This is a genomic window from Streptoverticillium olivoreticuli subsp. olivoreticuli, from assembly GCF_003391135.1.
In the GTDB taxonomy this organism is placed as follows: domain Bacteria; phylum Actinomycetota; class Actinomycetes; order Streptomycetales; family Streptomycetaceae; genus Streptomyces; species Streptomyces blastmyceticus.
Genome location: NZ_CP031455.1, coordinates 8,275,598 through 8,506,283, shown reverse-complemented (window position 1 = coordinate 8,506,283; position 230,686 = coordinate 8,275,598). Strand labels below are relative to the sequence as shown.

General features: G+C 72.1%; 109 protein-coding genes, 4 pseudogenes, 2 CRISPR repeat arrays and 1 riboswitch (1 of these 116 only partly in view). Of the genes and pseudogenes, 66 read left to right on the top strand and 47 right to left on the bottom strand.

Annotated elements, in window-relative coordinates; genetic code table 11:
- Positions 1–153: 153 nt before the first annotated feature.
- From DXZ73_RS36385 to DXZ73_RS36360, 6 genes are all read left to right on the top strand, one after another.
- A complete protein-coding gene (locus tag DXZ73_RS36385; protein WP_116215184.1) occupies positions 154–2,211 on the top strand; it encodes a phosphocholine-specific phospholipase C in 2,058 nt (685 codons plus the stop codon).
- A 776-nt stretch (positions 2,212–2,987) separates the two neighbouring features.
- Positions 2,988–3,185, top strand: a complete 198-nt coding sequence (locus DXZ73_RS36380) for a hypothetical protein (protein ID WP_116215183.1) — start codon at positions 2,988–2,990, stop codon at positions 3,183–3,185.
- A 129-nt stretch (positions 3,186–3,314) separates the two neighbouring features.
- On the top strand, positions 3,315–3,869 hold the full coding sequence (locus DXZ73_RS36375) for a MauE/DoxX family redox-associated membrane protein (RefSeq protein ID WP_162890471.1): 555 nt from the start codon (positions 3,315–3,317) through the stop codon (positions 3,867–3,869).
- Positions 3,870–3,888: 19 nt separating this feature from the next.
- Complete coding sequence (locus DXZ73_RS36370) at positions 3,889–4,443, top strand: TlpA family protein disulfide reductase (protein ID WP_116215180.1); 555 nt, start codon at positions 3,889–3,891, stop codon at positions 4,441–4,443.
- Positions 4,440–6,428 carry an ABC transporter ATP-binding protein gene (locus DXZ73_RS36365; protein WP_338059152.1) on the top strand — a complete coding sequence of 663 codons (1,989 nt, stop codon included), beginning with the start codon at positions 4,440–4,442 and terminating at the stop codon, positions 6,426–6,428. The genes DXZ73_RS36370 and DXZ73_RS36365 overlap by 4 nt, the downstream gene beginning before the upstream one ends.
- On the top strand, positions 6,425–6,937 hold the full coding sequence (locus DXZ73_RS36360) for a S26 family signal peptidase (protein ID WP_116215178.1): 513 nt from the start codon (positions 6,425–6,427) through the stop codon (positions 6,935–6,937). Before DXZ73_RS36365 ends, DXZ73_RS36360 begins: the two co-directional genes overlap by 4 nt.
- On the opposite strand, the gene DXZ73_RS36355 is transcribed toward DXZ73_RS36360, so the two are convergent.
- A complete protein-coding gene (locus DXZ73_RS36355) occupies positions 6,862–7,278 on the bottom strand; it encodes a DUF4345 domain-containing protein (RefSeq protein ID WP_116215177.1) in 417 nt (138 codons plus the stop codon). The two genes, DXZ73_RS36360 and DXZ73_RS36355, sit on opposite strands and share 76 nt — an antisense overlap.
- Positions 7,279–7,370: 92 nt before the next feature.
- Between DXZ73_RS36355 and DXZ73_RS36350 the strand changes: the two genes are divergently transcribed.
- Positions 7,371–7,979 (top strand): TetR/AcrR family transcriptional regulator, encoded by a 609-nt coding sequence (locus DXZ73_RS36350; protein WP_116215176.1) that lies wholly within the window; start codon positions 7,371–7,373, stop codon positions 7,977–7,979.
- Positions 7,980–8,250: 271 nt separating this feature from the next.
- Complete coding sequence (locus DXZ73_RS36345) at positions 8,251–9,627, top strand: phthiocerol/phthiodiolone dimycocerosyl transferase family protein (RefSeq protein ID WP_116215174.1); 1,377 nt, start codon at positions 8,251–8,253, stop codon at positions 9,625–9,627.
- Between the two features lie 39 nt (positions 9,628–9,666).
- On the opposite strand, the gene DXZ73_RS36340 is transcribed toward DXZ73_RS36345, so the two are convergent.
- A complete protein-coding gene (locus DXZ73_RS36340; RefSeq protein WP_116216114.1) occupies positions 9,667–10,647 on the bottom strand; it encodes a TetR/AcrR family transcriptional regulator C-terminal domain-containing protein in 981 nt (326 codons plus the stop codon).
- Between the two features lie 162 nt (positions 10,648–10,809).
- On the opposite strand from DXZ73_RS36340, the gene DXZ73_RS36335 reads away from it, so the two are divergent.
- On the top strand, positions 10,810–12,039 hold the full coding sequence (locus DXZ73_RS36335; RefSeq protein ID WP_116215172.1) for an FAD-dependent monooxygenase: 1,230 nt from the start codon (positions 10,810–10,812) through the stop codon (positions 12,037–12,039).
- Between the two features lie 104 nt (positions 12,040–12,143).
- The gene (locus tag DXZ73_RS36330; protein ID WP_116215171.1) at positions 12,144–15,023 is read left to right on the top strand and encodes a M4 family metallopeptidase; all 2,880 of its coding nucleotides are present in this window, start codon (positions 12,144–12,146) and stop codon (positions 15,021–15,023) included.
- Between the two features lie 76 nt (positions 15,024–15,099).
- Here DXZ73_RS36330 and DXZ73_RS39835 read toward each other — a convergent pair.
- The 4 genes and pseudogenes from DXZ73_RS39835 to DXZ73_RS36305 all read right to left on the bottom strand — a co-directional run.
- Positions 15,100–15,294 (bottom strand): annotated as a pseudogene (locus tag DXZ73_RS39835) (GTP-binding protein); the annotation flags it as partial.
- A 1,187-nt stretch (positions 15,295–16,481) separates the two neighbouring features.
- Positions 16,482–17,873, bottom strand: a complete 1,392-nt coding sequence (locus DXZ73_RS36320; RefSeq protein ID WP_116209103.1) for an IS1380 family transposase — start codon at positions 17,871–17,873, stop codon at positions 16,482–16,484.
- Positions 17,874–18,189: 316 nt separating this feature from the next.
- Complete coding sequence (locus tag DXZ73_RS36310; protein ID WP_116215168.1) at positions 18,190–18,747, bottom strand: GNAT family N-acetyltransferase; 558 nt, start codon at positions 18,745–18,747, stop codon at positions 18,190–18,192.
- A complete protein-coding gene (locus DXZ73_RS36305) occupies positions 18,744–20,021 on the bottom strand; it encodes a helix-turn-helix domain-containing protein (RefSeq protein WP_116216112.1) in 1,278 nt (425 codons plus the stop codon). Before DXZ73_RS36305 ends, DXZ73_RS36310 begins: the two co-directional genes overlap by 4 nt.
- 387 nt (positions 20,022–20,408) lie before the next feature.
- Here DXZ73_RS36305 and DXZ73_RS38565 point away from each other — a divergent pair, with 387 nt between their 5' ends.
- The 3 genes from DXZ73_RS38565 (at position 20,409) to DXZ73_RS36290 (ending at position 22,885) form a co-directional block, all read left to right on the top strand.
- Positions 20,409–20,549, top strand: a complete 141-nt coding sequence (locus tag DXZ73_RS38565; RefSeq protein ID WP_162890470.1) for a hypothetical protein — start codon at positions 20,409–20,411, stop codon at positions 20,547–20,549.
- Between the two features lie 104 nt (positions 20,550–20,653).
- On the top strand, positions 20,654–21,772 hold the full coding sequence (locus DXZ73_RS36295; RefSeq protein WP_116215165.1) for a radical SAM protein: 1,119 nt from the start codon (positions 20,654–20,656) through the stop codon (positions 21,770–21,772).
- 237 nt (positions 21,773–22,009) lie between these two features.
- Positions 22,010–22,885, top strand: coding sequence for a GNAT family N-acetyltransferase (locus DXZ73_RS36290; protein WP_116215164.1), 876 nt, complete (start codon positions 22,010–22,012; stop codon positions 22,883–22,885).
- 64 nt (positions 22,886–22,949) lie between these two features.
- On the opposite strand, the gene rpmF is transcribed toward DXZ73_RS36290, so the two are convergent.
- Together rpmF and DXZ73_RS36280 are read right to left on the bottom strand one after the other, a co-directional pair.
- On the bottom strand, positions 22,950–23,120 hold the full coding sequence (gene rpmF, locus DXZ73_RS36285) for a 50S ribosomal protein L32 (RefSeq protein ID WP_116215163.1): 171 nt from the start codon (positions 23,118–23,120) through the stop codon (positions 22,950–22,952).
- A gap of 74 nt (positions 23,121–23,194) precedes the next feature.
- Positions 23,195–24,427: a DUF418 domain-containing protein gene (locus DXZ73_RS36280; protein WP_116215161.1), complete on the bottom strand. Its 1,233-nt coding sequence runs from the start codon at positions 24,425–24,427 to the stop codon at positions 23,195–23,197.
- 1,142 nt (positions 24,428–25,569) lie between these two features.
- Here DXZ73_RS36280 and DXZ73_RS36275 point away from each other — a divergent pair.
- The 4 genes from DXZ73_RS36275 to DXZ73_RS36260 all read left to right on the top strand — a co-directional run bounded on the left by DXZ73_RS36275 (position 25,570) and on the right by DXZ73_RS36260 (position 33,539).
- Positions 25,570–29,517, top strand: a complete 3,948-nt coding sequence (locus DXZ73_RS36275; protein WP_240351650.1) for a Pls/PosA family non-ribosomal peptide synthetase — start codon at positions 25,570–25,572, stop codon at positions 29,515–29,517.
- Between the two features lie 57 nt (positions 29,518–29,574).
- A complete protein-coding gene (locus DXZ73_RS36270; protein WP_116215159.1) occupies positions 29,575–30,939 on the top strand; it encodes an aspartate aminotransferase family protein in 1,365 nt (454 codons plus the stop codon).
- 90 nt (positions 30,940–31,029) lie between these two features.
- Positions 31,030–32,301, top strand: coding sequence for an aspartate kinase (locus DXZ73_RS36265; RefSeq protein WP_116215157.1), 1,272 nt, complete (start codon positions 31,030–31,032; stop codon positions 32,299–32,301).
- Positions 32,298–33,539, top strand: coding sequence for a GNAT family N-acetyltransferase (locus DXZ73_RS36260; RefSeq protein ID WP_116215156.1), 1,242 nt, complete (start codon positions 32,298–32,300; stop codon positions 33,537–33,539). The genes DXZ73_RS36265 and DXZ73_RS36260 overlap by 4 nt, the downstream gene beginning before the upstream one ends.
- Before the next feature lie 18 nt (positions 33,540–33,557).
- On the opposite strand, the gene DXZ73_RS36255 is transcribed toward DXZ73_RS36260, so the two are convergent.
- From DXZ73_RS36255 to DXZ73_RS36230, 7 genes and pseudogenes are all read right to left on the bottom strand, one after another.
- Complete coding sequence (locus tag DXZ73_RS36255) at positions 33,558–34,277, bottom strand: response regulator transcription factor (RefSeq protein WP_240351649.1); 720 nt, start codon at positions 34,275–34,277, stop codon at positions 33,558–33,560.
- An 80-nt stretch (positions 34,278–34,357) separates the two neighbouring features.
- Complete coding sequence (locus DXZ73_RS39830; RefSeq protein ID WP_275898625.1) at positions 34,358–35,350, bottom strand: YncE family protein; 993 nt, start codon at positions 35,348–35,350, stop codon at positions 34,358–34,360.
- 66 nt (positions 35,351–35,416) lie between these two features.
- A pseudogene (locus tag DXZ73_RS39825) lies at positions 35,417–36,838 on the bottom strand (alkaline phosphatase family protein); the annotation flags it as partial.
- Between the two features lie 170 nt (positions 36,839–37,008).
- Positions 37,009–37,446, bottom strand: a complete 438-nt coding sequence (locus tag DXZ73_RS36245) for a MarR family winged helix-turn-helix transcriptional regulator (RefSeq protein ID WP_116215153.1) — start codon at positions 37,444–37,446, stop codon at positions 37,009–37,011.
- The gene (locus tag DXZ73_RS36240; RefSeq protein ID WP_116215151.1) at positions 37,443–39,164 is read right to left on the bottom strand and encodes an MFS transporter; all 1,722 of its coding nucleotides are present in this window, start codon (positions 39,162–39,164) and stop codon (positions 37,443–37,445) included. The genes DXZ73_RS36245 and DXZ73_RS36240 overlap by 4 nt, the downstream gene beginning before the upstream one ends.
- A gap of 130 nt (positions 39,165–39,294) precedes the next feature.
- Positions 39,295–41,166 carry a glycoside hydrolase family 15 protein gene (locus tag DXZ73_RS36235; RefSeq protein ID WP_116215150.1) on the bottom strand — a complete coding sequence of 624 codons (1,872 nt, stop codon included), beginning with the start codon at positions 41,164–41,166 and terminating at the stop codon, positions 39,295–39,297.
- A 394-nt stretch (positions 41,167–41,560) separates the two neighbouring features.
- Positions 41,561–42,781 (bottom strand): IS110 family transposase, encoded by a 1,221-nt coding sequence (locus DXZ73_RS36230; protein ID WP_116211963.1) that lies wholly within the window; start codon positions 42,779–42,781, stop codon positions 41,561–41,563.
- 239 nt (positions 42,782–43,020) lie between these two features.
- Here DXZ73_RS36230 and kdpF point away from each other — a divergent pair, with 239 nt between their 5' ends.
- Genes kdpF through kdpC form a run of 4 tightly spaced genes read left to right on the top strand, consistent with a single transcriptional unit; the run spans position 43,021 to position 47,562 of the window.
- The gene (kdpF, locus tag DXZ73_RS36225) at positions 43,021–43,110 is read left to right on the top strand and encodes a K(+)-transporting ATPase subunit F (protein ID WP_116215149.1); all 90 of its coding nucleotides are present in this window, start codon (positions 43,021–43,023) and stop codon (positions 43,108–43,110) included.
- Entirely contained in the window at positions 43,110–44,774 is a 1,665-nt protein-coding gene (gene kdpA / locus DXZ73_RS36220; RefSeq protein WP_116215147.1) for a potassium-transporting ATPase subunit KdpA, read from the top strand. The genes kdpF and kdpA overlap by 1 nt, the downstream gene beginning before the upstream one ends.
- On the top strand, positions 44,774–46,891 hold the full coding sequence (kdpB, locus tag DXZ73_RS36215; RefSeq protein WP_116215146.1) for a potassium-transporting ATPase subunit KdpB: 2,118 nt from the start codon (positions 44,774–44,776) through the stop codon (positions 46,889–46,891). The genes kdpA and kdpB overlap by 1 nt, the downstream gene beginning before the upstream one ends.
- Positions 46,892–46,911: 20 nt before the next feature.
- Positions 46,912–47,562, top strand: a complete 651-nt coding sequence (kdpC, locus tag DXZ73_RS36210; RefSeq protein WP_116215144.1) for a potassium-transporting ATPase subunit KdpC — start codon at positions 46,912–46,914, stop codon at positions 47,560–47,562.
- Positions 47,563–47,588: 26 nt separating this feature from the next.
- On the opposite strand, the gene DXZ73_RS36205 is transcribed toward kdpC, so the two are convergent.
- Positions 47,589–50,072 carry a sensor histidine kinase gene (locus DXZ73_RS36205; protein WP_116215143.1) on the bottom strand — a complete coding sequence of 828 codons (2,484 nt, stop codon included), beginning with the start codon at positions 50,070–50,072 and terminating at the stop codon, positions 47,589–47,591.
- Positions 50,073–50,202: 130 nt separating this feature from the next.
- On the bottom strand, positions 50,203–52,830 hold the full coding sequence (locus DXZ73_RS36200; RefSeq protein WP_116215141.1) for an MXAN_6230/SCO0854 family RING domain-containing protein: 2,628 nt from the start codon (positions 52,828–52,830) through the stop codon (positions 50,203–50,205).
- Between the two features lie 335 nt (positions 52,831–53,165).
- Here DXZ73_RS36200 and DXZ73_RS36195 point away from each other — a divergent pair, with 335 nt between their 5' ends.
- The gene (locus tag DXZ73_RS36195; RefSeq protein ID WP_116215140.1) at positions 53,166–53,867 is read left to right on the top strand and encodes a metal-dependent hydrolase; all 702 of its coding nucleotides are present in this window, start codon (positions 53,166–53,168) and stop codon (positions 53,865–53,867) included.
- Between the two features lie 24 nt (positions 53,868–53,891).
- On the opposite strand, the gene DXZ73_RS36190 is transcribed toward DXZ73_RS36195, so the two are convergent.
- A complete protein-coding gene (locus tag DXZ73_RS36190; protein WP_116216111.1) occupies positions 53,892–55,301 on the bottom strand; it encodes a short-chain fatty acyl-CoA regulator family protein in 1,410 nt (469 codons plus the stop codon).
- A 267-nt stretch (positions 55,302–55,568) separates the two neighbouring features.
- Between DXZ73_RS36190 and DXZ73_RS36185 the strand changes: the two genes are divergently transcribed.
- Entirely contained in the window at positions 55,569–56,438 is an 870-nt protein-coding gene (locus tag DXZ73_RS36185) for a 3-hydroxybutyryl-CoA dehydrogenase (RefSeq protein ID WP_425315942.1), read from the top strand.
- Here the strand turns inward: DXZ73_RS36185 and DXZ73_RS36180 are convergent.
- Both DXZ73_RS36180 and DXZ73_RS36175 read right to left on the bottom strand, forming a co-directional pair.
- Positions 56,423–57,040: a GNAT family N-acetyltransferase gene (locus DXZ73_RS36180; protein ID WP_116215137.1), complete on the bottom strand. Its 618-nt coding sequence runs from the start codon at positions 57,038–57,040 to the stop codon at positions 56,423–56,425. The genes DXZ73_RS36185 and DXZ73_RS36180 overlap by 16 nt on opposite strands.
- On the bottom strand, positions 57,033–59,087 hold the full coding sequence (locus DXZ73_RS36175) for a penicillin acylase family protein (protein ID WP_116215135.1): 2,055 nt from the start codon (positions 59,085–59,087) through the stop codon (positions 57,033–57,035). Before DXZ73_RS36175 ends, DXZ73_RS36180 begins: the two co-directional genes overlap by 8 nt.
- Positions 59,088–59,304: 217 nt before the next feature.
- On the opposite strand from DXZ73_RS36175, the gene DXZ73_RS36170 reads away from it, so the two are divergent.
- From DXZ73_RS36170 to DXZ73_RS36145, 6 genes are all read left to right on the top strand, one after another.
- Complete coding sequence (locus DXZ73_RS36170; RefSeq protein ID WP_116215134.1) at positions 59,305–60,879, top strand: pyridoxal phosphate-dependent decarboxylase family protein; 1,575 nt, start codon at positions 59,305–59,307, stop codon at positions 60,877–60,879.
- 35 nt (positions 60,880–60,914) lie between these two features.
- Entirely contained in the window at positions 60,915–62,213 is a 1,299-nt protein-coding gene (locus DXZ73_RS36165) for a lysine N(6)-hydroxylase/L-ornithine N(5)-oxygenase family protein (RefSeq protein ID WP_116215133.1), read from the top strand.
- The gene (locus tag DXZ73_RS36160; RefSeq protein ID WP_116215132.1) at positions 62,210–62,797 is read left to right on the top strand and encodes a GNAT family N-acetyltransferase; all 588 of its coding nucleotides are present in this window, start codon (positions 62,210–62,212) and stop codon (positions 62,795–62,797) included. Before DXZ73_RS36165 ends, DXZ73_RS36160 begins: the two co-directional genes overlap by 4 nt.
- On the top strand, positions 62,794–64,578 hold the full coding sequence (locus DXZ73_RS36155; RefSeq protein WP_116215131.1) for an IucA/IucC family protein: 1,785 nt from the start codon (positions 62,794–62,796) through the stop codon (positions 64,576–64,578). The genes DXZ73_RS36160 and DXZ73_RS36155 overlap by 4 nt, the downstream gene beginning before the upstream one ends.
- Positions 64,575–66,065 (top strand): MFS transporter, encoded by a 1,491-nt coding sequence (locus DXZ73_RS36150; protein WP_116215130.1) that lies wholly within the window; start codon positions 64,575–64,577, stop codon positions 66,063–66,065. Before DXZ73_RS36155 ends, DXZ73_RS36150 begins: the two co-directional genes overlap by 4 nt.
- Positions 66,066–66,358: 293 nt before the next feature.
- Positions 66,359–67,759, top strand: a complete 1,401-nt coding sequence (locus DXZ73_RS36145; protein ID WP_116215129.1) for an amino acid permease — start codon at positions 66,359–66,361, stop codon at positions 67,757–67,759.
- A gap of 89 nt (positions 67,760–67,848) precedes the next feature.
- On the opposite strand, the gene DXZ73_RS36140 is transcribed toward DXZ73_RS36145, so the two are convergent.
- Positions 67,849–69,048, bottom strand: a complete 1,200-nt coding sequence (locus tag DXZ73_RS36140; RefSeq protein WP_116215128.1) for an MFS transporter — start codon at positions 69,046–69,048, stop codon at positions 67,849–67,851.
- 145 nt (positions 69,049–69,193) lie between these two features.
- On the opposite strand from DXZ73_RS36140, the gene DXZ73_RS36135 reads away from it, so the two are divergent.
- Positions 69,194–69,670 carry a luciferase family protein gene (locus tag DXZ73_RS36135; RefSeq protein WP_162890469.1) on the top strand — a complete coding sequence of 159 codons (477 nt, stop codon included), beginning with the start codon at positions 69,194–69,196 and terminating at the stop codon, positions 69,668–69,670.
- A 211-nt stretch (positions 69,671–69,881) separates the two neighbouring features.
- The gene (locus DXZ73_RS36130; protein ID WP_116215127.1) at positions 69,882–70,775 is read left to right on the top strand and encodes a DMT family transporter; all 894 of its coding nucleotides are present in this window, start codon (positions 69,882–69,884) and stop codon (positions 70,773–70,775) included.
- A 66-nt stretch (positions 70,776–70,841) separates the two neighbouring features.
- Here DXZ73_RS36130 and DXZ73_RS36125 read toward each other — a convergent pair whose 3' ends face one another.
- The gene (locus DXZ73_RS36125) at positions 70,842–72,446 is read right to left on the bottom strand and encodes an ABC-F family ATP-binding cassette domain-containing protein (RefSeq protein WP_205519302.1); all 1,605 of its coding nucleotides are present in this window, start codon (positions 72,444–72,446) and stop codon (positions 70,842–70,844) included.
- A 508-nt stretch (positions 72,447–72,954) separates the two neighbouring features.
- Here DXZ73_RS36125 and DXZ73_RS36120 point away from each other — a divergent pair.
- Positions 72,955–74,259, top strand: coding sequence for a phosphatase PAP2 family protein (locus tag DXZ73_RS36120; protein ID WP_240351836.1), 1,305 nt, complete (start codon positions 72,955–72,957; stop codon positions 74,257–74,259).
- A 156-nt stretch (positions 74,260–74,415) separates the two neighbouring features.
- Here DXZ73_RS36120 and DXZ73_RS36115 read toward each other — a convergent pair whose 3' ends face one another.
- The 5 genes from DXZ73_RS36115 to DXZ73_RS36095 form a co-directional block, all read right to left on the bottom strand.
- Positions 74,416–74,745: a hypothetical protein gene (locus DXZ73_RS36115; protein ID WP_240351647.1), complete on the bottom strand. Its 330-nt coding sequence runs from the start codon at positions 74,743–74,745 to the stop codon at positions 74,416–74,418.
- Between the two features lie 92 nt (positions 74,746–74,837).
- Positions 74,838–76,499, bottom strand: a complete 1,662-nt coding sequence (locus DXZ73_RS36110) for an Nramp family divalent metal transporter (RefSeq protein WP_116215126.1) — start codon at positions 76,497–76,499, stop codon at positions 74,838–74,840.
- A 300-nt stretch (positions 76,500–76,799) separates the two neighbouring features.
- Positions 76,800–76,973: riboswitch (M-box (ykoK) riboswitch) on the bottom strand.
- A gap of 155 nt (positions 76,974–77,128) precedes the next feature.
- Positions 77,129–78,109, bottom strand: a complete 981-nt coding sequence (locus DXZ73_RS36105; protein WP_275898608.1) for an alpha/beta hydrolase — start codon at positions 78,107–78,109, stop codon at positions 77,129–77,131.
- A gap of 319 nt (positions 78,110–78,428) precedes the next feature.
- Positions 78,429–79,841, bottom strand: a complete 1,413-nt coding sequence (locus tag DXZ73_RS36100) for a serine/threonine-protein kinase (protein WP_425315941.1) — start codon at positions 79,839–79,841, stop codon at positions 78,429–78,431.
- Positions 79,842–79,949: 108 nt separating this feature from the next.
- Positions 79,950–80,756 carry a serine/threonine protein kinase gene (locus DXZ73_RS36095; protein ID WP_205519300.1) on the bottom strand — a complete coding sequence of 269 codons (807 nt, stop codon included), beginning with the start codon at positions 80,754–80,756 and terminating at the stop codon, positions 79,950–79,952.
- A 192-nt stretch (positions 80,757–80,948) separates the two neighbouring features.
- Here DXZ73_RS36095 and DXZ73_RS36090 point away from each other — a divergent pair, with 192 nt between their 5' ends.
- The gene (locus tag DXZ73_RS36090; RefSeq protein WP_116216104.1) at positions 80,949–83,909 is read left to right on the top strand and encodes an AfsR/SARP family transcriptional regulator; all 2,961 of its coding nucleotides are present in this window, start codon (positions 80,949–80,951) and stop codon (positions 83,907–83,909) included.
- Here the strand turns inward: DXZ73_RS36090 and DXZ73_RS36085 are convergent.
- Entirely contained in the window at positions 83,906–85,282 is a 1,377-nt protein-coding gene (locus DXZ73_RS36085) for an erythromycin esterase family protein (protein WP_116215125.1), read from the bottom strand. The two genes, DXZ73_RS36090 and DXZ73_RS36085, sit on opposite strands and share 4 nt — an antisense overlap.
- A 178-nt stretch (positions 85,283–85,460) precedes the next feature.
- On the opposite strand from DXZ73_RS36085, the gene DXZ73_RS36080 reads away from it, so the two are divergent.
- Both DXZ73_RS36080 and DXZ73_RS36075 read left to right on the top strand, forming a co-directional pair.
- The gene (locus DXZ73_RS36080; RefSeq protein ID WP_116215124.1) at positions 85,461–86,171 is read left to right on the top strand and encodes an alpha/beta hydrolase; all 711 of its coding nucleotides are present in this window, start codon (positions 85,461–85,463) and stop codon (positions 86,169–86,171) included.
- Between the two features lie 112 nt (positions 86,172–86,283).
- Entirely contained in the window at positions 86,284–87,639 is a 1,356-nt protein-coding gene (locus tag DXZ73_RS36075; protein WP_116215123.1) for a phosphatase PAP2 family protein, read from the top strand.
- A gap of 30 nt (positions 87,640–87,669) precedes the next feature.
- Here the strand turns inward: DXZ73_RS36075 and DXZ73_RS36070 are convergent, their stop codons facing one another.
- From DXZ73_RS36070 to DXZ73_RS36045, 6 genes are all read right to left on the bottom strand, one after another.
- Positions 87,670–89,967 (bottom strand): MGH1-like glycoside hydrolase domain-containing protein, encoded by a 2,298-nt coding sequence (locus DXZ73_RS36070; protein ID WP_116215122.1) that lies wholly within the window; start codon positions 89,965–89,967, stop codon positions 87,670–87,672.
- A 115-nt stretch (positions 89,968–90,082) separates the two neighbouring features.
- A complete protein-coding gene (locus DXZ73_RS36065) occupies positions 90,083–91,690 on the bottom strand; it encodes a GMC oxidoreductase (RefSeq protein WP_116216103.1) in 1,608 nt (535 codons plus the stop codon).
- Between the two features lie 276 nt (positions 91,691–91,966).
- On the bottom strand, positions 91,967–94,693 hold the full coding sequence (locus DXZ73_RS36060) for a helix-turn-helix transcriptional regulator (RefSeq protein ID WP_116215121.1): 2,727 nt from the start codon (positions 94,691–94,693) through the stop codon (positions 91,967–91,969).
- Positions 94,690–97,302, bottom strand: a complete 2,613-nt coding sequence (locus DXZ73_RS36055; RefSeq protein ID WP_116215120.1) for an AAA family ATPase — start codon at positions 97,300–97,302, stop codon at positions 94,690–94,692. Before DXZ73_RS36055 ends, DXZ73_RS36060 begins: the two co-directional genes overlap by 4 nt.
- On the bottom strand, positions 97,302–100,112 hold the full coding sequence (locus tag DXZ73_RS36050) for a helix-turn-helix transcriptional regulator (protein WP_162890467.1): 2,811 nt from the start codon (positions 100,110–100,112) through the stop codon (positions 97,302–97,304). Before DXZ73_RS36050 ends, DXZ73_RS36055 begins: the two co-directional genes overlap by 1 nt.
- A 217-nt stretch (positions 100,113–100,329) precedes the next feature.
- Entirely contained in the window at positions 100,330–101,040 is a 711-nt protein-coding gene (locus tag DXZ73_RS36045; RefSeq protein WP_425315940.1) for a LuxR C-terminal-related transcriptional regulator, read from the bottom strand.
- A gap of 614 nt (positions 101,041–101,654) precedes the next feature.
- Here DXZ73_RS36045 and DXZ73_RS36040 point away from each other — a divergent pair.
- The 7 genes from DXZ73_RS36040 (at position 101,655) to DXZ73_RS36010 (ending at position 110,978) form a co-directional block, all read left to right on the top strand.
- Entirely contained in the window at positions 101,655–103,031 is a 1,377-nt protein-coding gene (locus tag DXZ73_RS36040) for a glycosyltransferase (RefSeq protein WP_116215118.1), read from the top strand.
- A gap of 44 nt (positions 103,032–103,075) precedes the next feature.
- Positions 103,076–104,134, top strand: coding sequence for a DegT/DnrJ/EryC1/StrS family aminotransferase (locus DXZ73_RS36035; RefSeq protein WP_116215117.1), 1,059 nt, complete (start codon positions 103,076–103,078; stop codon positions 104,132–104,134).
- A gap of 26 nt (positions 104,135–104,160) precedes the next feature.
- Complete coding sequence (locus tag DXZ73_RS36030; RefSeq protein WP_116215116.1) at positions 104,161–105,339, top strand: cytochrome P450; 1,179 nt, start codon at positions 104,161–104,163, stop codon at positions 105,337–105,339.
- Positions 105,340–105,418: 79 nt separating this feature from the next.
- Positions 105,419–105,613, top strand: coding sequence for a ferredoxin (locus tag DXZ73_RS36025; protein ID WP_116215115.1), 195 nt, complete (start codon positions 105,419–105,421; stop codon positions 105,611–105,613).
- Positions 105,614–105,682: 69 nt separating this feature from the next.
- Positions 105,683–108,973, top strand: a complete 3,291-nt coding sequence (locus DXZ73_RS36020) for a type I polyketide synthase (protein WP_240351645.1) — start codon at positions 105,683–105,685, stop codon at positions 108,971–108,973.
- A gap of 123 nt (positions 108,974–109,096) precedes the next feature.
- Complete coding sequence (locus DXZ73_RS36015; RefSeq protein WP_240351644.1) at positions 109,097–110,077, top strand: ATP-binding cassette domain-containing protein; 981 nt, start codon at positions 109,097–109,099, stop codon at positions 110,075–110,077.
- A gap of 43 nt (positions 110,078–110,120) precedes the next feature.
- Positions 110,121–110,978: an ABC transporter permease gene (locus tag DXZ73_RS36010; RefSeq protein WP_116215114.1), complete on the top strand. Its 858-nt coding sequence runs from the start codon at positions 110,121–110,123 to the stop codon at positions 110,976–110,978.
- A gap of 112 nt (positions 110,979–111,090) precedes the next feature.
- Here DXZ73_RS36010 and DXZ73_RS36005 read toward each other — a convergent pair whose 3' ends face one another.
- From DXZ73_RS36005 to DXZ73_RS35965, 9 genes and pseudogenes are all read right to left on the bottom strand, one after another.
- Positions 111,091–137,481, bottom strand: coding sequence for a type I polyketide synthase (locus tag DXZ73_RS36005; RefSeq protein ID WP_116215113.1), 26,391 nt, complete (start codon positions 137,479–137,481; stop codon positions 111,091–111,093).
- A gap of 224 nt (positions 137,482–137,705) precedes the next feature.
- Positions 137,706–138,896, bottom strand: a complete 1,191-nt coding sequence (locus tag DXZ73_RS36000; RefSeq protein ID WP_116215112.1) for a cytochrome P450 — start codon at positions 138,894–138,896, stop codon at positions 137,706–137,708.
- Between the two features lie 115 nt (positions 138,897–139,011).
- Positions 139,012–146,028: pseudogene (locus DXZ73_RS35995) on the bottom strand (SDR family NAD(P)-dependent oxidoreductase); the annotation flags it as partial.
- A 38-nt stretch (positions 146,029–146,066) separates the two neighbouring features.
- Positions 146,067–151,427, bottom strand: a complete 5,361-nt coding sequence (locus DXZ73_RS35990; RefSeq protein ID WP_116215110.1) for a type I polyketide synthase — start codon at positions 151,425–151,427, stop codon at positions 146,067–146,069.
- Positions 151,428–151,447: 20 nt separating this feature from the next.
- Positions 151,448–179,932 (bottom strand): type I polyketide synthase, encoded by a 28,485-nt coding sequence (locus DXZ73_RS35985; protein WP_116216099.1) that lies wholly within the window; start codon positions 179,930–179,932, stop codon positions 151,448–151,450.
- Between the two features lie 241 nt (positions 179,933–180,173).
- The gene (locus DXZ73_RS35980; RefSeq protein ID WP_116215109.1) at positions 180,174–181,211 is read right to left on the bottom strand and encodes a GDP-mannose 4,6-dehydratase; all 1,038 of its coding nucleotides are present in this window, start codon (positions 181,209–181,211) and stop codon (positions 180,174–180,176) included.
- Positions 181,212–182,678: 1,467 nt separating this feature from the next.
- Positions 182,679–183,683: direct repeats of the CRISPR family, unit length 29 nt; unit sequence GTCCGTCCCGCAGGCGCGGGGGTAACCCG.
- A 439-nt stretch (positions 183,684–184,122) separates the two neighbouring features.
- The gene (gene istB, locus DXZ73_RS35975; protein WP_116209007.1) at positions 184,123–184,947 is read right to left on the bottom strand and encodes an IS21-like element helper ATPase IstB; all 825 of its coding nucleotides are present in this window, start codon (positions 184,945–184,947) and stop codon (positions 184,123–184,125) included.
- Positions 184,944–186,581, bottom strand: coding sequence for an IS21 family transposase (gene istA, locus DXZ73_RS35970; RefSeq protein ID WP_116209005.1), 1,638 nt, complete (start codon positions 186,579–186,581; stop codon positions 184,944–184,946). The genes istB and istA overlap by 4 nt, the downstream gene beginning before the upstream one ends.
- A 437-nt stretch (positions 186,582–187,018) precedes the next feature.
- On the bottom strand, positions 187,019–188,017 hold the full coding sequence (locus DXZ73_RS35965) for an ADP-ribosylglycohydrolase family protein (protein WP_116215108.1): 999 nt from the start codon (positions 188,015–188,017) through the stop codon (positions 187,019–187,021).
- 126 nt (positions 188,018–188,143) lie between these two features.
- Here DXZ73_RS35965 and DXZ73_RS35960 point away from each other — a divergent pair, with 126 nt between their 5' ends.
- The 13 genes from DXZ73_RS35960 (at position 188,144) to DXZ73_RS35905 (ending at position 211,481) form a co-directional block, all read left to right on the top strand.
- Entirely contained in the window at positions 188,144–188,521 is a 378-nt protein-coding gene (locus DXZ73_RS35960; protein WP_240351835.1) for a transposase, read from the top strand.
- A gap of 137 nt (positions 188,522–188,658) precedes the next feature.
- A CRISPR array of direct repeats spans positions 188,659–189,907; the repeat unit is 29 nt; unit sequence GTCCGTCCCGCAGGCGCGGGGGTGACCCG.
- Positions 189,908–190,077: 170 nt separating this feature from the next.
- Positions 190,078–191,730, top strand: coding sequence for a type I-E CRISPR-associated protein Cse1/CasA (gene casA / locus DXZ73_RS35955; protein ID WP_338059167.1), 1,653 nt, complete (start codon positions 190,078–190,080; stop codon positions 191,728–191,730).
- A complete protein-coding gene (gene casB, locus DXZ73_RS35950; protein ID WP_116215105.1) occupies positions 191,730–192,314 on the top strand; it encodes a type I-E CRISPR-associated protein Cse2/CasB in 585 nt (194 codons plus the stop codon). Before casA ends, casB begins: the two co-directional genes overlap by 1 nt.
- 2 nt (positions 192,315–192,316) lie before the next feature.
- A complete protein-coding gene (gene cas7e / locus DXZ73_RS35945) occupies positions 192,317–193,585 on the top strand; it encodes a type I-E CRISPR-associated protein Cas7/Cse4/CasC (protein WP_162890464.1) in 1,269 nt (422 codons plus the stop codon).
- Complete coding sequence (gene cas5e, locus DXZ73_RS35940) at positions 193,585–194,361, top strand: type I-E CRISPR-associated protein Cas5/CasD (RefSeq protein WP_116215103.1); 777 nt, start codon at positions 193,585–193,587, stop codon at positions 194,359–194,361. Before cas7e ends, cas5e begins: the two co-directional genes overlap by 1 nt.
- Positions 194,358–195,014, top strand: coding sequence for a type I-E CRISPR-associated protein Cas6/Cse3/CasE (gene cas6e, locus DXZ73_RS35935; protein WP_162890463.1), 657 nt, complete (start codon positions 194,358–194,360; stop codon positions 195,012–195,014). The genes cas5e and cas6e overlap by 4 nt, the downstream gene beginning before the upstream one ends.
- Positions 195,015–195,117: 103 nt before the next feature.
- Positions 195,118–197,820, top strand: a complete 2,703-nt coding sequence (cas3, locus tag DXZ73_RS35930; RefSeq protein ID WP_116215101.1) for a CRISPR-associated helicase Cas3' — start codon at positions 195,118–195,120, stop codon at positions 197,818–197,820.
- Between the two features lie 192 nt (positions 197,821–198,012).
- A complete protein-coding gene (locus DXZ73_RS40190; RefSeq protein ID WP_275898607.1) occupies positions 198,013–198,144 on the top strand; it encodes a hypothetical protein in 132 nt (43 codons plus the stop codon).
- A 144-nt stretch (positions 198,145–198,288) separates the two neighbouring features.
- Positions 198,289–203,331, top strand: coding sequence for a DUF6603 domain-containing protein (locus DXZ73_RS35925; RefSeq protein WP_116215100.1), 5,043 nt, complete (start codon positions 198,289–198,291; stop codon positions 203,329–203,331).
- Complete coding sequence (locus DXZ73_RS35920; protein WP_116215099.1) at positions 203,328–205,676, top strand: hypothetical protein; 2,349 nt, start codon at positions 203,328–203,330, stop codon at positions 205,674–205,676. The genes DXZ73_RS35925 and DXZ73_RS35920 overlap by 4 nt, the downstream gene beginning before the upstream one ends.
- Positions 205,673–209,533: a hypothetical protein gene (locus tag DXZ73_RS35915; protein ID WP_116215098.1), complete on the top strand. Its 3,861-nt coding sequence runs from the start codon at positions 205,673–205,675 to the stop codon at positions 209,531–209,533. The genes DXZ73_RS35920 and DXZ73_RS35915 overlap by 4 nt, the downstream gene beginning before the upstream one ends.
- The gene (locus DXZ73_RS35910; protein ID WP_205519299.1) at positions 209,530–211,155 is read left to right on the top strand and encodes a hypothetical protein; all 1,626 of its coding nucleotides are present in this window, start codon (positions 209,530–209,532) and stop codon (positions 211,153–211,155) included. The genes DXZ73_RS35915 and DXZ73_RS35910 overlap by 4 nt, the downstream gene beginning before the upstream one ends.
- Before the next feature lie 92 nt (positions 211,156–211,247).
- On the top strand, positions 211,248–211,481 hold the full coding sequence (locus DXZ73_RS35905) for a hypothetical protein (protein ID WP_116215097.1): 234 nt from the start codon (positions 211,248–211,250) through the stop codon (positions 211,479–211,481).
- A 27-nt stretch (positions 211,482–211,508) separates the two neighbouring features.
- Here DXZ73_RS35905 and DXZ73_RS38560 read toward each other — a convergent pair whose 3' ends face one another.
- Entirely contained in the window at positions 211,509–211,649 is a 141-nt protein-coding gene (locus DXZ73_RS38560; protein WP_162890462.1) for a hypothetical protein, read from the bottom strand.
- Between the two features lie 343 nt (positions 211,650–211,992).
- On the opposite strand from DXZ73_RS38560, the pseudogene DXZ73_RS39820 reads away from it, so the two are divergent.
- The 4 genes and pseudogenes from DXZ73_RS39820 to DXZ73_RS35885 all read left to right on the top strand — a co-directional run.
- Positions 211,993–212,109 (top strand): annotated as a pseudogene (locus tag DXZ73_RS39820) (IS5 family transposase); the annotation flags it as partial.
- Between the two features lie 218 nt (positions 212,110–212,327).
- Complete coding sequence (locus DXZ73_RS35895; protein ID WP_116215096.1) at positions 212,328–212,510, top strand: hypothetical protein; 183 nt, start codon at positions 212,328–212,330, stop codon at positions 212,508–212,510.
- A 13-nt stretch (positions 212,511–212,523) separates the two neighbouring features.
- A complete protein-coding gene (locus DXZ73_RS35890) occupies positions 212,524–213,915 on the top strand; it encodes an amidase (RefSeq protein WP_116215095.1) in 1,392 nt (463 codons plus the stop codon).
- Between the two features lie 146 nt (positions 213,916–214,061).
- Complete coding sequence (locus DXZ73_RS35885) at positions 214,062–214,643, top strand: TetR/AcrR family transcriptional regulator (protein ID WP_116215094.1); 582 nt, start codon at positions 214,062–214,064, stop codon at positions 214,641–214,643.
- Between the two features lie 27 nt (positions 214,644–214,670).
- Here DXZ73_RS35885 and DXZ73_RS35880 read toward each other — a convergent pair whose 3' ends face one another.
- Entirely contained in the window at positions 214,671–215,921 is a 1,251-nt protein-coding gene (locus tag DXZ73_RS35880) for a M20/M25/M40 family metallo-hydrolase (protein WP_116215093.1), read from the bottom strand.
- 231 nt (positions 215,922–216,152) lie between these two features.
- Positions 216,153–219,005 (bottom strand): AfsR/SARP family transcriptional regulator, encoded by a 2,853-nt coding sequence (locus tag DXZ73_RS35875; RefSeq protein WP_116215092.1) that lies wholly within the window; start codon positions 219,003–219,005, stop codon positions 216,153–216,155.
- A gap of 223 nt (positions 219,006–219,228) precedes the next feature.
- Here DXZ73_RS35875 and DXZ73_RS35870 point away from each other — a divergent pair, with 223 nt between their 5' ends.
- Positions 219,229–220,899 (top strand): peptidoglycan-binding protein, encoded by a 1,671-nt coding sequence (locus tag DXZ73_RS35870; protein WP_205519298.1) that lies wholly within the window; start codon positions 219,229–219,231, stop codon positions 220,897–220,899.
- A 184-nt stretch (positions 220,900–221,083) separates the two neighbouring features.
- Here DXZ73_RS35870 and DXZ73_RS35860 read toward each other — a convergent pair whose 3' ends face one another.
- Positions 221,084–222,565, bottom strand: a complete 1,482-nt coding sequence (locus DXZ73_RS35860) for a hypothetical protein (RefSeq protein ID WP_116215091.1) — start codon at positions 222,563–222,565, stop codon at positions 221,084–221,086.
- Positions 222,566–223,934: 1,369 nt separating this feature from the next.
- Between DXZ73_RS35860 and gndA the strand changes: the two genes are divergently transcribed.
- From gndA to DXZ73_RS35830, 6 genes are all read left to right on the top strand, one after another.
- Positions 223,935–225,395, top strand: a complete 1,461-nt coding sequence (gene gndA / locus DXZ73_RS35855; protein ID WP_116215090.1) for an NADP-dependent phosphogluconate dehydrogenase — start codon at positions 223,935–223,937, stop codon at positions 225,393–225,395.
- Positions 225,396–225,584: 189 nt separating this feature from the next.
- Positions 225,585–226,067 carry a DUF6643 family protein gene (locus DXZ73_RS35850; RefSeq protein WP_116215089.1) on the top strand — a complete coding sequence of 161 codons (483 nt, stop codon included), beginning with the start codon at positions 225,585–225,587 and terminating at the stop codon, positions 226,065–226,067.
- A gap of 76 nt (positions 226,068–226,143) precedes the next feature.
- Positions 226,144–226,974: an MOSC domain-containing protein gene (locus DXZ73_RS35845; RefSeq protein ID WP_116215088.1), complete on the top strand. Its 831-nt coding sequence runs from the start codon at positions 226,144–226,146 to the stop codon at positions 226,972–226,974.
- A 161-nt stretch (positions 226,975–227,135) separates the two neighbouring features.
- A complete protein-coding gene (locus DXZ73_RS35840; protein ID WP_116215087.1) occupies positions 227,136–227,741 on the top strand; it encodes an Rv1733c family protein in 606 nt (201 codons plus the stop codon).
- Positions 227,742–227,839: 98 nt separating this feature from the next.
- Entirely contained in the window at positions 227,840–230,269 is a 2,430-nt protein-coding gene (locus DXZ73_RS35835) for a right-handed parallel beta-helix repeat-containing protein (protein ID WP_116215086.1), read from the top strand.
- Between the two features lie 109 nt (positions 230,270–230,378).
- On the top strand, positions 230,379–230,686 hold the 5' portion of the coding sequence (locus tag DXZ73_RS35830) for a DeoR/GlpR family DNA-binding transcription regulator (RefSeq protein ID WP_116215085.1). Its footprint extends 538 nt past the window's final position; the window shows 308 of its 846 coding nt (coding positions 1–308); its start codon is at positions 230,379–230,381; its stop codon lies off the right edge, out of view.

Below are 230,686 nucleotides of genomic sequence, written 5' to 3'. Positions count from 1 at the left end.
TGTCGGGACCCTGGTGCCCCATCGGGCCGTCCGCTACGTTCGCCTCGCGTACCGCGTCGCTTCACTCCGGCGACACGCGCCCCTCGCCGGCACTCGCTGCTCTTGGATCACACCGCAGGCTCCGTCCCACTCACCCCAAGGGGTCCCTGTCTCATGTCCGAACTCAATCGGCGGCGCTTTCTCCAGATCGCCGGCGCGACCGCCGGTTTCGCGGCCCTGTCGAGCAGCATCGAGCGCGCCGCCGCCATCCCCGCCAAGCGCCGCTCCGGCACGATCGAGGACGTCGAGCACATCGTCGTCCTGATGCAGGAGAACCGGTCCTTCGACCACTACTTCGGTTCGATGAAGGGGGTGCGCGGGTTCGGCGACCCCCGCCCGGCCTCGCCCTCCGGCGGCAGGTCGGTCTGGCAGCAGTCGGACGGCACCAAGGACGTACTGCCCTACCGTCCGGACGCCAAGGACCTCGGGATGCAGTTCATCGCGGGCCTCAACCACGACTGGGCGGGCGGCCACCAGGCGTGGAACGGGGGGAAGTACGACCAGTGGATCCCGGCCAAGGGCACGGGCACGATGGCGTACCTCACGCGGGAGGACATCCCCTTCCACTACGCGCTCGCCGACGCGTTCACCGTGTGCGACGCGTATCACTGCTCCTTCATCGGGGCCACCGACCCCAACCGCTACTACATGTGGACGGGTCACACCGGCAACGACGGCAAGGGCAGCGGCCCCGTCCTGGGCAACGAGGAGGCCGGTTACGACTGGACGACCTACCCGGAGCGGCTGGAGCAGGCCGGGGTCTCCTGGAAGATCTACCAGGACACCGGTGACGGCCTGGACAAGGCCGGCTCCTGGGGCTGGCTCGACGACGCCTACCGCGGCAACTACGGCGACAACTCGCTCCTCTACTTCAACCGCTTCCGCGACGCCAAGCCCGGCGACCCCCTCTACGAGAAGGCGCGCACCGGCACCAGCGTCAAGAAGGGCGACGGCTACTTCGACGTCCTGCGGGCCGACGTCAAGGCCGGGAAGCTGCCGAAGATCTCCTGGATAGCCGCCCCGGAGGCGTTCTCCGAGCACCCCAACTGGCCCGCGAACTACGGCGCCTGGTACATCTCCCAGGTCCTGGACGCGCTCACGTCGAACCCCGAGGTGTGGAGCAGGACGGCCCTGTTCATCACCTACGACGAGAACGACGGCTACTTCGACCACGTGCTGCCGCCGTTCCCGCCCGCCTCCGCCGCCCGCGGCGCCTCCACCGTGGACACCGCGCTCGACCTCTTCGCGGGCAACGGCCACTACGCCGCCGGTCCCTACGGCCTCGGCCAGCGCGTGCCGATGCTCGTGGTCTCCCCCTGGAGCACGGGCGGCTTCGTGTGCTCGGAGGTCTTCGACCACACCTCGATCATCAGGTTCATGGAACGCCGCTTCGGTGTGCGCGAGCCCCATGTCTCCCCCTGGCGGCGGGCCATCTGCGGCGACCTCACCTCGGCCTTCGACTTCCGGCTCCGGCACGCCGCGCCCGCTTCGCTGCCGGACACGCGCGCGTACGCCCCGCAGGACCGGCTCCGGCACCCCAGCTATGTGCCGAAGCCGCCCGCCCATCCCTCGCTGCCGAAGCAGGAGGCGGGCTCGCGGCCCGCTCGCCCGCTGCCGTACGCCCCGGTGGTGGACGCGGCCGTCGCGCCCTCGACCGGGCGCGTCACGCTCACGTTCAGCGGGGGCCCGGCGGCGGGCGTGTGCTTCACCGTCACGTCCGCGAACCGCACGGACGGCCCGTGGACGTACACCACCGCGGCCGGCGCCAAGCTCTCCGACACCTGGAACACGGCGTATTCCAAGGGCGCGTACGACCTGTCGGCGCACGGCCCGAACGGCTTCCTGCGCGCCTTCAAGGGCTCCGGCACCGCGGCGGGCCCCGAGGTGACCGCCCGCCCCGATGCCCACGGCGGCCGCATCGAGCTGACCTTCACGAACCCCGGCAAGGCGGACTGCCACCTGACGGTCACCGACGCGTACGGCGGGAAGAGCGAGAAGGTCCGGGTGCGCGCGGGCAAGAGGGTGGTGCGCAAGCTTGATCTGCGGCACAGCAAGCGCTGGTACGACCTGTCCGTGGTCTGTGACACGGACAGCGCCTTCCTGCGCCGGTTCGCCGGGCACGTCGAGAACGGCGAGCCGGGCGTGAGCGACCCGGCGATCATCACGGTCTGACGCCCGCGGCGTCACCGAGCGGGGCCCGGCGGAGCGCCGGGCCCCGTCCGTGTCACCGCCTGCCGGCACCGCCTGGAACCGGCCTCCGGGAACCGCCCCGGCCGCACCGTGAGTTGCCGCGATCGTCCGGCGGAAGCCCATGTCACCCACCGTCCCGGCCGCCGGGTCCGGCCGTCGGCCCGGTCGCTGCGGACAGCCGGTGGCGTACGGGGTCTCCGTCGGAGGGCCGACTGCCCCGGAGCCGCACCTATGACCCCGGCACATCCCGTCCGGGAGACATCCGGGAAACAACGGCCGGACGTCGACGTTCCGCCCGCCGGGACTCACCGACGGGACCGTGCAGGACGGCGATGACGGCCTGAACCGGACCTGGACGCCGGACCGTTCGCACCGTTCCGTGCACGAGTCCGTGTTCCCGGTCCGGCGCGGCCATCGACCGGAAAGCGCCGTTCCGGCTCCGGCGCGTCCGGCTCCCGGGTGGCGGAGAACCATGGCACGGACGACCGCGGCCAGTGGTTCGCCTCCCGGCCCATGCGGAGCCTCCGGTTCATCATCGATAGCGGAATGTGCCGGTCCGAGCCGTGCCGGGCCCGTCCGGGCCATCGGGCCCCTCGGTTCGCCACCACTGACGTACGGGCGGGGCAAGGGCTTCTTCCGGCTGCCCGGCCCCCGCCCGCGCACCGGCCGGAAACGGCACTGTCCGCCGCGCCCGGCGCCCATGAGACTCCAGCGGTGCAAGCACGTGAAGCGATCCGGTTCAAGAGAGGAGTGTGTCAATGTACGCAAGACTCACGGAACTGGGCAGCCGGGTGCTCGGGCTGTTCGTACCCGAGGTCGACGCGGCCGCGCTGGAGATTCTTTCCTGTGGCAACTACCCGGCCTGCTGGCAGTGCAGCGGGAAATGCGGCTACAACGCCCCCTGCTGGGCCTGTTGCAACTCCAATGGCTGTCCGACCATCGTCTGCCAGTGCTGACAGCCACGACACCGGTCGGGAGATGCCGACGCTGAAGACCGCCCTGCCCGGGATCACCTGATCCGGGACCGGCACTCCCCGACCCGTACGACCGCCCCGACCGGGAACACCGCTGAAGGAGGAAGCCAGGTGGGCTGTCTGGCACTCGGGCTCCGCGCTCTGATCGGCGTGGTGTTCCTCGCCTCGTTCGTCGGCAAGGTGAGCGGACGAGGAGCGTTCGACCGGTTCGTGTCCTCGGTACGGGACATGCGGGTGCTGCCCGCCCGGTCGGCCCGGTCGGTGGCGCGGTCCGTGGTGACCGCCGAAGCCGCCGTGTGCGTCACGCTCGCGACGCCGGTGCGGGCCGTCGCCGTAGGGGGATTCGTGCTCTCGGGAGTTCTCCTGACGGTGTTCGCCGCCGGGATCCTGCTCTCCCTGCGCCAGGGCGTGCGGACGCCGTGCCGATGTTTCGGCGCGTCCGTGAGCCCGCTCGGCCCGGGACACGTCGCACGGAACCTCACCCTGACCGCCGTGGCCGTCGTCGGCGCGGTCGCCGTGCCCGCGGCCGGCGCGACCGCCCCGGGCGGGGCGGCCCTGTCGGTGCTCACGGGCCTGCTCCTGGGCGGGCTGGTGACCGCTCTCGACGACATTCTCGATCTGTTCCGGCCCGTCGACCGCGCCCCGGGCCTCGCCCGCGGCCGGTGAACCCAGAGGAGACGACTCCATGCCCGTCCTGATCGCGGCAGTGGTACTGGTGGGATCGCTCTGTACGTTGGACCTGCTGCTCACGCTCGGTGTGATCAAACGGCTGAAGGAGCACACCGCGCTGTTGTCCAAGATGGCCGCCGGCTCGCCCGGCAGACCGCCGGTCGTCCCCGTGGGCCAGGAAGTGGGCGACTTCACCGCCGTCGCCGTCGGCGGCGAGGTCCTGACACGTGAATCACTCGCCGGCGAGACGCTGGTGGCCTTCTTCTCGCCCAGCTGCGAGCCCTGTCACGAGATGCTGCCCAAGTTCGTGGCGCACGCGCGGGCCGTGAGCGGCGGCCGGGACCAGGTTCTGGCCGTGGTGGTCGGCACCCCCGACCGCGCCGAGGAGCAGGTCGCCGAACTGGCCCCGGTGGCCCGGGTCGTGGTCGAGAGCGGCAGCGACGCCAAGGTGTCCGACGCGTTCGGGATCAAGGGCTTCCCCACGCTGCTGGAAATCGCACGGAACGAGGACGGCCGCCAGGTCGTCGCCGGGAACCAGGTGGACCTGGACTCCACCGCAGTCGTGGCATGAGCGGGCGGGAACAACCCCCGAGCGGCCCGGGGCCGTCGGCGGCGCACGCGCCGCGGACCGCCGGGGGCTCCCCGGCACCGGATGCGGTCGGCGACTCCCCCGCGCCGACCGCCCGGTGCGCGGACGAGGCCGACCGGGCGCCCGTACGGTCCACCGGCGCGATGGCCGTGCTGCGCCGGATCGCGGCCGCCGGCGCGATGGTGGCCCGCGCGGCGCCCGGTGTCCTCGTCGGCTACGCGGTGCTCACGCTCTCGGTCGGCGCGCTCCCCGTGGTCACCGCCTGGCTGACCAAGCTGCTGCTCGACGGGCTGAGCACCGGCGCCTCCTCGGCCCGGCTGATCGGCCTGGGCGCGGGGCTCGCCGCATCGGGGGTGGTGGTCGGTGTGATGCCGCAGGTCAGCCGGTATCTGCGGACGGAGCTCGACCGCAGGGTCGGGCTGCTCGCCGAGGACCGGCTGTTCACTGCCGTGGAGGGCTTCGCGGGCCTGGGACGGTTCGAGAACCCCCGGTTCCTGGACCGGCTGCGGCTCGCGCAGAGTTCGGGCGGAGGCACACCGAACCAGGCCGTCGACGGGGCGATCGGCATCACCCGGTCGGCCATCACCATCGGGGGCTTCCTCGGTTCGCTGTCCCTGCTCAATCCGTTGATGACCGCCCTGGTGCTGGGGGCCGCGATCCCCACGCTGCTGTCCGAGGTCGCGCTGGCACGGCGGAAGGCGCGGACGCTCTGGGAGATCGGCCCGGTCGAGCGCAGGCAGATGTTCTACCGCGAGCTGCTCTCCAGCGTGGAGGCCGCCAAGGAGATCCGGCTGTTCGGCACCGGCGCCTTTCTGCGCGGGCGGATGCTGACGGACCTGCGGACCGCCAACGCGGCGAAACGGGCGGTGGACCGGAGGGAAGCCAGGATCCAGACGGGCCTCGGCCTGCTGTCCGCCCTCGTCTCCGGCGGCGGGCTGATATGGGCGGTGGGCGCCGCCCATTCCGGCGCCCTGTCCACCGGCGGTGTCGTCCTGTTCGTGGCGGCGGTGGCCGGGGTGCAGAGCGCGCTGGCCACCCTGGCCAGCGAAGTGGCCCGCGCGCACCAGGCGTTGCTGATGTTCGACCACTATCTCGTGGTCGCGCGGGCCGGACCCGACCTGCCCGCTCCCGCGCTCCCCGTCGGACTGCCGCCCCTGTCACGGGGCATCGAACTGCGGGACGTGTGGTTCCGGTACTCCGCGGACCACCCCTGGGTGCTGCGCGGCGTCGACCTCCACATCCGCCACGGCCGGGCCCTGGCGCTGGTCGGGCTCAACGGCGCGGGAAAATCGACGTTGGTGAAGCTGCTGTGCCGGTTCTACGACCCCGACCGCGGCGCGATCCTGTGGGACGGCGTGGACATCCGCGAGGTGGACATCGCGGAGCTGCGGCGCCGGATCGGCGCGGTGTTCCAGGACTACATGCACTACGACATGACCGCGGCGGAGAACATCGCCCTCGGCGACCTGACCGCCCTCGACGACCATCCGCGGCTGCGGGCCGCCGCGGAGCGCGCCGGGATCCACGCGAGGCTCGCCGCGCTTCCGTACGGCTACGGCACACTGCTGTCGCGGAGGTTCTTCATGGAGTCCGACAAGGACAACCCGGAGACCGGTGTGGTGCTCTCCGGCGGCCAGCGCCAACGGCTCGCGCTCGCCCGCGCGTTCCTCCGGGACCGGCGCGACCTGATGATCCTCGACGAGCCGTCGGCCGGGCTGGACGCCGAGGCGGAGCACGAGATCCACACCGCGCTGCGACAGCACCGCGGCGAGCGCACCAGCCTGCTCATCTCGCACCGGCTCGGAGCGGTGCGCGGCGCCGACCTCATCGCCGTGCTGGAGGACGGACGCGTCGTGGAGCAGGGCTCGCACACCGAGCTGATCGGGACCGGCGGGCGGTACGCGCGGCTCTTCACCCTGCAGGCCGAGGGCTACCGCGCGGGCGCGTTCACCGGGGACCCCCGATGACCCCGGGGTGGGTGGCGCTCGCCCTCGCGGCGCTGTCGCGCAAGCTGGTGGTGGTCACCGTCCGCGGGGCGAGCATGGCGCCGGCCTTCCAGGACGGCGACCGCGTGCTGGTGCGGCGCGGTCCACCGCCCGCCGTGGGGCACGTGGTGGTGGCCGAGCGGCCGGCGCGGGGCGGTACGTGGCCGGGCGGCCCCGTACGGTCCGCGGCCGACGTACGGGGGCGGCAGTGGCTGATCAAGCGGGTGGAGGCGGTCCCCGGGGACCGGGTGCCGCGCGCTCTGGCCTCGGTGCCGCAGGAGCGCGTGCCCCCGGGCAAGCTGGTGCTTCTCGGGGACAATCGTGCGGTCAGCGTCGACTCGCGGGAGTTGGGGTACTTTCCGGCGGACCGGGTGCTGGGGGTGGTCCTGCGCCGGCCGGGTGCGGGTCTTCGGGTCTACCCCCGCAGGCCGGCGGAGTCGCGCGGGCGGTCCGCCGCCTCCCGTTCACCGGCGGTCGACAGCCAGAAGTAGAGCGGCGGCAGGGCGAGTTCAATGGCCATCAGGACCAGCTGGAACCCGTTCGGGCGGCCGACGTCGGCCCAGGACACGAGCCTGCTGACGCCGCCTAGGAGGAAGATCCCGGCGAGCAGGCGCACCGCCTTCGACGGGATCGGCGACTGCCGGGCCACCCAGATCCAGGCCAGGCCGTAACCGAGGAAGATCGCGCCGAAGAAGCGCACCAGACTGTCGACGGTCGCACCGCCCGAGTCCCCGTCGGGCACCGAGGCCATGCCGGAGACGATGTGGGCGGCGCCGATCGCCGCACAGGCGATTCCCATGATCCATGAAAGCCATTTGAGGAGCGCGGCCATGTCGAGTGGTCACCCCTTCGCCTTAGTAGGCAGACGTCTACTAAGGCGAAGGTAGGAGCATTGATAGACACGCGTCAAGTAATCTGGGCCGCGTGACGACACGCCGCAGGCTCGACCCCGGTGAGCGCCGCGACCAGTTGCTCGCCACCGGAGCCCGCCTGTTCGCGGCGAAGCCGTACCACGACGTGCTGATGGAGGACATCGCCGAGCGGGCCGGCGTCTCCCGGGCCCTCCTCTACCGCTATTTCCCCAACAAGCGCGCGCTGTTCGCCGCGATCTACCGGCAGGCCGCGGACCGGCTGCTGACCGACACACGGATCGATCCTTCGGGCCCTCTGCTGGAGCAGCTTTCCGCGGGGCTCGACATCCACTTCGACTACTTCGCCGCGAACCGGAACACGGTGCTCGCCGCGAACAGGGAGCTCGTGGGCGACCCCGTGATCCAGGCCATCATCGCCGACGAGCTGGCCGAGCTGAGGCAGCGCGTGCTCGACGCCACCGGGCTCGGCGGCGGGCCCAGGGACACGGTCTCCGCCGCGCTGACGAGCTGGCTGGTGTTCGTCCGCGCACTGTGCGTGGAATGGCTCACGGACGAGGCGTTCTCCCGCGCCGAGTTGCACGCCATGTCCGTCGGCGCCCTGCGCGGCGCGCTGGCCGCGGTCACGGACGTCGACCGGCTCCTGGGCGACACCGACACCTGACGGATGTTCAGGACACTCCCCTGACCGCACCTCTCAATTCCCGCCATTCTCGACGGCGGTACGGACATGCCGCGCCGTATCGGACGGAGTCGACGGCGGGAACTTCGAGATTTATTGCCCCATATGCACCCTTCGAAGGCGTCGGCAGCCGTTGACGACGTCCCGTCTTGATCCACTCTCTCGTCACCTCGGGTCAACACCACACCTACTCGCGAGTAGACATGATGTTGATCAAGACCGCCCGCCGGATCCCACGAGGAGAACTGACGTCATGTCACAGCAGCCCGGGAACACCGTCCTCCGCCGCGAGCTCAGCCCGGTGGAGCGCTGGTACTGGACGGCCGACCGGACCTCGCCGCTCAGCGGCCTCGTCCGCACCCGCGTCCACGGGTCCCTGCCGCTGCCGTTGCTGCGCCGCGCGCTGGACGTCCTCCAGTCCCGGCACCCGCTGCTGCGCGCCGCGATCACCTGTGACGAGAACGGCGAGCGGCCCGCCTTCCGCCCGGTGGACGACGTGCCGGTCCCGCTGCGCCATGTCGAGGTGACGCCCGGGGACCCCGAGGCCGACACCCGGTGGGAACGCGAGGCGAACGACTACGAGCTGGTGGAGCGCATCGAATGGCGCACCGGCCCGCTGCTGCGCGCCGCCGTCATCACGCGGCCGGCGGACGCCGCGCACCCGGAGGATGTCCACGACCTGATCCTCACCGCCTCCCACTGCGTCGCCGACGGCATGACGGGCCTGTCCGTGCTCAGGGAGTGGCTGGAGATTGCCGCCCGGCTGGCGGCGGGCGAGGAGCCGGAGCGTACGTCGCGGCGGGCACTGCCCGCCGCGGAGGACCTGCTCCCCCGCCGGCACCGGGGCGCCGAGGGCGCCCTCGCGCTCAAGGAGCTGATGGAGCGCGACGGACAGGAGGCCGAGCGGCTGCGACCGCGGCGGGTGCTGCCCAGCCGGGCGGTCCCCTTCGCGCAGCGGCGTACCCGGATGGTGCACCGGTCGCTCACCGCGGAGCAGGTGGGGCTGCTCCAGCGGGCCTGCAAGCGGCACGGCACCACCGTCCACGGGGCCCTCGCCGCCGCGATGGTGGCCGCCGTCGCCCGGGAGGCGGGGACGGCGGAGCCCGCGTACTTCTCGATCGGCTCCCCGGTCGACTTCCGCCACGAGCTGGAGACGGCCGTCTCCTACGGCGACGCCGGAAGTTACGCCTCCACGCTTCCCTCCCGCGTCCGCTACGAGCCCGGCGCGGACCTGTGGCCCATGGCCCGCGCCGTCAGCCGGGACCTGGCGGGCCGCCGGGGGCGCGAGGAGCACCTGACCATGCTGAACCTGATGGACCAGGCGGGGCCGAAGTCGCCCGCCGACAGCGAGGCGTTCATGCGGTACATGGACGAGCAGGGGCCGCTCAACCTCTGCCTGTCCAACATCGGCCGCTACGACTTCCCCGACCGGGTGGGCCCCTGGCGCGTCTCGGACACCCAGCTCGTCGCGGCCATCTCGGTGACGGGCGCCATCGTGGCGACCGCCAACACCAGCCACGGCGGCCTCGCCTGGAACTTCAGCCACGTCGACGACATGGTCCCGGCGCCACGCGCACAGCGGATAGCCGACGACTCCGTGCGCATCGTGCTGTCCGCCGTCTCCGGGTGACCGGCGGCCACCGGCGTACGTGACGGCGGCGTCACGGTCTCAGGGCGCCCCTTCCAGGAGGGGCGCCATGCCGTCGAGGAGGCGCTGCAGGCCGAACTCGAACAGGGCGTCGAGGTCGAAGTCGTACTCGCCCGCGGTGAGCCGCTCGAGGGTCGGGAACCGGTCGATGGCCAGGATCGCCTGGAGGGCGGGTTCCTGAGTGTCCATCCACTCCTCGTTGTCCATGCCGGTGAGCGCTTCCGCCTCCGCCTCCATCTCGACGTTGACCGCGGTGCCGCGGATGTAGTTGAAGAGGGTGAGGTGCACGCTGAGGGCGGTCGGGAGGTCGAGACCGCTCCTGTCCAGGGTGGCGAGCACCCACTCGGTGTAGGGCAGCGCGCCGGCGATCGGCTGCGGCCGGGTCACCGACAGGGCCGGTGCGAGCCACGGGTGGCGGCGGAACATGTCCCACAGCATCCGGGCGACGAGCGCGAGCCGCTCGCGCCAGCCCTCCGGCGGGCTTTCGGGGAGCGGCCATTGGGCGAAGGCCGCGTCCGTCATCCGCGTCACCAGGTCGTCCTTGTCGGTCACGTGCCGGTACAGCGCCATGGTCGACACCCCGAGCCCGGCGGCGACCCGGCGCATCGAGACCGTGGCCAGCCCTTCCACGTCGGCGACCGCGATGGCCGCGGCGACGATCCGCCCGAGGGTGAGCGCCTGCTCCGGGGCCTTGCCGCGGCGGGTGGACACCGCCGGGGCCGGGGGCGCGACCGGGCGCGTCGTCACCGAGGGGCGGTCGGTACGCGCCGGCCGCCCCTCGGCGACGACCGTCCCGACGCCCGGGACCGCGCGGACCAGGCCTTCGCGGCGGAGTTCGGTGAGCACTTTGGTCGCGGTGGCCATCGCGACGTTCCACTGCCGGGTGATCTCGCGGGTGGACGGTACGCGATCGCCCGGCGCCAACTCGCCCGCCTCGATCCGCTGCCGCAGTTCGGCGACGATCCGGCTGTAGCGCGGCCCTCTTCCCTGATCCACCGACATCTCCATCCGCACTAGTGCACCATCGGCGCACCACCCTAGCCGAATCTCCGCGGAAACTCCCCCCGCTACCGCTCCAGCACTAGTGCACTACGCATCAACTCCCCCTTGAATACTGGCCTGATGCGCTTGTCCGATCGCTGCGTACGTCGTACATTTCTCACTATGCAGAACACCGACGTACTCATCTCCGGCGGCGGCATCGCCGGTCCCGCCCTTGCGTACTGGCTACGCACCGCAGGCTTCACCGTCACGGTCGTCGAGCGCGCGCCGGCCCCCCGGCCGGGGGGACAGACCGTGGATCTGCGCGGCGCGGGCCGCACCGTGGTCTCACGGATGGGCCTGCTGGACCGGGCCCGGGAACTGAGCGTCGAGCAGCGTGGCCTCGCGTTCGTCGACGCGTCCGGCCGCGTCACCGCCCGGATGCCGGCGGACAGCTTCGGCGGCGAGGGGATCGTCTCCGAGATCGAGATCCTGCGCGGTGACCTCGGCCGCCTGATGTACGAATCCACCCTGCCGGACACCGAGTACCTCTTCGACGACACCGTCACCGGGCTCGTCCAGGACGACAGCGGGGTCGACGTCACCTTCGAGAAGGCCGCACCGCGCCGCTTCGGGCTGGTCGTCGGCGCGGACGGGCTGCACTCCGTGGTGCGCGCGCTGGCCTTCGGCCCGGAGACGACGTGCGTCCGTCCGCTGGACCTCTACACCGCCTGGTTCACGGTCACCGAGGAGATGGACCTCGACGGCTGGTTCCAGATGTACAACGCGCCCGGCGGGCTCGTCGCGTCGGCCCGGCCGGGCCGTCTGCCCGGCGAGGTCAAGGCCGGTCTCAGCTTCCGGTCGGGGCCGCTTCGCCACGACCGCCGCGATCCCGCCGCACAGCAGCAGTTGATCGCCCGGCGCTTCGCCGACGCCGGGTGGGAGGTGCCGCGCCTGTTGCGGGCGATGCGCACGGCGCCCGACTTCTTCTTCGACTCGATGGGTCAGGTCCGCCTCGACCGCTGGTCCGAAGGCCGGGTCGTCCTGCTCGGCGACGCCGGCTACTGCCCGACGCCCCTCACCGGCCTGGGCACCAGCCTGGCCCTGGTCGGCGCCTACGTACTGGCCGGTGAACTCGCCACCGCCGACGGCGACCACCGCGTCGCCTTCAGGAACTACGACCGGGTCATGCGCCCCTATGTCACCCAGGCCCAGCAGCTGCCACCCGGCGGCGCCTCGGGATACGCGCCCTCCAGCGCGCTCGCCATCCGGCTGCGCGACCTCTCCATGCGCTCGATGAACCGGTGGCCGATGCGGAACCTGATGGCCGCGCAGTTCGCCAAGGCCGACGACATCGCCCTGCCCGACTACGACCGCACAACGGTGCGGCAGTTGGAAGGCGACGGCCGGTGATCCCCGGTCGGCCCTCGAGGCGGGGGACGGCCGAAACTCTTCCCCCGCCTCCTCTCTCCCATTGATGCGGCGGCGCATCACCGCTTGCATGGCTCCGCTCGGAAATGTCCCGGCCGTCGGTCGTGACCGGCCGGACATACGCGGAGGGGGAGACCTTGCGGCAGCCCACGGCACGTGCGAGAAGACCGAGAGCATCCAGGGCACGGAGCGGCATATCCGGTGCGGCGGCGCTGATCAGCGCCGCCGCACTTGTCGTTTCGGCGGTGCCCGCCCACGCGGCGACGCCCCCGCCACCCGGTCCCGGGGAGGTGATCCCGGGGCGGGACACCGCGACGCCCACCTTGGTGGAGGGCATCCGGGAACCGGTGAAGGCGACGCAGAGCGCGACGGACGCGGCGCGCGGGCATCTCGCGGACAAGCCGGGCCGCTACCGGATCACGAACCCCGGCCGTGACCTGAGGCCCCTGCGGTCCACCGCCGTCGGCGGGTCGGAGACCGTACGGTTCCAGCAGCAGCACCACGGGGTGGACGTGCTGGGCGGCCAGTACGTCGTCCGCATGGAGAACAAGAACGGCAAGCGGGTCGTCACCGGCACGTCCGGCAAGTACTTCACCGGGCTGAAGGCGGACACCACCCCCGCGATCGACGAGGCGCTGGCCGTGGAGCGGGCGGTCGACGCGACCGTGGCGCGGCTCGGCTCGAAGAGGCCCGGCAAGGACGACGGCGGGGAGGACGGCTCGGCGCCCCGGCTGACCGGCACCGACCGCGGGCTGGTCGTCCTGCCCAGGGGGCCGGGCGTGCTCACCCGGCACGTGACCGTGCGGGGTTCGGACCCGGCCACCGGCGAGCCGGTGCTGCACGAGGTGTACGTCGACGCGCAGGCCGGCTATCCGGTCCTCCAGTACAGCGGGATCAGGACATTCGCAGGCCCCGGACAGCTTTCCGGGAGCGGGGGTCCGGCCGCGGCGGACGCTTCCCGAGGTCCCGCCGAGGAACCGGGGGTGCGGGGCTCGGGCGTCAAGCTCGACGGGAAGACCGTCGAGCTGGATCTGGTGCGGGACGAGGCGCGCAAGGAATACGTCATGCGCGACGGCTCCCGGATGCAGGACAGCAGCAAGAACGCCCTCGCCACCTGGGACGCGCGCGGCACGAGCGTCGGCGATGTGCAGGGGACGTGGCCGTCCGGCATCCAGGAGTTCGGCTCGGCGGGCCCGAACTTCGGCAAGGAGGCCACCGAATCCGGTGCCGTCGACGCCCACTGGGCGGCGGGCAAGGTGTACGACTACTACCGGCAGGTGCACGGCCGGAACAGCCTGGACGGCCGTGGCATGGCCATAAACTCCCTGGTCGGCGTCGTCGGTTTCGGCGGCACGCCGTACGTCAACGCCTTCTGGGACGGCACCAAGATGGTGTACGGCGGCGGTGACGCGGAGTTCCGGCCGCTCTCCGCCGGCCTGGACGTGGTCGGTCACGAGATGACCCACGGCGTCGTCGAGAACACCGCGAACCTCGTCTACGCCGGCCAGTCCGGCGCCCTCAACGAGGCGCTCGCCGACTACTTCGGCAACGCCATCAAGACCGACGCCTACGGCATCCCCATGGACAGCCCCGACTCGGGGCTGCTGGGCGACTTGCTGTGCCGTACGAAGTCCCCGCGCGCGTGCGCCATCCGCGACCTGAACGACGGGAGGACCGCCTCCAAGTCCTTCCTGGGCGTGGGCTTCGCAACGGACAACGGCGGTGTGCACCTCAACTCCACGATCTTCTCGGGCGCACTGTGGGACATCCGCAAGGACCTCGACCGCACGCTCGCCGACAGGATCGTCTACAAGGCGCTCACGGAGTACATGACCCCGCTCGACGGCTTCACCGAGGCACGCGAGGCGGTCATCGCCGCGGCGAAGGACCTCAAGATCACGGACCGGGACCTCAGGGCCGTCGAGCGGTCCTTCAGCGCCCACGGCATCGTGCCCGGCTGGGAACTGGCGACGGGCGTGGACTCCGACCAGCTGCTCGGCAGGGTGAACACGACCAATTCGGCCGTGGGCGCGGGCGGCGGCTGGTGGGCCGCGTCGAAGTCCGACGAGGTCGGGTCCGAGCCGTACTCGGTCTGGGCGGGCCGCATCGACGGCACCGGCGAGAAGAAGCTGATCAGCCCCAACGACGGCCGCTACCACGTCAACCCGGCCACCGACGGCAAAACCGTGGTGTGGCAGGCGTACGGCCGCCGGTCCGTGACGATCCTGGCGCGGCCGCTCGCCGGCGGACCGATCAAGACCTTGTGGTCGAGTCGCCGCGGTGCGAACGAGGTGCGCGTCGAGGGCGACGTCGTCGTCCTGGAGACCGCACCGTCCCCCTCCCGCCGTCATGTGGCGTACATGCGGCTGAGCGACCCGACCCAGACCCCGGTCCAGGTGTCGGAGGAACCCGGTTTCACAACGGGCTTCCCGTCGATCAGCCACGGCCGCATCGCCTACGCGAAGTTCTCCCGCGGGAGCCGTGTCCGGACGTACGCCACCGAGGTGCTCGACCTCGCCACAGGCAAGAGGACGCCGATGCAACAGCTCGGCACGCCCGCGGGCATCAGCGGGACCGCCATCAACGGCTCGAGCGTCTTCTGGCTGGCGAGGGAGGACCAGGCGACGAACCGGACGGCGGTGCGCCGCGCGAACCTGGACGGCTCGGGCGTGGTGGACATCAGCCCGGCGTCGGGCCCGGGCGCCCTGCCGGCCTACGACCTGTCGGCCTCCGAGGACGCGGTGACGGTCACCGCGGGGCTGCCCGGCGGCCGGAACAGCAACGAGGCACTGACCAAGCTGTGGCAGCTCTCGGCGGACGGCAAGTACCGGGGCCGGGTCTCCTGCAACCGCGGCGAGCAGCTCTCGGCGGCGGCGACCGGCAGCAGGCAGGTCGTATGGATCGACGCCACGACCGGCTACAGCGACCTGGTGACCCGCAACCGCCCGGCCGGCAACTGCGGCTGAGCGCAAGGCGGGCCATCACCCGCGAATTGCCGGGCCGGGTGGCGCCGTGGCCGCGACCGCCACCCGGACCGGAGCGTCACGCCGCGTGCTCGTGCTCGCAGGCGGCGTCGATCCCGTAGGTCTCCCAGGCGGGGAACTCGTCCTCGGCGGGCGCGGGTTCGCCCTCTGCCAGCAGGCAGGACGCGAGGGCCGCCCGCAGCGCGTCGGCGCGCAGGTCGGTGCCGATGAAGACGAGTTCCTGGCCCTGGGCGGTGCCCGGGCCGCGGGCGCCATCACAGGCAGTCGCACCCTGCCGGCCCTGTGTCCGTCGTGTGCGCCGCGCCCGCGGGACCGCCGACCGTGACCTGCCGCGCTGGGGAGGCATGCGAGGCAGACATCGGCCGGGACACACTGGGCCACCGGGCGCGGGAGTGGACCAAGTGCCTGCCCCTGCTACTCGCCGCCGGAAGGGGGGCCGATGCCCTGGGAGCCGCGTGGCTCCCAAGCCATACTGAGGAACGGTCTTGAAAACCGAAGTGGCAGCAACGTCACCGTGGGTTCGAATACCACAGCCTCTGCCTTGTGAGCACTAGCACAAGACAGAAGGAGTGCACCGGAGTTGGGGGCACCCCTTCCGCTTGTGGTCTGTCTCCCCTTGTACCGCCGGCAGCTCGGGGGCTGAGGGCAGGCTTTGCTCAGGTTTTCCCTGCTCAACGCCTCCTGCCTCCACGGTTCCAGGGAAGCCACTCCGACAAGGCTTTGATCACTGCCGTGAGGTCTGTTGCCCGGCTCACTGCGATGATCGCCCACGTGCCGAGGAACACGACGAGCAGGGGGATAGCCACTGGCAAAGCGTTCAGTGACGGGACATCAACGAAAGCGACGGTCGCTGAGGGGTAGCGCGTGAGGTCCAATGCTGGCTCCTTCATGTGGGCCAGACTTCGGCGGTACACCTCAGCCAGCCCACCGTCTTGTTGGCAACGGTGAGGGCCGAGTGCGTACCGGCGCGACGACTCAGTCCTATTCAGTTGTCCCTCTCCTGACGGAGAGAGTCTTCGTGTGTGGGTGGTCCAGGCGTTCGCTGTGACGCATTCGCGATGTTGACGGTGATGTCCCGCCGCGCCGGGCGAGGTCGACAGTCGCATTCTGGACGCTGGCTACTGTACCGAGCAGCAGTGGCGTGCGTATGAGATTCGGGGAATCACATCAGGCTTGGTTGCATTGGTCTACCACCGGCACAGAAAAGTGCAGCCTGCCGCTTGCTGTGCGGCGGACTGCACTCTTGCTGGGTGCTCTGGGGATTTCTAAGCCCTGATCCACCGACGTGGTTTGGGGAGTGATCTTGTGACCGGTTTCGAGCCGGTTTGAGGTCGGTGGTTGGGCATGGGCAGGTTGTAGTCGCTGGTCTGCCCAGCTTTTCCACGGGTTCGGTTCCGGTTGGGCCCTGGCGGTGGGCGGGTCGGGTAGGGGCTGGTCGTGTCAGCCGGGTGGGCCGTGGACGGTGTCGAAGAGGTGTGTCCAGGCATGCTGCCAGGGCCAGTTGTGCGGCAGGTGCAGGGTGATGCGTCGTGCGGAGCGGGCGATCCGGGCCGGAACCTGGACCAGGTGGGTGCGGAGAGTGGCGGTGGTGGCCTTGGCGTGGAAGGCGGAGGCCAGTGCGCCGGCCGCCCGCAGCAGGTTGCAGGTCATCGCCCACAGGGTCAGCCAGGCGGAGTTGGCATGGAAGTGTCCCGAGGGCAGGTGGGCCAGGGCGGAGGCTTTGCTGTCGGCGATGACCTGTTCGACGACGGCGTGGTGGCGGTGTTCTTGCTCGGCCTGGAGGGTCCGGGCGGGATTGTCGGTGAAGAACGGGTGGTAGCGCCAGACGGGGAACAACTCGCCCTGCTCGCCCACGGTGGCGGGTTTGGCGAGGTCACGGACCCGGCGCACGATCAGCCGGGCCGTGACCCGCGAGGCTTTCCTGCGGCTGACGAAGGCGGCGTAGACGGGTATCTCGGCGACTTCGGCGTCCGGGATGAGGTCGCCGGTCTCCGGGTCGGGCACTGCGGTCGGGTAGGTGATCTGCTGCCAGGCGGTGTCGGGGATGCTGTGGATGGCCCGTTTGATGGAGGGGTTCATGCCGGTGGTGACCGAGAAGTGGGCGCCGGCCCGGCGGCAGGCGGCGATGACACCGGCGTTGTAGAACTGCGAGTCCGCGCGCAGGATGCGCATGCCGGTGCAGCCGGCCTCGACGGCGGTGGCCAGGGCCTCGCTGACGAGTTTCGGGGCGCCGCGGGAGTCGGCGGCTTTGCCGCGGCGCATCCGCACGGTGGCGATCACCGGCCGGGAGGCGGGGGTGCAGATCGTGGCGAGCAGGGGGTGCAGGGTGCGGATGCCTTTGAACCGGCCGTACTCGGCACCCTGCTTGGCCCGGCCGTAGACGCGTTTGTGGGTGGAATCGACATCGATGAATGCCTTCTCGTCGGAGCCGGGCAGCAGCGGGGTGTGCGCGGCCAGTTCCGCGAGGAACCTGCGGTGGACAGCGTGGAGTTGGAGGGCATGGCCATGGGTGAAGGAGCGGAGGAAGGTGCCCAGGGTGGACGGGGCACGGATCCCTCGGAACACGGTCGGCATCGCGCCGTGGCGCAGCGCGCCCAGGTCGTCGATGCTGTCGGCCCCTGCGGCCATGCCGGCCACGATGCTGGTGACCTTGGCGTCCGCCGCCGCACCCGCGCCGTTCTTCGCCCCGGTCAGCCTCACCTTCTCCGTCACCAGCCGGGGCAGACCGCACCGCCCGGCCAGTCGCATCACCGGGACCAGCCCGGCATGCGCGATCAGATTCGGGTCATCGAACACGGCGGAGACCGCCGCTGGCGTGTGGGAAACTTGCATCTCGGAAGTGCCTTGCTGATTATGCGTGCTGGAAGCCTGAAGAACTCCCATCATTGCAGGTCACAAGGCACTTTCTTGTTTTCCAAGACGTTATCCACAAGGCGTCCGGCGGTGGATCAAGGCTAAGGCTGTGGTCCGGCAGCCTCGGTAAGGGCTCGTTCGATGCAGGCGTTGTCTTCGTGCCGCCGTTCGAGGACCTTGTGGTGAAAGCTGTGAAGGACGGCAATGCTGTACCCTGCGCGGCGGGCGACTTCGGCGGGGGCGACGCCGGGGTGAGCCAGAGGGTGATGACAGCCTCGTTCGACGGACTACAGGGTCACTTGAGGAGGTCGAGCACCATCACGTCATGAAGTTCGGCACCGTTCCACGGGCGCGCTTCCCCGACCTTCCGGTACCCCCATGAGCGGTACGCGGCTTGTGCCGCCGTGCTGTCCGGATGGACGTTGAGCAGAACGCGCTCAGCCTCGACGTCATTGAGTACGGCGTAGTGCAGTTGGCGAGCAATGCCACGCCCGCGCCATGGCGTGCGTAGGGCAAGCTCCATCAGGCCGAAGGTGCGGTGTCCGTCCTCCCGTCGCATGTCGTCGGGCACGGGCGTGACGAGTTGGTCCCACCATCCGGTGTTGGGGCCGAGCAGGTAGCCGTAAGCGATGCCGACCGGCTCGCCATCGTCCGTGCGGGCGAGGGCGCCGCGGAAGGCGCGCTTTCGGGTCTGGGAACGGAACCGCCGGAAAGTCGCTGTGACGTTGTCCTCGGTCTCGCCGTAGGGCGGTTCGGCGAACACCTCGGCATAGACCAGCCGGAACGCCCCCTCAGCCTGCGCCGCAGCCAGCCCGTCCAGACGCTCGACAGTGATTGCCTCTTGCTGCGTCATGAGGTGCCCCTTTGCATGGTCTCGCGGATGCGCACCGCGCAGTCGCGGGTCGCAGTGCTGTCGACGTGAGTGGCGGCTCGGTGAAACTCGCGGATCTTCTCCAGCAAGCGCGGTGAGGAGATGCCACCGCATGTATCGAGGACGCGGTTCATTTCCGCGCACGCTTCGTCGGCTTCCCCGGCGGCGAGCAGCACACCCGCAAGTTTCACGCGATAGGAGACGCTGTTGCGGACGAGTTCGCCGCCGATGCCGTTCACGGCGGCCCGAAGGAACGGCACGGCTCGGTTGGGCTGTTCTGCTCGGACGTACATGTCTGCTGTTGCGTAGTCGACTTCGAAGGGGCCTACGAACTGTGCCCAGTTGGGCACATCCGTGTCGCAGTCCGTGCGGCCCTGGTGACTGACCGCACGGCTCAAGGCGCGGCGGGTGCCGGCAAGGTCGCCGGCGTGCGTGGCGACGTTGGCATCGCGCAGCGCGATCACCAGGTGTACTGCCGGGCCGGCGCCCACGCGCGTGGCGAGGCGGTAGGCGTTCTCCACCGCGCTTGCGGCCTCCCACGTTCGGTCTGCCTTGATGGCGAGGAGCACGAGGGTTTCCAGCACGGAGACTTGTAGCAGCGGGTTGTCGACGAGCTGTGCCGCGGCGAGAGCCTCCATACACGCGGCGCGACCCTCGTCGATGCGGCCTCCGTCGTATCCGTACCAGGCTCGGTGCCCGTACAGCTCGGCTAGCATCGTCCGTAGTTCATGGCCGATGCGGCAGGTGTAAGAGGCTGCACCGAGGGCCTGCGTGATCTCGCCTTCAAGTCGGCGAGCCTGCGTCATGGCCGGGACACTGCCCGTCGCGTGGTCCGTCCGGTAAAGGCCATCCAACTGTGACCGTAGGCGTCCAATGTCGGCTGTGCCGACGCGCGGCCCTGGCATCGCGGGGACAAGCGCAGCCACAGCTAGGGCACCCGTGTCCGCTACGAACCTTCTCCTCTTCACGTCTCCAGCGTCGCTGATCGGCGCCGAGACCGTCACGCGGTGTCGGGGAACGTCGAACTCCAACTCGACCAGCGGTACGCCGAACATTGCTTCCAACACGATCTGCTGGCTTGGATGTGGCAGCGGTGGGGGCTCCTCGCGCTCCCACCGTCGCAATTGCCGCACGCTTACGGACGCGTCGAGACCCAGCCGCGTGGCTTCCTGTGTGAACGCCGCCACGAACGATTCCTGCGTGTACCCAGCAGCTTGCCGTAACCGCGCGAGTCTGCTGTTCGTCTTGCCCGCCATGCGCTTCCCCTCGCAACCGCGGATTGTCCCCTCACCGTAGGCGAAAACGTCCGCCTGAACGTCCGGTCTCACAGCACCCACGGCGCTCGCTCTGGCGGTGCACTGGTGATGCACCGCTTCCGACGAGCTATGCAGCGAGGAGGCAAGTCTTGAACAGGCCCGGAAGAGCGGCTATCGCACGGACGACAGACGATGCCGGGACCAGTGTCAGGAGCCATCGATGACTGCCACGCGCCCGGGGACCTTGCCGAAGTGGCTCTGCCGCGGTGCGCGGGTGATGGACACCGCGACAGACCGTGAGGGCATCGTTCACGGCATTGGGCAACCGTACAGCCACGAGAAGACGCCGTCCTGCGTGTGGTTGCTCCCGCCTGGCGGTGGCCTTGAGTGGTCGACCGAGATCCCGTCCGTACGACCGATCGATGCCCAGAAGTGAAGCAGCGATTAGCAGTCCTGGCCTGGATCTGCATGTGGGTCGCCATCGTCGTCCCGCTCGCGATCATCAGCGACCCGTATCGCGGCCCGTAGAACGCACTCGACTCCCGCCCCTGCCGGTGCCTTTCCACCGTGCTTCCCCCACGGGCCGTATCCCGGCAGGGGCGGGGCTCCACACTCAAGGAAGAGAGAGGGGCATGCACGAACTCATCGCCAGCCCGTTCCTCGAACAGCACATGCTCATACGGCACGGGGATACATCCGGTCTCCTGCTCCCTGAGGTGAACTACGAAGAGCTGCGACAGACAGCAGGCGCAGAGATGCCGGGGCCGCCATGGCTCCTCAACGCCGTCCGTGACCGATGGGGGCTGAGTCTCGGCGACCGGGCCATGGGCGAGTACCTGCTCGTACGCGAACCGTCCGAGTACGGCTACGTGCGGGCGAGCTGGGAAATCAACCTCGGGTGCAACTACGCCTGTAGCCACTGCTACCTGGGAATCAAACAGTTCGCCGGCCTGCCGTGGGGCGACAAGGCGCGTCTGCTGCACATCATGCGCGACGCGGGCGTGCTCTGGCTCCAGATCACCGGGGGCGAGCCGACGATCGACAAGCACTTCGCCGACGCGTACGCCCTGGCGTACGAGCTGGGCATGATGCTGACAATCTCGACCAACGCATCCCGTCTCTGGCATCCGGCGTTGCTCGACCTCTTCGCGAAGTACCCGCCGTACCGGCTCGTGGTAAGCGTTTACGGAGCCACTGAGGAGAGCTACGACAGGCTCACGCAGCGCCGCGGTTCCTATCGGGCGTTCCGGCGCGGCATCGACGCTGCGATCGAGGCGAGGCTGCCGGTACGGCTGAACATCGTGGTCACGAACGAGAGCGCCGAAGAAGTTCAGCGCATGGTCGACATGGCCGAAGGCTGGGGACTTGAGCACAACGTGTACACGAACATGACGCCGACGATCTACGGCGGTGCCGAGTCCCTGCTCGCCCAGTCCGCCGCCCACTTGAAAGAGCGGAAGCGGTTCACCGGCTGCAACGCCGGTCACACGTTCTTCCACGCCGACCCGCACGGCAAGGTCAGCATCTGCAAGGTGGGCCGCGACGACCAGATCGACCTCATGGCGGAGGGAATCCAGGGACTCCGCCGACTCGGCGGAATCGCCGACAAATTGATGCTTCGCACCGGTGGCTGCTCGGGATGCACGCTGTCCGGCTCTTGCATGGTGTGCCGGCCGCTCGCCAAGCAGTACCAGGAGGCGAAGGCACCACTGATCAACTACTGCCAGCACGGACAAAAGGAAGTGGGGTAAGAACATGCCCGCAGTACCCGTAACGATCTATCCGACCCGCCCGCCGGAGACAGCACCCGTGACAATCAGCGCCGTGACGATGGTCGACGACCTCGACACCGTCATGGACTCCGTCAAGTGCTCCTGCAACGCCGGCGACGACAACCCTCACTAGTCGCCAACCGAACACAAGCGCTCAGGCCCCGACGAGTTCGCGTCGGGCCTGAGACGCGTGGTAAGAGTGAGTAGGGTGCCGCCATGCGCTTCCGGTGGGACTGGCTACGCCCTGAAATCACCACTCCGTACGTGCCGACGATCGGCCCCGTGCATCCCGATACACTTGGCCTTGAGCTCTTTGCTGACATCACCGACATCGCCGATACGGGACGTTTTCTCCCATACGACAAAGACCGCCGATGGTCCGACACCAAGACCGAGTCCGTCCTCGTCGAGGACGTCGGCCACGGTCCACACGAGACGCTTATCCCTGCTCTCTCCCGCCGCGGCGCCGGTGTCGTGACGGTTCACCTCTACGGCAGCAGACCCGACGGCCGCGACATCGCTGCCGAACTGGCAGCCAAGCTCTGCGCCACCCACGAAGCAGCTACAGGCCGTGTGATCTGGTTCACCGGGCCCGACGAGCAACCGCCCCTCGACGTTGCAGTGACTCGCGTACAGCTCCGCGAGTTCACCCCTGAGCAACCGCCGCCGGCGTCTGGTGCCGTGCACCCGCTAGACGACGCCCCGGCACCCGCAAGAGCCACGTTCGCGCGCTTCGCCGAACGGCTCGCCGACGAGGGGTTCGCCTTCCTGCACGGGCAGGTAACCGCGGGGCGGGTGGGGCCCGTCCTCGTCGCCGTCGATGAGGGGCATGTCGTGGGCGCCATCGGACCCATGGAGATCATGACCGACCCTGGCGGCGCCGCCCGTCTGCTCCCGCAATATTTCGGCGTACTTCCCGAGCACCGAGGCCGGGGGTACGGGCGCGCCCTGTGGCGAGCTGCCATGTACTGGGGGCACAGCAATGGCGCCCAGTATCAGCTACTCCAGACCGAGATCGACGGCCCCTCGGACCGCCTCTGCCGATCCGAGGGGCTACGCTCCCTCGGCTTCGTCTGTGTGACCAAGGTCTGACCTACTCCGCGCCGAGGAACCCGGACAGGACGGTCACGGGCAGTCGGTCGTGTGCCATCGCGGTTCAGCCCTCGGGGCGCAGCAGGCCGCGTTCGTACGCCTTCACCAGCCGCTGCGGGACCTGGTACGCCGAGCCGTCGATCGTCACGGGGACGAGCTGCGGGGTGGCGGCCTTCCATTGGGCGCGGCGGTGGCGGGTGTTGCTGCGGGACATCTTGCGCTTCGGGACGGCCATGGTGCGCTCCTGGGTGAGGTGGGCGTCGTTCCGCAGAGGCTATATGGAAATGGATCCCATTTCCAACTCAAGGCCTACCGGACGAGCCGGGCGGCCTTGGTGGCGGTGTTCAGGAGGTACTCCAGCGGCCCCCGCCGGAAATGGCGCGACCAGGCGAGGGCCAGGAGGGCGGCGGCCGCGATGAAGCCGAGCAGCACGGGCAGCGGCGAGCCGGGCACGTCCTCGATGCCGAGGGCCCAGATGCCGACGATGTTGAGCACGTAGGCGGTCAGCGACATGGCGCCGATCGCGATGACCGGCCTGGCCAGCCGGCGGACGCGGGGCAGCCCGTCGGCGGCCGCGAGGCAGGCCGCGAGGACGGTGACGGCGACGCCGGTGCCGCCCAGGATCGACAGGGTCGTCTCGCTGTGGGGTGAGGCCACCAGCAGCCACGCGGGTGTGCCCCCGGAGGGGTCGCCCGCGGTGTCGGACCACCAGAGCGACATGGCGGAGCCGGTGGTCCCGGTCGCGTCGATGGCGTCGGCGGCCCCGGGGAGGAGGTGCAGCGCCAGCCAGGAACCCCCGTAGCCGAGGACGGCGAGGGCGCCGCCGGTGAGGGCGAGCCGGAGCCGGACGGCGGCCGAGGCGAGGTCGAGCCGGGCGACGGCCATCCCGGCGATGACGAAGGGCATCCAGGTCAGCACCGGATAGGCGCCGGTGAAGAGGAGTTCCAGGAAGCCGCCCGTGCCGCTGATCCGGGCGAGCGGGTCGTGGTGGAGCACGGCCGGCGCCCAGCCGCCCGTGCGGATCGAGTGCTGTATCAGGTAGAGCACCTGCGGCAGGACGAGCGCGCCGGCGGCGGCGATGACGGCGAGCGTCCCGGCGCGCAGCCCGCGCAGCGGGAGGGCGAGCACGAAGTACAGCGCGTAGAAGGCCAGGATCACATCGACCGGGGTGCCGGTCATCGTGAGCGCGGTGCCCAGCGGGAGCAGGACGGCGGAGCGGATCAGGATCCTGGTGACGGCCTGCCGGCCGGCGCGCCCTGTCCGGGGCGTGCGGCGGCCGGTGATGAGCAGGAGCGAGAACCCGGCGAGGAAGGCGAAGAGCGCCGAGGCCCGGCCGTGGGACAGCTCCATGAGGAAGCCGACGGGCCCGCCGTCCGACGGGTCGGGGCCGACGTGGGCGGCGTACATCCCGAGGACCGCCAGGCCGCGCGCGAGGTCGACCCCGGCCAGCCGGGCCGTGGACGGTGGCGCGGCCCGGTCCGGCGGCGGGTCCGTGGGAGGGGCCTGGGCCGTCCGTCCGGCGGGGGAAACGTTCTGTGTCATGGCTCCAGCGTCGGCTGCGTCGGTGTCCGCAGAACCATGCTTCCCGGTTGATTTGAGGGCGAGTTGGGAGACCGATGACCCCTTCGTGGGCGGGCCTCCGCGACGCGGGTCCCCGGTGCGGGAGGGGGCGGGTCGAGGGGCCCGGGGGCATGTTCCACGGCCCCATTGACAATGGGAACAGCAAGGTGCGGGAAAGCATAGGGGTAATCGAGAGCCAGACTTTGCACGGCTGAAACGCCTCACGAAGGCATCGGGCGAAGCCACGGCCGCGGTGAATGGCCGGTTTCCCGGCTTGACTTGTCGTCGGGGCGGTGGCGGTGTGTCGCCGTACGGGCCCCGACTCCCCCGTCCCCGGTCTCCCGCGACCGGTCGCCGCGGTGTCCGCACGGGGCCCGTGGGCGACCGGTCGGCCGGGCAGTGGTATACGGACGCCGTGTCGCGGCATACGGACGGAACGCCGCGTCGGGAGGGGGCCGGTGTCCGCCGCCGGAGTGGCGCGTTCACATTGGTCCAGCGGGCGCGACTACGCCGGGATCCGAAGGGGAAGAGATGCTTCCGAGGGGCTGAGCGGTGGTCGTCCTCCCGACCCGTCCCACCGTGGCGCGGTGACATTCCGTGGGCACGGGCCGACGGCAACGGGCCAGTCCACGTTGGCGCATATGCAGCTGTTCGCCTCGGCTGGCCGAACCTAGTTTTCGTTTCGCCTAAACGTGTGGCCTACGCGAAAAGGGCATGGCCGAAACGTCGTAACAGGCAGGAGAGCGTGATGCTCTGAGTCGGAATGATCACGACGCCTGCCGGTGTTCGCCGGGCCTGTTTTCATCGGGATATCCGGACATCGGCACCAGATCGAGGCGAATGACCGTTGCCGGACCGCGGATGCGGCCCGGCCGTCACCGACGGCGACTTGTCGAGCGGGGGAATTCATCGGCTCCGTACCACTTCGGGGGCCTGCTGATGCCTGCTCACCGCCGTTCGCCGTCGTTCGCCGCGGAGCAGCAATAAAGCAAGCACATTGCAGAAGTTCGGAACAGGGAGAGGTTATGCCAGAGGTGAGATCGGCTCCCGGACCCGCGCGGCCGGATGATTTTCCGGGGGTATCGCCACCGGCCTCCGCGAACGACGATCCGCCCGTCCGGGCGTTGTCGCAATATTTCGAACGGACTTGTGACAGACACCCGGACCGCACGGCCGTCGTCTGCGAAGGCGCGCAGCTCGGTTACGCGGAGCTCGACCGCCGCGCCAACCGGCTGGCGCATCTGCTGCGCTCACGCGGCGTGACCCAGGGCAGCGCGGTGGGGATCCTGCTCGAGCGGTCCGCCGACACGTATGTCGCGCTGCTCGGGGTGCTCAAGACCGGGGCCGCCTACGTCCCGCTCGACCCGTCGTTTCCCGCCGAACGGCTGGCCTTCATCGCCCGGGACGCGGCGCTGAGCGATCTCGTGACGGCGTCGGCGATGTCCGGACGCACCCGGCAGTTGCCCTGTCCCGTCCTGGAACTCGACCGGAGCCAACCGGAACTGGCCATTCAGCCCGAGGGCCGCCTCGATGTCGACATCCCGCCATCATCGGTCGTCTATGTCATCTACACCTCCGGCACCACCGGCCGGCCCAAGGGCGTGGCGGTCTCCCACGCCAACATCGCCAACTTCCTGCGCGTGGCCACCCCGATCTATCAAGTGCGCGGCGAGGACCGCGTCTACCAGGGGCTCTCGATCGCCTTCGACTTCTCGGTCGAGGAGATCTGGCCGGCCTGGATCGCGGGCGCGACCCTGGTGGCGGGGCCCACCGACGCCCGCCGCGTCGGGCAGGGGCTGAGCGATTTCCTCACCGAGCAGGCGATCACCGTCCTGTGCTGCGTGCCGACCCTGCTGACGACGCTGGAGGCCGAAGTGCCCTCCCTGCGGAGCCTGCTCGTCAGCGGTGAGGCATGCCCACCCGACCTGGTGCGCCGCTGGTCCCGCCCGGGCCGCCGCATCCTCAACGCCTACGGCCCCACCGAGACGACCGTCACCGCCACCTGTGGCGAGCTGCTCCCCCACCGGCCGGTCACCATCGGCACCCCCCTGCCCAGCTATCGCGTCTACATCCTCGACGACCGGCTGCGCCCCGTCGCCGAGGGCGAGAGCGGCGAGATCTGCGTCGGCGGCCCCGGCGTCGCGATCGGCTACGTCAACCGCCCCGACCTCACCACGGAGCGGTTCGTGCCCAATCCGGTCGAGGCGGACCGCGGGGAGGTCCCACGCGTCTACCGCACGGGCGACCTGGGGAAGTTCACCGCCACGGGAGAGATCGAGTACCTCGGCCGCGTCGACACCCAGGTCAAGATCCGCGGCTATCGCATCGAGCTCGCCGAGATCGAGGAGGTGCTCCGGGAGGACGACGCGGTCGAGAACGCGGTCGTCACACCGCTCGAACGCGACGGTGTGGTGCAGGATCTCGTCGGCTACGTCACCCTCGCCGACCGCGCGGCGCGGGGCGCCGACGACGACCTGCGCGACCGGCTGCGCGCCGGGCTGCAGCGCAGGCTGCCCGACTACATGATCCCCTCCTTCGTCGAGGTGCTCCCCGCGTTCCCGATGCTGGCCGCCGACAAGGTCGACCGCGCCGCCCTGCCCGCGCCGGCGTCACCGCCCCTCACCCGCCGCTCGCGGCAGCACGTACCCCCGCGTACGCCGCTGGAGCGGCAACTGGCCGCGGAGTGGCGGGAGGTCCTCGGTGGCGAGGAGATCTCCGTCGAGGACGACTTCTTCTGCGATCTGGGAGGCCACTCCATGGCGGCCGCCCGGCTGATGTCACGGCTGCGGCGGCAACCGCGGTTCGAGGGCCTGGCCATGGGCGACCTCTATGCCCGGCCCACGGTCCGTGGCCTCGCCGCCTGTGTCGAGGCCGGTGCCGCGGCGCCCGCCGCGCAGCGGGCCGACGACCCGTCGCCGCCGGTCCGGCGGCACTCCACCGCCCGGGTCCTGGCCTGCGGCGTCGCCCAACTCGCCGCCCTGTACGCATGGCTGCTCCTGCTCGGCCTCCCCGCGGTCGTCCTGCTCTACCGGCTCCTCCTCGCCTGGCACGTCCCGGTGCGCGGCCTCGCCCCCGGCGGCGCACTGGACCGCCTCGCGCACCTGAGCCTGCCCGGCTTCGTGCTCATGGAAGTCGCCTGGCTGATGGTGAGCCTCGTGCCGCTGCCGCTGCTGGCCGGCCGTCTGCTGATGCTCGGTGTCCGGCCGGGGTGGTATCCGCTGTGGGGCGTCACGTATCTGCGGTTCTGGCTCCACGGGAAGGTGGTCGCCTTCTCCCCGCTGGCGGTGCTGACCGGCTCGCCGCTGCTCGCCCCCTGCCTGCGGCTGCTCGGCGCCCGGGTCGGCCGGGGCTGCCACCTGTCCGCGGTCCTCGGCCTCCCGTCCTTCGTGGAGATCGGCGAGGGCACGAGCATCGGCTACGGCGTGCGCGTCCAGCCGTACGTGGTCGAAGGCGGCCACATCCGGCTGGCGCCCGTGCGGATCGGTTCCGGCGCCTTCGTCGGCACCAACAGCGTCGTCATGGCCGGTGCCGTGATCGGCGACCGGGCCTCGGTGGGCGAGCAGTCCCTCGTCCCCGCCGACCAGGCCGTTCCCGCGGACGAGCACTGGGCCGGGTCGCCCGCCGCCCGCTGCCCCGCCGTGCCACCGCTCCTGGAGAGCATGGCGGCGGACGCCGACGACCGGCCCTGGACCGCCCGCCTGCTGGCCGGGTACGCGGCGGGGGCGCTGCTGCTCACGCTCGTCCCGCTGCTGGTGGCCACGGCCGGTTCGGCGCCCGTGGCGTATGTGGTGTGGCGGTACGGCTTCGGCTGGGCGCTCGTGGCCACGGCCGCGGCCGGGCCGATCGTGGTGCTGACCACCTGTGCGCTCGTGCTGCTCGTCAAGCGCGCCGTCCTGCCGCGCGTGCGCGCCGGGATCCACCCGGAGCGCAGCGGCTTCGGGGTCCGCAAGTGGATCGGCGACGGCATGATGACCACGAGTCTGACGCTGACGCACTCCCTCTACTCCACGCTCTACCTCGTCCCGTTCCTGCGGCTGCTCGGCGCGCGCACCGGCCGCTGGTCCGAGGTGGCGACCGTCAGCTTCGTCGACCCCGACATGCTGATCATCGGCGAGGGCAGCTTCGTCGCGGACGTCTGTGTCGTGGGCCCCGCCGTCTTCCACCGCGGGCGCGTCGCCCTCGCGCCCGCGGAGGTCGGCCGGCGCAGCTTCGTCGGCAACGGCGCACTGGTCCCCGGCTCGTGCAGCCTTGGCGAGAACAGCCTCCTCGGCGTCCACTCCCTGGCACCGACCCGCCCGATCGACCCCGAGACGACCTGGCTCGGCTCACCGGCGATCTTCCTGCCGCGCCGCGAGGCCAGCCAGGACTTCCCCGCCAAGTTCACTTACAGCCCCAGCCGCGGGCTGATCGCGGCGCGGCTGGCCGTCGAGTACTTCCGGGTGACGCTGCCCGGGACGCTCGCCGCGCTCGGGGCGCTCGGCAGCCTCTGGGCCTCGGTCCGGCTCGCCGAGGCCCTGCCGCCGTGGGCGCTGCTGCTCCTGGGACCGGCCCTGTTCCTCGCGGTCGGCGTCTCCTGCACGGTGGCCGTCGCCCTGCTCAAGTGGCTGGTCATCGGCCGCTACCGGCCGCGCGTGGAGCCCCTGTGGGGGGTGTGGGTGCGGCGTACGGAGCTCATCACCGGCCTGTTCGAGAACCTCGTCGTCCCGGCGCTGGTGAACTTCCTGACCGGCACCCCCTGGATGGCCCCGGTCCTCCGCCTCTTCGGTGCCCGGATCGGCCGGAGGGTGTGGCTGTCCACGACGTACCTCACCGAGTTCGACCTGGTCGAGATCGGCGACGACGCGGCCGTCGCCGAGGTGACGTCGGTGCAGACCCACTTGTTCGAGGACCGGGTGATGAAGATGTCCGACGTCAGGGTCGGCGCGTCGAGTTCGGTCGGCACCCGCTCCGTCGTGCTCTACGACGCGGAGGTCGGCGACGGTGCCCGCCTGGACGCGCTGTCCCTGGTCATGAAGGGCGAACGCCTGCCCGACCGGTCCCGGTGGCGCGGCATCCCCGCCCGCCCCTGCTGACACCACGGGGCGACACCCCGCCGCCCCTGTCCCTCTCACCCCTTTTCGGAGACAGTCATGGCACCCCTCGTACAGCGTGGTACGTGGACCGAGCCGCACGTCGACGGCGCCCTTCCCGGCCCCTGCTCCACCGAGCTGCTCGACCGGCAGCAGCGGCGGGAGTCCAACGCCCGTACCTACTCACGGCACTTGCCCATCGCCCTCGCGGAGGGTTCCGGCAGCTTCGTCGAGGACGTGGACGGCAATGTCTTCATCGACTTCCTCACCGGCGCCGGAGTCCTCTCGCTCGGCCACAACCACCCCGAGCTCGTCCGGGCCGTGACCACGCAGCTGGGCCTGCTCACCCACGGCCTCGACTTCCCCACCCCGGCGAAGGACGCCTTCATCGAGGCCCAGCTGTCGATGCTGCCCGCCCCGATGCGTGACAGGGTCAAGATGCACTTCTGCGGGCCGACGGGGGCCAACGCGGTGGAGGCGGCGATCAAGCTCTGCAAGATCGCGACCGGCCGTGGCGACATCGTCTCCTTCCAGGGCGGATTCCACGGCAGCACCCACGCCACCCTGTCCCTCAGCGGGCTCCTGGCACAGAAGCGCAACGTCCCCAACAGCATGCCCGGCGTCCACTTCTTCCCGTACTCCTCCTGCGCCAGGTGCCCGGTCGGCCTGGCACCGGACACCTGCGCGACCAACTGCGTCGAATATCTGGAGCGTTCGCTTCGCGACAGCAACGGCGGCGTCCCGCTGCCGGCCGCGGTGCTGCTGGAGATGGTCCAGGGCGAGGGCGGCATCGTGCCCGCCCGCGCGGACTTCGTCCGGCGCGTGCGGGAGCTGACCCGCGAGCTCGACATCCCTCTCGTGGTCGACGAGGTGCAGACCGGCTGCGGGCGCACCGGCACGTGGTTCGCCTTCGAGCAGTACGACATCGAGCCGGACGTGATCGTCGCGTCCAAGGCGCTGAGCGGGATCGGCACCCCGATCGCCGTCATCATCTACGACGCGAAGCTCGACACCTGGGCGCCGGGCGCGCACATCGGCACGTTCCGCGGCAACCAGCTGGCCTTCGCCGCGGGCACGGAGGCGGTGCGCATCGTCCGCCGCGACGACATCCTCGGCAACGTGCGCCGACGGGGCGAGCAGATCGCGGACCGGCTCACCGCGCTGCTGGTCAACCCCTGGGTGCACGAGGTGCGCGGCCGCGGCCTGATGTGGGGCATCGAGCTGGCCGACCCCACGACCGGACGGCCCGCCTCCGCCTTCGCGGCCGAGGTCCAGAGCCGCGCGCTGCGGGGCGGTCTGATCGTCGAGCTCGGCGGGCGCGACGACTGCGTGGTGCGGATCATGCCGCCGCTCAACGTCGAGGCCGACGTCGTGGACACCGCCTGCTCGATCCTCGTCGACGCCGTCGAGGCCGGTCACCCGTAGCCCTGGTCCGCCCCGGGGCGGCCGGCACCGGCCGCCCCACACCGAGCGGCCGCCCACAGCCGGGGCGGCCGCTGGAGGAGGCCCACCCTCATGGCTCTCATCGTCCAGAAGTACGGCGGCTCCTCGGTGCGGTCCACCGAACGCATCAAGCGTGTCGCCGAACGCGTCGTCGCCACCCGCGGGGAGGGCCACGACGTCGTGGTCGTCCTCTCCGCCATGGGCGACACCACCGACCGACTGCTCGAACTGGCCCGGCAGGTCAGCGACCTGCCCTCGCCCCGCGAACTGGACATGCTGCTCACGGCGGGCGAGCGCATGGCGAACGCGCTGGCCGCGATGGCGATCCACACCCTGGGCGCCGACGCGTGCTCCCTGTCGGGCCCGCAGGCCGGGGTGCTCACCACCTCGGCGTACGGCAAGGCGCGGATCGTCGACGTCACGCCGCGGCGGGTCCGGCAGGCGCTCGACCGCGGCGCGATCGTCCTGGTCGCCGGATTCCAGGGACTCAGCCCGGAGACCGAGGACATCACCACGCTCGGCCGCGGCGGATCCGACACCACGGCCATCGCGCTCGCCGCCGCGCTCAAGGCCGACGTCTGCGAGATCTGCACCGACGTCGACGGCGTCTACACCGCCGACCCCAGGATCGTGCCGGAGGCCCGGCGCCTCGACCACATCACCTTCGAGTCGATGCAGGAGATGGCCGCGAGCGGTGCGAAGGTCCTGGCGCTGCGCAGCGTGGAGTACGCCCGGCGGTGCGGCGTGACCGTGCACGTCCGCTCCTCCTGCCACACCGGGCCCGGCACCACGGTCTCCGGCTCGGCGGACGACGACCGCGGGGAACACGGGGACCACGGCGCGGTCACCGGCGTCGCGCACGACGTGTCGTGCGCGAAGGTCGCCGTGACGGGCGTGCCGGACCGTCCCGGCACCGTCGCGCGCGTCTTCCGGGCCGTGGCCGACGCCGGGTGCGAGGTCGACACGGCCGTGCAGAACGTGCCGGAGCCGGCAGGCGGGGTCAGGGACATCACCTTCCTGCTGCCCGGGGACGGCGCGCCCGCCGCGGTGGCCGCCCTCCGGGAGATCCGCGCCGGGACCGGCTTCGCCGAGGTGCGCCAGGACGACGACGTCGCCAAGGTCTCCGTCATCGGCGACGGCATGCGCGCACACCCCGGCGCGACCGCGACCTTCTGCGAGGCGCTGGCCGAGGCAGGGGTGAACATCGAGATCATGTCGACGTCGGAGATACGGATCTCCGCCGTCTGCCGGACCGCGCGCCTGCACGACGCGATACGCGCGCTCCACCGGGCCTTCGGCCTCGACAAGACGCTGGACAAGACGGAGGCGGTAACGACCGAATGAGCACATCGCCGGCCGCGGCGTCCCTCAGGTTCCGGGAGGTGCCCGAGGCCCACCTCGACCGCGCCCTCGACCACGCCGGTCTCGTCTTCCACGAGAACTACGAGGACGAGCTGCGGGAACGCCACCGCCGGACCCTCCTGCGCTGCGACCGCCTCGGCGCCTACGAGGAGGGTCGGCTCGTGGGCCTGCTCGCCGCGCACCGCCTCCACCTGTCCGTGCCGGGCGGCCAACTCCCCTGCGCCGGGCTGACCTTCATCTCCGTGGCACCGACCCACCGCCGCCGCGGAGTCCTCTCCGGCCTGCTGGAGCGGCTGTGGCGGCACTGCGCCGCGACCGGGCGGCCGCTCGCCGCCCTGTGGGCCTCCGAAGCCGCCATCTACGGCCGCCACGGCTTCGGGGCCGCGACGGCCCTGTCCACCGTCGAGATCGACTCGCGGCGGCCGCTCGGCCTCCGCATCGCCCCCGACCCCCGCCCGCTGCGCCTCGTCGACCCGGCCGCGGCGCCCGCCCTCCTGGCCCCTCTCCACGAGAGGGGCCGTTCCCTCCGGGCCGGGCGCCCCGCCCGCGACCGGCGCTGGTGGCGCGAGCAGGTCCTGCCCGAGGAGGACGAGGACGACGACGAGCTCGGCCCGCCACGCGTCGTCGTGCTCGGCGACGGCGCACCCGCGGGCTACGCGGTCTACCGCACCCGCGGCGGTGACGACGACGGGGCGCCCGGCCTCGTCCAGGTCGACGAACTGGAGGCCGGGACGGCGCCCGTGGCCGCCGCCCTGTGGAGCTACCTCGCCTCCATCGACCTCACCGGCAGGGTGCGGGCCTGGGGGCGCCCCACCGACGACCCGCTGCTGCTGATGGCGGCGGACCGCGACCAGGTGCGCGTCACCGGGCAGTTCCCGGCGCTGTGGCTGCGCCTGGCGGACGTACGGGCCGCGCTGACCGCCCGCTCCTGGGCGACCCCCGCCGACCTCGTCCTCGACGTGCGCGACACTCGGATCGCCGCCAACCACGGCCGGTTCCGCCTGGCCGTGGCCCCGGGCCGCTGCGCGTACGAGGCGACCACCGGCCCCGCCGACCTCGCCCTCGACGTATGCGACCTGGCCGCCTGCTATCTGGGCGGCACCCTTCCCACCCACCTGGTGCGCGCGGGGCTCGCCACCGAGCGCACGGCGGGCGCCGCCGCCGCGCTCGACGCCGCGCTGCGCACGGAGTACCTGCCGTTCACCGACGACGAGTTCTGAAAACCGTACGCCCTGATCTCACGCCCCCGGATTCCGCGCTGAAGGGAAGCGGGCGCGGACCGTGAGGCCGTCGCCCTCGACGGCGGCGATGCGGTAGCCCGCGCCGGGGACGGTCTCGACGGCCTGTGGTTCCCCCAGCTTGGCGCGCAGCTTGCTGAGGGTGACGCGGACGGCGTTGGTGGAATAGCCGGTGTCCTCCTCCCAGACCTGTTCGATGAGGTCGTCGTTGCTGACGACGGCGCCTTCGGCGCGCAGCAGTGCTTCCAGTACGGCGAACTCCTTGCGGGACAGCGCCAGCCGGTGGCCAGCGCGGGTGGCGCTGCGCCGGGCGGTGTCGACGACGATCCCGGCCCGTTCGAGTACGGGCGGCAGGGCGGGGCGGGTGCGGCGGCCGAGCGCGAGGACCCGGGCGAGCAGCTCGTCGTAGGCGAAGGGCTTGGAGAGGTAGTCGTCGGCGCCGAGGGCGAGCCCTTCGACGCGTTCGCGGACCGTTCCGGAGGCGGTGAGCATCAGGACGCGGGTGAGCAGGCGCTCACGTACGACGTGGCGGCACACCTCGTCGCCGTGCAGGCCGGGCAGGTCCCGGTCGAGCACGAGCACGTCGTACTCGCCCAGGCTCAGCCGCCGGAGCGCCTCCAGGCCGTCGCCCGCCTCGTCGACGGCGAGGGCGTCGCGACGCAGCCCCTCGGCGATCATTTCCCGGAGGAATTCCTCGTCCTCCACCACCAGAACTCGCATGTGCCCCTCTCTACCGGAAGCCGGGTTTCGGCGTTGTTAAGGTCCGCCGTCAGGGAGCGGACGCGGCCCCCGGCACCGGTTCAGGCGAGCGCCAGCCCGCTCGGTGAGGTCGCCAGGCCCAGCGGGGTGCTGCCGACGACCTTCAAGGTCTTCGCGTCGATCGCGTCGAGGGTGCTGGAGGCGTTCGTGGAGACCCAGACGGTGTCACCGACCGCGATGACGGCGGTCGGAATGTGCTTCACCCGCACGGTGGCGATCCGCTCGCCGGTGGCGTCGAGCACGGTGACGGTGTCGTCGTTGGCGCAGGTGACGTAGACGCGTGCGCCGTCCGGGCTGACCGCGACCTGCCAGGGGCTCCTGCCGACGCTGACCCGCAGGCTGACCCGCAGGCTGCGGCTGTCGATGACCGACAGGGTGTCCTGCCGGGTGTCGACCACGTAGACGCGTCTGCCGTCCGGGTGCGCCGCGACGCCGCCCGCCCGGCCCTGGCCCGCCAGGGTCCGTCTGGTGCCGCCGTCCTCGGTGTCGACGACGGACAGGCCGTCGGTGCAGGTGACGTAGAGGGTCCTGCCGTCGGGGCTCGGCGCGACGCAGCGCGGGGCGAGGCCGGTCCGCCAGGTGTCGCAGACCTTGTCGGTCGTGGTGTCGATCACCGAAAGGGACCGTGACCCGTCGGGGCCGGGGTCCGGGCCGGTGTCGGCCACGTAGACGTACGCGCCGTCAGGTGCCGTCGCCACACCGTGCGGGTACAGGCCGACGGTGACGGCGGTGACGATGCGGCCCTTGGTGGTGTCGAACACCGAGACGTCGCCCGCCCCGGAGTTGCTGATGTAGAGCTTGCGGCCGTCGGGGGTCCGGGCGATGCCGAAGGGGTTGATCCCCGCGTCGACGCTCGCGACCAGCGCGTGGCTGCGGGGGTCGACGACGGAGACGGTGTTGCTGACGATCCCCGCCGCGTAGACGTGCGTGCCGGTGAGGGGGCCCGTCTTCGGGGCGGAGTCCTGGATGCCGGGGAAGTTCGTACCGGCGGTGCCGTGCGGGAAGTCGCCCTTGTGGGTGGTGTCGTTCTCCACGATGCGGCTTCTGGCGTACGGGCGGGTGCCGCCCTGCGTGCCGGGCCCCACCGGCGCCGCGGTGGCCGGCCGGCGGTCCGCCTCGGAGTCCTGGTGCGGCGGGCTCTGGTCCGCGCCCGGGAACTCGGCCGGCGGCAGGGTGGCGACGTCGTGCTCCGCTCTCCACAACTCGTCCCTGGTGCTGGGCAGTTCCGGGAAGGGCCGGGGGCTCGGGAGGCCGAGTGCCGAGGTGAGGTCGCCGAAGGCCCGGCGTCTCCAGGCGCTGATGTTCGGCTCGCGCACCCCGGTGACCACTTCCAGGAACCGCAGGACCGAGGTGTGGTCGAAGGGCTCGCTCGCCACGAAGCCGCCCTGGGTCCAGGGCGAGACGATGAAGCACGGCACGCGGATGCCGCCGCCGATCGGGAGGCCGCCGACGAACTCGTCCGCGGTGCCCGGGGGTGGCATCGGCGGTACGACGTGGTCGAACAGCCCGTCGTTCTCGTCGTAGTTGACGATGAAGACGGTCTTGCGCCAGACGTCCGGGTTCGCGGCGACCGCGTCCAGCTGCTGGGCGAGGAAGTCGGCGCCGGACGCCGGGAGGTAGTCGGGGTGCTCGCACTGCGGGGAGGTCGGGATGATCCAGGAGACGGTGGGCAGGCGGCCCTCGCGGGCGTCGCTCGCGAACCGGTCCGCCGGGGCGATCGTCAGGCCGTGTTCGTAGAGCGGGTCGCCGGGAGCGGCGTCCTGGAAGGACTTGAAGAACTCCAGGGGATTGCAGCCGTAGTCGTCCTCCTGCTGGTACACGTGCCAGGAGACGCCCGCCTTGGTGAGGCGCTCGGGGTAGGTCGTCCAGCGGAACGGCTCCGGGATCACATTGCTGATGATGGGTCCGCCGAACCGGCCGCCCGGGTCGACCGTGCCGGTCCAGTGGTAGAGCCGGTTGGGCCAGGTCGGCCCGAGGACGGAGCAGTGGTACGCGTCGCAGAGCGTGAAGGACTCGGCGAGCGCGAAGTGGAAGGGGATGTCGTCGCGTTCGTAGTAGCCCATGGTGTACGGGCCGTGCTGCTCGCCGTCGGCCTTGCGGTGCGCGGGGACCCAGTTGTCCATCCGGCCGCCGTTCACCGCCGCGTGCTGCACCTTCCAGGCGTGGCTGGTGGACGGGATGGCCTGGGAGCTCGTGGTCAGGGTGTCGAGGTGGAACGGGAGGAGGTAGCCGTCGGGGTTGGCCGGGTCCGGCTGGTAGAAGACCGGGCGGCCGCCGGGCAGGGTCACCGCGTGCGGGTCGTCGAACCCGCGGACCCCGCGCATGGTGCCGAAGTAGTGGTCGAACGAGCGGTTCTCCTGCATCAGGATCACCACGTGCTCGATGTCGCGCAGACCACCCGGATCCCGGACCGGTTCCGCCATCGCGCGCCGCAGGTTCGGCGGCAGCAAGGACGCCGCGGCGGTGAGTCCGCCGATTCCCAGTGCTGATCCGAGCAGCCGCCGACGGGAGAGCTCAGCCATGGTCCACCTCGGTGCCGAAGGGAGGGAGCGCGCGCCAGCACACACCATGCGGCCCCCGGGCACAAGGGAGAACACGCTTCCCATCGGTCACCCGGCGGCAATTCGGCCGGAAGCGACCGGGGTTCGGCGCTACCGTGGACGGTCCGCCGCCCGGTGTCGACCCGTCGCGTTCACGGCCGGTCCAGCAGGAGTTCCAGCACGCCGACGGCCGAACGGAGCGTCTCGCGCTGTTCGTCGGTGAGGCGCGCGATGCGTCCGGCCAGCAGCTCCGAGCGCTGCCGGCGCAGCCTGGCGAGCAGCGCTCGCCCCTCGGGGGTGACGGTGACCAGGTGGGAGCGCCGGTCCTTGGGGTCGCGCTGCTTGGCGACCAGGCCCTTGCGCGTCAGGACCGCGAGGGTGCGGGTCATCGAGGGCGCGGCCACGGACTCCCTGGCGGCCAGCGCGCCGAGGCGCAGGGGCCCGTGCTCCTCGGTCCTGGCCAGGGCGGACAGCTGGGAGAAGGTGAGGTCCTGACCGCTGGACGCCTGGGACATCTGCCGGTACAGGCGGGCGATGACCAGCCGCAGCCGGGTGACTTCGGCCGCTTGCGCGTCCGGGGGCAAGGTCACGGCTTCGACGCCTCCTTCGTGTGCCGGCCGCGGATCAGCGACGCGGCGGCCGCCACCAAGGACATCACTATGGCGAGGGAGAACACCACGACGAGGCCGTCGTGGAAGGGGCCCGAGATCAGATGGGGGAAGAACTGCCGCCCGGTGAGGGTTGCTTGGTGGCCGACTGGGAGCTGCGCGAGGACGTGCGGGCCCAGCAGTTGGCGGATCGGGTTGTAGCCGAGGAACGCGGCGAAGAGCGTGCCGACGGGTGGCAGAGAGGCGATGGAGTGGGCGGAGGCGGGCGGCACGCCCTGCGCGGTGAGGCCGGAGCCGAGTGCGCCCGGGAGCGAGCCGGCCAGCCCGGCCACCATCAGGGTGAAGAAGACGCCGATGGAGAGCACCATGCCGGCGTTCTGGAAGGTGGCGCGCATCCCGGAGGCGGCGCCCCGGGCGTCGGCGGGCACGCTCGACATGATGACCGAGGTGTTCGGCGCGGCGAACAGCCCGCCGCCGAGCCCGTTGAGGAAGACCAGCAGGGCGAACGCCCAGTAGGAGAAGTCGGTCGGCAGGAAGAGCAGCCCGGCGAAGGACATGGCCATGACGACGAAGCCCGCGGCCGCGAACGGCCGGGCCCCGAAGCGGTCGGAGAGGTGTCCGGCCAGGGGGGCGGCGGCGAGGAAGCCCACGGTCAGCGGTATCAGGTAGATGCCCGACCACAGCGGGGTGGCGGCGTAGTCGTAGCCGTGCAGGGGCAGCCAGATCCCCTGGAGCCAGATGATCAGCATGAACTGGAGGCCGCCGCGGGCGATCGAGCCGAGGAGCGCCGCGGCGTTGCCGCCCGCGAAGGCCGCGTCGCGGAAGAGCCTGAGCGCGAACATGGGCTCGGCGACGCGGGCTTCGACCAGGCAGAAGGCGATCAGCAGCAGGGCCCCGCCGATCAGCCCGGCCAGCACCCAGGGGTTCGTCCAGCCCATGGTGTGGCCAGCGTAGGGCTGGATGCCGTAGGTGATGCCCGCCAGCAGCGCGGTGAGGCCGAACCCGAAGGTGATGTTGCCCCACCAGTCGACGCGGGCGGGCCGCCGTACTCCGGTCTCGTGCAGGGAGCGGTAGGCCCAGACGGTCCCGAGCAGGCCGATCGGCACGTTCACCCAGAAGACGCTGCGCCAGTCCCACTCGGCCAGCAGGCCGCCGAGCACCAGGCCGATGAAGGAGCCGGCGATGCCGGCCACCATGTTGACCCCCAGCGCCATGCCGCGCCGGTGGGCCGGGAACGCGTCGGTGATGATGGCCGCGGAGTTGGCCATCAGCATGGCGCCGCCGACCGCCTGGACCACGCGCCAGCCGATCAGCCACAGTGCCCCGCCCCCGCCTCGCAGCGGATCGACCGAGAGGATCACCGAGGTCACGGTGAAGACCAGGAATCCGGCGTTGTAGATCCGCACGCGCCCCCAGATGTCGCCCATCCGCCCGAGCGACACCACCAGCACGGCCGTGATGAGCATGTAGCCCATCAGCATCCACAGCAGATAGCTGACGTTCCCCGGTTGCAGAGGGTCGAGCCGGATGCCGTTGAAGATCGCGGGCAGTGAGATCAGCACGATGGACGCGTTGATCGTCGCGATCAGCGTGCCCAGCGTGGTGTTGGACAGCGCCACCCACTTGTAGCGCGGGTGCTCCGTGTCGAGCCACTGCGCGCGCCCCGCCCCGCGCTGTTCGGTCCCGTTCCTCGCGGTCATGACCGGCCGCCTCCCGCCCCCGAGATACTTAGCCGTTGTCAACTAATTGTCCCGCGGCACGCCACGGCCGTCCATGGGAAGAACCTGTGTATCCGCAGGTCGGAGCGGAGGCCGGGGCTCCGGCCTGCCGTCAGCCCGTGTTCCAGTTCCGGGCGGCCACCCCTCGGTGGGCGCTGACGGCGCGGTCGAGGTTGGTGGCGGCGCTGATCAGGGCCAGGTGGGTGAAGGCCTGCGGGAAGTTGCCCAGGGCTTCGCCCGCGGGGCCGATCTCCTCGGCGTAGAGACCCACGTGGTTGGCGTGCGAGATCATCTTCTCGAAGATGTAGCGGGCCTCGCCGACCCGCCCGGCGCGGGCCAGGGCTTCGACGTACCAGAACGAGCACAGGTTGAACGTGCCCTCCTGGCCGGCCAGCCCGTCGGATCCGTCCGACTGATAACGGTGCACGAGGCTGTCGCTGACGAGCTCGTCGGAGATGCGGCGCACGGTGGACAGGAACCGCGGGTCCTTGGGACCGGTGAACTTCACCAGCGGCATCACCAGCAGCGAGGCGTCCAGCACGGAGCTGTCCGGGTACTGGCAGTACGCCCCGAGGTCCGGCGCGTAGCAGTGTTCCTGTACGTAGCGGTAGGCAGCGGCGGCGGTGTCGCGCCAGCGCTCGATCGGGGCGGGCATGCCTCGGTGGCGGGCGATGCGGATCGCCCGCTCGAAGGCGACCCACGTCATCAGCGCGGAGTAGGTGAAGCGCTGCCGGCCGCCGCGGGTCTCCCAGATCCCGTCGTCCGGGTCCTCCCAGTGCTTCTCCAGCCATTCCAGCTGCCGGGCCAACGCCTCCCACAGCTCGTAGGAGATGGGCTCGCCGTGCTTGTTGTAGAGGTACACGGAGTCCATCAGCTCGCCGTGGATGTCGAGTTGGACCTGCTGGGCGGCGGCGTTGCCGATGCGGACCGGGCGGGCCCCGCAGTAGCCCGACAGGTGGCCGAGCACGGTCTCGGGCAGGTCGGGCCTGCCGTCGATGCCGTACAGGACCTGCAGTCCGGTGCCCGGCGGGGCGTCCGCGCAGCGCTGGTGCAGCCAGTCGACGAACGCGGCGGCCTCCTCGGTGAAGCCCAGGCGCATCAGCGCGTAGAGGGTGAAGGCCGCGTCACGGATCCAGGTGTAGCGGTAGTCCCAGTTGCGGCCGCCGCCGGGGGACTCGGGCAGTGATGTGGTGGCCGCGGCGACGAGGGCGCCGGTGGGCTGGTAGACGAGGAGTTTCAGGGCGAGCGCCGAGCGTTCGACCATTTCCCGGTAGCGGCCCTGGTAGTTGGAGTGGCGCAGCCAGCCGTCCCAGTAGCGCAGCGTGTCGTAGAGCAGCCGGGTCGCCTCGACGCAGTCGATGGGCCGCAGGGCGTCACCGCCGAGGGTACCGTCGCCGTCCCACTGGACCGCGAGTTCCAGCGACTGCCCGGCATCCAGGGTCACGGTCGCGCGGGCCGCGCCGCCGTCGGCGCGCAGGGGGACGGACGAGCGCAGCGCCAGGCTCCCGGCGGAGCTGGCGAAGACGGCTCCGGCGCCCTCCACCACGGTCACCTCGTGCGGGGCGCGGGCGTAGTCGAACGCCGGGCGGCAGTACACGTCCACGGTGGCCCGGCCGCGCAGCACGCGCACCTGCCGGACGATCTGCCGGATGCCCGCGGCCGGGCAGGACTCGTGATCGGGCACCATGAAGTCGTACAGCTCCGCGACCGACTGCTGGGCCAGGAACCGGGTCAGCAGCACATTGGAGTCCGGCATGTACAGCTGCTTGGTGTGTTCCACCTCGCGGACCGCGACGGAGAACGTGCCGCCGTGCTCGGCGTCGAGGAGGGAGCCGAAGACGGAGGGCGCGTCGAAGCGCGGCAGGCAGCACCAGTCGATCGTGCCGTCGACCCCCACGAGCGCCACCGTGTGCAGGTCGCCGATGATCCCGTGGTCCTCGATCGGCAGGTAGGCGGAGCGCTGCGATCCGGCTTCGTGCTTCATCTGTCCCTCCTCGCCGGGACACCACCCACCACACCACCCGTTATACCTCCGCTGCGGCTGAGGCGCTCAGGGCGGCCGCACCGGCCGGATGGGGAGGTGGGCATGATGTCGCGCTCCACGGAACGGGATTCACGTATCGCGACACCGTGAACACTGTGAGCGATCACCGCGTACCCGTCGATGCCTGGCGTGTTCCTCAGCCGCATCACCGACATCCGCCGTTAACGTGATCCCCGCGCGGTCACCTCGCGCCCCACAGCCCCCACGCCTTGAATCAACGGGGTGTATCGCCCATGGCGGACCTGGCATTCATCGGTCTCACCGTCGTCGCGTTCGTTCTCCTCCATCTGGCGGTCAAGGGGGTCGAGCGGCTGTGAGTTCCCTGAGTCAACCTCTATGCCGCCAGAGCCGCCTCGGGATCCTGATTGATCTTGTTGTTGGCCCGATGGGTATCGGGGTCGTAGCAGGTGCCGGTGCGCCAGCAGGCCCACATCACCCGCAGCCAGGCGCGGGCGAGGATGCGGGCGGCGTGTGGATGGCGTTTCTTGTTCGCCCGCGCGTCGTTGTAGATCTTCGCAGCCCAGTCGCTTGCGTGCCTGCTGTTGTCGGCGTAGCCGACGACGGCCAGGCGGGCGCGACGGTTGGCCGCGTAACGGAAGGTCACCACGCGGGACTTGCCGGACGCCCGGGTGACCGGGACGACGCCGGTTTCGGCGATGAACTGTTCGCTGGTCTTGGAGCGTTCCAGGATCGGACCGATCTCGCCGACGATCTGCCCGAGGTTGACCGTCCCAATGCGGGGCATGGTCGCGAACAGCTGTGCGTAGGGGTGGGCGGCGACCGCGTCGGCGATGGCCTCGTCCAGCGAGCGGATCGTGGCCCGGATGCCCTTGACCAGCTGGACCTGGACACGGACCAGCTGTGCGATCACGCTGTCGCTGAGCCGGGAGGCCGGCTTCGGCGAGGACCGGAGGCGTTCGATGAGGACGCTTCCGGGCTTCTTGCCGGAGTAGCCGCGGCGCTTGCACCATGCTTCCAGGCGCCCGGCGGTGAGCTTGGCGGCCGCGGCTGGGGTGGGGTATCGCTCCAGGAACGCCAGGGCGATGTCGCTGTCGAGGCTGGAGAAGACGGCCTTGCCTCCGGGCCAGTGCGTATCCAGCAGCGCGGCGAGCTGGTTGATCGCGGCGATGCGGGCCGCGACGTGGTCGGCCCGCTGCCGGGTGAGGGCCTGCAGTTCCATCGTGACCTGCTCGGTCGGCTCCAGCCGGGGCAGGAAGTGCCCGTCGGTGCGCAGGTAGTCGGCGAGCTTGAGACTGTCCCCGGCGTCCGTCTTGGCCTTGGAGGCGCCCCAGCGCGGACGCATCGCGTGGAAGGCGTTGGGGTGCACCGGCACCACCGGGTGCCCGGCGGCCAGCAGCCGGTCCACCACCAGGCCGCGGGTGGTCTCGATGGCGACCGGAAGATCCGCCGGACTGCCGTGCTTCGCCAGTTTGGCCAGGGTTCGGGCGATGCCCTCCTCGGTGTGCGCGAGCTCCCAACGGGCAACTCGGGCACCGGAGTTGTCCATGACAGTCACGTCGTGGGTCTCGGTCGCCCAGTCCCATCCGATGAACACGAAAGAAGTACTCCTGTGTCGTGCGCGGAGCACCTGCCCGGTGGTGAGGACGTCTGCCGGAAGCTCATTAATCGGCCCTCTGCGGGGCGTGTCCCTGATGCCGATCAGACGGCCTCGGCCCGGCGGGGCTGGCACAACTCACAGTGGCCATCGAATGGCTCGCGCCACAAGCCATGCACCCACCGGGACCGAGAGGTCACAACCCTACCGAAGAGGGCTGCAGAAGGGATGGTCCCCTAATGAGCGCGGAAAACATCGTGGGACTGGTCGTGGCCGTGTGCCTGGTGGTCTATCTGGTGCTCTGCCTGCTCTTTCCCGAGAGATTCTGATGAACGGGACTCTCGCGGGCTGGCTGCAGATCCTCGCCCTCGTCGGAGCGCTCGCCCTCTCCCACCGCCCCCTGGGCGACCACATCGCCCGCTGCCTGACCACCACCCGGCACCTGCTCCCCGAGCGGCTCGCCTACCGCGCGGGCGGTGTCGGCGCGGACACCGAACAGACGTGGGCCGCCTATCTCCGCGGCATGCTGGCCTTCTCACTGGTCTCGATGGTGTTCCTCTACGTGTTCCAGCGCGTGCAGAACCACCTGCTGCTGTCGCTGGGCATGAAGCCCGTACCGCCGGACCAGGCGTTCAACATCGCGGCCTCGTTCGTCACCAACACCGACTGGCAGTCGTACTCGGGCGAGCAGACCATGGGCCACCTGGTGCAGATGGCCGGTCTGGCCGTGCAGAACTTCGTCTCGGCGGCGGTGGGGATCGCCGTCGCCGCGGCCCTGATCCGTGGGTTCACCCGCGAGCGGACCGACCGCGTCGGCAATTTCTGGGCCGATCTGACCCGCGTCGTCCTGCGTGTCCTGCTTCCCCTCTCCCTCGTCTTCGCGATCGCCCTGGTGGCCGCCGGGGTGATCCAGAACTTCCACGGTGTCCGGACGCTCACCACGATCGCCGGTGGCCACCAGGGCATCACCGGTGGTCCGGTCGCCTCGCAGGAGGCCATCAAGGAGCTGGGCACCAACGGTGGCGGCTTCTACAACGCCAACTCCGCGCACCCGTTCGAGAACCCCACCGCCTTCACCAACCTCCTGGAGACCTACCTGCTGCTGGTGATCCCCTTCTGCCTGCCCCGCACCTTCGGCACGATGGTCGGCGACCGGCGGCAGGGGTACGCGGTCCTGGCCGTCATGGGACTGGTCTGGGCGGCCTCGGTGGCCGTCGTGACGGCGAACGAGCTGCACAGCGTGAGCAGTTCGGCGGGCCACGCGGCAGGCGGGATGATGGAGGGCAAGGAGCAGCGCCTGGGGATCTGGGCCTCGGCGCTGTTCGCCGTGTCCACCACGCTCACCTCGTGCGGCGCGGCCGACTCCGCCCACGACTCGTACACACCGGGTGGTGGCGGTCTGCTGATCTTCAACATGATGCTCGGTGAGATCGCTCCCGGCGGCACCGGTTCCGGTCTGTACGGCATCCTGGTCCTCGCGGTCGTCGCCGTGTTCGTGGCCGGGCTGATGGTGGGCCGCACGCCCGAGTACCTGGGCAAGAAGCTCGGCGGCCGGGAGATGAAGTTCGCGTCGCTGTACATCCTCACCACGCCGGCCGTCGTCCTGGTCGGTTCGGGCATCGCCATGGCGCTGCCCGGGGAGCGGGCGGCGATGGCCAACCCCGGTCCGCACGGCTTCTCGGAGGTGCTCTACGCCTTCACCTCGGCGGCCAACAACAACGGCTCCGCCTTCGCGGGGCTGCAGGCCAACACCGTCTGGTACAACGCGGGGCTCGGCCTGGCGATGATCTTCGGCCGCTTCCTGCCGATGGTGTTCGTCCTGGCCCTGGCCGGGGCCCTGGCACGGCAGCGCCCGGTTCCGGTCACGGCGGGCACGCTGCCCACCCACCGGCCGCAGTTCGTCGGTCTGCTGACCGGGGTGGTCATCGCCGTCGTCGGCCTCACCTATTTCCCGGCGCTGGCGCTGGGACCGCTCGCGGAAGGGCTGCACTGATGCCCACCCCCTCGGTCCCCTCCCCCGCCTCTCCCGAGGGCGGCCCGTCCACGCGGCGCGAGCCGCACCGGGTCTCCGGCGGCCTGGTGGACCCCGGGCAGCTCGTGACCGCCTTCCCCGGCGCCCTGCGCAAGCTCGACCCGCGTCTGATGGTGCACAACCCGGTCATGTTCGTCGTCGAGACCGGGGCGGTCCTCACCACTTTGTCGGCGGTCAAGGACCCCGGTGTCTTCCCCTGGGTGATCGCCGTCTGGCTCTGGCTGACCACGGTGTTCGCCAACCTCGCCGAGGCGGTGGCCGAGGGACGCGGCAAGGCCCAGGCGGAGACCCTGCGCCGGACCCGCACCCGGACGACGGCGCGCCGCCTCACCGACCGGCGGCCGGGGGCGGGCGACGTCCACGAGGAGGAGGTGCCGGCCGCGGAGCTGCGGCCGGGCGATCGCGTCCTCGTCGAGGCCGGGCAGATCATCCCCGGCGACGGGGACGTCGTCGAGGGCGTCGCGTCGGTCGACGAGTCCGCGATCACGGGCGAGTCGGCGCCGGTCATCCGTGAGTCCGGCGGTGACCGCTCGGCTGTCACCGGTGGCACCAAGGTGCTCTCCGACCGCATCGTCGTCAAGATCACCTCCAAGCCGGGCGAGACCTTCATCGACCGGATGATCGCGCTGGTGGAGGGCGCGGCCCGGCAGCGGACACCGAACGAGATCGCGCTGAACATCCTGCTCGCCTCGCTGACCATCGTGTTCCTGATCGCGGTCGGCACCCTCCAGCCGTTCGCGGTCTTCGCGGGCGCCGAACAGAGCATCGTCGTCCTGGTCGCCCTCGTGGTCGCCCTCATCCCGACCACCATCGGCGCACTGCTCTCGGCGATCGGCATCGCCGGCATGGACCGCCTCGTCCAGCGCAACGTCCTGGCCATGTCCGGCCGCGCCGTCGAGGCCGCGGGCGACGTCAACACCCTCCTCCTCGACAAGACGGGGACCATCACGCTCGGCAACCGCCAGGCCGCCGAGTTCCTCCCCGTCGGCGGGGTGGGCGCCGATGAACTCGCCGACGCGGCCCAGCTGTCCTCCCTCGCGGACGAGACGCCCGAGGGCCGCTCGATCGTCGTCCTCGCCAAGCAGCGGTACGCCCTGCGGGCCCGTACGGAAGGGGAGTTGACCCGGGCCACGTTCGTCCCCTTCACCGCGCAGACCCGTATGAGCGGGGTCGACATCGGCGGGCGCCGCGTCCGCAAGGGCGCGGCGGGCGCCGTCACCGGGTGGGTGACGGCGGCCGGCGGCGAGGTGGGCGAGGAGGTGCGCGAGAGCGTCGGGCGGATCTCGCAGAGCGGCGGCACCCCGCTGGTGGTGGCGGTCCACGACCGCGACGGCGCGCGCGTCCTGGGCATCGTCCACCTCAAGGACGTCGTCAAGGAGGGCATCCGGGAGCGGTTCGACGAGCTGCGCCGCATGGGCATCAGAACGGTCATGATCACGGGTGACAACCCGCTGACGGCGAAGGCGATCGCCGAGGAGGCGGGGGTCGACGACTTCCTCGCGGAGGCGACGCCCGAGGACAAGATGGCGCTCATCAAGCGTGAGCAGGCCGGCGGCAAGCTCGTCGCGATGACGGGCGACGGCACCAACGACGCCCCCGCGCTGGCCCAGGCGGACGTGGGCGTGGCCATGAACACCGGCACCTCGGCCGCCAAGGAGGCCGGGAACATGGTGGACCTGGACTCCAACCCCACCAAGCTCATCGAGATCGTCGAGATCGGCAAGCAGCTCCTGATCACCCGCGGCGCGCTGACCACCTTCTCGATCGCCAACGACGTCGCGAAGTACTTCGCGATCATCCCGGCGATGTTCGCGGTGGCCTACCCCGGCCTCGACAAGCTCAACATCATGAGCCTGCACAGCCCGACCTCGGCGGTCTGCTCGGCGATCGTCTTCAACGCGCTGATCATCGTCGTGCTGATCCCGCTCGCGCTGCGCGGCGTCCGCTACCGCCCCTCGTCCGCGGCCTCGCTGCTCGGCCGGAACATCTGGGTCTACGGTCTCGGCGGGCTCGTCCTGCCCTTCCTCGGCATCAAACTCATCGACCTGGCCGTGCAGTTCGTCCCCGGCCTCCGCTGACCGGAGAAGGAGAGAGACCCGTGCTCCTGCACCTCCCGCCGCTGGTGCGGCAGCACCTGTCGGCCCTGCGCATGCTCCTGGTGTTCACGGCCGTCACGGGCGTCGCCTATCCACTGGCCGTCACCGGCATCGCGGTGGCGGCCTTCGGCCACCAGGCCGACGGCTCCCTGATCACGGTCCACGGCACACCCGTGGCCTCCCGCCTCCTCGGCCAGAACTTCGCCCTGCCGAAGAAGAACCCCGACGACCCGCGCGAACCGCTCCGCCCCGACCCCCGGTGGTTCCAGCCGCGTCCTTCCGCCGCCGATGCGGACAAGGGCGCCGGGCCGTACGACCCGACGTACTCCGGCGCCTCCAACCTCGGCCCCGACAACCCCGCCCTCGTCAGGGCCGTCGACGAGCGCCGCACCGCGGTGGCCGCCTTCGACGGCGTCGCCCCGAGGACGGTTCCCGTCGACGCCCTGACCGCCGGCGGCTCGGGCCTCGACCCCGACATCTCCCCCGCGTACGCGTACGAACAGGTCGCCCGCGTCGCCCGGGCCCGGGGGCTGTCGCCCCGGCGGGTCGGCGAGCTCGTCACCGGTCACGTACGCGGCAGGGACCTGGGCTTCCTCGGCCAGGAACGCGTCGACGTCGTCGAACTGAACCAGGACCTCACGCACCTGACGTGACCGCAGGCATCCGGCACGACGGCGCCTCACCCCGCCGTGCCGGGTGCCGCCGTCGGGAGGGTGAGGGTCACCGAGAACCCGGCGTCGGGGGTGACCGCCGGTTCCAGGGTGCCTCCCATCGCCTCGGCGAGATCTCCGCTCAGCCTCAGGGAAAGGATCCCGGCCCGGTCACCCCGCCCTCCGGCGGAGCCGCCCGCCCCGTCGGACACATGGACGGCCAGCCGGTCGGCGGTCACGTCGGCCGTGAGGGCGGGTGACCGGTCGGCCGGGCTGTGGCGCAGCGCGTCGGCGGCGAGTGCCGTGAGGACGCGGGTGAGGAGGGCGGCGTCGGCGATGACGTCGGGCAGATCCTCCGGCAGGGAGAGCCGGATCGTGTGGCCGCCGGGCCCGAGGTCGTCCAGGGCCTGGGTCAGTGCCTCCCCGATGTCGACCGGCCGGAGGTAGAGGTCGAGTGCCCCGGCGTGCACACGGCCGAGACCGTCGAGGTCGTCGACCAGCTGCTCGGCGCGCCCCACCGACGCCTGGGCGGCCGCCACCAGGCGCGCCTCTGCCGGGGCGGAGGTGTCCCCGGCCCTCTCGCGCAGGCCCGCGAGGGATGCCGCGGCGGCGCCCAGGCAGGCCCGCAGGTCGCGGACCGCCATGACGAGCACCGAGGCTCGCGTGCGCTCGGCGGCGGCCAGGGTGTCGTGCTCGGCGGCCTGCCGGGTGAGTCTGCCGTGGGTGTGCGCGACGCCCAGTTGGGCGGCGCACGCGGCGAGGACGCGCCGGTCGTCGGCACTCAGCCCACGGCCCCGGGCGGCCAGTGTGAGGCTCTCGCCGACCGGGACTTCCAGATCCGCGTCGTAGGGACGCTCCGGCGGGCGCTCTCCGGCACTGGCCACGACGAACCAGTGCTGCTGTGTGCCGGCGTCCGGATCCCGCTCCAGCAGGCTGACCGCCAAGAGCCCGAAGTTCTCCCGCAGTTGCTCGGCGAGCGCGGGGAGGTCCGCCCCGCGCATCATGGCCGTCGCCAGTCGGCTCAGGGCCTGTGCCTCGGCGGTCGCGCGGGCCGCCTGGTGGGTGCGCCGGGCGACCGTACCGGCCGCCGTGCCCACCAGGGCCGCGACGGTGACGAAGACGGCCAGGGCGAGGATGTCGTCGCCGCGTGCGACGTCGAGGGAATGGGAGGGCAGGGTGAAGTAGTAGTCGGCGAGCAGTCCGGCGGCCACGGCGGCGGCCAGGGCCGGCCACAGTCCGCCGACGAGGGCGACCACCACGACGAGGAGGAGGTAGAGCGCCAGGTCGCTGGAGAGGTCGAGGTGGTCGCGCGACGCCGTCAGGACCCAGGTCAGCAAGGGCAGCACGACGGCCGCCCCGGCCAGCGCGAGCCGGTAGCGCCCGGCGCCGATGCCGCGGCCGGGGCGCGGCAGCCGGAAGGCGGCGGAACCGGCCGCTTCCTCGTGCGTGACGATGTGCACGTCGATGGGTCCGGACCCCTGGATCGTCCGCCGTCCCACTCCGGCCCGGAGCAGCAAGGACAGTCTTCCCCTGCGGCTCGCGCCCAGGACGATCTGGGTGACGTTCTCCGCCCGTGCGAACTCCAGCAAGGCGTCCACGACGTCGTCCCCGGTCGTCTGGTGGTAGGTGCCGCCCAGTGACTCGACGAGTGAGCGCTGTCCGGCGAGCGCCGCGGGGTCACCGGCCGCGAACGTGTCCCCGGGGACGACGTGGAGGGCGAGCAGCTCGCTGCCCGGGGTGCGCGCGGTGATGCGCGCGGCCCGGCGGACGAGCGTCTCGCCCTCCTGGCCGCCGGTCAGGCCGACGAGGATGCGCTCCCGGGTCTCCCAGGGAGCGACGATGCCGTGTTCGGCGCGGTAGCGCTGGAGCCCCTCCTCCACCCGGTCGGCGAGCCACAGGAGCGCCAGCTCGCGGAGCGCGGTGAGGTTGCCGACGCGGAAGTAGTGCGTGAGAGCGGCCTCGATGCGGTCCGGCGGATAGATGTCACCGTGCGTCATGCGGCGCCGCAGGACCTCGGGCGGCAGATCGACCAGTTCGATCTGGTCGGCGCGCCGGGCCACCTCGTCCGGCAGCCGCTCGCGCTGCCGGACTCCCGTGATCTGCTCGACCACGTCGTTGAGCGACTCCAGGTGCTGGACGTTGAGGGTGGTGAGGACGTCGATCCCGGCGTCCAGCAGTTCCTCGACGTCCTGCCACCGCTTGGCGTGGCGGCTGCCGGGCACATTGGTGTGGGCCAGCTCGTCCACGAGGGCGACCTGGGGGCGGCGGGCCAGCACCGCGTCCAGGTCCATCTCGGTGAACTCCGCGCCCCGGTGCGCCAGGGTGCGGCGGGGCAGCGTCTCCAGGCCCTCGGCCATGGCCGCCGTCGGCCGCCGCCCGTGCGCCTCGGCGAGGGCGACGACCACGTCGGCCCCTTGGGCGCGCAGCCGCTGCCCCTCGGCGAGCATGGCGTAGGTCTTCCCCACACCGGGGGCCGCCCCGAGGTGGATCCGCAGTCTTCCGCGCGCTGTCATCGACGGACTCCCGCCGGCTCATCGGTGTCCAGGCCGTCTCGACATCCATGGTGCCACCGCGGTCCGAGGGGACCGGGGCGGCGCGGCGCGCGTTCTCGTACGAGGTGGTCCGCCCCGTCCGACGGCTCGCCTACGGGAGGGACTCGAGCGCCGTCACGAGGTCGGAGGCGGTCAGAAGGCGGACGGAGGCGGCGTTCAGGCCCGCCGGGTGCAGGGCGTACACCTCGCTTCCGGGCGGCAGGGCGAGGTCGCCGCGGAGCAGGTGTGCCAGTCGCGCCCGCGAGAGGTCCGGCGCCCCGTCCTCATCCGTGGCCGGGGTGCCGATGCGGGCGGCGAATTCCGCGACGCCTTCGTCGGCGGCGCGCCGGTAGGTGCTCGTGGATCCGTCGAGGTGGCGTACGACGACGGTGCCGGCGCGGGCCGCGGACCGCCAGGTGGCCAGTTCGCCCAGGCCGACCCGGGCGCCGGACGTGAACAGGTCGGTCAGGCCCCGCCCGAGGGCCGCCAGGTCGTCGGAGTGCCGGTGGACCGCGTGGTGCGTGCCGGTGACGCCCTTGACGACGTCGAGCCAGCGCATGGTGCGGTCCGCCACGTCGACGACCATCGGGACGCAGGCGTGGGCCCGGCCGGTCAGGTCGAAGCGCTGCTCGACCTGCCGCGGGTCGAACACCGGCCCGGTGCCGCCCGGTTCGTCGCGGACCATGAGCCCGGAGAACGCCTCCGCGAGGTCGTCGAAGGCCACGCTGTTGAAGGAGAAGACGACGGCCACCAGATACCGGACGCCGGTGGCGCCGAGCCGGTCCAGGTCGAGGTCGACGAACTCGCTCGCGCCCTGCGGTGCCGGGGCGCTCGTCAGGTCGCCCGAGTGCACGGCCGCGTCGTGCCCATGGCGGAGGTTGGTGTAGTCGCACGTCCCGACGTGCTCCCACTCGGCGTCGAACATGGCCAGCGACAGGTCCAGGTCGGCGCGGCCGGAGGTCTCGCTCTCCGTCCAGTGGAGGAAGAGCCGTACCGTACGGCCGGCGGGCACCGGGAGCTCGCTGCCGCGCGGCAGTGTCACCAGGGAGCGCGAGGCGGTCCGCTCGGTGAACGGCGCGACGACACCGTCCAGGGCCGCGTCGATGACGGCGAGCTCCGTCTTCTCCAGGGTGCCCGCCCGGCGCAGGACCTCTCCGGTCAGGACGGCGACCACGCGCTCCACGACGTCGTCCGTCAGCAACACGCGCTCGTCCGGGGCGATATGGGCCTTCGCGTTGCCGCCCTTGGGGAAGAACACGCGGTCGCGCCCCTTGCGGGAGCGGGTGCGGATCTCGCCGAGCGTGGACAGCAGCACTGCGGGCGAGACCCGGGGCACGGCGGTGGCGAGCGCGGACAGCACCGTCTCCGTGCTGTCCTTGCTGTCCTTGTCCGTGCTGTCCTTGCCCGCGAGGCGCAGCAGGTGGTCCAGGCGGCGCAGCAGTTCTCCGGGGCGCCGGGCGAGCAGGGCGACCGCGGCTTCGGCATCGGCCGCGGCCAGTGCGGCCTCGACCCTGCCCGGCCAGTCGCGGACCCGGACCCTGGCGCCGGAGGCGTCGGCGGACGGCAGGTCCTCCGCTGTGGCGCGTATCCGCGCGGAGAGGCTGTCGTCACTCAGGCGCAGGTCCCTCAACGCGGCTACGGCGAGCGCCGCGTTCGGGTAGCGCCGCGCGTACTCGAACGGGTGCAGGCGCTCCGCGGCGTGCTTCCACAGTCGCGGGTGGCGGCGCATGTCCTCGGCCACCAGGGCCGGGTCGAGCCGGTCGAGGGCCGCCAGCAGGGCGCGGCGCAGCGGGCGCGGCACGGCGGCCAGGCGCGGCACGTCGACGAGCCCGGCGTCGCCGCCCGAGAGCACGGCGAGCAGGCGGAGCACGTCGGTCGCCGTGTCGACGAGGGCGGTGGCCGCCGGGAGCGTCACCTCGTACGCGGCCGGGTCCGCGAGCAGCCACGCCAGGACGCGGGCCTTGGTCTCGCGGCCCGGGACGGTCTGCGGCAGCCAGGAGACGTCGGTACGGTCGCGGACGGCGAGGAAGGCTTCGAGGTCGTCGGCGTCCTGCGGACTCAGCGCACCCGCGCGGCGGAGCAGGGTCTCCAGCTCGTGGCCGGCGTCGGCGGCACGGGCAGTGGGGTCGCCGCCGTGGGTGAGCACGCGCAGCCGGTTCGGCAGGGACCGGTCGGCCCGGGCAAAGTCCCGCGTCCGCTCCGGGCGCAGGAACGGGTCCCCGGTGTCCACCCGGCGGTGGCAGATCGGGCAGGCGGAGAAGTCGCCGCCGTCGTAGCAGGCGCCGCAGACCAGGTGGGCGCACGGCGAGACCGCGTGCACGGTGCCCTCCGTGCCGCACAGGACGCACGGCTGCTCCGGGGCCTGGCACAGGACGGTCAGGACGCGGTCGACGTAGAAGGCGAGGGTGTCGGTGGGGACGCTGTGCGGGAAGTCGCGGAAGAGCGGGGTGTGGTCACGGTCCGCGCCGAGGGCCCGGTCGATGTCCGCGAGCAGGGCGGTGCCCGCCGCGGCCAGCGTCCCGGTGTCGAGCGTGGTGAGGGCCTGGCGCAGGTCGCCGGCCATCACATAGCCGCGCTCCAGCAGATCGGTCTCCAGCAGCGTGACTCCGGCGAGGGCTTCCGGGGCCGGCTGGGTGCGGGAGGCGGTGGGGAGATAGACGGCGCCGCGGCGGGCCAGCAGGGCGGCCGCGAGGCCGCGGCGGCCGCCGGCGGTGCCGGTCGAGATGGTCGTGGTGGTCATGGCCGTTCCTCCCGTGCCGTGCGGTGCGCTTCACCGGCTCGCTGCTTGCCGGTGTCGCGAAGCGAAGGAACGCCGGGTGGCGGCCGCGAAGTTGATGGTGCGGGGCGGGAAGTGGACGCGCTGAATCTTTTACCAGAAAAAAGGGGTTGAGAAGGAAGCACGTCGCGGAGCCGCCCCGCGCAAGCACACTAACAAGCGGGTGCGCGCCTGCGCATCGCGTTTTGTCGCGTGCGATACATGCCGACCCGTCAGGTCCGTCTGGATCTTGCTGGTAGCGTCTGCCGGGTTTGGATCGCGTCACCACCGTGGCGCCGGCACGGGAGAACACACACGCGATGATGGGCCATTCACATGCCGTGAGCGGAGCGCTGCTCTTCGCGGGCACCGCCCCCTATCTGCCGCCCTTGGTGATGAACGCTCACCTGGCGCCGCAGGAGATACTGATGGGCACGGTGCTGTGCGCCGGCGCCGCACTGCTGCCCGACCTGGACCACCACGACGGCACCATAGCCAACTTCCTCGGACCGGTGTCCAAGACGCTGTGCCGCTTCGTCTCCTGGGCCTCCGGCGGGCACCGCCACGCCACGCACTCCCTGCTGTTCGTGGCCCTGATGACGCTCGGCAGCTGGGCGGGGGTGACGTACCTGGGCCGCCCGTTCACGCTCGCCATGACGTTCTTCCTGCTGGCCCTGGCGGTGCGGGCCCTCAACATCTGCCCGCCCGGACATGGCTTCCACGCCTGGGGCACGATCGTGGCCATGGCGGGCATCGGCACCGCCGTGATCGCCAAGTTCATCCCCTCGGCGCCGGGCTGGCTGCCGTACTCCATAGGCCTGGGCTGTGTGGCCCACCTGCTCGGGGACTCCATCACCAAGAGGGGCGCCCCCTGGCTCTGGCCCCTCAAGACCCGCTACGAAATAGTGGTCATCAAGCACAGCGGCAACAAGCTGGAGACCGAGATACTCACCCCGATCATGGGTGTGGCCACCGTCGCCCTGCTCTGGTTCACGGCGCTCTCCCCCCACGCCACCAGCTGACCGACCGGGCCTCCGGCGGACCGGTCACACGGGCCCGCCGATGCCGTACGGCACGAACGTGCTGGTGTTCTCGTCCACGGTGAGGGCGCGGCCGAGTGGTGGTACGGCCCGCTGGGGGCAGTCGAGGCGTTCGCAGACGCGGCAGCCCATGCCGATCGGGGTCGCGGGCGCGCCCCGGCCGAGGTCGAGGCCGTCGGAGTAGACGAGGCGGGAGGCGTGGCGGATCTCGCAGCCCAGGCCGATGGCGAAGGTCTTGCCGGGTTCGCCCCAGCCTCCCCGGTGTCGGGTGACGGTGCGGGCGGTCCACAGATAACGCTGCCCGTCCGGCATGGCGGCGATCTGCACATGGACGCGGCCGGGGGCGGCGAACGCCTCGTAGACGTTCCACAGCGGGCAGGTGCCGCCGGCCCGGGAGAAGTGGAAGCCGGTGGCCGACTGGCGCTTGGACATGTTGCCCGCGCGGTCGACCCGTACGAAGGAGAACGGCACCCCGCGCAGCCGTGGGCGCTGGAGCGTGCTGAGCCGGTGGCAGACGGTCTCGTAGCCGAAGCCGAAGCGGTCGCTGAGTCGCTCGATGTCGTAGCGCAGTTCCTCCGCCGCGGCGTGGAACTCGCGGTACGGCAGGATCAGCGCGGCGGCGAAGTGGCTGGCGATGCCGATCCTGGTCAACGCCCAGGTCGTGGAGCCCTCTTCGTAGTCCTCCGCGGCGAGGCGGGAGAGCTCCTGCCCGTATTCGAGCAGGGCGAGCCGGGTGGCCATGCGGAAGGCCCGCTGGCCGGGGCGCAGCCGGTTCGACAGGTGCAGGACGCGCGTGGCCGGGTCGTAGTGGTGCAGCCGGTCGGCGTCGGCGGCGGTGGCGATCCGCACTCCGTGGCGTCCGGTGAGCCGGTCGGTGAGGACGCGCAGGGCGGCGCCGGGGCGGACGCCCGTCTCGGCGGCGAGTTCCTCGGCGGCGGTGTCGATGTCGTGGAGGTAGTTCTGTCTGCGGTGGAAGAACTCGCGGTTCTCCTCGTGCGGCGGGCGCGGCAGCGCCGGGTCGACGGTGCCGCGCCCGTCGGCGGCCTCGGCGAGGCGCTCGGTCAGGTCCTGGCAGCGGCGTCCGAGACCGATCAGGACGGTGGCGACGGCGGGCAGCCGGGAGGCGAGCTCGGACAGGTCGGAGGGTGAGACCCGGCCGGCGGCGATCTCGTCGGCGAGGGCTTCCCGCAGGTCCGCCAGGACCCGGCCGGTGTCGCGCTCGGAGAAGAAGCCGGGGTCCACGCCGAACGTCTCGGTCAGGCGCAGCAGTACGGGCACGGTCAGCGGCCGTGAGTCGTGCTCCATCTGGTTGAGGTAGCTGGGCGAGATGGCGAGCGTGCGGGCCAGTTCGGCCTGGCTGAGCCGCCGTTCCTCGCGCAGTCGGCGCAGTCGCGCTCCGGCGTATGTCCTGGCCACCCGCACAGCCTAGCCGCGTCCTTCGCAGAGTTGGCAGAACGGGCGGGGAAGATTCGCGGAACTTGGCATCGGGCCACGGTTGTTCGGCTCCGATCGCCCCTGGCAGAGTCGTCGGCACGGCCCGCCGGAGCCCCGCCGGAGCGCCTCTCCGCAGCGGCAGGGGCGCGGCGGGCCACGCTGCGACCGGAGAGCGCTTCCTCTTCGCACTCTTGGCAGACCTTTTGACGCACCATCCGATTTCACCCGATTCCACGACACCGGGAGACGCTGATGGCAACCATCCACCGAGCGGCAGTGACAGGCGGCGGCACCATGGGCGCCGGCATAGCCGAAGTCCTCGCCCGGGCCCGCCTCGACACCGTCCTGTGCGAGGTCGACGCCACCGCCGCGGCCCGTGCCCGCGAGCGCGTCGCCCGCTCCCTGGAGCGTGCGGTCGAGCGCGGCAGGACGGACCGTCCCAGCGCCGAGCGGGCCCTTTCCCGGATCGTCTTCACCGCCGATGCCGACGCCCTCGCCGACCGGCAGCTGGTCGTCGAGGCGGTCGTCGAGAACGCCGACGTCAAGACCGAGGTCTTCGCCGTCCTCGACAAGGTCGTGGAGGATCCGGAGGCGATCCTGGCCACCAACACCTCCTCCCTCCCGGTGCTGCGGCTCGGCATGGCGACCCGGCGCGCCGACCGCGTCGTGGGGCTGCACTTCTTCAATCCGGTGCCGGTGATGCCGCTGGTGGAGGTCGTCACCTCGCTGCACACGAGCGCGGGGACGGCCGCCGCCGTCGAGGAGTTCGCCACGGCGGTCCTCGGCAAGTCGGTGGTGCGGTCCCCGGACCGCTCGGGGTTCGTGGTCAACGCCCTGCTCGTGCCCTATCTCCTCGCGGCGGTCCGCATGGCGGAGTCCGGCTTCGCGACGGCCGCGGACATCGACGCCGGGATGGAGCTGGGCTGCGCCCATCCGATGGGACCGCTGGCGCTGGCCGACCTGATCGGGCTGGACACCGTCGTCTCCATCGCGGAGTCGCTGTACGAGGAGTTCAAGGAGCCCCTCCACGCCCCGCCGCCGCTGTTGCGGCGGATGGTCGAGGCGGGGTTGCTGGGACGGAAGTCGGGGCAGGGCTTCCACTCCTACCCTCGGGGGTGAGGGTTCCCCTCGAACGTCTCCCGGTCGAGGAAGACCAGCTGCGCCCGCTTCTCGGGGAGTTCGATCTCGGGGCCGCGGACGAAGCCGGCCCCGGTGAGGCGGGCGACGGCTTTCGCGTTGCGGGCGTCCGGCTCGGCCACGATCCGCAGCCGGCCGGGGTCGGCCGCCAGGACGTAGCCGAGGAACACGGAGAGCAGGGTGGCGGTGAAGCCCCGCTCGGTCCCGCCCGCCGGGGGGCCGATCATCAGGTGGATGCCGAAGTCCCCGGGCCGTACGTCGTAAGCCTCGCCGACCGGGTCGGCCTCCGGCTCGTACGTCTGGAAGAGGGCGACGGGCCGGCCGTCCCGTTCGAGGAGATAGGCGTGGTGCGTGGGCAGGGAGTCGATATAGGTGTAGATCTCCAGGACCCGTTCGCGGCCGGCGTCCCGCATGCCCCAGAACCGGGCCCGCTCCTGGGTGACCCAGCCGTGGATCAGCCCGGCGTCGGCCGCGGGGTCGACGGGGACGACCCGTACGGTCCCGAAGCCGTCGACCGCCTGCTCGTGCACGGCCGTCCGCGCCGGGCGGGATCGGGATACGGATACAGCGGGGGAATCAGACATCGTCTCGCTCCTCGGTGAGGTTGTGCCAGTCGGTGACCACGGGGACGAGTTCGCCCCGGAGCCACAGCGGCAGCTGGTCGCGGTGGTGGGCGTCGCCGGGTACGCCGGAGGCGCCGAACGGCACCACCCAGAGGCTGTTCTCGCGGTCGGCGAGATCCCATACGTAGCGCGCGGCGGGCCCGCGCGCGCTGTGGTCGGTGACGCCGGGGACGCTGGAGGTGGACAGCACGCAGTCGTGGTCGCCCGACAGGCCGGGCCACTCCTCGTGCGTCACGCCGGGCAGCGACTGCCAGGGCGCGAGCCGGTGCACCTCGCCCCACGGCACCGACGGCTCCCCCGCCGCCGTCACGTCGTCGAGTGCCGCGCGGACGAGCGCGGCGCGGTCCACGCCGGGCAGCGGTTCGTCCCGCAGCAGATGTTCCAGAGCGAAGGCGATCCGGGGGGCCAGGGCGAGCCACGGCAGGAAGATCTCGGGGTACGCGGGCGGTTCGGCCAGCCCCGCGAGCGCCGGGTGCGCCGCGAACCGGCGTACGACCGCCGTGCGCAGCGCGGCGTAGACGGTGGCGTCCGTGCTGCCGGCGTCCATCCGGCGGTCCCAGCGCAGGAGTCGGTCCCGCAGCCGTGCGGCGTCCGGGCCGAGGCCGTCCAGTCCGGCGAGCAGGTCCAGCAGGGGCCCGGCGGAGGCCAGGTGGGTGTCGGTGTGGACGGCGGCCATGTCCCCGGCGGACCACTGCCGCGACGCGTCCAGCAGGTGGCGGATGCGGTCGGCCCGGTGCGGCGGAGCGAATTCGACGCCGAGCGGTGCGGCCAGGCCGCGCTGGTTGGCCATCACCGCGGTGCCGTCGACGTCGGCGCGCGGCATCGGTGCGTGCCAGCCCTGCCAGGCGTGTCCGGGTTCCCAGGCCGGTACGACGCGCAGCCGGTTGTCGTGGTGGCGCAGCGGTACGCGTCCGGCGACCCGGTGGAGGAGGCCGCCTGAAGTGTCGGCGGCCTGGACGACGTTGACGGGCTCGGCCCAGTGGTCGAAGGCCCGGTCGACGTCGGCGACCGTGGTGGCCCTGAGCAGGGCGGGCAGCGTGGCGAAGCCGAGGTCCTCGCTCACGCGCGGGGGGCAGCGCAGGCTGATCGCCCTCGGCTCGCCGGGGCCGCCGATCACGACGGGTCCGCGGTCGGTCTCGATGACCTCGACGCCGACCGGGTCGCCCCCGGCGACCTCGATGGTCTCGGTGTGGGCGGCGGCGGGCCGCCAGCCGTCGGGGCCGAGTGCCTCCACCGCGGTGCCGCGGCGGCGGAGCCGTTCGTCGTAGAGGTCCTGGTAGTCGGCCATGGCGTTGGTGATGGCCCAGGCCACCGTGCCGGTGTGGCCGAAGTGGGCGATGCCGGGGACGCCGGGTACGGCGAGCCCCACCACGTCGTAGTCCGGGCAGTTCAGGTGGATCTGTTGGTAGATGCCCGGGTCCTCGATGAAGCGGTGCGGGTCGCCGGCGATGACGGGGGCTCCGGTGGCGGTGCGGTCGCCGGCGACGAGCCAGCCGTTGCTCCCGGAGGTGGCGGGGCCGTCGGCGGCGAACAGCCCGACGGCCTCGGGGCCGAGCTCGCGGGCGACCTCCTCGCGCCACAGCTTGGCGGGGAAGCCGGCGAAGAGGATGTGGTGGGAGAGCCAGACCGCGAGCGGGGTCCAGGGCCGCCACCGCCCGGGGGTGAGACCCGCGGCCGCGAACTCCGGTGCGCGGCGCGCGCCCGCGGCGAGGCCGGAGTTGACCCCGTCGACGTAGGCGGTGACCCATGCCGCGGTGTCCGCGTCGAGGCCCTGGAAGCAGCGGCGGGCGGTGTCGTCCAGGCGGGCCCGCCTCGCGAGCCGGTCCCAGCCGACGGCGCCGGGTCCCAGGAAGGCGGCCGTGGTGCCCTGGGAGCGGTGCCGCTCCACCTCGATCTGCCAGGCCCGGTCCAGGGCGGCGTTGCGGCCCTGGGCGCGGGCGAGTTCGTCCGGGCTTCCGGCCCGCAGGTGCGGGATGCCCCAGGCGTCCCGGTGGACCTCGATGCTCACAAAGTCTCCTTGTTCCGCGGCGGGTTGGCGCTGGTCGGGACGGGTCTCCGGAGGTGCCGTGGCGCCCCCGCCCAACAAAAACTTAGGTTAGGTTAACCTAAGTTTCACCCCCTCCCCGCGATCACCCTCCAGCCAACCGGAGCCAACACTTCCGGCTCGTAGGTTAGGTTAGGCTCGCCTAAGTTGATCGCGTCAGCGACGGAAGGACACCACGCTCATGAGTTTCCCGGGGCACATCGCCGAAGCCCCTTCGGCAGGCGACACATCGGCAGCCCCCGCGTCCGGTGCGGCACAGGCCCGGCCGCACCTCTTCAACCACCTCACGGTCGACAGCTACCGGCGCTCCCTCGCCGCCGGGATCGACCGGGTGGCGAGCCGGATAGCGGGTGCCGACCGCCCCTTCACCGGGATGTCCCCCGCCCGGCTCGCCCCGGAGATATCCGGCATCGACCTGGACCGGCCGCTGGAGGACCCCGCCGCCGCCCTCGACGAGCTGGAGGACGTCTATCTGCGGGACGCCGTCTACTTCCACCACCCGCGCTACCTCGCCCACCTCAACTGCCCGGTGGTGATCCCGGCGCTGCTCGGCGAGGCCGTCCTCACCGCGGTCAACTCCTCCCTCGACACCTGGGACCAGAGCGCGGGCGGCACCCTCATCGAGCGCCGCCTGATCGACTGGACGGCCGAGCGCATCGGACTCGGCCCGGACGCCGACGGCATCTTCACCAGCGGCGGCACCCAGTCCAACTTCCAGGCGCTGCTGCTCGCCCGCGAGGAAGCCCTGGCGCTCGCGGCCAAGAACGCCCCCGCCCCGCTCGAACGGCACGAGATCCTGCCGCGGTTGCGCATCCTCACCTCCGAGGCCAGCCACTTCAGCGTCCAGAAGTCCGCCAAGCTGCTCGGCCTCGGCCAGGACGCCGTCATCGCCGTGGAGACGGGTCCCGAGCGCCGCATGCGGCCCGCCGCCCTCGCCCGCGAGATCGAGCGCTGCCGCGCCGACGATCTGGTGATCATGGCCGTCGTCGCCACGGCCGGCACCACCGACTTCGGTTCCATCGACCCGCTCCCCAAGATCGCCGACCTGTGCCGGTGGGCCGGGCTGTGGTTCCACGTGGACGCCGCGTACGGCTGCGGCCTGCTGGTCTCGCCCACCCGGCGCCACCTGCTCGACGGCATCGAGCGCGCGGACTCGGTGACGGTCGACTACCACAAGTCCTTCTTCCAGCCGGTCAGTTCCAGTGCGCTCCTGGTGCGCGACCGGTCCGCCCTGCGGCACGCCACGTACTACGCCGACTACCTCAACCCGGCCCGCATGGCCGAGCAGCGCATCCCCAACCAGGTCGACAAGAGCATCCAGACCACCCGCCGCTTCGACGCGCTGAAGCTCTGGCTGACCCTGCGCATCATGGGCGCCGACGCGATCGGCTCGCTCTTCGACGAGGTCGTGGACCGCGCGGCCGAGGCGTGGACCCTGCTGACCGAGGACCCGCGCTTCGAGGTGGTCACCAAGTCGCAGCTGAGCACCGTCGTCTTCCGCTACCTGCCGGCGGACCAACGCGGCCGGGACCTGGCCGACGGGGCGAACCTGCACGCCCGCGAGGCGCTGGCCGCCTCCGGCGAGGCCGTGGTCGCGGGCACCAAGGTCGACGGCAGGCACTACCTGAAATTCACCCTGCTCAACCCGGAGACCTCGCTGGACGACATCGCGCACGTCCTCGACCTCCTCGCCGGGCACGCGGGCCGGTACGTGGACGAGCGGCTCACGGCCGAGCTCCTCCACCGCGCCGGCTGAACCACCCCATCCGCCTCCTCGAACGGGAGACCTCCATGTCCACGCACGACTTCATCGCGATCGGGCTCGGCCCCTACAACCTCGGCCTCGCCTGCCTGACCGAACCCATCGACGAACTCGACGGCCTCTTCCTGGAGAGCAAGCCGGACTTCGACTGGCACCCGGGGATGCTGCTGGACGCGGCCACCCTGCAGACCCCCTTCATGGCCGACCTCGTCACGCTGGCCGACCCCACCTCCCCGTACTCCTTCCTCAGTTACCTCAAGGAGTCCGGACGGCTGTACTCCTTCTACATCCGCGAGATCTTCTATCCCCTGCGCAACGAGTACAACGACTACTGCCGCTGGGCCGCCGCCAAGCTCCGCAGCGTCCGCTTCGGCCACGAGGTGACCTCCGTCGCGTACGACGAGGGCACCGGCCTCTACACCGTGCACGCGCTGCGGACGGCCACCGGTGAGACGACCGCGCACCACGCCCGGCACCTCGTCCTCGGCACCGGCACCCCGCCCTACGTCCCCGAGGCCTGCCGGGGGCTCGGCGGCGACGTCCTGCACAACTCCCGCTATCTGGAGGGCAAGGCGGAGCTCCAGTCCAAGGACAGCATCACCGTCGTCGGCAGCGGCCAGAGCGCGGCCGAGATCTACTACGACCTGCTGGCCGACGCCGACGCCTGCGGCTACCGCCTGGACTGGGTGACCCGCTCCCCGCGGTTCTTCCCGCTGGAGTACACCAAGCTCACCCTGGAGATGACCTCCCCCGAGTACGTGGACTACTTCCACGCGCTCCCGGAGGACACCCGCTACCGCATGGAGACCGAGCAGAAGGGCCTGTTCAAGGGCATCGACGCGGAGCTCGTCAACAGCATCTTCGACCTGCTCTACCAGAAGAGCGTCAAGGGCCCGGTCCCCACCCGGCTGATGACCAACACCGCGCTGGAGAGCGCCTCGTACGACGACATATCCGGGACGTACACCCTCGGCCTGCGCCAGGTCGAGCAGGAGCGGGACTTCTCGCTCACCACGCAGGGCCTCGTCCTGGCCACCGGCTACCGCTACCGCACCCCGGACTTCCTGGAGCCCGTGCGCGACCGGATCCGCTGGGACCGCCACGGGCGCTTCGACGTCGCCCGCAACTACAGCATCGACACCACCGGCCGGGGCATCTTCCTGCAGAACGCCGGCACCCACACGCACAGCATCACCTCCCCCGACCTGGGCATGGGCCCCTACCGCAACTCCTGGATCATCCGCGAGCTGCTGGGCCGCGAGCACTATCCGGTCGAGAAGGCCATCGCCTTCCAGGAGTTCGGCGCGCCGGAGGGTGTCCTGCGATGACGGAGACCGTCTTCTCCCGCACGGACGAGCGGCTCGGCGCGTTCACGCTGCGCCCGCTCGACCCGGACGCCGACGCCGCGATGCTGCACGGCTGGGTGACACACCCCAAGGCGGCGTTCTGGATGATGCAGGACGCCGACGTGGCCGAGGTGGCCCGCGCCTACCGCGAGATCGCCGCGCACCCGCACCACGACGCCTTCGTCGGCCTGCTGGACGACTGTCCCGTCTTCCTGGCCGAACGCTACGACCCCGCGCGCGTCGAGCTGGTGGGGCTGTACGAGGCGGAGGAGGGCGACGTCGGGATGCACTTCCTGTGCGCACCGGCCGACACCCCCGTCCACGGCTTCACCCGTGGTGTGATCACCACGGTCATGGCCTGGCTCTTCGCCGATCCGGCGACCCGGCGCGTCGTGGTCGAGCCCGACGTGCGCAACACGGCGGTGCACGCGCTCAACGCTGCCGTCGGCTTCGAGACCGTGCGCACCGTCGAGAAGCCCGAGAAAGAGGCGCTGCTGAGCGTCTGCACCCGCGACCGTTTCATGAATGCGAGCGGCCCGGCCGCCACCCGAGGAGTGTCCGCGTGAACCCCCGTGAAGCCGTCTCCCACCTGACCCCGGGCCACTGGGCGGCCGCCAACCGGCAGCTGATCCGCAAGGCGCTCGCGGAGTTCGCCCACGAGCGGCTCCTCGCCCCGGAGCCGACCTCGCCCGGCCACTACGTCGTCCGCAGCGACGACGGCACGCAGGAGTACCGGTTCGCCGCCCGCCTCCTCGCGCTCGACCACTGGCAGATCGACGCCGCGAGCATCACCCGGCACCGCGACGGGGACGAACTGCCCCTGGACGCGCTCGACTTCCTCATCGGACTGCAGGGCGCGCTCGGCCTGTCGGACGAGATCCTCCCGGTCTACCTGGAGGAGATCAGCTCCACCCTGTCGGGCACGGCCTACAAGCTCGCCAAGAAGCCGGTGAGCGCCGCCGAGCTCGCCGAGGCCGACTTCCAGGCCGTCGAGACCGGCATGACCGAGGGCCACCCCGGTTTCGTCGCCAACAACGGGCGCCTGGGCTTCGGGGTGCACGAGTACCACGCGTACGCTCCCGAGGCCGCGAGCCCCGTCCGGCTGATCTGGCTGGCCGCCCACCGCGACCACTCCACCTTCACCTCGGGCACGGACCTCGACTACGACGGCCTGATGCGCGACGAGCTGGGCGAGGAGCTGCTCGGCCGCTTCGCGGACACCATGTCCGGCCTCGGCCTGGACCTCGCCGACTACCACCTCATCCCCGTCCACCCCTGGCAGTGGTGGAACAAGCTGTCGGTCACCTTCGCCGCCGAGGTGGCACGGCAGCGGCTGGTGTGCCTCGGCCCGGGCGACGACGACTACCTCGCCCAGCAGTCGGTCCGCACCTTCTTCAACACCAGCGCACCGGCCAAGCACTATGTGAAGACCGCGCTGTCCGTGCTCAACATGGGCTTCATGCGGGGCCTGTCGGCCGCCTACATGGAGGCGACCCCGGCCATCAACGACTGGCTGGCCGACCTCGTCGCCAAGGACGACGTCCTGCAGCGGGCGCGCCTGTCGATCATCCGGGAGCGGGCGGCCGTCGGCTACCACCACCGGCAGTACGAGGCGGCCACCGACCGCCACTCCCCCTACCGCAAGATGCTCGCCGCCCTGTGGCGCGAGAGCCCCGTCGCCGGGCTGGAGCCGGGCCGGCGCCTCGCCACGATGGCCTCCCTGCTCCACACCGACCACGAGGGCCGCTCCTTCGCGGCCGCGCTGATCGAGCGGTCGGGGCTGGCCCCCGAGGCGTGGCTGCGGGGCTACCTCGACGCCTACCTCACCCCGCTGCTGCACAGCTTCTACGCCTACGACCTGGCCTTCATGCCGCACGGCGAGAATGTGATCATGGTGCTCGACGGCGGGGCGGTCGAGCGGGTGATCTTCAAGGACATCGCCGAGGAGATCGTCGTCATGGACCCCCTGGCGGACCTCCCACCGGAGGTCCGGCGGGTGCGGGCGGAGGTCCCCGAGGACATGAAGCTGCTGTCGGTCTTCACCGACGTCTTCGACTGCTTCTTCCGCTATCTGAACGCGGTCCTGGTCACCGAGGGCGTCCTCGACGAGGAGACGTTCTGGCGGACGGTCGCCGCGTGTGTGACGGACTATCAGGCGTCCGTGCCGCAGCTCGCGGACAAGTTCCGGCAGTACGACATGTTCGCCGAGGAGTTCGCGCTGTCCTGCCTCAACCGGCTCCAGCTGCGCAACAACCAGCAGATGGTCGACCTCGCCGACCCGTCGGGCGCCCTCCAGCTCGTGGGCAGTCTGCGGAACCCCATCGCGCGTTACGCCCCGCCGGCATGAGCGTGACCGCCGACGCCACCCGGGCGGGGGCCAGGCTCCCCACCCGGTGGCTGATCCTCGGTGTGATCTGTCTCGCCCAGCTCACCGTGGTGCTGGACAACACCGTCCTGAACGTGGCGGTGCCCTCCCTCACCCGGGAGCTGGACGCGACGACGGCGGACGTCCAGTGGATGATCAACGCCTACTCGCTCGTCCAGTCCGGCCTGCTGCTCGCCGGGGGCAGCGCCGCCGACCGCTACGGCCGCAAGAAGATGCTGCTGGCGGGGCTCGCCCTGTTCGGCATCGGTTCGCTGGCGGCCGGGCTCTCCACCTCCACCGGGGAGCTGATCGCCGCCCGCGCGGGCATGGGCGTCGGCGGCGCCCTCCTGCTGACCACCACGCTCGCGGTGGTCATGCAGGTCTTCGACGCCGAGGAGCGCCTGCGGGCGATCGGGATCTGGGCGGCGGTGAACGCCCTGGGCTTCGCCGCGGGGCCGCTGATCGGCGGCATCGTGCTCGACCACTTCCGGTGGGGCGCGATCTTCCTGATCAACATCCCCGTGGTGCTGCTCGGTCTCGTCGCGGCCTGGACCCTGGTGCCGGAGTCCAGGAACCCCGAGGGGCACCGGCCCGACCTGTTCGGCGCCCTGCTGTCCACCGTCGGCATGTCGGCGGTCGTCTTCGCGGTCGTCTCGGGGCCCGAGCACGGCTGGGGTGCGGGCCGGGTGCTCTTCCCCGCACTGGGCGGCGCAGTAGTCCTCGGGGCGTTCGCGCTCTGGGAGAGCCGGATCTCCCACCCCATGCTGGACATGGGCTTCTTCCGTGACCGCCGGTTCGTGGGGGCCGTGGTGGGGGTGGTGCTGATCACCTTCGGCAGCGCCGGCGCGCTGTTCCTGCTGTCCCAGCAGCTGCAGTTCGTCCGCGGCTACTCACCGCTGGAGGCGGGGCTGCGCACGGCGCCGTTCGCGCTCACCGTCGTCGCCCTCAACTTCACCGGGATCTCCGCCCGGCTGCTGCGGCGGCTGCGGCTGCCGCTCGCGGTCGCCATCGGTGTGGGGCTGCTGGCGGCCGGCTTCGCGGTCGTCGCGGTCTTCGCCTCGGACGGCTACGGGGTGCTGCTGCTCGGCCTCGTCCTCATGGGCACGGGCTGCGCGCTCGCCAACCCGGCGATCGCGGAGGCGGTCATGGGGGCGATCCCGCCCGAGAAGGCCGGGGCGGGCGCCGGGGTCGACGGCACGATGGCGGAACTGGGCGGCAGCCTGGGCGTCGCCGTCCTGGGCGCGGTCATGAACTCCCGCTTCACGGCCCTGCTCCCGGCGACGGTCACCGGCGCGGCGTCCCTCCCCGCAGCCCTCGCGGGCGCCCGCACGGAAGGGGACCGGGCGGCGGTCGTGGACTCGTTCGCCTCCGGCGTCGAGGCCGGCCAGCTGGCGGGCGCGGCGGTGGTCCTCCTCGGCGGCTGCGCGTCGGCGTGGCTGCTGCGTCAGGCGGAGCGGAAGCGGGGGTAGGCCGTCCGCGCCTCGGTCGCCGGACGGGCTGAATGCTGCCGCAGGTGGTCGCCGACCTGCGGCACATCCAGCCCGTCCGGCGACCGAGGACACCGCGCGCAGCGCGGCCCGGGGGCCGGGGCGGAGCCCCGGCAACGGCGCGCACCCTTGCGCAGGGGCGGCAGCCTGCCGCGCGCGCACCGTACCGGTCACGCTGCGTGAGGCGAACGTCCGAATATCGGACGACTGCGGCGGATCTTCACCGGCTTGCTCATACTCGTACCTTCGATCTCGCATATTGGACAGGTACGCCCATGAGCCGGACACTTACGTCTCCTCCCCCGCTGCACGAGGACGCTCCACAGCAGGGTTCCCCGCTGTCGAACGGACTCAAGCAGCGGCACCTCTCGATGATCGCCCTCGGCGGCGTCATCGGGGCGGGCCTCTTCGTGGGCTCCGGCGCCGGCATCGCCGCGGCGGGCCCGTCGATCGTGCTGGCCTACGCCGCGTCGGGCCTGCTCGTGATGTTCGTGATGCGGATGCTCGGCGAGATGTCCGCCGCGAATCCGGCCTCCGGCTCGTTCTCGGTGCACGCCGACCGCGCGATCGGCCGGTGGGCGGGCTTCACCGCCGGGTGGATGTTCTGGACCCTGCTGGTGGTGGGGGTGGCGATCGAGGCGATCGGCGCGGCCCACATCGTGCAGGGCTGGCTGCCCGGTACCCCTTCGTGGCTGTGGGTGCTGGTCTTCATGGCGCTCTTCTGCGGCACCAACCTGGGCGCGGTCTCGAACTTCGGCGAGTTCGAGTTCTGGTTCGCCGCCCTGAAGATCGGCGCCATCGCCCTCTTCCTGATCCTCGGCACGCTCGCCGTCCTGGGCGTCCTGCCGGGCAGCGACTCCCCCGGCGCGGCGCACCTCGTCCACGACGGCGGTTTCCTGCCCAACGGCGCGAACGGGCTGATGATCGGGCTCCTGGCCTCGCTCGCCGCGTACGGCGGCCTGGAGACGGTGACCATCGCCGCCGCCGAGTCCGAGAACCCGGTGCGCGGTGTGGCCAAGGCCGTGCGGACGACGATGTGGCGGATCGGCATCGTCTACGTCGGCTCGATGCTGGTGATCGTCACCCTGATCCCGTGGAACGACAAGGCCGTCACGGAGAGCGGCCCGTACGCCGCCGTGCTCGACCGCCTCGGTGTCCCCGGCGGCGGCCAGATCATGAACGTGGTCGTCCTGATCGCCCTGCTGTCCGCGATGAACGCCAACATCTACGGCTCCTCGCGCATGGCCTACTCGCTGGTGTCGCGCGGCCAGGGCCCCAAGGCCCTGGGCAAGGTCTCCCGCGGGGTGCCGCGCCGCGCGGTGCTCGCGTCGTCCGCGTTCGGCTTCTTCGCCGTCCTGCTGTCGTACTGGTATCCCACCACCGTCTTCGCCTGGCTGCTGAACATGGTCGGCGGGGTCGTGCTGGTGGTGTGGGGCTTCATCGCCGCCTCCCAGCTGCTGCTGCGCCGCCGGCTGGAGCGCGAGGCGCCCGAGCAGCTGGTGGTGCGGATGTGGGGCTTCCCGTATCTGACCTGGGTGACGCTGGCCGGTGTGGTCGGGGCGCTGGTGCTCATGACCCTCGACGCCGACACCCGGGTGCAGCTGTACTTCACCGGTGGCCTGGCACTGGCGCTGGCCTTGGTCGGCTACGTCCGGCAACGGGCGGCGGCTCGCTGAGCATCTGCTGGGAACATCGAAGGGGCGCAGGTCAGGACCGACCTGCGCCCCTTCGCCGTTCCCTGCAGCGGGAGAAGCCCGACGGGATGTCAGTCCGTCCGCGGGGGCCGGCGCAGGAGGAACACGCCCACGCCGGTCGACAGCAGGACCACGCACCCCGCGAAGACCAGGCCCGCGCCGCGCAGCCCCAGAGCCATGGTGAGGGCCCCGACCCCGACCACCGGCAAGGAGATCCCGACGTAGGCGACGACGAAGAAGGCCGAGATCGTCGCGCCACGGTGCTCGTCCGGGGCCACCGCGCTCACGCCGGTCAGGGCCGCGCGGAAGGCCAGGCCCTGGCCGAGGCCCCCGACCACCGCGCCCACGACCAGCACCGGCAGGGACTCCATCAGGAGCGACGCCGCCACGAGGGCCATTCCGGCCGTGAGCACCAGGCAACCGGCGGGCAGGGCGCGCCGCACGCCCACCCGGCCCATCAGGAACTGGCCGGCCGTGGAGGAGCAGAACACCGTGAAGACGACCGTGCCGGTGACGGCCAGATTGTGCACTCCGAGGGTCTGGGAGACGAAGCTCGGCGCCACCGCGGTGAACAGTCCCAGCAGGGAGAAGCCGGCGAACGCGGCGAGCCCGGCCGGTACGAACGCTCCGCGCGCCTCCTGCGGCACGACCATGCCCTGAGGGCGCAGCGGCGGACGGGGCGTACGGCGCGCCACCGTCTCCGGCAGCGCGCGGGTGACGGCGAGTGCCGCCACGAGCAGCGCGATGTGCACCAGGAAGGGCAGCCGGAGCGGCCACGGCGCGTACTGCGCCAGGACCCCCGACAGCAGCGGGCCGCAGCCCAGGCCGCCCATGTTGGCGGCCGTGGCGGCGAACCCCGCCCGCCCGCGCGGGTCCGGAGGCGCGAGCTCCAGTACGGCGGCTGTGGCGGCCCCGCTGAAGAGCCCCGCGGAGAATCCGGAGAGCAGCCGTCCGAGGAACAGCAGCGGCAGCCCGCTCTCGCACAGGAAGCACACCGCGCTCAGGACCGACAGCGCCAGAGCGGCCAGCAGCACGGGGCGCCGGCCCAGCACGTCGGAGAAGTCACCGGCGACCAGCAGCGCGGCGATCACGCCGAGCGCGTAGACCGCGAAGACGACCGTCACCATCAGTTCGGAGAATCCGATCCGTTCCCGGTAGAGGCCGTACAGCGGTGTCGGCAGCGTGGTCCCCGCCATGCCGACGGCGAACACCCCGGCGGCCGCGAGGTAGTGGCCACGAGCACGACGTTCCCCTGCGCCTTGAACGATCATGCTCCCAACCTAGCTGCCTGTACTGTCACGGCGAGGGCTGGTCGGGTGCGCCTGCGCGGCAACTCCCCGTCGGCCGCTGCGCACATGCCCGGAACGCGATGCCCGGGCTGGTCCCGGGCGGGGCGAGCACGTAAGGATGGGAGCCATGACCGCGGCTCACCGTGCCATGGACCGGCTGGAGACCTGGCCGGACCTCGCACGTGGCACACCCAGCTGTCGGATCGGTGACGCCCTGCGCACGGCGGAGTCCGAGGTCGTGCACTTCCACTCCGGGCGCGAGGCGGACCTCCACCTCACCCGCGCCGTCCTGGGCGATCTCCTGCCCGTGCTCCGGCAGAGCAGTGCGATCCGGCCGTTTCCGGGGGCGGCGTGGGTCACCGTCCTTCTGGAGTGCGACGCGGACGTGGACCTCCTGATCAGCCTGGTCAGCCTCGCGCTCAAGGCACTTGTCGACACATGGCCGCATCCGGCGCCGCAGCCCTGCAACAGATATCGCGTTCTGCTCGTGCCCGGTGAACGGGCCCCGGCGGAAGCCGCGCCGCCGACGCTCGCGGCACGGCTCGGGTCCGTGCGGAAGGCCGTGGGCAGGCGGCCGGTGCCCCGCCTGCGGCCGTCTGCCTGACGGGCCCACGCTCGGCCCACCGACAGACAGCTACCTGATCGATGTCACGCCCCTTCGGGTGAATCGGTCCGGCGGGATGCCCGTTCGGGTGATCACCATTTCCCGTCGGGGGTCCCGGCGGGGCAGAGTCCACTGCGGTTGCGCGGTGCCTCGCCCTGACCGGGTTCCAGGCAACCTGCCGGCCTCACGACGACGCACCGGAAGGCGGCACGTGGACACGGCGGCGGCTCTGTTCTTCGCGTTGCTGACCACCGCGAGCAACGCGCTGGCGACGGTGCTGCAGCGCAAGGCGGCCAGTCGGGTACCCGCCGCCGACGGCCTGCGGTGGAGCCTGATCGCCCGTCTGGCGCGGCAGCGGGTCTGGCTGGCGGGGATCGCGGCGGTCCCCGCCGCGGCCTGCTTCCAGGCGCTGGCACTGGGGTACGGACCGCTGTCCGTGGTGCAGCCGGTGTTCGTGCTGGAACTCCCGGCGGCGCTGCTGCTCGCCGGGGTGATCCTCAGCCGGCGCCCGCCCGCCGGGGTGTGGTGGGCGGCGGCGTGCATCACGGCGGGGCTGGGGATCGCGCTGTGGGCGGCCGCTCCGGACGCCGGGCACGCGGCGGTGCCGCCGGGCCGCTGGCTGCTGGTCCTGGGCTGTTGCCTGTCCGCGGTCGCCGTCCTGGTCGCCGTCGCGGCGGTGCGGGCACCCGGGCCCGTCCGGGCCTCCTGTCTCGCGACGGCCTCCGCGATCTGCTACGCGCTGACGGCGGCTCTGCTCAAGACGTCGGTCCTGCGGTGGGAGGCGTCGGGGGCGGGCGGTTTCTTCTCCGCCTGGCAGACGTACGGCTTCGCCGCGGCGGGCGTCGCCGCGCTCTTCCTGCTGCAGAACGCGTTGCAGTCCGGATCCCTGGTCTTCTCCCAGCCGGCCCTGACCCTGGGCGACGCCGGTACGAGCGTGGCGCTGGGTGTCGCCCTGTACGGGGAGCGGATCCGCGGCGGCTGGTGGGCCGTGGCCGAACTGGCGGGCGCGGCGCTGATCCTCACCGGACTCGTCCTGCTCAGCCGGTCTCCACTGGCCCGCGAACTCACCGGACCGGCCGGGCAGGCGGACGCGCGGAGCCGGTGAGGCCCGGCCCCTCGGGCGGCCCCCTGCCCGGCCGGTGCGGCGGTCCGGACGGGCAGGGGTGAGCGGTCAGGCGAGAGCGACCAGGTCGCGGTAGTCCTCGCTCCACAGGTCCTCGTCCGCGTCCGGCAGCAGCAGGACGCGGTCGGGGCGCAGGGCGTCGATGGCGCCCGCGTCGTGGGTGACCATCACGATGGCGCCGGGGTAGGAGCCGACCGCTGCCAGGACTTCACCGCGGGAGGCGGGGTCGAGGTTGTTGGTCGGCTCGTCCAGCAACAGCACGTTCGCACCGGAGTGGACCAGCCCGGCGAGCGCCAGACGATTCTTCTCCCCGCCGGAGAGCACTCCCGCGGGCTTGTCCGCGTCGTCCCCGGTGAACAGGAACGCGCCCAGCACGCGCCGCACCTCACCGTCCGTCAGATGCGGCGCGGCGTCGGCCAGGTTCTCCCGGACCGAGCGTTCCCGGGCGAGGGTGTCGTGCTCCTGGGCGAAGTAGCCCAGCCGCAGCCCGTGCCCGTGCACCACCCGCCCGGAATCCGGTTCCTGCTCGCCGGCCAGGATGCGCAGCAGGGTGGTCTTCCCGGCGCCGTTGAGGCCGAGGACCACCAGGCGGCTGCCCCGGTCCACGGCCAGGTCCACCCCGCCGAGAACCTGATGGCCGCCGTAGGACTTGGTCAGGCCGACCGCGCCGAGCGGCATCCGCCCGCACGGCTCCGGTTCGGGGAGCCGGATCTTCGCGACCTTCTCCGTGCGCCGGGCCGGTTCCAGCTCGGCCAGCATGCGGTCGGCTCGCCGGGCCATGCTCCTGGCCACCACGGCGGTGGCCACCCGGGCCTTCATCTTGTCGGCCTGTGCGTGCAGGGCAGCGGCCTTGCGTTCGGCGTTGGCCCGCTCCCGGGAGCGGCGCCGCTCGTCCGCCTGCCGCCGGTCCAGGTACGCCTGCCATCCGGTGTTGTGGATGTCGATCGTGGCGCGGCCGGCGTCGAGGTGGAAGACGCGGTTGACGACGTCGGCGAGCAGGTCCGTGTCGTGGCTGATCACCACCAGGCCGCCGCGGTGCCCCTGGAGGAAGGTGCGCAGCCAGGCGACGGAGTCGGCGTCGAGGTGGTTGGTGGGCTCGTCGAGCAGCAGGGTGCCGTCGTGCCCGGCGAACAGGATCCGCGCCAGCTCCGCCCGGCGCCGCTGCCCGCCGGACAGGATCCCGACGGGTTGGTCCAGCACCCGGTCGGGCAGCCCCAGGCCGGCCGCGACACGGGCGGCCTCGGCTTCGGCTGCGTATCCGCCGCCCGCTTGGAAGACGGCCTCGGCGCGGGCGTAGGCGTTCATCGCCCGCTCCAGCGCGGCGGGCCCGTCGGCGTCGGCCATGGCGGCCTCGGCCGCGCGCAGGTGTCGCAGGGCCCGGTCCAGGCCGCGGGCGGAGAGGATACGGTCGGTGACGGTGACGGCCGGGTCGGCCGCGCGGGAGTCCTGCGCGAGGAACCCGGCCGGCCCGGTGTGCGTGACCGTCCCGGCCGCGGGCCGGACCCGCCCTGCGAGGGCGGTCATCAGGGTGGTCTTGCCGGCGCCGTTGCGGCCGACCAGGCCGATGCGGTCGCCGGGAGAGACGGTGAAGGAGATGTCGGACAGCAGCAGGCGGGCACCCGCGCGCAGCTCGACACCACGAACGGTGATCATGGGATGACGCTCCGAAATAGCGAAAGGACACACTTCTGGCGTGGAAGCGGGTCCTCTGCTAGGAAATTCGGGGCGTAGACATGCGGCCACGGTAACCGACGCCTCGCGCGCGGCGCAGCTCCATTTCCCGGTCACATCGGGGCAACGGCGGCGTGGCCCGTCCGGAAGCAAGTCCGACGAGGGGCAGCTCTGCGTGGACCTCCAGCGCTTCCCGCGGGCCACGGTGTACGGCTGCCACGAGTTGCCCGGACGCCTCGCGCCACCGAGCGAAGCCTTCGGCACCCGCCTGGCCGTCGCTCGCGGCCGTGCTCGTCGGCCTCGGGCACCGGCAAAGCCCACTCACAGCGCTTCGATAGCATGATCGAGCTCACGACGAGCACCCTCACCACCTGCACCGCACCGGAAACCCATCCGGCACGAAGAGCGACCCAGTCAACCAATATCTAACAAATCGGCCAGACAATTGATATCTATAGCCTCACAGGTGCTTTCGCGAACAAATTGCAGAATTACGCTCACCGCATTGCGTAAGCCACGGGTAATTCTCTGGGCCACGGCAAGTGTGGTGGCCCTCGGGTTCCTTGTCGCATTGGAGATCACCGCACGTCACTACGGCCTTCCGGGGCCGATCACCAACCAGGCGCGAGAGGTGATATTCGCCCCCAAATCGGGGCCGCTGCTGTACGGCGGCATGGCGTTGATGATGGTGGTGCTCACCTGGCGGCAACGGCTCGTCGCGGCCGGTGCCGCGATCGGCATCGACATCGCTTTCTTTCTGGTGCGGTGGGCGGTCGACGCCAAGATGATGTTCGGCAACGGCGCGTTGTGGGTGATGCTGGGCTGTGCGGTCATCGCCGTCACCCGCCGCACCGGCCGGGAACGTGCCCTGCTGCTGAAGGGCGTCGGGCTGGGCCTGCTGCTGGTGACCGGCCGCAAGACCGGCGACACCTGGCTGCTCATCACGGCGAAGACCCGCCCCATGGTGCTCGACCAGTACGTGGCAACCGCCGATCACGCACTGGGCGACCCGTCATGGCTGGTGGGCCGGATGGTCAGGGCCACCGGCCCGATCGGCACCCACATTCTCGACTACGTCTACATCCAGCTCGCGGTGGCTGCCGTCGTCGTCGCGCTGTACCAGCTGCGCAACGTGGCGGCCGAGCGCCGCTTCCCGCGCCATCACCTGGTGCGCACCTTCCTGGTGATCGGCCTCCTCGGACCGGCCATCTACATGATCTTCCCCGTGGTCGGGCCGATCTTCGCCTACGGTGTTGCCGACGGCGGTCCATGGGCGATGGCCGACCTGTGGCCCAACACGCCGCCGGTCGGTGTGCCGCACCTTATGCCGTTCAACGAGATCACCCCACGCAACTGCATGCCCAGCCTGCACACGGCGTGGGCCACCGCAATCTTCATTCACTCCCGCAAGGCCCCCCGGATTCTGCAATTCTTCGGCGCGTTCTGGCTGCTCGCCACGCTCGGCGCGACGCTGGGCTTCGGCTACCACTACGGCACGGACATCATTGCCGGCGTGGTGTTCACGCTCACGATCGAAGCGGGACTGCGCTCGCTCGACCGCGGCTGGGACCGGCCGGGAATCCAGCTGGTCGCCTACGGCACAACGGTCTTCGCCGCGCTCCTGGTCTCCTACCGCTACCTGCCGATGGAAATGGCCGAACACCCCTGGCTGTTCGGACCGCTCCTCATTCTGGCGCTGGCCTCAGTGATCTACGGCTACATACGGACCACCAACCTGTGGGAGCCGAAGGCCACACCGGCTCGGCAACCGGAACGGCAACCCGAACTGGTCTGAGTTACGGCCGGCGCCACGGCTGCGGGTGGGCGCGCGGCGGGTGTGGACAGCGGTGAGGACGGACAGCGGGGGTCACTTCCGTGGGGCAGCGCGTCTGCGGGCGGGCAGGCGCGACCGGGGAAGGGTGGAAGGATGCGGCTGCTACGGGTCCGGCCGTCAGGCGCGGGCCAGGGTCGCGGCTTCGACGATGCGGTGCGCGGCGGGCAGCGGCAGTCCGGTGAAGCGGGCGAGCCACTGGGCGTCGTGACCCTGCCGGGCGAGGATGTAGGCCAGGTGCACGCGCGGGTCGTAGACGGCGTGCGCGGTGCCGGGCCGGGGGCAGGTGCCCGGGTCGTCGAGCAGGTAGTCCCGCCCGGCCCCGCCGGACAGGGACAGGTGCACACGCGGACAGACGTGCTCGACCGTGTGCGATCGGCCTTGGCCGGAGGCGTGCAGGTGCCGCCGGGCCGGTGCGGTGAGCTTGGTGAGGTGTGGAAGGAGGCGCACGGTGCCCTCCCTTCTCCCGGAGAGGAGTCGGTGGTGGGTCCGGTCGCGGTGGCGGCGGGTGGTGCGGCCCGCCGCCACCGCAGGGGGAACGGTCAGTGGCCGAGCGCGAGCTGCACGATGCGGACGATCACCAGGATCATCGCGACGAACAGGTAGGTGCGCAGGGCGGTCAGGCCGACCTTGCGGCCGGTGGAGATGACGGGCTTGGGCAGCTGGTCCAGCGGCGGCATCCGCCAGTCGTGCCTGCCCGTGCGGTCGACGGGCCCGGCCAGGGCCCAGCCCTTGCGCCGGCGGCGGAGTTCCGCGTAGCCGACGGCGAGTATGCCCGCGACGCCGCAGACGGCCATGATGTCGAGGATCGCGGCGGTGGTGATGCCGGGGAAGAGGACGGCCGCCGTCAGGATGACGGAGAGGGTGACGAGGACCGCGACGACGACCGAGGTGAAGGCGTTCATGGCCCGGCCGTTGACCCACGGACCCAGCACCGTACGGTCGTTGCACAGCAGCAGGAGGAAGACCGAGGCCGAGGGCAGCAGCACGCCGGCCAGGGTCTGGACGCCCTCGGTGAGCAGGCCGAGCGGTGAGCCGGGGATCACGACGATGACCGCGGCGGCCAGGACGACTCCGGCGAAGATCGCGTAGAACGCCTTGGCGCCCGCCACGCCCCGGTGCAGGGAGTGCTTGAGGCCGAGGACGTCGCCCAGGGCGTATGCCGTGGACAGCGAGACGGCGGAGGCGCCGATGATCGAGGCGTCGAGCAGCGCGACGGCGAACAGGACTCCCGCGACCTTGCCCGCGCTCGCCTCCAGGCCGTGGGCGATCCCCGCGGCGTCGTCGAAGTTGCCGTAGTCGCCGGTGCCGGTGAACGCGGCGGCGGCGAAGCCCATCATCGCCGCCGCGCCGACGATCACGATGACGATGCCGAGCCACAGGTCGGCCTTCTCGTAGCGCATGAAGCGCGGGGTGATGCGCTTGTCGATGACGTAGGACTGCTGGAAGAACAGCTGCCACGGGGCGACGGTCGTGCCGACGATCGCGATGATCAGCAGCATCACGTCGGAGAGCTGCGAGCCGTGCGGCATACCGGGGACGACGAGGTCGTGCGCCATCGTGCCGGCGCTCGGGTGGATGATGAAGTAGATCGGTACGAGCAGCAGCGAGCCCAGGCAGAGGAAGACCGCGGTGCGCTCGAAGCGGCGGAACGACCCGGTAGAGGCGGCGACGATCACCACGGCCGCCGCGACGAGCACGCTCGCCGTCTTCGGCAGTCCGAGGTAGCCGACCGCGAGGGTGACGCCGATGAACTCGGTGACGATGGTCAGGGCGTTGAGCAGGAACAGGTCGATGACCGAGAACGCGCCCCAGAACTTCCCGAACCGCTCCAGGATCAGCCGCGCGTGCCCGACACCGGTCACGGCGCCGAGGCGCAGCACCATCTCCTGGTTGACGTACAGCACGGGGACGAGCAGGAGCAGGGTCCACAGCAGGCGGGTGCCGTAGTTCTGCCCGGCCTGGCCGTAGGTGGCGAAGGCGCCGGCGTCGTTGTCGCCGACCATCACGATCAGGCCAGGGCCGATGATGGCCAGGAGGGTCTTCAGCTTGGCGGGTATGCCACGGCGCGGGGCGTTGTCGCCCTGCTTGATGGTGCCGAGCGCGCCGCGGATGTCGCCTACGTGGGCGTCGTCCAGCACCGCGGTGCGCGGCTCGGGAGCAGGCTTGGGAGCAGTGGAATCGATGAGTGCGGTGTCGGTCATGGTGGACCTCCCGGCCCCCCCGGCAGGGGGAGGTGGTGGGGCACGCGGCAGCAATCCCCCCTGCGAGCGCGCAGCCCGACGGCCCGGGGCGGCATCAGGCCGCACGGGTGTCGGAGCGATCACGCGAGTGCGCGCAGAGAAGGTGGTTACCGCATGCCGGGCAGAAGCGAGGACGGACGGGGACGGGGCCGATGACGACCCGGACTACTGTGACTGTGGTCCATCTCTCCCGCCTCCTCCCGGCCGGGGCGCGCGTGGGCGCCGTACAACTCGGCAACGAGCGGACCGACCCCTGCGGCCGGCTCACCCCTACTCGTCAGAGCTTTGGCACTGCACGGCGTAATCCCCTTTGCGGGGAAGCCACTTGGGATCACCCCTTAGGCCGGGGAGATCTGTCCTGAACCTGGGCGTCTCTCGACGTCGTGGGGTCAGTGGCCTGTGTCCGTACAGACGCCTCACCGAACGAGGTGTCTTCTTCAAACGTCTAGCAGTCTGCCCTGTACTTGCGCATCGACGCAACTACTTGACCCAACCTTGACACCGCCGGGCCTCTCCGGACGTACCGGCAGGCGCGGGAGACGCGCGAGGCGCGGGGATGCCGGGTCCCCGCGCCTCGCGCACAGCCGGTGCTACGCCTTGCGGAGGCGGCCGATGATGCCGTCCAGGTCCTGCCGGAAGCGGTCCGGGCGGACCCAGTGGCCGCCGCTTTCCTCATACGCCTCGTACGGAATGCCGGCCCGGTCGAGGAGACCGCGGAACTCCCGCTGGCCGCTGAGCACATGGGTCTCGTTGACCCAGTTCCAGATGCCCTGGGGACTGGTACCGGCGACCATGAAGACCCGCTTGTTCCGGTAACTCTCGACGCGCTCGCACGGGTTGTCGTCCCTGACCCTGTTCTGGTCCCACGGCACGCCGTAGACCGTGCCGCCGCCGAGGTCCAGGGCAGAGGTCGCGTTGGCCCAGTGGACGACCGCGCCGCCGCTGCCGCGCAAGCTGGTCGGGCCGGAATGGGCGCTGACCGAGGCGAAGTGGCCCCAGTACTTGGCGGCGTACTTCATCGCGCCGAAACCGCCCATCGAGAACCCCGAGACGGCGCGCCCGTCGTACTCGGCGAACGTCCGGAAGTTCGCGTCGACCCACGGGATCAACTGGTTGATGTGGAAGGACTCCCAGTTCCTGGGGCCCACGTTGGAGCTGACCGGGTTGGAGTACCAGCCCGTGTGCCCGCCGTCGGGCATCACGACGATCATGGGCTTCCCGGCGGTCCACGCGCGGATGCCGCCCTCGGGCAGGCGGTCGAATTCGATGAAATCGCCCCCGCCGCCGTGGAACAGGTACAGGACGGGGTAGGTGCGCCCGCTGGTGTGGTAGTCGTCGGGGAGCAGGACGTTGACGGCGGGCTGCCAGCCGATCTCGGCGGTCTGGAACCGGTACCACCACATGCGGGGGTCGGCCTCACCGCGGTCCACGATGCGCAGCCCGAAGCCGTCGCCTGCCGCACTGGCCGACGTCGCCGACGCAAGGACGCCCCCGCCGCCCAGAGCCATCGCCGCGGACAATCCGCCGACAGCCTTCAAGACGCCTCTGCGGGTGGGACGGTGCTCGCTCAAAATGACCTCCTGGTCGACAAGTGAGCAGTAGCTCATCAGTTGTGGCCGCGGCGGACCGGACGACGATCCCGATGGCACGGTCCGGGACCGACGGCCCGCAAGGTAGCCGCGGGGAGCCGCGGCACGGCATCCGGAACGATCCGGAGTGACAGCGCCCGGCGATCCCCGGTAGAACTTCTCGTGCCGTGAATCCCGGCATCCGCCGCCGAGTCGAGGGAGAGGCGTGCGCCTCGCGCAGTGTGCTCGGACCCGTGCCGCAGCCCGCCCTGTCGCCGCACTGCGTCGGCACGGCGGTGGGGTCAGCGGCCAGGAGGCTCGCTCACCGTACGGGTGTGGGGCGCGGGCACTGCGGGATCTCGGGGCGGTCCTTCGTACGCACGGCGGGCAGCCACGCGGTGGACCGTGCGGAGCCGAGCGGGAGACGGACGCGGAACCACTCCTCGGACCCCACGCCCACCTCGTCGATGATGGGCACCCCATGGGGGAGCCGGCAGTCGACGGCGAGGACGTCGCCGTGCCACACGCGTGTCGGTACGACGTTGTCGATGGTGTAGGGCCGCAGAGGGTCGATCGCCAGGCCGAGGCTGCACTCCGGGTTCCGGTCCGTACGGCCGGCGCAGCGCTGCTCGGTGTTGAACACCCGGATCCGGCCCGCGGCATCGGCGACCGTGCCGGCCGATGCCGTGGCGGGCTCGCGGGATCCGGCGGGCGCGGCGGGTCCGCCGTCGCGCACGGCGTACGACCAGCCCGCCGCGACCGCCCCGCACACCGCGGCGGCCAGGAGGGCGGCGCGGATCCTTCCGCGCCGCCCTGCCGTCGGCCGCGTGGTCCCGCCCGCCTCCTCGACAGGCTCCGGTTCCGTGTCCTGCCGGGCGGCGGCGATGCGCGCCAGCAGGCTCTCCGCGGTGTGCGCGGCCCGCGCGGCGTGGGTCGGGGCCAGGCAGTCGGCGGCCAGCGCGCGCCAGAACGGCGGTACCGCGTTGTCCATGCGCAGCGGTGCGCGTCCGTCGGCGTACTCCTGTGTCGCGGCGGCGCGCGACATGGGAGTGGCACCGGGGAACGGCGAGGCGCCGGAGGCGAACACCTCGTGGATCATGATGCCCAGGGCCCAGATGTCGGCGCTCGGGCGGACCCGCACGCCTTGCTCGCCGAGCGGGGCCTTCCAGCGCTCGGGCGGGAGGTAGTCGAAGGTGCCCATCGGGGGCGCGTATCCGTGGGTGCCCGTCAGTTCCGTGGCGAGCCCGAAGTCCGAGAGCCTGACCGAACCGTCCGCCATGAGCAGGACGTTGTCCGGCTTGAGGTCGCCGTGCACCCAGCCGGCGCGGTGCAGGAACGCCAGGCCCTCGCAGACCTCGGTGATCAGCCGGGCGCCTTCGGCCCCGGTCACTCCGGCGTCGAGACGGTTCCGCAGGCTGCGCTCGGCCCGCTCCATGACCAGGACGATCGCGCCGTCCAGGAGCGGGTGGTCCGGTTCGCCGAGCACGACGGAGTCCAGCAGGCGGATCAGCCTCGGGTGGCGGGTCCGCCGGCCGAATTCCACCTCGCGCCGGGCGGTTTCCGCGACCATGCGGGCCTGACGCGGGGCGAGCCCCTCGGTCAGCAGGAACTTGAGCGCGACGTCGTCCCCGCCCGGGCCTTCGCCAACCGGCCGTCCGGCATGGACCGTTGCCCAGCCGCCGGCCGCGATCGGCTCGGTGACCTCCCAGCCGCCGACGCGGTAGCCGCGCGGGATCGGTTCCACGGGGTCACTTCCCGAGATTTCGCCGGGACCCTGCACCGTCCCCTCCTCCGGTCCTTCGGCCGTGCCGGTGTAAGCCGGCGCTACCCGTGGGTCCGCGGCTCATCCCGCCGTCTCCCGGTCCTGTGCGCCCACTCCGGCCCTGGGCGGCAGCAGCGCGAGGTGTTCCTCCCGTACGAGCCCGAACCGCAGCGCGAGTCCGACGATCGCCTCCCGCTTGCCGTTGCGGCGGGCTTCCCTGCGGGGTTCGCACCCGGCCGGATCGCCGATCCGCATCTTCTCCTCGGCGAGGTAGTCGATGTGTGAGCTGACGGCCCGGGCCGTCAGCCGGCCTCCGGCGGCGTGGCCCCTGAGCCGTTCGACGATCTGGGGGGTGGTCGGCACCGCGACCGGCGACTCGTCACGCAGCCGCGGTTCGCAGAGCGCGACGAGGACGAGGAAGTACGTGGCCGTCTCGTCCAGGGAGTACGCGGTGACCGTGCGGCTCCCCCACTGACCGCCCACGCCGTCCGGGTCGAGGTAGACGTGGTCGGGCGCGAACACCTGGAAGGCGACCGTGGCGCTGCCTCGGGTGGGCAGCACCACCCGGGAGAACTCGAAGGGGATGGGTGCTCCGGCCCGTCGTGGCGGCACCCTCAGATACTCCCCCGCGCCCTCCGGGTTCTCCACCAGATAGCTCTGGGTCGCGCTGTGGTTGGTGAGCTGCCAATGGTCGTCGGTGACCCGGATCTCCCCCGCCAGCCGGGAGATCGCCGCGTCGGCGAGCCGGAGTTCGACCGGTGTCGTCGCGGATCCTCGCCCGAAGCGTGCCGCCTCCCCCGGACCGAGCCGCAGCGTCACCGCGTCACCGTACGGCTCCCCGCCGGCGTCGCCGCCCGCCTGCGGCAGATAGATCACTATCCCGCTCACTTCCCCCTCCTCACACCCCCGTCAACGGCCGTCACGCACGGCGAACGTTACACATCCCGTACGGGAATGTCCTTCGTGGTCCCGCCGGTCCGATGGGCGGCGGCAGCGCTCCCCCCGGAGCCGGAAGCGCCCTATGATCATCAACAATCCGTCGGGACAGGGGAGAAGCCGCAATTGCCCGCGCTGCACGAGATGACTCGTATCCGTCTGCTCGGCCCTGTCCAGTTCGTCTCGGTTCACGGGACGGCCATCCGCCCCGGAGCACCGGGGCCGCAGGCCGTACTGGCGGCCCTGGCGCTGCGCGCGGGAAGCCTGGTGACCATCGACGAGCTGATCGACGGGCTGTACCACGATCCGCCGTCCTCCGCCCGGCGCGTGGTCGTGAACTACGTGCACCGGCTGCGGACCCACTTCGACCGGGTGGACGCGGAGCGCGGCGAGCGCCCGGAGTCGGTCATCGCGACCACGGCCGACGGGTATGTGCTGCGGCTCGCCGAGGAGTGCGTCGACGCGCTGCGGTTCGGCCTGCTCACCGCACGGGCCAGGCAGCGGGCCCGGGACGGCGACCCCCTGGCCGCCGTGGCCGCTCTGGAGGAGGCGCTCGGGATGTGGCGCGGCCCCGCTCTGGCGGGGCTGCCCGGGCCCGGTGCCGAGGACCAGCGTCGCGCGCTGACCGAGCAGCGCGCGTCCGCGGTGGAGCACCGCCTGGAGCTGCTGCTGGAGTGCGGGCGCAACGCGGAGCTGGTGCCGGACATCCTGCGCGCCCTGGAGGCGTACCCGTACCGGGAGCGGCTGCACGGCGCGCTGATGCTGGCGCTCTACCGCTCCGGGCGCGGCGCCGAGGCGCTGCTGGCCTACGAAAACGCCCGTCGGGTGCTCGCGGACGAGCTGGGCATCGACGCGGGTCCCGCCCTCCGGGAGCTGCACGCCGCCATCCTGGCGGAGGACCGGGCGCTGCTCGCGGCCCCTCGCGCGGTGGACACCGGGACGCCGTCGCGGGCCGACCGGGTGCGGCCGGGCGTCCAGGGCCCGCGGGAGCCCGCTCAGCTTCCGCCCGCGCCCTGCGACTTCACCGGCCGTCAGGAGCAGATATCCGCGCTGGTCTCCGCGCTCACCCGCGGTGCCGAGCACGCCGTCGCGGTCATCACGGGGATGGGCGGGGTCGGCAAGACCGCACTGGCTCTGCGCACGGCGCACGCCGTCGCCGGGATGTATCCCGACGGACAGCTGTACGCGAATCTGCGCGGGCCCGACGGGGCTCCGTGCGACCCGGCCGGGATCCTGGCGGGCTTCCTGACGGCACTGGGCGTTCCGCACGAGCGCTTCCCCGGGTCACTCGCCGACCGCACGGCGCTGTTCCGCACGCTGCTGTCGCAGCGCGCCGTGCTGGTCGTGCTGGACAACGCCACCAGCGTGGCGCAGGTCGAACCGTTGCTGCCGGGCGCGGCCCGGTGTGCCGCGCTGATCACGGCCCGGGCCCTGGCGGCGATGCCCGCCACCCTCACCGTGCCCCTGGTGGGTCTGGGTCCCGACGACGCCGTGGAGCTGATCGGCAAGGTCGCGGGGGCCCGGCGGCCGGCGGAGGAGCCGGATGCCGTCGCGGCGCTGGCGGCGGCCTGCGGGTACCTGCCGCTGGCGCTGCGCGCGGCCGGGGCCCGCCTGGCGGCCCGGCCCGCGTGGACGGTCGCCACACTGCTGGCACGCGTGTCGGACCAGGCACGGCTGCTCGGAGAGCTCCGCGTGGGAGAGCTGACGGTGGAGGCGGTCTTCGAACTGTCGGCATCCCAGCTGACTTCTCGTCAAGCCCATGCGTTCATGGCGCTGTCCATCCCGCACTGCGCGGAGTTCGACGTCAAGGGCGCGGCCGCCGTTCTCGAACTGCCGGAAGCGGACGCCGAGACGGTGCTGGAGACGCTGGTCGACGCCGTGCTCCTGGAGACCCGCGCACCGGGCCGCTACCACTTCCACGACCTGGTCGGCGCGTACGCACGGGCGAAGGCGCAGGCGGAACTGACCGAGCGGGAACGCCGCACGGTGGTGCGCAACGCCGCCGACTACATGTGTGCCAGCGTCGTGGCCGCGGTCCGGGCCTCTCAGCCGCTGGCCGGGCCGCTGACCGCGGACATCCACCCGCGGCGGTCGGCCGGCGCGGATGTGGGCACCGGGCTCGATGCCATGGTGTGGATGCGGGACGCGCTGCCCACGGTGGCCGCGGTCGTCGAGCAGGCGGCGGCCAGTGGCGACCCCGACGCGGTGGCACTGGCCGTGGACATCGTCACGCTCGTGCCGTGCTTCGAGGAGATCGTGCCGCTGGGACCGCTCATGAAGGCCGCGACCGCCCTGGTCCCGGCCGCCCTGGCACTGTGCGGCCGGGACATCGCGGGCACCGCCTACTACGGGGCGGGTGTGATCCTCAAGAAGCACTCCTCTCCCGAGTCCCTCCACCGCTCGCGGACCCACCTGTTGCAGGTCCTGGAGATCATCGGAGAAACCCCCGCGCCGGGCGGCGGACCGCGGCCCTTCCTGCTGGTGCTGTTCACCCTGGCGATGCTCGCCCAAGTGGAGCTCCAGTTCGGGAACTTCGCGGCGGCCCGCGACTACGCGGAGCGGTCGGTGGCCCTGGCGGCGGCCGGCGGCGACCGGGAGCTGGTCGCGCGGCGGCGCACCATCCTGCTCCAGATCGAGGTCGAGGATCCGGACCGGCGGATGGACCTGGCCCGGATCGCGGCGCAGTGCCGGGAGCTGACGGGGGTCTTCACCCGCAGCGAGGACGAGAAGTGGCTCATCAGGGTGATGATGACGGAGGCGGACAGCCTGCTGCGCGGCGGCAGCCACGCGGCGGCGGCCCGGCTGTACCGCCGGGTGCTGGAGCGCGCCCGGTTCAGCTGCCATTCCCGCAACGAAACGGAGTGTCTGTTCCGGCTCGCCGAGGCGCTCCTGGCGACCGGGGACACCGAGGCCGCCGTCGACACCGCGCGGGACGCCCTGGCCGGCGCCCGGCTGGCCCAGGAACCGCTGCTGATAGCGCGTAGCCACCAGGCGCTCGGCAGGGCCCTGCGGGCGGTGCGCGAGGACGCGGGCGCCGACGCGCACCTGGCACAGGCCGAGGAGCTGTTCCGGGGGCTGAGGGAGTCCTGTCCGGCCTCCCGCTAGCGCGCCGTGACCGGGGCCGGCACCGGGACGGACGCGTGCACCTTGTGCAGGTGGACCACGGCGTCGAAGGCGTGGCCCAGCGCCAGCGGCGGTGTGGGCCGGTTCGGGTACCGTCCGGGGATGACGAACGTCGGACGTGCCGTGTTCAGCCAGTTCCGCACAACCGGATCGCGGCCCGCCGCACGCAGGTCGACGTAGAAGTCGCGGTGGCGGACCTTGTCGAGGGTGTACTCGTTGCTGCCCGCTGCGGCGGGTCCGACGGAGAAGGTCCCCGCGGCACTCGCCGACGTCCGGGCGCGGTAGTCGCCTTCGTAGAGAGACGTGCCGACGGCCAGGTACTCGCTGCCGATGAGTTCGCGCAGGACCGCGCCCGTCGTGACGGGGTAGTACGCGGGCATCACCGTCTCGTAGGAGATGTGGCCGTCGTGGGCCGATACGACGACGCGGCCGCCGGTTCGGTGCTGCCACCACACGGCGATCTCCGCCATCGTCCGGTCGCGTTGACGGCCGGCGGCGGCGAGCTGGGCCGGGTCGTCCGTGTCGAAGGTGTACGACTCGGCCATCCGGGAGATGATCCAGGCTTCCTGGAGCACCCAGGGGTCCTGCTTGCCGGCCCGGGCCAGCAGCTGGTAGGCGGCCTCGGCGTCCTCCGCGATGACCTTCCGTTCGGCGAGCGGCAGCGCGTTGTACGCGGCCATGCGCGTGGCGACCCCGCCGGGCAGGGCGCGAAGCGCCGTGTAATGACGGCGCAGTTCGGGCACCAGGGCGGGTTCGTCGGTGCCCGCCCGGGCGAGGATGCGCTCGTACTGCTCCGGGCCGGCGTCGGAGACGTCCATGCCCACGATCCGGACCTTGTGCGCGCTGGTGCGGTTGTGCTCCCTGATCCAGCGGAACATCCGCAGGAGTTCCTCGGTGTCGAGCAGGGAGTACCCGTCCTGGAGCTCCTCGCGCATGATCTGCCGCGGATCGCCCTCGCCGGTGCGGACGTAGGTGTCCAGCCGGGCCGCCGCGGACCAGCTCATCTCGGTGGCGAGGGCGGAGAACCCCTCCCGTTCGACCAAGTGCCTGAACAGTCGGTCCTTCACGGTGAACAGTTCCTTCGAGCCGTGCGAGGCCTCGCCGAGGCCGACGACCGTCGCACCCCGGGTCATCGAGGCGAACGCGGCCAGGTCAGCCCCGGACCCGCCGGGCTCCGCGCTGCGCAACGGATGGGCGTACCGCTGCAGTCCGGCCACCACGGCACGGTCCGCGGCCGCGGAGGACGGGCCGGGCCGCGGGCCGGCGGCCGCCGCATCGGCGACGGCCGGGATCAGGAACGCTGCCACGGAGAGCGCCAGGGCCGCCGAGCGGCACCGTAAAGTCGCATGCTTCATACACGTGTTATATCCGGTGCCGTCTGTGACTCCTGTGGCGGGCACGTCTTCATCGGACCGACGGGCGAAGCCCGGAGAACCAGTCCCGACACGAACAGCGCGCCCGCGACGAACTATCGTGCGGAGCAGCCGGAAGACCGTCGACTTGACTATTCGTCAGATCGCAAGGAGCACCGTCATGCCCAACGCCCCGGTCCGCCCGTCCTTCCTCCTCGTCCACGGTGCCTGGCACCGGCCCACGTGCTGGAGCGCCCTGCGGGACGCCCTCGCCGCCGACGGCCGGCAGTCCCGCACGGTCGACCTGCCCAGCTCGGGCCCGCAGCGCACGCCCACGGCCGGGATGTACGACGACGCCGAGGAGATATCCGCACACCTGCGGCGGATGGAAGGCCCTGTGATCGTCGTCGCCCATTCCTACGGCGGGTTCCCCGCCACCCAGGCGGCGATCGGCCACGCGGACGTCGTCCGCCTCGTCTACCTCGCGGCCTATATGCCGGCGGAGGGCGAGTCCGCCATGGGCATCCACGGCCATGACACCTCCGGACCAAAGGACGAGGCCCTCCACGGCATCGCCCCCGTCGTCTTCCCCGACCCCCGCACGGCGCTGTACGGCGACCTGCCAGACGACCAGGCCGAGCACGCCGTCGGCCGACTCGTCGATCAGAGCCTGCGGTCCTTCCGGCAGCCGCTGACCCACGCGGCCTGGCGGACCGTACCCTCCACCTACGTCCTCTGCGAGCGCGACCAGGCGCTCCCGCCCGCGCCGCAGGAGAGGATGTCCACGCGCGCCACACGCGTCGAACGCCTCGACACCGGCCACTCCCCCTTCCTGTCCGCACCTGCCGAGCCGGCCGCCCTCCTCGGCAGGATCGCCTCCGCCGAAGCCTGACCGGCCACCGCCGACACCGCCGAACATAACCGGCGAATCCGACACAAAGGGGATTTTTTACCCAAAAATTCAACAAATAGGCGCTAATCAATTGCCACCTATAGTATGGCGGGTGCTTTCGCGAATAAACGCCAGAATTACGTTCGCCCCGTGGCGTCGACCACGGGTGATCCTGTGGGCCACGGCGGGCGTAGTGGCCCTCGGGTTCCTCGTCGCGCTGGAGATCGCCGCGCGTCGCTACGGCGGCGTACCGGGGCCGATGGCCACCCTGGCGGAAGGGGTGATTTCCGCCCCCAAACCGGGGCCGCTGTACGGCGGTCTGGCGTTGATGATGGTGGTGCTCACCTGGCGGCAACGGTTCATCGCGGCCGGTGCCGCGATCGGCATCGACGTCGTCTTCGTGCTGGTGCGGTGGGCGGTCGGTGCCGAGGTGCCCGACGGCCAGTTCTTCGGCAACGGCGCGTTGTGGGTGATGCTGGGCTGTGCGGTCATCGCCGTCACCCGCCGCACCGGCCGGGAACGTGCCCTGCTGCTGAAGGGCGTCGGGCTGGGCCTGCTGCTGGTGACCGGCCGCAAGACCGGCGACACCTGGCTGCTCATCACGGCGAAGACCCGCCCCATGGTGCTCGACCAGTACGTGGCAACCGCCGATCACGCACTGGGCAACCCGTCGTGGCTGGCAGGCCGGATACTCAAGGCCACCGCCCCGGTCGGCACCCATCTACTCGACCTGGTCTACGCCCAGCTCGCGGTGGCCGCGATCGTCGTCGCGCTGTACCAGCTGCGCAACGTGGCGGCCGAGCGCCGCTTCCCGCGCCACCACCTGGTGCGCACCTTCCTGGTGATCGGCCTCCTCGGACCGGCCATCTACATGATCTTCCCCGTGGTCGGGCCGATCTTCGCCTACGGCCCGGGCACCTCCGGCACCGGCGGCGTGCAGTGGGCGGTGGCCGACCTGTGGCCGCACACGCTGCCGTCGATCTCCACCCCGCACCCGGTGCCGTACGACGGGATCACCCCTCGCAACTGCATGCCCAGCCTGCACACGGCGTGGGCCACCGCGATCTTCATCCATACCCGCAAGGGCCACCGGATCGTGCGATACGCGGGAGCGTTCTGGCTGATCGCCACGCTCAGCGCGACGCTGGGCTTCGGCTACCACTACGGCGCGGATCTCGTTGCCGGCGTGGTGTTCACACTCACGATCGAGGCGGGACTGCGCTCGCTCGACCGCGGCTGGGACCGGCCGGGAATCCAGCTGGTCGCCTACGGCACAACGGTCTTCGCCGCGCTCCTGGTCTCCTACCGCTACCTGCCAGTGGAAATGGCCGAACACCCGTGGCTGTTCGGACCGCTCCTCATTCTGGCGCTGGCCTCAGTGATCTACGGCTACGTACGGACCACCAACCTGTGGGAGCCGAAGGCCACACCGGCGCGGCAACCGGAACGGCAACCCGAACTGGTCTGAGTCCTGTTCCGCCGGATGGTGGGCGGCCTCTCACGGCAGCATTCGTGCAGCCTCCAAGGCGGGGGTTCGGTGTTCCGAACCCCCGTCGGCCTCCGCGCCCTGCCGGTCCCGTCCCGGCTGTCGCCCCGCGATCAGCGGCAGCAGCAGCGCCGCTGACCAGCTGAAATTGGGCGAGTTGAGGGCGGCTCCGCTCAGCGGGTCGTAGTTCTCCATGATCGGTCCGTCGCCGGCCAGACCGGCCGCTCTCCCGGTCAGCCTCGCGGTCAGTGTGTCCGCGTCGCGGCCGAATCCGTAGCGGCGCATCCCGGCGATCGCGAAGTACGCCTGGTCGAGCCAGACGGGGCCGCGCCAGTACTGCCGCGCGGCGAAGTACGGCGAGCTCCTGGAGACCGTCGGCAGGGGCATCGCGGTGGCGAACTCGGACGGATCCAGCAGCCGTTCGCGTACAGCGGCGGCCTGTGCCCGGGTCGCGACGCCGCTCCACAGCGGGATCACGCCCTCGATGCCCCTGCCCCGGTCCGTCAGCCGGGTGCCGGAGCCGAGCGCGGTGTCGTGGAACCAGCCGGTCGCCGGGTCGTACATCCGCTCCCGCACGGCCCTGCCGGTGGCGGCCGCCCTGGCCCGCCAGCCGTCGGCGGCCGCCCGCTTCCCCAGCTCCGCGGCGATCCGGGCCAGGTGTTCCTGGTCGACGGCGAGATAGGCGTTGAGGTCCACGGACTCCTGGGTCAGCGAGTAGCCGATCACCTGCCCCGAGCCGTCCCGGTTCGGCACGACCGAGGTGCCCGACGCTGCGTCGAACCGGGGTGCGTCGTCCATGCCGCTCTCCCAGGCCGCGGCCAGCCGCCGCTCCCCGGGCGAGCCGTTGGCGGGGTCCACGGTCGCGCCGTACTCCGCGAGCCCGTTGTGGTCATGGTCCCGGTTGCGGTACCACCACTCCTGGTACGCGGCCAGCTTCGGGTACACCTCCCGCAGGAAGTCCTTGTTCCCGCTCCTCTCGTAGACCTGCCACACCGACCAGGCGCCCAGCGGCGGCTTGCTGTTCCGCTCGTTCCAGTTGGTCCCGCCCCGCCGCGGGTCGTTGTAGAAGACGGCGTCCGGGATCATCCCCGCGTCCTGCGGGCGGGTCGTGGAGCCGGGACGTATCTGGTGGTCGAGCACCGAGCGGATCTGCGCCTCGGCGAGCCACGTGTCGAAGCGTGCCGTGCCGACCGCCTGCTTCCAGGTGTCCCAGGCCCAGAAACCGCCCGCGAACCACTTGTACGAGAGGGATGGCGTGATCCCGTCGTGCGCGAGACTCCCGGCGGCGCTGCGCCAGTTGGTCACCAGCGTCTCCAGCGCCTTGACGGCGAGCCGCCGCCGACCGGCCGGCACCCCGGCGGTCACGCCGTCGACGTACCCTCGCCAGCGGGCGTCGGCCGCCCGGACGGTCCGCGCCGGGTCGGCGAGCACCCGCCGTACCTCACCGGCCTCCGCGGTGCGCTCGGCCTCCGTGAAGGTGTAGCTCTCGGTCCAGTCCAGGGAGCGTGCCGCGCCGGGCGCGAGGGTGAAGGGCGCGGCCAGTTCCGTACGGTAGGAGTCCCCCTCCCCCGACACGGTCGTACGCACCGGGTCCCGGTGCCGGACCTCGAACCGTTCGGTGCCGTCGGTGAGGAAGTCGTCCGCCGCACGCACCTTGGCGAAGTCGACGGCGACGCCCCGGGGCGCGACAGCCAGCGAGGGCGCCTGCCTCATGGGTGCCCTGTCAGGCCGCAGCAGACTTCCGGTCCAGTCGGCGCCGAGGGTGCGCGGGATGCGGCCGGTGTTGCGCACCACGGCCCCTACCAGCGCGGTGCGGTGCGTGGCGTACCGGAGCTCAAGGGTGAGCCGAAGGCCGCCGCCGAGGTCGTAGGCCTGGACCAGGGACCCGGGCCGGGAAGTGAAGCGCGGCGGGCCGCCGCCGGCGAGGTCGAGCGCGCGGCCGCCCTCGCTCAGCCGGATGCGGCTGAAGGAGGTGCTCAACCACCAGGGGTACTCCTGCGCGATGTAGAGGGGCCCGGTGAATCCGCCGTAGCCGCCCGGAGCGTCCGCCGCCGGCAGGGCGTAGGCATGCCAGGCCCCCCGGTCGGCGAAGACGTTGATCGGGTTGTTGCCCTTCTCGTCTCCGGGAAGGGCAACCGTCGGAACGCCCCGTAGATCGAGCACGTCGTCGTAGCCGTTGCCGGCGCAGTCACAGTCGTGGTGCAGGGAGGCCGTCCGCCGGGGCGGGGCGGCAGCCGTCGGCTGAACGCAGGCGGTGGCCACGGCCAGGAGGAGAACGAGGGTGAGCAGGGCACACGAGCGCGGGCGCATCGGCGAACTCCACTTCTGTCCGTCCCGCAGGCGCGGGGGTGATCCACCGCTGATCGGCCGGTACCAGGCCGGGGTCCCCGTCCGCGACAGCCGCCCGCGGACCGCGGACCGCGGTTCAGGACGTGGTGACGTCCTGCTTGATGACGCGCTCGATGTTCCGCTCCGCCAGCGCGGTGATGGTCACGAAGGGGTTGACGCCGATGCTGCCGGGGATGAGCGAACCGTCCGTCACATAGAGGTTCTTGTAGCCCGACACGCGGCCGTAGTTGTCGGTCGCCTTGCCCAGGACGCAGCCGCCGAGCGGGTGGTAGCAGAAGTCGTCGGCGAAGTTCTTGGCCTTGCCGCCGAAGAGGTCGTACCGGTAGATGGTCGTGCACGCCTTGTTGATGCGGTCGAACAGCGACTTGGCGGCGTTGACCGCGGGGGTGTTCTGGTCGCGGGTCCAGCGGAGGTTCATCGCGTCGCGGGCGGCGTCGTAGACGAAGGTGCCGCGCTCGGGGTTCTTGGTGATGGCCAGGTAGAGGCTGACCCAGGTCTCCAGGCCGGCGGGCATGGGGGCGATCTCCGCGAAGACGGGGGCGTCGCGGTTGTCCCAGTCGTCGATGCCCATGGCGGGGATCGACGACTGGTGGGCACCGGTGGGGTTCCACATGTGGTTGGCCCGGGCGGTCATGATGTTGCCGTTGGGGCCCCAGCCGGCGCCGACCGCGGAGCTGAGGTCGGGGAGGGCGCCGGTCTCCCGTGCGCGGAGCAGCAGTTCCGTGGTGCCGAGGCTGCCGGCGCCGAGGAAGAGATGGCGGCAGCCGATCTCCTTGGTGGCCAGCAGGCGGCCGTTCACGTCTTTCTGCTCCACTGTCAGGACATAGCCGCCGCCCTTCTGCTGGCGGATGCTCTTGACCTGGTGCATCGTCTCGATGGTGACCTTGCCGGTGCCGAGGGCGGCCGCCAGGTAGGTCTTGTCGAGGCTCCGCTTCCCGTGGTTGTTGCCGTAGATGACCTCGGTGGCCAGCGCGGACTTCGGCACCTCACCGGCAGCCTCGCGCCGCATGTAGTCCCAGTCGTAGACGTTGGGGACGAAGACGGTGCCCAGACCGGCCTTGCCGGCCTGTTCCCGGGAGACGCGGGCGAACTTGTACCACTCGCTGTCCTCGAACCAGCCGTGGTCGATGTGGTTGACCCCGAGCGCGGTGTTGGCGCGCGGGAAGTAGCGGTCGTACATCTCCGCCGCGTCGACCTGCGGCAGGACCTCCTCGAAGTACGAGCGCTTCGGCGTCACGGCCATGCCGCCGTTGACGAGGGAGCCGCCGCCGACGCCGCGTCCCACGTAGACGGACATCTGGTCGAAGTTCACGCGGTCCAGGACGCCCGCGTAGGGGTCGATGTTCTTGTTGATCACATCGAGCCAGAGGAAGCTGCCGAGCGGGGCCTCGGTGCGGTTCTTGAACCAGCTGGAGCGCTTGTCGGGGCTGAGCATCCCGCAGAAGATGTTGCCGTCCGGGCCGGGCTGGTTCCACAGTTGGCCCATTTCCAGCATCAGCGTGGGGATCCCCGCCTCGCCGAGGCGCAGTGCGGAGACGGCCGCGCCGTAGCCGGTGCCGACCACGACGGCGGGGACGAACGTCCCGCCGTCGCCGCCGGTGCCGGCGGCGGCCGCACGGGGGGCGGCGGTGATCGTGCTCTGGCCGGCGAGCGCCGCGGCGCCCAGGGCCGCCAGGCCGAGCATGCGGCGGCGCGACAGATGCTGGTGTGCTGACACTCTGTGTCTCCTGAACTTTCGGGGAGAGGAAGGCGGATCCGAGAGCCGGCGGAACGACACGGCCGGGGAAGTGTCTCGCCACGATTCGGTCCGGAATGGACGCTATGGACACCGCGCGAGGACTGTCAACGCGATCCGGACCGGGCCGGACTAACCCTGTGGTCACCGGGCCCGGAGGTTCGGTCGCCCGCGGTTGCGCGGGCTTCGGTTCGGTACGGCCGGGAGCGGCCCGTACCGTACGGCTCAGTCGCCCTCCGGCCCGGGCAGCAGCGGTGCCAGCACGGCCAGTTCGGACCGTCCGGCGACGTGGAGCTTGCGGTAGGCGCTGGTGAGGTGCTTCTCCACGGCTCGGGAGCTCACCTCGAGCCGTTCGGCGATCTCCTTGTTGGGCGTGCCGTGGGCGGCGAGCCCGGCGACCCTGCGTTCGGCCCGGGTGAGCGCCGCCACCGCCATCGGGTTCCGGGAACCGGCCGGGTCGGCGAGTTCCCGGCACGCCTGGTCGGCGATCCACGGCACGCCGCAGGAGAGGGCCTGGTCGCGGGCCCGGCGCAGCCGGACCTCGCCCTCGGCGAATCGGCCCGCGGCCAGCAGCCGCCGGCCGAGGAGCAGGTCGGTCCGCGCCGATTCCATGGTGTTCACGGACCGCTCCAGGGTGTCGGCGGACTCGCGGAGCAGCTCGATGCCCCGCTCCCCCGCCGTGATCACGCCCCGGACCCGCTGGGCGCGGCCGATGGCGGTGGGGGTGCCCCAGGCCACGGACCGTTCGTACTCCTCGTCGGCGAGGTCGTGGGCCGGCTGGAGCCGGCCCAGCCGGTGCTGGAGCCCGGCCGCCCAGGCGCGCCAGGGGGCGATGGCGGGGTTGCGCCAGTCGGCGCGTTCCGCCGAGCGGCCCCAGTCGAGGACGTACTCCAGGGCCGTGGCCGGGTCTCCCTTGACCGCCGCGACGGAGCCCCGGAGGAGTTGGAGGGGGGAGGGCCGGAAGTCGTGGTCGGCGGTCTCGTGCCGGTGGGCGAGCAGGCGCCGGGTCAGTCCGGCGTCCCGGCTGTGGAGGGCGACCGTGACGACGGCGGTCAGGGAGGGCAGCGTGGCCCACTCGGTCACGCCGAGGGCGAGGGCCTCCTCGGTGTGGGCCCTGGCGTCCTGCAGCCGTCCCCGGGCCAGCAGGGTGTGGGCGAGCTCGACGGCGATCGTCGCCTGGGGGACGGGAGTCGCGTCCCGGCGGGCGCGTTCCCGCGCGGTCGTCAGCCAGGGGCCGATGACCTCCAGCGATTCCGCTGCCGTCAGTACGGCGCACAGGAGGGTCAGCGCGGTGTGGACGTGGTCGGGGGCCGCGGGTTCGTGCTGGAGGACGCGGTTGGCCTGGGCGGCGGCCTCCGCGGCGGTCATCCGCTGGGTCACGGTGGCGCCGTGCAGGAGCACGGCGGCCAGTTCGCGTTCGGCGGCGGTGTGCATCGGGGGCGTACCGCCGAGAGCCCGTAACCGCTCGGCGCAGCGGGCGAGCTCGCCGGGTCCGGCCACGGCGACATGGCGCAGCCGGGCCTCCAGCCGCAGGGCGGCCTGGCGTTCGACACCGGTGAGGCGGTCCGGGTCGCCCAGGTCTGCGGCCACCTTGGCGACGGTGTCGATGACCGGCGGGGGGCAGCCGCCGAGCAGGGAGGGCGTGGTACGGGCGGCGGCGAGCGCGCGCCCCGTGGGTGTGGGGAGCAGGAGGAGCGCCTGGGAGAGGAGGCGCAGGGCGGCCTGCGGGTCGACGTCGCGCTCCGATGTGGCCAGGTCGAGCAGCAGGGCCGCCCGGTCGGCGCCGGACGACGAGCTGCAGAGCAGGGCGCGGCGCAGGTAGCAGGCGGCTTGTGCGGGGGCTCCGCGCCGCCGTGCGGCGGTCGCGGCGGACCGCAGCACCTCGACGGTCCAGCCGTTGGTGCCCGAGGTGACGGCGAGGAGCTGGGCGGCGGCGCGTTCGGCCGGGTGGCCGCCGCTGTAGAGCAGTTGGGCGGCGCGCAGGTGGATGTCCTCGTGTTCCGCGAGTGTCATCGACTCCTCGGCGGCTTCCCGTACGGACGGGTGGACGAAGCGGGGCGCGGGGCCGTCGGTCAGCAGGCCGAGGCGGCGCAGGCAGCGGGCGGCCTCCTCGCTGCCCGCGGTGTCCAGTTCCGCGAGACGGCCGGCCAGTTCGAGTCCGTCCTCCTCGTCGAGGACCGCCAGTGCCCGGGCGAGGCGGCGTACCGGTCCGGGCTGGGAGCGCAGGGCGACGGCGAGGCGCTCGCGCAGCGCCACGTACCGGGGTTCCGGCCCGTCGGACGGCCCGTCCGGGGTGAGGTCGGCCAGGGCCGCGGTGAGGAACAGGGGGTTGCCGCCCGACGCCTCGTGGCGGGCGGCGACCTGCGCGGGGCGGCCCGGGCGGCCCAGGTGGTCGGCGACGAGGGCGGCGACGGCCTCCACCGACAGCGGGGCCAACCAGAGGCAGGAGGCGGCGCGTTCGACGAGTGCCTGTACGGGTGGCGCGTCCGCGCCCGGCTCGCCCTCCCGCACGCTGACGATCACGGTGACGCGCAGGCCCGGCAGCCGTCCGGCGAGCCCGCCGAGCCAGCGCAGGGAGGCGGGGTCGGCCCACTGGAGGTCGTCCACGAGGATCAGCAGGGGCTTGTCCGCGCTGTACTCGACGACGTGGGAGAGGAGGTCGGCGGACCGGTCCGGGCCGGGGTCGAGGTCGAGGGACCGGCAGCCGGGAAGCGGGTCGAGGAGCCGGCTCACGACGCCCAGGGGGAAGTCCTGTTCCTGTGCCGCGCAGCCGACGGTCAGGGCGCGCAGGCCGCGCGGTCCGGCGAGCGCGGGCAACCCTCGCAGCAGGGCGGTCTTTCCGCTGCCGATGCCGCCGGCCACGGCCAGCAGACGGCCCTCGCCCCGGTGGGCGGACTCCATCGCAGCGGTGATCAGGTCGAGTTCGCGTTGCCGGCCGCGAAGGGGTGTCATGGTCTCGCTTTCGGTCGGTGCCCCAGCGCGGCGGCCAGTTCGGGCCGGCCCTGGATGCCCAGCTTGCGGTAGGTCTTGGTCAGGTGCAGTTCGACGGCGCGCGGGGTGACGAACAGCTCGGCCGCGATGGCCCGGTTGGGCATGCCGTCGGCGGCCAGTACGGCCACCCGCCGTTCGGCGGCGGTCAGTTCCCGCCGGGGCGCCGGCGTGGTGGCGGACGGCCGGTCGTCGCGGGGATGGGCGGTGCGGCGGCCGGACGGGGCGGCGGCGGGGGGCCATTCGCCGTCCGCCGGGGCGTCTGGGGCGCCCCAGGCGCGTACGAGGTGCTGTTCCTCGGCGAGCAGGGCGACGGCCACGGGGTCGGAGGGCGAGGCGCAGGCCGAGGCGGCAGCCCAACGCCAGGGCAGGAAGGCGGGGTTGGTCACCTGCCGGGCGAGCAGCCTGCGGCCGCACTCCAGCAGATCGGCCAGGGCCTGTTCCCGGCGGTCGCGCGCCAGGTGGGTCCGGCCGCGGGCGTAGCACAGGAGGGCGCCGGTCAGTCCGGCCCCGGTGCCGTGCGCGCCGACCGGGGTGAGCAGCCGTTCGGCCTCGTCCGGCTCGCCCCGTTCCAGCCGCAGCAGGGCCGCGAGGGCGGTCAGCCCCGGAGTGGGGAACGGGGACCCGCGGTGGCCGGGCATGGCCTCCCGGGCCCGGTCCAGCACGTCCGAGGCGGCGTCGGGCCGTCCCCTGCCCAGTTCGGCGAGACCGCTGACGAGCAGGGCCAGGCCGGCCACCGGCCGCACGTCCGCGTACCGGGCCTCCACCACCACGGTGTCGAGGGCGGTACGGGCCTCGTCGTGGTCGCCGCTGAGCACCAGCGCGTGGCAGGCCGCCACCCGGAGGAGGAGCGGCGCGCCACGGTGGGCGTCCGGGGCGAGGGCGGTGCGGGCCAGCCGGCGGGCGCGGCCGATGTCCTGGCCGCGCAGGGCGGTGCGCCAGGCCGCGGCGGCGGCTTCCGCCGGTCCGGCGGGCCGCGGGGGCAGCGGCGGGACGGGGGCGCGGTCCAGCTCGTGGGCGGCTTCCGGTTCGCTCTGCTCCGCGAGCCAGTACAGGGCGCGCAGGGCGCTCGCGTCGTCGCCGTCCGGTGCGGCACGCCCGGCGGCCCAGGCGATCACCGGCTGAGCGGCGGCCGTGTCGCCGTGGGCCACCAGGAGTTCGGCGGTGCGGACGGAGGCGGGTCCGGCCGTGGGGCCGACGGACGCGAGCAGGGCCTGGCGCAGGTGCCGGTCGGCCGCTTCGAAGTCGGAGGGCAGGACGACGGCCGCGAGTTCGGTCAGCAGGTCGGCGCGCAGGTCGGGCGGCACCGGTTCGAGCAGGGCACGCCGCAGCAGCCGGGCGGCGTCGGCCGGCCGGCCGGCGGCGCGGTGGCGGGCCGCCTCGCCGCGCAGGAGTACGGCGGCCCAGTCGGCGCCGCCGGGCCGCGCGTTCAGCAGCATGCGGGCCACCGCGCTGTCGGGGGCGGCGGTCCGGTACGCCCACGCGGCGGCCCGGCTGTGGAGTTCCTCGCGGCTGCGGACGCTCAGGCCGGCCAGGACGGTCCCGGCCGCCGCCGGGTGCCGGAAAGCGGGCCGGTCGCCGGGGACCAGCAGGCCGGTCCCGGAGAGCAGGGCGAGGGCGTGGGGGGCGCGCGCCCCGGCGAGCGCGGTGATCATGGAGTGGGTGCAGTCGGGCCCGGCGGCCGCGACGACGCGCAGGACGTCGCGGAGTTCCTCGGGCAGCTCGGCGAGGAGGTACCGGGTGCGCTGCCGGACGGACTCCGCGGCGCAGTCGGCGAGTCGGTGCAGGTGATCGGCGGTCGGCTGCCAGTCGTGGCGTGCGAACCGGCTGACGACCGAGCGCAGCAGCGCGGGGTTTCCGTCGACGGCGCGTATCGCCGCCTCCTGGAACGCGGGGTCGGCCGGCGTGTGCCAGGCCCGGTCGAGGAGCCGGCCGACGGCCGGGTCCGGCAACGGGCCGAGGGGAAGGACGTGCCGGTCGACGGTCCGGTCGCCGTCCAGCGGGCAGGGGGCGATGCGGTCGTCGGGGCCGGCGGGTGAGGCGTCGCTGCGGGCGGTGAGCAGCATCAGGGAGGTGCCCGCGAGGCGGCGGGCGAGGCTCTGCAGCCAGCGCAGCGACTCCGGGTCGGCCCACTGGACGTCGTCGACGACGAGGAGCAGCGGCTCGGTGCGGGCGGCGGCGAGGAACTCACGGCAGAGGGCGGCCCGTTCGTCGTCCGGTACGCCGGGCCGGGGCGGCGGTGCCGTGGCGTGGCCGCCGCGTGCCAGGGCGCCGCGCAGTTGCCCGGCGAGGCCGTAGGGCACGCCGGCTTCCTCCGGGCACGCCTGGGCGGCGACGGCCCGGACGCCGGCCCGTCCGGCCAGGACGACCGCGCGGTCCAGCAGGGCGCTGCGGCCGATGCCGGGCGGGCCGTGCACCTCGGCGAGCGCGGGCCGGCCCTGGCTCAGCCGCTGCAGCGCGGCGGAGAGCAGGGCCTCTTCCTCCTCGCGTCCGGCGAGTGGCGAGGATTCGTCCGGGCCGCCGCCGGGCGGCCGGGCGGTGGGGGGCGGGGTCGTGCCTGTTGTCCCGGTCATCAGCCCGCCGCCAGCAGGTCGGCGGGGCGGAGGCCGTCGGGCAGTTCGGCGCGGCCGCGTACGTCGAGTTTGCGGTAGACGTTGGTCAGGTGCATCTCCACGGTGCGGGTGGTGACGAACAACGTCTCGGCGATCTTCTTGTTGCTCGCTCCGTCCTGGGCCAGGGCGGCCACGCGGCGCTCGCTGTCGGTGAGGGAGTCGAGCGGGTTGGCAGCGAGCTGCGGCATCCGCCCGCCCGCGCTGACCAGCAGTCGGCGGGCGGTGGCGGCGAGCAGGTGGTACCCGCTGTGCGTGGCTCTTTCGATGACGAGGCGCAGATGGCGGCGGGCGCCGTCGGCGTCGCCGTGGCGCAGCAGTTCGTGGCCGAGCTGGAATTCGGCCTTGGCGAGATCCAGGCGGGCCGGGGAGGAGGCCAGGGAGTCCACCGCGTCGCCGAGCAGCCGCAGCCGGGCGCGGCCCTCGGCGACGCAGGCGGCGGCGAGCAGGCCCTGACCGAGGGCCCGGGGGGTGCCCCAGCGCCGTACGGCCGGCTGGATCCGCTCGACGACCGCGGCGGCCTCGGCGGGCCTGCCTAGGCGGACGAGGGTGGTGACGGCGGGCAGCCACCAGGGGGCCATCACCGGGTTGGCCACGCCTGCTTCCTCCAGGCTGCGTCCGCACCGCTGCCACGCCGCCAGGGCGCCTTCCAGATCGCCTTGTTCGCGCAGGACCCGGCCCCGGACGTACAGGTAGTGGTGCCAGTCGAAGATGCGGCGTTCGAGCGCGGCGTCGGTGCGCACGACCTCGTCCAGTACCCGGCATGCCTCGGTGGTGAATCCCGCGGAGAGCAGGGAACCGCTCAGGGCGAGCCGGGGCGTGGGCGCGGGGTCGCCCGGCCAGGCCTGCTCGGCGAGCGCGACCGCGGCCCGCCCCTCGTCCAGGGCGCCGCCGATGTCGCCGGTGTCGTGGAGGGTGAGGGACCGTACGGACAGCGCCCCGACCCGTATCCACGCGCCGTGGCGGGCGGGGCCGCCGGCCCAGATGCGCTCCAGGCCGGCCAGTGCCTCGTCGGCGGCGTCCGCGTGGGCGAGGACGGTGGAGCAGCCCACGGTCCACCAGCCGGCGCCGCTGGTCTCCTCGACCCGCAGGGCCGTGCGGGCGAGTGCGGCCGTTTCCTCGGCCGGCCTGCCCTCCAGGCACGCCATGGCGCTCATGGCGGCCAGCAACTGGCGCTCGGCGGGGCTGTCGCCACGCGGCAGTGTCCAGGTGCGGGCCCGTTCGCGGGCCCGGTACATGGCCCTCTTGTCGTTGACGGCGGTGACCAGGAGTGCCGAGCCGATGGTGGTGCGGAGTTCGCGGTCGGCGGGCCCGGGGTCGGCGCCCAGGTCGGCGTTGAGGCCGTCCAGGACGAACCCGAGGGTGCGCACGGCGTCGGCCGCCTGGTGGGTCCCGACGGCCGAGAGGCCGTAGTCCATGGCGATGGCGGCCCTCTCCCGGGCGTCCGTGGCGACGGCCAGGGCCTCGTGCAGGTGCTCCAGCGCGGCGGCCGGATCCGTCGGGGCGTAGGCCCTCACCAACTCCCGGTGGATGTCCTTGCGTTCGGCCGCCGTCCGCCGTGCCGTCAGGGCGCGCCGCAGGCAGCCGAGGATGTGCCCGGTGGCGGCGTCTCCGGGTGCTTCGGCGATGGCGTCGCGGAGCACGGCGAGCATCCAGGGTTCGTCGATGCGTTCCAGGAGGAGGAGTTGGCCGACGATGTCGCCGACCGGCCGGCCGGCGTCGTTGAGCAGCCGGGCGGCCCGGGCCCGCAGCTCCTGCAGGGCGTCGGCCGGCACGTCGGCGAGGACGGCCTCGCGGAGGGGGTCGCACATGGCGGGCCCGCGTCCTGCGGTGACGACGACCTCGAACCGGCGCAGCACGCCCAGGGCGGCCTCCGCGCGCCGGCCGGAGACGCCCGCCAGCACGCTCAGCAGGTTGGGTTCGGCCTGGCCGAGGACGGCCAGGGCGGTGGCCACCTGCCGTACGGAGCGGGGCTGGATGGCCAGGAAGTCCGGGATCAGCGAGGCGAGTACGCCGCCGTGGACCGTGTGCAGCCGGCGCAGGCTGCCGCGGTCGGGGCGGATCCCGGCCGTGCGCAGTCCGGCGAGCAGCCGTCCGAGCAGCAGCGGGTTGCCGCCGCAGATCTCCGCGCAGCGCCGGGCGAAGTGCGGGTCCACGGGCCCGCCCAGCGCCCCCTCGATCATCCGGCCGGTGCCGGACTCGCTCATCGGCCCCAGCTCCAGCAGTGCGCACCGGTCCTGGGCCAGCAGTTCGGCCAGGACGGCGTCGCCGGAGCCGTCGCTCTGCGTGCGCTGGGCGAGGAGCACGAAGAGGGGGTGCGCGGCGACTCTGCGCAGGACGAAGTCCAGGCAGCGCAGGAGCTCTTCGTCGTACCCCTGGGCATCGTCGAGGACGAGGGCCAGCGGGCCGTCGGCCAGCAGGCGGAGGATGCGGCCGTGCAGCCGGCGGCACTCCGCGTACGGGTCGGGCGGCGCGGGCGACGGCTCGTCGGGTTCCGTCGGCACGGGCCCGCCGGGAAGGACCGGCAGGTCGGGGCCCCGGCCGGGTGCGGCCCCGCCGCCGATGGTGCGTACGGTGAAGCCGTCGGCCCGCAGGCGGGTGACGGCGGCGGCCAGCAGGCTGCTCCGGCCGATTCCGGCGGGGCCCTGGACCAGTACGGCCCGCGCGGTTCCCGCACGGGCCGTGGCGGCCTGCCGCAGCACACTGTTCAGTTCGGCGGAGCGGCCGACAAGGTCCTGGGACGACTCATGAGGTGTCTCGGTGCTGGCCGCCACAGCGTTCCTTTCGCGAAGCCGGCCGCGGCCTCGTTGACGATCGGCGCGCCGGCGGCCGGTCCCCGGGGGAATCGGCCTGCATGATCCAGTCGACATGACACTAAGGAGAGGAACTGGACAATTCCACAGGGCTTTGAGTCAGAGCGGGGAGATTTGGCCGGATTGGCGCCGTCGGGTGCGGGAGATTCCCGCACCCCGGCCCTCGCACCTCCTCACTTCACGAGGCCTTCTCTTCGCGCTTCACGAAGTCCTCCACGGCCTCGGGCGGCCAGGTGCCGACCTTGAGCACGCCCATGGAGTAGGCGCGGGAGACGAGCGCGGCGCGGTTGGGCACCTTCAACTTCCGCAGCAGACAGGTCACGTGGTATTCGATGCCGTGTGGGCTCAGATAGAGGCGTGAGGCCAGGGGGACGGTGGAAATGCCGGCGGCGATGCCCTCCAGGATGCGTGCGTCCATGGCGGACAGCACCTTCTTGCGGTTGGTGACCACACGCGTCCCCTCGGCATCCCCGGTCGTGGGCATCATGACGAGGATCGCGTTGGTGCCGGGCAGTCCGCCGCGCACCGCGACCGCGGTGAGGGGAACGGTGAAAGCGGACCCCTCACCGGGGCGCACGGCGATGACGGGGGTGACGAAGCGCTGGTGCTTGCCCTCGAGCAAGTGGGAGAACTGGCGCAACAGCGGCTGCTGGACGCTCGGGTGCACCACATCGCGGATACTGCGGCCGCACAGCTCCTCCGAGGAGCCGTTGAACTGCCGGAAGAACTCCTGGTTCGCCTGCTGGATGGTCAGGGCCGCGTCGAGCCCCGCCACGCACATGCCCGCCTGATCGGGCTGCTGGCGAACGTCCGTGCGGCCGCCCCGGTCCAACGGGTCGCCGTCCGCCTCGGACCGGGCCGAATCAATGAGCGTGGGGAGTGCATTCAACAAGAGAAGATCCCCTTCATGAAACTTCACGTGCTGGTGGGATTAGTCGAAGGCTAGTTAGCCATCGGTGCGGGGGGCAACGACCGCCATTGTGAAGTCGCTTAAACCTGCGGCTCGACCGGAAAAGGTTCGGTCGCGATCCGCCACTTCGGTGGCTCTGTACGGCCGAAATCGCGCCAATGGCCACCCTTTTACGCCACAGCCGGGCCAGGTTTTCACTCTCCGCACAGAAGCGGTCACCGTGCGGTGACATGTGGGGTTCGCGGGTGATACGGCAATGGGCGCCGGGCCGTGGCGGAGTGGCGTGTGAAGAACACATGACGGCAGCATTGAATTCACCGCCGGAATACGCGGACGAGCACGCGCCACTCCTGGTTGCCGCGTTCTCGATAAAAACGCGTCAAGTATCTTCCGGAACACCCGGGAACTCGGACCGACCGTTACCTGGGGACACGACACGCGCCACGCGGGCCGCCGGGAAACGAGGGACCGGGCCGCGGGCGGCGGAGTCTAAGGATTTCCCGGCGACCGGCGTGAGATCAAAGGTGAGTACGGCCAGCCGACCCGCACGGGGACGTGCTCGACGAGCCCCTGCCACCACCGAAAGGGAATACATGGACTCCGCCCGACGGCCGATCCTCTTCGTCAGCCTTCCGGAGAGCGGCCTGCTCAACCCGCTGCTCGTCCTGGCCGGCGAGCTCTCCCGCCAGGGAGTGGAGGACCTCTGGTTCGCCACCGACGAGCCGCGGCGTGACGACGTGAAGCGGATCGCGGAGCGCTCCCCGGTGGAGTTCGCCTCCCTGGGCGATGTCATCTCCGAACTGTCGGCGGTCACTTGGAGCGACGAGGTCTACCGCGAGGTCACCCAGAGCTCGCGCTTCAAGGCTCACCGCGCGGTCATCAAGCAGTCCTTCAAGCCCGGTCTGCAGGACGTGAAGTACCGCCGGCTCGCGGCCGTCGTCGACGAGGTGCAGCCGGCGCTGATGGTCATCGACTGCATCAGCGGCTTCGCGATCGACCTGGCCGTCGCCCGGGGGATCCCGTACGTGCTGAGCGTGCCGTTCCTGCCGAGCAATGTGCTGACGGCCTTCACCCCCTTCGGCAAGAGCTACACCCCGAAGGGCTTCCCCGTCCCGCACACCGGGCTGCCGGGCAGCATGAGCCTCGCCCAGCGCGTCAGCAACGAGCTGTTCAAGGTGCGGGGCGTCACGATGTTCTGCACGCCCAGGATGAGCCGGGTCCTCATGGCGGACCACCGGCGGCGCAAGTCGCTGGGCCTCCCGACGCTCACCCTCATGGCGAGGATCGAGCAGGCCGAGCTGATCCTGTGCAACTCGATCGCGGAGCTGGACTACCCCTTCGACATCCCCGAGAAGATGCGGCTGGTCGGCGCGATGGTGCCGCCGCTGCCCGAGGCCCCGGACGACGTGGACCTCTCGGGGTGGCTGGAAGCCCAGTCGTCCGTCGTCTACATAGGGCTCGGCACCATCACCCGGCTGACCCGGACGGAGGTCGCCTCCATCGTGGAGGTCGCCCGTCGGCTCGAAGGCCGGCACCAGGTGCTGTGGAAGCTGTCCAGGGAACAGCAGCAACTGCTGCCGCCCGAGGAGTCGCTGCCGGCCAACCTGCGCATCGAGAGCTGGGTTCCCTCGCAGCTCGATGTCCTGGCCCATCCGAACGTGAAGGTGTTCTTCACGCACGGCGGCGGCAACGGCTTCAACGAAGGCGTGTACTTCGGCAAGCCGCTCGTGGTGCGGCCGTTGTGGGTGGACTGCTTCGACCAGGCCGCCCGCGGCCGGGACTTCGGCATCAGCCTGACCCTGGACCGGCCGCAGACCATCCACCCCGGCGACGTCGTCGACAAGATCGAGCGAGTGCTGGGCACCCCCTCCTTCCGCGAGAACGCGGAGCGGCTCGGGGCCCTGCAGCGCGCGGCGGGCGGCCGGGAGGCGGCGGCCGCCCGGATTCTCGGGCTCCCGGCCCTGACATGAGCGCACACGAACACCCGCCACACACAAGGAGGAAGGAACCGACGATGTCGTTCACGTACCCGGTATCGAGGCCCGCCCTGGACGGCAGAGAGCTCGAATACGTCACCGCCACCGTCGAGGACGGCTGGATATCGTCCCAGGGACCGATGATCCAGCGCTTCGAGCGCGCCTTCGCGGACTACAACGCGGTCGCGCACGGTGTCGCCTGTTCCTCCGGGACGGCCGCCCTCACCCTGGCCCTGCGGGCCCTGGGCATCGGCCCGGGGGACGAGGTGATCGTCCCCGAGTTCACCATGATCGCCTGCGCGTGGGCGGTCACCTACACCGGCGCGACGCCCGTGTTCGTCGACTGCGCGGACGACCTGAACATCGACGTCACCCGCATCGAGGAGAAGATCACCGCACGGACGAAGGCGATCATGCCCGTCCACATCTACGGCCGGCGCTGCGACATGGACGCGATCATGGACATCGCGTACCAGTACAACCTGCGCGTGGTGGAGGACTGCGCCGAGGCCCACGGCGTCCGCCCGGTCGCGGACATCGCCTGTTACTCGCTCTTCGCCAACAAGATCATCACCTCGGGCGAAGGAGGTATCTGCCTCACCGACGACCCCAGGCTGGCCGGACAGCTGGAGCATCTGCGCGCCATGGCCTTCACCAAGGAACACAACTTCCTGCACAAGAAGGTCGCTTACAACTACCGGATGACCGCCATGCAGGCCGCCGTCGCCCTGGGCCAGGTCGAGCGGCTGGACGAGATCCTCGCGACGCGCCGCACGATCGAGAAGCGCTACGACGAGGGCCTCGCCGACGTCCCCGGCATCACACTGATGCCGCCCCGGGACGTGCTGTGGATGTACGACCTGCGGGCCGAACGCCGTGAGGAGCTACGGGCGTTCCTGGCCGACCAGTCCATCGAGACCCGGCTCTTCTTCAAGCCGATGAGCCGGCAGCCCATGTACCTCCACCCCGACTGGCCCTCGCTCAAGGCGAACGACTTCGCCGAGGACGGGCTGTACCTGCCCACCCACACCGGGCTGACCGCCGCCGACCAGGACTTCGTGATCGGCAGGATCCGCGCGTTCTACGGCGTCGGCTGACCGGCCCGTCCGAGAGGGATATCCACATGACGCAATCCGCACCACAGGTGGTCGACTTCCCGCTGCGCAGTCCCAGCGTGCCCTTCCCGCCACCCGGTTACGCCGACTACCGCGGGCAGGAGGGGCTGGTCCCCTCGCGGCTGCCCAACGGCGAACGGGTCTGGCTGGTCACCCGGCACGAGGACGTACGCGCCGTACTGACCAACCCGAAGATCAGCTCCAACCCCGAGCACAAGGGCTTCCCGAACGTCGGCGAGAGCCTGGGGGTGCCCAAGCAGGCGCAGATCCCGGGCTGGTTCGTGGGGCTGGACTCCCCGGAGCACGACCGGTTCCGCAAGGCGCTCATCCCGGAGTTCACCGTCCGGCGCGTCCGGGAGATGCGGCCGGCGATCGAGCTCACGGTCCAGGCGCGCCTGGACGCCATGCTGGCCGCCGGCGATTCCGCCGACCTCGTCGCCGACTTCGCGCTGCCCATCCCGTCCCTGGTGATCTCGTCGCTGCTCGGCGTGCCGCCGACCGACCGCGAGTTCTTCGAGTCCAGGACGCGCACCCTGGTCGCCATCCGCGCCTCGACCGACCAGCAGCGGCAGGCCGCCTCCAAGGATCTGCTGCGCTACATCGGCCGGCTGGTCGAGATCAAGGGGAAGTGGCCCGGCGACGACCTCGTCAGCCGGCTGCTGGCCACCGGTTCGATCGCCCCGCACGAGCTGTCGGGCGTGCTGATGCTCCTGCTCATCGCCGGCCACGAGACGACGGCCAACAACATCGCGCTCGGGGTGCTCACGCTCCTGACGAACCCTCAGTGGATCGGTGACGACCGGGTCGTGGAGGAGACGCTGCGCTTCCACTCGGTCGCCGACCTGGTGTCCCTGCGGGTGGCGGTCGAGGACGTGGAGATCTCCGGGCAGCTCGTCAGGGCGGGCGAGGGCATCGTGCCCCTGGTGGCCGCGGCCAACCACGACGAGAACAGCTTCGAGTGCCCCCATATGTTCGACCCCTCCAGGTCCGCCCGGCACCACGTGGCCTTCGGCTACGGCGTGCACCAGTGCCTGGGGCAGAACCTGGTGCGGGTCGAGATGGAGATCGCCTACCGGAAGCTCTTCGAGCGCATCCCGGATCTCCGGCTCGCCGTGCCCGCCGAGGGGCTGGCCTACAAGCACGACGGCGTGGTGCACGGTCTGCACGAACTGCCGGTCCGCTGGTAGACGCCACCCGGCCCCGCCCGCCGGACGCGCCGCAGGCCGCCCGGCGGGCCCGAACCCGACCCTCAGGAGAGAAACGCCAATGCGTATCACCGTCGACCCCGACCGCTGCGTGGGAGCGGGCCAGTGCGTGCTGTCCGCGCCGGAGGTCTTCGACCAGGACGAGGACGGGCTGGTCACCCTCGTCGGCGCCGGGCCCGGCGCCGCCAAGGAGTCCTCGGTCCGGCTCGCGGGTGCCCTGTGCCCGTCCCAGGCGATCACCGTGCACGAGGACTGACGTCCGACCCGGATGATCCGCCGACCGCGTCCCCCCACCGATGAAAGCACTTGAAAACCGGGAGTGAAGGTGTCCGTCAGCACAGATGACCACGCGATCGATCCGCCTGCCGCCCACCACGCACCGGCCATGGACGAACCGGTGGCGATCATCGGCATGGCCTGCCGGCTGCCCGGCGGAGCCGACTCCCCCCAGGCCCTGTGGGCCCTGCTCGCCGACGGGGCCCATGCGGTGTCCGGCTTCCCCGCCGACCGCGCCTGGGACCTCGACCGGCTCTTCGACGACGACCCCGACCGCCCCGGCACCACCTATGCGCGCGAAGGCGGCTTCCTGCACGACGCGGGCCACTTCGACGCGGGCTTCTTCGGCATGTCCGACCAGGAGGCGACGGCAACCGACCCACAGCAGCGGCTGCTCCTCGAAGTCGCCTGGGAGGCCTTCGAACAGGCGGGCATCGACCCGACGGCCCTGAAGGGAAGCCGCACCGGCGTGTTCACCGGCGCGATGCACCGCGACTACGCCGCCAACTCCCCCGTCGGACAGGGCGCGTTGGAGGGCATGCTCGGCGCCGGGACCGCCGGGAGCGCGGTCTCCGGACGCATCGCGTACACCTACGGGCTGGAGGGCCCCGCGCTGACGGTGGACACCGCCTCCTCGTCCTCCCTCGTCGCCCTGCACCTGGCCTGCCGGTCCCTGCGGTCGGGCGAGTCCTCCCTGGCGCTGGCCGGCGGCGTCACCGTCATGGCGTCACCGGCGCCGTTCACCCACTTCTCCCGGCTGCGCGCACTGTCCCGGGACTCCCGCTCGAAGGCCTACGCGGACGGCGCCGACGGCTCCGTCTGGTCCGAGGGTGCGGGGCTGCTCCTGTTGGAGCGGCTCGGCGACGCCCGGCGCAACGGGCACCGCGTCCTGGCGCTCGTACGGGGCTCCGCCGTGAACCAGGACGGCGCCTCCGACGGGCTCACCGCGCCGAACGGGCTCGCGCAGCAGCGCGTCATCCGTCAGGCCCTGGCCGACGCGCGGCTGGCGCCGCAGGACGTCGACGCCGTGGAGGGCCACGGCACCGGCACACCGCTCGGCGACCCCGTCGAGGTCCAGGCCCTGCTCGCCACGTACGGCAGGGAGCGGCCCGAGGGACACCCGCTGTGGCTGGGATCGGTGAAGTCGAACATCGGGCACACGCAGGCCGCCGCCGGAGCCGTCGGGGTCATCAAGACGGTGCTCGCGATGCACCACGGCCTGCTGCCCGAAACCCTGCACGTGGACGCGCCGACGTCCCGGGTGGACTGGTCCGCCGGCTCGGTACGCGTACTGACCGAGGCCCGGCCCTGGCCGCGGGAGAGCGGACGGCCGCGCCGGGCCGGCGTGTCCTCGTTCGGGCTCACCGGCACCAACGCCCATGTGATCCTGGAGGAAGCGCCGGCCGAGGACGTCCCGGAAACCGACACCGCGGAGATCCCGGAGCCGGACGGCGGGGCGACCGCGTCCTGGGTCCTGTCCGCCCGCAGCCGGGCGGCGCTCCGTGCGCAGGCACAACGGCTGGCCGAGCGCGTGCAGGCCGACCTCGGGCTGTCCGCGCAGGACGTCGCCTACTCGCTGGCCACCACGCGCGCCCGGCACAGGCACCGGGTCGTCATCAGCGGCTCCGGACGGGCGGAACTGCTGTCCTCGGCGGAAGGGTTCGGGAACGGCAAGCGGGCCGCCGGGGTCACCGCCGAGGACTCCCCGCCGGGCGGGCTGGCCATCGTCTTCCCCGGGCAGGGCGGCCAGCGGCCCGGCATGGGGCGCGCCGCGGCCGCGGCGTTCCCCGTGTTCGAATCCGCTCTGCACGAGGTGTGCGCCGCCATGGACCCGTTGCTGGAGCGGCCGCTCACCTCGGTGATGTGGGCGGACCCGGACTCCGAGGAGGCGGTACTCCTCGACGACGCCACCTACGCGCAACCGGCGCTGTTCGCCGTCCAGGTCGCCCTGTACCGGCTCTTCGAATCCTGGGGCGTAACCCCGGACTGCCTGGTGGGGCACTCGGCCGGCGAGACCACCGCCGTTCATCTGGCGGGCGGACTCGACCTCAAGGACGCGTGCATTCTGGCGGCGGCCCGGGGCAGGCTGATGGACGCGCTGCCGCCCGGCGGGGCGATGGCGGCGGTCCGCATCTCGGAGAGCGAAGTGGCCCCGTGGCTCGCCGGGTTGCCGGACCCCGTGTGGATCGCCTCCGTGAACGGGCCGCACTCCCTCGTGCTCTCGGGCGCCGAGGCACCCCTGGCCGCGCTCATGGACCGGCTCGACGCCGCAGGCCACAAGTCCCGGCGGGTCGCGGTGAGGGGCGCCGCCCACTCGCCGCTCATGGAACCCCTGCTGGAGGAGCTCGGCGCGATCGCCCGCACCCTCTCCTATGCCGCGCCCACCATCCCCGTCGTCTCGACCGTCACCGGCAGGCACATGACCACCGAGGACGCCCTCGATCCCGATCACTGGGTGCGGCACCTGCGGGATTCCGTGCGCTTCAAGGACGCGGTCGACAGGCTTCGGGACGATCGCGTCACCGGGTTCCTGGAGCTGGGCCCGCATCCGGCACTCACACCGATGATCGACGAGTGCCTGGAGTCCACCGATCCCGGCTACGGGGCCACCATCTCGCCGAGCCTGCGCGCCGGAGAGAGCGAGCCGCACGCCTTGCTCACGGCGGTCGCCCGGATGCACGCCCATGGCGTTCCCGTCGACTGGCGCGCGGTACTGCCCGGGGCGCGGCCCGTTCCCCTGCCGACCTACGCCTTCCAGCGACGGCGGTTCTGGCTGACGTCCGCTCCCGTGGACCCGGCGGCCGTCGCCGTCGTCACCGACGACAGATCGGGTGACGACGAGCCGTCGGAGCTCGCCGCCCGGCTGACCGGCCTCGACGAAGCCGAACAGGACGCGCTCATACGGGACTTGATCCTCACGGAGACCGCGGCGGTGCTCGGCGAGGAGGAGCCTTCGGCCGAGGCGGGCAGGGCCGCGTTCAAGGACATGGGCATCAGCTCGGTGAGCGCGGTCGAACTGCGCAACCGGCTCATCACGGCCACGGGCGTGCGGCTTCCCGCCACGCTCGTGTACGACCACCCCACGCCGGACGCCGTCGTCCGGCTCGTACGCGACAGGCTCTCGCGCACGGCCACCCCGGTGCGCGACATGGACACCGTCGTGGCCGAGCTGGAGTCCCTGCTCACGGAGGGCGCGGAGCTCTCCGCGGAGACGGTGGCGCGGCTCAAGGCGGTGACGGCGGGGCGGGACGGCGGCCCGGGCAGCTCCACCGAAGACGTTCTCGACCTGGCATCGGCCAGTGACGACGACCTGTTCCGCCTGATGGACGCGACGAGTTGACCGGCGGGCGCGGGTCCCTTCCCGGGGGCCCGCGCCCACTCTGCGCGGCCCCGGCATCCACGGCACACGCCGCCCGGAATTCCCCGCGCGGCACTCGGAACACTCATCTGCGGGAGATCAGCCATGAGCGGGCTCGCTCAACCCACCGCCCGGACGGGCGGAGACATCATGATCGAGGCGGACGGCGTCAGCAAGGTCTTCGGTTCCCTGCGCGCGCTGGACTCGGTGAGCGTATCCGCGCGCCGGGGCACCGTACTCGCTCTGCTCGGACACAACGGAGCGGGCAAGACCACGCTCGTCAATGTCCTCACCGCCGCCCTGCCGCCCAGTTCGGGACGGGCCGCGGTGGCCGGCTTCGACGTCTCGCGCGACCCGCACGAGGTGCGCAAACGCGTGGGGCTGACCGGCCAGTTCGCCTCGGTCGACGCCCAGCTCTCGGGGCGGGACAACCTCGTCCTGCTGGCCCGGCTGCTCGGCGCGGACCGCAAGTCGGCCCGCGCCAGGGCCGATGAGCTGCTGGAGCTGTTCGGCCTCCAGGACTTCGCGGCGCGCCGACCGGGCACGTACTCCGGCGGGCTGCGCCGGCGGCTCGACCTGGCCGCCTCCCTCGTCGGCCACCCGGACGTCGTCTTCCTCGACGAGCCGACGACGGGCCTGGACCCGTCGAGCCGGCTGAACCTGTGGGAGATCGTGGAAGACCTCGTCGCCGGGGGCACCACGGTCCTGCTCACGACGCAGTACCTCGACGAGGCGGACCGGCTCGCGGACTCCATCGCCGTGCTCTCAGCCGGCGCGGTGATCGCCAGCGGCACCGCCGCCGAGCTCAAGTCCAAGGTGGGCCAGCGCACCGTGACGGTGACCCCGGAGGACGGGACCGACCCGGCCGTGGCCTGCGAGGCCATACGGCGGGCGGGCCTGGAGCCGGTGGTGGACCGCGCGAACGGCACGATCGTCGTCGTCATCGAGGCCTCGAAGGACGCCGCGGTCGTGATCAGGGCCCTCGACGGGGCGGGGATCGAGGTCACGGAGCTGTCCTTCGGGGAACCGACCCTCGACGACGTCTACCTCACCCTGGCCGAGCGGCCCACCGGATTCGCCTCGTGACTCGCTCGTGTACATCGCTCAACGCACAGATCGTGGAGACTCCATGACCACACAACAGATCCTCGGAAAACCCGACTCAGCGCCGCCGGCCCCGGAAGACACACCGGGGCCGGCGATTGCGTGGGACGGCAGTTCGTTCCTCACCCAGGTCCGGATACTCACCGGCCGGTCGCTGAGGGCGCTGGTGACCGACCCCGGCGTGATCGTCTTCGGCCTGGCCCAGCCCGTGATCCTGCTGTTCATGCTGACCCAGGTGTTCAGCGGGATGGGCATGCCGCCGCACTTCCCCAAGGGGATCAGCTATCTCGACTTCGTGATGCCGGCGGTCCTGGTGGACAACGCGGTGCACTCCGCGATCCAGTCCGGGATCGGGGTGGTGGACGACCTCAAGAACGGCATGGTCGCCCGGCTGCGCTCCCTTCCCATCCACCCCAGTTCGCTGCTGATCGCCCGCAGCCTGTCGAACCTGGTCCGCGCCGCGGTGCAGATCGCGATCGTCATCGTGCTGGCCGTCACCGTTCTCGGCTACTCCCCCAAGGGCGGCGTGGGCAAGCTCCTCGCCTCGGCCGGGCTGGTGCTCTTCATCACCTGGACCCTGGGGTGGGCGTTCATCGCGGCCGCCGCGTGGCTGCGGCGGGCGGAGCCCATGCAGAACCTCGCGGTCATCGCGATCTTCCCGCTGCTGTTCGCTTCAAGCGCCTACATGCCGGTCGACGACCTGCCCACGTGGCTGGGCGCGGTCGCCAAGGCCAACCCCCTGACGTACGCGATCGACACGACGCGCGCCCTCGCGCTCGACCTGCCCGGCGCCGGGGCCGTGGTGCCCGCGTTGCTCATCAGCGTCGGTATCGCCGTCGTGGGCGGCGTACTCGCGGCGGTGGGCTTCCGCCGTCCGCTCTGAGCCGGCCGGCTTCCTCCGGCTCTTTCGGCTCCGCCGACGGTCCACAGTACGACAGCGGCCCATGACGAAGCGGCCCGTACCGGGAGTTCCCGGTACGGGCCGCTTCGTCGTGTCAGGACAGGCCGAGCTCGTTGTCGAGGAGGTCGAAGACCTCTTCGTCGGAGGCGGACTCGAAGTCGAAGTCCGCCTCGTCCGGGGACCCGTCAGAGCCGGCTCCCACGGCGGCGTCCCGCAGAGCGCCCCACTTCGTCCTGAGCACCTCCAGGCGGCCCGCGATCTGCTCGTGGACCTCCTCCGTGACATCGAGCCCGCCGAAGGCCTTCTCCAGCCTGTCGAGCTCGCCCAGGAGCGCCTCCGGACCGGAGGCCGACCCGGGCGCGATCAGGGCGTGGAGATACTCGACGAGCTCCACGGGCGTCGGGTAGTCGAAGAGCAGGGTCGCCGGCAGCCGGACCCCGGTGAGGGCGCTCAGCCGGTTGCGGAATTCGACCGCGGTCAGGGAGTCGAAGCCGAGGTCCTGGAAGGCCCGCTCCGGGGCGATCTCCGCGGCACCGTCGTGGCCCAGGACGACCGCGACCTGAGCGCGTACGGCCTCCAGCACGACCTCGTGTCCCTCCGCCGTGGACAGCCCCGCCAGCCGCTGCGCGAAGCCGACCGCGGCCTCGGCTCCCGCACCGGCCGCCGCGGTTCGCCGCCCCGGCGTCCGGATCAGGCCGCGCAGGAGCGGCAGGGGCTCACCCTGTGCCCGCAGGGCCGCGAGGTCCAGACGGACGGGGAGCACCACCGGCTCGGCGGTGCCGAGAGCGGTGTCGAAGAGCGCCACACCCTCCTCGGCCGACAGCTCGGGCATCCCGGAGCGGGCGATCCGCTGAAGGTCGGCCTCCGTGAGAGTGCCGGTCATGCCGCCGTCCTGGGACCAGGGGCCCCATGCCAGCGAGACGGCCGGGAGCCCTCGCGTCCGGCGGTGGTGGGCCAGGGCGTCCAGGAAGGCGTTGCCCGCCGCGTAGTTGGCCTGACCCGCACTGCCGAAAGTACCCGCGACGGAGGAGAAGACGACGAACGCGTCGAGGTCCATGTCCCTGGTCGCCTCGTGGAGGTTCCAGGCCGCGTCCACCTTCGGCCGCAGCACGGCCGCGAGCCGCTCCGGGGTCAGGGAGCCGATGACGCCGTCGTCGAGAACACCGGCGGTGTGCACGACAGAGCCGACGCGATGCCGGGACACGAGATCGGCCACGGCCGCGCTGTCGGTCACGTCGCAGGCTTCCACAACAGCATCCGCGCCATGCCCGGCAAGCTCGGCGACGAGCTCCCGGGCCCCCTCGGCCGCGAGGCCGCTACGGCTGACCAGCAGCAGACTCCGCACCCCACGCTCGACCACCAGGTGCCGGGCCAGAGTCCGGCCCAGACCACCCGTACCACCGGTGATCAAGACCGTGCCGCTCGAGTCCCGGGCGACATCCGCGGCGTCCTGCGTCCGCACGCGGGCGAGACGGGCGGCGAGCACCTGACCGTCACTTAGCAGGAGTTGAGGCTCGTCCGTGGCGAGCGCCTTCGGCAACGCCGTCACATCGGCATCGCCTTCCAGATCCACCAGGACGAAACGCCCCGGATTCTCCGACTGCGCGGAACGCACCAGACCCTGGACGGCGGCGCCGGCGAGGTCGCCGCCGGCCGTCGCGCCACGCGTCACGAACACCAGGCGCGAGTCCGCGAACCGCTCGTCGGCCAGCCACGACTGCACCAGCTCCAACGCCCGGGCGGTGGCGGCGTGGACCGACTCCACCGTTCCGACGGGCCCGGCGGTGGGCGGCAGGAGTACGGCGTCGGGGACGCCGGCCTCGGCCAGGGCGTCCAGGTCCGCATGGGCCTGGAGCGTGAGGGCGTCCAAGACGCCCTCGGCGTCCTTGCCGAGTACGGCGAGCTCCTTGACGGACTCGTCCGTGAGCCGGACGCCGGTCCAGTCGACCTTGAAGAGGGAGTCCCGGTCGCCGGTCCGCAGCTGGTCGGCAGAGATCGGACGCACGACCAGCGAGTCCACCGAGGCAACCGGCGAGCCGGCGGAGTCGACGATCGCGATCGATATCCCACCGTCGACGGTACGGATCCGCACGCGGACGTGCGAGGCGCCGGACGCGTGCAGCGAGACGCCCGTCCAGGAGAACGGAACACCCCCCTCACCGTCTCCCCCGCCGAGCATCGACGCGTGCAACGCGGCGTCGAAGAGTGCCGGGTGCAGACCATAAGCAGCGCCGTCGACGCCCTCGGGAAGCCGGACCTCGGCGTAGATCTCGTCACCGGACTTCCAGACCGCCCGGAGGCCCTGGAATGCCGGGCCGTACATGAACCCGGAATCCGCGAACCGCTCGTAGCAGCCCGTCACATCGAGGGCTTCGGCGTCCCGCGGGGGCCATACGGACGTATCGAAGACCGCTGCCTCGGCTCCTGTGGTGACGGATCCGTCGGCGTGCAGCGTCCACGGTTCCTCGCCCTCACGCGAGTGCACCGCCACCGACCGGCGACCCGAATCGTCCGGCTCACCGACCCACACCTGCACCTGCACACCAGCACCCGAACCCGGCAGCACCAACGGAGCGGCAAGCGTCAGCTCTTCGAGGACATCGCAACCGACCTCATCAGCCGCCCGCAACACCAACTCCACCAACGCCGTACCCGGCACCAGCACAGCCCCCCGCACCACATGATCCACCAGCCACGCATGCGACGACATCGAAAGCCGACCGGTGAACAACAACCCACCGGAACCCGCCAGCTCCACCGCAGCACCCAACAACGGATGCTCCGCCGAACCCAGACCCGCAAACCCCACATCACCCGCACGCACGGCCCCGCCCGACGGCCAGAACCGATCGTGCTGGAACGCATACGTCGGCAGATCCACCTGCCGCGCGCCGGCGCCGGCGAACAACACCGGCCAATCCACCCGCACACCCTGGACATACAGCTGTGCCAGAGATCCGAGTACCGCTGTCTCCTCGTCCCTGTCCCTGCGCAGGGCGGGTACGAGGACGGCGGTTCCCTCGGGCAGTGACTCCTGCGCCATGGCCGACAGGACACCGTCCGGGCCGAGCTCCAGGAACCGCATCACGCCTTCCGCGCCCAGAGCCCGGACACCGTCCGCGAAGCGCACCGCCTCGCGCACATGACGAACCCAGTAATCGGCCGAAGCCAACTGGCCCGACTCGGCAAGCCGGCCCGTCAGATTGGATACCACCGGCACCGCCGGCACGCCGAACGACAGCCCCGCCACGACCGCACGGAACTCCTCCAGCATCGGCTCCATCAACGGCGAATGGAACGCATGCGAGACCCGCAGCCTGCTGGTCTTGCGCCCCTCGCCCTCGAAGCGGGCCCGGATCGCGTCGACAGACGCCTCGACGCCGGAAACCACCACGGACGACGGCCCGTTGACCGCGGCGATCGACACACCGTCGGTCAGGTGCGGCAGCACCTCGTCCTCGGTGGCCCGGATCGCCGCCATCGCACCGCCGGCGGGCAGCGCCTGCATCAGCCGGCCACGAGCCGCCACCAGGGCGCAGGCGTCCGGCAGCGAGAACACACCCGCCACATGCGCGGCCGCGATCTCGCCGACCGAATGCCCGGCCACGAAGTCCGGCCGCACACCCCACGACTCCACCAGCCGGAACAGCGCCACCTCCACCGCGAACAACGCCGCCTGAGCATAGGCGGTCCGGTTCAGCAGCTCCGCGTCGTCACCCCAGACCACGTCCCGCAGGGGACGGTCCAGGTGCTCGTCCAGCCCCGCGCACACCGCATCGAAAGCCCCCGCGAACACCGGGAACCGCGCATACAACTCACGGCCCATGCCGAGCCGCTGCGAACCCTGACCCGAGAAGAGGAATGCCGACTTCCCTTCGGAGACCGAACCCTCGGTCACACCCGGATCGGCCTCACCCACCACAAGCGCCGACAGCGCACGCATCACCGTGTCCCGGTCCGCACCCCACACCACCGCACGATGCGCGAAACTCGACCGGCCCGACACCAACGAGTACGCCACGTCCGTGACCCTCAGCCCGGGCTCGGTGTTCAGGTGCGACAGCAGCCGTGCCGCCTGGGCCCGCAGCCCGGCCGTGGACTTGCCGGACACCACCAGGGGCAGCGGTCCGTCCTTCGCGTCCGCCGGTTCCACGGCCTCGGCCGGCTCCGGCTGCTCCAGGATCACGTGCGCGTTCGTACCGCTGATACCGAACGAGGAGACACCCGCACGACGCGGCCCGTCACCCTCAGGCCAGACGGTCCGCTCGGTCAGCAGCTCCACAGCACCAGCCGACCAGTCGACGTGCGACGACGGCGCATCGACATGCAAGGTGCGCGGAAGCTCACCATGCCGCATCGCCATCACCATCTTGATCACACCGGCGACACCCGCCGCGGCCTGCGCGTGGCCGATGTTGGACTTCACCGAGCCCAGCAGCAACGGCCGTTCCTCGGGCCGGTCCTGGCCGTACGTGGCCAGCAGCGCCTGTGCCTCGATCGGGTCACCCAGCGTCGTACCCGTACCGTGCGCCTCCACCGCATCGACATCCGCCGCCGACAGACCCGCACTCGCCAGCGCCTGCCGGATCACCCGCTGCTGCGACGGACCGTTCGGCGCCGTGAGGCCGTTGGACGCACCGTCCTGGTTCACGGCGCTGCCTCGCACCGTCGCCAGCACCCGATGCCCGTTACGGCGCGCGTCCGACAGCCGCTCCAGCACCAGCATGCCCACGCCCTCACCCCAGCCGACACCGTCGGCGCTGTCGGAGAACGCCTTGCACCGGCCGTCCGCCGACAGCCCCCGCTGCCGCGAGAACTCCACGAACACCGCCGGCGTCGACATCACCGTCACACCACCGGCCAGCGCCAGCGAGCACTCACCCGACCGCAGCGACTGCGCCGCCCAGTGCAGGGCCACCAGCGACGACGAGCACGCCGTGTCCACCGTGACCGCAGGCCCCTCGAAACCGAACGTGTACGACACCCGGCCCGAGGCCACACTGCCCGCGCTGCCACTGCCCTGATAGCCCTCGAACTCGGGCCCGGAGAGGAGCTGGGAGTAGTCGTTGTACATGACACCCGCGAAGACGCCCGTCTGGCTGCCGCGCAGCGACACCGGGTCGATACCGGCCCGCTCCAGCGCCTCCCAGGTCGTCTCCAGCAGCAACCGCTGCTGCGAGTCCGTCGACAGCGCCTCCCGAGGACTCATCCCGAAGAACGCCGGATCGAACTCCGCCGCCTCCGTCAGGAACCCGCCCGCACGGGTGTAGCTCGTCCCCGTGTGCTCGGGGTCGGGGTTGTAGAGGGACTCCACGTCCCAACCGCGCTCGGCCGGGAAGTCCGAGACCGCGTCCACACCCTCCGACACCAGCCGCCACAAGTCCTCAGGCGATGCGACGCCACCCGGATAACGGCAGCTCATCCCGACGATCACCACCGGATCATCGGCGACAACCGCCGACACCCCCACCGGCACGACCACCCCCGTCTCCGCCTCCGCACCGAACATCTCGTCCAGCAGGAAACCGACAAGCGCGTCCGCGGTCGGGTAGTCGAAGACGGCCGTCGCCGGCAACCGGAGTTCGGTCACCGCGCCGAGGCGGTTGCGGAGTTCGACCGCGGTCAGGGAGTCGAAGCCGAGGTCCTGGAAGGCCCGGGTCGGGTCGATCTCCGCGGCTCCGACATGTCCGAGCACCACTGCGATCTGCCCGCGTACGACATCGAGCAGCACCTCGTGCCGGTCCGCCGTGGACAGCCCGGTCAGGCGCTGGGCGATCCCGGAGGCCGCGGTGGTGGAGCCGGCTCGGCGGGTGCGCGTACGGATCAGCCCGCGCAGCAACGGCGAGGGCTCACCCTGCGCACGGAGAGCCGCGAGGTCCAGACGCACGGGGAGTACCGCGGGATCGGCACCGCGCAATGCGGCGTCGAACAGCGTCAGCCCTTGTTCCGCGGTCAGTGGCGGCATCCCGGAGCGGGCGATCCGCTGGAGATCGGCCTCGGTGAGCGTGCCGGTCATGCCACTGTCCTGGGACCACGGGCCCCACCCCAGCGAGACGGCCGGGAGCCCTTGCGTCCGGCGGTGGTGGGCCAGGGCGTCCAGGAAGGCGTTGCCCGCCGCGTAGTTGGCCTGACCCGCACTGCCGAACGTACCCGCCACGGAGGAGAAGACCACGAACGCGTCGAGGTCCATGTCCCTGGTCGCCTCGTGAAGGTTCCACGCCGCGTCCACCTTCGGACGCAACACCGCCGACAACCGCTCCGCCGTCAACGACCCAATCACACCGTCATCAAGAACACCCGCGGTATGCACAACAGCACTGACCGGATGCCGGGACACCAACTCCGCCACAACCTCCCGATCCGCCACATCACACGCCTCGACGACCACATCCGCCCCGCGCTCCGCCAGCTCGGCCACAAGCTCCTCGACGCCCTCGGCGGCCGGACCACTACGGCTGACCAGCAGCAGACTCCGCACACCACGCTCGACCACCAAGTGCCGGGCCAGAATCCGGCCCAGACCACCCGTACCACCGGTGACCAGCACCCTGCCGGACACGTCCCAAGCCACATCGGCAGCGTCCTGTGTCTGCACCCGGGCAAGACGCGCGGCGAAAGCCTGGCCCTCACGGACCAACAGCTGAGGCTCGTCCACGGCAAGCACCTGTGACGGCACGGCCCCGGCGGTGTCGTCCAGGTCCACCAGAACGAAACGCCCCGGACTCTCCGACTGCGCGGAGCGGACCAGACCCCAGACGGCGGCACCCGCGAGATCCGTGCCGTCCACCGCGCCACGCGTCACGAACACCAGACGCGAATCCACGAACCGCTCATCGTCCAGCCACGACTGCACCAGCTCCAACGCCCAGGCTGCCGCAACGTGCACCGACTCCACGGTGTCAGCGGCACCGGTGGGCGGCGCGACCAGTACGGCCTCGGGAATATCACCCTCGGCCAGGGACTCCAGCTCCGCGTAGGTCCGGAACGGCCCGGCGAGTTCGACGCTCTCACCTGTCGGCGAAACGGGAATCCAGTCGAGTGTGAAGAGGGAGTCGCGATCGCCGGTCCGCAAGTCCCCGGCAGAGATCGGACGGACCACCAGCGACTCCACCGAAGCCACCGGCGCACCGGCCGAATCCACCATCGCGACCGATATCCCGCTGTCCAGAGCGCGGATGCGAACCCGCACCTGTGAAGCACCGGACGCGTGCAGGGACACCCCGCCCCACAAGAACGGAACACCCTCCCCGCCCCCGCCCAGCATCGCCGCATGCAGTGCCGCGTCGAACAGGGCCGGATGCAGACCGTAGCCGGCACCGTCGACACCCTCGGGGAGCCGGACCTCCGCGTAGACGTCCTCCCCTGACCTCCAGGCCGCCCGCAGGCCCTGGAACACCGGGCCATATGCGAAACCCGCATCCGCGAACTGCTCGTAGCAGCCGGTCACATCAAGGGATGCAGCGCCCTTGGGTGGCCACACCGACGTATCGAACACGGCCGTTTCAGCACCCGGGGTCACAGCACCGCTCGCATGCAGCGTCCACGGTTCCTCGCCCTCACGCGAGTGCACCGCCACCGACCGACGACCCGAATCGTCCGGCTCACCGACCCACACCTGCACCTGCACACCAGCACCCGAACCCGGCAGCACCAACGGAGCGGCAAGCGTCAGCTCCTCAAGGACATCGCAACCGACCTCATCAGCCGCCCGCAACACCAGCTCCACCAACGCCGTCCCCGGCACCAGCACCGACCCCAGCACCACATGATCTGCAAGCCACGCATGCGACGACATCGAAAGCCGACCGGTGAACAACAACCCACCGGAACCCGCCAGCTCCACCGCAGCACCCAACAACGGATGCTCCGCCGAACCCAGCCCCGCAAACCGCACATCACCAGAACGCCCCACAGACCCCACAGGCCAGAAACGCTCACGCTGGAACGCGTACGTCGGCAGATCCACCCGACGAGCACCACTGCCGGCGAAGACAGCGGCCCAGTCGACCGGCACACCATGGACATGCAGCCGTGCCACAGCAGCGAGCAGCGCCGATTCCTCGGCACGGCCCTTACGCAGCACAGGAGCCAGTACGGCCTCATCGCCCGCGGACTCCACAGCCAGCGCGGAGAGAGCGCCGTCAGGGCCGAGCTCCAAGAATGCGGTAACCCCCTGCTCCCGCAGCGTGCGCACACCGTCGGCGAACCGTACGGCCTCACGAACGTGGCGGACCCAGTACTCCGCGGAGCGCAGTTGTTCCGCGACCGCCGGCTCGCCGGTGACGTTCGAGACGATCGGGATGCTCGGCACACCGAACGACAGCCCCGCAACGACCTCCCGGAAACCGTCGAGCATCGGCTCCATCAACGGCGAGTGGAAGGCGTGCGAGACCCGCAGCCTGCTCGTCTTCCTGCCCTCGCCCTCGAAGTGCTCCCGAATCGCCTCGACAGCGGCCTCGGCACCGGAAACCACCACCGACGATGGTCCGTTGACCGCCGCAATCGACACGTCCCCTGCCAGATAAGGAAGAACCTCCTCCTCGGTGGCCCGGATCGCCGCCATCGCACCGCCGGCGGGCAGCGCCTGCATCAGCCGGCCACGAGCCGCCACCAGAGCACACGCATCCGCCAGCGAGAACACACCCGCCACATGCGCGGCAGCGATCTCACCGACCGAGTGTCCCAGCAGCTGATCCGGGCGGACGCCCCATGACTCCACCAGCCGGAACAGTGCCACCTCGACCGCGAACAGTGCGGCCTGAGCGTAAGCGGTCCGGTTCAGCAGCTCCGCGTCGTCACCCCAGACCACGTCCCGCAACGGGCGGTCCAGGTGCTCGTCCAGCCCCGCGCACACCGCGTCGAAAGCCCCCGCGAACACCGGGAACCGCGCATACAACCCACGCCCCATCCCCAGCCGCTGCGAACCCTGACCCGAGAACAAGAACGCAGACCTGCCCGAACGCGCCACACCCTCCGCCACAACATCCGCATCACCCCGGCCCTCCGCCAAAGCAGACAGAGAACGCAGCAGTTCATCCCGATCCGCCGCCAACACCACCGCACGGTGCTGGAAGACCGAGCGACTCGTCGCCAGCGAGTACGCGACGTCCGTGGCCCTCAGCCCAGGCTCGGTGTTCAGGTGCGACAGCAGCTGGGCCGCCTGGTCCCGCAGAGCCGACTCGCTCCTCCCGGACACCAATGCGGGAACCAACCCACCGGGGACGGCCCGGGCCTCGATTGCAGCCGGCTCCGACTCAGGCTGCTCCAGGATCACGTGCGCGTTCGTACCGCTGATACCGAACGAGGAGACACCCGCACGGCGCGGCCCGTCACCCTCAGGCCAGATCGTCCGCTCGGTCAGCAGCTCCACCGCACCGGCCGACCAGTCGACGTGCGACGACGGCGCATCGACATGCAAGGTGCGCGGAAGCTCACCGCGGTGCATGGCCATGACCATCTTGATCACGCCCGCGACACCCGAGGCCGCCTGTGTGTGGCCGATGTTCGACTTGATCGAGCCCAGCAGCAACGGGCGGTCCTCGGGCCGGTGCCGACCGTACGTGGCGAGCAGGGCCTGTGCCTCGATCGGGTCACCCAGCGTCGTGCCGGTGCCGTGGGCCTCCACGACGTCGACGTCCGCCGCGGACAGCCCGCCGCTCGCCAGCGCCTGCCGGATCACCCGCTGCTGCGACGGACCGTTCGGCGCCGTGAGGCCGTTGGACGCGCCATCCTGGTTCACGGCGGAACCACGTACCACGGCCAGCACCTTGTGCCCGTTGCGCCGGGCGTCGGACAGCCGCTCCAGCACCAGCATGCCGGCGCCTTCGGACCAGCCGACACCGTCGGCGCTGTCGGAGAACGCCTTGCAGCGCCCGTCCGGTGAGAGCCCGCCCTGCCGGGAGAACTCCACGAACGTCAGCGGGGTCGCCATCACCGTCACGCCTCCGACGAGGGCGAGAGAGCTCTCGCCCGACCGCAGTGACTGCGCCGCCAGGTGCAGGGCCACCAGCGACGACGAGCACGCCGTGTCCACCGTGACCGCAGGCCCCTCGAAACCGAACGTGTACGACACCCGGCCCGAGGCCACACTGCCCGCGCTGCCACTGCCCTGGTACCCCTCGAACTCGCGCCCGGTGAGGAGCTGGGAGTAGTCGTGGTACATCACGCCGGCGAAGACGCCGGTCCGGCTGCCGCGCAGCGTCGTCGGGTCGATGCCCGCCCGCTCGATCGCCTCCCAGGTCGTCTCCAGCAGCAACCGCTGCTGGGCGTCGGTGGTCAGGGCCTCCCGGGGGCTCATCCCGAAGAAGCCGGGGTCGAACTCCCCCGCGTCATGGAGGAATCCGCCGGAGCGGGTGGCGATGGCGCCCTCGCGGTCGGGGTCGTAGGTGTCCGCGATCTCCCAGCCTCGATCGACCGGGAAGCCGGAGACGGCGTCCACGCCGTCGGACACCAGCTGCCAGAGGTCCTCGGGCGAAGTGACGCCGCCGGGGAAGCGGCAGCTCATGCCGACGATGACGACCGGGTCGTCCGTCAGGGACGGAAGCGCTGCCACCGGGATCTGCTCCGCCTCGTCGGCGTCGAACAGCTCGTCGAGGAGGTGGCCTGCCAGGGCGTCGGCCGTCGGGTAGTCGAACACGACCGTCGCCGACAGTCGCAGACCGGTGGCCTTGCCCAGTCCGTTGCGGAGTTCGATCGCGGTCAGGGAGTCGAAGCCGAGATCCTGGAAGGCCCGGGTCGGGTCGATCGTGTCCGGGCGGGCGTGGTCCAGAACCGCCGCGACCCGGTCGCGCACCAGGTCGAGCAGTGCCGCCCGCCGCTCGTTCCCGGAGAGTCCGGCCAGACGCCGCACGAGACCGGCCGCCGTGGCCGAACCGCCCACAGCCGTGCGCCGGTTACGCGTCCGGATGAGGCTGCGCAGGAGTGGCAGGGGTTCGCCCTGTGCCCGCAGGGCGGTGAGGTCCAGGTGGACGGGGAACAACACGGGCTCGTCGGTGCCGAGGGCGGTGTCGAAGAGGGCGAGGCCCTCCTCGACGGTCAGTGGCGGCACCCCGGAGCGGGCGATCCGCTGGAGATCGGCCTCGGTGAGCGTGCCGGTCATGCCACTGTCCTGGGACCAGGGACCCCACGCCAGCGACACCGCGGGGAGCCCTTGCGCCCGGCGGTGACGGGCCAGCGCGTCCAGGAAGGCATTGCCCGCCGCGTAGTTGGCCTGACCAGCGCTGCCGAACGTACCCGCCACGGAGGAGAAGACGACGAACGCGTCCAACTCCTGGTCCTTCGTGGCCTCATGCAGATTCCACGCCGCGTCCACCTTCGGACGCAACACCGCCGACAACCGCTCCGCCGTCAACGACCCGATCACACCGTCATCAAGAACACCCGCGGTATGCACAACAGCACTGACCGGATGCCGGGACACCAACTCCGCCACAGCCTCCCGGTCCGCCACATCGCACGCCTCGACGATCACGTCCGCCCCGTGCTCCGCCAGCTCGGCCACAAGCTCTTCAGCGCCCTCGGCGGCCGGACCACTACGACTGACCAGCAACAGGCTCCGCACACCACGCTCGACCACCAAGTGCCGGGCGAGAACACGACCCAGACCACCCGTACCACCGGTGACCAGCACCCTGCCCGACACATCCCAGGCCACATCGGCCGTGTTCCGGGACTGCGCGCGCACCAGGCGAGCGGCGAGGACCTGGCCCTCGCGCACCAGCAGTTGGGGTTCGTCGGAGGCGAGCGCCTGCGACAGGACCGCCGCATCGGCGTCGCTCTCCAGGTCCGCCAGAACGAAGCGCCCCGGGCTCTCGGACTGCGCCGAGCGCACCAGACCCCACACAGCGGCACCCGCGAGATCCGTGCCGTCCACCGCGCCACGCGTCACGAACACCAGACGCGAATCCACGAACCGCTCATCGCCCAGCCACGACTGCACCGACTCCAATACCCTGGCAGTCACGGCATGTACGGACTCGACGGTGCCGACAGCCTCGACGGCCGGCTCGATCAGCACGGTCCCCGGGACGTCGGCCCCGGTTACGGACTCCAGGTCCGCGTAGGTCCGGAACGGTCCGGCAAGTTCGACGCTCTCGCCCGTCGGCGAAACGGGGATCCAGTCGAGCGCGAAGAAGGAGTCGCGGTCGCCGGTCCGTACGTCCCCGGCAGAGATCGGACGGACCACCAGCGACTCCACCGAAGCCACCGGCGCACCGGCCGAATCCACCACCGCGATCGACATTCCGCTGTCGAGAGCGCGGATGCGCACCCGCACCTGTGAAGCACCGGACGCGTGCAGGGACACCCCGCCCCACGAGAACGGAACACCCTCCCCGCCCCCGCCCAGCATCGCCGCATGCAGTGCCGCGTCGAACAGGGCCGGATGCAGACCGTAGCCAGCACCGTCGACACCCTCAGGAAGACCGACCTCGGCATAGACGTCCTCACCGAGCCTCCAGGCCGCCTGGAGGCCCTGGAACACCGGACCATACGCGAAACCCGCGTCCACGAACTGCTCATAGCAGCCCGTCACATCAAGGTATGCAGCACCCGCAGGCGGCCACACCGACGTATCGAACACGGCTGCTTCAGCACCGTTGCCCAGCGCACCGCTCGCGTGCAGGATCCACGGTTCCTCGCCCTCACGCGAGTGCACCGCCACCGACCGGCGACCCGAATCGTCCGGCTCACCGACCCACACCTGCACCTGCACACCAGCACCCGAACCCGGCAGCACCAACGGCGCAGCAAGCGTCAGCTCTTCGAGGACATCGCAACCGACCTCATCAGCCGCCCGCAACACCAGCTCCACCAACGCCGTCCCCGGCACCAGCACAGCCCCACGCACCACATGGTCTGCAAGCCACGCATGCGACACGGACGACAGTCGGCCCGTGAACAACAACCCACCGGAACCGGCAAGCTCCACCGCAGCACCCAACAACGGATGCCCCGCCGAACCCAGGCCCGCAAACCCCACATCACCGGAACGCGCCACCCCGCCCGACGGCCAGAACCGCTCACGCTGGAACGCATACGTCGGCAGATCCACCCGCCGGGGCTCGGTCCCGGCGAACAACGCCTCCCAGTCCACCCTCACGCCCTGGACGTGCAACTGCGCCAGAGCCGCGAGAACCGTCCTCTCCTCCGGACGGTCCTTGCGCAGCGCGGGAACGAGCACGGTCTCGTCCGGCAGCGACTCCCCGGCCATGGCCGACAGCGTGCCGTCCGGGCCCAGCTCCAGGAACCGCGTCACACCCTCCGCCTGCAGAGCCCGTATCCCGTCGGCGAAGCGCACCGCCTCACGGACATGAGCCACCCAGTAATCGGCCGAGCACAGCTGCCCGGGCTCGGCGAGCCGTCCGGTCAGATTGGACACCACCGGCACCGACGGCACACCGAACGACAGCCCTGCAACGACCTCCCGGAAGCCGTCGAGCATCGGTTCCATCAACGGCGAGTGGAAGGCATGCGAGACCCGCAGCCTGCTCGTCTTCCTGCCCTCGCCCTCGAAGCGCTCCCGGACCGCCTCGACAGCGGCCTCGGCACCGGAAACCACCACCGACGACGGACCGTTGACCGCCGCGATCGACACATCCCCGGCCAGATAAGGAAGAACCTCCTCCTCCGTCGCCTGGACAGCCACCATCGCACCACCGGCAGGCAGCGCCTGCATCAACCGCCCACGAGCCGCCACCAGAACACACGCATCCGCCAACGAGAACACACCCGCCACATGCGCGGCCGCGACCTCACCAATGGAATGCCCGGCGACAAAGTCCGGACGGACGCCCCACGACTCCACCAGCCGGAACAGCGCCACCTCCACCGCGAACAACGCCGCCTGGGCAAACACGGTCCGGTTCAACAACTCCGCGTCGTCACCCCAGACCACGTCCCGCAACGGACGGTCCAAGTGCTCGTCCAGCCCCGCGCACACCGCGTCGAAGGCTTCCGCGAACACCGTGAACCGGGCATACAACCCACGCCCCATCCCCAGCCGCTGCGAACCCTGACCCGAGAACAAGAACGCAGACCTACCCGAACGCGCCACACCCTCCGCCACAACGTCCGCATCACCCCGGCCCTCCGCCAGAGCAGACAGAGAACGCAGCAGACCATCCCGGTCCGCCGCCAACACCACCGCACGGTGCTGGAACTCCGCACGGCCCGTCGCCAGCGAGTACGCGACGTCCACAAGCCGCGAGTCGGACTCACGGTTCAGGTGGGACAGCAGCCGGGCCGCCTGGTCCCGCAGAGCCGACTCGCTCCTCCCGGACACCAACGCGGGAACCAACCCACCGGAGACGGCCCGAGCCTCGATTGCAGCCGGCTCCGACTCAGGCTGCTCCAGGATCACGTGCGCGTTCGTACCACTGATACCGAACGAGGAAACGCCCGCACGACGGCGCTCGGACGTCGGCCACTCGACCGGCTCGGTGAGCAGCTCGACGGCGCCGGCGCTCCAGTCGACGTGGGTCGACCGGGCGTCGATGTGCAGCGTCTTCGGCAGGACGCCGTGGCGCATCGCCATGACCATCTTGATCACACCGGCGACACCCGCCGCGGCCTGCGCGTGGCCGATGTTGGACTTCACCGAGCCCAGCAGCAACGGCCGGTCCTCGGACCGGTCCTGACCGTACGTGGCCAACAGCGCCTGTGCCTCGATCGGGTCACCCAGTGTCGTACCCGTACCGTGCGCCTCCACCGCGTCGACATCCGCCGCGGACAGTCCGCCACTGGCCAGCGCCTGCCGGATCACCCGCTGCTGGGACGGACCGTTCGGCGCCGTGAGGCCGTTGGACGCACCGTCCTGGTTCACGGCGGAACCACGTACCACAGCCAGCACCTTGTGCCCGTTGCGCCGGGCGTCGGACAGCCGTTCCAGCACCAGCATGCCCACGCCCTCACCCCAGCCGACACCGTCGGCACTGTCGGAGAACGCCTTGCACCGGCCGTCCGCCGACAGCCCCCGCTGCCGCGAGAACTCCACGAACGGCGTCGGCGTCGACATCACCGTCACACCACCGGCCAGCGCCAGCGAGCACTCGCCGGAGCGCAGCGACTGCGCCGCCCAGTGCAGGGCCACCAGCGACGACGAGCACGCCGTATCGACCGTGACCGCAGGCCCCTCGAAACCGAAGGTGTACGACACCCGGCCGGACGCGATGCTGGCCGCGCTGCCGTTGCCCCGGTAGCCCTCGAACTGGTCGCCGACCAAGAGGTCGCTGTAGTCGGCGTAGATCACGCCGGCGAAGACGCCCGTCCGGCTGCCGCGCAGCGTCGTCGGGTCGATGCCCGCCCGCTCGATCGCCTCCCAGGTCGTCTCCAGCAGCAACCGCTGCTGCGAGTCCGTCGCCAGTGCCTCCCGAGGGCTCATCCCGAAGAACGCCGGGTCGAAGTCCCCCGCCTCGTGCAGGAATCCGCCGGTGCGGGTGTACGAGGTGCCGAGCACCTCGGGGTCGGGGTTGTAGAGGGACTCCACGTCCCAACCGCGTTCGGCCGGGAAGTCCGAGACCGCGTCCACACCCTCCGACACCAGCCGCCACAGATCCTCGGGCGACTCGACGCCACCCGGATAACGGCAGCTCATCCCGACGATCACCACCGGATCATCGGCGACAACCGCCGACACCCCCGCCGGTACAACCACCCCCGTCTCCGCCTCCGCACCGAACATCTCGTCCAGCAGGAACCCCACGATCGCGTCCGCGGTCGGGTAGTCGAAGACGGCGGTGGCCGAAAGTCGCAGGCCTGTCGCCTTGTTGAGGCGGTTGCGGAGTTCTACCGCGGTCAGGGAGTCGAAGCCGAGATCCTGGAAGGCCCGGGTCGAGTCGACCGTCTCCGGGCTCGCGTGGCCCAGGACGCCCGCGATCTGGGCGCGCACCAGGTCCAGCAGCACCTCGCGCCGTTCCACCGCGCCCAGCCCGGACAGGCGTCCCACCAGGCCGGCCACCGCAGCCGAGCCGGCGACCGCCGAGCGCCGAGCGCGCGTGCGCACCAGTCCGCGCATCAACGGCGGTACGTCTCCCCGTTCCCGCAGTACGGCCAGGTCGAGGCGCACGGGGAGGACGAGTGCCTCGTCGGTGCCCAGCGCGGCGTCGAAGAGTGCGACGCCCTCCGCGGGGGCGAGTTCGGGCATGCCCGAGCGGGCGATCCGCTGGAGGTCGACGTCCGACAGCGTGCCGGTCATGCCACCGCTCTGGGCCCAGGGGCCCCACGCGAGCGACGTGGCCGCGAGGCCCTGTGCGTGGCGGTGGTGGGCCAGGGCGTCGAGGAAGACGTTGCCCGCCGCGTAGTTGCCCTGCCCCGGAGTGCCCATCACGCCGGAAACGGACGAGAACAGCACGAACGCGGCCAGGTCGAGACCCTCGGTCGCCTCGTGCAGATACCAGGCCGCGTCCACCTTCGGACGCAGCACACCCGACAACCGCTCGGCGGTCAACGACGTGACAATGCCGTCGTCGAGCACACCGGCCGTGTGAATGACAGCCGTCAGCGGGTGCCCGGACGGCACCCCCGCCACCAGTCCGGCAACCGCGTCCCGGTCGGCCACGTCGCACGCCACAACGGTGACTTCGGCGCCGTGCTCCGCCAGCTCGGCCCGCAGCTCGGCCGCTCCCGGCGCGTCCACCCCGCTGCGACTCGCCAGCAGCAGGTGCTTCACGCCCCGCTCCGCCACCAGATGACGGGCCAGCTCACGGCCCAGGCCGCCCGTACCACCTGTGATCAGCACCGTGCCGTCCGGATCCCAGGCACGCGGCATGGTCAGGACGATCTTGCCGATGTGCCGGGCCCGGCTCATGTACCGGAACGCCTCGTCCGCACGCCGCACGTCCCACGTCGCGACCGGCAGCGTCCGCAGCGCTCCCGCGGCGAACAGCTCCAGCAACTCGCACAGCATCTCCTGGTTCCGCTCCAGGCTGGCCTCCGCGAGGTCGAAGGCGCGGTAGCGCACTCCGGCGGCCAGCTCCGGATCGCGGATATCGGTCTTGCCCATCTCCAGGAACCGGCCGCCGGGGACCGTCAACCGCATCGAGGCGTCCACGAATTCACCGGCGAGGGCGTTGAGCACCACGTCCACGCCGCGGCCGCCCGTGACCTCCAGGAACCGCTGCTCGAAATCGGTGGTACGCGACGACGCGATGTGATCGTCCGCGACCCCCAGCCCGCGCAAGGTGTCCCACTTGCCCTCACTGGCCGTGGCGAACACCTCGGCACCGAGGTGACGGGCCAGCTGGATCGCCGCCATACCGACACCACCGGCACCGGCGTGCACAAGGATCTTTTCGCCGGGCTTCAGATCCGCGAGGTCCTTCAACGCGTAGAGGGCGGTGAGGAAGACCACCGGCACCGACGCGGCCCTCGCGAACGACCAGTCCTCCGGAATCCTGACCAGGAGCCGCTCGTCGCACACGGCCACCGGGCCGAAGCCGCCGAGCACCTTGCCCATCACGCGGTCGCCGGGGCGCAGCCCGCTCACCCCGGGCCCGGTCGCGGTCACCACACCGGCGCCCTCGGCACCGAGCAGGCCGGCCTCGCCCGGATACATGCCCAGCGCGTTGAGCACATCACGGAAGTTCACACCCGCCGCCCGGACGTCGATCCGGACCTGCCCCGGCCCGAGCGGTTCCAGCACCTCCGGGCACGGCGCGAGCAGCAGATCGTCGAGGCTGCCCTTGGCCCCCGTGTCCAGCCGCCACGGCGCCGCGGCGGGCGGCAGCAGCCCCGCACCACTGGCCAGGGAGGCCAGCCGCCCCACCCGGACGGTGCCCTCGCGCACCACGAATCCGTCGTCCCCGGTGGCCGACAGACCCGGCAGGACCGGGAGCACGGCCTCGATGTCCCCGTCCTCGGTGTCCACCAGAACGAACCGGCCCGGGTTCTCCGACTGCGCCGACCGCACCAGGCCCCACACCGCGGCGCCGGCCAGATCCCGTACGGTCTCGCCCCCGCCGGCCGAAACGGCACCACAGGTGACGAACACCAGGCGCGAGTCCGTGAACCGCTCGTCGGCCAGCCATGACTGCACCGACTCCAGCACCTGTGCGGTCATGGCGTGTACGGACTCGACCGTGCCGCCGGAGCCGGCGCCCACCGGCACCAGCACCGTGTCCGGCACCTGGCCGGAACGGAGCAGGGCCTCCAGGTCCGGGTAGTCGACGGACGACGGGCCGGCGAGGGAGCCGATGGTCGCCACGGACTCCACGGCTTCGGCCGGGGGCATGCGCACGGGGGTCCACTGGACGCGGAAGAGGGCATCGCTTCCGGCCGGGCCCGTACCGGCGCTCAACTGGTCGGCGGCGACCGCCCTCAGGTCCAGGGTCCCGATGGAGGCGACCGGCTCGCCCTCGGCGTCGGCGACGTCGACGGACAGCGTGTTGCCGCCGTGCCGGACGACCCGGACCCGTACGGCCGAGGCGCCGGAGGCGTGCAGCGAGACGCCCTCCCAGGAGAAGGGGATGACGCCCCGGTCCACTCCGTTGAAGGCGCAGACGTGCAGGGCCGCGTCGAGCAGGGCCGGGTGCAGGCCGTACGCGGACGCGTCGCCCGCGGCGGCTTCGGGCAGGGCGACCTCGGCGAACACCTCGTCGCCTCGGCGCCACGCGGTCCGCAGGCCCTGGAAGTGCGGTCCGTAGTCGAGTCCGCTCTCGGCCAGGTCCGGGTAGAGGCCGGTCAGGTCGACGGGCTCGGCGCCGGCGGGCGGCCAGGGCTCCGCGTGGAAGTCGTGGCCGGGGGCGGCCGGCCGCTCCCCCGTCGCGAGTACGCCGGTGGCGTGCCGGACCCAGGGCCGGTCGCCGTCGCCCTCCGGTCGGGAGTGGACGCTCAGGGCGCGGCCGCCGGACTCGTCGGCGGAGCCGACGTGCATCTGCAGCTGCACTCCGCCGTGCTCGGGCAGCACGAGCGGGGCGCCCAGGGTCAGTTCGTCGATCCGGTCGCAGCCCATTCCGTCGGCCGCGCGGACGGCGAGTTCGACGAATGCCGTTCCCGGCAGCAGGACCGAGCCCATCACCACGTGGTCGGCCAGCCACGGGTGGGACCGGAGGGACAGCCGTGTGGTGAACAGCAGGCCATCGCTGTCGGACAGTTCCACGGCGGCGCTCAGCAGCGGGTGCCCGGCCTCTTCGAGGCCGGCGGCGCCGATGTCGCCGGTGCCGGTGAGGCCGGGGGTGGGCCAGAACCGCTGGTGCTGGAAGGCGTACGTCGGCAGGTCGGCGGCGCGCGCGTCCGTGCCGGCGAAGAGCGCGGCCCAGTCGATTTCGGCACCCTGGACGTGCAGCTGTGCCAGGGCCGCGAGGAGCGTCGTCTCCTCCGGACGGTCCTTGCGCAGCGCGGGGACGAGCACGGTCTCGTCCGGCAGCGACTCGCGGGCCATGGCCGACAGCGTGCCGTCCGGGCCCAGCTCCAGGAACCGCGTCACGCCCTCCGCGTGCAGGGCGCGTATGCCGTCGGCGAACCGCACGGCCTCACGGACATGGGTCACCCAGTACGCCGGGGTGCACAGCTGGTCCTGCGCGGCCGGGCCGCCGGTCACGTTCGAGACGACGGTGAGTTCCGGCACGCCGTAGGCCAGGTTCTCGGCGACCGCACGGAATTCGGCCAGCATCGGCTCCATCAACGGCGAGTGGAAGGCGTGCGAGACCCGCAGCCTGCTCGTCTTCCTGCCCTCGCCCTCGAAGTGCTCCCGGACCGCCTCGACAGCGGCCTCGGCACCGGAAACCACCACCGACGACGGGCCGTTGACCGCCGCGATCGACACGTCCCCGGTCAGATGCGGCAGGACCTCCTCCTCGGTGGCCCGGATCGCCGCCATCGCACCGCCGGCGGGCAGCGCCTGCATCAGCCGGCCACGAGCCGCCACCAGAGCACACGCATCCGCCAGCGAGAACACACCCGCCACATGCGCGGCCGCGATCTCACCGACCGAATGCCCGGCCACGAAGTCCGGCCGCACGCCCCGCGACTCCACCAGCCGGAACAGCGCCACCTCCACCGCGAACAACGCCGCCTGGGCGTAGGCGGTCCGGTTCAGCAGCTCCGCGTCGTCACCCCAGACCACGTCCCGCAACGGGCGGTCCAGGTGCTCGTCCAGCCCCGCGCACACCGCGTCGAAAGCCTCCGCGAACACCGGGAACCGCGCATACAGTTCACGGCCCATGCCGAGCCGCTGCGAACCCTGACCCGAGAAGAGCACGGCGTCCTTGCCCGCGTCCGCGGCGCCGGTGGTCAGGGCGGTGTCGGCCGTGTCCTCGGCCAGCGCGGTCAGGGCGCGTACCGCGGCGTCGCGGCTCTCGGCGTGGACGACCGCGCGGTGCGTGAAGGCCATGCGCGTCGCGAGCGTGTACGCGACGTCCACGAGCCGCGCGTCGGACCCACCGTCGAGGTGGGACAGCAGCCGGGCCGCCTGGGCGCGCAGAGCCGACTCGCTCCTCCCGGACACCAGCAGCGGCGCCGGGGTCCCGGGTGTGGAGGCCGGTGCCTCGGGCTCCGCCTCCTCCGACTGCTCCGCCTCCTCCAGGATCACGTGCGCGTTGGTACCGCTGATCCCGAACGCGGAGACAGCGGCCCGCCTCGGCCGGTCCGTCCCGGTCCAGTCCACCGGCTCGGTGAGCAGTTCGACCGCGCCGGTGGTCCAGTCGACGTGCGGGGTGGGCTCGTCGACGTGCAGGGTCCGCGGCAGCACACCGTGCCGCATCGCCAGGACCATCTTCATCACACCGGCCGCACCGGCGGCGGCCTGGGTGTGCCCGAGGTTGGACTTCACCGTGCCCAGCCGCAGCGGGCGGTCCTCGGGGCGGTCCTGGCCATAGGTGGCGAGCAGGGCCTGGGCCTCGATCGGGTCGCCCAGGGTCGTGCCCGTACCGTGCGCCTCGACGGCGTCGACGTCGGACGCCGCCACACCGGCGTTGGCGAGGGCCTGGCGGATGACACGTTGCTGGGAGGGGCCGTTGGGCGCGCTCAGGCCGTTCGAGGCGCCGTCCTGGTTGACGGCGGAGCCGCGCACGACCGCGAGCACCTGGTGGCCGTTGCGCCGGGCGTCCGACAGCCGCTCCACGAGCAGCAGTCCGACGCCTTCGCTCCATCCGGTGCCGTCGGCGGCCGCCGCGAACGGCTTGCAGCGACCGTCGGGGGCCAGCCCGCGCTGCCGGGAGAACTCCACGAACGGCGTCGGCGTCGCCATCACCGTCACACCGCCGGCCAGCGCCAGCGAGCACTCGCCGGAGCGCAGCGACTGCACCGCCATGTGCAGTGCCACCAGCGACGACGAGCAGGCCGTGTCCACCGTGACCGCGGGGCCTTCGAAGCCGAACGTGTACGACACCCGGCCGGAGACCACGCTCATCGAGTTGCCGATGAGCGCGTGGCCGGCGACCTCGTCCTGCGCCGCGTCCAGCACCACGCGGTAGTCCTGTGTGTTGGTGCCCGCGAAGACACCGGTGCTGCTGCCCCGCAGGGACTCAGGGGCGATGCCGGCCCGTTCGAGGACCTCCCAGCCGGTCTCCAGCAGCAGCCGTTGCTGCGGGTCCATGGCCAGGGCCTCGCGCGGCGAGATGCCGAAGAAGTCCGCGTCGAAGCCGGCCACGTCGTCGAGGAAGCCGCCCCCGCGGGCGTAGGTCGTGCCCTGGTGGTCGGGGTCGGGGTGGTAGAGCCGGCCGAGGTCCCAGCCGCGGTCGTCGGGGAGGCCGGAGATGACGTCCCCGCCCTCGGCCAGCAGCCGCCAGAGGGCCTCCGGCGAGTTCACCCCGCCGGGGAAGCGGCAGGCCATGCCCACGATCGCGACCGGCTCGTCGAGGGCGGCGGCCGTCCGTTCCACGACGGCTCCGGGCCCGGCCGTGCCCAGGGCCTCGGATCGCAGGTACCCGGCGACCGCGGTGGGGGTGGGGTGGTCGAACAGCAGGGTCGCGGGCAGCGGCAGGCCCGTCGCGGCGGACAGGCGGTTGCGCAGCTCGACGGCCATCAGCGAGTCGAAGCCCAGTACGCGGAAGGCCCGTTGGGCGTCGACGGTGTCCGGCGAGGCGTGTCCGAGTACCTTCGCGGCCTCTTCCCGGACCACGCGCAGCAGGGCCCGCTCCTGCTCGGCGGCGGGCAGTGCGCCGATGCGGTCGTGCAGCGGGGAGCGGTCCTCGCGCGGGCCGTCGGCGGCGGCGAGGGCGCGGCGCGCCTCGGGCAGGTCGGCGAGGAGGGGGCTGGGGCGGACGGCGGTCAGGGCGGGGGCGTACGCCGTCCAGTCCACGTCGGCCACCGTCAGGTTCGCCGCGCCCTGGGCCAGGGCCTGGCGGAGGGCGGCGAGTGCGGGGGCCGCGGCCATGAGGAGCAGCCCGTCGCGGCTCGCCCGGTCGGCCAGGTCGCGGTCCGTCGCCATGCCGAGGTCCGCCCAGGGGCCCCAGGCCACCGAGGTGGCCGGCAGCCCTTGCCCGTGCCGGTGTTCGGCGAGGGCGTCGAGGAAGGCGTTGGCCGCGGCGTAGTTGGCCTGGCCGGCCTGGCCCACGGAGCCCGAGACCGAGGAGAACATCACGAACATCTCCAGGTCGAGGTCCCGGGTGAGCTCGTGCAGGTGCAGGGCGGCGGTGGTCTTGGGGCGCAGTACGGTCTCGAAGCGTTCGGGGGTGAGCGCTTCCAGCATGCCCGCGTCCAGGACACCGGCGGCGTGCACGACGCCGGTCAGGGGCAGGTCCGCCGGGATGTCCGCGAGGACGGCCGCCAGGGCGTCGCGGTCGGCGGTGTCGCAGGCGGCCACGGTGACCCGGACGCCCCGTGCGGTGAGTTCGGCCGCGAGCTCCTGGGCGCCGGGGGCCTGCGGGCCGCGGCGGCTGGTGAGCACCAGGTGCTGTGCCCCGGCGTCGGCGAGCCAGAGCGCGACCTGTCCGCCGAGCCCGCCGGTGCCTCCGGTGACCAGGATCGTGCCGTGTGTGGTCCAGTCGGCGCCGGTGTCGCCGCCGGGCGCGATCCGTGCCAGGCGGCGGGCGAAGGTCCCGGCGGGTCGGATCGCGACCTGGTCCTCGCGGGCGGCGAGCACGCCCAGGAGCCCGGAGACGGCCCGTGTGTCCAGGGTCTCGGGGAGGTCGACGAGCCCGCCCCAGAGCTGCGGGTGCTCCAGCGCGATCACGCGTCCGAGGCCCCAGGTGTGTGCCTGCACGGGGTTGGTGAGCACGTCGCGGTGGTCGACGGCCACGGCGCCGCGGGTCACGCACCACAGCGGGGCCCGGATGCCGGAGGTCTCCAGTGCGCGCAGCAGGGCGGTGGTGGCGGCCAGGCCGCGCGGCACGGAGGTCAGGCGGGGGTGCGGCCGTTCGTCGAGGGCCAGCAGGGAGAGCACGCCGTCGAAGGGGCCGTCGGGCCAGGTGATGGGCTCGCTCTGCTCGTCGGTTTCGGGCAGCACGAGCAGTTCGGTGCGCAGGCCCTGGTCGCGCAGGGTGTCGAGGAGCCGGGTGGTCCACGGGTCGGCGGCGGCGTGCTCGGGCAGCGCGACGAGCCAGTTCCCGGTGGCGGTGAAGCCGGTGGGGGCGGTGAGGGGGGTCCAGTGCGCCCGGTAGCTCCAGCTGTCGGTCACCGCCTGCGTCCTGCGCTGCCTGCGCCATGCCGAGAGCGTGGGCAGGAGGCTGCCGAGCGAGTCGGCCTCGGTGCCGTCGATGGCCAGGACGGCCGACAGCCCTTCCAGGTCCTCGCGTTCGACGGCTTCCCAGAATCCGGCGTCGCCGGCCTCGGTGGCGGCCGGTCCTCCGGCGGCCGACCCGGTCCCGTCCAGCCAGTACCACTGGCGCTGGAAGGCGTAGGTCGGCAGTTCGACGCGGGCGGCGCCGAACGTGCCGAGGCAGGCGGGCCAGTCGACGCGGGCGCCGTGCACGGAGGCGGTGGCGACGCCCTCGGCGAGGGCGTGCGCCTCGGGGCGGCCGGTGCGCAGGAGGCTGACGAGAACGGGCTGTTCGAGGGTGGTCAGGGAGTCCTGGACCATCGGGGTGAGCACACCGCTGGGGCCGATCTCCACGAACGTGGTGACGCCCTGGACTTCGAGGGTGCGCACGGCGGCGCAGAAGCGGACGCTCTCGCGGACCTGCCGGACCCAGTACTCGGGCGAGCGCAGTTCCTCGGCGGTGGCGAGCTCGCCGGTCACCGTGGACACCACGGGGATGCGGGGGGCGTGGAACTCCAGGTCCTCGGCGACGCGCCGGAAGTCCTCCAGCATGCCGTCCATGCGCGGGGAGTGGAAGGCGTGGCTCACCCGCAGCCGCTTGGTGCGGCGCCCCTGTGCCTCCCAGTGGGCGGCGATCAGGGAGACGGCCTCCTCGTCGCCCGAGACGACCGTGGAGTCGGGGCCGTTGACGGCGGCGAGGGAGGCGTGCTCCTCGTGGCCGGCGAGGGAGGCGCGGATCTCCTCCTCGGTGGCCTGGACGGCCACCATGGCGCCGCCTTCGGGCAGCGCCTGCATGAGGGTGCCGCGGGCCGCGACCAGCCGTGCGGCGTCCTGGAGGGAGAGGACGCCGGACACGTGGGCTGCGGTGAGTTCGCCGATGGAGTGGCCGGCGACGAACTGCGGTGTCATGCCCCAGGATTCGACGAGCCGGAACAGCGCGGTCTCCAGGGCGAAGAGCGCGGCCTGGGTGCAGGCGGTCCGGTCGAGCAGGGCGGCTTCGGCCGTGCCCTCCTCGGCGAAGACGACGTCGCGGACGGGCTGTCGCAGGTGCGGGTCGAGCTCGGCGCACACCGCGTCGAAGGCCTTGGCGAACTCGGGGTGGGTGCGGTGCAGTTCGCGTCCCATGCCCAGGCGCTGGGAGCCCTGTCCGGTGAAGAGGAAGGCCAGGGGGGCCTCGGCGGCGGTGCCGGTCACCAGGCCGGCCGCGGTGCGGCCTTCGGCCAGGGCGTCCAGGCCGCCGAGGAACGCCTCGCGGTCCTCGGCGACGACGGCGGCGCGGTGTTCCATGAGGGGCCTGGTGGCCACGAGGGAGTGAGCGACATCGGCCGGTTCGAGGTCGGCGTGGGCGCGGACGTGCCGGCCGAGCCGGGCGGCCTGGGCCCGCAGGGCCTCGTCGGTGCGCGCGGTCAGGATCCAGGGCAGCGCGCCGGGCCTGGCGGCCGGGGCGGGCGCCTGCCCGGTCTCGCCGGGGGGTGCCTGTTCCAGGATGACGTGGGCGTTGGTGCCGCTGATGCCGAAGGAGGAGACGGCCGCGCGGCGCACCCGGTCGGCCTCGGGCCAGGGCTCGGGCCGCGCGAGGAGCCTGGCGTTGCCCTCGCTCCAGTCGACGTGGGCGGTGGGCTCGTCCAGGTGCAGGGTCCCGGGCAGCTCTCCGTGCCGCATCGCCAGGACCATCTTGATGACGCCGGCGATACCGGCCGCCGACTGGGTGTGCCCGATGTTGGACTTCATGGAGCCGATCAGCACGGGCCGGTCCGCGGGCCGCTGCCGGCCGTACGTGGCGAGGAGGGCCTGGGCCTCGATGGGGTCGCCGAGGGCGGTGCCGGTGCCGTGCGCCTCGACTGCGTCGACGTCGGCGGGTACGAGGCCGGCGCCGGCCAGGGCCTGGCGGATGACGCGCTGCTGGGACGGGCCGTTGGGGGCGGCCAGGCCGTTGGAGGCGCCGTCCTGGTTGACGGCCGAGCCCTTGAGCACGGCGAGCACCTGGTGGCCGTTGCGCACAGCGTCGGAGAGCCGCTCGACCAGCACCAGTCCGACGCCTTCGCTCCATCCGGTGCCGTCGGCGGCCGCCGCGAACGGCTTGCAGCGGCCGTCGGGCGCCAGCCCGCGCTGCCGGGAGAACTCCACGAACATGTGCGGGGTGGACATCACGGTCGCGCCGCCCACGAGGGCGAGTTCGCACTCGCCCCGGCGCAGTGACTGCGCCGCCAGGTGCAGGGCGACCAACGACGAGGAGCAGGCCGTGTCCACGGTCAGGGCGGGGCCTTCGAGGCCGAGGACGTAGGAGATCCGGCCGGAGGCGATGCTGATGAGGTTGCCGGTCAGCAGGTGCCCGCCGACCTCGTCCAGCCGTCGGGCGCTCTCCGTGTCGTACCCGCCGTGGCCGGTGCCGACGAACACGCCGGTGCGGCTGCCCGCGAGGGATTCGGGGTCGATGCCGGCCCGTTCGACGGCCTCCCACGCGGTCTCCAGCAGCAGCCGCTGCTGGGGGTCCATGGCGAGGGCCTCGCGCGGGGAGATCCCGAAGAAGCCGGAGTCGAACTCGCCCGCGTCGTGGAGGAATCCGCCCTCGCGGGCGTAGGAGGTGCCCTGGTGTGCCGGGTCGGGGTCGTAGAGCGTGTCGAGGTCCCAGCCGCGGTTCCCGGGGAAGGCGGAGATCGCGTCGACGCCGTCCCGCAGCAGTTCCCAGAGCTCTTCCGGCGAGCGGACACCACCGGGGAAGCGGCAGGCCATGGAGACGATCGCGATGGGCTCGCGCTGCTTCTGCTCCGTCTCACCCAGCTGTTGGCGGGTCTCGTGGAGGTCCGCGATCGCTCGTTTGAGGTACTCGCGCAGCTTCGCCTCGTTCGACATCAGGACGCCAACTCCTCGTGGAATGCCAGTTCTGGGGCACAGAGCGTCGACACTCACGTCTGACCCGTTATCAAAGGCCATCCTGCTCAAGACTGACTGTGGGTTTCCCTAAAGCACGTTGCCCGTACGCACGGCCCCGATCGCGTGGCGAGCGCGAGGTGTGCGTACGGGCAACGTCCCGGACGTCGCGGTGGAGGCCGCCGCCGGGCACGGGGAAGTGCGGTCTACCAGGCCACGGGCAGCTCGGTGAGGCCGCCGGAGAGCTGGCCGTCCAGCAGCCGCAGCTCGTCCACCGGACGTACCAGGCGCAGGTCGGGCAGGCGGGTGAACAGCTTGGTGAACACCGTCTTCAGCTCGATGCGCGCCAGGGGGGCGCCGATGCAGTGCCAGATGCCGTGGGCCAAGGTCATGTGCGGGTTGGGGGACCTGGTGATGTCGAACCGCTCCGGTTCGGTGTAGGCCCGCTCGTCGAAGTTGGAGAGGCTGAAGTCGAACAGGACCAGGTCCCCGGACCGGATGGTCACCCCGCCGATCTCGACGTCCTCGGAGGCGTAGCGCGGCAGGACCGACCCGCCGGCCTTGGCCGCCCGCAGCACTTCCTCCACGGCGAGCGTCATCAGGTCCGGGTCCGCCAGTGCCGCCGCGCGCTGCTCGGGGTGGGCGCTCAGGAGCACCACGCCGTCGTCCATGATCGTGACGACGCTGTCCAGCCCGGCGAACAGCAGGCCCACCGCCAGCGGTGCCACGCGCGCCTCGGGCAGCCCTCCCTCGCTCAGCCGGGTCATGATGTCGTCGCCGGGCGTGGCCCGCTTCTGCTCGACGAGCCCTTCGATGAACGCGAAGAGGCCGCGCTGTCCGCGCTCCACGCTCTCGCGGTCGTTCAGCAGGGCCATCTGGGACAGCAGCGTCGTCAGCTGTTCGCGGCTCTCCACAGGGATGCCGATGATGTCACAGAGGACCGTCAGGGCGACCGGTGTGGAGACGCCGCCGTGCAGGTCGCCGGGCGACCCCTGGGCGATGAACCGGTCAAGTACGGCGTCCACGACCCCTGCCACCTGCGGCTGCATATCGCGCACCCGCCGGGCGGAGAACATCGGCGTGAGCAGCCGGCGGTACTCGCTGTGCGTCCGGCGTCCGGCCTCGGCGTCGGTGTCGGTGATCATCAGGTCCAGGTAGGCGCTCCTGACGTACCGCGGCGCGTTCGCCGGGTCGGGGTGGGAGCGGCCGATCCGCTCGTCGTGCAGCAGCTGCTTGAGCTCGGCGTGGCGGGTCACCAGCCACCCCTCGTCCCCGGCGGGGGTGCGCACCCGGCAGACCGGCCCCTGTTCCTGCAGTTCGCGCAGCAGCGGGCTCACCGTCAATAAGGCAGGCGTCTCAAGGCTGAGGGAGGGAAGTTCCTGGGGGGAAGCGGTCATGGAAGGTTTTGCCTTTCACGCTTGGGTCGGAACCGATCACTCGGCGGTCGGTGGAACGACGTGCGTCACCGCGGTGCTGTCACGCTCCGCCGACGGAGTCGAGCCAGTCCTCCACGGTCTCCGCGGTCGGTGCGGCATGCTCCTTGACGATGGAGAAGTGGTCGGCGTCGACCGTGCGGACGCAGGCCGACGGGATCAGGGCGGGCTTCTCCTCGCCGCCCGGACCGTCGGACCCGGCTGCGGCGGGCTCGAGACCGGCAACCTGCCTCGCCGCCTGGAGGGTCAGCACGGGAGCGGTCGTGTGCTGCACGTCGAGCCCCTTGAGCAGGCTCATCCACCAGCCCATCGCGGACAGCCTGGAGTTGGTCATCCGCACCGGGGAGACCTCGTCGACCGTGAAGAAATGCCGTATCAGGCCGTGATAGTCGTGGTCCTCGCTGTCCTCCTTGTTGTCGTGCCGGATGCTGAGGGTGTCCAGCAGCACCACGGCCGCGGGCTTGATGCCCCACGTGCTCTCCAGCAGGCACGCGGCCGCGTAGGCGAACGCTCCGGCGGAGGAGTGTCCGACCAGGACGAAGGGCTCGCCGTCGCTCGCGCGCAGCGCGCTTTCCGCGATGACCCTGGCCGCGCTCTCGGCCGTGGCGGGCAGCCGCTCCCCCGCGGCGAAGCCGATCAGCGGCACGGCGCTGACGTGCCGCCTGCCCCGGAAGGACGCGGCGAACCTGGCGTACTCGTGGACGCCGCCGTTGGCGGTGGGCGTGCTGACGCAGATCAGCCGGGGCTTGACGGGGCCCTCGGCGAGCGTGGTGGCCAGCGGCAGGTCCTCCAGCTCGGCCGTGCTCTCGAAGGTCGGGCGGATGCCGCCCAGGGCCTTCACCATGAGCCGGGCCTCCAGGATCCTGCCTCTTTCCACCGCGTCGAGGAACATCCGCTCCAGCGAGTCGACCTCCTGCCCGGCGGCCGGGCCCCCGGGCGCCGCGCCGGACGGGGAGCCGTCCGGGCCCGGCCGATCGGCGAGTTCGCTGCGCAGCCACGTGGCGAGGTTCTCGGGGGTCCGGTTGTCGAAGACCACGGTGGCGGGCAGCTGCAGCCCGGTGGCCGCGGCGATCCTGTTGCGGAGCTCGACCGCGGTCAGGGAGTCGAAGCCCAGCTCGAAGAAGTCCCGGTGGACCTCGATGCCCTGGGCCGACGCGTGCCCCAGCACGGCCGCGGCCTCGCTCCGCACCAAGTCGGTCACGAGGCGGGCGCGCTCGCCCTCGCCCAGTTCCGCCAGCTGCCGGGCGAACTGCTGCGCCGTGCCGGCACCGGTGGCCGAGGCGGCGGCGCGGCGGCCGGATTTGACCAGGCCGCGCAGTACGGGCGGTACGGGACCGGCGACCCGTACCGGCCCGGAGGCGCGGCCGAGCGCGACGAGGTGAGCCGCGTCGCACGCCTCGGCCGCGTCGAGCAGGGCCAGCCCCTGCTCGACGGAGAGGGGCGACGCCCCGTACGCGGCGATGCGCTGCATGTCCGCCTCGGTCAGCGCGGCCGTCATTCCGCTGCCCTGTGCCCACGCGCCCCACGCCAGGGACTGGGCGGGCAGGCCCTGTGCGCGGCGGTGGTGGGCCAGGGCGTCGAGGAAGACGTTGCCCGCCGCGTAGTTGCCCTGCCCCGGAGTGCCCATGACGCCGGAAATGGACGAGAACAGCACGAACGCGGCCAGGTCGAGGCCCTTGGTGGCCTCGTGCAGATGCCACGCGCCGTCCACCTTCGGACGCAGCACACCCGACATCCGCTCGGCGTTCAGCGAGGTCACCACGCCGTCATCGAGGACACCGGCGGTGTGGATCACCGCGGTCAGCGGGTGCTCGGCCGGGACCGAGGCCACGAGCCCCGCCACCGCCTCACGGTCCGCCACATCGCAAGCGACGACACCGACTTCGGCACCACGGCCGGCCAACTCGTCGCGCAGCTCGGACACGCCCGGTGCCTCCGGGCCGCTCCGGCTCACCAGCAACAGGTGTTTCACACCACGTTCGGTCACCAGGTGACGGGCCAGCTCACGGCCCAGACCACCCGTGCCTCCGGTGATCAAGACAGTGCCGTCCACGGCCCACGTGCGCGGCATGGTCAGCACGATCTTGCCGATGTGCTGGGCCCGGCTCATGTGACGGAACGCCTCAGGAGCCCGCCGTACGTCCCACGTCGCGACCGGCAGCAGGCTCAGCGCACCGGCGGCGAACAGCTCCAGCAGCTCGGACAGCAGCTCCTGGGTCCGTTCGGGGCCTGCCTCGCCGAGGTCGAAGGCGCGGTAGTGGACGGCGGCGACCGACTCCGGGTCACGAATGTCGGTCTTGCCCATCTCCAGGAACCGGCCGCCGGGAGCGGTCGACCGCAGTGAGGCATCCACGAATTCGCCGGCGAGCGCGTTGAGCACCACATCGACGCCGCGGCCGTCCGTGACCTCCAGGAAACGCTGCTCGAAATCGGTGGTGCGGGACGACGCGATGTGGTCGTCCGGGACGCCGAGTCCGCGCAGGGTGTCCCACTTGCCCTCGCTCGCCGTGGCGAACACCTCGGCACCGAGGTGACGGGCCAGCTGGATCGCCGCCATGCCGACGCCACCCGCACCGGCGTGAATGAGGATCCGCTCGCCGGGCTTCAGGGCCGCGAGGTCCTTCAGGGCGTACAGAGCGGTCAGGAAGACCAGCGGAACGGACGCGGCCTGAGCGGACGACCAGCCGTCAGGAATCCTGGCGAGGAGCCGCTCGTCGCACACGGCCACCGGGCCGAAACCACCGAACATCATGCCCAACACCCGGTCGCCCACGCGCAGTCCACGCACTCCGGGGCCGGTCTCGGTCACCACGCCGGCGCCCTCGGCACCCAGCCGCCCGGCCTCACCCGGATACATGCCCAAGGCGTTGAGCACATCGCGGAAGTTCACACCCGCGGCCTGGACCTCGATCCGCACCTGCCCCGGCCCGAGCGGCTCCAGAACCTCCGGGCACGGTGCGAGCAACAGCTTGTCCAAGCTCCCCTTGGCGCCGGAGTCCAGCCGCCACGGCACCCCGGCAGGCGGCAGCAGCCCCGCACCACCGCCCAGGGAACCCAGCCGTGCCACCCGCACGGCACCGTCGCGCACCACGAACTCCTCGTCACCGGCGGCCAGCAGGCCCGGCAGGAGCGGGAGCGTGGCCGGGAGGTCGCCCTTCTCGGCGTCCAGCAGCACGAACCGGCCCGGATTCTCCGACTGCGCCGACCGCACCAGACCCCACACCGCGCCCGCGGCCAGGTCCCGTACGGTCTCGCCCTCATCGGCCGCGACGGCACCGCGGGTGACGAACACCAGACGCGAGTCCGCGAACCGCCCATCTGCCGGCCAGGACTGGAGCAGGTCCAGGACCCGGGCCGTCAGCTCGTGGGTGGCGGCGGGCACATCGTCGCCCGTACCGGACACGGGAACCAGCACCAGGTCCTCGTGGCCCGTGAGGTCCGCCAGGGAGGCGACCGACGCGCCCGCGCCGAGCCCGTCGGCGCCCAGGACCACGCACCGGGCCCCGGTGGACGGCACCTCGGGGGCGGGCACCCAGTCCAGCGACAGCAGCGTGTCGTACTCGGCGCTGCGTGGCGCGGACGCCGGGGCCGCCGCTCCCGATGTGCCGCGCAGGATCAGGGCCTCCGCCGACAGCACGGGCGCGCCTTCGACGTCGACGGCCGTGATGGACACACGGTCGTCGCCGGTCCTCGTGACCCGGGCCCGAACGGTCGAGGCACCGCCTGCGTGCAGCGACACGCCCTGCCACGCGAACGGCATGAGGAGCTGGCCCTCGTCGCCGACACCGGCCATGCGGTGGGACTGGATCACCGCGTCCAGCAGCGCCGGGTGGAGCCCGAACGACGCGGCCTCACCGGCGATGTCGCCCGGCAGCGCGGCTTCGAGGAAGACCTCGTTCCCGCGCTGCCGGACCGAGCGCAGGCCCTGGAACGCGGGGCCGTAGCCGGTCCCCTCGTAGAAGCCCTCCAGGTCCACGGCCACCGCGTCCGGCGGCGGCCAGGCCTGCGAACCGAAGTCCTCGATCCGCTCCCCGCCGGTCAGCGTGCCATTGGCGTGCTGGATCCACGGTCCGTCGGGCGCGCCGTCGGCGCACGAGTGCACGGAGATCGTGCGGACGCCCGCCTCGTCGGGGGCACCGACCAGCACCTGGACCAGTGCGGCACCCTCCTCCGGCAGCACGAGGGGGGTGAGGAGGACGAACTCCTCGACCCTGTCGCAACCGACCTGGTCACCGGCGCGCATGGCCAGTTCCAGGAAGCCGGTGGCCGGGAAGAGGACGTTCCCACCGATGGCGTGGTCGATGAGCCACGGGTAGGTCTGGAGCGACAGCCTGCCCGTGAACACCACTTCGCCGGAGTCCGCGAGAGCGAGCATCGCGCCCAGCAGCGGGTGTTCGGCGGGCAGCAGACCCGCGCCGGTCACGTCCCCGGCGAGCGCGGCGGGCCTGGGCCAGAAGCGCTCGTGCTGGAAGGGGTAGGTGGGCAGGTCGGTGCGGCGGGCGCCGGTACCGGCGAAGAGCCCGGACCAGTCCACCTCGACACCCGCGACATGGAGCCGCGCGAGGGCGGTGAGGAGGGCGGTCTCCTCGGGGCGGTCCTTGCGGAGCGCGGACACCGCCACCGGGCCGTCGTCCAGGCTGTGCTGGGCCATCGCCGTCAGCACACCATCCGGACCCAACTCAAAGAAGACCGAGGCCCCTTCGGATGCCAGAGCACGTATACCGTCGGCGAACCGGACCGTCTCCCGCACATGCCGGACCCAGTACTCCGCCGAGCACACCAGCTCTTCGTCAGCGAGCTTGCCGGTCACATTCGAAACCATCGGAAGCTGCGGAGCCCGGAACGAAATACCTTCGGCGACCCGGCGGAATTCATCCAGCATCGGATCCATCAACGGCGAGTGAAAAGCATGACTCACTGACAGACGCTGCGTCTTACGCCCCTCGGCGATGAACTTCTTCTCAATGTGCAGCACTTCGGCCTCAACACCGGCGATGACCACCGACTCGGGGCCATTGACGGCGGCGATCGACACACCATCCACCAGCCGCGCGACAACATCCCCTTCCCCAGCCTGAACCGCGACCATCGCACCACCGGCGGGAAGCGCGTTCATCAACCGCGCACGCGCCCCGACGAGACGGCAGGCATCCTCCAACGAGAACACCCCCGCCACATGAGCCGCCGCGATCTCACCGATCGAATGCCCCGCGACGAAGTCCGGACGGATCCCCCAGGATTCGACCAACCGGAACAACGCCACCTCGACAGCGAACAGAGCAGGCTGCGTGAACCCCGTCCCGTTCAACCGCTCCGCATCACAGAACATCACCTCACGCACATCACCCTCGAAATGCGCCAGCACCGCATCCAACGCCTCCGCGAACACCGGGAAACGACCGTACAGCTCCCGGCCCATCCCCACCCGCTGCGCACCCTGTCCGGAGAACAGCACCGCGAGATTCCCGGACCTGTCCTCGGCCGATCCGCGCGCGACCTCGACGGTCCCGTCGTCCCCGGCCAGCAGGACCACGCGGTGTACGAGTTGTGCGCGGGAGGTCGCCAGCGAGAAGCCGACGTCGAGCGGGGAAGGGCCCGCCAGCGTGAGGATCCGCTCCAGCTGCGCGGCCAGCGCCTCCTCGGACTTCGCCGAGACGGGCCACGGCACGGCCGACAGCGAGGTCTTCGGCCCGCCCTCGTCCCCGGCACCGGGCTCCTCGGGGGCCGGGGCCTGCTCGATGATGGCGTGGGCGTTGGTGCCGCTGATCCCGAACGCCGAGACACCCGCGCGCCGCGGCCGGTCGGTCTCCGGCCACTTCTGAGGTTCCGTCAGCAGCTCCACCGCGCCGGCCGACCAGTCCACGTGCGAGGACGGCGCGTCCACGTGCAGCGTCTTCGGCAGGACGCCGTGCCGCATCGCCAGGATCACCTTGATGATGCCCGCGACGCCGGCCGCCGCCTGGGTGTGACCGATGTTCGACTTGATCGACCCGAGCCACAGCGGCCGCTCGGGGTCCCGGTCCCGGCCGTACGTGGCGAGCAGCGCCTGCGCCTCGATCGGGTCGCCGAGGGTGGTGCCCGTGCCGTGCGCCTCGACCGCGTCCACCTCGGACGCCGACAGCCCGGCGCTCGCCAGCGCCTGCTGGATCACCCGTTGCTGGGACGGGCCGTTGGGGGCGGTCAGCCCGTTGGAGGCGCCGTCCTGGTTGACGGCGGAGCCGCGGACGACCGCCAGGATCTCGTGCCCGTTGCGGCGGGCGTCGGAGAGGCGCTCCAGGACGAGGACGCCCACGCCCTCGGACCAGCTGGTGCCGTCGGCGGAGTCCGCGAACGCCTTGCAGCGGCCGTCCGCCGCCAGGCCGCCCTGCCGGCTGAATCCGGCGAAGCTCATCGGGGTCGAAAGGACCGTCACACCGCCGGCCAGCGCGAGCGAGCACTCGCCGTTGCGCAGCGCGTGGGCCGCCAGGTGCAGCGAGACGAGCGAGGACGAGCACGCGGTGTCGACGGTGACCGCCGGGCCCTCCAGGCCGAAGCTGTACGAGAGCCGGCCGGAGAGGACGCTGCCCGCGAGTCCGGTGCTGCCGTGCGCCTCGACGTCCTCGCGGGAGTTCATCACGACGCCGACGTAGTCGACGCCGTTCGTGCCGATGAAGACGCCGGTCTCGCTGCCCCGCAGGGACACGGGGTCGATGCCGGCGCCCTCCAGCGCCTCCCAGGAGCTCTCCAGCAGCAGCCGCTGCTGCGGGTCCGTCGCCACGGCCTCGCGCGGGGAGATGCCGAAGAAGTCGGCGTCGAAGGCGGTGGCGTCGACGAAGCCGCCCTCGGCCGGCGCGCTGCCGCCGCTTCCGTCCCCGTCGAGGAGATCGAGGTTCCAGCCCCGGTCCGTGGGGAACGCCGAGATGCCGTCCCGTCCGTCGTCCAGCAATTGCCAGAGCTCTTCCGGCGACCGCACCCCGCCCGGCAGCCGGCAGGACATCCCCACGACGGCGATGGGCTCCTGCTTGCCGGACTCGGCCTCCAGCAGCCGCTGGCGGGTCTGGTGCAGATCGGCCGTGACCCACTTCAGGTAGTCAACGAGCTTTTTGTCGTTCGACATGACGAGAGAAACCTTCCCTGTGGATATGGAGGCCGGATTCAGCGATCGCTGTGACGGCCGAGCTCGTTGTCGATGAAGGCGAAGATCTCATCGGTGCCGGCGGCTTCGATCCGCTCGGCGACTTCGGCGCCGGCGTCCTCCGCTCCGGTCCCCCGCCACTTCTCCAGCATCTGGAACAGACGGCTGGAGACGGCGGCCCGGGTGCGGGCGTCCGGCTCGCCCGCGGCGAGCACGGAGTCGATCCGTTCGAGTTCCGCGAGGAGTGCGGGGCCCGCGTCGGCCGCGGCCTCGTCCACGAGCTGCGAGACGAGGTGTCCGGCGAGTGCGGTGGGGTTGGGGTAGTCGAAGACGAGGGTCGCGGACAGCCGCAGACCCGTGACCGCGGTCAGCCGGTTGCGCAGCTCGACGGCGGTCAGCGAGTCGAACCCCAGGTCCCGGAACTCCTTCCGCGCGTCGACGGCCTTCGCCGACGCATGCCCCAGCACAGCGGCCGCCTCCGTCCGCACCAGATCCACCACGAGGCGCGCGCGCTCGTCTGGCCGCGCCTCCCGCAGCCGGCGGCCGAGCGTCGCGGCCGCTTCGGCACCGCCCGCGGAGCTCGCGGCCGTGCGGCGGGCGCCCTTGACGAGGCCCCGCAGCAGCGGCGGTACCTCGCCGCGGACCCGGGTGCCCGGGGCGACCGGGCCGATCGGGACGACGAACGCCTCGTCCGACGCGGTGGCGGCGTCGAACAGCGCCAGGCCCTGCTCGACCGACAGCGGCGGCACGCCGGACGCCGCGATGCGCCGCATGTCCGCCTCGGACAAGGCGCCCGTCATGCCGTCGGCCTGCGCCCACGCTCCCCAGGCCAGCGACTGCGCGGGCAGGCCCAGCGCCGCCCGGTGCCGGGCGAGCGCGTCGAGGAAGACGTTGCCTGCGGCGTAGTTGCCCTGACCCGCGCCGCCCATGACGCCCGAGGCCGACGAGAAGAGGACGAACGCGCCGAGGTCCGTCTCCCGGGTGAGCTCGTGCAGGTGCCAGGCGGCGTCGGCCTTCGGCCGCAGCACGCCCGACAGCCGCTCGGCGGACAGCGACGTGACCACGCCGTCGTCCAGCACACCGGCCGTGTGGACGACCGCGGCCAGCGGGCGCTCCAGGGCGGCCAGCAGCCGCGCGGCCGCGGCGCGGTCGGCGATGTCGCACGCCTCGACCACCACATCGGCGCCGAGAGCGACCAGCTCGTCGCGCAGCTCCGCCGCGCCCGGGGCCGCCGCGCCCCGGCGGCTCACCAGCGTCAGGTGCCGCACGCCGCGCTCGGCCACCAGATGCCGGGCCAGCACACCGCCCAGGCCACCCGTACCGCCCGTGATCAGCACCGTGCCGTCCGCGTTCCACCCGGGGGCGGCGGCCTGCGCGTCGGCCCGCTCGGGCAGCCGGGCCAGCCGGGCCACGCACACGGCGCCGTCGCGCACGGCGAACTGGGCGTCGCCCGAGGCCAGCAGGCCCGGCAGGGCCCGCAGAAGGGCCGGGACGTCCCCGTCCTCGGCGTCCACCAGGACGAACCGGTCCGGGTGCTCCGACTGCGCCGACCCCACCAGACCCCACACCGCGGCGCCGGCCGGATCGCCGCCGGACACCGCTCCGTTCGTCACGAACACCAGCCGCGCGTGGGCGAACCTCTCCCCCGCGAGCCACTCCTGCATCAGCTCCAGGACGCGCGCCGTCAGCCCGTGCACCGCGCCCGGGACGTCGCCGCCCGCACCCGACACCGGGACCACGACCAGGTCCGGGACGTCCGTGAGCGACGCCGGCCCATCCGCGCCGAGCGTGGTGCTCCGGACCTCGCCGGAAGGAGTCCGCCCCTCGGGGGTCGCCACCCACTCCAGGCGCAGCAGCGCGCCCCGCTCCGCTCCGTCGCGGCGTGCCGAGACGGCCGTCCGGGCGCCGAGGACCAGCGAGTCCGCCGACAGGACGGGCGCGCCCGCGATGTCCGCCACGGCGACGGAGAACGCGTCATCGCCGGTCTTCGCGAGGCGTATCCGCACCGCTGGAGCGCCACCGGCATGCAGCGATACGCCCGCCCACGACGCCGGCGCGAGGTCCCCGGCGAGCCCGGTCGCCTGCGTGACCGCCTCCAGCAGCGCGGGGTGCAGCCCGAAGGCCCCGGCGTCGTCCGCCCGGCCCGGGAGCGCCGCCTCGACGAACGTCTCGTCGCCGCGGGTCCAGACCGCGCGCAGGGTCCGGAACACCGGGCCGTGCCCGGTGCCCTCGGCGAGATCCTCCGGGTCCACGGCCACGGCTCCGCTCGGCGGCCACACGGACGCGTCGAACTCGGCGGTCCACTCACCGGAGTTCAGGACACCGACGGCGTGCTCCGTCCACGTCTGGTCCGCGGAGTCGGCGATCTGCGAGTGGACGCTCACCTTGCGCGCGCCCGCCGCGTCGGGGGCACCGGCCCACACCTGGAGGAGCACGGCGCCTTCCTCGGGCAGCACGAGGGGCTCGCCGAAGGTGAGCTCGTCGACCCGGTCGCAGCCGACCTGGTCGCCCACGCGGATGGCCAGTTCGAGGAATCCGGCGGCGGGGAACACGGGCACGCCGTCCACCATGTGGTCGAGCAGCCAGGGGTGCGTCCGCGCCGACAGCCTGCTCGTGAACAGCATTCCGCCGGAGCCCGCGGGCGATACCGCCGCGCCCAGCAGCGGGTGCTCCGCGGGCATCAGGCCCGCGGCGGACACATCGCCCGCCGGGGCCGCCAGCTTCGGCCAGTACCGCTCGTGCTGGAACGCGTACGTGGGGACGTCCACGCGGCGCGCGCCCGTGCCGGCGAACCACGCGGCCCAGTCGACTCCGACACCGACGACGTGGAGCTGCGCGAGGGCGGTGAGCAGGGCCGTTTCCTCGGGGCGGCCCTTGCGCAGCGCGGACACCGCCACCGGGCCGTCGTCCAGACTGTGCTGGGCCATGGCCGTCAGCACACCGTCCGGACCCAACTCCAGGAAGACCGAAGCACCTTCGGACGCCAGAGCACGTATACCGTCCGCGAAACGGACGGTCTCCCGCACATGCCTCACCCAGTACTCCGCCGAGCACACCAGCCCTTCGTCAGCGAGCCCGCCGGTCACATTCGAAACCATCGGAAGCTGCGGAGCCCGGAACGAAATGCCTTCTGCGACCCGGCGGAATTCATCCAGCATCGGATCCATCAACGGCGAGTGGAAAGCGTGACTCACCGACAGACGCTGTGTCTTACGGCTCTCGGCAGCGAACCTCTCCGCAATGTGGAGTACTTCGGTTTCATCACCGGCGATGACGACCGACTCCGGGCCATTGACCGCCGCGATCGACACACCATCCACCAGCCGCGCGGCAACATCCCCTTCCGCAGCCTGGACGGCCACCATCGCACCGCCCGCAGGAAGCGCGTTCATCAACCGCGCACGAGCAGCCACCAGTCGGCAGGCATCCTCCAACGAGAACACCCCCGCCACATGCGCCGCCGCGATCTCACCGATCGAATGCCCCGCGACGAAGTCCGGACGGATCCCCCACGACTCCACCAACCGGAACAACGCCACCTCGACAGCGAACAGAGCAGGCTGCGTGAACCCCGTCCCGTTCAACCGCTCCGCATCACAGAACATCACCTCACGCACATCACCCTCGAAATGCGCCAGCACCGCATCCAACGCCTCCGCGAACACCGGGAAACGGCCGTACAACTCCCGGCCCATCCCCACCCGCTGCGCACCCTGCCCCGAGAACAGCACCGCGAGCGAACGTCCCGTGCTCGCGCGTCCCCGGGCCGCCTCGGTCGGACCGCCGTCGGGGCCGCCGGCGAGCAGTACGGCGCGGTGCTCGAACACCGACCGTCCCGTGGCCAGCGAGAAGCCCACGTCGGCCGGCGACAGCGACCCGGCCGACGGCGGGAGCCTCTCGATCTGGGCCGTCAGGGCCTCCTCGGACTTCGCCGAGACGAGCCACGGCACGACACCGGGCGGGGCCGCCGGGGGCCCGGCCGGCTCCTCGGCGGGCTCCGCCTGCTCCAGGATCACGTGGGCGTTGGTGCCGCTGATCCCGAAGGACGACACCCCGGCGCGCCACGGCCGGTCGACGTCCGGCCACGCCCGCGGCTCCGTCAGCAGCTCCACCGCGCCGGCCGACCAGTCGACGTGCGAGGACGGCGCGTCCACGTGCAGGGTGCCGGGCAGCACTCCGTGCCGCATCGCCATGACGGTCTTGATGACGCCCGCGACGCCGGCGGCCGCCTGGGCGTGGCCGATGTTGGACTTCACCGACCCGAGCAGCAGCGGCCGTTCGGGGTCGCGCCCCTGCCCGTAGGTCGCGAGCAGGGCCCGGGCCTCGATCGGGTCGCCGAGCGGGGTGCCGGTGCCGTGGCCCTCGACGGCGTCCACGTCCTGCGCGGAGAGCCCGGCGGCGGCCAGGGCCTGCCGGATCACCCGCTGCTGGGCCCGCCCGTTGGGGGCTGTGAAGCCGTTGGAGGCGCCGTCCTGGTTGACCGCCGAGCCCTTCACCAGGGCGAGGACGGGGTGCCCGTTGCGGCGGGCGTCGGAGAGCCGTTCGACGACGAGGACGCCCACGCCCTCGGACCAGCCGGTGCCGTCGGCCGCGTCGGAGTAGGCCTTGCAGCGGCCGTCCGACGCGAGCCCGCCCTGCCGGCTGAACTCGATCAGGGATCCGGGGGACGACATGACGTTCACTCCGCCGACCAGCGCCAGCGAGCACTCGCCGGCGCGGAGGGCGTGGGCCGCCGTGTGCAGGGCCACGAGCGAGGAGGAGCACGCCGTGTCGACGGTCACCGCCGGGCCCTCCAGGCCCAGGGTGTAGGAGAGCCGTCCGGAGGTGGCGCTGGCGGCGATGCCGGTGCCGATGTCGCCGGTGGCGTCGGCGAGGGAGCGCACGAGCAGGTAGGCGTAGTCCTGTCCGTTCGTTCCGACGAAGACGCCGGTGCCGCTGCCGCGCAGGGATACCGGGTCGATGCCGGCGCGCTCGATCGCCTCCCAGGAGGTCTCCAGCAGCAGCCGCTGCTGGGGGTCCATGGTGACGGCCTCGCGCGGCGAGATCCCGAAGAATCCCGCGTCGAAGCCGACCGCGCTGTCGAGGAAGCCGCCTTCCTGGCTGACGGTGTTGCCGCGCTTGTCGGCCCCGGCCTCCCGCAGGGCGGCGAGGTCCCAGCCGCGGTCGGTGGGGAAGCCGGAGATCGCGTCCTTGCCGGCGGCCAGGAGCTCCCACAGGTCCTCGGGCGAGTTCACGCCTCCGGGGTAGCGGCAGCCCATCGCCACGATCGCGATCGGCTCCGTGGCCGCGGCGACGAGCCTGTGGTTCTGCCGGCGCAGGTGCTCGGCTTCCTTCAGGGAGGTGCGGAGAGCTTCGACTACTTTTTCGCTGGGTGTGGTCATGTTCCGCTCTTTCCGCTCCGTCAGTCGCGCTCGTGGTGGGAATTGCCGTCCAGTGCCGCCTGCACCAGGTCGTCGACGTCCATGGCGTCGATCGACTCGTCATAGGCGTCCGCCGCCGTCCGCGCGGTGGCGTCGCCGCCCGCCCCGGCGGTCCGCGCGGCGAGCTTCAGCAGGGGTTCGAGCACGCCGATCTCGCGCAGCTGGGCCACGGAGACGGAGGCGAGCAGGGCCCTGACGCCGGACTGGTCGAGGTCGGTCCCGTCGGCCGCTTCGCCGGGCCCGTCGTCGGGGACGAGCAGGCCCAGGATGTGGCCGGCCAGGTCGACGGGGCTCGGGTGGTCGAAGACGAGGGTGGCGGCGAGGCCCAGTCCGGTCGCGGCGCCGAGCTGGTTGCGCAGCTCGACCGCGGCGAGGGAGTCGAAGCCGAGGTCCCGGAAGGCCCGGTCGGCGCCGACGGCGTCGGCGGTGGGGTGGCCCAGGACGGCGGCGGCCCGGTCGCGCACCAGGTCCAGTACGGCTTCGGAGCGCTGTGCGGGCGACAGGCCCGTCAGCTTGTCGCGCAGGGCGGTGCCCGTGGCCTCCTCGCCGGTGTTCCCGGCCGGGCGGTGCTCGGCGGGCGCGGTCAGCTCCGCGAGGAGCGGGCTGGGCCGTACGGCGGTGAAGTTCCGTACGAACCGGTCGCGTTCGACCTCGACGACGACCTCGGTGGGCCGGCCGTCCATGACGGCCCGGCGCAGTGCCGTGACGGCGAGGGCGGGGTCCAGCGGCCGGATCCCGGTGCGCTGGGCCGCGGCGGCCGCCCGGCCGTCGGCGGCCATGCCGCCGCCGCTCCAGGGGCCCCAGGCGATCGAGGTCGCGGCCAGGCCCTGCGCGCTGCGCCGTTCGGCGAGGGCGTCCAGGAAGGCGTTGGCCGCGGCGTAGTTGGCCTGGCCGGGGTTGCCGACCGCGGAGGACGAGGAGGAGAACAGGGCGAACACCTCCAGGTCCAACTCCCGTGTGAGGTCGTGCAGGGCCAGGGCCGAGGCGGCCTTGGCGTGGAAGACGGCCTCGAAGCGGTCGGGGGTGAGGCTGTCCAGGACGCCGTCGTCGAGGACGCCCGCGGTGTGGACGACGCCCGTGAGGGGCGCGTCCGCCGGGATGTCCGCGAGGACCGCGGCGAGCGCCTCGCGGTCGGCGGCGTCGCAGGCGGCGAGGGTGACGTCCGCGCCGAGTGCGGTGAGTTCGTCCCGCAGTCCGGCCGCGCCGGGTGCGTCCGGGCCGCGGCGGCCCAGCAGCAGCAGGTGCCGCGCGCCCGCCCGGGCGAGTTCGCGTGCCACGTGGGCGCCCAGCGCTCCGGTGCCGCCGGTGATCAGGACGGTGCCGGTGGGGTTCCACTCCCGAGCGGTCCGTCCGGCCGGCACGGGCACCAGCCTGCGGCCGAGGACCGCCGAGGGCCGTGCCGCGATCTGGTCCTCGCCGCCGGGGGCCGCGAGGGCTTCGGCGAAGCGGGCCGCGGACCGCTCGTCGAGGGTGTCGGGCAGGTCGATCAGGCCGCCCCAGCGCTGCGGGTACTCCAGGGCGGCGACGCGCCCCAGCCCCCATACGGCGGCCTGGGCGGGGGCGGGCACCGGCTCGGACGGCGCGGCCGCGACGGCGCCGCGGGTGACGCACCACAGGGGTGCGTCGATGTCCGCGTCGCCGAGCGCCTGGATCAGGGTGGTGGTGAGCGCCAGGCCCTCGGGGGCGTCCGCCGCGGAGGCGGGCGCCGTCGCGAGGGCGAGCAGGGAGACCACGCCGGTGAACCCGGGCCCGCCGGCCGCCTGTCGGCGCAGCAGGCCGGCCAGTTCCTCGCGTCCGTGGCCGTCCACCTCCAGGCGCGCGGTGTCCGGGCCCAGGGCGGCGACGGCGCCGGCGGCCCAGGGGTCGTCGGCGTGTCCCGCCGGGACCACGGCGAGCCAGGTGCCCGCCGGGGTGCGGTCGGGGGCGGGGGTGAGCGGCTTCCAGGTGATCCGCTGCCGCCAGCCGTCGACGGTGTTCACCTCGCCGCGCCGGCGGCGCCAGTCCGCGAGCGCGGGGAGCACCTTGGACAGGGCGTCGCCGTCGACGTTCAGCGTCGATTCGAGCGAGGCGAAGTCCTCGTCCCGGACGGCGGACCAGAAGCCGTCGTCCTCGCCGCCGGGCGCGCCGGGGCCGGTGGCCGGCTGCGGCTGCGGCCAGAACCGCTGGTGCTGGAAGGGGTAGGTGGGCAGGTCGGTGCGGCGGGGCCGGGCCGGGCCGAGCAGCGCGGGCCAGCGCGGGTCGAGGCCGTCGACGTGCAGCCGGGCGAGCGCGGTGAGCAGGGACTCCTCCTCGTCGCGGCCCTTGCGCAGGGCCGGTACGGCCACCGCCGTCGAGGCCAGGGCGTCGAGGGTGTCCTGGGCCATGGCGCACAGCGAGCCGTCGGGGCCGAGCTCCAGGAAGACGGAGGCTCCGCGCTCGGCGAGGGTGCGGACGCCGTCGCCGAAGCGGACGGCCTCGCGGACGTGGCGCACCCAGTAGTCCGGGGAGCACACCTGCTCCTCGGTCGCCGCCTCGCCGGTCAGGTTGGACACGAGCGGGATCGCCGGGGCGCCGTAGGCGACGCTCCGGGTGACCCGTCGGAAGTCCTCGAGAATGGCGTCCATGTGCAGCGAGTGAAACGCATGGCTCACCCGCAAACGCCTAGTCTTGCGCCCGTCGGCCGTGAACTTCTCCGCTATGGCGAGCACCGCGTCCTCGTCCCCGGAGAGGACCACCGACTCCGGTCCGTTGACCGCGGCGACCGACACGCCGTCGGTCAGGTGCGCCAGCACCTCGCTCTCGGCGGCCCGGACGGCGACCATGGCGCCGCCCTGGGGGAGGGCGTCCATCAGCCTCGCCCGTGCGGCCACCAGGCGGCAGGCGTCCTCCAGGGAGAACACCCCGGCCACGTGCGCCGCCGCGATCTCGCCGACAGAGTGCCCGGCGACGAAGTCGGGGCGGATGCCCCAGGACTCCACCAGCCGGAACAGCGCCACCTCGATGGCGAACAGCGCGGGCTGGGTGTATCCGGTGCGGTCCAGCCGCTCGGCGTCGTCGAACATGACGTCCCGCAGGGGCCGTTCGAGCTCGGCGTCCAGGTGCGCGGTCACCGCGTCGAGGGCCTCGGCGAAGACCGGGAAGCGGGCGTGGAGCTCGCGGCCCATACCGACGCGCTGCGAGCCCTGGCCGGAGAAGAGCACCGCCAGCTTGCCACGGCGGGCCGGGGCGCCGCCCTGGACCACCTGCGGCGAGGCGAGGCCGTCGGCGAGCGCGGCCAGGCCCTGGAGCAGGTCGTCACGGCCGCCGGCGAGGACCGCGGCCCGGTGCGCGAAGGCCGACCTGGTGGTGGCCAGGGCCTGGGCGAGGGCGGCGGGGGTGAGCCCGGGCCGCGCGCTCACATAGGCGTGCAGCTGCCTGGCCTGGTCCCGCAGGGCTTCCGGCACGGCGGCCGACACGGGCACGGGCAGCAGGCCGGGCTCCTCCGCGGGCTCGGGCCCGGGTCCGGCGGCCGGTGCGGGCTGCTCGATGATGACGTGGGAGTTGGTGCCGCTGGCGCCGAAGGCCGAGATGCCCGCCCGGCGCGGGCGGCCCGTCTCCGGCCAGTCGGCCGCTTCGGTCAGCAGCTCGACCGCGCCGGCGGTCCAGTCGACGTGCGTCGAGGGCTCGTCGATGTGCAGCGTCCTGGGCAGGACGCCGTGGCGCATCGCCATGACCATCTTGATCACGCCCGCGACGCCGGCGGCGGCCTGGGTGTGCCCGATGTTGGACTTCAGCGACCCCAGCAGCAACGGCTGTTCGCGGTCCTTGCCGTAGGTGGCGAGCAGGGCCTGCGCCTCGATGGGGTCGCCCAGCGTGGTGCCCGTGCCGTGGGCCTCCACGGCGTCCACGTCGGCCGGTGCCAGCCCGGCGTTGGCCAGGGCCCGGCGGATGACGCGGCGCTGCGAGGGGCCGTTGGGGGCGGTGAGGCCGTTGGAGGCGCCGTCCTGGTTGACGGCCGAACCGCGCAGGACCGCGAGGACCTCGTGCCCGTTGCGCCGGGCGTCCGAGAGCCGCTCCAGGACGAGGACGCCGACGCCCTCGGACCAGCCGGTGCCGCCGGCCGAGGAGGAGAAGGCCCGGCAGCGGCCGTCCGCCGAGAGGGCTCCCAGCTCCCCGAACTCGATGAAGTTCACCGGGCTGGACATCACGGTCACGCCGCCGGTGAGCGCGATCGAGCACTCGCCGTTGCGCAGGGCCTGAGCGGCGAGGTGGACCGCCACCAGCGACGACGAGCACGCCGTGTCGACGCTGACGGACGGGCCCTCCAGACCGAAGCTGTAGGACACCCGGCCGGAGAGCAGGCTGGCCGACTGCGCGGTCTGCGCGTGGCCCAGCTGGCCGGCCTCGGGCCGGTAGTCGCCCGAGCCGCCGCCGATGAACACGCCCGTGTCGCCGCCGCGCAGCTCCGCCGGGTCGATGCCGGTGCGCTCCAGCGCCTCCCAGGCGGCTTCCAGCAGGATGCGCTGCTGCGGGTCCATCACCATCGCCTCGCGCGGCGAGATCCCGAAGAAGCCGGGGTCGAAGTCCGCCACGTCGTAGAGGAATCCGCCTTCGCGGGCGACGGTCCGGCCCCGGCCGTCCCGGTCGCCGTGCAGCAGCCGGTCCAGGTCCCAGCCCCGGTCGGCGGGGAAGCCGCCGATGGCGTCCACGCCCCCCATGACCAGGTTCCACAGGTCCTCGGGCGAGCGGACCCCGCCCGGGTAGCGGCAGCTCATGCCGACGATCACGATCGGGTCGTCCGCCGCGGCGGCGCGCACCCCCGGGGCGTCCGTCCCGGGCAGCTCTTCGCCGTCCTCGCCGAGGAGTTCGGCCAGCAGGTGGCCGGCCAGCGCCTCGGCGGTCGGGTAGTCGAAGACGAGGGTGGCGGGCAGGGCCAGGCCCGTCGCGGTGGCGAGCTGGTTGCGCAGGTCGACGGCGGTCAGCGAGTCGAAGCCGAGGTCCTTGAACGCCTGTCCGGAGGGGACGGCGTCGGCGTCGGCGAACCCGAGCACCGAGGCCGCCTCGCCGCGGACCACGGCCAGCAGCGCCTCGGTCCGCTCCGCGGCCGGGCGGGCCGCGAGTTCGGCCCGGAGGCCGGACGCGGGTCCCGCCGTGCCGGGCTCGGCGGGGCCCGCCAGGGCCTCGCGGGCCTCGGGCAGGTCCGTGAAGAGGGCGCCGGGCCGGGTGCGGGCGAAGGCCGGCGCGAACCGGTCCCACCGCACGTCGGCGACCGTCACCGAGGAGGCGTCGGTGCCGACGGACCGGGCGAGCGCGGTCAGGGCCCGCCGGGGGTCCATCGAGGGCAGCCCGTTGGCCCGCAGGTGCGCGGCCAGGCCGTCGGGGGCGGTGTCCGCCCAGGCGCCCCAGGAGACCGACAGGGCGCGCAGTCCGCGGGCGCGGTAGCGCAGGGCCAGGGCGTCCAGGAAGGCCCCGGCGGCCGCGTCCGCTCCCCTGCCGCTCACGCCCCACGTCCCGGCGATCGAGGAGAAGAGGACGAACGCGTCCAGGGGCCGCCCGCCGGTCGCGGCGTCGGCCACGGCCACCAGGTTCTCGGCGCCCGCGTGCAGCGCGGCCAGGGCCGCGCCCGGCCCGTCGGCGGAGGGCGCTCCCTCCTCACCGGCGTACACCACTGCGGTCAGCGGCTGGGTCTCGGGAAGGGCGGCGAGCGCGGTCAGCAGCGCCTCGCCATCGGCCGGGGAGCAGGTGACGAGTGTCAACTCGGTGCCGAGTTCGGCGAGTTCGGTGCCCAGGTCCGTGGCGTCCGGCGCGGTGGCCGTGGCCAGCAGGACGCGCTGGGCGCCCTGCTCCGCGAGCCAGCGGACGAGGTGTCCGCCGGAGCCGGCCACGTCGCCGGCGACCAGGACCGTGCCGGTCGGCTGCCACGGCGCCGACGGGGCGTCGGCCGTGGCGCGCGTCAGCCGGCGGCCGAAGGCGCCGGAGGGGCGCAGGGCCACCTGGTCCTCGCCGTCCGTGCCGGACAGGACGGCGCGGAGGCGGTCCGCCGAGCGGCGGTCGAGCACGTGCGGTACGTCGACGAGCCCGCCCCAGCGGTCCGGGTGCTCCAGGGCCGTCACGCGGCCGAGCCCCCACACCGCCGCCTGGGCGGCGCTCGTCTCCGCGTCCGAGCGGCCGACCGACACCGCGCCCCGGGTGACGCACCACAGCGGGGCGTCGATCCCGGCGTCCGCCAGCGCCTCCACCGCCTCGCCCGGCCGGGCCGGGCCCACGGGGAGGGTGTCGGCGGCCGGGGCCGCGAGCAGGGAGACGACGCCGGTGAACCGGCGTCCCTCCAGGGCGAGTTCGGTGAGGTCCGCGATCAGTGCGGCGGGGCCGGCCTCGATCACGACGGCGTCCTCGCCGAGGGCCGCGATCACGGCGGCGGTCCACTTGTCGGCGGCGCTTCCCTCTGGGACGAGCGCCAGCCACGGTCCGGTGAGCGCGCCCGGCGCGGCTCCGGTGAGCGGCTTCCAGGTCACGTGGTAGCGCCAGCCGTCGACGGCCGTGCGCTCGGCGCGCTTGCGGCGCCAGGTCGACAGGGCGGGCACGAGGGCGGACAGCGAGGCGTCGTCCAGCTCCAGGTCGGCCGACAGCGCCGCCAGGTCCTCGCGCTCCACCGCGGCCCAGAACTCGGCGTCCTCGGGGTTCTGCGGGCCGTCCTGCGCGGCCCCCGCGGGGGCGCTCTCCGGCCAGAACCACTCGCGCTGGAACGGGTACGTCGGCAGGTCGGTGCGGCGGGCGCCGGTGCCGTCGAAGAGCCCGGCCCAGTCCACGTCCACACCCGCGACGTGCAGCCGCGCGAGGGCGGTGAGCAGGGCCGTCTCCTCGGGGCGGTCCTTGCGGAGGGCCGGTACGGCCACGGAGGTGTCGTCCAGGGTGTGCTGGGCCATGGCCGTCAGCACACCGTCGGGTCCCAACTCCAGGAAGACGGAGGAGCCTTCGGTGGCGAGGGTGCGTACACCGTCGGCGAAGCGGACCGTCTCACGGACGTGGCGGACCCAGTACTCGGCAGAGCACACCAGCTCTTCCGTGGCGAGCCCGCCCGTCACGTTCGAGACGACCGGGATCCGCGGCGCCTCGTAGGACAGGCCCTCGGCGACCCGGCGGAAGTCCGCCAGCATCGGCTCCATGAGCGCGGAGTGGAAGGCGTGGCTCACCGACAGTCGCTGGGTCTTGCGGCCCTCGGCGGCGAATTCCTCGGCGATGCGGAGCACTTCGGCCTCCTCGCCCGCGAGGACGACCGACTCCGGACCGTTGACGGCCGCGATCGACACACCGTCCACCAGCCGTCCGGCGACCTCTTCCTCCGCGGCCTGGACGGCGACCATCGCACCGCCCGCGGGCAGTGCCTGCATCAGACGTGCCCGCGCCGCGACGAGCCGGCAGGCGTCCTCCAGGGAGAACACCCCGGCCACGTGAGCCGCCGCGATCTCACCGATCGAGTGACCCGCGACGAAGTCCGGGCGGATCCCCCAGGATTCGGCCAGCCGGAACAACGCCACCTCGACGGCGAACAGAGCAGGCTGTGTGAACCCGGTCTCGTCCAGCCCCTCCGCTTCGCCGAACATGACGTCCCGCAGCGGGCGTTCCAACTCGGTGTCGAAGTGGGCCGCCACCGCGTCGAGGGCCTCGGCGAACGCCGGGAAGCGGGCGTAGAGCTCCCGTCCCATGCCGACGCGCTGCGCGCCCTGCCCCGAGAACAGCACCGCGAGCTTCCCGGTGTCTCCCTGGGTGACGCCGCGCGCGAGTTCCGAGACCCGCCCGCCGTCGGCCAGGAGCACCGCGCGGTGGGCGAACGCGGCCCTGCCGGTGGCGAGGGAGTAGCCCACGTCGGCGGGTGAGGGGCCGGTCAGCGCGGAGATCCGCTCGATCTGGGCCGCCAGCGCGGCCTCGGACTTGGCCGACACCGGCCAGGGCACCGCGCCCTGCGCCGTGGCGGGCGCCTGCGCCCCGGGCTCGGCCTCCGCCTCCGGGGCCTGCTCGATGATGACGTGGGCGTTGGTGCCGCTGACGCCGAAGGCGGAGACGCCGGCCCGCCGGGCGCGCCCCGTCCCGGGCCAGTCCCGCTCCTCGGTGAGGAGCGAGACCGCGCCGTCCGACCAGTCGACGTGCGAGGTCGGGGCGTCGACGTGCAGGGTCCTGGGCAGCGTGCCGTGGCGCATCGCCATGACCATCTTGATGATGCCCGCGGCGCCGGCCGCGGCCTGGGTGTGGCCCAGGTTCGACTTGACCGCGCCGAGCAGCAGCGGGAGTTCGCGGTCCTGTCCGTAGGCGGCGATGAGGGCGTGTGCCTCGATGGGGTCGCCGAGTGTGGTGCCGGTGCCGTGGGCCTCGACGGCGTCGACGTCGGCGGGGGCGAGGCCCGCGTCGGCCAGTGCCTCGCGGATGACGCGCTGCTGGGCACGGCCGTTGGGGGCGGTCAGGCCGTTGGAGGCGCCGTCCTGGTTGACGGCGGTGCCGCGCACGATGCCCCAGACCTCGTGGCCGTTGCGGCGGGCGTCGGAGAGGCGCTCCAGGACGAGGACGCCCACGCCCTCGGACCAGCCCGTGCCGTCGGCCGCGTCGGCGAAGGCCTTGATGCGGCCGTCGGGGGCCAGCCCGCCCTGGACGGTGAACTCGGTGAAGGAGTCGGGACCGGACATCACCGAGACGCCGCCGGCGAGGGCGAGGGTGCACTCGCCGCTGCGCAGGGACTGCGCGGCCATGTGCAGGGCGACGAGGGAGGAGGAGCAGGCGGTGTCGACGGTGACGGCCGGGCCCTCAAGGCCGAGGGCGTAGGAGAGCCGGCCGGACATGACGCTGGCGGTGTTGCCGGTGGCGACGTGGCCGCGGACGTCGGCGGTGCCCTTGCGCAGGAGCGTGGCGTAGTCCTGGCCGTTGGTGCCGACGAAGACGCCGGTGCGGCTGCCGCGCAGGGTGGTCGCGTCGATCCCGGCGCGCTCGAAGACCTCCCAGGTGGTCTCCAGCAGCAGGCGCTGCTGGGGGTCCATGGCGAGGGCCTCGCGGGGCGAGATGCCGAAGAAGGAGGCGTCGAAGAGTCCGACGCCGTCGAGGAATCCGCCGTCGAGGGTCGCGGAGGCGCCCCGGGCGAGCTCGTCCAGGTCCCAGCCCCGGTCGGCGGGGAATCCGGCGATCGCGTCCTCGCCGCGGCTCAGGAGCCGCCAGAGGTCTTCGGGGGATGCGACGCCGCCGGGGAAGCGGCAGCTCATGCCGACGATGGCGATGGGGTCCTCGGACACCGCCCGGTCGGCCTGCGCGGGAGTGCCGGAGGCCTCCTCGGGCAGGGTGCCGAGGAGCTCGGTGAGCAGGAACTCGGCGAGGGCGAGCGGGGTCGGGTAGTCGTAGACGAGGGTCGCGGGCAGCTTCAGCCCGGTCGTGGCCGTCAGGGCGTTGCGCAGTTCGACGATCGTCAGCGAGTCGAAGCCGAGGTCGCTGAAGGCCTGGTCGGCGCCGACGCTCCCGGTGCCGGAGTGCCCGAGGACCGCGGCCACCTGTCCGCGCAGGAGGTCGAGGACGAACCGCGGGCGCGCGGCCGGGGAGAGCCCGGCGAGCCGCCGGCGCAGCGCGGGTTCCCGCAGGGCGGTCCCGGGTGTGCCGGCGGGGGCCGTGGCCCCGGTCCGGCGCAGTTCGGGGAGGTCGCCGACGGAGGGGTTGGGGCGGAGCGCGGTGAAGACGTCCGCGTAGCGCTCCCAGTCGACGTCGACGAGGGTCGTGGCCGTGTCGCCGTGTTCGATGGCGTGGCGCATCGCGGTGAGGGCGAGTCCGGGTGCCATGGGGGTGAAGCCGCCACGGCGGACGCGGCTGTCGACGCCGGGTCCGTCGGCGGCCATTCCTGCCTCGGCCCAGGGGCCCCAGCCGAGGGAGGTCGCGGGCAGGCCCGCCGCGCGGCGGTGCTCGGCGAAGGCGTCGAGGAAGGCGTTGGCGGCTGCGTAGTTGCCCTGGCCGGGGGCGCCGAGGGTGCCGGCGACGGAGGAGAAGAGGACGAAGGCGGTCAGGCCGTGGTCGCGGGTCGCCTCGTGCAGGTTGAGGGTGGCGGTGACCTTGGCGCGCAGGACGGCGGTGAACTTCTCGGGGGTGAGGGTGTCCACGGTGCCGTCGTCGACGGTGCCGGCGGTGTGGAACACCGCGGTGAGCGGGTGTTCCCCGGGGATCGCGGCGAGTACGGCGGTGAGCGCGTCGCGGTCGGCGGTGTCGCAGGCGGCCAGGGTGACGCGGGCGCCCGAGTCCTCCAGTGCGGCCCGCAGTTCCCCGGCTCCCGGCGCGTCGGCGCCGCGGCGGCTGACGAGCAGCAGGTGCCGGGCGCCTCGTGCGGCGAGCCAGCGGGCGACGCGGCCGCCCAGGGCGCCGGTGCCGCCGGTGACGAGCACGGTGCCGCCGGGCCGGAACTCGCCGGGTGCGGGGGCGTCCCCGACGGGGTGGTGGGCCAGCCGGCGGGCGTACGTCGCGGTGGCGCGTACGGCGAGCTGGTCCTCGCCGTCGCTTCCGGCGAGGACGGCGGCCAGTCGGCGCAGGGTGGTGTCGGCGAGCTCGTCGGGGAGGTCGACGAGGCCGCCCCAGCGCTCGGGGTGCTCCAGGGCGACCACCCGGCCGAGGCCCCAGGCGGCTGCCTGGGCGGGGCGGGCGAGCTGTTCGGAGCGGCCGACCGCCACGGCGGTGCGCGTCACGCACCACAGGGGTGCCTCGATGCCGGCGTCGCCCAGTGCCTGTACGGCGGCCGTCGTCAGCAGCAGGCCGGCGGGCGCGTCGGGGGCGTCCCGCCCGTCCTCGTCGGCCACGGCCAGCAGGGACAGTACGCCCGTGAACCCGTCGCCTCCGGCGGCCAGTTCGCGCAGGCGGTCGGCCAGAGCCTCGCGCTGCGGGGTGGTGACGTCGAGGCGGACGGTGTCGGTGGCGAGGGCGCCGGTGACCGCGTCGAGCCATGCCGGGTCGGCGGCGTCGGCCGGGGCGAGCACCAGCCAGGTGCCGGACGGGGTCGCGGGGCGGGAGGCGCCGGTCAGGGGCTTCCAGGTGGCCCGGTAGCGCCAGCTGTCGACGGTGGAGCGCTCGACGCGCTTGCGGCGCCAGGACGCCAGGGCGGGCACGACGGCGGTGAGGGTGTCGTCGTCCAGGTCGAGGGAGGTGCCAAGGGACGTGATGTCCGCGCGCTCGACCGCCGACCAGAACGCGGCGTCCGCCCCGTCGGCAGGGCCCTCCGCGGCCAAGGTCACGGCGGCCGTCTCGGGCCAGTAGCGCTCGCGCTGGAAGGGGTAGGTCGGCAGGTCGGTCCGCCGGGCGCCGGTACCGGCGAACACCGCGGTCCAGTCGACCCGTACGCCGTGCGTGTGGAGCCGGGCGAGGGCCGTGGTGAGGGCCGGGCCCTCGGGACGGTCGCGGCGCAGGGCCGGGACGGCGACGGCGCCGCTCTCCTCGTCGGCGGTCGCGCGGACCGCGCCGGAGAGCACTCCGTCCGGGCCGAGTTCGAAGAAGGTGGTCACACCGTGCTCGGTGAGCCGGCGGACGGCGTCGGCGAAGCGGACGGTGCCGCGGACCTGTCCGGTCCAGTACTCCGGCGAGCGGAGTTCGTCGGCGGTGACGAGGGTGCCGGTGACGGTGGACACGAACGGCAGCGAGGGCGCGTGGTAAATGACGCCGGCGGCGACGCGGGCGAAGTCCTCCAGCATCGCGTCCATGTGCGGCGAGTGGAAGGCGTGGCTGACGCGCAGCCTCTTGGTCCGGCGGCCGAGCTCCTCGAAGCGGGCCGCGAGGGCGAGCACCGCGTCCTCGTCGCCCGCGAGGACCAGGGACGACGGGGTGTTGACGGCGGCGACGGAGACCCGCCCCTCGTACGCGGCGAGCAGGGGCGCCACCTCGTCCTCGGCCGCCTCGACGGAGGCCATGGCACCGCCCGTGGGCAGGGCGGCCATCAGCCGGCCGCGTGCGGCGACGAGGGTGCAGGCGTCCGCCAGGGAGAGGACTCCGGCGGCGTGCGCGGCGGCGAACTCGCCGATGGAGTGCCCGGCGACGTAGTCGGGGCGCAGGCCCCAGGACTCGGCGAGCCGGAACAGCGCCACTTCGAGGGCGAAGAGGGCCGGCTGGGTCCAGCCGGTGTCGTCGAGCAGCGCGGCCTCGGGGGTGTCCGGTGCGGCGAACAGGATCTCCCGCAGCGGGCGGTCGAGTTCGAGGTCGAAGCGGGCCAGTACGGCGTCCAGTGCCTCGGCGAAGACCGGGTGGCGTTCGTAGAGCTCGCGTCCCATGCCCGGGCGCTGGCTGCCCTGGCCGGTGAAGAGGAAGGCCAGGCGGCCGCGGCTCCGGCCGCCGGTGAGCAGGCCGGCGTCCGGGGTGCCGTCGCGCAGGGCGGCCAGGGCGCGGGCGAGCGCGTCGTGGTCGTCGGTGACGACGGCCGCGCGGTGCTCCAGGGCGGCCCGGGTGGTGGCGAGGGAGAAGGCGAGGTCGGTGAGGGGCGCTCCGGGGTGGTCGGTGAGGTGGGACAGGAGTCGGCCGGCCTGGGCGCGCAGGCCCGCTTCGGTGCGTCCGGACAGCGTCAGGGGGACGGCCCCGGCCGGGCGGGCCGTGTCCGTCGTCTCCTCCTCGGGCCGCTCGTCCGGCGCCTGTTCGAGGATGGTGTGGACGTTGGTGCCGCTCAGTCCGAAGGAGGAGACACCCGCACGGCGCGGGTGTCCGGTGGCCGGCCAGGCCAGCGGCTCGGTGAGCAGCCGGATGGCGCCGGAGCTCCAGTCGACGTGCGAGGAGGGCCGGTCGATGTGCAGGCTCCGCGGGACGGCCTCCTCGCGCATGGCCATGACCATCTTGATGACGCTGGCGATGCCGGACGCCATCTGGGTGTGGCCGATGTTGGACTTGACGGAGCCGAGCAGCAGCGGCTGCTCCGGGTCGCGGTCCTGTCCGTAGGTGGCCAGGAGCGCCTGGGCCTCGATGGGGTCGCCGAGGGCGGTGCCGGTGCCGTGTCCGTCGACGACGTCGACCTCGGCGGCGGCCACGCCGGCGTTGGCGAGGGCCTGGCGGATGACGCGCTGCTGGGACGGGCCGTTGGGGGCGGTCAGGCCGTTGGAGGCGCCGTCCTGGTTGACGGCGGAGCCGCGGATCACGGCCAGGACCTCGTGCCCGTTGCGCAGGGCGTCGGAGAGCCGCTCGACGAGGACGAGGCCGACGCCTTCGGCCAGGCTCATGCCGTCGGCCTGGTCTGAGTAGGCCTTGCAGCGGCCGTCGGCCGCCATCGCCCGCTGCTGGCTGAAGCCGATGAACGGGAACGGCGTGGACATGATGCTGACGCCGCCGGCGAGGGCGAGGGAGCTCTCGCCGTTGCGCAGCGACTGGCAGGCCAGGTGCAGGGCGACGAGGGAGGACGAGCAGGCGGTGTCGAGCGAGACGGCCGGGCCCTCGAAGCCGTAGGTGTAGGACAGGCGGCCGGACAGGACACTGGAGATGGTGCCGGTGATGGCGTGTCCCTCGCTGCCCGCCGGGGTCGCGGCGTTGGCGGCGTAGTCCTGGTAGCTGGCGCCGATGAAGGTGCCGGTGCCGCTGCCGCGCAGGGTGGCGGGGTCGATGCCGGCGCGCTCCAGCGCCTCCCAGGAGGTCTCCAGCAGCAGGCGCTGCTGCGGGTCCATGGCCAGCGCCTCGCGGGGCGAGATGCCGAAGAAGGAGGCGTCGAAGTCGGCGGCTTCGTGGAGGAAGCCGCCCCGGGTCGAGTAGGTGCGGCCCGGCCGGTCGGGGTCGGGGTCGTAGAGGCCCTCGGTGTCCCAGCCGCGGTCGGTGGGCCACTCGCCGGTGGCGTCGCCGCCCTCGGCGACGAGCCGCCACAGGTCCTCCGGGGAGGCGATGCCGCCCGGGTAGCGGCAGCTCATGCCGATGATGGCGATGGGCTCGTCGTCGGCGGGGGCCGCGGCGGCACGCGCCGCGGCCGCCGTCCCGGTGCCGGCGATCGCTCCGCGCAGCCAGGCCACGAGCGCGAGCGGGTTGGGGTGGTCGAAGACCATGGTGCTCGGCAGGGCGAGCCCGGTGACGGCGGCGATCCGGTTGCGCAGGTCGACAGCGGTCAGCGAGTCGAAGCCCACGTCGCGGAAGGCCCGCTCCTCGGACAGCACGTCCGGCGAGGCGTGGCCGAGCGCGGTGGCCGCCTCGGCGCGTACCAGGTCGAGCAGGAGGCGGTCCTGTTCGGCCGGGGCCAGTCCGCGCAGCCTGGAGACGAACTCGCTGCCGGAGGACTGGACTTCGGCGCTCCCCTCCTCCAGCCGCCGGACCTCGGGCAGGTCGGCGAAGAGGGGGGCGGGCCGCCCGGAGGTGAAGACCGGGTGGTAGCGCTCCCAGTCCACGTCGGCGATCGCGAGAACCGTCTCGTCGTCGTCGAGGGCCTGCCGCAGCCCGGTGAGGGCGAGCTGCGGGTCCATGAAGACGAGTCCGCTGCGGCGGATCTGGCCGGGGTCGACGCGGCCGAGCTTCAGGTCGTCGGCCCAGATGCCCCAGGAGACGGCCGTGGCCCGGGCGCCCCGGGCGCGGCGGTGCTCGGCGAGGGCGTTGAGGTAGGCGTTGCCGGCGACGTAGGCGGCGTGCGCCCCGCTGCCCCACATGCCCGCGGTGGAGGAGTACAGGACGAAGGCGTCGAGCTCGTCGTCGTCGAGGAGTTCGTCGAGGTGCCGGGCGCCGGAGACCTTGGCGTCGACGACCCTCGCGAAGTCGTCGAGGGTCGTCTCCGCGAGCGGCGCGAGCTCGATGGTGACGGCGGTGTGGACGACCGTACGGACGGTGCGGCCCTCGGCCTTGAGTGCCCCGAGCATGTCCGCGACCGCGGCGCGGTCGGTCAGGTCGCAGGCGACGGCGGTGGCTTCGCAGCCCAGCTCGGCGAGTTCCCGTACGAGCTCCGCCGCGCCGGGCGCCGCCGGGCCGCGCCGGCTGGTCAGCACGATGTGCTCGGCGCCCTGCCGGGCGAGCCAGCGGGCCAGGTGCGGGGCGAGCGTGCCCGTGCCGCCGGTGACGAGGGTGGTGCCGCGGGGCGACCAGGGGCGGGCCGGGTCCGGGTCGGCGGAGGCGGCGCGCACGACGCGGCGGGCGAGAACGCCCGAGGAGCGGACGGCGAGTTGGTCCTCGCCGGTGCGGTTGGTGAGGACGGCGGCCAGGCGTTCGGCTGCGCGCCGGTCGAGCTGTTCGGGCAGGTCGACGACGCCGCCCCAGCGCTGCGGGTGTTCGAGGGCCGCCGTCCAGCCGAGGCCGAGGATCTGGGCCTGGGCGGGCCGGGTCAGCCGGTCCGCACGGCCGGTGGAGACGGCGCCGCGGGTCAGGCACCACAGGGGTGCGTCGATGCCGGTGTCGCCGAGCGCCTGGACGAGCGAGACGGTCAGGGCGAGGCCGGTGGTGAGCGCCGGGTGGTCCGCGCTCGGGTGCTCGGCCGCGGCCAGCAGGGACACCACACCCGTGAGGTCCGTGAGGTCCGCGAGCTCCGTCAGGCGGGCGGCGAGGGCCGTACGGTCCGCGCAGGCCTCGTCCAGGACGAGCGTGCGCGGGTCCGCGCCGTGGGCGGCGAGGGCGTCCGTGACGTCGTCGGCGTCGGTTCCTCCGGCGGTGACGACGAGCCAGGTGCCGGTCAGGGCCGCGGCGGGCAGGGCGGTCAGCGGCTGCCATGCGGCGCGGTACCGCCAGGAGTCCACGGTCGACAGGTCGCGGCGGTGCTTGCGCCAGTGCGAGAGCGCCGGGAGCACCGGGGCCAGCGAGGTGCGGTCGAGGCGCAGGCTGGAGGCGAGGGAGTCGACGTCCTCCTCCTCGACCGCCGTCCAGAACTCCGCGTCCGCGGGGTCGGTTTCGTGGCGGTCCCGCGGTGCGGCGGGGACGGCCCACAGGTATTCGCGCTGGAAGGGGTAGGTGGGCAGCGGCACCCGGCGGGCCCCGGTGCCGGCGAAGACGCGGGACCAGTCGGCGGTCGCGCCGCGGACGAAGGCCTCGGCGAGCGAGGTCAGGAAGCGGTCGGTGCCGTCGGCTCCGCGCCGGAGCGTGCCGAGCACCACGGCCCGGGCGTCCGCCGCCTCGGCCGTCTCCTGGATGCCCATGGCGAGGACGGGGTGGGAGCTGACCTCGATGAAGAAGCGGTGGTCCCGCGCGAGGAGTTCGCGCACGGCGGGCTCGAAGCGGACGGTCTGCCGGAGGTTGGTGTACCAGTAGTCGGCGTCGGGGACGCCGGAGCCAACTGCAGTGTCCAGCCAGTCGCCGGTGACGGTGGAGAAGAAAGGCACCTGCGGGGCACGTGGCCGGACCGGCGCGAGGGCGTCGCGCAGTTCGTCCCGCAGCAGCTCCACCTGTGCGGAGTGCGAGGCGTAGTCGACGGCGATGCGCCGGGCGCGGACGTCCTGGGCGGTCAGCTCGGCCAGGAGGGCCTCCAGCGGCTCGGGGGCACCCGAGACGACGACGGAGCGGGGTCCGTTGACGGCGGCGACGGACAGGCCCTCGTACGCGGCGAGGCGCTCTTCGACCTCGGCCACGGGCAGCGGGACCGACATCATGCCGCCGGATCCGGCCAGCACCCGGGCGATGGCCTGGCTGCGCAGTGCCACGACGCGGGCGGCGTCCTCCAGTGACAGGGCGCCGGAGACGGCGGCGGCGGCGATCTCGCCCTGCGAGTGGCCGACAACGGCGGCGGGGGTGATGCCGTGGGAGCGCCACAGTTCGGCCAGCGAGACCATGACGGCGAACGAGGCGGGCTGGACGACGTCGACGCGGTCCAGGGTGGGCGCGCCCTCGGCCTGGCGCAGGACGTCGATCAGCGACCAGTCGGTGAACTCCGAGAGGGCGGCCGCGCATTCGCGCAGGCGCTCGGCGAAGACCGGGGACTCCTCCAGCAGCCGCGCCCCCATGCCGGCCCACTGGGAGCCCTGGCCGGGGAAGACGAACACGGTCCTGCCGTCGGTGTCGGCGGTGCCCTGGACGACGCCCGGGGCCGACTGCCCCTCGCCGAGGGCCCGGAGGGCCGCCGCCTGGTCCTCGTCGCCGGTGCCGACGACGACGGCGCGGTGGTCGAGGAGCGTGCGCGAGGCCACCAGGCTGTGGCCGGTGTCGAGGGCGCCGGGCGGCTGCTCGCCGTCGAGGAGGGCGGCGAGGTTCGCGGCCTGGGCGCGCAGGGCGCCCGGGGTCCGCGCGGACAGCACCCAGGGGACGGCACCGCCGGCCGGGGGCACCGGCTCGGTCTCCGGCGCGGGGGCCGTCTCCTGCGACCGGGGCGCCTCTTCGAGGACGGTGTGGGCGTTGGTGCCGCTGATGCCGAAGGAGGAGACCGCGCAGCGGCGCGGGCGCCCGCCCTCGGGCCAGTCGGTGCGGTCGGTCAGCAGGGAGACCGTGCCGGAGGTCCAGTCGACGTGGCTGGAGGGGGTGTCGGCGTGCAGGGTGCGCGGCAGTTCGCCGTGGCGCAGTGCCATGACCATCTTGATGACGCCGGCCACGCCGGCCGCCGACTGGGTGTGCCCGATGTTGGACTTCACGGAGCCCAGGAGCAGGGGGTGTTCGGCGTCGCGGGCCCAGCCGTAGGTGGCGAGCAGGGCCTGGGCCTCGATGGGGTCGCCGAGGGCGGTGCCGGTGCCGTGCGCCTCGACGGCGTCGATGTCCGCCGGGGCCAGCCCGGAGTTGGCGAGGGCCTGGCGGATGACGCGCTGCTGGGACGGGCCGTTCGGGGCGGACAGGCCGTTGGAGGCGCCGTCCTGGTTGATGGCGGAGCCGCGGACGACGGCGAGGATCTCGCGGCCGTTGCGACGCGCGTCGGAGAGGCGTTCCAGGACGAGGATGCCGACGCCTTCGGCGAGCGTCATGCCGTCGGCGCTGTCGGAGAACGCCTTGCAGCGGCCGTCGCCCGCGAGGGCCCGCTGTCGGCTGAAGGCGACGAAGGGGCTGGGGTTGGTCATCACCGTCGCGCCGCCGGCCAGGGCCAGCGAGCTCTCGCCGTTGCGCAGCGACTGGCAGGCCAGGTGCAGGGCGACCAGGGACGAGGAGCAGGCCGTGTCGACGGTGACGGCCGGCCCTTCGAGGCCGAAGAGGTAGGCCAGCCGCCCGGAGAGCACGCTGGGGCTGGTGCCGGTCACCAGGTGGCCGGCGGAGGGGTCGTCGATGCCGAGGCCGTACTCCTGGTAGGTGGAGCCGATGAAGGTTCCGGTCGCCGTGGAGTGGACCGTCGCGGGGTCGATGCCGGCCTGCTCGAACGCCTCCCAGGTGGTCTCAAGCAGCAGCCGCTGCTGGGGGTCCATCGACAGGGCCTCGCGCGGCGAGATGCCGAAGAATCCGGCGTCGAACTCGCCCGCGTCGTGCAGGAATCCGCCCTGGGTGGAGTACGTCGTGCCGTTGTTGTCCGGATCCGGGTGGTAGAGGTCGGTGTTCCAGCCGCGGTTGACGGGGAAGTCGGAGATGGCGTCGACGCCTTCGGAGATCAGCTCCCAGAACTGTTCCGGGGAGCGGACGCCGCCGGGGAAGCGGCAGCTCATGCCGACGATGGCGATGGGCTCGTCGAAGCCGCCGGGGGTCGGTACGGCCACGGCCGCCGCCGACTCGCCCGCTGTGCCGAGGAGTTCGGCGCGCAGATGGCGTGCGAGGGCGCCGGGGGTCGGGTAGTCGAAGACCAGGGTGGCGGGCAGGGACAGGCCGGTGAGCGCGGCCAGCCGCTTGCGCAGCTCCACGGCGGTCAGCGAGTCGAAGCCCGCCTCGCGGAAGGCCCGCCGCTCCGCGACGCCCTCGGCGGAGGTGTGGCCGAGGACGACGGCCGCCTCGGCGCGCACCAGGTCGGTCAGGAGCCGCTCCTGCTCGTCCTCGCCGAGTCCCCGCAGGCGTGCGGCGAACTCCGGTACGGCGCTCTCGCCGTCGGTGTGCGCGAGGGCCCGGACGTCGGCCAGTTCGTCGAAGAGGGGGCTGGGGCGGGAGGAGGTGAAGACGGGGTGGTAGCGGTCCCAGTCGACGTCGGCGACCGTGACGGTGACGTCCTGCTGGACGACCGCGCGGCGCAGTTCGGCCATGGCGGTGGCGGGGGCGAGGAAGCGCAGCCCCTGCCGCCGCAGCTGGTCGGCCACGGCCTCGTGGGTGGCCATGCCGAGCTCGCCCCAGGGGCCCCAGGCCACCGAGGTCGCGGGCAGGCCGCGGGCCCGTCGGTGTTCGGCGAGGGCGTCGAGATAGGCGTTGGCGGCGCCGTAGGCGCTCTGCCCGGCGCTGCCCCAGACTCCGGCGATCGAGGAGACCAGGACGAAGAAGTCGAGGTCGTGGCCGTCGAGGAGGGTGTCGAGGTGGGCCGCCCCGAGCATCTTCGCGGCCATCGCCTCCTCGGCGGCGGCCAGGGAGGTCTCCGTGAGGGGGGCCGCCTGGCCGACGCCGGCCGCGTGCACGACGCCGGTCAGCGGGTGCTCGTCCGGTACGGAGGCCAGCAGCGCGGCCAGCGCGTCGCGGTCGGCGGTGTCGCAGGCCGCGACGGTGACCCGGGCGCCCAGGTCGGCCAGTTCGGCGGCCAGCTCTCCGGCGCCGGGGGCGTCGGGGCCGCGGCGGCTGGTGAGGAGGAGGTGGTCGGCACCGCTGCGGGCGAGCCAGCGGGCGACCTCGGCGCCGAGCGCTCCGGTGCCGCCGGTGACGAGCACGGTGCCCCGCGCGGTGAAGGCGTCGGCCGGGGGCAGTCCGTCGAGCGGGTGGCGTACGAGGCGCCGGCCGAGCGCACCGGTCGCGCGGATGGCGATCTGGTCCTCGTCGCCCTGTGCGGCGAGGGCGCTGACGAGGTGCTGGGTGGCGGGGCCGTCGAGGACGGCCGGCAGGTCGATCAGGCCGCCCCACAGCTGCGGGTGTTCGAGGGCGGCGACGCGGCCCAGGCCCCAGACAGCTGCCTGGAGGGGGTCGGTGAGCGGGTCGGCGGCGCCCGTGGTGACCGCGCCGCGGGTCAGGGCCCATACGGGGGCGGCGAGTTCGGTGTCGGCGAGCGCCTGGGTCAAGGCGATACTGAGCGCGAGGCCGGCCGGCGGCTCGGTGCCCGGCCTGTCGGCGAGTGCGAGCAGGGACAGCACGCCGGACAGGGGCCGTCCCGTGTCGCGTACGGCCTCCAGGCGGGCGGCGAGTACGGCGCGCTCGCGGCAGTCCGCGTCCAGCACGAGCGTCTCGAACTGCGCGCCGTGGCCGCGCAGCGCGTCCAGGATCTCGTCGCTGTCGGTGCCTTCGGCGGTCACGACCAGCCAGGTGCCGTCCAGGACGGGGGCGGCGGCCGGCCGTACCGGGCGCCAGGCGACGCGGTAGCGGGTGGAGTCCAGCAGCGCCTTCTCCTGCCGGAGCTGACGCCAGGACGACAGGGCGGGCAACAGCGCGTAGAGGGAGGCGTGTTGTTCGTCGCGCAGGCCCAGGAGGCCCGCGAGCCCCGCGGCGTCACCGCGCTCGACGGCGCTCCACAGCTCGGCGTCCGCGGGGTCGGCGGCGGCCTGCGGGCCGCGGGCCGGGGCGGCCTCGGGCCAGTAGCGCTCGTGCTGGAAGGCGTACGTGGGCAGGTCGACGGTGCGCGCGCCCATGCCGGTGAAGTACGCGGGCCAGTCGACGGCCGTGCCGCGGACGTGCAGGCGGGCGAGCGCGGAGGTGACGGACCGCTCCTCGCCGCGGTCGGCGCGCAGCAGCGGGACGAAGTCCGCGTCCGTCCCGTCGCCCAGGGTGTCCTGGGCGGGGGACGACAGCACGCTGTCGGGGCCGAGTTCGAGGAAGGTGGCGGCACCGTGCGCCTGAGCGGCGCGTATGCCGTCGGCGAAGCGGACCGTGCCGCGCGCGTGCGCGACCCAGTAGTCCGCGGACCGGAGTTCCTCCTCCGTGGCGGGCCGGCCGGTGAGGTCGGAGATGACGGTGAGCGTCGGTGCCGCGTAGGTGAGCTGGGCGGCGACCTCACGGAACTCGTCGAGCATGGGCTCCATGAGCGGCGAGTGGAAGGCGTGGCTGACGGGAAGCCGCTTGGTCCTGCGGCCCTGCGCGGCGAAGTGGGCGGCGATCTCCTCGGCGGCGGCCTCGTCGCCGGAGACGACGACGGCGGTGGGGCCGTTGACGGCGGCGAGGGAGATCTGGTGTTCGCGTCCCGCGAGCAGGGGCGCCACCTCGTCCTCCGTGGCCTGGAGGGAGATCATCGCACCGGTGGCGGGCAGGGCCTGCATCAGCCGCGCCCGCGCGGCGACCAGACGGGCCGCGTCGGGCAGCGGGAGGACACCCGCGACATGGGCGGCGGCGATCTCGCCGACCGAGTGGCCGAGCAGGACGTCGGGGCGGATCCCCCAGGTGCGCAGCAGACGGTAGAGCGCGACCTCGACGGCGAAGAGCGCCGGCTGGGTCCACTCGGTGCGGTCCAGCAGCTCCGCTTCGGGGCTGCCGGCCGGGGCGAGGAGGACGTCCTTCAGGGGGCGGTCCAGGTGCGGGTCGAGGGCGGCGGCCACCTCGTCGAGGGCGGTGGCGAACGCGGGGAAGCGCGCGTGGAGTTCACGGCCGGTGCCCGGGCGCTGACTGCCCTGTCCGGCGAAGAGCACGGCCAGCTTGCCCGCGCCGCCGGTCTCGCCCTCGGTGAGCGCGGGATCGGGCCGGTCGGCGGCCAGGGCGGCGAGCGCGCGCAGCAGTTCGTCGCGGTCGCCGGTGACGACGGCCCGCTGGTCGAAGGCCGAGCGGGTGGTGGCGAGGGAGAGGCCGACGTCGGCCGGGTCGAAGGCCGGGCGGTCGTCGAGGAAGGACCGCAGGCGGGCCGCCTGGTCCCGCAGCGCCGCCCGGCTCCTGCCGGACAGGGTCCACGGCACGACGGCCGGTGCGTGGAGCGGCTGTTCGCGCTCGTCGCGCGGGCCGGGGGCGGCCGGGGCCTCTTCGAGGACGACGTGTGCGTTCGTACCGCTGAAGCCGAAGGAGGAGACTCCGGCGCGCCGCGGCCGGCCCGCCTGCGGCCAGGGGGTCTCCTCGGTGAGCAGGCGCACCGCTCCGGCGTCCCACTCCACGTGCGAGGACGGCTCGTCGGCGTGCAGGGTGCGGGGCAGCACGCCCCGGTCCATGGCCATGACCATCTTGATGACGCCGGCCACGCCGGCCGCCGCCTGGGTGTGGCCGATGTTGGACTTCACGGAGCCGAGCAGCAGCGGCTGCTCCGGGTCGCGGTCCTGCCCGTAGGTGGCGAGCAGGGCCTGGGCCTCGATGGGGTCGCCGAGCGTGGTGCCGGTGCCGTGCGCCTCCACCGCGTCGACGTCCGCGACGGACAGGCCGGCGCCGGCCAGCGCCTGCCGGATCACCCGTTGCTGGGACGGGCCGTTGGGGGCGGTCAGCCCGTTGGAGGCGCCGTCCTGGTTGACGGCGGAGCCCCGTACGACGGCCAGGACCCGGTGCCCGTTGCGCTGGGCGTCGGAGAGCCGTTCGAGGACGAGCATGCCGACGCCCTCGGCCCAGCCGACGCCGTCGGCGCTGTCGGAGAAGGCCTTGCAGCGGCCGTCCGGCGACAGGCCGCGCTGCCGGGAGAACTCGATGAGGGAGCCCGGCGTCGACATCACCGTGACACCGCCGGCCAGGGCGAGCGAGCACTCCCCCGCGCGCAGGGCCTGCATCGCCCAGTGCATGGCGACGAGCGAGGACGAGCACGCCGTGTCGACGGTGACGGCGGGACCCTCAAGACCGAGGGCGTAGGACACGCGCCCGGAGGCGATGCTCGGCGAGGTGCCGCTGCCCTGGTGGCCCTCGAACTGCCCGCCGGCGAGGACCATGGCGTAGTCGTTGTACATGACGCCGGCGAACACACCGGTGCGGCTGCCGCGCAGGGACACCGGGTCGATGCCGGCGCGCTCGAAGGCCTCCCAGGACGCCTCGAGGAGCAGCCGCTGCTGCGAGTCGGTGGCCAGCGCCTCACGGGGGCTCATGCCGAAGAACGCGGGGTCGAACTCGGGTGCCTCGTGCAGGAATCCGCCGAAACGGCTGTAGGAGGTGCCGAGGCGGTCCGGGTCCGGGTCGTAGAGCGCCTCCAGGTCCCAGCCGCGGTCCGTGGGCAGGCCCGAGATGGCGTCGGTGCCCTCGCTGACCAGCCGCCACAGGTCCTCGGGCGAGGCGACGCCGCCCGGGTAGCGGCAGCTCATGCCGACGATGACGATGGGGTCCTGCTCGGCGGCGGCCCGGGGGGCGTCCGCCGTGACGGCGGCTTCGGAGCCCATGAGCTCGCCGAGGACGTGCGCGGCGAGCGCGGCGACGGTCGGGTAGTCGAAGACCACCGTCGCGGCGGTGCGCAGGCCGGTGGCCGTACGGAGCCGGTTGCGCAGTTCCACGGCGGTGAGCGAGTCGAAGCCCAGCTCCCGGAACGGGCGCTCCGCGTCGACCTCGGCGGTACCGGAGTGGCCGAGCACGGCGGCCACTTGGCCGGCCACGAGGTCGCGCACCACCTCGTGGCGGTCGGCCTCCGGCAGCCGGGACAGCTGCTGGACGAGGCTCACGGCCGTCTCCGAGCCGGAGACCACCGAGCGGCGGACGGGGGTACGGACGAGGCCGCGCATCAGCGCCGGCACCTCGCCACTGACGCGCAGGACGGACAGGTCCAGCCTGACCGGCAGCAGGACGGCGGTCGTCGCGGCGGTCGCGATGTCGAAGAGCGCGACGCCCTGTTCCTCGGTGAGCGCGGGCGTGCCCGCACGGGCCAGGCGCTGGAGGTCGTTGTCGGTCAGCCCGCCGGTCATGCCGCCGGTGGGCGCCCACGGGCCCCAGCCCAGGGAGAGCCCAGGCAGCCCTTCGGCGCGGCGCAGTTGGGCGACGGCGTCGACGAAGGCGTTCGCGGCGGCGTAGTTGCCCTGGCCCGCCGCGCCCACGGTGCCGGAGAGGGAGGAGAAGACGACGAAGGCGGCCAGGTCCAGCCCCCGGGTGGCCTCGTGGAGGTGCCATACGGCATCGGCCTTGGGCCGCAGCACCGCGCTGATCCGCTCGGGGGTCAGCGACTCGATCAGGCCGTCGTCGAGCGTGCCGGCGCTGTGCACGACGGCGGTGACGGGGTGCTCGGCGGGCACCGCGGCCAGCATCCGGTCCACGGCGGCGCGGTCGGCGAGGTCGCAGGCCTCGACGGCGACCCGTGCGCCGTGCCCGGTCAGTTCGGCGACGAGCTCTTCGGCGCCCTCGGCGGCGAGGCCCCGGCGGCTGACGAGCAGCAGGTGCCGTACGCCGCGCTCAGTGACCAGGTGCCGGGCCAGTACGCGGCCCAGGCCGCCGGTGGCACCGGTGAGCACCACGGTGCCCTCGGGGTTCCACGGCGTGCCGCTCCCCGGCGCCTGGGCGCGGGAGAGCCGGGCGCCGAGCAGGGCGCCGCCGCGGAGGGCGGTCTGCGGCTCGTCCGTGGCCAGGGCCCGGACGAGCTCCGGCGCGGTGGGCCCGGCGGGGTCGAGGTCCACCAGGCCGAAGCGGTCCGGGTGTTCGGTCTGTGCGGCACGCACCAGGCCCCAGACGGCGGCGGCCGCCGGGTCCGGCGCCTGACGGCCGTCGGTGGTGACCGCGCCGCGGGTGACGAAGACCAGCCGCGAGCCGGCGTACCGCTCGTTCTCCAGCCAGGACCGCAGCTGCTCCAGGACATGGGCGGTGCGGGTGTGCGCGGAGGCGGCCGGTTCGTCACCGTCGGTGCCGGCGACGGGGGCGAGCACGACCTCCGGGATGTCGGCGGCGGTGGCCAGGCCGGGCAGCTCCGTGACCGTGCGGTCCGGCGAGGTCAGTGCTTCGGCGAGGCCGAAGAGGTCCGGGCCGAGGACGGCGACCGCGGAGGGCGCCGTTCCGGCGGTCTCCGGCAGCGGGGCCCAGCGCAGCTCGAACAGGGCGTCGCGCGCGAGGGAGGCGGCGGTCAGCTGCTCGTCCGGCATCGCGCGCAGGACGAGCGAGCCCACGGAGGCCACGAGGGCGCCCGAGGTGTCGGCGACGGCGATCGTCACCGCGTCGTCGTCGGCCCGGGCCAGCTTCACCCGGACCGCCGTCGCCCCGCTCGCGTGCAGGGTCACGTCCTGCCATGAGAAGGGCAGGCCGCCGCGGCCCTGCTCGCCGAGGCCGGCGAAGGCCGAGGCGTGCAACGCGGCGTCCAGCAGGGCCGGGTGGATGCCGAAGGAGCCGGTGTCAAAGGCTCCCGTCTCCGGCAGCGTCACCTCGGCGTAGACGTCGTCACCGGCGCGCCAAGCGGCACGCAGGCCCTGGAAGAGGGGGCCGTACGCGAAACCGCCGTCGGCCATGCGGTCGTAGAAACCGTCGAGGTCGAGCGGCTCGGCGCCGGTGGGGGGCCAGGCGGTGGCGTCGAAGCCGGCGCGGTGCTCGCCGGCGACGAGGGTTCCGGCGGCGTGCTGCGTCCAGGGCAGCTCCTCGGGGCCGTCGGGGCGGGAGTGGATGCTCAAGGTACGGCGGCCGGACTCGTCCGGGCTGCCGGCCCACACCTGCACCTGGACACCGCCCTCCGCGGGCAGGACCAGGGGTGCGGCCAGGGTGAGTTCCTCGACGCGGCCGCAGCCGGTCTCGTCCCCCGCCCGGACGGCCAGCTCCAGGAAGGCGGTGCCGGGGAGCAGCACCGTGCCGCGTACGGCGTGGTCGGCCAGCCAGGGGTGGGTGCGCAGCGACAGCCGGCCGGTCAGCAGCAGGCCGTCGGAGTTGGCGACCGACACGGCCGCCGCCAGCAGCGGGTGGCGGGCGGCGCCCAGGCCCGCGGCGCGGACGTCGGCGCCCTGTGCGGGTATGCCCTTGGGCCAGTACCTGCGGTGCTGGAAGGCGTACGTGGGAAGGTCCGTGCGCCGGGCGCCGGTACCCGCGAACCAGGGCTCCCACCGGACGGCGACGCCCCGGACGTGCAGGCCCGCCAGCGCGGTGGTGAGCGTCTCGGCCTCGGGGCGGCCCGGCCGCAGCACGGCGAGCGTGGCGGGCACGGCCCCGGTGGTGCCGTTGTCGTCGTCGGTGCCGTCCAGGCATGCCTGGGCCATGGCGGACAGGACACCGTCGGGGCCCAGTTCGAGGAAGGTGCCGGTGCCGTGGCCGCTCAGCCAGGCCACGGTGTCGGCGAACCGGACGGCGTGGCGGGCGTGGTCCGCCCAGTAGTCGGGGGAGGTCAGCTGCTCGACCGTGGCGAGGGTGCCGGTCAGGCCGGAGACGACCGGGATGACGGGTGCCTGCGGCGCGAGGCCGGAGACGACGGCTCGGAACTCCTCCAGCATGGGTTCCATGAGCGGGGAATGGAAGGCGTGCGAGACCCGCAGCCGCTTGGTCTTGCGGCCCAGTGCGGTGAAGTGCCCGGCGACGGCGGCGACCTCGTCCTCCGCGCCGGCCACGACGAGGGCGGTGGGTCCGTTGACCGCCGCGATCGAGACGCGGTCCCGCCGGTTCTCGATCAGGGGGAGGACCTCGTCCTCCGTCGCTTCCAGCGAGACCATGGCGCCGCCGGCGGGCAGCGCCTGCATGAGCCGGCCACGGGCGAGCACCAGGGCCGCGGCGTCGGCGGCCGAGAAGACCCCGGCGACGTGCGCGGCCGCGATCTCGCCGATGGAGTGCCCGGCGAGGAAGTCCGGCTTGATGCCGAGGGATTCGGCCAGCCGGTACAGCGCGACCTCGATCGCGAACAGTGCGGGCTGCGCGTAGCCGGTCTCGTTCAGCAGACCGGCCTCGGGCGTGCCTTCGGCAGCGAACAGAACGTCCTTCAGGGGCTTTTCGAGTCCCTCGTCGAAGTGGGCGAGGATGTCGTCGAGCGCGGCGGCGAAGACGGGGAAACGGGCGTGGAGTTCACGCCCCATGCCCGGCCGCTGGGAGCCCTGTCCGGCGAAGAGGAAGGCGAGCTTGGAGCGGCCCTGAACCGTGCCGTGGGCCAGGCCCGGCGCCGGTTCGCCGTCGGCCAGCGCGGTGAGGGCTTCGAGGGCCCGGTCGCGGTCGGCGGCGGTGAACGCGGCGCGGTGCTCGAAGGCCGAGCGGGCCGTGGCCAGCGAGTGGGCCACGTCCACGAATTCGAGCTCGGGACGGGACGTGAGGAAGGCCAGCAGCCGGCCCGCCTGGGCGCGCAGGGCCTCCCGGGTGCGGCCGGAGAGCAGCCACGGGACGGCACCCGCGGCGATGAGCTCGACAGGTGCGGCGGGTTCGGCGACCGCGGCGGTCTCCTCCGCGTCCTCCGCGTCCTTCTCTGCGGTCCCGGGGGCCCGTTCGGACGGCGCCTCCTCCAGGATCGTGTGCGCGTTGGTGCCGCTGATCCCGAACGAGGAGATGCCGGCCCGGCGCGGTTCCTCGCCCCGCGGCCAGGGGGCCTGCTCGGTCAGCAGGCGTACGGCCCCCGCCGTCCAGTCCACGTGCGAGGACGGCGCGTCGACGTGCAGCGTGCGGGGCAGCGTGCCGTGCCGCATGGCCAGCACCATCTTGATGATGCCGGCCATGCCGGCCGCCGCCTGGGTGTGGCCGAGGTTCGACTTGACGGAGCCCAGCAGCAGCGGGCGGTCCTCGGCGCGGTTGCGGCCGTAGGTCGCGATCAGCGCCTGGGCCTCGACCGGGTCGCCCAGGGTGGTCCCCGTGCCGTGCGCCTCGACGACGTCGACCGCGTCGGCCGAGAGCCGCGCGTTGGCCAGCGCCTGCTCGATCACCCGCTGCTGGGACGGGCCGTTGGGCGCGGTCAGCCCGTTGGAGGCACCGTCCTGGTTGACGGCGGAGCCCCGGATGACGGCCAGCACCTCGTGCCCGTTGCGCCGGGCCTCCGAGAGCCGTTCCAGGACCAGTACGCCCACGCCCTCGGCCCAGCCGGTACCGCCGGCTGCGTCGGCGAAGGAGCGGCAGCGCCCGTCGGCGGCCAGCCCGCCCTGGCGGGCGAACTCCACGAACGTCGTGGGTGTGGACATCACCGTGACGCCCGCGGCCAGCGCCAGGGAGCACTCGCCCTGGCGCAGGGAGTGGGCGGCCAGGTGCAGGGCCACCAGGGAGGACGAGCAGGCGGTGTCGACCGTCACCGCCGGGCCGACGGCCCCGAAGAAGTAGGAGAGCCGGCCCGACAGGACGCTGGTGGCCTGGCCCGTCAGGGTGAAGCCCTGGACGTCGTCCTCCGGGCCCACCCGGTAATCCTGGGGCATGGCCCCGACGAACACGCCCGTCCTGGTGCCGCGGACCGCGGCCGGGTCGATGCCGGCCCGTTCGAAGGCCTCCCAGGAGGACTCCAGCAGCACCCGCTGCTGGGGATCCATCGAGAGCGCCTCTCGCGGGGAGATCCCGAAGAATCCGGCGTCGAACTCGGCCGCGTCGTGCAGGAATCCGCCGGAGAACTTCTCCGCTCCCCCGGCCTCCCCGGCGTTCCCCGTCAGCAGCTCCCAGCCGCGGTCGGCGGGGGACTCCGTGATGCCGTCCTCGCCCGCGACGAGCATGGACCAGAGTTCCTCGGGGGTCGTCACACCCCCGGGGAAGCGGCAGCTCATGCCCACGATCGCGATGGGCTCACGGGCCGCAGCCTCCAGTTCGCCCACCCGCTGCCGGGAACGCCGCAGATCGGCGCTCGCCCGCTTCAGGTAGTCCCGGAGCTTCTGTTCCTTGTCCACCTTCGCCACGTTCAACTCAACCCATCTCAAGACCGACGGACAGCAGAGGATTTCGATGTGGGCATCCGGCACTCGGGATGGCTGTTCCACAGCGAACGATTCATCTGGAGGCCCCGCACGGGGCACTGCTCCACGTCCCGCACACCACGTGCCCAGTGTCGGCGGGCGTGGCCACGAAAACCCGTAGAGTCGGTCGACCCCGGGTCCGCGATGGGTGTGAGCAGGTGTTTTCCGGCGAGCCCTACCAGCCCGCCGCGGCGAGCAGCTCGCCGTGGTCGCGCTCGAGACCGGCCTGGCGGAGGTCGGACTCCACCATCATCCGCATCAGCTCCGCGAACTCGACCTCGGGCTCCCAACCCAGCTCGCGGCGGGCGTTGCCGTAGTCGGCGCACAGCGTCTCGACCTCGGCGGGCCGCACCAGCGCCGGGTCCACCACGACGTGCTCCTCCCAGTCCAGGTCCGCGGCCTCGAAGGCGATGCGTGCGGCATCCCGCACCGAGTGCATCCGGCCGGTGCCCACCACATAGTCCCTGGGCCTGTCCTGTTGCAGCATCAGGTGCATCGCACGGACGTAGTCCCCCGCGAAGCCCCAGTCGCGCACCGCGTCGAGGTTGCCGAGCAGCAGCTTTTCCTGCAGGCCCAGCTTGATCTGCGCGACCGCCAGGGAGATCTTCCGGGTCACGAACTCCGCGCCGCGACGGGGGGACTCGTGGTTGAAGAGGATCCCCGACACCCCGAACACCCCGTAGGACTCACGGTAGTTCTGGGTGATGTAGTGGCCGTACGCCTTGGCCACCCCGTAGGGGCTGCGCGGGTGGAAGGGGGTCTGCTCGCTCTGCGGCGACTCCACCACCTTCCCGAACATCTCCGATGAGGAGGCCTGGTAGAAGCGGATGTGGCCGTGGCCGTCGCCTCCGCCCGTGGACTTGCCCAGCCCGCTCACCATGCGGATGGCCTCCAGCATGCGCAGCACGCCGGTGCCGTTGACCTCAGTGACGAGCTCCGGCTGCTGCCAGGACATGGGCACGAAGGAGACGGCCCCGAGGTTGTAGACCTCGTCCGGCTGCACCAGGTCCACAGCCGAGACCAGGCTCCCCTGGTCCATCAGGTCACCGTCCACGAAGGAGAGGTCGGGTATCAGTTTGGCCACCCGGTCCTTGCGCGGGTTGGCCTGACCTCGGGTCAGACCCCATACCTGGTAGCCCTCGGCGAGCAGATGCTCGGCGAGATACGAGCCGTCCTGCCCGGTGATTCCGGTGATCAGCGCGCGCCTGGACATTCGGTCCCCTTTCACTGCCACGGACAAAGCCGGTCGAGGGCCACAGATCCTCACCCAACTCGGCAGGCTCACGGAATCACGGAGCGGGCTATGGAATTTCCGAGTCTTCGTCGCGGGTGCTTCGCGGACGGTGCCGGCGGACCATGAATCCGGCCACGGCGGACGGGCACGGTTTCCGCCGGGCGGAACGGACACCGCCCGTACGGGATCACGGCCGGCCGATCCCGTGCGGGTGGAGTTCGCACGCCGACAGCGCCACCTGCGTGCGGTTCTCGACGCCGAGCTCGGTGAGGGTGCGGGAGACGTACGTCAGCATCGCGCCGGGAGGTCATCAACCGAGACCACGGTCGGCACCTGCTCGCCGCCTGAGCGCCGCCGTCTGCCAGGGCGAAGACGGGGATCCGGCTCCTGGATACCGCTGCCTGCTCCAGGCAACTGCCTCCAGGTCGTTGTAGCGGAGTGACCGGAATGCTGCCACCTCCCAATGCCGTGGACGTTACGCTGTCCACAGCCGACGCCCGGTGTTGTACCTCCGTCCGGCTCGTACTTGGTGACGGCGACCTGGCGGGACGTCATGGACGTCGCCATGACGGTGGGCAGTGACGTAGGTCGGTGGATCGCCGTGCCACCCAAGCTCTCATGGCAGGAAGTCCTGGCACCCACGCGGAGATCGGCAGCCCGCCCGAAGCCTGCCCGACCTCTACTGGATGCACCTCGCCAATCCCGCCCCCTGGACCGTAGAAGCCAAGGCCAGCCGTCGGCTGGGGCTGACCCTGCTGCGCAATGGTCGGTGACTACGACGGCGACGGCCGGGACGGCCTCCGGGCCATCTACGCAAACGTCGACGGCAGCCTGTGCATGACACCTGGTCGACCAAGTCGGACGGCCAGTTCGGCGACGCGACACCCAGTTGGGCCAAAGGCCCAGACTTCTGGACCTACGCCAGATCCCGAGCCATCAACGGCTACTCCAGCGACTATTGACCCCGGTACAGGCTGAGCTACACGGCCCCCTGCACGAGTGAGCTGCACCGTACTGGAACGAAGCGGACTTCGGCCCGCTATCCGCCCTCGACCTGGGCCAGATGGCAGGCTGTTCGGGCCACTCCGAAGCCTCCGAACCCACATCGGCCTACAGCTCAGCCAACGCCGCTATCAGGAAGCGGCTTCAAGCCAGAAGCCGCCGACATCGGCGGCTCCCCATCCCTCGCGGCCGCCAAAGCCAGCTCGCCTCCGTGAGCGTGGAGCGGACTGCTTACCATCAGAGCAGGCGCTGGACACTACCCGCAGCCCCACCCGAGCAGATTCGGCCCGCTCGACCAACCTCTTGAAACACCCACTCGACACGAAGCCAGCACCTAAACTGGCCTGCGAGATAGGCACGCGTGATCGAATCTCCTCAACTCCACTGACCCAGCCCCTTGATAACGAAATAGCAAAGCCACTACAACGCCGCAGTTCGCGAAGGGTCCGTCCCGCAGGCGCGGGGGTAACCCGGCCCTGCCGACGCGCTCGACCAGCGCGTAGTCGTCCGTCCCGCAGGCGCGGGGGTAACCCGTGACGCTGCCACTCGGCCGGCCACGACGGGTTGTCCGTCCCGCAGGCGCGGGGGTAACCCGCCGCTCACACGCCGGCCCTCCCCCTCCGCCCAGTCCGTCCCGCAGGCGCGGGGGTAACCCGCAATCCGCATCGCCCGTTCCCATGCCTCACCGGTCCGTCCCGCAGGCGCGGGGGTAACCCGGCCGGCGGAATCGTGGCCCCCAATCTCGACCGGTCCGTCCCGCAGGCGCGGGGGTAACCCTAGGCGGCGAGCTGGGCGGAGTGCCCCGCGCGCGTCCGTCCCGCAGGCGCGGGGGTAACCCGACGTGGCCTTCCTTGCCCTTCTCGCGGATCTCGTCCGTCCCGCAGGCGCGGGGGTAACCCGGAGGAGGCGCCGTGACCGCACAGCCTGAACACGTCCGTCCCGCAGGCGCGGGGGTAACCCGCGCGTCCAGATATCTACCCCAATCCGGTCTATGTCCGTCCCGCAGGCGCGGGGGTAACCCGCTGGCGGGATGCCGTCGCAGAGGATCCGGATGGTCCGTCCCGCAGGCGCGGGGGTAACCCGTTCGCCGGCGTGCTGCCCCAGCAGATGCAGGCGTCCGTCCCGCAGGCGCGGGGGTAACCCGTCATGGGGCACAGTCACCATCACGCCCGGCCCGTCCGTCCCGCAGGCGCGGGGGTAACCCGCGGACTGCTGCGTCCGTGATGTGGTGCCGTCAGTCCGTCCCGCAGGCGCGGGGGTAACCCGCAACGGGAAGGCCGTTGCACGCCCTGCGCAACGTCCGTCCCGCAGGCGCGGGGGTAACCCGACCGGCATGGCGAAGAACGCCCAGGAGGCGTTGTCCGTCCCGCAGACGCGGGGGTGACCCGTCGGTTACGGGGTGGGAGGACACGCCCGGGACGTCCGTCCCGCAGGCGCGGGGGTCACCCGATGCCTAAGGCTCCAACTGCTGGGGTCCGCGGGCCCGTCCCGCAGGCACGGGGGTGTGTTTGTGACAGGTTCTGTTGGCCCCACTCCGACATTGAAGTTGGCCCCACTGAGGGTGTGACGGGGCTCGGGTGAGGGTCGTCAACCTGGCATCGACAAGTTGTTTTGGCCCCACCCCGAACGAGTGGGTTCCCTGGTCGGGGGGCGGGGTCGGAGCGGTAGCGTGAAGGACATCGGATCCGGACTGGACGACGGGCCCCGACACCCCGCCGGACCACAGGATCTCGACCCGTGTTCGATAGGGACCGCTGGATTCTCCGATCCGCGGTGGCCGACGAGCGCGGGCATTGGCGCGACCGGCGGAGAACGGTTCGGGCCCAACCGGGCCGAGGCCGGTGCCCCTGTAAGGGGCGCCGGCCTCGGTTCTTGAGGCGGGGATGGTTCAGGGCTTGGGCTTGCGGTGCTTCTCCTGGGTCTTCTTGAAGCGGAAGCTGTCGGTGCCGGTCTCGACGATGTGCGCGTTGAAGGTCACCCGGTCCACGATCGCCGAGCAGAGCCGGGGATCGGTGAACGTCTGCTTCCACTCCGAGAACGGCGCGTTCGAGGCGATGGCGATCGCCCGTCGTTCCTCGCGTTCGGTGAAAACCTGGAACAGCAGCTTCGCGCCGGGCTTGTCCAGGTCGAGATAGCCGAACTCGTCCAGACAGAGCAGGTCAACGCGTCCGTAGCGGGCGAGGGTCCGGCTGAGCTTCTTCTCGTCGGCGGCCTCGGCAAGCTCGTTCACGAGGTTCGCCGTGGTCGTGTAGCGGACCCGCATGCCGGCCTCGGCGATCGCGGTGCCGATCAGCAGGTGCGACTTGCCGGTGCCGGAGTCGCCGATCAGGCAGAGCGGCAGGCCCGCCTTCACCCAGGCCGGGTCCGCCAGAGTGCTGACCTGCTCGGGGGTGATGTTCGGGTTCTTCTCGAACTCGAAGTCCTCCAGCCGCTTGGGGCGGGGGAAGTTCGCTTCCCTGACCAGCCGGTTCTTCTTCCGCTCCTCCCGCTGGAGGCATTCGGCTTCCAGCAGATCAGCCAGAAAATCCTTGTAGCTGGCCCGCTCCTTGAGCGCGGTTGCCGCGATGTCCTCGAAGCGCGAACGGATCGTCGGCAGGTGCAGGGCCCGGCAGGCTTCATCGATCACGGTCTCGACGGCTCCGGCGGCCGAGGCGTCCTTGCGGGGCCCCGGGACTCGCTCACCGACGTCGAAGAGGGTGGTGGTGTCGTTCATGCGGAACCTTTCGGATGGCGGGTCAGCAGCTGGTCATAGACGTCCACCGACGGCGGAGGACGGTTGTCCTGGGGCAGTTCGGTCCGGCGGGCGGGCAGCGCCAGCAGCTGTCCGCCGGGGATGTCCACCCAGGGCGGAGGATCGTTTTCGTCGTCCTCCGGCTCGGGGTCCCGGGCGGCGGACTCGGCCTTGCGGGCCTCGATGGCCACCACATCCGTGCTGATCGACCCGGCCTTGATCGCGGCCGCCATCCCGGCCTGGACCGCCTCGGCGGGCATTCGCCGGTGCAGCAGCAGGACCTCGATCAGCGCGCGGGTGCCGGCCGCGTCCCCGTGGGCTTTGAGGGCAGCGGCCCAGAACGCCTCATGGACGGCCGTGAAGGACCCCTCGGCCCGCGCGGCGGCCAGCGCGGTCGACCCGGCCATGGCCCCGGGCTTGATCAGCAGGATCTCCAGGTAGTGGTCGAGCACGTCGCGGTATCCGTATCGTTTCGTCAGCCGCGGGTGCCGGGCGACGACGTTCCGGCGTTCGAGGACCAGCAGCTCGTTGCCTCGCAGCAGAATGCGTACGCGTTCTCCGATGAAGCGGGCGGGCACTGAGTAGTGGCACTGGCGGACGCTGATCCGGCTGGTCCGGTCGACCTTCGGCGTCAAGGTGAGGCCGCACTCGAAGTCCTCGGTCGGCAGCGGGGCCAGGGCCTCGGCTTCGATGCGGAAGTTGAAGCCGATCGAGGTCAGCTTCCCGCGCAGGATCCGCTCGTCCTCCGCCTCATCGATGATGGCGATCCGGGCATTGAGCTCCTCCAGCGAGGGAACGTCGGGAACAGGGACCAGGTGGGCCCGGCGGAAGCGCCCGCCTTCCTGCTCGACCCCGCCTTTCTCGTGAGCGCCTTCCTCACCGGGGATGCAGTAGAAGGCGTCGAAGCCGTAGTGCGAGCGGAAGGTGGTCCACCGCTCGGATTCCACCCGGTTGCGGCCGGTGCAGACCTGACGGACCGCGGGCTTGAGGTTGTCGTATCGGATGTGCCTGGTCGGGACCCCGCCCAGCACCCGGAATGCCTCCGCGTGGCCCTCCATGAACGACTCCTGGGCCTGCGAGGCGAACACGCGGTGGACGGCCTTGCCCGAATGCGACAGCCGCAGCGTGAACAGGTGGCACTTGACCGCCTCGCCGGCCACCCGCACCCACACATCCGCGAAGTCGACCTCGGCTTCCTCGCCGGGCAGGTGGTCCTGCGGCACCATTCCCTCCAGGTGCTGGCGGCCCTCACGGTCCTCCGCCACGATCTCCGGCCGCCGTTTGCGGACGTAGTCCCGCAGCGTGGAGTACGAAACCTGGTCGAAGCCGTGCTCCTCAGCCAGGCGTTTCTGGATCCGTTCGACGGTGTGCTTCTGCTTCCGCGGGGCCCTCAGATCGGCCCGCAGCATCGCGTCGATCCACTCCGCGGCCGGGTCCAGGACGCGGAACTTCCGTCTCACCGCCTTGCGCTGAGGCGGGATCGCGGAGGCCATGGCCTGGCGGACAGTCCGGCGGTGGACGCCGTATTTCGCTGCCAGAGCTCGATGTGAGAGCGACGGATCGAGACGTACGTCCCGACGGATGTTTTCGAACAGCTCGACACGCGACAGACGCACCCCGGCCTCCCGACACGGCCATGACCAACGACACGGCCTCCGACATGACCGTGAACGACGGACACACCCTGACGGGATCGGGCAGACAGCTCACACCATTCACTCGGACGAGGGCACGTCGCCTCTCACCAGGACAGGTGGGGCCAATTCAAATGTCGATCAAGCTGGGGCCAGACCAACCTGTCGGAGTGGGGCCACTGAAACCTGTCACAAACAGGGGTGACCTGCTCCTGGACGGTACGTATAAAACGAGTAGGCCGAGGAGGCTTTCAAACCAAGTGAGCCAGCGTATGACGCCCTACTGCCGCAGGGAGAACGCTGTACGCCCATTTGGCGGCAGGGAACAACGACGCCCAATGGGCCAGCAGTACGCTTCGGGCCAGCGCCACCCTCCGACTGTTCCGGGGCGGGCTCCGGCTGCTGGCTACGGTCGGCCGTCAGCTGTCCCACGCGGCGCCGAGCGCCAGCAGTTCATCCCGGTACTCGATCCGTTCCGCCCACTCCACCGGCCAGGCCTCCATACCGAGGTATGCGCCCGATAGGGCGCCAGTCAGACAGGCGATGGAGTCGGAGTCACCCGAGGTGCAAGCAGCACGCCGGACGGCGGTGACCGGCTCATCGGGGAAGAGCAGAAAGCACAGTAGTGCGTTGGCCAGTGCTTCCTCCGCGATCCAGCCCGCACCCGTCGCCAGGCACGGGTCCCCTTCCGGATCGGGCGAGCGGAGTGCCGCCTCCAACCGGTCGAGGGCTCCCAGGCATTCGTCCCAGCCGCGGGCGATGAAACTCTCCGGCCCGGCATCGTGAGCGTGCTGCCACAGGTCGCCGAGCCAGTACTCGTGGTAGCGGGTTCGGCTCTCGGTTGCGTACGCGCGCAGCAGCCCGGTGAGTTCGCCCGGCTCGGCACCCTGCGCCAGCAGATACACAGCGTGGGCGGTCAGGTCACTTGCGGCGAGCGCGGTCGGGTGCCCGTGGGTGAGGCCCGACTGGAGCTGGGCGGCTCCGGCGCGCTGTTCGGCGGTGAGATGGGGGACGAGGCCTACGGGCGCGACGCGCATGTTGGCACCGCATCCCTTTGAACCGGTGATGCTTGCCTGCTGCCAGGGCCGGTCATCCCTGCTGAGCAGTTCGCAGGCAGTGAGGCAGGTGTTGCCGGGGGCGCGGTTGTTGTCAGGGGAGCGCCACCAGTCGATGTACTCCTCACGCAGCGGCGGGACGAGGCGGAACGGGCTCAGTTGGCCGCGCCCCCGCGCGAACTGCAGGGCTCGGCCGACCGCGAGAGTCATCTGGGTGTCGTCGGTGACGAACGCGGGCCGGGGAAGGTCCATCTGCCGCCAGGGCCCACATTTGGCCAGGATCGATGGTACGTCGTTGAATTCGGTAGGGAACCCCAGCGCGTCCCCGATGGCCAGCCCGATCAATGCCCCCGTAGCGTTCATGGCGTGATTTTACGAGTCCACGACATCCGGTCTGCGGCGGAATGCCTCTAGCTGGCGCTGCAGGGTAAACGAGACTTCTTGCAGGACAACGGCCTTGGGATTGACCGGCACGTCTGGCCGTTGTTCGTGCCTCCAGCATGGGACGACCGCGGCGATCCGCGCCGGGCCCGCTGCCGGATGTCCCGAAGAAGCCGGGCGCGTGGCCAAGGGGAAGCCGGCGCTGGAGATCCTGGACGAACTCAGCCGGTGAGACCGGTGGTCGCCGACGCCGGCTACGGACAGTCGGCCGCCTCCCGCCGTGCTCTGCGCGAGCGGGGACTCGACCACGTCGTCATAGTCCGCAGTGACAAGATCGCACGCATGGGGCAGAGGCGATGCAGTTCCAACCCGCCTATGGCGGCCTGGAACTGGATCATTTCGGCGATGCGACCGTCCAACTGGGGCACAGGGCCGGACTTCTGGGCCTACCTGGGCAGATTCGGCCCGCTCGGCCACCCGTCTTGAATCACTCACTCAATGCGAAGCCAGCACCTAGACTGGCTTGCGAGATAGACACGCATGACCGAATCCTCTCGGCTCCGCCCGACCAGCCCCTTGGTAACGAAATAGCAAAGCCGCTACAACGTCGCAGTTCGCGAAGGGTCCGTCCCGCAGGCGCGGGGGTGACCCGTCTCCTGGTAGCAGATGTTCTGATCGTCGCACGTCCGTCCCGCAGGCGCGGGGGTGACCCGGCGGAGTAGCCGTCCGACGAATCCAGGCACAGGTCCGTCCCGCAGGCGCGGGGGTGACCCGGTGGCGGGCGTCGTGCTCGCCGAGGCGGTCGAGTCCGTCCCGCAGGCGCGGGGGTGACCCGGTCACCTCACGCACCTCCGCGCCCTTGCCCGAGTCCGTCCCGCAGGCGCGGGGGTGACCCGTCGACGATTCCGTGGTTGGCGAGCATGCGCAGGTCCGTCCCGCAGGCGCGGGGGTGACCCGCCCTTCGCCGACACTGATCCAGCCGCAGGACCGTCCGTCCCGCAGGCGCGGGGGTGACCCGCCCCGGACGATGGGCGGTACGACGAACACGGGGTCCGTCCCGCAGGCGCGGGGGTGACCCGCTCCTATAGATCGTCAAGCGGTCTGTGGGAGCGTCCGTCCCGCAGGCGCGGGGGTGACCCGTGGTTGTACCGGACTGCCGCGCTTCGCCGGGCGTCCGTCCCGCAGGCGCGGGGGTGACCCGCCGGTGGAGAAGGTGGGGGAGCCAGTGAAGCCGTCCGTCCCGCAGGCGCGGGGGTGACCCGTGACGGCCGGGCCTCAGATGCATCACCGGGGCGTCCGTCCCGCAGGCGCGGGGGTGACCCGTTCATCAGCGTCGGCGTCCATCGTCTGCTGGGGTCCGTCCCGCAGGCGCGGGGGTGACCCGTCGGCGGTGTAGGTGAGCTGGTCGGAGGCCGGGTCCGTCCCGCAGGCGCGGGGGTGACCCGTCGTCGCCGTGATCATCATGACCGGTCATGTGGTCCGTCCCGCAGGCGCGGGGGTGACCCGTCCTGGTACGCCGCGAAGACGGCCGCGCAGCTGTCCGTCCCGCAGGCGCGGGGGTGACCCGGAAACCGCCACGCTCATAGACAAGGCGAAGGCGTCCGTCCCGCAGGCGCGGGGGTGACCCGTCAGGCACGGTGACGCTCTCGACCTCCATGTCGTCCGTCCCGCAGGCGCGGGGGTGACCCGGGCCAACGCGGCTCACTGGTCGAGGCGTACGAGTCCGTCCCGCAGGCGCGGGGGTGACCCGCAGGTACGGCGACACCGAACACGCCTCAACCTGTCCGTCCCGTAGACGCGGGGGTGACCCGACCCCGACAGCCGCGAGGCACTGCTTGTCCTTGTCCGTCCCGCAGACGCGGGGGTGACCCGCAGGGCAAACGCTTGAGGGCCGAGCCGATTACGTCCGTCCCGCACACGCGGGTACCAGACCAAGAATCCTCCAGCCTGACGGAACATGCTGGTCAGCTCGCTCCCAAATGCGTTGTCAGTGGCCTCCGTTAGCGTACGGGTAAGAGCAATACTCATACGGAAGGATCTTGGTGATCTCCTTGAACGTCGCGGACGGGGCATGGTTACCCGTCCGCCCCGCACGCGGAGCGGAGCATGCCGATGGCGTGTACGGGCCTCCGCCTCCCTGGTTACCCGGCGGGTTGGTCGGCGGTTACGCGCAGGCGTTATCGGCCGCGCATCTGATCGACCACATCGACGTCCCGTACGAGGCCACGGAGTCGGTGGTCATGAGGAATCTCGTGGCCATGACGATGAGAGTCACGGGGCTGGACCGGGCGCGGGGGCAGGAGTGGCAGCGGTTGCGGGCCCGGGTGCTGGCCGAGGGGCGTTTCGACGCGGCCAGGGTGGAGGCCTATTTCGCCGCCCATCGTCACCGCATGCGGCTGTTCGACGATGCGTGTCCCTACCGGCAGGTCCCCGCTCTGCGGGATGAATGCAAGGACTGGGCGGCGCCGGGGAAGCTGGTGTACGGGCTGCCGTCAGGCAACAACCATGTCTGGTTCGACAAACGCGATCAGGACACCCCGCTCCCGGCCCATATAGCAGTGTGGTCGCTGGAAGCGCTGCTCGGCGTCGGCGCCGGGGGCGGCTGCGGAACGCGCAAGCCGACGGGGCACCCGGCACGGTCGAAGACCGCGGCGGGCCCGTACCGGAACACCGTCTCGTACTTCGTCAAGGGCCGGACGCTGTTCGAGACGCTGGTGCTGAACTGCCCTTCCGCCCTGCCCGCCGGCCCCGGTGAGGATCTCGCGCCGTGGGAGACCGACGCGATACCTGACCCGCTCGCCCCGGCCTTGGCCGCTCCGTCGGGCCGCGTGTCATTGCTGACCGGACGCTCCCGCCATGCCGTGCTTCTCGACCCCGCTCCCGACGGGCGTGCCATGCTACGGCTCAAACTGACCTGGGCGTTCGATGCAGCAGGGGACAAGATGCCGCCCGCTCTGGACCCCTTCCTCATGCACACGCACAGCACGGGCAAGGACGGGCGTGAGCAGATCAGGCCGGTGCCGGCCGACCCGGACCGCGCCCTGTGGCGGAACGTCGATTCGCTGATTGCACACGCGCGGCCGTCAGCGCACAGGGCAGCCGACCCCGACAAGTCCGGCAAGGGCAGCAAGGAATCCGCGCCTGTCGTGGCGCCCCAGGTGTTCACGGATCTGTCTGCCGGTCTGAGCTCGGGACCGGCGGCCGCGGTGCTGCGGGCGGCTCGGGTGCGTGCTCTGTCCTGTGCAGCGGACAAGGCGGACGACGTGCTGTGGTGGTCGGCTGACTCGCCCTGTCCCCTTTTCCGGCCCGTGGGCGATCGCACGCTCGTACCCCCCACCGTCAGAGCCGCGCACACCGACGCGGAGAACGCCTTCGTCCTGCTGGACCGGGCCACGAAACAGATGACGACGGCGATGTGCGCGGGAAACCGCGACCGAGCAGTCGGCATGCACTGGCCGGCCGACGCCCGACGGCTGTTCTGGGACCGTGCGGAGGTGGTGTTCTGGCAGGCCGTGCGCGCCGCACGCGATGGTCAGCCCTATGAACCGGGCCGTTTCCTACCCGTCGCTGTGGCCGCGTACGACGAGTCGACGGCCACAGCCACGCAGTCGCCTCGCGGCATTCAGGCTGTCGCGCGTGCGCGCATCATCCTCACCCGCCGCCCCAAGCCGTCGTCCGGAAAGGCCGCAGCCTGATGAGTGAATTACCGCCCGCGCCCGACCCGTTCGCCGGATACGACGCGTTTCTCGACGTGGTGCGCGGCCACTGTGCCACCCCGTCCGCGCGTGCCCGGCTCCGGCGTGCCGTCGCGGCTGCGACCCGGCCTGAGAGCGTGTCCGGGCGCCGTGGCACCGGAGATGCTCTGCACCTGCTGCGCGGGCTCGCCGCCGAGAGCATGCACCCGGAGCGCAAGGCCAACTACCTACTGGCTGCCGGGATTTTCGCCTGTCACCCCACATCCACCGGCAGCGCGGAGCCCGCGCCCGCCCGCTATGCGCAAGGAAACCTCGGGGCTGCCCTGGGCCGTGCGGCCCACGACGGTTGTGTGACCTCGGGACGGGCCGACAAGACCATGCGTCTGCTGACCCGCAAATCCCTCGCCGGGCTGCGCCTGGCTCTCCCCCGGGTCGTGCGTCAGCTCGACCCGCAGTTGTCGGGCCTCGACCTCGCGGTAGTGCTGTCGGACCTGAACGGCTGGCCGTTCCGCGCCGGCGCCATCTCCCGCCGCTGGTGGGAGTCCTACGCCATCGCCTTTCCCACTGTTGCCCAGGAGAACTGACCGTGCCCTCTCCCAGCCCGCTGCACATCACGATCACGACCCTGCACGAGCTTCCGCCGTCCAATATCAACAGGGATGACACCGGGGCTCCGAAGATGACGGTTTTCGGTGCCACGCCGCGCATCGCCCCGTCCTCGCAGTCGCAGAAGCGTCCTGTCCGGCTCCAGCTCCAGGACCTCTTCGACGACCCGGCCGTCCGCACCCGGCGGTTGCCTGAGCTCATCGGAGAACAGCTCGTCAAGGAGCACGGCTGGGACGACGCGTGGACCGCGACACGAGCAGGGCTCCTGGTGATCCTCGCAGCCGGCTTCAAAGGACTGAAGGCCTCGACGACAGGGCGGGGGAAGACGACCAGGTTCACCGGAGAGACGAACACGGCGCTGTTCCTCGTCGGCAACGCCCCTGCTCTCCTCGCGGCCGTGGCGGAACGGCACCGGGATCTTCTGCAGGCCGCCGGTGACAAGGACCTCACCGCCGCGGCGAAGAAGGCCGACGATGAGGGCGATCCCGCCGAGGTGAAGGGGGTGATCGGTACGATCTCGTCCACCGGCCGCGACGAGATCCGACGCATCGTGAACCGTTCCAACAAGGTCATCTCTCTCTTCGGCCGCATGCTGGCCGATGACCCCGGCTCACGCGTGGACGGCGCCGCACAGGTCGCGTTCGGTCTGGGCACCCATGCGGCGGACGAGCAGGAGGACTACTACACGGCCGTGGACGACATCACCGCCCAGCGCCAGGACCAGCCCGGCGCCGGATTTCTCGATGTCTCCCTCCACACCGCGGGCGTCCTGCGCCGCTGGGCATCCATCGATCTCAACGACCTCGCCAGGAATCTCACCGGCTCCGGCATGGACATCGATGACCCGCACGAGACCGCGCTCGAAGTGACGGCCGCGTTCCTGCGCTCCTTCGCGCTGACTCTGCCCCGCGCCAAGCGGCGTACGCACCCGGCCGAGGTGGGACCTGACCTCGTCCACATCTCTGTACGCACCGACCAGCCCATCGATTACGCCGGCGCCTGGTCCCAGCCGGTCACCGACTCCGGACAGGGATGGATGGGCCCCTCCATCGACCGCTACAACAGCTACGTACCGAAGATGAACAAGATCTTCGGTCTCACCGGCCTCGCCGCCCATGGGCACGTCACCACCGCCGACGCACCGCTCGGGAACCTCGGCGCACGGCACGACGGAGTCGACGACCTCATCGCCCAGATCGTCGGAATCGCCCGGGCAGAGCAGGCCACCCGCCGCCAGGACTCCCTGTGATGCCCGGCTTCCTCCTCCATCTCGCCGCCCCCTGGCAGGCATGGCCCGCACCCGCCCTCTTCAACACCCGGCCCACCCTGCGTCACCCCACCCGATCCGCTCTCACCGGCATGATCGGTGCGGCACTGGGCATCCGGCACGACCCCCTCACCGGCTACGCCGACCTCTCCGAGCTCTCCCCACTGCGCTACACGGTGCGCATCGACCGGCCCGGCACCCAGCGCCGTGATTTCCATACCGTCGGCGGTGGGGACTCCTCCACCGTCCACATCGGCGACGGCGGCCGCCGGGCCAACGGCAAGGGCACCCTCGTCTCCTACCGCTGGTTCCTCGCCGACGCCGCCTTCACCGTCGCCGTCACCTGTGCCGACACGGATCTCACGACCCGTTGCGCCCAAGCTCTGCGTGCCCCGGTCTTCTCCCTCCACCTGGGACGCCGGGGCTTCCCTCCGTCCTATCCGCCTCTTCTCAGAGACGGGCTCGACGACCCGGTGGCCGAGCTCGGAAATCTGCCGCTCAACCGCCACCAAGACCAGCACGGCGGCAAACGCAGCGGTCACGTACTCGTCGACTACGTCCTCGACACCGACCCCCAGGACGACGGCCCACCGCCCGCACGTGTCAACGACGTGCCTCTCCTCGGACGTCTTTTCGGCACCCGCGACGTGTGGCACCGCACCCGCCCCCATCCCGCCGGACAATGCCTCGCCCCCCGGCAGGACTGGCTGGACCGGCTCGACGCCTACCTCAACCCGGAAGGAACACCCGCACGATGACCGGCTCCCTGGCGAGCACCGTTCCTCTCTACCTCGCCCGACTCCAGCTGAACACCGCCGACCGGCAAGTGCAGCGGGACCTGCGCTACGCCCATGAACTCCACAAAACCGTCATGTCCCTGTTCCCCGAGGCCCTGGGCGAAACTCCCCGCGCCAGCGCCGGAATTCTCTTCCGCCTCGAACCCGGGCGCAGTGGGCCCGTCATGCTCGTGCAATCCGCGATCCCCGCACACCTGGACAACCTGCCCGTCGGCTACACCACCGCCGCCGACCAGCGCTCCCTCTCTCCCGTCCTCGAATGGATCGACACCGGCATCGACGTGCGCTACCGGATCGTCGCCCACCCACTCGTAGCCCGCTGTGTCCCCGGCCGCCGCCGCTCCACCACCGTCAGCCTCGAGGGCGAGGAAGCCGCCGACTGGTGGATCCGCAAAGCGGAATCGGCCGGCCTCGACCTGCACGGCGGAGGCACCGGCCACCCCGTCCCCGTGATCACCGGCCGCAGCATCCACCACCGGCCCGTCCACTTCGACGGCACCGCCACCATCACCGACCCGACCGCACTGCGGACCGCACTCCTCCAAGGCATAGGCAAGGGCCGAGCCTACGGATGCGGCCTGCTCTCCCTGGCCCCTCTGCCCCCGCGCAACTGACAGCCCAAGTCCTGGTGTCCGTAAGGGCCCAAGTACGGACACCAGGGCCCGGCGAACACCACAGGCACCAACCACCACGACCACGGACGACGAAAGACAGGCCATGGACCTTCCCGACCCCCGGATCGCGGGAAAGCAACGAGGGCTCCTCCCCCCGGGAACCACCTACCCCCTGGGATGCCATCTGGCCGACACAGCCGCGATAGCCGGATCCTTATGGGACGCCTTCCTCACCCCGGCACAACGCCGGTTGATCGCCGACTCCTGGGCCGTGGACGCGGAACACGCCCGCACGCTGCTCATGCTGGCCGCCGGCCTGCACGACCTCGGAAAGAGCACGCCGTGCTGCCAGTACGGCCAACTCCAGCTCCCCAGCCTGGGCGAAGGCTTCGCACACGCAGCGGACCGTGAACCCCTCCCACACGCCTACGCCTCCGGAATCACTGTTCCTCAGCTCCTCACCCGGCTCGGCTGGGAACTCGACGACGCGGCCGTCCAGCTCGGCCAGATCGTCGCAGGACATCACGGCAACTTCCCCGCCATGCCGCCCGCCTTCGAGCTGGAGGACCCGCACGACCTCGACACCCGGCTCGGCACCGGCCGATGGGACACCGAACGCACCGCCCTGACCCACCTGATCCACAGCCTCATCGGCCACCCCTCGCCGCCCCACCGCGCAGCAGATGTGCTGCCGGCCGCCCTCGTCGCCGCCGTCGTGGTCCTCGCCGACCGGCTCGCCTCCCCCACCCGAGCCGGCCAATGGGTAAGCGCCCGCCTCGCCGAGTGGCGACAAGACCCCCACTGGCAACGGCACTACCAGCGCGCCGTCTCCCAGGCACCCAACACCGTGGCAGCCGAAGGCCTCACCCCGGCCCACTGGGCACCCCTGCGCACCTTCACCGACACCTTCCACGTGACACCGCGCCCGCTCCAGCACGACGTCGCCCAACGGCTTCCCGCACTCGCGCAAGGCCCCGGGCTCCTGCTCATCGCCGACATGACAGGCAACGGCAAGACCGAAACCGCTTTCTACGCAGGCCGCCTCATGGCCGAAGCCGCCGGCTCATCCGGCCTTGCCGTCCTGCTGCCCACCCGCGCAACGGCCGAAGCGATGTACCTGCGGCTCCGCGACTTCGTCCGGGACCAGACAACACCCGCCGCACCGGTCACACTCGTCCACGGCACCGCATGGCTCAACACCGACTACAACCCCGACCACGGCACCGAAGGACACGGCACCTACCCCACCGAGTGGATGCGACAACGGCTCCTGGGCCTCCTGGCCACCGGCGGCATGGCCGCCACCTGGGACCAAGCAGCCCTCGCCGCCCTGCCCACCGCCCACAACGCCGTACGGCTACTGGGCCTGTCCAACAAAACAGTCATCATCGACGAAGCCCACTCGTACGACGCTTACGGACAGACCATCACCCGCGCCCTTCTCGCACTCCTGGGCGCCCTGCGCGTACCCGTCATCCTGATGTCCGCCACCCTCACCACCGCGACGGCCACCACCCTCGCGAACGCCTACCTCACCGGAGCCGGCCGACCAGAAACGAATCAGCTCGAACTGCCCTACCCGGGCTGGGCCTACATCGACGCCACCACCGGCAGGCCTCACGTCTCCAAAGCCCTCGTCAACCACGAGCGGGAACGCTCCCTCCTGGTCACTCACCAACGCGTCCGCTACGCCCACGACCCCACCGTGCCCACAGGCCGGGCCGCACAACTCCTCGCCCAGCTCCGCCCGCTCACCGGACACGGCGACGGAACAGTCATGATCGTCTGCAACACCGTGGACGACGCACAGCGCACACACCGGCTACTGGCCCCGCGCCTGGCCACCGGCATCGGGCTGCTCCATGCCCGCATGCCACGCTGGCAACGCGACCACACCACACAACTCCTCCAACACCAGCTCGGCCGCCACGGCCACCGGCAACCAGGCCCGTTTGTCCTGATAGCCACACAAATCGCCGAGCAATCGCTGGACGTCGACTTCGACCTCGTCATCAGCGACCTCGCCCCCATCGACTACCTGATCCAGCGCGCCGGACGCTGCTGGCGACACCACCGCCCCCGTCCCCCGTGGGCCTCCAGCCCACGCCTGCACGTCCTCGTACCCGCCGGCCCTCTCCCGCCGCCGCACTGGGGCACCAAACCCGGCGTCTACTACGGGCACCTGCTCCAGCAGACCGCGGCCGTCCTCAGCCGCCTCAGCGAAGGACGGCTGCACGAGCCCGGCGATGTACAGCACCTGATCGAGACCGTCTACGCAAACGACAGCGCCTCAGGCGCAGGGCAGGACCGCATCACAGACGAACAACTGCGCACCCAACTGGCGGGACTCGCGACCGTCCCGCACCCCGTCGACCTGCAGACCCTCCACGATCTCTCCAACGCCGCCGGGCTCAACACCCGCACCGCGGCAACACGACTCGGGGCCGACGGCAGCCTGGCCCTGCCCGTCTGGCCCGACGGCGACGGCCGCCTACGGCTCCACCCGGCCCTTGGCGCGAACATGTGCGGATGCCCGGACGGAGACACTCTGATTCCCGCCACGATCAACCGGGGCGACCGCGATATGGTCCGTCGAATCCTCGCCCACACCGTCCCCCTCCCCACCAGAACGCTCGACCCCACCGATCCCACCACCCGGCCCCCGGACACCTGGCAGGACATCGGCCCCCTCGCCGACCTCCGCCTCCTCCCGCACACCGGGACTCCAGCCTCGTACCGCGGCCAGAACGGCACACTCAGCCTCGATCCGACCCTGGGGATCAAACGTCGACAACCCGCCTCCTGAGCCTCTGACTTCGTTCACGGAAGCTCGTGGAACCCAGCTCCGAGAAGCAGGACACGACCCTGCACGTCTCGTACACCCTGCCCGTGCTCGAAACGGGGCTGCCCCCCCACACGGAGTAACTGACCGCGCTCCGGCACCGGATCGGTACCTGGTTGCCAAGGCAAACGCCGCCGCACCAGCACCCTGCACGACATGGCCCGCCACGCCGTCGATCCGGACAACACCCGGCGTCCGTGGACGCTCTCCGGGGAGTTGCCCGCGGCCGCCGACCGAACCGCCCGCACCGCAAAGCGTCCTGCGGCACCCGGCTCCGACCACACGTGAACCCCGACTGCCGCTCGGGTTCAACGGGCCACCAGCAGTCGCGGTACCACCCATGTCCTGAAGGCGATGTCCTGGTCGGTGGCATACTTGTCCGGCATACCAACCAGCGGTCACGCTACGGCAGTTGCCGCCGGAAGGAGTGCCGTGCCGATCCCCGCGAACCTCCGTGCCCCTGCTCCGCAACGCGTGGCCCACCCATATACGACGCCCCTTGCCGCACGGGACCCCGACAACCTGGACAACCCGCAGCCCGGTGGCGTTGAGCTCTCACGCCACCACATCGTCCCCTGCAACAAGCTGATCGAGTTCTGGAACAGGGTTGTCGACAGCGAGTACAACCAGTCGACACCGACCCGCCACAAGCTCAAGGAGGAACTCCAGAGGCTGGTCGGCGCCGTTCTGTCCAACTGTGACCGGTACCCGGCTCTCAGGGTGCAAGCCGCCCACTTCAAGACCTTCGCGGACAACTTCACCACCTCCGCCTATACGCACGCTGCGGAAGAGCCGTCACCGGACGGGCGCGACGACGCGCTCAGCATCTACGAGTGGCTGCCGGCCAACCTGCTCATCGGCCCCGAGGGCGCCGCACGCTATGACGATCCGCACGACGGATTCGAGAGCGGCTGCGCACCGATCACCGGGCAACAGAACTTCAACGCCAGGAACAATGCCTTCAAGGCGCTGGACCGGTATCTCAAGAACTCCGACAGCCTGCAGTCGGACGGAAGGGACTTCCTCAAGAAGTACATCCAACTGGTTCACGGTACACAGGTGGAGCCGTGGGCCCTCCGGGCACGCCAGTGGGACAGGCATCCGAGGCGGCAGCAGTACGGGATCACCGGCGCACCGGTGCCGCCCGCAGCCGAGGCGCCGGTCCCGGTGGCAGCCGACCAGGCGGACGAGCGCGTGACCATCAATGGCAAGGTGATCGAACTCACCCTCTGGTACGCGGCGAACGGCTACCGTCGGCTCCGCGGCAGCGCGACCGACATCGCGGTCGGCGAACTCATCGAGTGGATCGCCGAACAGTGGGGAGTGGGCTCCGAGATCCCGGAGGGGCTGCGCGAACTCGTCATGCGCAACCTCACACTGGAGATCGTCACCGGTCCGGACATGAGCGACTGGGATTTCACCGTCGCCACGGCGACCGCCTTCGGCGATATCGCCACCGATCTCCTGATCTCGCTGCGGCGCCGGACGACGGGCGCTGGTGGCGGGCAGCACAGTGACTTCTCCCTGTCGGCGCAGGCCGGGCTCACCCTCGAAGTCGATGGGGAGACGACCCGCATCTGGTTCGAAGGCGACTTCACCCACACCTCCGGCTCCCGGAACGCCTGGGCCCTGCGCGGCACCTGGAAGGCCGAGGACGGCGGGCTGTCGCTCGCCGATCTCGGCGCCGCTCTCGGCTGGGCCGACGCCGGGAAGCTCCTGGCCGACCTCCCGCCCACGCTGCGGCCCGAGTTGCGGGAAGTGACACTCGCCTACGACTCCCGCACCGGGCCGCTGATCGCCGCCACGGTCGGGCCGCTCACCGTGGTGTTCGCGCCGGTGCGCGACACCACGGGCCTGGTCTGGTGCGTACAGGTGCGGGCCACCGTTGACGCGGGGCTGACGGATCTGCCGCTGCTCCGCGGCGCCGTGCCGAAGGAGGCGGACCTGCGCCTCGCCGCCGTCCGCGTGGTGTACACCTCGGCACCGGTCAAGAAGACGCTGCTGGACGCGCTCAACGAGGTCGTCGCAGCCGCGCGGTTGCCCCTCTTCCCCGCCGTGGACGGGGTCGGCGGTCTGCCACGCGGTGGAGTGCTCTGTGTCGACTACACCCTCCCGGGCCACGTGGAGGACACCCTCACGGTGCCCCTGGGACAGCCGTCCGGATCCCGGCTCCCTGCCTCGCGTGCCGCATCGGGCAGCTCCGGCGCCGGAGCGTGGGTCGACATCGGCCGGAACATCGGGCCGTTGACGGTGTACCGGATCGGCCTGGTCCACGAGCACAACACCCTCTGGATGGGCGTGGACGGCGCACTGACCGCCGCCGGCTTCACGCTGTCGGTGGCCGGGCTCGCGCTCGGCATCGGGCTGACCGACGGCGCTCTGCCGGTCCAGGTGCGCCTGGACGGCCTCGGGGTGCAGTTCGTCCGGCCGCCACTGAAGATCGCCGGCGCCCTAGTCGACCGGCGACGCCCCGGCTACGACCTCATGGTGCAGGGCGGACTCACGGTCGAGATGCCGACGTTCGGGGTCCTGGCGCTCGGCGCCTATCAGCGCCGGACCGGCGGTGAGACCTCGATGTTCGTCTTCGGGCGCGCCACGGCCGCGTTCGGCGGGCCCCCGCCGTTCCAGGTGACCGGGGTCGCACTGGGCTTCGGGTACAACAGCTCGGTGCGGGTGCCCGGCCAGGACGAGATCGGGACGTTCCCGTTCGTGTCCGGACTCGACGACGGCCTGCCCGACGACCCGATGGAAGCGCTCGCCAAGCTCACCGACGGACCGCACCCGTGGGTGACCGCCCGTGAGGGGCAGATCTGGCTCGCCGGCGGCCTCGACTTCACCTCCTTCGAGTTCGTCCGTGCGCGGGTACTGCTGCTCCTGGAGGCCGGCGCCGACCTGACCGTCGCGCTCCTGGGCCACGCCACCGCGAGCTTCCCGAAGAAGGGCGCAAAGAAGTACGCACGCGTCGGCGTCGACCTGCGGATCGTCTACCAGTCGGCGCGCGGCGAACTCGCCGCCACCGCACAGCTGGTGGACTCCTACGTCATCGACCCGTCCTGCGTGCTCACGGGCGGTTTCGCCTTCTGCTCGTGGTTCGGGCCGAGCCCGCACGCCGGGAACTTCGTCCTCACCGTCGGCGGCTACCACCCCGACTACGAGACGAGCAGGCCCGACTACTTCCCGGTCGTCCCCCGCCTCGGCTTCACCTGGTCGGTCGGCTCCGCCGTCACCGTCAGCGGCGGTGCGTACTTCGCGCTGACCCCCAACGCGGTGATGGCGGGCGGCTCGCTGGACGTGCGCTACAAGGCCGGCAACGTCGAAGCCTGGCTGACCGCGCAGGCCGATCTGCTCATCCAGTGGGCGCCCCTGCACTTCCGCGCCGGGATCTCGGTCCGCGTCGGCGCCCGCGTCAAGCTCCTGTTCACCATCAGCGGCGAGATCGGCGCCTCGCTCGACCTGTGGGGGCCGCCCACCGGTGGCACGGTCACGGCAAAATTCGTCTTCATCAAGGTCACCGTCAAGTTCGGCGCCCCGCTGTCCGGGCCTGCCGCGCTCGATTGGGACGAGTTCCGTACCCAACTCCTGCCGCCCGAGGCACCGCTCACCGCGCACCCGCTCACCGGCCTGCGCACCGACTCCGACGCCGACCACGCACTGCGGGCCGCCCGGATCAAGGCCGGCGAGGAGCCGTGGCTGGCCGACCCGGCGGGCTTCTCCTTCGCCGTCTCGACCGTAGTGCCCACCGCCCGGGCCCAGTTCAACGACCGGGACCCGGAGGGCGGCAGCACCGTCGACATCCGCCCCATGAAGAAGAAGGGCATCGACGGACTGCTGCAGGTCACCGTCGATTACAGCGACACCCGCCATGGGCAGCTCGCTTCCTGGCGGACGCTCCCCGACGAGGACCGGTGGCGGATCGGCACGGAGCACGGCAATGTGCCGTTCGCGCTGTGGGGCGACCCCGACGTCCCGCAGGACAAGACCCTCGGCGAGGACCCGCTGCTCGACCACCTCACCGGCCTGCGCGTCACCGTCCCCCCGCCCAGGACCAAAGGCCAGGACCTCGGGCCGATCGCCGAGGGCGACCTCGCCCGGGAGAAGCTCCATCCCGACGCCACTCTGCCGCTCGACCCGGACGCCGGGCCCACCGGCTCGCCGGTCGAGCTCGCCCATCCGCTCGGCGCCGGAGTGGGCGTGCTCGCCGGACAGATCGCCAGCCTGTCCGCGGGCTCGGCCCGTACCCGTATGCACGGCGTGCTCGCCGGGCTCTGCCCCGAGATCCCGCTGTCCAACGGCACGGTGGGCGACCACGCCGAGCAGGCCCGTACCACAGGACTCGACGCGGACCCGCTGCTACTCACGCAGGACCCCGCACCGCCGACCCCCGGGCCCGTCGTCCTCGTGCTCGACGACACCACCGGCGCGATCCTGTCCGTCGACCCGGAGACGGCGACCGTCGTGGGCCGGGTGCCGCTCGGCCAGCCGGGGCCATACCTGGCGGTGACCTCGGCGGACGGGGCGACGCTGTACGCGGCCGGGGCGAACCCCCGGCAACTGGAGGTCATCGACGTCGTCGCGCAGCAGGTACGCGCGCCGCGCACCGGCATCCAGCTGACCGGCCGGCCCACCGTGCTCGCGGTCAAGCGGGACGGCTCCCGGGCGGTCGTGGCCCGGCCGGATCGCGTCGCGGCCGCCTCCATCGATCCGGCAGGGGTCGCGGAGCCGGTCCATACCGATGTGGACCGGCAGGACGTGCAGGCTTTCGGTGGTATCGCGGTCGACGTCGAGGCGGGTCTGCTGTACGTCAACGCCAACGACGCCAGCAAGACCGTCACCTATGACACCTCGACGGGGTCGAAGCTCGGCACGGTGCACGGGCCTGCGACACCTACGTCCGTCACCCCCGGGGAGCCGGGCCGGGTGTACGTGTACGGGGCCGAGGCCAGCAGCAACGGACAGGTGCAGCTGGTCACCGTCCCCACGCCCGGTGACTGGTACCAGCCGTACAACTTCCCGGGCAGTGGCCGGGGACTGGCCCTGCTCACCAACTCGGCCCGGCGCGGCGTGATGCTGCGCGCGACCGGTGACGGAGGCCAGGTGGTGACGCTGTACGAGCGACACGGCTCCACCAAGGACACCGTCGCGGAATCCAATGTGTCCATCGGCCCCGCCCCCCGCGCCCTCGCCCTCGACCCCGCCGACCGCGCCTGGGTGCTGCACACGGCTGCCGTCTCCGTCGTCAGCAATGGCAGCCTCCTCGGCGAACTCGCCCTCGGGGCCGCGCCGTTGTCGGCCACCTTCGCCCCGGACGCCACCCGCGCGTTCGTCGCCTGCGCCGACGCGAGCGTCGCCGTCGTCGAGCTGCGGGACAACGCACCCGTCCAGACCGAACGATGGCCGCTGCCGGCCGACACCGTCGCCTCGGCCGCCCTCTACACCGTGTTCACCGACCACTCCTCCGAAGGGGCCGCCCGATGACGGACCAGCGCCACGCGCCCGCCACCGACCCCGGCTTCGTCCTGCGCTTCCAGGACAACCGCGAACCCGCCATCGACGCCGGGCTCTACCGGATCAAGACCACTCAGACCCTGCCCGGTGTCGAGGGGGACACCGGCGACTACCTCAAGCCGGTCGAGGAGACCTTCGAGGTCCGCGCTCCGCAGTTCGCCCTCGCCGACGAACAGGTGCACGCCGTCAATCCGGCGCCCGAGGCCCGCTCCGACTACTCCACGACCCTCGCGCACCTCACGCTCACCGATCCGCTCCTGCCATGGATGCGCCGCCTCGACGAACCCGGCACCGACGAGGCACCGCCGGCCGAACCCTGGCTCGCACTGCTGCTGTTCGCGGCCGGCGAGTTGCCCGGCGATCCCGAATCCGCCGGGCTGACCGTGCCCATGACCGCCGAGGAACTCCTCGGCGACGCACCAGGGGTGCGGCACCCGCGCGTCCGGCAGATCGAGGGCGACCCGACCGCGATCTGCCGCACCCTGGAGATCCCGGGCAACGTCTTCACGGCCGTGACCCCGCGCACCGACGAGCTGCGCCAGCTGATCCACGTCCGTGATGTGCGCACGGATACCGGGCTGCGCGGCGAACAGCCGGCCGAGGGCGCGTACGCGGTCGTCATCGCCAACCGGCTGCCCGACCGTGAGCACGAGATCCGCTACGCCGCGCACCTGGTGGCCCTGGAGGGCTGCCGGTCCATCCTCGCCGACGCGGACGCCGGGCGGCTTGCCCCCGAGGTACGAATCCGCCTGGCCGCGCTGCGGAGTTGGTCCTTCACCAGCGACCCGGCACCTGGCGGAGGCTTCCCCGGGCGGGTGCGGCACTTCCTCTTCGCCGAGCAGGGCAAGGAACGCGACCTGCTGCTGCGCGTCCCCCCACCGCCGGTCGAGCCACCCGTCGGCGCCGATCCGGCCGCGTACGCCACGGCCCGCGCCCGACTGGTCTCGGGTCGGGTGCCGCTGGCGTACGGGCTGGAGACCGGGGAGCGGAGCTACGCATGGTATCGGGGTCCGTTCACCGCCGAGCCCGCGCAGCCGCTGCCGGCCGAGCCCGGCGCCGGCTGGACGAGCGCCGCGCAGCTGATGGCGTACGAGAAGGCATGGGGGCTGTTCGACGCGGGCTGGGGCGCGGCGTGGACCCTGGGCCGCGCGCTGGCGCTCGCGGACGCGGACTTCGCGGCGATGCTGACCGCGTGGCACCTGAAGGCCCGTACCGGGGCGGCGGTGCTGGCGCAGCGACTGGCGGAGGCCGGGTCGGACGTCGCAGGCTCCGGCGATCCGGGCAGCGCCCACGCCCATGCCCTCACCCCCCGCCCCTTCGGCACCCTCCTCGAAGAGCTCGCCGCCAGTGGCGCCGCCGCGCGACTCCTGCGTGCCGGCACGCACCCGGACGGTTCCCGCCACGTGCCCCCGCCCGAGCCCTTCCACCGCACCCCGACCGCCGGGCGGCGCGGGGGCGGCCGGACTGCCCGTACCGCCGAACTGCTCGCCGATCCACCGGACGCGCTCCGTACCGCCCTCACCGACCGACTCGCCGAAGCCGCCGCTCCGATCAGCGCATGGCTGCAGCGGCTGCGCCTGCTGCGCAGCATCCCCTTCGCCGACCTGGTCCCGGACGAGCGGGCCCTGCCTGCCGAGTCCCTGCACCTGTTCTACGTCGACCAGGGCTGGCTCACCGGGCTGGTCTCCGGTGCGGCCGGCATCGCCATCACCGGTGAGTCCGACGCCGCCCTCGCCCGGATCGCCGCGCCCTGGGCCCGTACCGACGAGCAGGGGCCGACGCCCCGAGCGGGCGTGCTGATCCGGTCCGCCCTGGTGCACGAGTGCCCGGGGCTGCTCGTCCGCCCGTACCGGGGTCGCGGCGAGGGCCGTGCGCCCATTGCCGTGCTGCGGCAGGACGTCCTCGGATCGGACGTCCTTCTGGTCCTCTTCGAGCAGGTACCCGACGAGGTGGAGCTGGCCGAGCCGCCCGAGGGGCTGTCCTTCGGTGTCGATCTCGACCTCAACCGGAAGCGGGTGATCGACCTGCGGCGCGTCGACGCCCCGGATATCGCCCGCCAGATCGACGGCGAGGCGTTCCCGCACCCCGTCGGCGGCGAAGGACTCGACGCCTTCCTCCGCCCCGACCCCGCGAGCCGCCGCGCCGTGCTCGACCTGCGCCCGGCCGCCGCCGACGGACTGCTGCGGAAACTCGGCACCCGGCTGACCGAACTCGGCCAGCAGGCCGCCGCCGAGTTCGGCCCCGCCGGGCTCGCCGTCCAGCTCGTGAACGCGCCCCGCCGCCAGCTGATCACTCGTGCCGGAGCGGCCCGATGACCGCGAACACCCCGAAGGAAGGGCAGGACAGCGCTGTGATGCCACCCTCTGCGGCACCGGGCCCGCAGCCCCTCGTCGTCCCCCTGCAGCTCGAGGCACTCACTGTCAACGAACGCGTCCGGTACGCCGAGGTCTTCCAACGCTGGCAGGCCAACTACGCGCTGACCCGGCTCAATCTCTCGCCCGAACCACCCGCGTTCTCCAACACCGACACGGACTTCAACGCCGACCCCGACCGCGAAGGCGTCTATCTGCACTGGCAGTTGCCAGAGGCCCTCACCCACGGTGTGGACGAGCGGGGCGACGGCGTCCCCGTCTTCCCGCTGGTACCCAACCGCTGGCTCGTCGTCCGGCAGGCCATCGCCAAGGACTCCGGGGCACGTACCGACACCGGCTGGATCGTCGAGAGCGACTATCTGGACCCGGCCCACGGCTCCAGCACCTATATGGACCAGGACGGCCGCCTCACCCGCATCGGTCGCCGCATCGACCTCGCCGACGGGGCGTGGAGCGAACCCGGCACACCCGGCGGCCTGTTCCTGACCGCCGTCGGTCCAGGGCTGCCGACCTTCGCCGCGTACCAGCCGTACAACCTCGATGTGTTCTCCGTTCACGACCGCACGGACGGCCTCGACCCGGACGCCGTGTACGAGCTCAACTACCTGGTCGCGGGCTGGTACAGCGACCCCGCCGCCGATCCGCTCACCGGTGACCTCGCGCAACGAATGGTCGCACTCGACTGGACGGCCACCGGCATGGCACCCGGCGCCGCCCGTACGGTCTGCCATGGCACCGCCCTGGACGTGCGATGGCAGCGCCGGCGCAGCGGCCTGCCCGCCTCCGACCGGCCCGACTATGTCACCATCGCGGTCGGCAACAACACCGAGCACGCCACCAAGGCACTCAAGGAGTACGCGGCCCGCCGGGCGGGCTCCCCGCCCGAGCTGGCCGCACTGTTGTCGGCCGTGCACTCCGGAGTGCTCGACCTGCTCGACACACCCGACGGCGGCTTCCGGGCCGAACGCTCCGTGCACGCCTCGTGGTTCACGCCCGAGTCCGGTGGATACACGTGGGTGCTGGAGGAGGCCGAGAAGCCGGAGCCGCACCAGCCCAGGCCCCGAGCGGTACGGACTGCCCACGCCCAGGCTCTCGCCAAGCTCAACACGGACCAGGCCAGGCACGACGCCGCGGTACAGGATCTCATCGCGGCACAGCGCCGCCTGTACGACCTGTGGTGGGCAGCGAACCTGCCGAAGGTGCCGGAGGACACGCCGGGGGAGGAACCCGGCGGCTACCGGCAAGAGCTCAACAAGAAGGTGGACGCCGCGACCGTCGAAGCCACGGCCGAACGCGATGCCGTGGCGGTCGCGCGGAAGAACATCCCCTGGGGTGACACCCCCGGGGAACTCACCGACGCCATCCGCGACTATCAGGAGAACCACGGCCTCCCCGTCGCCGAGGTCGTCCTCAAGCGTGCCGTCCTCCCCGACCACCACCGGCCCAACGACCCGGTCGTGGTCATCCGGGGGACGAAGGACCGTCCCGTCCCGCCCGGCCCGGAGCACCTGACCGCCGCGGACCCGTACGCGGTGCGCGACGGTGCGTACGACGACAGCGAGCAGGACGAGGACCCGTCACTGGTATGCCGCTGGCCGGACGCACTCGTCACCGGCGTGCGGGTCACGGGCAGCACGGTCTCCGCGACGGACGCCCAGACCCCGAAGCCGCCCGACCTCCCCTCCCCCGACGGACTCTCCGGCGTGCTGCCGGCCCTGCTGCGCGAGCTGTTCCACCTCGCCTCCTCCAACGCCCGTACGCTCGCAGCGACCACCGGTTTCACCGGGGACGTGGCGGCCCTCACGGCGGCCATGCGCGACCCGTACGCCAACGCGGTCGGCACCCCCGGCGCGTACACCGCGCAGTGGCGGCAGCCCTGGCAGCCCCTGTTCTTCGAGTGGAAGGTCGACTACTTCCCCATCGAGTGGCAGGGCGAGCCGGGCGGCGGCACACCCGGCCGCGACAACTGGAGCTTCGACGGCACCGAGTACCACTGGCTCGGCACCGGCGCCCACCCCGTCCCGATCACCCTCAGCGGCCGCCAGTTCCTCACCCCGGCCCCCGCGCACACCCTGGCCGCCGCGCTGCGCCAGTACGCCCGTACCCACCCGGGGACGGGAGCCGCCGCGCTGCGTGCGCTGGCCCGGCAGGTCGCCGACGAAGCCGACTGGTTCTCGCAGCCCCTCGCCGGCTTCACCGAACAGATCACCGCCCGCGCATCCACCCCAGCCACCCTCGACCCGCACTCCGAGCTGCCACCCGATCTGCGCACCGCGCTCTCAGAAGCCGCCGCCCGTACCCTGCCACCCGGCCCGGGTGCCCTCCCACGCCCGTTCACCGGCTGGAACCGGAGCTCGTACCAGCCGCTGCGCGCAGGGCAGTTCGCCTTCGCCCGGCTCGCCGTCATCGACCGCTTCGGGCACACCCTGCCCGCGATCTTCCCGGACCCGCTCGCCTTGCGGTTCGCACCCGGCGACGAGCCCGGGGACGTCATCGGCGTCGGCGTGCCCGCGCGCCGTTTCGCGCCCGAGCTGCCCGAGGAGCTCACTCCCTCCTGGAAGGACCCCCAGCATCCGGGCACGGGCCACTGGACCATCAACCCGCCCACCTGGTACCGCTTCACCCAGCTCACCCCACGGCTCACCCAGCCCGCCCGGGCCGGCTTCACCCTGCTCGACGCCCGGAACGACCTCAACCCGATCATCACCGCGAGCGACCCCGACACCACTCCCGTCTCCGCCTGGCTGATCCCCGGCCACCTCGACCGCGCGCTGTACGCGTACGCGCCCGACGGCGCCCCCCTCGGCGAGCTGCGCACCACCCTGCCGCCGAGCGGCACCCCCCGGGTGACCTGGCACGCGCTCCCGTATTCGCGATACCGCACCATCGACGACCTGAGCGGGAACTACCCCCACCTGCACGGCTTCTTGACTGCTCTGGTCGCCCCCGCCCGGGGCCCGGCCGCGCTCCGTGCCCTCCTCACGGTCATCGACCGCACGCTGTCCACCATCGCCCCGGCCGGGGACGCGGCACCCCCGTACACCCCGAGCGTGCTCGTCGGCCGTCCGCTGGCCCTGATGCGAGTGCGCTTCGGCCTCGATCTCGACGGGCCGCCATACGCCGACCCCTCCTGGCAGAACCTGCTCGATCCGCAAGCACCCGTATATCCCGGCTACCGCTGGCCGGTCCGGCTCGGCGAACGCAACGAGCTGACGGACGGGCTGGTGGGCTACTTCCACGGGGAGTACCGCACCACGGACTACCGGGTCCTGCACACGGTGCTGGGTGAGGCCGAACTCCCCCCGGAGGCACGGGACTACTTCGACCCGATCGGTACCGGCGCATCGCTGAAACTGCCGGCCCGGCCGCCGGGCAGCGACCCCGACAACCGGAACACCGCCTTCCTCACCCTGCTCGCCGATCCCCGCGGCACGGTGCACGCCACCACCGACGTCCTGCCGTGCGCCGAGGTCCGCCTGCCCGCCCGGCTGGTGGAACCGCCGCTCGCCCAACTCCCGGTGTCCTTCCGGCTGGGGCCGCTCTCGGTGAGCGAGTACGTACCGGACCCGGAAGCGGTACGCGACGGGAAGCCACCCGCGCTCGTCCTGCCGTGCCCCTCGGACCGCCATGGCACCTGGACCTGGGTGCAGAACGAGACCGTCGGCGCGTGGAGCGAGACCGCCGCCCACGCCTCCGACGGCGAACCTCGCCACCCGTACCCCGCCCCCGCGCTGCGCACCGGCCGCCTCACCCTGCGCCCGGCCGGCGATGCCGACCAGATCGAAGGAGACCGCCGATGACCGACGTGTCCACGCCATGCGTGCTCAGCTACGCGCTGACGACCGTCCCCAACCCGTTGACCGTCAGCCCGCCCAAGGTCGGCTCCGGCAACGAGGACGAACTGGCTTACGGGACCATCGACCTCGTCATCTCCAACAGCGGCAGCACGCCGGTGCGGTGCAGCCGCATCGCGATCGTGCTGCCGGTGGGCTCGCTCGCCCAGGATCTGGCGCTCAAGGGAGAGGGCATCTCGGGGTATGTCGAGCCCTCATCGGGCTGGACGATCGTCGGTCCACAGCCGGATGTACTGCTCGCGGTGCCGACGGCCGAGACGGCGGTGTTCCCGGCGGCGGGGGAGACGACGGGCGAGTCGTCGAAGGTGCGGTTCAGTGTCGAGCCGACGGGCGGGACGAGCGAAGTCGCGGTCGATGGGCTGTACATCACATTGAAGAACATCACGGTGAGCAACAAGACAGGCGTCTCCCGGATCGGCATCGAGGAGTGGGCGACCTCCGGATCCACGGTTCCGGCCACACCCAACACCGGGACCCTGGAGGTCGCGAAATTCCCGTTCCGGAGCGGGGCGGACCCCTCGCCGGGGATCGGGCGGGCGCTGGTGGCCGTCACAGGGGTCGGCGGGCCGCCGGCGACGCGGATCGGGGCGGGGACCGCGGTGCGGCTGGAGTGGCACCATGTGCGCGGTGACAACCACGAGTTGTACATGGACGGGGAGCGGGTGACGGATCCGTCGATCGCGGGTGGGAGTGCGTACCCGGTGCCGGCCGGGAGGCTGGCCAGGGACACGGCCTTCACGCTGAAGACGGTGACACCGACGCCGGACGGTGGATACGTGACGCGGTGGGATCACCTGGCGGTGTGCGTCACGGACCAGACGCTGGCGAGCCTGACGGTGAGCGGGGCCCTTCAGGCCAACGGCAGCCTGTCGACGAGTGGCGCGGGCCGGACGACGTTCCACCACCCGGTGTCCGTGGCCGACGGCAAGGAACTCGTCGCGAGCGGCGATATGCGCGTCGACGGCACCGTCAAGTCCGCCGGCGGGACAACGAAGGTAGGCGGCGTGCTGAACGTGAGCGGTCAGGTCCAGGCTGACGAAGGCATCAGGATCGACGGCGACGTCACGTCGTCGAAGTCGATCGTCAATGTTGATACCGACGTCAAAATCACGGCAGGGCACAAGCTGGATGTCCACGCCGCTTTGACAGCAGACAGCAGCAACCAGACGGTCTGGCTGAACAACACGAACGTCACCGGAACGGTCGACCTCGTCAAACAGGGAACGAAGTTCCACGAAACCACGAACGAGGGCACGTGGCACTACACAGCACCCACCACGGGACTGGTGATCGCGACGATCAGCGTGGCCAGCAACACGGGTGGGCATGCGACCGCGGACACCTGGGGAAGCGGATCCCAAGCTTACGGAAACCTCCGGGCCGCGGGGGAACAGTCCGGAACGATCGCCGTCGCGAAGGGTGCGAGGTTCGCGGTGCGGCACACGCGATGGAGCGGGTCGTCGACGGCCAGGTTCTTCTGGGTGCCGCTGGGCGAGGGCGGGACGCCGACGGTGAACCAAGCCGCGCCGAGCCCGGCGGAGGAGGCGCCGACACCCACCGGCGAATGACGCGTCAGCGACGGTGACGCCGGAGGGGGCCCGACTCCGAGGTCGGCCACGACCCCTACGAGTACGCTGCCAGGCTTCGCGAGCGGGCCGGCGTGCGCGACCTCGACCGGCGATCCGTCGCCGCCAAGGCCCCCGACGGCAGCCCCTGTTGCACGCACATCGGCCCCGACGCCGCCGGACACTTCGTCAAGATGGTGCACAACTCAGCACTGCCGAACGTTTACGCAGGTCAGAGGCATCATGTCGGTCGCCTGGTCAGCAATTCGTCAACATCGCACCGGGAAGTCAGCCACCGAGACCACGATCGGCACCTGCTCGCCGCCTGAGCGCCGCCGTCCGCCAACACGACCGAGTCATCCCAGCACTCTCCTTGGGGCGAAGGCCGGGATCCGGCTCCTGGGTACGGCTGCCTGCTCGTTGTCGAGCAGGCCTTCGCGCTGCTGCACCAGTTCAAGCGCCTGGCCGTCCGCTGAGAACGGCGCCTCGACCTGCACGACACCCTCGCTTCCCTGGCCTGCGGCCTCACCTGCACGCGCTTGTTGGCATTCATGAACGCGTGCAGCTCCTCGGTCACCGTGACCCCGAGCCGGCACCGCTGCACAGAGAGTGCGGCCAGCCGACGGCACAGCCAGGACGGATGCCCCGATCGTGTGGTGGTTTTCCAGTCGCGGTGCACGCTCACCGCCTGGCGGGCCGAGCACCGCGGCCGCGGCCTGAACATCGGCCGCCCGGCAGGAAGACGGCGTCCTCGAGCAGCTCAGCGGGGCGGCGTCCGGCCCGTGAGCGCGAGGGCTGCGACGCGGAGCCGTCCGCCTGCGTCCACACCTCACGGATCACGGCACCGACGCCGGGAAACGGATCATCGGCCGCAAACGCCACCTGGACACAAACACACTCGGCCTGCCGCTGACCGTCACGGTCACCACCGCGAGCGCCCCCGACACCGCCGCCGCGTCCACCCGCACGGTTCGCGGTACCGGTACGAACGGCTCGGCCGGGGCCGTGCGCGGATGCGCCAACGCGGGACACGGGACATGAGGGGTGCGCCTTCTTCGCACTAAACGCAATCTGTTTGCTTTAAGTCGCCGCAGGCCCTACAGTCACCTAACGCAAACACTTAGCTTTTGCTGGGCGGGGGCTTCCGTCGTTCCAGCTGATCAGGAGACAGATCCGTGTCCGCCGATGAACTCACTCCGTCGGAGGCGGCCCGCTGGGCCGTCCGTGCCGGACTCCCGCTGCCGGCCGACCGCCACGACGCGGTCGCGGCCACCGCCAACCACATCCATTCCGTCGTCGCCGTCCTGCGGGAACTCGACTTCGGGGACACCCCGCCCGCCTTCGCCTACCGCGCGTGAGAGGAGAAGCACCATGCAGCCGTTCGAACTGTCTCTGACCGCAGCCGCTGACGCGATCCGGGCACGGCAGCTGTCCCCCGTCGAGCTGGTGGACTCCGTGCTCGACCGCACCGAGAAGGTGGAACCGCACCTTCAGGCCTACGTCTCCGTCACGGCCGAGCGGGCCCGCCGGGAAGCCCGCGAGGCCGCGGACGCCGCCGCGGCCGGCCGACTGCGGAGTCCGCTGCACGGCATCCCCATGGGGCTGAAGGACTTGATCGACGTCGCCGGTGCGCCGACGTCGGCCAGCTCCAGGGTTCGCGCGGACCACCGCGCAGAGGCCGACAGCACCGTCGCCGCGCGTCTGTCGGCAGCCGGTGCGGTCCTGCTGGGCAAGACCCACACCCATGAGTTCGCCTACGGTCTGACCACCCCGCAGACCAACAACGCCTGGAACCGCGACCGGATCGCGGGCGGCTCCAGCGGCGGGTCCGCCGTCGCCGTCGCCGCGGGCGCCGCGACCTTCGGCCTGGGCACCGACACCGGCGGATCCACCCGGGTGCCCGCCGCGCTCAACGGGGTTGTCGGCCTCAAGCCGACCTACGGCCTCGTCCCCCGCACGGGCGTCACGTCACTGTCCTGGTCGCTGGACCACGTCGGCCCGATCACCCGGACCGTGGAGGACGCGGCCCTGGTCCTGTCCGTCCTCGCCGGCCACGACCCCCGCGATCCCGCCTCGCTGGTCGCGCCCCGGGCGGACTACCGGCCGGGGGCAGGTGCGGACCTGGCCGGGCTGCGCGTCGGCGTGCCGCGCAACTACTACTTCGACCACGTCGACGCAGAGGTGGAGGCCGCCGTGCGGCACGCCATCGACCAGCTTCAGGCCCTCGGCGCGCAGCTCGTCGAGGTGGAGATTCCGATGACGCGCTACATCCAGGCCACCCAGTGGGGCCTGATGGTGCCGGAGGCCACCGCCTACCACGAGCAGACCCTGCGCACGGTTCCCGAGCTGTACCAGACGGACGTCCGTATCCTCCTCGAGGCCGGTCAACTCATGCCCGCCGGTGACTACTTGCACGCCCAACGCTCCCGAACCCTCATGCGGCAGGCCTGGGACCGCCTGCTGGACGAGGTCGACGTCATCGCCGCCCCCACGGTCCCGGCCACCGCGGTGGCGGCCGACGAGGAGGTGATCACCTGGCCCGACGGCACGGTCGAGAGCGCCTCCGACGCATACGTACGCCTCTCGGCCCCGGCCAATATCACCGGCGTGCCGTCCCTGTCCGTCCCGGTCGGCCTCGACGCGGCGGGCCTGCCGGTAGGCATGCAACTGCTCGGCCGCCCCCTCGGGGAAAGCGTGCTGCTGCGGGTCGGTCACGCCTACGAACAGACCCAGCCGGCCCGCGAACTCGCGCCGGTGGCCTGAGCGAGAGCACGGGCCCGGGCGGAGCGATCCGCCCGAGCCCACTCCCCGGTCCTGTTCGGCTCGGGATGACGGCATCGAAGGCGGCTCGCTTCAGGGGCACGCATCCACACCCTCCAGACGCAACAAATTTGCTTTAAGCTGGTGTCATGAGTCGCCAGATGGTACGCCCCGGCGGGCGCAGCGCCCGAGTCCAGGCATCGGTGCACGCCGCCGTCCGCGAACTCGCGTCGGAGGTGGGCCGGGACGCCCTGACCGTACCGATGATCGCCCAGCGCGCGGGCGTGACGCCGTCGACGATCTACCGCCGCTGGGGAGATCTGCAGGAACTGATGTCGGACGTGGCGGTCGAGCGCCTGCGCCCCGACACGGCGCCCAAGGACATCGGTGACCTGGCGTCCAGCCTGACCGCCTGGGCCGAGCAGTTCTTCGACGAGATGGCTTCCCCCGCAGGCCGCGCCTACATCCGCGACGCCCTGCTCGGCGACCCGGACGGCAGCAACGCCGGCCGGTGCTCCGCCTACGCGGCGGAGCAGATCGACATCATCCTCACCCGCGCAACCGAACGCGGCGAGAACACACCCGACACCGAAACGGTCATCGACCACGTCGTCGCCCCCCTGATGTACCGCATCCTCTTCCGCCCGGATGGGCTCGACGCCTCCTACGCCCGCCGACTCGTGGCAACCGCGATGACTCTGTCACGCACGAGCTCACCGCCCACAGCCTGACCGGCAACGGCCACGGCCCACGGGGCGTCACGGCTGGGGTGCGCAGAAAGCAACCGGGCTGTGCAGGCCGGAGCGGTTGAGCGCGCGGATGCCGAAGAATACGTTGTCCTTGGACAAGTCGACGGTGTGCCGGGTCACGTTCCCAGCCGGGATGACGTGGGTCCACTCCGATTCGGTGGTCTCCCGCCACACCACCTCGTATCCGGCGAGGTCCGGCTCCGGGCCGCGTTCCCACGCCAGCTCGGTGGAGTTACCGAGGGCGACGGTGCGGATCTTCGCGTTGCGCGGGGTGCCGGGGGCCTGGGCGAGCGACCACAGGGCGGCCGCGTTCACCCGGGCCACCCGGGCGATGAAGCCGAAGTCGCAGAACTCGGGCAGGTCCCCGTACTGCTTGCCCTCCACCACCCGCACGTCCTGGTACTGGTGCGCGTAGTCCTCGACAGGCTCCGTGAACCGCGCTGCCGGATATGCCTGTTGGAGAAACGGGATGTGGTCGCCGCTGCGCAGATAGCGGTCGCGGCGGTACACCACCCGCACCCGCATCCCCGTCGCGTCGTTCTCGGCGGTGTCCCGGACGAACCGGGCCAGCTGGCGCGAGGAGGAGTCGTTCTCGCCGCCGACCGAGCGCCGCACCTCGGCCTGCTCCAGCGTCTCCGAGGTCGGCACCCCCTCGGCGAACAGCCGGATCGTGTACGGGTCGCGCGCACCCTCCTCGGTGGCCGGGCTGCCCACGATGTCGTTGGTGAACATGCCCTGCACGTCGGCCTGTCGGCCCCGGTACGTCCGGGCCATGTGCCCGGACCCGTACAGCCCCTGCTCCTCGCCCGCCACCGCCGCGAACACCACGGTCGCGGCCGGCCGCCGGGTCGCGAAGACCCGGGCCAGCTCCAGGGCGACGGCCACCCCGGAGGCGTCGTCGTCGGCGCCGGGCGCGTCGCTGGTCGCGTTCATCGGGTCGCTGTTCCGCGAGTCGTAGTGCCCCGAGACCACATAGATCCGGTCGGGCGTGACCGAACCCCGCAGCGTGGCGACAACATTGGTGATCCTGGTCGCCACCGGGACACGGGGCGCGGGCTGCTGTACGTATGACTGGAGCTCCACGGTCATCCGGCCACCGGAGGCATGTGCGCAGCGGCGCAGCTCGGCGAGGAGCCAGTCGCGGGCCGCGCCGATGCCGCGTACGGGATCGTCCTGGGCGGACAGGGTGTGCCGGGTCCCGAAGGAGACCAGTCTGCGGACGGTCGCCTCGATGCGGCGTGGGTCGATCTCCCTCAGCATTGCGCGGAGTTCAGGCGCATCCTGGACACCAAGGGCACGGACATCACCCTCACCGGCCCCCTCACCTACACCCAGCAGTAGCCCCGATCCCCCACTGACGGGCCGTCTCCGCGGTCGTCGTGACGCTCGCGGTAGTCGGTCACGGGCGACCCGCTACGGAAGCCGGGCTTCCTGCGGTGGCGGATCCGGCTCGGGTCCGCCACCGGATGCCATCCGCCAACTGCTGTCGCCTCACCCGGCGGCGAGGATCTGACCGGTGGGGCCGACAGTGGTGAGCCGCCGGGTGAGCGCCGCGACGGTGCGTCCGTCTTCCCGCCTGCGGTACGAGGCGATCGCCGTGTCGAGGTGGGCGGCGGCTTCCCCGGCGCGCCCATGGCTGTCGAGGAACGTGGCGAACTGGGCCTGGGCGAGTCCATGGAGGTGGTCCTCGCCGGCGTCACCGCTGAGTTCGATGAGCCGACGCCAGGTGGTCTCGGCCTCCGTGGTACGGCCGAGCCGGTCCAGGGCATGGGCCTCGAAGCCCAGCGCGCCCAGGGCGATCTGGGTCAGCGGCCGGTCGGCCAAGAGCCGTCGCGTGTGACGGGCGCGGTGCAGCACGTCCTCGGGCGAGCTGACAGCCATGTCCGCCATGCACATGCGGTGCAGGACGAACGCCTCCAAGAAGGCGTCGGCGGAGGCGCGGGCCGTCTCGAGGGCTTCGGCGAAGCACTGCTGCCCCAGGTCGGCACGGTCCAGGTCGTGATGGATGCCGGCGAGCATGCCGGTGGCGATGGTGCGGTGGCGATCGCCCGGCTGATACAGCTGGAGCGCGCGTTCCAGGTGCGGGGAAGCCTCCTTGGGGCGGTTGAGTTGACCGAGGACGATGCCCATCATGGTGTGGGCCCGGGCGGACGTGACCGGGTCTTCCAGTCGCTCGGCGGCGCGCAGGCCGAGAGTGGCACATTCGAGCCAGGCGCCGATGTCGGTGCAGACGTAATAGCCCGCGGCGTTGTGGGCCAGCCGCCAGGCGCGTTCGTGGTCGTGCGACGCGATGCAGGTGTCGATGAGCTTGCGGATCACGGGGGCCTCGGGTTCCCACCAGCGCAGCGCGTCGCGGGTGTCCTTGAGCCGGGGCAGGGCCCGGGGTGGTCCGTCCACCGAGGGGAAGGGGGTGCCGTCGTCCCCGAAGACCACGGTGGAGGCGGCGGCGGTCGCGGCGAGGTAGTAGTCCACGAGGCGCCGCGTGACCCGCTCCCGGTCGTGGGCGGCCAGCTCCTCCTCGGCCAGTTGGCCACAGTAGAGGCGGACGAGGTCATGCGCCTGGTAGCGGCCGGGCCGGGACTCGGTGAGCAAGTGGAGCGCGGACAGGTCCACCAGGGCCTGCCGGCCGACGGCCGGCGAGTCGTCGAGGAGGGCGGTGGCGGTCAGGGCGTCGATCTCGGGACCGGGGTGGAGGGCGAGCAGCGGCAGCAGCCGGGCCGCGACGGGCGGCAGGTGGCGTCGGCTCAGGCCCAGTTCCCGCTGGACGCTCCGGTCGCCGGACAGGCCCAGGGCGCCCAGGCGTTCCTGCTCGTCCTCCAGTTCGGCGACGAGGTCGGCCACCGACCACTGCGGGTGCATGACCAGCCGGGCGAGGGCGATGCTCAGCGCGAGGGGCAGGAAGTCGCAGAGCTCGACCAGGCGGCGCGCCGCCTTGGGGTCCTTCAGCGTGCGCTCGTCGCCCAGCCGCAGGCGCAGGAGCTCGTGGGCGGCGGTGGCGGTGAAGGCACCGACCGGCAGATACGCCGCCTCGCCCCGGAGGACCAGTGCGTCCAGGGCATGCCGGCTGCACACCACCGTGCGTGCGGACCCGCTCTCGGGGAGGAAGGGGGTGATGTCCTCGGCGCACCGGGCGTTGTCGAGGACGACGAGCAGGCGGCGGTCGCGTATGCGGTCGCGGAACAGCTCGGCGCGTGCCTCGGTGGCGGCCGGGATCTCGTCGTCCGGTACGCCGATGGCGCGCAGGAAGCCGTGCAGGATCCCGGCAGGGTCGGCCGGTCCCCGGGGAGCGAAACCCTGCAGGTCGGCGTAGAGCCGGCCGTCGGGGAACCGGTCGGCCGCCGTGTGCGCCCAGTGGACGACCAGCGAGGTCTTGCCGCTCCCGGCCGCCCCGGCGACGACGAGCACACGCGACGCCCCTGCCCCGCTGTCGGCGCACGCCTCGTCCAGCCGACGCCGTTCCTCGGGCCGGGCGACGAACCCCGTCGGCGGCTGGGGCAGCAGTTGGGGGGCCAGGTAGACGGACGGGGGTGCGGCCGCCGCGGTGACGGCCGGATCTGCGTCAGGCGCCGGTGCCGCCAGTTCGGGGTCGGCGTGCAGGATCCGCTCGTAGAGTGACTGGAGTTCCGGGCCGGGCGCGACCCCGAGTTCGTCGTCCAGATGCCGCTGGGTGTCCAGGAACGCACCGAGCGCCTCGCCCTGGCGGCCGGACCGGTACAGGGCGACCATCAGCAGCTCCGTCAGCCGCTCCCGCAGCGGGTGCTGCCTGACCAGGCCGGCCAGGACGGGGACCGCCTCCGTGTGACGCCCGAGTTCCAGCCCGACCTCGGCCAGGTGCTGCTCGGCGCCCAGGAGCAGCTCGGACAGCCGGTCGCGCTCCCGCTCGGCGAACAGGCCCGGCACCCCGGCCAGCGGGGTGCCCCGCGGGAGGCTCAGCGCTCGGGTGAGGAGCTCACCGGCCCGCCGGTGTTCCCCGGCCGACCGGGCCCGTCCGGCTGCGGCGAGCACGTTGTCCAGGACATCGGCGTCGAGGGCGTCGGTCCCCGCTTCGAGGGCGTAGCCACCGCCGGCCGAGACCAGCGGGCCGGGGCCGTCCGCCGGCCGCAGGCTGCGACGCAGCCGGGAGACGTAGGAGCGCAGCGTGCCCACGGCCGAGGCGGGCAGGTCCTCTCCCCACACCGCGTACAGCAGCTCGTCGCGCCCGACCGGGCGGCCGTGGTGGAACAGCAGCGTGGCGAGCACCGCCTGCTGCTGGGGACTGCCGAGGTCCAGCGCGGCCTCCCCGCGCCAGGCGCGCACCGGGCCGAGCACCTCGAACCTCAAGGCGGCGCCTTCTGCCTCCGCCATCACGTACCCCTCATCATCCACACACAAGACAAAATGCTGACGCAAGTTACCCGACGTAAGCCGCCTCACCAAACCGGGGCCCCACTCGGTGTGTGGGAGCGGGGCACGGCTCCCGTCGCCCGCCGTCAATCTTTCAGCAACCTTCTTCCACTCATCGCCTGCGAGCCTGCTCGCGGCCGACGAGCCCACTCACCGGCCGGCACGGAAAGCAAGGAGGTGTCCCGTGGCACGGGACAGAGTTCGCATATCACGGCGCCACGCGGTGCCGACCGTCATGGCCGCCGCAGCGCTGGCCGGCGGCCTGGGCCTGGCCCAGCCCCACGCGACGGCAGCCACGGCCGGCACGAACCCGGCAGGCCAAGGCCGCGGCACGGCGTCCGGCCCCACGGGCGGTGCTTGGCTGGCCCTGAAGAACGGTCGCCTGGCCTACGGACAGGACGCGCAGGGCAACCGCATCCCCGACTACTCCTACGCCGGGTACGAGGGCGGCGGCACGCCGGTACCGAAGGCGCCCGTCAAGGCGACCGTCCCGGCCCCCGGCACGGGGGACGCCACCGCGACCGTGCAGGCGGCGATCGACAAGGTGGCCGCGTTGTCGCAGGGCGCCGACGGGATCCGGGGTGCGGTCCAGCTCGCGCCGGGGCAGTACCACATCGCCGGGCAGCTGCACATCGGCGCGAGCGGTGTGGTCCTGCGCGGGTCGGGCACCGGCTCCACCGTGCTCGTCGCCGACCAGCCGTCGGTGCGGACGCTGCTGACCATCGGGGACACGTCCCGCTACACCCCCGCCGGCACCACTCAGCAGGTGACCGACGACTACGTGCCCGTCGGCGGCACCGCACTGACGCTGAGCAGCACCACCGGGCTGAACGTCGGCGACGAGGTCGTCGTCGAGCGGCCGACCACCCAGGCGTGGATCGACGCCCTCGGCATGACCGATGCGTGGAAGCCCAACTGGAGCCTGCGCTCCGAGCGGAAGATCACCGCCGTCCACGGCAACAAGGTCACGCTCGACATCCCGCTGACGACGGCGTTGGAGAAGCAGTACACCCAGGCGACCGTCTACCGCTACGCCTTCCCGCGCATCGACCACGTCGGCGTCGAGGACCTGAGCCTGGACGGCCAGGCGATGTCCGGTGACCCGAACTACGCCAAGGCCTTCTACAACGCGGCGCCCTGGGAGTTCAACGCGGTCCAGGACTCGTGGGTGAACAACGTGGTCTGGCATCACTTCGGCGGCAGCGGCCAGACCTTCCTCGGCCCGCAGAGCCGCCGCGTCTCCGTCCTGCACACCCAGGCCCTGGACTTCAACACGACCGACTCTTCCGCCCGTTCGGAGGCGTACCTGCTGCAGGGACAGCAGAACCTGGTCCAGGACTGCGCGGTGACCGCCTCTATGATCCACGCCTTCTCCACCTACGGACGCCAGTCCGGGCCCAACGTCTTCTCGAACTGCAAGGCGGCCCTGGTGGACAAGACCTACGACGCGGGCGGCCACGAACGCTGGGGCAGCGGCACCCTCTACGACAACGTGACCCTCGACGGCTCGCTGCTGCTCGTCAACAACGGCAGCCGCGGCAGCGGCCACGTCGTGCCCGGAACTGGCCCGCGAGGCCGCCCGGCGGGGCATCGCCCCGTTTCCGTCGGCGTCGACCGTGCGCCGCCGGCCGGCCCAGGACGCGCTCAAGCCCTGGCAGCACCCCTCCTGGATCTTCATCACCAGCCCCGGCTTCCGGCTGAAGGCCGCATGAACCTGGCTGCCCAGGTCATGAGCGGCCGGGAACACCTCGGTGCCGATCACTGCCCCCACCAGGGAGAGCACAGAGGTGACCCGGGCGGGGGCGGTGCGGACGGCCGCCGACCCTGTGGCCGACTCCGGACCGCTGTGAGGTGAACGCCATGACGGACGCCGCGCCGGACAGGATCGGCAACATCACCCGCGACGAGTTGCGCGCAGCTCGTTGCCGAGGCCCGCGCGCCGATCGCGCGGCCGCGTCGACCGGCACGCCTACAGGGCCACCCTCAGCATCAACATCCTGTCGACAGGACTGATCAGCCCGTAGCTTCACCGCCTTGAGCTAAAGAATCCTGACCTGCCCACCGGCGGAAACGGAGAGCTGTCCTTGGACCTGAAGATCGCCGACCACCAGCGTCGATTTGATTTCTTTGCCGATCCGAAGTGCTTCCGCATCGTTATAGGAGACCAGTACGCCGTCCAAAAAATGCGCCCACCGCTTGAATTGAATTTCCCCATGGAACAATGTCCTCTCGGGGAAGGTCGTGAATATCGGCACACGTCCGTGACTGAGATCCATCCCTCCTTGGACGATAATGGCGCCCTTCACCAGCCCCTGGCCGGTGAGCAGGTCGTCCAGGACGGCTTTTTCGGCCTTGAGAGTGCCCAAGTTGTTCTGTCCCTCTCGGACCCGCACTCCGGATTTCGGGAAGTCGATCCATCCGTCGTCGGAGTTGCGGCCGTGCACCGACGCGGTGTCCACGCGGTCCACGTCGACTTGGCCGGCCGAGAGGGTACCCAACTGCGGCTGCCCGTCCCGGTGCACGTGCAGTCCGGCCTTCGGGAAGTCGATCCATCCGTCGTCGGAGTTGCGGCCGTGCACCGACGCGGTGTCCACGCGGTCCACGTCGACCTTGTCGGCCGCGACGGTCCCCCATCCGCCGGTCCCGTTGCGGATCTCCACCCCTGCTGCGGAGAAGGTGACACGGCTCTTGCTCGGCGTCCCCTCGACCCACGGAGTGCGCGTCCCGCCGACGAACTCGGGAACGCGTGCGTGGACCGTGGTGGTGAGGAAGTATCCCTGTTGCTGTTGCCCTGCGCCGACCGTCCCGGCGACAAGGGTGTAAGTGGTGCCTCGCTTCGGGGTGGAGGGGGGTGACCAGGTGTAGGTTCGCTGATTTACCCGAGGTCCCTGAGCTGCCGACTGGGCAAGCACCTCGTTCCCCTGCGGATCGCGGATCCAATAGTCGAGACTGTCAGGCCCCTCCCATTTCAGAACGACTTTCTCACCCGCGTCCACGTCCACCAAGGACTTCTTTTCCGGGCGGAAGTTGCGCGGGGTCTTCGGAGCTTGCTTCACCAACCCAAGAGTGGTGGTGAAATCGGCCCGCCGAATGGGTATGTTGTCGTCGCCGCCGCCGGACCTCTCGTACATCTTCAGGAGGACCAACCCCTCTGCGCTGGAAACAGGTATGTCTTCCAGTTTCAGGACCAACGACCCTTGGTCCGGCAGGGTCAGCCTTCCCCCCGAGGGGGAATGCGCGCGGAAGCGGCCGAGAGTACTGTCCCAGCCGAAAACCGGAGCCGGCGCCAGCCACACCGTGTAGCTCGGGTCGATGCTCGCACTGATCGCCGTGGGATTACTTGTCAGGTCGCTGACGCCGCTGCCGACCGGTATCTCCACATCGATGAATTCCCATGTCACGGCGGACTGGTGAGTGTTGGAGACGATCACGTACACCGTTCCTACCGACGGTGCCCCGGGCTGCGACGCTTGAAGCGAGGTCGGATCCGTGATGACGGCGTAGTTCAGCAAAGACGGCATGGTGAGGACTCCCTACCTCGGCAATTCACACGATGCGGGCAGAAGACGTGCAGTGGAGGCCCGGTGTTGGCGGGGGAACGGTCGGTGCGATGACAGGTTCAGGCGGGAAGCTGCGAGGTCCAGGGGCAGTCGCGCGTCGCCTGCGACCGTCGGTATGGCTCGTCCGCCAGTTGTTTGCGGCTCGCAGGGGCCGGCGCAGACGCCGTCATCACAGGCTGGAGGTAGCCGCCGGATCCGTACCCGTCGGGCCCGATACCGTCAGGGCTTCGAGCCTGCGTCCCGATGGATCGGCGGCGCCAAGCTCTCTCCAGTCGCCCACGCGGCACCTGGATCTTCTGCCGTGCCCCGCCGGCTCCCGCCGACGCCTCAGCACGATCCCTCGAGCTCCTCGCCGCATGGCTCCCCCCGCCTGCCGGAACTCTTCAGAGCGGCTCGACCTGGCGCGGCCCCTTCAACAGCCGTACTTCCTCCCGGGGAAGCGCCAACACCACTGTCCCCCCGCCCTGCAGCCCCGGAACCACGATTCGGGATAGCTGGCTCGAACCGAACCCCTGGTGGCTGGAACCACAGCCAGGTAGGGCTTCGCACGCATGGTCGGAGGCCGGCTGACGCCGGTGTCCGTGCTGGTCTCCGCAGAACCCCCGCCGGAGCCGGCCGACGGGGGTTCCTCACCTCTCACCCGCTATCACACGGCGTCCCACCAACAGCGTCGACGCACCTGGACCACAAGGACCTGACCTGCGAAAACGCTTCTGCCTTTCCGCCGGGCTGCCACCAGAGCGCCGCGACGGCCAGGGCCAGGGCCAGGGCCAGTTTCTCAGTGCTGACGCCGAGAAACGCTCTGCCCGCGCGCACGTCTTGTACGGCATCCGCCGGACCCGCTCCTCCGTCACCCTCCGTTACCTCTGTCGCGGCATCACCACCGCCCCTCACTGGCGCCGCAGCACCCACCAGGGGGCGCATCACATAACTGACCATCAGTCAGCTAAGTCGGCAATGGGTCAGCATCGGACCCGTCGGAACCCGCCGTGGACCGCCCGCAAGCGTCAGATCACGCAACCGCCAGACCGCGCCTTCGGGTGACCTGCCCGGCGCGAAAGCCCCGGTATATGGACCACACGCCCGACCCCGCGCTTTGTTCGGGTCGCACAACCGAACCACGAACGCGGAGCGCTCCGTGGGCGAACAGGGTGACAGACCCAAGCCCGTCTCCAGCGCGCACCCAGCCGCCTTCGAGTACCCCGTGCGACGATGCCCGGGCGACGCCCGGCCGCCCGAGGGGAAGATCTTCGAGCACTCCGGCGTTGACGCCTCGCACCAGCCTTACGCACAGCCTCACCGACGCACGCGACAGGAGTGGACCACCGCAATGCCCAGCACTTCCACCCCCACGGCCACCGCACAGATCGGCGTCACCGGACTCGCCGTCATGGGCAGCAACCTCGCCCGCAACTTCGCCCGCCACGGCCACACCGTCGCCGTCCACAACCGCACAACCGCCAGGACCACCGCCCTCATCGACGAACACGGCCACGAGGGCAGCTTCGTCCCCGCCGAGACCCCGGAAGACTTCGTCGCCGCCCTCGTCAAGCCCCGCCGCCTGATCATCATGGTCAAGGCCGGCGACCCCACCGACGCCGTCATCGACGAGTTCGCCCCCCTCCTCGACGAGGGCGACATGATCATCGACGGCGGCAACGCACACTTCCACGACACCCTCCGCCGCGAGAAGGCACTCCGCGCCAAGGGCATCCACTTCGTCGGCACCGGCATCAGCGGTGGCGAGGAAGGCGCCCTCAACGGGCCCGCCATCATGCCCGGCGGATCAGTGGAGTCCTACAAAGCCCTCGGCCCCCTCCTGGAGTCCATCGCCGCCAAGGCCCCCGACGGCAGCCCCTGTTGCACGCACATCGGCCCCGACGCCGCCGGACACTTCGTCAAGATGGTGCACAACGGCATCGAATACGCCGACATGCAGCTCATCGCGGAGGCGTACGACCTGCTCCGCAACGTCGCCGGGTACGAGCCGGCCCGTATCGCGGAGACGTTCCGCACGTGGAACACCGGCCGTCTGGACTCGTACCTCATCGAGATCACCGCCGAGGTGCTCGCCCACACCGACGCCGCCACCGGGCGGCCCTTCGTGGACGTGGTGGCCGACGAGGCCGAGCAGAAGGGCACCGGCCGGTGGACGGTGCAGACGGCGCTGGACCTCGGGATCCCGGTGTCGGGCATCGCGGAGGCCGTCTTCGCCCGTTCCCTCTCCGGCCACGCCGATCTGCGCCGGGCCGCGCGCGCCCTGCCCGGACCCGGGCGCGAGGTCCTCTCCCCCGCCGAGGCCGAGGAGTTCGCGGCGCAGGTAGAGGAGGCGCTGTACGCGTCCAAGGTCGTCTCGTACGCCCAGGGCTGGAACATGATCGGCGCGGCGAGCGCCGAGTACGGCTGGGACATCGACCTCGGCGCGGTGGCCGCCATCTGGCGGGGCGGCTGCATCATCCGGGCGGCGTTCCTGGACCGGATCCGCAGCGCGTTCGCGGCCGACCCGGGACTGCCGACCCTGCTGGCCGACAAGGGCTTCGCCGACGAGGTGGGCCGGGCCCAGGACGCCTGGCGCTCGGTCGTGGCGACCGCGGTCGGCCGCGGGGTGCCCACCCCCGGCTTCTCCGCCGCGCTCGCGTACTACGACGCACTGCGCGCGGAGCGCCTGCCCGCCGCCCTCACCCAGGGGCAGCGCGACTTCTTCGGCGCCCACACCTACCGGCGCACGGACCGCGAGGGGTCGTTCCACACCGTGTGGTCCGGGGACCGCGGCGAGGAGCGCACGGCCTGAGCGAGGGCCACGCGGACAGCGGACCGCCAACGTCCCGGCGCCACCGCGAGGATGACGCCGGGACGTCCGGTCCGATAAGAGTGTCCTGACCTGCCACTTCTGTCCTGACCTGCGTCTTTGCAGGTCAGAAAGGGGTTGCGGGGACCTTGGCATAGACCCGGCCAGGGGCGTGGGCTTAACTTATGGGCTATGACCTCCCCCCGCAGCACCTACGGCGGCGGCTACTACGCCTCGCCGTCGTTCCCGGACACCCCCATCTACGACAGCCTCGTCGCCGAGCGGGGCACCCCGCAGATCGCGCCCATCAGGGTGTCGTCGCCGTACGACGGCGGGAGCCAGCTGCCCGCTCTCCCCGCGCTGCCGTCCGGGCCTTCCGCGACGCCCGCGCCGCAGCAGCAGACCGGCTACGCCGGGCAGGCCCCGCAGTACGGGTACCAGTCGCCCGCTCCGCAGGCCCCGGCCCTCCAGCAGGCGCCCGCGCCCTACATCCCGCAGCAGGCGGCCGCACCGCGCGGCTATCCGGGCCCGCAGCAGTACCAGCAGCGGCCCGCGGCCGCTTCGGCGAGCCCCGCGGGCTACGAGGCGATGCGCCCCGTGGCGCCCCGCCCGGCGCCCGCGCCGTACGAGGACCCGTACAACAACCGCCAGTATCCGAATCAGGGCGGTTACTGACGCTACTTCCGGTTCGGGCGGGGGGCCGGTCGGGGGGCTTCGGCCAACCGCCCGGCCCGGATGGCAAGATGGCCGCATGTCCACGCCATTCGTGACCGCGGTCCACTTCTATCCCGTGAAGTCGATGACGGGCCGTGCCGTCGGCGAGGCCGCGGTCGAGCCGTGGGGGCTCGCCGGGGACCGCCGGTGGATGCTGGCCGACGACAGCGGTCACATGATCACCCAACGGCAGCAGCCGAGGCTGGCGTTGGCCGCCGCCGAGCCGCTGCCGGGCGGCGGGGTCCGGCTCACCGCTCCGGGGTGCGCGCCGGTGGACGTCCCCGTGCCCGACCCCGCGGAGCGGGGCACGGTCACGGTGCAGCTGTTCCGGGACAAGGTCGAGGGGGTTCCGGCCGGTGCCGCTGCCGACGCGTGGCTCAGCGCGTATCTGGGCACCCCGGCCCGGCTGCTGCACATGGACGACCCCGCGACGCGACGCCTCATCGACCCCGACTACGCGCGCGACGGCGAGACCGTGAGCTTCGCCGACGGATATCCGCTGCTGCTCACCACCCTCGCCTCGCTCGACACCCTCAACACCCTGATCTCCCGGGGCGACCACCCCGACGAGGGCCCGCTGCCCATGAACCGCTTCCGGCCGAACGTGGTCGTCGGCGACACCGCGCCCTGGGCCGAGGACGACTGGCGGCGCGTCCGCATCGGCGAGGTCACCTTCCGCGCCGTCAAGCTGTGCGGCCGCTGCGTCGTGACCACCACCGACCAGCACACGGCGGAGCGCGGCAAGGAGCCGCTGCGGACGCTCGTACGCCACCACCGGATAGGCAAGGAGCTGGTGTTCGGCACGAACCTCATCCCCGAGCACACCGGAGTGGTGCGCGTCGGTGACGACGTGGAGATCCTCGACTGAGCAGGTCCCGCCGCCCGCCGGGACCGCCCGCACCGCCCGCCACCCGTCAACGCGCCGCCAGGAAGCGCCTCCGGAGGGGGTGATTTTGCTCTCTCCGCCGCCTTCCTCCGCATGCGATGCCCTGTGTGAGGTATTTACGGACGCGGAAGGGGGTGAGCGCTGTGCGCGCGACGATCTTCGCCCGGCGATGGCGGCGCAATCCGCTGCGCCGCCGTACCGACGTCGTCGAGGCGTGGGTGGGGGCGGTCGCGGTGGTGCTGATGCTGCTGGCCGGATCGGCCGTCGGCTGGGTGACGGGCTCGCTCGCCCACGAGGCGCTGCGGCAGACCGTCCGTGAACAGCAGCTGCACCGGCATCTGGTGACCGCCACGGCCCTGCGCAATCTGCCGGTCAGGGCCACCGAGACCGACCGGGAGACGGCCGCGGGCCGCGAGGGTCACCACCGGGTGGTCGCCCGCTGGCCGGCCCCGGACGGCCGTCGGCAGTTCTCCGGCGTGGTCGCCGTCCGGCAACCGACCCGTGCCGGGCACCGGTTCACGCTGTGGACCGACGACCGCGGGCGGATCTCGGCCCGCCCCATGGACGACGACACCGCCGCCGTGCACGCGGTCCTCGCCGGTGCGGCCGCGGCCGCCGGGGCGGCGGGACTGGTGGAGATCGCCCGACGGCTGGTCGTATGGCGGCTCGTGCGGCGGCGGTACGCCCGGTGGGACCGCGCGTGGGAACAGGCGGGGCACACCTGGGGCCGTGCGGGTGCGGGCAGCTGACCGGTCAACTTCCGTGGCCCACGCGCGCTACGGTGGTCCGGCCGGTACGCATCCGTCCCGGGTGAACAGAGCACACGAGGTGGGGGCGCAGCAGCACCATGGCAGAGGGCTCGGTCCAGGTGACGCACACCGGTACGGCGCGATGGCGGCGGCGCACCGGCGAATACGACTCCCTCGCATCGGCTCTGGAGGCGGCGGCGGACGGGGACGTGCTGTCCGTGGCGCCGGGAACGTACCGGGAGAATCTGGTCGTCACCCGTGCGATCACCCTGCGTGGCAGCGAGGGTTCGCCGGGGGCGGTGCGGATCGCGCCGGCCGAGGGCGTGGCCCTGACCGTGCGGGCCTCGGCGGCGCTGCTGGATCTGCACATCGAGGGGCAGGACGAGGCGGCGCCCGCGCTGTTGGTCGAGGACGGCGCGCCGGAGCTGGCGGATCTGCGGATCGTGACGCGGTCGGCGACGGGCATCGAGGTGCGCGGTGGTTCGCGGCCGACGGTGCGCCGCTGCACGGTCGACAATCCGGGCGGGGTCGGCATCAGCGTGCTGGACGGCGCGACCGGTGTCTTCGAGGAGTGCGAGGTCGTGGCGGCGGGCCGGTCGGGCGTGACGGTGAGCGGGGGCGCGCATCCGCGCCTGGAGCGCTGCCGGGTGCATCACGCGTCGGGAGCGGGTCTTTCGCTGTCGGGTGAGGGCAGCGCGCTGGAGGCGGTCGGGTGCGAGGTGTACGAGATCCGGGGCGCGGGGGTGCAGGTGGCGTCGCGGGCGGCCGGTTATCTGACCGACTGCCAGGTGCACCGGACGTCCGGTGACGGCGTGACGCTGGACACCGAAGCGGTGCTCACCCTGGTGGACTGCGACATCCACGACGTGCCGGAGAACGGCGTGGACCTGCGGTCCCGTTCGGTGCTGTCGATGACGCGCACCGCGGTGCGCAAGTTCGGGCGCAACGGCCTGTCGGTGTGGGATCCGGGGACGCGGGTGGACGCGGACCGGTGCGACATCCACGACAGTACGGGTGACTATCCGGCGGTGTGGGTCAGTGACGGGGCGCAGGCGGTGCTCGGTTCCTGCCGGGTGCGCGATGTGCCGGACGCGCTGTTCGTGCTGGACCGCGGTTCGCGGGTGGACGTGGTGGACAGTGATCTCGCTCAGGTCCGCAACACCGCGGTGTCGGTGAGCGACGGGGCGACGGCGCAGCTGGACGACTGCCGGATCCGGGCGGCGGCGACGGGCGCCTGGTTCCGGGACCACGGGAGCGGGGGTTCGCTGGCCGGGTGCACCATCGACGCGACGGCCACGGGGGTCATCGTCACCAAGGGCGCGGATCCGGTCATCGAGCGGTGCACGGTGAGTTCGCCGGTGGAGGCGGGCTTCTATGTGTCGGCGGGCGGCCGGGGTTCCTTCCACGACTGCCGGGTGACGGGGAGCGGCGGGTACGGCTTCCACGTCATCGACGGCTGTCGTACGACGCTGACGCGCTGCCGTACGGAGCGGTGTGCGCGCGGTGGTTACGAGTTCGCCGAGGAGGGCACGGTCAGCGAGGGCTGCACGAGCGACGAGAGCGCGGCGTTCACGCTGGGGGCGCCGTCCGTGGGCTCGCTGCGGACGGCAGGTGTCCCGGTCGTGGAGCGGACCGTTCCGCTGGTGTCGGTGCCGCCGGTCGCGGTGCCGGTGCAGCGGGTGCCCGAGGGCGCGGCGCCCGCCCCCCTGCCGGACGGCCGTCCTCCGGCCACGGTGCTGGGTGAACTGGACGCGCTGGTGGGCCTGGAGAGCGTCAAGCGCGAGGTGCGGGCGCTCACGGACATGATCGAGGTGGGCCGCCGCCGTCAGGAGGCGGGGCTGAAGGCGGCCTCCGTGCGCCGTCATCTGGTGTTCACCGGTTCCCCGGGTACGGGCAAGACCACGGTGGCCCGGCTCTACGGCGAGATCCTCGCGTCGCTGGGGGTGCTGGAGCGCGGTCATCTGGTGGAGGTGTCGCGCGTGGACCTGGTGGGCGAGCACATCGGTTCCACGGCGATCCGGACGCAGGAGGCGTTCGACCGGGCGCGGGGCGGGGTGCTGTTCATCGACGAGGCGTACGCGCTCTGCCCGGAGGATTCTGGGCGGGACTTCGGCCGTGAGGCGATCGACACCCTGGTGAAGCTGATGGAGGATCACCGGGACGCGGTGGTGGTGATCGTCGCGGGGTACACCGCGGAGATGCAGCGGTTCCTGACGGTCAATCCGGGGGTGGCCTCGCGCTTCTCGCGCACCATCACCTTCGGGGACTACGCGCCGGAGGAGCTGTTGCGCATCGTGGAGCAGCAGGCGGAGGAGCACGAGTACCGGATCGGGGCGGGGGCGGCGGAGGCGCTGCTGGCGTATTTCACGGCGATCCCGAAGGGTCCGGCGTTCGGCAACGGCCGTACGGCGCGGCAGACGTTCGAGGCGATGGTCGAGCGGCACGCGGGCCGGGTGGCGCAGCTCGTCGACCCGAGCACCGACGAGCTGACGCTGCTGTATCCGGAGGATCTGCCGGCGCTGCCGTGAGGGGCGGGTGTGCCGGGTGCCGATGGCCGGAGTGCGGCACGGGCGTTGTCACAGGTGCGTGGGAGGATGAGCACGCGGATTCGGCAGTGCTGAGCGGAGGGACCGGCCGGTGAGTGACCATCAGAATCTCCTGGCGGAGCAGCGGCGTGCCCTGATTCTCGACGAGGTGAGGCGGCGCGGCGGTGTGCGGGTCAATGAGCTGACCCGCAAGCTCAATGTCTCGGACATGACGGTCCGCCGCGATCTGGACGCGCTGGCCCGGCAGGGTGCCGTGGAGAAGGTGCACGGTGGTGCGGTGCCGGTCGCCGAGGCGACGGCGCACGAGCCGGGCTTCGAGGCGAAGTCGGCGCTGGAGCTGATCGCCAAGGAGGACATCGCGCGGGCAGCGGCGAGGATGGCCGCGCACGGCAGTGCGAT

What these genes read in the sequence shown, in the direction of transcription:
- DXZ73_RS35990 (WP_116215110.1), bottom strand. Translation starts at nt 151,427, where the DNA reads ATGACCACACCCAGCGAAAAAGTAGTCGAAGCTCTCCGCACCTCCCTG.
- DXZ73_RS35835 (WP_116215086.1), top strand. Translation starts at nt 227,840, where the DNA reads ATGGCAGAGGGCTCGGTCCAGGTGACGCACACCGGTACGGCGCGATGG.
- DXZ73_RS36360 (WP_116215178.1), top strand. Translation starts at nt 6,425, where the DNA reads ATGACCCCGGGGTGGGTGGCGCTCGCCCTCGCGGCGCTGTCGCGCAAG.
- DXZ73_RS35860 (WP_116215091.1), bottom strand. Translation starts at nt 222,565, where the DNA reads ATGCCGTCTTTGCTGAACTACGCCGTCATCACGGATCCGACCTCGCTT.
- DXZ73_RS36085 (WP_116215125.1), bottom strand. Translation starts at nt 85,282, where the DNA reads ATGAAGCATGCGACTTTACGGTGCCGCTCGGCGGCCCTGGCGCTCTCC.
- DXZ73_RS36370 (WP_116215180.1), top strand. Translation starts at nt 3,889, where the DNA reads ATGCCCGTCCTGATCGCGGCAGTGGTACTGGTGGGATCGCTCTGTACG.
- DXZ73_RS36340 (WP_116216114.1), bottom strand. Translation starts at nt 10,647, where the DNA reads ATGTCGGTGGATCAGGGAAGAGGGCCGCGCTACAGCCGGATCGTCGCC.
- DXZ73_RS36170 (WP_116215134.1), top strand. Translation starts at nt 59,305, where the DNA reads ATGAGTTTCCCGGGGCACATCGCCGAAGCCCCTTCGGCAGGCGACACA.
- DXZ73_RS36280 (WP_116215161.1), bottom strand. Translation starts at nt 24,427, where the DNA reads ATGACACAGAACGTTTCCCCCGCCGGACGGACGGCCCAGGCCCCTCCC.
- DXZ73_RS36125 (WP_205519302.1), bottom strand. Translation starts at nt 72,446, where the DNA reads ATGATCACCGTTCGTGGTGTCGAGCTGCGCGCGGGTGCCCGCCTGCTG.
- DXZ73_RS36035 (WP_116215117.1), top strand. Translation starts at nt 103,076, where the DNA reads ATGTCGTTCACGTACCCGGTATCGAGGCCCGCCCTGGACGGCAGAGAG.
- istB (WP_116209007.1), bottom strand. Translation starts at nt 184,947, where the DNA reads ATGAACGACACCACCACCCTCTTCGACGTCGGTGAGCGAGTCCCGGGG.
- DXZ73_RS36240 (WP_116215151.1), bottom strand. Translation starts at nt 39,164, where the DNA reads ATGACCGCGAGGAACGGGACCGAACAGCGCGGGGCGGGGCGCGCGCAG.
- DXZ73_RS36145 (WP_116215129.1), top strand. Translation starts at nt 66,359, where the DNA reads ATGAGCCGGACACTTACGTCTCCTCCCCCGCTGCACGAGGACGCTCCA.
- kdpA (WP_116215147.1), top strand. Translation starts at nt 43,110, where the DNA reads ATGAACGGGACTCTCGCGGGCTGGCTGCAGATCCTCGCCCTCGTCGGA.
- DXZ73_RS36070 (WP_116215122.1), bottom strand. Translation starts at nt 89,967, where the DNA reads ATGCGCCCGCGCTCGTGTGCCCTGCTCACCCTCGTTCTCCTCCTGGCC.
- DXZ73_RS35890 (WP_116215095.1), top strand. Translation starts at nt 212,524, where the DNA reads ATGCAGCCGTTCGAACTGTCTCTGACCGCAGCCGCTGACGCGATCCGG.
- DXZ73_RS36345 (WP_116215174.1), top strand. Translation starts at nt 8,251, where the DNA reads ATGTCACAGCAGCCCGGGAACACCGTCCTCCGCCGCGAGCTCAGCCCG.
- DXZ73_RS36180 (WP_116215137.1), bottom strand. Translation starts at nt 57,040, where the DNA reads ATGTCTGATTCCCCCGCTGTATCCGTATCCCGATCCCGCCCGGCGCGG.
- DXZ73_RS35965 (WP_116215108.1), bottom strand. Translation starts at nt 188,017, where the DNA reads ATGAACGCTACGGGGGCATTGATCGGGCTGGCCATCGGGGACGCGCTG.
- DXZ73_RS36305 (WP_116216112.1), bottom strand. Translation starts at nt 20,021, where the DNA reads ATGGCGGGCAAGACGAACAGCAGACTCGCGCGGTTACGGCAAGCTGCT.
- DXZ73_RS36160 (WP_116215132.1), top strand. Translation starts at nt 62,210, where the DNA reads ATGACGGAGACCGTCTTCTCCCGCACGGACGAGCGGCTCGGCGCGTTC.
- DXZ73_RS36000 (WP_116215112.1), bottom strand. Translation starts at nt 138,896, where the DNA reads ATGACCGCTTCCCCCCAGGAACTTCCCTCCCTCAGCCTTGAGACGCCT.
- DXZ73_RS35875 (WP_116215092.1), bottom strand. Translation starts at nt 219,005, where the DNA reads ATGGCGGAGGCAGAAGGCGCCGCCTTGAGGTTCGAGGTGCTCGGCCCG.
- DXZ73_RS36055 (WP_116215120.1), bottom strand. Translation starts at nt 97,302, where the DNA reads ATGACCGGGACAACAGGCACGACCCCGCCCCCCACCGCCCGGCCGCCC.
- DXZ73_RS36090 (WP_116216104.1), top strand. Translation starts at nt 80,949, where the DNA reads ATGACTCGTATCCGTCTGCTCGGCCCTGTCCAGTTCGTCTCGGTTCAC.
- DXZ73_RS36205 (WP_116215143.1), bottom strand. Translation starts at nt 50,072, where the DNA reads ATGACAGCGCGCGGAAGACTGCGGATCCACCTCGGGGCGGCCCCCGGT.
- DXZ73_RS36265 (WP_116215157.1), top strand. Translation starts at nt 31,030, where the DNA reads ATGGCTCTCATCGTCCAGAAGTACGGCGGCTCCTCGGTGCGGTCCACC.
- DXZ73_RS36005 (WP_116215113.1), bottom strand. Translation starts at nt 137,481, where the DNA reads ATGTCGAACGAGGCGAAGCTGCGCGAGTACCTCAAACGAGCGATCGCG.
- DXZ73_RS36195 (WP_116215140.1), top strand. Translation starts at nt 53,166, where the DNA reads ATGATGGGCCATTCACATGCCGTGAGCGGAGCGCTGCTCTTCGCGGGC.
- cas5e (WP_116215103.1), top strand. Translation starts at nt 193,585, where the DNA reads ATGCCCGGCTTCCTCCTCCATCTCGCCGCCCCCTGGCAGGCATGGCCC.
- gndA (WP_116215090.1), top strand. Translation starts at nt 223,935, where the DNA reads ATGCCCAGCACTTCCACCCCCACGGCCACCGCACAGATCGGCGTCACC.
- DXZ73_RS36365 (WP_338059152.1), top strand. Translation starts at nt 4,440, where the DNA reads ATGAGCGGGCGGGAACAACCCCCGAGCGGCCCGGGGCCGTCGGCGGCG.
- DXZ73_RS36380 (WP_116215183.1), top strand. Translation starts at nt 2,988, where the DNA reads ATGTACGCAAGACTCACGGAACTGGGCAGCCGGGTGCTCGGGCTGTTC.
- DXZ73_RS36010 (WP_116215114.1), top strand. Translation starts at nt 110,121, where the DNA reads ATGACCACACAACAGATCCTCGGAAAACCCGACTCAGCGCCGCCGGCC.
- DXZ73_RS40190 (WP_275898607.1), top strand. Translation starts at nt 198,013, where the DNA reads ATGGCCCGCCACGCCGTCGATCCGGACAACACCCGGCGTCCGTGGACG.
- DXZ73_RS36255 (WP_240351649.1), bottom strand. Translation starts at nt 34,277, where the DNA reads ATGCGAGTTCTGGTGGTGGAGGACGAGGAATTCCTCCGGGAAATGATC.
- kdpB (WP_116215146.1), top strand. Translation starts at nt 44,774, where the DNA reads ATGCCCACCCCCTCGGTCCCCTCCCCCGCCTCTCCCGAGGGCGGCCCG.
- DXZ73_RS35980 (WP_116215109.1), bottom strand. Translation starts at nt 181,211, where the DNA reads ATGTCCAGGCGCGCGCTGATCACCGGAATCACCGGGCAGGACGGCTCG.
- DXZ73_RS35850 (WP_116215089.1), top strand. Translation starts at nt 225,585, where the DNA reads ATGACCTCCCCCCGCAGCACCTACGGCGGCGGCTACTACGCCTCGCCG.
- DXZ73_RS36295 (WP_116215165.1), top strand. Translation starts at nt 20,654, where the DNA reads ATGCACGAACTCATCGCCAGCCCGTTCCTCGAACAGCACATGCTCATA.
- DXZ73_RS36235 (WP_116215150.1), bottom strand. Translation starts at nt 41,166, where the DNA reads ATGAAGCACGAAGCCGGATCGCAGCGCTCCGCCTACCTGCCGATCGAG.
- DXZ73_RS36025 (WP_116215115.1), top strand. Translation starts at nt 105,419, where the DNA reads ATGCGTATCACCGTCGACCCCGACCGCTGCGTGGGAGCGGGCCAGTGC.
- rpmF (WP_116215163.1), bottom strand. Translation starts at nt 23,120, where the DNA reads ATGGCCGTCCCGAAGCGCAAGATGTCCCGCAGCAACACCCGCCACCGC.
- DXZ73_RS36135 (WP_162890469.1), top strand. Translation starts at nt 69,194, where the DNA reads ATGACCGCGGCTCACCGTGCCATGGACCGGCTGGAGACCTGGCCGGAC.
- DXZ73_RS35845 (WP_116215088.1), top strand. Translation starts at nt 226,144, where the DNA reads ATGTCCACGCCATTCGTGACCGCGGTCCACTTCTATCCCGTGAAGTCG.
- DXZ73_RS36080 (WP_116215124.1), top strand. Translation starts at nt 85,461, where the DNA reads ATGCCCAACGCCCCGGTCCGCCCGTCCTTCCTCCTCGTCCACGGTGCC.
- DXZ73_RS36060 (WP_116215121.1), bottom strand. Translation starts at nt 94,693, where the DNA reads ATGACACCCCTTCGCGGCCGGCAACGCGAACTCGACCTGATCACCGCT.
- DXZ73_RS36030 (WP_116215116.1), top strand. Translation starts at nt 104,161, where the DNA reads ATGACGCAATCCGCACCACAGGTGGTCGACTTCCCGCTGCGCAGTCCC.
- DXZ73_RS36015 (WP_240351644.1), top strand. Translation starts at nt 109,097, where the DNA reads ATGAGCGGGCTCGCTCAACCCACCGCCCGGACGGGCGGAGACATCATG.
- casB (WP_116215105.1), top strand. Translation starts at nt 191,730, where the DNA reads ATGAGTGAATTACCGCCCGCGCCCGACCCGTTCGCCGGATACGACGCG.
- DXZ73_RS35910 (WP_205519299.1), top strand. Translation starts at nt 209,530, where the DNA reads ATGACCGACGTGTCCACGCCATGCGTGCTCAGCTACGCGCTGACGACC.
- DXZ73_RS36385 (WP_116215184.1), top strand. Translation starts at nt 154, where the DNA reads ATGTCCGAACTCAATCGGCGGCGCTTTCTCCAGATCGCCGGCGCGACC.
- DXZ73_RS36290 (WP_116215164.1), top strand. Translation starts at nt 22,010, where the DNA reads ATGCGCTTCCGGTGGGACTGGCTACGCCCTGAAATCACCACTCCGTAC.
- cas3 (WP_116215101.1), top strand. Translation starts at nt 195,118, where the DNA reads ATGGACCTTCCCGACCCCCGGATCGCGGGAAAGCAACGAGGGCTCCTC.
- DXZ73_RS36065 (WP_116216103.1), bottom strand. Translation starts at nt 91,690, where the DNA reads ATGCTCGGCCTGGCGGCCCTGGGCGCCGCGGCGCTCGCCGGCCAGAGC.
- DXZ73_RS36260 (WP_116215156.1), top strand. Translation starts at nt 32,298, where the DNA reads ATGAGCACATCGCCGGCCGCGGCGTCCCTCAGGTTCCGGGAGGTGCCC.
- DXZ73_RS35880 (WP_116215093.1), bottom strand. Translation starts at nt 215,921, where the DNA reads ATGCTGAGGGAGATCGACCCACGCCGCATCGAGGCGACCGTCCGCAGA.
- DXZ73_RS36140 (WP_116215128.1), bottom strand. Translation starts at nt 69,048, where the DNA reads ATGATCGTTCAAGGCGCAGGGGAACGTCGTGCTCGTGGCCACTACCTC.
- DXZ73_RS36165 (WP_116215133.1), top strand. Translation starts at nt 60,915, where the DNA reads ATGTCCACGCACGACTTCATCGCGATCGGGCTCGGCCCCTACAACCTC.
- DXZ73_RS36355 (WP_116215177.1), bottom strand. Translation starts at nt 7,278, where the DNA reads ATGGCCGCGCTCCTCAAATGGCTTTCATGGATCATGGGAATCGCCTGT.
- DXZ73_RS36335 (WP_116215172.1), top strand. Translation starts at nt 10,810, where the DNA reads ATGCAGAACACCGACGTACTCATCTCCGGCGGCGGCATCGCCGGTCCC.
- DXZ73_RS36040 (WP_116215118.1), top strand. Translation starts at nt 101,655, where the DNA reads ATGGACTCCGCCCGACGGCCGATCCTCTTCGTCAGCCTTCCGGAGAGC.
- DXZ73_RS35885 (WP_116215094.1), top strand. Translation starts at nt 214,062, where the DNA reads ATGAGTCGCCAGATGGTACGCCCCGGCGGGCGCAGCGCCCGAGTCCAG.
- DXZ73_RS36110 (WP_116215126.1), bottom strand. Translation starts at nt 76,499, where the DNA reads ATGACCGACACCGCACTCATCGATTCCACTGCTCCCAAGCCTGCTCCC.
- cas6e (WP_162890463.1), top strand. Translation starts at nt 194,358, where the DNA reads ATGACCGGCTCCCTGGCGAGCACCGTTCCTCTCTACCTCGCCCGACTC.
- DXZ73_RS35920 (WP_116215099.1), top strand. Translation starts at nt 203,328, where the DNA reads ATGACGGACCAGCGCCACGCGCCCGCCACCGACCCCGGCTTCGTCCTG.
- DXZ73_RS36320 (WP_116209103.1), bottom strand. Translation starts at nt 17,873, where the DNA reads ATGCAAGTTTCCCACACGCCAGCGGCGGTCTCCGCCGTGTTCGATGAC.
- DXZ73_RS36200 (WP_116215141.1), bottom strand. Translation starts at nt 52,830, where the DNA reads ATGACCACCACGACCATCTCGACCGGCACCGCCGGCGGCCGCCGCGGC.
- DXZ73_RS35915 (WP_116215098.1), top strand. Translation starts at nt 205,673, where the DNA reads ATGACCGCGAACACCCCGAAGGAAGGGCAGGACAGCGCTGTGATGCCA.
- DXZ73_RS36310 (WP_116215168.1), bottom strand. Translation starts at nt 18,747, where the DNA reads ATGACGCAGCAAGAGGCAATCACTGTCGAGCGTCTGGACGGGCTGGCT.
- DXZ73_RS36330 (WP_116215171.1), top strand. Translation starts at nt 12,144, where the DNA reads ATGTCCCGGCCGTCGGTCGTGACCGGCCGGACATACGCGGAGGGGGAG.
- DXZ73_RS36150 (WP_116215130.1), top strand. Translation starts at nt 64,575, where the DNA reads ATGAGCGTGACCGCCGACGCCACCCGGGCGGGGGCCAGGCTCCCCACC.
- DXZ73_RS36270 (WP_116215159.1), top strand. Translation starts at nt 29,575, where the DNA reads ATGGCACCCCTCGTACAGCGTGGTACGTGGACCGAGCCGCACGTCGAC.
- kdpF (WP_116215149.1), top strand. Translation starts at nt 43,021, where the DNA reads ATGAGCGCGGAAAACATCGTGGGACTGGTCGTGGCCGTGTGCCTGGTG.